The organism is Cellvibrio sp. UBA7671 (genome assembly GCA_002483145.1).
Taxonomy (GTDB): domain Bacteria; phylum Pseudomonadota; class Gammaproteobacteria; order Pseudomonadales; family Cellvibrionaceae; genus Cellvibrio; species Cellvibrio fibrivorans.
On record DLHJ01000005.1, the window covers coordinates 80,387 to 290,311 of the forward strand.

157 protein-coding genes and 7 tRNA genes are annotated in these 209,925 nt (G+C 48.4%); 63 read left to right on the forward strand and 101 right to left on the reverse strand.

Going from position 1 to position 209,925, the window contains the following annotated elements; all coding sequences use genetic code 11:
• From thrS to B4E62_RS06760, 9 genes are all read right to left on the reverse strand, one after another.
• Positions 1-1,921 (reverse strand): threonine--tRNA ligase (gene thrS / locus B4E62_RS06720; protein WP_331351552.1); only part of this gene is annotated, 1,921 nt, incomplete at its 3' end.
• Positions 1,922-2,060: 139 nt separating this feature from the next.
• Complete coding sequence (locus B4E62_RS06725; RefSeq protein ID WP_331351553.1) at positions 2,061-2,462, reverse strand: hypothetical protein; 402 nt, start codon at positions 2,460-2,462, stop codon at positions 2,061-2,063.
• 80 nt (positions 2,463-2,542) lie between these two features.
• Positions 2,543-3,550 (reverse strand): lipid A deacylase LpxR family protein, encoded by a 1,008-nt coding sequence (locus B4E62_RS06730; RefSeq protein ID WP_331351554.1) that lies wholly within the window; start codon positions 3,548-3,550, stop codon positions 2,543-2,545.
• Positions 3,551-3,710: 160 nt separating this feature from the next.
• Positions 3,711-6,125, reverse strand: a complete 2,415-nt coding sequence (locus B4E62_RS06735) for a sulfite reductase flavoprotein subunit alpha (RefSeq protein ID WP_331351555.1) — start codon at positions 6,123-6,125, stop codon at positions 3,711-3,713.
• 75 nt (positions 6,126-6,200) lie between these two features.
• On the reverse strand, positions 6,201-7,619 hold the full coding sequence (locus B4E62_RS06740; protein WP_331351556.1) for an efflux transporter outer membrane subunit: 1,419 nt from the start codon (positions 7,617-7,619) through the stop codon (positions 6,201-6,203).
• 5 nt (positions 7,620-7,624) lie between these two features.
• Positions 7,625-9,568, reverse strand: coding sequence for a MacB family efflux pump subunit (locus B4E62_RS06745; RefSeq protein WP_331351557.1), 1,944 nt, complete (start codon positions 9,566-9,568; stop codon positions 7,625-7,627).
• Positions 9,568-10,899 carry an efflux RND transporter periplasmic adaptor subunit gene (locus tag B4E62_RS06750; RefSeq protein WP_331351558.1) on the reverse strand — a complete coding sequence of 444 codons (1,332 nt, stop codon included), beginning with the start codon at positions 10,897-10,899 and terminating at the stop codon, positions 9,568-9,570. The genes B4E62_RS06745 and B4E62_RS06750 overlap by 1 nt, the downstream gene beginning before the upstream one ends.
• Positions 10,900-11,037: 138 nt before the next feature.
• Positions 11,038-11,718: a Fe2+-dependent dioxygenase gene (locus tag B4E62_RS06755; RefSeq protein ID WP_331351559.1), complete on the reverse strand. Its 681-nt coding sequence runs from the start codon at positions 11,716-11,718 to the stop codon at positions 11,038-11,040.
• A gap of 100 nt (positions 11,719-11,818) precedes the next feature.
• Positions 11,819-14,200 (reverse strand): catecholate siderophore receptor Fiu, encoded by a 2,382-nt coding sequence (locus B4E62_RS06760; RefSeq protein WP_331351560.1) that lies wholly within the window; start codon positions 14,198-14,200, stop codon positions 11,819-11,821.
• A 230-nt stretch (positions 14,201-14,430) separates the two neighbouring features.
• Here B4E62_RS06760 and B4E62_RS06765 point away from each other — a divergent pair, with 230 nt between their 5' ends.
• From B4E62_RS06765 to B4E62_RS06775, 3 genes are read left to right on the forward strand one after another with little or no spacing between them, the layout of a single operon-like run.
• The gene (locus tag B4E62_RS06765) at positions 14,431-15,204 is read left to right on the forward strand and encodes a transporter substrate-binding domain-containing protein (protein WP_331351561.1); all 774 of its coding nucleotides are present in this window, start codon (positions 14,431-14,433) and stop codon (positions 15,202-15,204) included.
• A complete protein-coding gene (locus tag B4E62_RS06770; RefSeq protein WP_331351562.1) occupies positions 15,201-15,722 on the forward strand; it encodes a hypothetical protein in 522 nt (173 codons plus the stop codon). Before B4E62_RS06765 ends, B4E62_RS06770 begins: the two co-directional genes overlap by 4 nt.
• 16 nt (positions 15,723-15,738) lie before the next feature.
• Positions 15,739-17,124, forward strand: a complete 1,386-nt coding sequence (locus tag B4E62_RS06775; RefSeq protein ID WP_331351563.1) for a TonB family protein — start codon at positions 15,739-15,741, stop codon at positions 17,122-17,124.
• Positions 17,125-17,207: 83 nt separating this feature from the next.
• Here the strand turns inward: B4E62_RS06775 and nfuA are convergent, their stop codons facing one another.
• Entirely contained in the window at positions 17,208-17,795 is a 588-nt protein-coding gene (gene nfuA, locus B4E62_RS06780) for a Fe-S biogenesis protein NfuA (protein ID WP_310073826.1), read from the reverse strand.
• 353 nt (positions 17,796-18,148) lie between these two features.
• Here nfuA and B4E62_RS06785 point away from each other — a divergent pair, with 353 nt between their 5' ends.
• The 4 genes from B4E62_RS06785 (at position 18,149) to B4E62_RS06800 (ending at position 23,361) form a co-directional block, all read left to right on the forward strand.
• The gene (locus B4E62_RS06785; protein WP_310073824.1) at positions 18,149-18,373 is read left to right on the forward strand and encodes a hypothetical protein; all 225 of its coding nucleotides are present in this window, start codon (positions 18,149-18,151) and stop codon (positions 18,371-18,373) included.
• A 221-nt stretch (positions 18,374-18,594) separates the two neighbouring features.
• On the forward strand, positions 18,595-22,320 hold the full coding sequence (gene metH, locus B4E62_RS06790; RefSeq protein WP_331351564.1) for a methionine synthase: 3,726 nt from the start codon (positions 18,595-18,597) through the stop codon (positions 22,318-22,320).
• Positions 22,321-22,398: 78 nt separating this feature from the next.
• Positions 22,399-22,788 carry a hypothetical protein gene (locus B4E62_RS06795; protein ID WP_331351565.1) on the forward strand — a complete coding sequence of 130 codons (390 nt, stop codon included), beginning with the start codon at positions 22,399-22,401 and terminating at the stop codon, positions 22,786-22,788.
• Between the two features lie 351 nt (positions 22,789-23,139).
• Positions 23,140-23,361 carry a penicillin-binding protein gene (locus B4E62_RS06800; protein ID WP_331351566.1) on the forward strand — a complete coding sequence of 74 codons (222 nt, stop codon included), beginning with the start codon at positions 23,140-23,142 and terminating at the stop codon, positions 23,359-23,361.
• A 25-nt stretch (positions 23,362-23,386) separates the two neighbouring features.
• On the opposite strand, the gene B4E62_RS06805 is transcribed toward B4E62_RS06800, so the two are convergent.
• The gene (locus tag B4E62_RS06805) at positions 23,387-23,815 is read right to left on the reverse strand and encodes a VOC family protein (protein ID WP_331351567.1); all 429 of its coding nucleotides are present in this window, start codon (positions 23,813-23,815) and stop codon (positions 23,387-23,389) included.
• 57 nt (positions 23,816-23,872) lie between these two features.
• Positions 23,873-24,349, reverse strand: coding sequence for a VOC family protein (locus B4E62_RS06810; protein ID WP_331351568.1), 477 nt, complete (start codon positions 24,347-24,349; stop codon positions 23,873-23,875).
• Between the two features lie 501 nt (positions 24,350-24,850).
• Between B4E62_RS06810 and B4E62_RS06815 the strand changes: the two genes are divergently transcribed.
• Positions 24,851-25,162: a hypothetical protein gene (locus tag B4E62_RS06815; RefSeq protein ID WP_331351569.1), complete on the forward strand. Its 312-nt coding sequence runs from the start codon at positions 24,851-24,853 to the stop codon at positions 25,160-25,162.
• A gap of 41 nt (positions 25,163-25,203) precedes the next feature.
• Here B4E62_RS06815 and B4E62_RS06820 read toward each other — a convergent pair whose 3' ends face one another.
• Complete coding sequence (locus tag B4E62_RS06820) at positions 25,204-25,608, reverse strand: hypothetical protein (protein WP_331351570.1); 405 nt, start codon at positions 25,606-25,608, stop codon at positions 25,204-25,206.
• Between the two features lie 30 nt (positions 25,609-25,638).
• Positions 25,639-26,232 (reverse strand): nucleotidyltransferase domain-containing protein, encoded by a 594-nt coding sequence (locus B4E62_RS06825; protein ID WP_331351571.1) that lies wholly within the window; start codon positions 26,230-26,232, stop codon positions 25,639-25,641.
• Positions 26,233-26,417: 185 nt separating this feature from the next.
• Between B4E62_RS06825 and B4E62_RS06830 the strand changes: the two genes are divergently transcribed.
• On the forward strand, positions 26,418-26,591 hold the full coding sequence (locus B4E62_RS06830; RefSeq protein ID WP_331351572.1) for a hypothetical protein: 174 nt from the start codon (positions 26,418-26,420) through the stop codon (positions 26,589-26,591).
• Between the two features lie 184 nt (positions 26,592-26,775).
• Here B4E62_RS06830 and B4E62_RS06835 read toward each other — a convergent pair whose 3' ends face one another.
• The 9 genes from B4E62_RS06835 to B4E62_RS06875 all read right to left on the reverse strand — a co-directional run bounded on the left by B4E62_RS06835 (position 26,776) and on the right by B4E62_RS06875 (position 38,270).
• Positions 26,776-27,495 (reverse strand): DUF2971 domain-containing protein, encoded by a 720-nt coding sequence (locus B4E62_RS06835; protein WP_331351573.1) that lies wholly within the window; start codon positions 27,493-27,495, stop codon positions 26,776-26,778.
• Positions 27,496-27,556: 61 nt separating this feature from the next.
• A complete protein-coding gene (locus B4E62_RS06840; protein ID WP_331351574.1) occupies positions 27,557-28,774 on the reverse strand; it encodes a HEPN-associated N-terminal domain-containing protein in 1,218 nt (405 codons plus the stop codon).
• A 280-nt stretch (positions 28,775-29,054) separates the two neighbouring features.
• Positions 29,055-29,130, reverse strand: a tRNA-Ala gene (locus B4E62_RS06845).
• A gap of 112 nt (positions 29,131-29,242) precedes the next feature.
• Entirely contained in the window at positions 29,243-30,757 is a 1,515-nt protein-coding gene (gene gltX / locus B4E62_RS06850) for a glutamate--tRNA ligase (protein ID WP_331351575.1), read from the reverse strand.
• Between the two features lie 209 nt (positions 30,758-30,966).
• A complete protein-coding gene (locus B4E62_RS06855; RefSeq protein WP_331351576.1) occupies positions 30,967-31,386 on the reverse strand; it encodes a DUF1801 domain-containing protein in 420 nt (139 codons plus the stop codon).
• A 100-nt stretch (positions 31,387-31,486) separates the two neighbouring features.
• On the reverse strand, positions 31,487-31,912 hold the full coding sequence (locus B4E62_RS06860; protein ID WP_331351577.1) for a VOC family protein: 426 nt from the start codon (positions 31,910-31,912) through the stop codon (positions 31,487-31,489).
• A gap of 193 nt (positions 31,913-32,105) precedes the next feature.
• Positions 32,106-34,955 (reverse strand): di-heme oxidoredictase family protein, encoded by a 2,850-nt coding sequence (locus tag B4E62_RS06865; RefSeq protein WP_331351578.1) that lies wholly within the window; start codon positions 34,953-34,955, stop codon positions 32,106-32,108.
• 553 nt (positions 34,956-35,508) lie between these two features.
• Positions 35,509-36,783: an MHYT domain-containing protein gene (locus tag B4E62_RS06870; protein WP_310073801.1), complete on the reverse strand. Its 1,275-nt coding sequence runs from the start codon at positions 36,781-36,783 to the stop codon at positions 35,509-35,511.
• 194 nt (positions 36,784-36,977) lie between these two features.
• The gene (locus tag B4E62_RS06875) at positions 36,978-38,270 is read right to left on the reverse strand and encodes an NAD(P)/FAD-dependent oxidoreductase (RefSeq protein WP_331351579.1); all 1,293 of its coding nucleotides are present in this window, start codon (positions 38,268-38,270) and stop codon (positions 36,978-36,980) included.
• Between the two features lie 160 nt (positions 38,271-38,430).
• Between B4E62_RS06875 and B4E62_RS06880 the strand changes: the two genes are divergently transcribed.
• From B4E62_RS06880 to B4E62_RS06910, 7 genes are all read left to right on the forward strand, one after another.
• Positions 38,431-38,754, forward strand: a complete 324-nt coding sequence (locus B4E62_RS06880; protein ID WP_331351580.1) for a metalloregulator ArsR/SmtB family transcription factor — start codon at positions 38,431-38,433, stop codon at positions 38,752-38,754.
• Between the two features lie 137 nt (positions 38,755-38,891).
• The gene (locus B4E62_RS06885; protein WP_331351581.1) at positions 38,892-39,956 is read left to right on the forward strand and encodes an efflux RND transporter periplasmic adaptor subunit; all 1,065 of its coding nucleotides are present in this window, start codon (positions 38,892-38,894) and stop codon (positions 39,954-39,956) included.
• Positions 39,957-39,959: 3 nt separating this feature from the next.
• Complete coding sequence (locus tag B4E62_RS06890) at positions 39,960-43,232, forward strand: efflux RND transporter permease subunit (protein ID WP_331351582.1); 3,273 nt, start codon at positions 39,960-39,962, stop codon at positions 43,230-43,232.
• 27 nt (positions 43,233-43,259) lie between these two features.
• The gene (locus B4E62_RS06895; protein WP_310073791.1) at positions 43,260-43,478 is read left to right on the forward strand and encodes a DUF2892 domain-containing protein; all 219 of its coding nucleotides are present in this window, start codon (positions 43,260-43,262) and stop codon (positions 43,476-43,478) included.
• Positions 43,479-43,603: 125 nt separating this feature from the next.
• Positions 43,604-43,999 carry a DUF6165 family protein gene (locus B4E62_RS06900; protein ID WP_331351583.1) on the forward strand — a complete coding sequence of 132 codons (396 nt, stop codon included), beginning with the start codon at positions 43,604-43,606 and terminating at the stop codon, positions 43,997-43,999.
• Between the two features lie 36 nt (positions 44,000-44,035).
• Positions 44,036-45,070 carry a lipopolysaccharide heptosyltransferase I gene (gene waaC, locus B4E62_RS06905; protein WP_331351584.1) on the forward strand — a complete coding sequence of 345 codons (1,035 nt, stop codon included), beginning with the start codon at positions 44,036-44,038 and terminating at the stop codon, positions 45,068-45,070.
• Positions 45,071-45,106: 36 nt separating this feature from the next.
• The gene (locus tag B4E62_RS06910) at positions 45,107-45,934 is read left to right on the forward strand and encodes a glycosyltransferase family 2 protein (protein ID WP_310073785.1); all 828 of its coding nucleotides are present in this window, start codon (positions 45,107-45,109) and stop codon (positions 45,932-45,934) included.
• 28 nt (positions 45,935-45,962) lie between these two features.
• Here B4E62_RS06910 and B4E62_RS06915 read toward each other — a convergent pair whose 3' ends face one another.
• Complete coding sequence (locus tag B4E62_RS06915; protein WP_331351585.1) at positions 45,963-46,886, reverse strand: prolyl oligopeptidase family serine peptidase; 924 nt, start codon at positions 46,884-46,886, stop codon at positions 45,963-45,965.
• Between the two features lie 299 nt (positions 46,887-47,185).
• Between B4E62_RS06915 and B4E62_RS06920 the strand changes: the two genes are divergently transcribed.
• The 4 genes from B4E62_RS06920 to B4E62_RS06935 all read left to right on the forward strand — a co-directional run bounded on the left by B4E62_RS06920 (position 47,186) and on the right by B4E62_RS06935 (position 51,084).
• Positions 47,186-48,286: a sensor histidine kinase gene (locus B4E62_RS06920; RefSeq protein WP_310073781.1), complete on the forward strand. Its 1,101-nt coding sequence runs from the start codon at positions 47,186-47,188 to the stop codon at positions 48,284-48,286.
• 6 nt (positions 48,287-48,292) lie between these two features.
• The gene (locus B4E62_RS06925) at positions 48,293-48,889 is read left to right on the forward strand and encodes a response regulator transcription factor (RefSeq protein WP_133685314.1); all 597 of its coding nucleotides are present in this window, start codon (positions 48,293-48,295) and stop codon (positions 48,887-48,889) included.
• A 252-nt stretch (positions 48,890-49,141) separates the two neighbouring features.
• A complete protein-coding gene (locus B4E62_RS06930) occupies positions 49,142-49,447 on the forward strand; it encodes a DUF485 domain-containing protein (RefSeq protein ID WP_331351586.1) in 306 nt (101 codons plus the stop codon).
• Complete coding sequence (locus B4E62_RS06935; RefSeq protein WP_331351587.1) at positions 49,444-51,084, forward strand: cation acetate symporter; 1,641 nt, start codon at positions 49,444-49,446, stop codon at positions 51,082-51,084. The genes B4E62_RS06930 and B4E62_RS06935 overlap by 4 nt, the downstream gene beginning before the upstream one ends.
• Positions 51,085-51,138: 54 nt before the next feature.
• Here the strand turns inward: B4E62_RS06935 and B4E62_RS06940 are convergent, their stop codons facing one another.
• From B4E62_RS06940 to B4E62_RS06950, 3 genes are all read right to left on the reverse strand, one after another.
• Positions 51,139-52,206 (reverse strand): GGDEF domain-containing protein, encoded by a 1,068-nt coding sequence (locus tag B4E62_RS06940; protein ID WP_331351588.1) that lies wholly within the window; start codon positions 52,204-52,206, stop codon positions 51,139-51,141.
• Positions 52,207-52,410: 204 nt separating this feature from the next.
• Positions 52,411-53,424, reverse strand: a complete 1,014-nt coding sequence (locus tag B4E62_RS06945) for a glycoside hydrolase family 16 protein (protein ID WP_310073771.1) — start codon at positions 53,422-53,424, stop codon at positions 52,411-52,413.
• 169 nt (positions 53,425-53,593) lie between these two features.
• Complete coding sequence (locus tag B4E62_RS06950) at positions 53,594-54,259, reverse strand: RluA family pseudouridine synthase (RefSeq protein ID WP_331351589.1); 666 nt, start codon at positions 54,257-54,259, stop codon at positions 53,594-53,596.
• Positions 54,260-54,533: 274 nt separating this feature from the next.
• Between B4E62_RS06950 and B4E62_RS06955 the strand changes: the two genes are divergently transcribed.
• Complete coding sequence (locus tag B4E62_RS06955; RefSeq protein ID WP_331351590.1) at positions 54,534-56,198, forward strand: nitrite/sulfite reductase; 1,665 nt, start codon at positions 54,534-54,536, stop codon at positions 56,196-56,198.
• Entirely contained in the window at positions 56,182-56,685 is a 504-nt protein-coding gene (locus B4E62_RS06960; RefSeq protein ID WP_331351591.1) for a DUF934 domain-containing protein, read from the forward strand. The genes B4E62_RS06955 and B4E62_RS06960 overlap by 17 nt, the downstream gene beginning before the upstream one ends.
• Positions 56,686-56,758: 73 nt before the next feature.
• On the opposite strand, the gene B4E62_RS06965 is transcribed toward B4E62_RS06960, so the two are convergent.
• The 10 genes from B4E62_RS06965 to B4E62_RS07010 all read right to left on the reverse strand — a co-directional run bounded on the left by B4E62_RS06965 (position 56,759) and on the right by B4E62_RS07010 (position 67,506).
• The gene (locus B4E62_RS06965) at positions 56,759-57,895 is read right to left on the reverse strand and encodes a patatin-like phospholipase family protein (protein ID WP_310073765.1); all 1,137 of its coding nucleotides are present in this window, start codon (positions 57,893-57,895) and stop codon (positions 56,759-56,761) included.
• Between the two features lie 201 nt (positions 57,896-58,096).
• Positions 58,097-58,564 carry an NfeD family protein gene (locus B4E62_RS06970; protein ID WP_310073763.1) on the reverse strand — a complete coding sequence of 156 codons (468 nt, stop codon included), beginning with the start codon at positions 58,562-58,564 and terminating at the stop codon, positions 58,097-58,099.
• 15 nt (positions 58,565-58,579) lie between these two features.
• Positions 58,580-59,566, reverse strand: a complete 987-nt coding sequence (locus B4E62_RS06975; RefSeq protein ID WP_310073760.1) for an SPFH domain-containing protein — start codon at positions 59,564-59,566, stop codon at positions 58,580-58,582.
• Between the two features lie 45 nt (positions 59,567-59,611).
• Positions 59,612-61,243: an AMP-binding protein gene (locus B4E62_RS06980; RefSeq protein ID WP_310073758.1), complete on the reverse strand. Its 1,632-nt coding sequence runs from the start codon at positions 61,241-61,243 to the stop codon at positions 59,612-59,614.
• A 33-nt stretch (positions 61,244-61,276) separates the two neighbouring features.
• Positions 61,277-63,067 (reverse strand): acyl-CoA dehydrogenase C-terminal domain-containing protein, encoded by a 1,791-nt coding sequence (locus tag B4E62_RS06985; protein ID WP_310073757.1) that lies wholly within the window; start codon positions 63,065-63,067, stop codon positions 61,277-61,279.
• Between the two features lie 175 nt (positions 63,068-63,242).
• On the reverse strand, positions 63,243-63,806 hold the full coding sequence (locus B4E62_RS06990; RefSeq protein ID WP_310073755.1) for a CoA pyrophosphatase: 564 nt from the start codon (positions 63,804-63,806) through the stop codon (positions 63,243-63,245).
• Between the two features lies 1 nt (position 63,807).
• Positions 63,808-64,128 carry a YqfO family protein gene (locus B4E62_RS06995; protein WP_310073753.1) on the reverse strand — a complete coding sequence of 107 codons (321 nt, stop codon included), beginning with the start codon at positions 64,126-64,128 and terminating at the stop codon, positions 63,808-63,810.
• A 31-nt stretch (positions 64,129-64,159) separates the two neighbouring features.
• Complete coding sequence (locus tag B4E62_RS07000; protein WP_310073749.1) at positions 64,160-65,335, reverse strand: phosphoglycerate dehydrogenase; 1,176 nt, start codon at positions 65,333-65,335, stop codon at positions 64,160-64,162.
• 71 nt (positions 65,336-65,406) lie between these two features.
• Positions 65,407-66,522 (reverse strand): phosphoserine transaminase, encoded by a 1,116-nt coding sequence (locus B4E62_RS07005; protein WP_331351592.1) that lies wholly within the window; start codon positions 66,520-66,522, stop codon positions 65,407-65,409.
• Positions 66,523-67,071: 549 nt separating this feature from the next.
• Positions 67,072-67,506 (reverse strand): hypothetical protein, encoded by a 435-nt coding sequence (locus B4E62_RS07010; protein WP_310073746.1) that lies wholly within the window; start codon positions 67,504-67,506, stop codon positions 67,072-67,074.
• Positions 67,507-67,895: 389 nt separating this feature from the next.
• Between B4E62_RS07010 and B4E62_RS07015 the strand changes: the two genes are divergently transcribed.
• The 3 genes from B4E62_RS07015 to B4E62_RS07025 are packed head-to-tail and all read left to right on the forward strand — an operon-like array spanning position 67,896 to position 70,791.
• Complete coding sequence (locus B4E62_RS07015; protein ID WP_331351593.1) at positions 67,896-68,243, forward strand: helix-turn-helix transcriptional regulator; 348 nt, start codon at positions 67,896-67,898, stop codon at positions 68,241-68,243.
• A complete protein-coding gene (locus tag B4E62_RS07020) occupies positions 68,243-69,556 on the forward strand; it encodes a type II toxin-antitoxin system HipA family toxin (protein WP_310073742.1) in 1,314 nt (437 codons plus the stop codon). Before B4E62_RS07015 ends, B4E62_RS07020 begins: the two co-directional genes overlap by 1 nt.
• Before the next feature lie 38 nt (positions 69,557-69,594).
• On the forward strand, positions 69,595-70,791 hold the full coding sequence (locus B4E62_RS07025; protein WP_310073740.1) for a CvpA family protein: 1,197 nt from the start codon (positions 69,595-69,597) through the stop codon (positions 70,789-70,791).
• Positions 70,792-70,804: 13 nt separating this feature from the next.
• Here the strand turns inward: B4E62_RS07025 and lpxL are convergent, their stop codons facing one another.
• The 4 genes from lpxL to B4E62_RS07045 all read right to left on the reverse strand — a co-directional run bounded on the left by lpxL (position 70,805) and on the right by B4E62_RS07045 (position 73,984).
• On the reverse strand, positions 70,805-71,722 hold the full coding sequence (gene lpxL, locus B4E62_RS07030; protein WP_310073738.1) for an LpxL/LpxP family Kdo(2)-lipid IV(A) lauroyl/palmitoleoyl acyltransferase: 918 nt from the start codon (positions 71,720-71,722) through the stop codon (positions 70,805-70,807).
• A 157-nt stretch (positions 71,723-71,879) separates the two neighbouring features.
• Positions 71,880-72,647, reverse strand: a complete 768-nt coding sequence (locus tag B4E62_RS07035; RefSeq protein WP_310073737.1) for a DUF481 domain-containing protein — start codon at positions 72,645-72,647, stop codon at positions 71,880-71,882.
• Positions 72,648-72,760: 113 nt separating this feature from the next.
• The gene (locus B4E62_RS07040; protein ID WP_310073736.1) at positions 72,761-72,985 is read right to left on the reverse strand and encodes a DUF2789 domain-containing protein; all 225 of its coding nucleotides are present in this window, start codon (positions 72,983-72,985) and stop codon (positions 72,761-72,763) included.
• 105 nt (positions 72,986-73,090) lie between these two features.
• Positions 73,091-73,984, reverse strand: a complete 894-nt coding sequence (locus tag B4E62_RS07045) for an acyltransferase (protein ID WP_310073735.1) — start codon at positions 73,982-73,984, stop codon at positions 73,091-73,093.
• Positions 73,985-74,078: 94 nt separating this feature from the next.
• On the opposite strand from B4E62_RS07045, the gene lepB reads away from it, so the two are divergent.
• Positions 74,079-74,708, forward strand: a complete 630-nt coding sequence (gene lepB / locus B4E62_RS07050) for a signal peptidase I (protein WP_331351594.1) — start codon at positions 74,079-74,081, stop codon at positions 74,706-74,708.
• A gap of 23 nt (positions 74,709-74,731) precedes the next feature.
• On the opposite strand, the gene B4E62_RS07055 is transcribed toward lepB, so the two are convergent.
• Together B4E62_RS07055 and fabV are read right to left on the reverse strand one after the other, a co-directional pair.
• Complete coding sequence (locus B4E62_RS07055; RefSeq protein WP_310073732.1) at positions 74,732-75,262, reverse strand: 5' nucleotidase, NT5C type; 531 nt, start codon at positions 75,260-75,262, stop codon at positions 74,732-74,734.
• 86 nt (positions 75,263-75,348) lie between these two features.
• Positions 75,349-76,524 carry an enoyl-ACP reductase FabV gene (fabV, locus tag B4E62_RS07060; RefSeq protein ID WP_310073730.1) on the reverse strand — a complete coding sequence of 392 codons (1,176 nt, stop codon included), beginning with the start codon at positions 76,522-76,524 and terminating at the stop codon, positions 75,349-75,351.
• Between the two features lie 190 nt (positions 76,525-76,714).
• Between fabV and B4E62_RS07065 the strand changes: the two genes are divergently transcribed.
• From B4E62_RS07065 to mgrA, 3 genes are all read left to right on the forward strand, one after another.
• Positions 76,715-77,119 (forward strand): MAPEG family protein, encoded by a 405-nt coding sequence (locus B4E62_RS07065; protein WP_310073728.1) that lies wholly within the window; start codon positions 76,715-76,717, stop codon positions 77,117-77,119.
• Between the two features lie 102 nt (positions 77,120-77,221).
• On the forward strand, positions 77,222-77,632 hold the full coding sequence (locus tag B4E62_RS07070; protein WP_310073726.1) for a hypothetical protein: 411 nt from the start codon (positions 77,222-77,224) through the stop codon (positions 77,630-77,632).
• 299 nt (positions 77,633-77,931) lie between these two features.
• On the forward strand, positions 77,932-78,945 hold the full coding sequence (mgrA, locus tag B4E62_RS07075) for an L-glyceraldehyde 3-phosphate reductase (RefSeq protein ID WP_331351595.1): 1,014 nt from the start codon (positions 77,932-77,934) through the stop codon (positions 78,943-78,945).
• 54 nt (positions 78,946-78,999) lie between these two features.
• Here mgrA and B4E62_RS07080 read toward each other — a convergent pair whose 3' ends face one another.
• From B4E62_RS07080 to creB, 6 genes are all read right to left on the reverse strand, one after another.
• Positions 79,000-79,200 (reverse strand): hypothetical protein, encoded by a 201-nt coding sequence (locus B4E62_RS07080; RefSeq protein ID WP_331351596.1) that lies wholly within the window; start codon positions 79,198-79,200, stop codon positions 79,000-79,002.
• Between the two features lies 1 nt (position 79,201).
• Positions 79,202-79,597 carry a VanZ family protein gene (locus tag B4E62_RS07085; RefSeq protein WP_331351597.1) on the reverse strand — a complete coding sequence of 132 codons (396 nt, stop codon included), beginning with the start codon at positions 79,595-79,597 and terminating at the stop codon, positions 79,202-79,204.
• A 7-nt stretch (positions 79,598-79,604) separates the two neighbouring features.
• On the reverse strand, positions 79,605-80,966 hold the full coding sequence (gene creD, locus B4E62_RS07090; protein ID WP_310073719.1) for a cell envelope integrity protein CreD: 1,362 nt from the start codon (positions 80,964-80,966) through the stop codon (positions 79,605-79,607).
• Between the two features lie 165 nt (positions 80,967-81,131).
• Positions 81,132-81,743, reverse strand: a complete 612-nt coding sequence (locus B4E62_RS07095) for a hypothetical protein (protein ID WP_310073717.1) — start codon at positions 81,741-81,743, stop codon at positions 81,132-81,134.
• Between the two features lie 156 nt (positions 81,744-81,899).
• The gene (gene creC / locus B4E62_RS07100) at positions 81,900-83,363 is read right to left on the reverse strand and encodes a two-component system sensor histidine kinase CreC (RefSeq protein WP_331351598.1); all 1,464 of its coding nucleotides are present in this window, start codon (positions 83,361-83,363) and stop codon (positions 81,900-81,902) included.
• A complete protein-coding gene (gene creB / locus B4E62_RS07105) occupies positions 83,363-84,079 on the reverse strand; it encodes a two-component system response regulator CreB (protein WP_310073713.1) in 717 nt (238 codons plus the stop codon). Before creB ends, creC begins: the two co-directional genes overlap by 1 nt.
• Before the next feature lie 128 nt (positions 84,080-84,207).
• Between creB and B4E62_RS07110 the strand changes: the two genes are divergently transcribed.
• Positions 84,208-86,418, forward strand: a complete 2,211-nt coding sequence (locus B4E62_RS07110; RefSeq protein WP_310073711.1) for an FdhF/YdeP family oxidoreductase — start codon at positions 84,208-84,210, stop codon at positions 86,416-86,418.
• A gap of 11 nt (positions 86,419-86,429) precedes the next feature.
• Here the strand turns inward: B4E62_RS07110 and B4E62_RS07115 are convergent, their stop codons facing one another.
• The gene (locus tag B4E62_RS07115; protein WP_310073709.1) at positions 86,430-86,696 is read right to left on the reverse strand and encodes a hypothetical protein; all 267 of its coding nucleotides are present in this window, start codon (positions 86,694-86,696) and stop codon (positions 86,430-86,432) included.
• A gap of 393 nt (positions 86,697-87,089) precedes the next feature.
• Between B4E62_RS07115 and B4E62_RS07120 the strand changes: the two genes are divergently transcribed.
• On the forward strand, positions 87,090-88,148 hold the full coding sequence (locus B4E62_RS07120; RefSeq protein ID WP_310073707.1) for a TerC family protein: 1,059 nt from the start codon (positions 87,090-87,092) through the stop codon (positions 88,146-88,148).
• A gap of 66 nt (positions 88,149-88,214) precedes the next feature.
• On the opposite strand, the gene cysG is transcribed toward B4E62_RS07120, so the two are convergent.
• The 13 genes from cysG to B4E62_RS07185 all read right to left on the reverse strand — a co-directional run bounded on the left by cysG (position 88,215) and on the right by B4E62_RS07185 (position 113,789).
• On the reverse strand, positions 88,215-89,603 hold the full coding sequence (cysG, locus tag B4E62_RS07125) for a siroheme synthase CysG (RefSeq protein ID WP_310073704.1): 1,389 nt from the start codon (positions 89,601-89,603) through the stop codon (positions 88,215-88,217).
• A gap of 4 nt (positions 89,604-89,607) precedes the next feature.
• A complete protein-coding gene (locus B4E62_RS07130; protein ID WP_310073702.1) occupies positions 89,608-90,336 on the reverse strand; it encodes a Fic family protein in 729 nt (242 codons plus the stop codon).
• Between the two features lie 84 nt (positions 90,337-90,420).
• Complete coding sequence (serS, locus tag B4E62_RS07135) at positions 90,421-91,707, reverse strand: serine--tRNA ligase (protein WP_310073700.1); 1,287 nt, start codon at positions 91,705-91,707, stop codon at positions 90,421-90,423.
• Between the two features lie 99 nt (positions 91,708-91,806).
• Positions 91,807-92,181, reverse strand: coding sequence for a fluoride efflux transporter CrcB (gene crcB / locus B4E62_RS07140; protein WP_310073699.1), 375 nt, complete (start codon positions 92,179-92,181; stop codon positions 91,807-91,809).
• Between the two features lies 1 nt (position 92,182).
• Positions 92,183-93,535, reverse strand: coding sequence for a replication-associated recombination protein A (locus B4E62_RS07145; RefSeq protein ID WP_331351599.1), 1,353 nt, complete (start codon positions 93,533-93,535; stop codon positions 92,183-92,185).
• A gap of 10 nt (positions 93,536-93,545) precedes the next feature.
• Entirely contained in the window at positions 93,546-94,175 is a 630-nt protein-coding gene (gene lolA / locus B4E62_RS07150; protein ID WP_331351600.1) for an outer membrane lipoprotein chaperone LolA, read from the reverse strand.
• A gap of 107 nt (positions 94,176-94,282) precedes the next feature.
• Complete coding sequence (locus B4E62_RS07155) at positions 94,283-96,640, reverse strand: DNA translocase FtsK (protein WP_310073692.1); 2,358 nt, start codon at positions 96,638-96,640, stop codon at positions 94,283-94,285.
• 178 nt (positions 96,641-96,818) lie between these two features.
• Positions 96,819-98,327, reverse strand: coding sequence for a sensor domain-containing diguanylate cyclase (locus tag B4E62_RS07160; protein ID WP_331351601.1), 1,509 nt, complete (start codon positions 98,325-98,327; stop codon positions 96,819-96,821).
• Positions 98,328-98,381: 54 nt separating this feature from the next.
• Positions 98,382-108,119: a putative Ig domain-containing protein gene (locus B4E62_RS07165; RefSeq protein ID WP_331351602.1), complete on the reverse strand. Its 9,738-nt coding sequence runs from the start codon at positions 108,117-108,119 to the stop codon at positions 98,382-98,384.
• Between the two features lie 334 nt (positions 108,120-108,453).
• Positions 108,454-109,302 (reverse strand): efflux RND transporter periplasmic adaptor subunit, encoded by an 849-nt coding sequence (locus B4E62_RS07170; RefSeq protein WP_310073689.1) that lies wholly within the window; start codon positions 109,300-109,302, stop codon positions 108,454-108,456.
• 75 nt (positions 109,303-109,377) lie between these two features.
• The gene (locus tag B4E62_RS07175) at positions 109,378-111,543 is read right to left on the reverse strand and encodes an efflux RND transporter periplasmic adaptor subunit (RefSeq protein WP_331351603.1); all 2,166 of its coding nucleotides are present in this window, start codon (positions 111,541-111,543) and stop codon (positions 109,378-109,380) included.
• Between the two features lie 7 nt (positions 111,544-111,550).
• Positions 111,551-113,347, reverse strand: coding sequence for an efflux RND transporter periplasmic adaptor subunit (locus B4E62_RS07180; protein WP_331351604.1), 1,797 nt, complete (start codon positions 113,345-113,347; stop codon positions 111,551-111,553).
• A 220-nt stretch (positions 113,348-113,567) separates the two neighbouring features.
• Positions 113,568-113,789, reverse strand: coding sequence for a DUF1289 domain-containing protein (locus tag B4E62_RS07185; RefSeq protein WP_331351605.1), 222 nt, complete (start codon positions 113,787-113,789; stop codon positions 113,568-113,570).
• Positions 113,790-114,222: 433 nt separating this feature from the next.
• Between B4E62_RS07185 and B4E62_RS07190 the strand changes: the two genes are divergently transcribed.
• The 4 genes from B4E62_RS07190 to trxB all read left to right on the forward strand — a co-directional run bounded on the left by B4E62_RS07190 (position 114,223) and on the right by trxB (position 119,503).
• Positions 114,223-116,133, forward strand: a complete 1,911-nt coding sequence (locus tag B4E62_RS07190) for a sensor histidine kinase (RefSeq protein WP_331351606.1) — start codon at positions 114,223-114,225, stop codon at positions 116,131-116,133.
• Positions 116,126-116,581: a response regulator gene (locus B4E62_RS07195; RefSeq protein ID WP_331351607.1), complete on the forward strand. Its 456-nt coding sequence runs from the start codon at positions 116,126-116,128 to the stop codon at positions 116,579-116,581. Before B4E62_RS07190 ends, B4E62_RS07195 begins: the two co-directional genes overlap by 8 nt.
• A 41-nt stretch (positions 116,582-116,622) precedes the next feature.
• Positions 116,623-118,380, forward strand: a complete 1,758-nt coding sequence (locus B4E62_RS07200; RefSeq protein WP_331351608.1) for a putative bifunctional diguanylate cyclase/phosphodiesterase — start codon at positions 116,623-116,625, stop codon at positions 118,378-118,380.
• A 172-nt stretch (positions 118,381-118,552) separates the two neighbouring features.
• On the forward strand, positions 118,553-119,503 hold the full coding sequence (trxB, locus tag B4E62_RS07205) for a thioredoxin-disulfide reductase (protein ID WP_310073677.1): 951 nt from the start codon (positions 118,553-118,555) through the stop codon (positions 119,501-119,503).
• A gap of 108 nt (positions 119,504-119,611) precedes the next feature.
• On the opposite strand, the gene B4E62_RS07210 is transcribed toward trxB, so the two are convergent.
• The 3 genes from B4E62_RS07210 to B4E62_RS07220 all read right to left on the reverse strand — a co-directional run bounded on the left by B4E62_RS07210 (position 119,612) and on the right by B4E62_RS07220 (position 125,065).
• A complete protein-coding gene (locus B4E62_RS07210; protein ID WP_310073675.1) occupies positions 119,612-120,304 on the reverse strand; it encodes a DUF3313 family protein in 693 nt (230 codons plus the stop codon).
• A 233-nt stretch (positions 120,305-120,537) separates the two neighbouring features.
• Positions 120,538-124,407 (reverse strand): phosphoribosylformylglycinamidine synthase, encoded by a 3,870-nt coding sequence (gene purL / locus B4E62_RS07215; RefSeq protein WP_331351609.1) that lies wholly within the window; start codon positions 124,405-124,407, stop codon positions 120,538-120,540.
• Between the two features lie 127 nt (positions 124,408-124,534).
• On the reverse strand, positions 124,535-125,065 hold the full coding sequence (locus tag B4E62_RS07220) for a Crp/Fnr family transcriptional regulator (RefSeq protein WP_331351610.1): 531 nt from the start codon (positions 125,063-125,065) through the stop codon (positions 124,535-124,537).
• A 166-nt stretch (positions 125,066-125,231) separates the two neighbouring features.
• Here B4E62_RS07220 and B4E62_RS07225 point away from each other — a divergent pair, with 166 nt between their 5' ends.
• The 11 genes from B4E62_RS07225 (at position 125,232) to mltF (ending at position 143,138) form a co-directional block, all read left to right on the forward strand.
• Positions 125,232-126,038, forward strand: coding sequence for an SDR family oxidoreductase (locus B4E62_RS07225; RefSeq protein ID WP_310073669.1), 807 nt, complete (start codon positions 125,232-125,234; stop codon positions 126,036-126,038).
• An 11-nt stretch (positions 126,039-126,049) separates the two neighbouring features.
• Entirely contained in the window at positions 126,050-126,718 is a 669-nt protein-coding gene (locus tag B4E62_RS07230; protein ID WP_310073667.1) for a VTT domain-containing protein, read from the forward strand.
• A gap of 83 nt (positions 126,719-126,801) precedes the next feature.
• Positions 126,802-129,201 carry a pyridoxal phosphate-dependent aminotransferase family protein gene (locus B4E62_RS07235; RefSeq protein WP_331351611.1) on the forward strand — a complete coding sequence of 800 codons (2,400 nt, stop codon included), beginning with the start codon at positions 126,802-126,804 and terminating at the stop codon, positions 129,199-129,201.
• Positions 129,202-129,245: 44 nt separating this feature from the next.
• Positions 129,246-135,596 (forward strand): SDR family NAD(P)-dependent oxidoreductase, encoded by a 6,351-nt coding sequence (locus tag B4E62_RS07240; RefSeq protein WP_331351612.1) that lies wholly within the window; start codon positions 129,246-129,248, stop codon positions 135,594-135,596.
• 39 nt (positions 135,597-135,635) lie between these two features.
• On the forward strand, positions 135,636-136,958 hold the full coding sequence (locus B4E62_RS07245) for an aminotransferase class I/II-fold pyridoxal phosphate-dependent enzyme (protein WP_331351613.1): 1,323 nt from the start codon (positions 135,636-135,638) through the stop codon (positions 136,956-136,958).
• 84 nt (positions 136,959-137,042) lie between these two features.
• On the forward strand, positions 137,043-137,453 hold the full coding sequence (locus tag B4E62_RS07250; protein ID WP_331351614.1) for a hypothetical protein: 411 nt from the start codon (positions 137,043-137,045) through the stop codon (positions 137,451-137,453).
• 11 nt (positions 137,454-137,464) lie between these two features.
• Complete coding sequence (locus B4E62_RS07255) at positions 137,465-139,072, forward strand: GMC family oxidoreductase (protein ID WP_310073659.1); 1,608 nt, start codon at positions 137,465-137,467, stop codon at positions 139,070-139,072.
• Positions 139,072-140,433, forward strand: a complete 1,362-nt coding sequence (locus B4E62_RS07260; RefSeq protein ID WP_310073657.1) for a phytoene desaturase family protein — start codon at positions 139,072-139,074, stop codon at positions 140,431-140,433. The genes B4E62_RS07255 and B4E62_RS07260 overlap by 1 nt, the downstream gene beginning before the upstream one ends.
• Positions 140,408-140,605 carry a hypothetical protein gene (locus B4E62_RS07265; RefSeq protein ID WP_331351615.1) on the forward strand — a complete coding sequence of 66 codons (198 nt, stop codon included), beginning with the start codon at positions 140,408-140,410 and terminating at the stop codon, positions 140,603-140,605. Before B4E62_RS07260 ends, B4E62_RS07265 begins: the two co-directional genes overlap by 26 nt.
• Before the next feature lie 67 nt (positions 140,606-140,672).
• Positions 140,673-141,116, forward strand: a complete 444-nt coding sequence (locus tag B4E62_RS07270; protein ID WP_310073656.1) for a DUF2141 domain-containing protein — start codon at positions 140,673-140,675, stop codon at positions 141,114-141,116.
• A 501-nt stretch (positions 141,117-141,617) separates the two neighbouring features.
• Positions 141,618-143,138, forward strand: a complete 1,521-nt coding sequence (gene mltF / locus B4E62_RS07275; RefSeq protein ID WP_331351616.1) for a membrane-bound lytic murein transglycosylase MltF — start codon at positions 141,618-141,620, stop codon at positions 143,136-143,138.
• A gap of 155 nt (positions 143,139-143,293) precedes the next feature.
• Here the strand turns inward: mltF and B4E62_RS07280 are convergent, their stop codons facing one another.
• On the reverse strand, positions 143,294-146,185 hold the full coding sequence (locus tag B4E62_RS07280) for a TonB-dependent receptor (protein WP_310073652.1): 2,892 nt from the start codon (positions 146,183-146,185) through the stop codon (positions 143,294-143,296).
• Positions 146,186-146,444: 259 nt separating this feature from the next.
• Here B4E62_RS07280 and ydiJ point away from each other — a divergent pair, with 259 nt between their 5' ends.
• The 5 genes from ydiJ to B4E62_RS07305 all read left to right on the forward strand — a co-directional run bounded on the left by ydiJ (position 146,445) and on the right by B4E62_RS07305 (position 156,280).
• Positions 146,445-149,498: a D-2-hydroxyglutarate dehydrogenase YdiJ gene (gene ydiJ / locus B4E62_RS07285; RefSeq protein ID WP_331351617.1), complete on the forward strand. Its 3,054-nt coding sequence runs from the start codon at positions 146,445-146,447 to the stop codon at positions 149,496-149,498.
• A gap of 37 nt (positions 149,499-149,535) precedes the next feature.
• Positions 149,536-152,103 (forward strand): DUF349 domain-containing protein, encoded by a 2,568-nt coding sequence (locus tag B4E62_RS07290; RefSeq protein WP_331351618.1) that lies wholly within the window; start codon positions 149,536-149,538, stop codon positions 152,101-152,103.
• Between the two features lie 574 nt (positions 152,104-152,677).
• Positions 152,678-153,397 carry a GntR family transcriptional regulator gene (locus B4E62_RS07295; RefSeq protein ID WP_310073646.1) on the forward strand — a complete coding sequence of 240 codons (720 nt, stop codon included), beginning with the start codon at positions 152,678-152,680 and terminating at the stop codon, positions 153,395-153,397.
• A 349-nt stretch (positions 153,398-153,746) separates the two neighbouring features.
• Positions 153,747-154,307 carry a transglutaminase-like cysteine peptidase gene (locus B4E62_RS07300; protein WP_331351619.1) on the forward strand — a complete coding sequence of 187 codons (561 nt, stop codon included), beginning with the start codon at positions 153,747-153,749 and terminating at the stop codon, positions 154,305-154,307.
• Positions 154,308-154,366: 59 nt separating this feature from the next.
• Positions 154,367-156,280: a bifunctional diguanylate cyclase/phosphodiesterase gene (locus tag B4E62_RS07305; protein ID WP_310073644.1), complete on the forward strand. Its 1,914-nt coding sequence runs from the start codon at positions 154,367-154,369 to the stop codon at positions 156,278-156,280.
• Positions 156,281-156,375: 95 nt separating this feature from the next.
• Here B4E62_RS07305 and B4E62_RS07310 read toward each other — a convergent pair whose 3' ends face one another.
• The 9 genes from B4E62_RS07310 to B4E62_RS07350 all read right to left on the reverse strand — a co-directional run bounded on the left by B4E62_RS07310 (position 156,376) and on the right by B4E62_RS07350 (position 175,532).
• Positions 156,376-156,705: a hypothetical protein gene (locus tag B4E62_RS07310; RefSeq protein WP_310073643.1), complete on the reverse strand. Its 330-nt coding sequence runs from the start codon at positions 156,703-156,705 to the stop codon at positions 156,376-156,378.
• 97 nt (positions 156,706-156,802) lie between these two features.
• A complete protein-coding gene (locus tag B4E62_RS07315) occupies positions 156,803-165,196 on the reverse strand; it encodes a retention module-containing protein (RefSeq protein WP_331351620.1) in 8,394 nt (2,797 codons plus the stop codon).
• Positions 165,197-165,368: 172 nt separating this feature from the next.
• Entirely contained in the window at positions 165,369-165,965 is a 597-nt protein-coding gene (locus tag B4E62_RS07320) for a response regulator transcription factor (protein ID WP_310073640.1), read from the reverse strand.
• Positions 165,962-167,380, reverse strand: coding sequence for an HlyD family type I secretion periplasmic adaptor subunit (locus B4E62_RS07325; RefSeq protein ID WP_331351621.1), 1,419 nt, complete (start codon positions 167,378-167,380; stop codon positions 165,962-165,964). The genes B4E62_RS07320 and B4E62_RS07325 overlap by 4 nt, the downstream gene beginning before the upstream one ends.
• The gene (locus B4E62_RS07330; protein WP_310073635.1) at positions 167,380-169,551 is read right to left on the reverse strand and encodes a type I secretion system permease/ATPase; all 2,172 of its coding nucleotides are present in this window, start codon (positions 169,549-169,551) and stop codon (positions 167,380-167,382) included. Before B4E62_RS07330 ends, B4E62_RS07325 begins: the two co-directional genes overlap by 1 nt.
• Before the next feature lie 199 nt (positions 169,552-169,750).
• A complete protein-coding gene (locus B4E62_RS07335) occupies positions 169,751-171,559 on the reverse strand; it encodes a TolC family outer membrane protein (RefSeq protein WP_310073634.1) in 1,809 nt (602 codons plus the stop codon).
• Positions 171,560-171,953: 394 nt separating this feature from the next.
• Positions 171,954-172,757 carry a putative RNA methyltransferase gene (locus B4E62_RS07340; protein ID WP_310073633.1) on the reverse strand — a complete coding sequence of 268 codons (804 nt, stop codon included), beginning with the start codon at positions 172,755-172,757 and terminating at the stop codon, positions 171,954-171,956.
• A 139-nt stretch (positions 172,758-172,896) separates the two neighbouring features.
• On the reverse strand, positions 172,897-173,703 hold the full coding sequence (locus B4E62_RS07345) for a PhoH family protein (protein ID WP_310073631.1): 807 nt from the start codon (positions 173,701-173,703) through the stop codon (positions 172,897-172,899).
• Between the two features lie 452 nt (positions 173,704-174,155).
• Entirely contained in the window at positions 174,156-175,532 is a 1,377-nt protein-coding gene (locus B4E62_RS07350; RefSeq protein ID WP_310073629.1) for a DEAD/DEAH box helicase, read from the reverse strand.
• A 130-nt stretch (positions 175,533-175,662) separates the two neighbouring features.
• On the opposite strand from B4E62_RS07350, the gene B4E62_RS07355 reads away from it, so the two are divergent.
• On the forward strand, positions 175,663-176,622 hold the full coding sequence (locus tag B4E62_RS07355; RefSeq protein ID WP_310073628.1) for a tRNA dihydrouridine synthase: 960 nt from the start codon (positions 175,663-175,665) through the stop codon (positions 176,620-176,622).
• 91 nt (positions 176,623-176,713) lie between these two features.
• On the opposite strand, the gene B4E62_RS07360 is transcribed toward B4E62_RS07355, so the two are convergent.
• The 4 genes from B4E62_RS07360 to B4E62_RS07375 all read right to left on the reverse strand — a co-directional run bounded on the left by B4E62_RS07360 (position 176,714) and on the right by B4E62_RS07375 (position 178,746).
• Entirely contained in the window at positions 176,714-177,550 is an 837-nt protein-coding gene (locus tag B4E62_RS07360) for an HDOD domain-containing protein (RefSeq protein ID WP_310073626.1), read from the reverse strand.
• Positions 177,551-177,729: 179 nt separating this feature from the next.
• Positions 177,730-177,806 (reverse strand) — tRNA-Arg (locus B4E62_RS07365).
• Between the two features lie 184 nt (positions 177,807-177,990).
• Positions 177,991-178,078 (reverse strand) — tRNA-Ser (locus B4E62_RS07370).
• A gap of 104 nt (positions 178,079-178,182) precedes the next feature.
• Entirely contained in the window at positions 178,183-178,746 is a 564-nt protein-coding gene (locus B4E62_RS07375; RefSeq protein WP_331351622.1) for a nitroreductase, read from the reverse strand.
• Between the two features lie 193 nt (positions 178,747-178,939).
• On the opposite strand from B4E62_RS07375, the gene B4E62_RS07380 reads away from it, so the two are divergent.
• Positions 178,940-180,211, forward strand: coding sequence for a hypothetical protein (locus tag B4E62_RS07380; RefSeq protein WP_331351623.1), 1,272 nt, complete (start codon positions 178,940-178,942; stop codon positions 180,209-180,211).
• A gap of 144 nt (positions 180,212-180,355) precedes the next feature.
• A complete protein-coding gene (locus tag B4E62_RS07385) occupies positions 180,356-181,738 on the forward strand; it encodes an adenylate/guanylate cyclase domain-containing protein (protein ID WP_331351624.1) in 1,383 nt (460 codons plus the stop codon).
• Between the two features lie 22 nt (positions 181,739-181,760).
• Here the strand turns inward: B4E62_RS07385 and queF are convergent, their stop codons facing one another.
• From queF to B4E62_RS07400, 3 genes are read right to left on the reverse strand one after another with little or no spacing between them, the layout of a single operon-like run.
• Entirely contained in the window at positions 181,761-182,588 is an 828-nt protein-coding gene (queF, locus tag B4E62_RS07390; RefSeq protein ID WP_331351625.1) for an NADPH-dependent 7-cyano-7-deazaguanine reductase QueF, read from the reverse strand.
• Positions 182,589-182,624: 36 nt separating this feature from the next.
• On the reverse strand, positions 182,625-183,398 hold the full coding sequence (locus tag B4E62_RS07395; RefSeq protein WP_310073617.1) for an ABC transporter permease: 774 nt from the start codon (positions 183,396-183,398) through the stop codon (positions 182,625-182,627).
• Positions 183,395-184,348, reverse strand: a complete 954-nt coding sequence (locus B4E62_RS07400) for an ABC transporter ATP-binding protein (protein WP_310073616.1) — start codon at positions 184,346-184,348, stop codon at positions 183,395-183,397. Before B4E62_RS07400 ends, B4E62_RS07395 begins: the two co-directional genes overlap by 4 nt.
• Before the next feature lie 18 nt (positions 184,349-184,366).
• Between B4E62_RS07400 and B4E62_RS07405 the strand changes: the two genes are divergently transcribed.
• On the forward strand, positions 184,367-184,828 hold the full coding sequence (locus tag B4E62_RS07405; protein WP_331351626.1) for a PA2817 family protein: 462 nt from the start codon (positions 184,367-184,369) through the stop codon (positions 184,826-184,828).
• A 101-nt stretch (positions 184,829-184,929) separates the two neighbouring features.
• On the opposite strand, the gene B4E62_RS07410 is transcribed toward B4E62_RS07405, so the two are convergent.
• From B4E62_RS07410 to B4E62_RS07425, 4 genes are all read right to left on the reverse strand, one after another.
• Positions 184,930-185,005 (reverse strand) — tRNA-Gly (locus B4E62_RS07410).
• Positions 185,006-185,011: 6 nt separating this feature from the next.
• Positions 185,012-185,087: transfer RNA gene (locus B4E62_RS07415), tRNA-Glu, on the reverse strand.
• A gap of 97 nt (positions 185,088-185,184) precedes the next feature.
• Positions 185,185-185,260 (reverse strand) — tRNA-Gly (locus B4E62_RS07420).
• Between the two features lie 6 nt (positions 185,261-185,266).
• Positions 185,267-185,342 (reverse strand) — tRNA-Glu (locus tag B4E62_RS07425).
• Positions 185,343-185,583: 241 nt separating this feature from the next.
• Here B4E62_RS07425 and B4E62_RS07430 point away from each other — a divergent pair.
• From B4E62_RS07430 to B4E62_RS07445, 4 genes are all read left to right on the forward strand, one after another.
• Complete coding sequence (locus tag B4E62_RS07430; RefSeq protein ID WP_331351627.1) at positions 185,584-186,387, forward strand: hypothetical protein; 804 nt, start codon at positions 185,584-185,586, stop codon at positions 186,385-186,387.
• 327 nt (positions 186,388-186,714) lie between these two features.
• Positions 186,715-187,548: an endonuclease/exonuclease/phosphatase family protein gene (locus B4E62_RS07435; protein ID WP_349681248.1), complete on the forward strand. Its 834-nt coding sequence runs from the start codon at positions 186,715-186,717 to the stop codon at positions 187,546-187,548.
• On the forward strand, positions 187,545-188,906 hold the full coding sequence (clsB, locus tag B4E62_RS07440) for a cardiolipin synthase ClsB (protein WP_331351628.1): 1,362 nt from the start codon (positions 187,545-187,547) through the stop codon (positions 188,904-188,906). The genes B4E62_RS07435 and clsB overlap by 4 nt, the downstream gene beginning before the upstream one ends.
• On the forward strand, positions 188,903-189,901 hold the full coding sequence (locus B4E62_RS07445) for a lysylphosphatidylglycerol synthase domain-containing protein (RefSeq protein WP_331351629.1): 999 nt from the start codon (positions 188,903-188,905) through the stop codon (positions 189,899-189,901). Before clsB ends, B4E62_RS07445 begins: the two co-directional genes overlap by 4 nt.
• A 44-nt stretch (positions 189,902-189,945) precedes the next feature.
• On the opposite strand, the gene B4E62_RS07450 is transcribed toward B4E62_RS07445, so the two are convergent.
• From B4E62_RS07450 to B4E62_RS07460, 3 genes are all read right to left on the reverse strand, one after another.
• Complete coding sequence (locus B4E62_RS07450) at positions 189,946-190,284, reverse strand: YajD family HNH nuclease (RefSeq protein ID WP_310073603.1); 339 nt, start codon at positions 190,282-190,284, stop codon at positions 189,946-189,948.
• A gap of 36 nt (positions 190,285-190,320) precedes the next feature.
• On the reverse strand, positions 190,321-190,593 hold the full coding sequence (locus B4E62_RS07455) for a helix-turn-helix domain-containing protein (protein WP_331351630.1): 273 nt from the start codon (positions 190,591-190,593) through the stop codon (positions 190,321-190,323).
• An 81-nt stretch (positions 190,594-190,674) separates the two neighbouring features.
• Positions 190,675-191,751 carry an alkene reductase gene (locus B4E62_RS07460; protein WP_331351631.1) on the reverse strand — a complete coding sequence of 359 codons (1,077 nt, stop codon included), beginning with the start codon at positions 191,749-191,751 and terminating at the stop codon, positions 190,675-190,677.
• 205 nt (positions 191,752-191,956) lie between these two features.
• Between B4E62_RS07460 and corA the strand changes: the two genes are divergently transcribed.
• Positions 191,957-192,922, forward strand: a complete 966-nt coding sequence (gene corA / locus B4E62_RS07465; protein ID WP_310073597.1) for a magnesium/cobalt transporter CorA — start codon at positions 191,957-191,959, stop codon at positions 192,920-192,922.
• Positions 192,923-192,972: 50 nt separating this feature from the next.
• On the opposite strand, the gene B4E62_RS07470 is transcribed toward corA, so the two are convergent.
• The 5 genes from B4E62_RS07470 to B4E62_RS07490 form a co-directional block, all read right to left on the reverse strand.
• Entirely contained in the window at positions 192,973-194,706 is a 1,734-nt protein-coding gene (locus B4E62_RS07470) for a pentapeptide repeat-containing protein (RefSeq protein ID WP_310073595.1), read from the reverse strand.
• Positions 194,707-194,903: 197 nt separating this feature from the next.
• On the reverse strand, positions 194,904-195,125 hold the full coding sequence (locus B4E62_RS07475) for a hypothetical protein (protein ID WP_310073593.1): 222 nt from the start codon (positions 195,123-195,125) through the stop codon (positions 194,904-194,906).
• A gap of 154 nt (positions 195,126-195,279) precedes the next feature.
• The gene (locus tag B4E62_RS07480) at positions 195,280-197,565 is read right to left on the reverse strand and encodes a glycoside hydrolase family 16 protein (protein ID WP_331351632.1); all 2,286 of its coding nucleotides are present in this window, start codon (positions 197,563-197,565) and stop codon (positions 195,280-195,282) included.
• A 167-nt stretch (positions 197,566-197,732) separates the two neighbouring features.
• Complete coding sequence (locus tag B4E62_RS07485; protein ID WP_310073590.1) at positions 197,733-198,938, reverse strand: patatin-like phospholipase family protein; 1,206 nt, start codon at positions 198,936-198,938, stop codon at positions 197,733-197,735.
• A gap of 91 nt (positions 198,939-199,029) precedes the next feature.
• Complete coding sequence (locus B4E62_RS07490) at positions 199,030-200,211, reverse strand: TonB family protein (protein WP_331351633.1); 1,182 nt, start codon at positions 200,209-200,211, stop codon at positions 199,030-199,032.
• 242 nt (positions 200,212-200,453) lie between these two features.
• Here B4E62_RS07490 and ettA point away from each other — a divergent pair, with 242 nt between their 5' ends.
• Together ettA and nhaD are read left to right on the forward strand one after the other, a co-directional pair.
• On the forward strand, positions 200,454-202,118 hold the full coding sequence (gene ettA, locus B4E62_RS07495) for an energy-dependent translational throttle protein EttA (RefSeq protein ID WP_310073587.1): 1,665 nt from the start codon (positions 200,454-200,456) through the stop codon (positions 202,116-202,118).
• Positions 202,119-202,241: 123 nt separating this feature from the next.
• Complete coding sequence (gene nhaD, locus B4E62_RS07500) at positions 202,242-203,690, forward strand: sodium:proton antiporter NhaD (protein ID WP_331351634.1); 1,449 nt, start codon at positions 202,242-202,244, stop codon at positions 203,688-203,690.
• 102 nt (positions 203,691-203,792) lie between these two features.
• On the opposite strand, the gene B4E62_RS07505 is transcribed toward nhaD, so the two are convergent.
• The 3 genes from B4E62_RS07505 to B4E62_RS07515 form a co-directional block, all read right to left on the reverse strand.
• The gene (locus B4E62_RS07505; protein WP_310073584.1) at positions 203,793-204,749 is read right to left on the reverse strand and encodes an NPP1 family protein; all 957 of its coding nucleotides are present in this window, start codon (positions 204,747-204,749) and stop codon (positions 203,793-203,795) included.
• A gap of 241 nt (positions 204,750-204,990) precedes the next feature.
• A complete protein-coding gene (locus B4E62_RS07510) occupies positions 204,991-206,016 on the reverse strand; it encodes an alpha/beta hydrolase (protein ID WP_331351635.1) in 1,026 nt (341 codons plus the stop codon).
• 286 nt (positions 206,017-206,302) lie between these two features.
• On the reverse strand, positions 206,303-206,545 hold the full coding sequence (locus tag B4E62_RS07515) for a hypothetical protein (protein WP_331351636.1): 243 nt from the start codon (positions 206,543-206,545) through the stop codon (positions 206,303-206,305).
• Between the two features lie 582 nt (positions 206,546-207,127).
• Between B4E62_RS07515 and B4E62_RS07520 the strand changes: the two genes are divergently transcribed.
• Entirely contained in the window at positions 207,128-207,559 is a 432-nt protein-coding gene (locus B4E62_RS07520; RefSeq protein ID WP_331351637.1) for a PRC-barrel domain-containing protein, read from the forward strand.
• Positions 207,560-207,597: 38 nt separating this feature from the next.
• On the opposite strand, the gene B4E62_RS07525 is transcribed toward B4E62_RS07520, so the two are convergent.
• From B4E62_RS07525 to B4E62_RS07535, 3 genes are all read right to left on the reverse strand, one after another.
• Positions 207,598-207,828: a hypothetical protein gene (locus B4E62_RS07525; protein WP_331351638.1), complete on the reverse strand. Its 231-nt coding sequence runs from the start codon at positions 207,826-207,828 to the stop codon at positions 207,598-207,600.
• Between the two features lie 129 nt (positions 207,829-207,957).
• Positions 207,958-209,121 carry a hypothetical protein gene (locus B4E62_RS07530; protein WP_331351639.1) on the reverse strand — a complete coding sequence of 388 codons (1,164 nt, stop codon included), beginning with the start codon at positions 209,119-209,121 and terminating at the stop codon, positions 207,958-207,960.
• A gap of 244 nt (positions 209,122-209,365) precedes the next feature.
• The coding region (locus tag B4E62_RS07535) for a phage tail sheath family protein (RefSeq protein ID WP_331351640.1) at positions 209,366-209,925 on the reverse strand (560 nt) is incomplete at its 5' end.

Here is a 209,925-nt window from a genome sequence, read left to right on the forward strand (position 1 = left end):
CAGAAATATTTCGACCTCGACGCGCTATATCGGCGGTCAAGTGCGCGATGAAAGCTTCCAGATTCATTACACCCAAATCTTGTCCGTCCCTTGTGCGAATCGCAAGTGATTGATTTTCAACTTCTTTATCGCCAATGACGAGCAGGTAGGGTACCCGCTGAATTGTGTGCTCGCGGATTTTAAAGCCGATCTTCTCGTTTCTCAAGTCCGGAATTACACGAATGCCTTTTTCGCGCAGGGTTTTTTCCACTAATTTGACGTAATCAGCCTGGTTATCGGTGATATTCATGACCGCAACCTGGGCTGGCGCCAACCACACCGGGAAAGACCCTTCGTAATGTTCGATCAGGATTCCGAGGAACCTTTCGAAGGAGCCGAGGATAGCACGATGCAGCATCACCGGACGCTTGCGCACATTATCTTCAGCGACATATTCCGCATCCAGACGCTCGGGCAGTACATAGTCAAGTTGGATAGTGCCGCACTGCCATGAACGGCCCAGCGCATCCTTAATCTGGTATTCGATCTTCGGACCGTAAAACGCACCCTCACCTGGCAACTCTTCCCATTCCAGACCAGCAGCCCGCAGCGCTGTGCGCAACCCCTCTTCCGCCTTATTCCAGGTTTCCAGGGTGCCGGCGTATTTTTCTGGACGCAAAGAGAGTTTTACCGCGATATCGGTAAAACCGAAGTCGTCATAGATAGACTTGAGCATCTGGTTAAAAGAGGCAACTTCACCGACCACCTGTTCTTCGGTACAAAAGATATGCGCATCATCCTGCACAAAACCGCGCACACGCATAATGCCGTGCAACGCACCTGACGCTTCATTGCGATGGCAGGAACCAAATTCCGCCAAACGCAACGGCAAATCTTTGTGCGAACGCAGGCCGTGGTTGAAAATCTGGATATGGCCGGGACAATTCATCGGCTTGACCGCAAAGTCACGTTTTTCCGACTCAGTTGTAAACATGTTGTCGCGATAGTTTTCCCAGTGGCCGGATTTTTCCCATAGGGTGCGATCCATAATCAGCGGCGTTCTGACTTCCTGATAGCCCCACTCGTTTTGCTTGGCACGCATGTACTGTTCGATCTGTTGCCACAGCGTCCAACCTTTGGGATGCCAGAACACCATGCCCGGTGCTTCATCTTGCAGGTGGAACAAATCAAATTTCTTCGCCAGTTTGCGATGGTCGCGTTTAGCTGCTTCTTCCAGCAGATTCAAATAGGCTTTAAGTTGCTTGGCATCCGCAAACGCGGTGCCGTAGATGCGCTGCAACATTTTATTGTTGGAGTCGCCGCGCCAGTAGGCGCCAGAAGTACGCATCAATTTAAAGTTCAGGCAGAAACGCATGTTGGGCACGTGCGGACCACGACACATGTCAACGTATTCTTCGTGGTGATATAGACCCGGCGTTGCATTTTTAGGCACGTCGCGGTCCAGGATTTCCAGCTTGTAAGTCTCGCCGCGCGCTGTGAAAACGTCATAGGCTTCTTGCCAGCTGACTTTCTTTTTCACTACGTCGTATTCGGTTTTAGCCAATTCCAGCATGCGCGCTTCCAGACGGGCGATGTCCTCGTCGGTCAGCTTCTGCTCAAGGTCGATGTCGTAATAAAAACCGTTATCGATGGTTGGGCCAATAGCCATTTTCACATCGGGAAACAGTTGTTTAATCGCATGGCCGAGCAAGTGCGCACAGGAGTGGCGAATAATTTCCAGACCGTCTTCGTCTTTCGGAGTGAAAATCACCAGATCCGCATCTTCAGTGATCAGGTCATGTGCATCAACACGCTGGCCGTTAACGCGGCCACCAAGGGTAGCTTTAGCCAAACCAGCGCCGATAGACGCAGCAACTTCATAGACGGAAACGGGATTATCGAACGGACGTTTGGAACCGTCGGGGAGAGTAATAACAGGCATGATGTATCCTTTTTCAGTGGTGACCCCTACGAAAGGTCACGTGATTTTAAGAGAGTAAACAAGTATGGAAAAGCCAAATCCCACACCTACGATTGTGCGGGCCGGCGAGTATAGGGGAGCTTGAGGAGCCGAGGCAACCTTAGCGGGATGACAAGATCAGTCCGCGTTTGCGCCATTTAAGTGCCGCAACGAATAGCGTGAACAGCAAACAGGCAGCCAAGGCGATTAATACTTCGCGTAAGTGAGGCGAAAAAATCACCGTATACCCCTGCCCTTTGATAAGCGATGAAAAACTCGATACTGCAAAAGGCATCCAGAATAGCCGGAATGTTTGCCAGGGATTTGCGAAGGGCGATTGGCCATTGCTGACACTCAACATCAAGGCAATACCAATCACCACACTGATTCCCAGCGCATTAATCCAGATTTTGGGATTGGGATCAAAATGGAAATAGACAGTAACGAAATACCAGATCAGGTAATACCAGAGAATCATTTTGCCTGGTTGCAGCCGGGCAAAATAAGAAAGGATAAAAAACATATCAACCAGAACCGTAAAATTATCAAGACATCAGGCATACAGCACAAAAAATGCCATTTCCAGTATTTGACTCGATAATTTTAGATTCGCAAGGCTAAGGTGATAGCTCCAAAATTCTTTCTGGCAGTTTGGCTTTTGTTTGGCTCAGTATCCGACTGGTAGGACAAACCAATGCTTGCACGCTCCCATGCATAGGTAAAACCGGCCATTAACGAATATTGATAATGCTCCAGACCTTTAGATGCCGTTCTACCAAACTCATTACCGTCAACCAGAATTTGGTTGTGCACATAATTGCCTGTTCCTCCCAGATAGGCATACCAACCTTCAGAAGCAGCAATGGGTGTGCTGATGCGGCTGGATAAAAAACCCATCGTTGAATAGCTCCGTGCGAGGTCGCTGCCGACACGCAAGAAAACTCCTGCACCTGCGAGCGATTCCAGATTCCCAACCGCAACATCTGCTAACAACACCGCGTCAACCGGACTTGAATCTTCCGTCGAGAAACGCCACACCGCAGTACGCTGTAACTGCCAGACAAATTCATCATCGAGTTGATAGTCCCAGCCTCTGGGCTTGTCGGCATCTACGACTTTATGGACGAATTTCTGCACCTCCTCAGCACCAGACGACGGCCCCACAATGCCCACCAAGGTCGCAACATGATCGGCAAAATCATCTTTAACCACCACATACGAAGCGCGCCAATAGAGTAGGCCCGCGTAGGGTGCATCTGCAGGATCGGGAATCTCCTTCGTAATATCATCAGGAGTCACCATTGCCTGCCCAATGGAATGCACTTTATAAGTGTAGGTAGGATCCTCTTCGAGCATCCATGCCAAAGGTAATGTCAGTAGCGGCGGCTTGGTAAAGTCCTCGCCTGTTTCATTGCGCTGGCGCCAGGAAAAATAGATCCCGTTGGTATAGCCTCCTCCATCTTTGCCTGCCATAACATCATTATCCCAACTCGCCGAGATCCAATTAAGTTCGGCGACAACAGGCTGGCTACCAAAAATCATCGCACCGAATAATAGGCTGCGCGCCATGATCGACGATTCACCAAACAATACTGCAACCGTGGTTTTCATTAACGTCTCCCTTCAATAACAACGATTTTTTGAGGTATGGATTTGCAAATATCCGGCAATCCTAGTTGTTTTAAACCTTTCCTTCTGTGGGATAGGGAACGGATAAAAAAAAGCCCTCACGGTAGAGGGCTTTTTTGTCAGCTGCGATTGATACCACTAATCAATAAACGTCGCGGCGATAACGATGGGTTTCGATCAATTGTTGCAAATCATTTTCACCCAATATTTCAACCAGCACCTGATGCACGCCGGTGCCCATTGCCACACCGCCGCACACATAAATAGCCGCTCCGCGATCCAGCCACTCGCACAACTGTTGCTGTTTGGATTTCAATACATTTTGCACATAACCTTCACCATCACGCGAATAAACTTCATCCAATTCGGTAAGAAAACCCGATTGCTGCCATGCATCCAATTCAGCGGCAAAAAGACGATCTTTGCTGCGCTGACGCTCACCAAATATCAACCAATTTTCTTGCACGTCTTTGATATAGCGTTCATGTAGATGTGCGCGCAAACCCGCAATACCCGTGCCCGCGCCAATCAGAATCATCGGGCAACTTGATAATGGCGCATGGAAAGAAGGATTGGAACGAATGCGCGCAAGCACTACACCGTTTTCTTCCGCAGTGGCAGTCAACCAGCCAGAGCCCAAACCAAGCTCGCCATTTTCAGCAAATGTCTGGCGCACTACTAAATCCAATCGACCATCGGTTGTCAAAGACGCAATGGAATATTCGCGATGTGGTAAAGCGGGATTATTCTGCGGTTTAATTTCAAGGATATCGCCTGCTTGCCAATGAGCAGTACCGGGTTTCTGCGGCTGCAAACTCACACAGTAAATTCCCGTACCAAGGCTACCTTCATTAATCAGTTGCCGTTTTTGCAAACGCCATTCTTCGTATTCAGGCGCTGCAAATGCAGGAACATTTGCTACACCACTGATATCGGCAATGGTTTTTTGCCAGGCGTTTATCGCTTGCTCATTGCCATTATCGACATTGATACGAGCAAACAAGGGGGTGGCGCCACTGGCTTGTAACCAGCTTTCAACTTGCTCTGCAAACGCGCAATAATCGTCGTAACGTTTATCGCCCAGCCCTAGCACAGCGAACTGCAATTGGCTTAAACCAAGTGATGACTTCAACAATTTCCGGGCAAATCCGCGCGCAGAATCCGGTGCTTCGCCTTCACCAAAGGTCGATACCAGGAACAACATTTTTTTCGCCGATTCGAGTGTGCTCTTATCCAAAGCTGCAATATTTTTTACGCTCGCCTTAATACCACCAGATTGCAAAATCGTGGCCGTATTCCAAGCAAGCTGCTCTGCAGTACCTGTTTGGCTGGCGTAAACAATCCAGTAATCCGCATCGGTATGTGCATTGGAAATTCCGACCGCAGCAGTCTTACTTTTGCGCTTCTTCTTGCGACGATCGAAATATAAAAGGAAACCGGTGATAGTAAATAATGGCATCAATAGCGATGCAGTCATATTGATAATCAAACCCGGCGTACCAAACCATTCACCGGTATGCAATTCATAAATGCCTTGCATGATGCGCTTACCCAAAGGTTCTAGCGGCTTATAAGGCTGATCACTTATCAGCTCACCAGATGCTGCATTGATGGTCATGGAACTACGTTGACGATCATTAGTCGCATCGGGAGTGACATAATTAATCATCACCGGATCTTTTTCAGAACGCGGAAAACTGATGCTCGCAAATTTAAAATTATTAGCCGCTTCCGTTGCAAAAGTTGCCCATGCAAGATCCACAGAAACTGGAGCTGAATGTTCTTGCTGCATATTGCCCATACCGCCACGACCTTCGCGCCCACCTGGACCGCCTGGACCGCCAGGGCCACCGCGCCGCTCTTGCACTGGCTCACCCGTTAATGCGATTGACGCACCATTTTTAAACCAGCTGTAAGACCAGGTCAGACCGGTTAACGCCATCAGCAAATACATCAGGATCATCCAGGTACCTATCACCGAATGCAATGCCCAGTAAAAATTGCGCCCTTTCAAAGTGAAATCGATACGGAACCAGTTACGCCAGTTGAGCGCGCGGCGTGGCCAACGCAAATACAGCCCCGATAACGCAAAAAACACTAGTGCAAAGGCACTGAAACCGGTGATTTGGCGGCCGATATTAATACCGCCCTCTTCCGATGGAATTAATAGCCAACGATGCAAAGAACGCACAGTGCGAAAAAATTGCTCGCCGTTTATCTTTCCCAGCAATTCACCGCTGTAAGGATTGATATAAACAGCCTCACCACGACGCTCACCCGGCGGCGGCGCAACACGAATCAATGCACTGCGATCTGCTTCAGGCCAGAGCGTAATTTGCTCAACACGTGCACCATCGCGCTGCGCACGAAAACGCTCAGCAATGGCATCCGGTGTTAAACGTTCACCACGCACTTCCACACGCACAATAGATGGACTGATAGCATCCATTATCTGCCGCTCAAAACTCATCAAACCACCAGTGAGACCCACAACTGCCAACACCACGCCGGCGGTAATCCCCAAGAACCAGTGAATCTGGAATAAAACGTTGCGCACTTTATGTCCCCATGCCAGTAAAAAAAGAGTGAATGTTTAACACGGTCTTTTGTTTTTTTTTATTGTTTAATTTATTTATTCGGTATCTTGCTGCGCCAACTGCCAACCACCGCCGAGCGCTTTATACAAATCTACGGCGGCATTCAAACGCGACAACCGCTGCTGCACCAATGAATCTTGTACCTGAAATAAACTGCGCTGCGCATCCAGCAGCGATAACAAATCGTCGGTGCCCGCCCGGTAACGCGCTTCCGTTAAACGCAAGCTGCGCTCGGCATTGGCAACAATTTCCTGTTGGCTGGTTTCCTGGCGCTGGCTGATATCGGCTGTCACCAGTGCGTTATCCACCTCTTGCAAGGCCGTCAAAATGGCCTTGTGATATTGCAACAACAATTCGCTCTGGCGCGCTTCAGTCAAACGTTTTTGATTGACCAGGCGCCCACCGTTAAACAGGGTTTGCGCAAGCGACAATGTCCATCCGGATGTCTGGGTTGCCGGATTCAAACTGAATAGCTCACTGGCAGATTTACCCGCGTTGGCGCCCAGGCTAATACCCGGCAATAACGCCGCACGTGCAGCATGGATATTGGCATTAGCCGCACGCAAATCCGCCTCACTCGCCGCCAAATCCGGGCGACGCGCCACCAGATCTGTCGGAGTGCCCGCTGCAATTTGCGGCACTTGCATAGCTAACAAGTTTTCTGCTGCGAGTGAAAATTCCTGTGGCGTTTTCCCCAACAAAATTGCCAATGCCGATTGGGTTTGACGCGCTTGCAACTCCAATGGCAACAGCGAAGAGCGCTGGGTCAGTAAATTGGTTTTCTGTTGCGCAACATCCGCTGCAGTTGCGGCACCGTTGTTATAACGTGCATCCACAATTTTTTGCACACGTTCAGCGATGGCAATATTTTTATGCGCCGTTGCAATACGCTCCTGCAACGCGAGCCACTGGAACCAGCCGCTGGCAATAGCCGCTTTGATACTGAGGGTTGCAGCATCCTGATCGTAACGTGTTGCGTCATAACCAGCCTTTGCAGATGCACGTTCAGCCGCGATACCGCCCCATAAATCCACCTCATAACTGATATTGGCACCGATACGAGTAGACTCACTGCGGGTATTGCTACCGCCATCCGGGGTGGAGCGGGATTCACCGCTGGAGGCACTGGCGCTGAGCGAGGGAAACAAACTCGCATTGGCAATACGCATTTGCAATTCAGCTTGCTTTACGCGCTCTGCCGAAATTAATAAATCCGGACTTTGTTGCTGCGCGGCTTGCATCAACTCATTTAACGCCGCTGATTGAAATGACTGCCACCAATGTGAATCTACTGCAATGGTTTCGATATCGGATTGCGGAGAAGCTACAGAATAATTGCCAGCATAATTGACATCCGGTTTTGGCACTGCTGTGGATGTGCAAGCTGCAATGAAGAGTGATGCGATCACCAGCGGCAATTGTTTAAACACGAGTGCTTTTAAGTGAAATTGCATAACTATTACTCCGTCGCCAAGGCTGCAACCGGATCGAGACGAGCCGCTTTGCGCGCAGGCAAATAACCAAATAACAAACCCGTTAAGAATGCACAGCTAAATGCCATAATCACCGGCCCAAATGAATACGCTACCGGCGTGCCAAAATTGGCAATTAACATGGCCGTACCCAAACCTATGACCACACCAATCACACCGCCAAGTGCAGAAACAACCAAGGCTTCAATTAAAAACTGTTGCATGATGTTGCGCGTGCGCGCGCCAGTTGCCATGCGCACACCAATCTCGCGCGTTCGCTCGGTCACGCTCACCAGCATGATATTCATCACCCCAATACCACCCACCAACAGTGAAATTGCTGCGATGGAGCCGAGCAAAAAGGTCATGGTATTTTGGGTTTCAGAAACCATATCGATTAACGATGACATGCTGCGAATCTGAAAATCTTCCGTACCGTGTCGCTCCATCATCAAGGCATGGACACGGGTTTGCACTTCTTCCATATTTTTTTCGTCATCGACCGAAATAGTAATATTGCGCAGGTATCGCTGGCCTATCACCCGCAAGCTACCCGTATTGAAGGGAACAAAGACTTTATCGTCCTGATCTTGCCCGCCCGGGTCAGCACCGCGTTCGCTCATTACGCCGATAACCTGGAAGAGCACGTTATTAATAATGATAAATTCACCGAGTGGATTTTTATCGGCAAATAATTTTGTGGCAACGGTTTTACCTAACACCACCACCGTTGCGTAATTTTTATTGTCTTCATCGGTAAAAAAAGTCCCTTGCGCCACATCCCATTTGCGCGCCATGGGAAATTGCGCAGCGGTTGCACTGATTTCAGTTGAGTGATCAATATTGCCGTAACGCAAAGTGAAACTGCCATTCAACTCAGGTAATGCAGCCGCAACATGTGGCAAGGTTGCAATTGCATCCACATCTTCCGGCACCAGCGTTACCGAGTCCCAGCGAAAACGCTGCGTTGGACCACCGGGACGCACCAACAATAAATTGCTGCCCATAGCGCTGATGCTATCCACTACCGATTTTTTTGCACCATCGCCAATCGCCAGCATACTAATGACCGAGGCCACACCAATAACGATTCCGAGCAGCGTCAGCACTGTCCGGAAAATATTGCTGCGCAATGAACGGAATGCGGTTTTGGTCGCTTCCAGAATTTCTGTTTTAACTTTTGGTGCGCCGTGCAACGCATGCTCTTCTGCTGGCAATTGCGTTGGAATAGCGGGACCAGGATCAGCAATAATTTTACCGTCGCGAATCTCAATCAACCGCTGGGCATGATGTGCAACTTCTGCATCGTGGGTAATAAGAATAATAGTGTGACCTTGCGCCGATAATTCTTTTAGCAAACGCATCACTTCTTTACCGCTGTGGCTATCGAGCGCGCCAGTCGGCTCATCAGCAAGAATAATTTGCCCGCCGTTCATAAGTGCACGGGCGATAGAAACGCGCTGTTGTTGGCCCCCGGATAATTGATTGGGGCGATGATGCAAGCGCTCTTGCAAACCGAGCGAGCTTAGCAATTCGGTTGAGCGTGCGCGGCGCGCTTCAGGACTCATCCCTGAATAGGTCGCTGGCATTTCCACGTTCTCGCAGGCCGTTGCACCAGCGAGCAAGTTATAACTTTGAAACACAAAACCAAATGCTTCACGCCGCAACTGCGCGAGCCCGTCAGTATCGAGAGTCGCAACGCTGGTACCATTAAATAAATAATCACCAGTCGTCGCACGATCAAGGCAACCGAGAATATTCATCAGGGTGGATTTCCCTGATCCCGACTGTCCCATAATTGCGACAAACTCGCCGGGGTAAATTTCAAGATCTATGCCATGCAACACTTGCGTTGCAATTTCACCGTTACGAAACGTTTTGGTAACGCCAGATAATTTGATTAGCGGCTTAATAGGTTTAACAGCGTTCATTAACGTCTACCCATGCCCATGCCAGGGCCACCCATTCCCATACCAGCGACCGGCTTTTGTTGGCTTGGGCGCGAACTTCCGCTCACCACTTTTTCACCCTCGTTCAAACCTTCAATGATTTGCGCTTGCACTCGGTTAGTGACACCTACCAATACTTTGCGCTCTTCAATATCGCCATCTTCGCCCATTACTTTAACCATGGCGGGGCGTGGGCGGTGTGCAGATTTATCTACGCTTCCTTTTGTTTCGTCGCGACGCTTTTTCCACTCAGCTTTTTGTTCTTCCGTTGGTGGCGGTGCATTTGCTTGATCGCCCTTCGGACTCTGGCTTTGCGGACGATCTCCTCGCGGCGATGCAAAACTCACCGCAGACATAGGCACCAACAACACATCTTTCGCTTGGGATTCGATAAAAAAGACTTGCGTGCTCATCTGCGTCATCAATACACGGCTTTCGTTGGGAACATCAAATAACGCGTTGTACAAAATCACGTTATTGAGAACTTCCGGCGTAGGCTGTATGCGATTAATCTTGCTGTACCAGCGACGCCCCTGACTGCCCAGCGTCGTGAAATACACCGGCATTTCAACACGCAATTTTCCGATATCCGCCTCTGACACTTGCGTTTGCACCGTCATGGTAGACAAGTCAGCAATACGCATAATGGTCGGCGCCATTTGATTGGTATTGAGTGTTTGCCCCTGACGCGAGGTGATGGAAACCACCGTGCCATCTATAGGCGAATAAATGCGCGCATAATTCAAATTCGCCGCCTCAACACGCAAGGTCGATTCGGTTTGTTGAATTTGTGCCTGCAGGGATTTGAGCTGGGCTTGCGCTGATTTTAAATTGGCCTCAGCCACCTCAACCGCTTCCGTTGTTGTAGCATCTTCCAGCATGAGATTTTTCTGGCGTTTGAAATTTATCTGCGTTAATGCGAGTTGCGCTTCACGCTCTTGCAATTGGGCTTGCTGATTGCGCAATTGCGCTCGGGTTGCATCCACTTTAGCGGCGTAAACCGTTGCATCAATTTCAGCGAGAAGATCACCTGCTTTTACTTCCGTACCGACTTCGACATGTAATTTTTTTAGCTGGCCAGATACCTGTGCGCCTACATCGACATAATCCTGCGGTTGCAAAGTGCCAGTTGCCGTAACCAGGTTTTCGATGTCTCCACGCGCAACCAATTCGGTTGTATAAACAATTTCGGTTTCTTCATCATAAAACACACTGCGCCATAGCAGGCCAGCAAGAATCAGTACAGAAACCAGTAATGCAATTGCACCCGTTCGGGAGTGAAAAAAACGGTGTTTGGAAACAGGCAGATTCATAGTGTTATACCGCTAGACCCATCATCAAGAAACGCCAGTTAAACTGGCGCGCTAATTGTGGCGGCGAGTATAACCTGCACATGTGATGGAACTAGAAAAAAGCAGTGGGAATTAACAGTTATTGCACAATTCCGCGCGTCAAACTTGCGCCCACTGCCGCAATAAATTGTGATAGTGGCCAGTGAGGCCAACCAGCTCTTCTGTGTCGCCCACTTTTTGGCGCAGCGATTGAATATTGCAATCCAGTTCATGTAATAAATTGCGCTGCCAATCATCGCGCACCATGCTTTGCGTCCAAAAAAAACTGCATACGCGCTCGCCGTGGGTAACAGGCGCAACCTGATGCAAACTGGTGGAGGGATATAAAATTAAATCGCCGGCGGGCAATTTTACTTCGTGACTGCCGTAAGTATCCTGCACAATTAATTCACCGCCTTCGTACTCTTCCGGCTCGCATAAAAACAACGTGGAAGAAACATCAGTGCGCAAACTTAAATTGCTGCCGGGCACTAAGCGAATTGCACCATCGACATGAAAACCATAATGCTCACCACCGGAATAAGCGTTAAATAATGGTGGGACTACACGCAATGGCAAGGCTGCAGACATAAACAGCGGATTGGCATAAAGTGCCGTTAAAATAATTTCACCTAACTCGCGCGCAACAGGATTATCCACCGCCAGCTGGCGATTACGTTTGACTTGCGCGCCCTGCACGCCCACCGTCGCCTTACCATCAACCCATTGAGCTTGATTCAAACGTGCACGACATTCCGCAACTTGTTGCTTGCTGAGTAATTGTGGGATATGGATTAGCATAATTTTCTCGTAGAGATAAGGTTTATCGCGCCCTGTTTATCACCAAATAAATAAGGGGCGCAATAAATTGCGCCCCTGCATTCGCGGTTATGTCGATTAATTAAAACGCGAAGTTTACGCCCAAGCGCGCAGACAAAGGCGCACCAGGGTAATAACGTGAACCCGCATTGTTCAAGCTGCCTATATATTCTTCGTCAGTTAAGTTAAGCACGTTTAACTGCACGCTGAGGTTTTTGTTGATTGGGTAAGAGGCCATTGCATCAAACACCCAATAATCACCAAATTCCAATACGGAACGCAGCGCTTGCGCTTCTGCTTTGGTCAGGCTGGAGCTAGCCATGGTGTCAACAAAGCGCGCTCCACCGCCAATTACCAAACCATTTTCAAAGGTGTAGGTGTTCCATAAAGTGAAAGTCACTTCAGGAGACCATTGAATTACACCGCCTTCATTATTAGTTGCACCATTATTTGCTGCAGTGCGGTTACCGCGCACAATTTCAGTATCCATAAAAGCGATACCCGCATTCAATTGCCATGCTTTGGTCAAGGCACCTATTAACGCGAATTCAACACCCTCTACCTGCTTTTCACCTACCGCAGTTGATGAACCATCGGCATTGGTAGCGATTTCATTTTCGTTCGTACTTTTAAATGCAGCAGCAGTAAAGAACAAACTGTCATTCAACAAATTCCACTTGGTACCCAACTCCAAATTGGTTCCTTTTTGAGGATCAAGGTTGGGGTTGTTGATATTGCTACCTGCGGCTTGCGTTGCAGGATCAGTATTCAACGCAAAGTTGGAGCCTCCCGGCGGTAACTCAGAGGTCGCGTAGGAAACATAAATCGAACCAGTATCAGTTGGTTTATATACGCCGCCTAATTTCCAGCTCAGCAACTCATCAGTCACATGGGCATCGCGCGCAAGCAAGGTGCCTACCGGAATAAGTTGTAGTGCAGGTGCAGTGACGGCTGCCTGGCGGGTAGTGGTATCGGTTTTGGTATGGAAACGGTCAGCACGCAGTCCGACACTGACCTCCCATTGTGGATTCAAAGTAATGGTATCCAACGCATAAACGCCATAGGTGGTGGTTTCACCGTCAGTTTTAGCACCCGTGCGCACCAGCGGCTGGAACACATCGGCCGTGCTGGGGTTATAAAGGTTTGCACTTGCTTGCGTCAGCGTGGTTGAAGATGTGGGCGATACAAATGGAATCCCCATGGTGTAGTTCAATTGGCTTTCGTAAATAAATTCCACACCGGAAGTGAGATCGTGCTTTACGCCACCCGCATCAAACGATGCCGTCAGATTGGTTTGGTTGGTGAGGATTTGATTGGATTGGTCCTTACCTTGGCGGCTGCGAGCCACTTGCCAGGTATCGCTATTGGCCTGGGTCGCCGCAGGAATCACCAACGCATTTACACCGGTCAATACTTGCTCTTGCTTGGTGTGGCCATAGCGAGAGGTATTGCGCAGAGTTACACCGTCCGCCAAATCGTGCTCGATGCGCACCGTGGTCATGTTGGCATTGACGTCGTTATGGTCACTGGTAGAGCCATAGAAATTTTCAGTATCCACTGGCAACAGATCAGGACCACCACCGGTCGGGAAGCGGCCAGCATAAACACTGCTGTAGTACCCATCCAAACCAATAGTAGGGACGCCACCATCTGGAACACCTGACTGCTCCATCGACAGGAAATTCACATAGGTGCGTGTTTCAGTTCCCAAGCCCAAACCGAGCGATAATGCCAAGCCTTCAGAATTGTTTTCTACTTCATCGCGACCATCAACACCGGCATCTTGCTTCAACAGGTTTACGCGGATTGCCGATGTCTCAGTGATGCTGCGGTTAACGTCCACTGTTGCGCGCTTGAAATCGGCAGTCCCGCCGGTCACGTTGCCGGTAATGGCATCTTCCTGGTTGGCCAACTTTGAGCTGAGGTTGACATATCCCGAGGCTGCGCCGCGGCCGTTATCCACACCAGCAGGACCTTTAGCGATTTCTACTTGTTCGGTATTAAAGGTGTCGCGGCTGATGCTGCCCAGATCGCGGATACCATCTACATAGATACTGCCTTGGGTATCAAAACCGCGCATGAAGATAGAGTCACCAGTGGCCGTATTGCCATTCTCGCCCATCAACATAGTGATGCCGGGGGTATTGCGCAGAGCTTCACTCAGCGTAGTAGCAGCCTGTTGCTGGAATAACTCTTTTTTCACAACCACGATGGTTTGCGGAGTATCCACCAAGGGCTGGGTAAATTTGGGAGAACTGGCCTTTTCAGCTTTGTAGGCTGATTCAATCGCATCCGCCTCAACTTTAACGGTATTGAGTGTTTTGGTTTCTTTCGCTTCTTCAGCCGCCATAGTGCTTGCCGATGCCAACAATATGGCAGATGACAGAGCAGTTGCGGTCAACTGCACAGAGGTAGCGCGTTTTTTGGAAACGATGTGTGAAGAGGTAGATTTGATTATGGTCATGACAAGCCCTTGTAATAGTATCAATACGCAAAGAGGATTTAGGCGCACATAATATAGATAACTATTATCATCTGCAATAATAATAATTCTCATTTGAGAAAATATTTACTCCCTTCGAAATCACCCGCAGCTAAAAGTGACCGTCACTTGCCTTATTGATCATATAACTAAATGCGATTAGTCTTTCCCACCTATATTGCCAGCCATGCCAAGTTAGGAGTTGTTAACCAATGCGTAAATCCCGGGCGATCGCATGGCTGTTGCTGTGCCTGCTGGCGATTCAGGTACAGGCTGAACCGCCAGCAACTGGGTCAACGGAAGACTTAATTCGAGTGCATCTGGGTGCCGAAGATTCCTGGCCACCCTATTCCAACGCGCAAGGCCAAGGCGTATCTACCAATCTGATCAAGGCCGCTTTTGCCAAAACCAACCTCACACCGACATTCCGGGTATTGCCCTACGCACGGGTTTTGCACGACTTACAATCCGGAAAAATCGACGGCGGCTACAACGTCACCCTGCAATCGACCACTAAAGACAAGTATATTTTTGGCAAGGTCCCGCTGCTTGCGGTGGAGTCCTACTGGTTTTTTATTCCGGGTACTTATCCAAAAATAAAATCCATTAATGACATACCCGACAAATTCCGCGTCGGCGTAATCCACGATTACGAATATGGCGATATTTACGAAAACCACCGCCACCGCTTTACGGAAGTACAAGTATCACAACAGTCGCAAATTATTCGTATGCTAAAACAGGGACGCATTGATGCCGCCGTGATGTTTGATCGCGAAGCAGAATACGCCCTGAAAGAAATGAAATTAGACGCCGCTATTTTCGATAAACGCTTTTTAAATCATCACGGCGATGTGTATGTCGCTTTCTCACACAAAAGCCCAAGGGCAAGATGGTTGGCGGAGCAATTGGATAAGGGCTTGTTGATGATAAAGGAGGCGGGAGAGTATGATCGCATCCTCTCAGACACCAACAGGGAACCATGATGTCATATCGATTATTAAAAATTTTCACCCTCAGCTCGGCGTGCATCTTTTCATTAGCCTGCACATCAATCTCTTCGCCACCAACCACAATTGCCACACCAATTGAAATTTCCGCATGGGAAACTCGTCTCCCTGCAGAACAGGGCACTGTAAAAATTACGTTTAGCTTGCCCCAGCACGCCAGAGCAGAGTTCCAACTGTTTAATGGCAAACCCGGCCATAGTAATTATGCATTAGCGCGCGTGATGCTGAGTGATGAAAATTGTACATCGGGACACTTAGGCTCCATTAACTATAAAAAAAGTCGTTCTGAATACCTGATTCAATACTTTGAAAAAGAAGCTTCATGGAGTAGGACCAACACCATTACATTGAGTTGGAATGACAATAGTCAAATTACTACCAAACTAAACGGCGAAGTAATTAATATCGATATGCTCAGCAATGCGACCACTTTAAAGATTGTCAGCCATTTAGCGCCTGTCGAAATTCAATCTCTCGAGTACCTGCCACTGTGATTATAAGGAGCACCAAATGCACACTACACATAAAATACTACTAATCGCAGGTCTAACATTATCCTTCTTTTCCATGCAGACTCATGCTAATTTTGAGCTAGGTATGACCCACTATGAATCAAAAAATTTTGAAAAAGCATATAAGGAATTTTTTGAAGCGGCAGAATATGGTGACCATGATTCACAGCAAAATATAGGGGCCATGTACTACCGCGGCGAACATGTAACAAAAGACGTCCCAACCGCTTATGCCTGGATGGCACTTGCGGCTCAAAGCCCTATCATCAACCAAGATGGAATTCATCTAAAAATATTCAACAAACTTAATGAAAATGATAAAAAAATTGCACAGGAAAAGCATGCGGAGCTGCTAAAAAAATATGGCAATGAAGCAATAAGATTAAAGCTAACGCCAATTTTTATTGGCAAAAGCGCAGGATTACAAGATCGCAGGGCCATCAAAAGAGTGGTTCCAGAATACCCTTCAGACATGCTAAGGATGGGAAAATCAGGTTTTGTAGACGTCGTCTTCACCATAGATAAATATGGATTTACACGCGACCACATCGTACATTATGCCCCTTCAAAATCTTTCGAAAAAAAGGCGCTTGAAGCGTTGCGTAAATTCCAGTACGAACCCTCTAAAATAAACAATAAACCTATAGACATTAATGGATATAAAACCAGGCACAACTTTCATCTTACCGGACAAAAACTAGATGAGAAAGAATTAACAAAAACCGTAGATGAATTACGGAAAAAAGCACAATCAGGTGCAGCTATTGATCAACTTGCTTTCGCTTACTTTCTCGAAGCCATACCTTCATTCTGGAAAGATTATGAATTAATTGATAATCCAAACGAGTGGTATGTTAACGCAGCAAACAAGGGCAATGGCGCAGCCAGCTATTTTCTTGGCCGTAATATTTTATACGGGAATATGTGCGAACAAGATCCTATTCAAAGCATGGCTTGGCTATTAAAAGCTGCGAAACAAGGAATTACTGATGCGCAATATATGCTTGCACTGGAAGCTTTCAGTGGCGCTCATTTCGAGAAGAATGAGGAGAAAGCATTTTATTGGCTGAAGCAAGCGGCAACGAGTAACGCACCGGCAAAAGTTCGCCTTGCCTGGATCCTTGCAACTCATCCTGATGCAGAACGACGTAATGGCTCGCTGGCATCAGCTTACATTGATGCAGTTACTGATGACTACATAGACAAACAAAATTATTTTCAGACAAAAGCGGCAGTAGCCGCAGAAAATGGTGATTTCAAAACCGCCATAAAATGGCAAAAGAAAGCAAAAAAAGATGCTGAAAATCTAGAGTTACCTTTAAACATTGTTGAACAACAACTCGCCAGCTACTCCGCCCAAAAACCTTGGCGCGAAGAAATTTGATTAAATTACAAATTGAAGACAAAAAAATACCGCCCCCAAGTACATCAGGGGCGGTATTTTTTTGTGCATCCTATCGAGGTGGATTACATATAGGCGTTTGAACGATCCGTATGGTCGGTCACATCGCGGATGCCTTTTAATTCAGGCAACTTATCCATCAACTGTACTTCAATACCCTGCTTCAAGGTAATCGCTACTGAACCACAACCCTGGCAACCGCCGCCAAATTTCAGGATGGCGATCATATCCTCAGTCACTTCCACCAAACTGACGTTGCCGCCGTGGGAGGCAAGGCTTGGGTTTACATCGTTATACAACACATAGTTGATACGGTCTTCCAGCGGGCTGTCGTCAGTCACGCGCGGCATTTTGGAGTTGGGGGCGCGAATGGTGAGCTGACCACCCATGCGATCTGCCGAATAATCGACTTTTGCATCTTCCAAAAACGGCAGGCTGCGCTCTTCAAAGTAGGCATTAAAACCATTGAGCGGGACAATCACATCACCCTCTTTTTCTTCACCGGGGCGGCAGTAAGCAATGCAGGTTTCTGCGTTGGATGTGCCCGGATTGGCCACGAACATACGGATGCCAATGCCATCGTTGTCTTTCTGCTTATCCAGCAGTTCTTTCAAATATTGTTGGGCGGATTCGGTGATATCGACGTTGACCATAGTAACCTTTCTGTAAATACCTAATACCTGATTAAATTACTCGGGTATTCTACTGCAAAGCCGGTAGCCAAGGCACTAGCAACCCCGTAAAAGAGACAAGTAATTTACAATCGACGCCATAGCGCCAAGGCCTGCAACGATAACCGGCCGAAATCCTGAGCATGTTGAGACTCAATCTTATTTCCACCAACCACCCACCGCTGGCGAGAAACCACTCATCTGGGATTAACAATCCTTTAACAATTAAATGTGATACTTGTCACAATTGTCATTTAAGATTGCATTAAGCAAGCTATGCTTTAATCAGCACCACTTAAAGAATCCGTCTCACCTTGTATAACCGGAGGCTCAACATGAGCGAATCCAATCACTTTTTGCTCAATGCCAAAAACCTGAGAATTACCATCTACATCAGCTTGGCCATCGCCAACATGCTGTTTGGCGCTTTGTATCCTGACTCTATCGTGATGGCCGCATGCGGCTTTGCGTTCTTTGCGGCGCTGGCACTCATTAATCTCCGCCCGGATGACGTAGCGAAGAATGACTCCGACAAAAAGCTGGTTCATATCGAAAAATAGCCGCTAACAGCTGCTACCCCAGCTCGCCCCACGACCAATCCCGACTAAACTCTTAAGCGGATTGGTCTATTCGCCCGACTCCGCTTATAACCGATAAATCCCGATCCGCCGCATCCCCGCAGGCGGGTTTTCTGCTAGAATTCGCGCCAATTTTCTATATCAAACTTTTTTGATATTGCCTCGATAGATTCGAGGCAATTTTTACTCGCCAAAGGTTTTCCATGACTATTCCAGCTGCACTCTCTACCCGTATCACTGCCCTTAATGAGGCGATTCGCCAGCGCATCCTGATCCTGGATGGCGGTATGGGCACAATGATCCAAAGTTACAAGCTGCAAGAGGCGGATTATCGCGGCGAGCGCTTTGCTGATTACCACATGGATATCGCGGGCAATAACGATTTGCTCAGCATCACCAAACCGGACGTCATCCGCGAGATTCAACGCGCTTACTTGGAAGCCGGTGCCGATATTCTGGAAACCAACACCTTCAACTCCACACGCATCTCCATGGCCGATTACGACATGGAAGACCTGAGTCACGAACTCAATTTCGCCTCTGCGCGCCTGGCCAGAGAACTGTGTGATGAAATGACAGCGAAAAATCCGGCCAAACCGCGCTTTGTTGCCGGTGTGCTCGGGCCAACCAGCCGCACCTGTTCTATTTCGCCGGATGTAAATGATCCGGGTGCACGCAATGTAACTTTTGATCAGCTCGTCGAAAATTACCTGGAGTCGATGGATGGTTTGGTCAAAGGCGGCGCCGATATTATTTTGATCGAAACTATTTTCGATACGCTCAATGCCAAAGCCGCGGTGTTCGCGGTAAAACAATATTTTGACAATGTCGGTTTTGAATTGCCGATTATGATATCCGGCACCATTACCGATGCCTCTGGCCGCACCCTGTCCGGCCAAACGACGGAAGCATTTTACAACTCACTCGCACACGCCCGCCCACTCAGCATGGGTTTGAACTGCGCACTGGGCGCGAAAGAATTGCGTCAGTACGTACAAGAATTGTCACGCGTTGCCAATTGCTTTGTGAGCGCGCACCCCAACGCCGGTTTACCGAATGAATTTGGTGAGTACGACCAAACCGCGCAAGAGATGGTGGATATTGTTGAAGAATTTGCTGCAAGCGGATTTTTAAATATTATCGGCGGCTGCTGCGGCACCACACCGGCACACATCAAAGCACTTGCGGATGTGATGGGCAAATATGCCCCACGCAAAATTCCCGATATCGAACCTGCATGTCGCCTCTCCGGTTTAGAGCCGTTCAACATCACCAAAGATTCGTTATTTGTAAACGTCGGCGAACGCTGCAACGTTACCGGTTCTGCGCGCTTTAAAAAATTAATTGTGGAAGAAGATTATTCCACCGCTCTCGAAGTGGCGCTGGAGCAAGTGGAAAACGGTGCGCAAGTAATCGACATCAACATGGACGAAGGCATGCTCGATGCTGAAAAAGCCATGGTGCGCTTTTTGAATTTAATTGCTGGCGAACCGGATATCGCCCGTGTACCGATTATGGTGGACTCGTCCAAATGGGATGTTATCGAAGCCGGTTTGAAATGTATTCAAGGCAAACCGATTGTAAACTCCATCAGTTTGAAAGAAGGCGAAGAAGAGTTTTTACAGAAAGCCAAACTCTGCATGCGCTACGGTGCTGCTGTAGTCGTAATGGCATTTGATGAAACCGGCCAAGCCGATACTATGGCGCGCAAAAAAGAAATTTGTGAGCGCTCTTATCGCACATTGGTAGATAAACTGGATTTCCCACCCGAAGATATTATTTTCGATCCAAACATTTTTGCGGTCGCCACCGGTATTGAAGAACACAACAATTACGCGGTCGATTTTATTGAAGCCACACGTTGGATTCGCACCAACCTACCCCACGCGGGTGTAAGCGGCGGCGTATCCAACGTGTCCTTCTCGTTCCGTGGCAACAACCCGGTGCGTGAAGCAATCCACTCAGTATTTTTGTACCACGCGATTAAAGCGGGGATGAATATGGGCATCGTTAACGCCAGCCAATTGGCGGTGTATGACGATTTACCGCAAGAATTAAAAGACAAAGTTGAAGATGTAATCCTCAACCGTCACAGCGGCGGCACCGAAGCACTGCTCGATATCGCTGAAAAATATCGCGGCGATGGCTCTACCGGCGACGTAAAAGAAGACGCCGAATGGCGCTCGCTGCCGATTGCAAAACGTATTGAACACTCGCTGGTAAAAGGTATTTCAACCCATATCGTTGAAGATACCGAAGAAGCACGCCAACACTACCCTCGCCCGCTCGATGTAATCGAAGGCCCACTCATGGACGGCATGAATGTGGTGGGTGATTTATTCGGTGCAGGTAAAATGTTTTTGCCGCAAGTAGTTAAATCCGCGCGCGTAATGAAACAATCAGTAGCCTATTTGCAACCGTTTATTGAAGCCGAGAAAACCGAAGCCTCAAAACCCAATGGCAAAATCCTGATGGCGACCGTAAAAGGCGATGTACACGACATCGGCAAAAATATTGTCGGCGTGGTATTGCAGTGCAATAACTTTGAAGTGGTTGACCTTGGGGTAATGGTGCCCTGCGATAAAATTATCGACACCGCCATTGAACAAAACTGCGACATTATCGGACTCTCGGGTTTGATCACCCCATCGCTGGATGAAATGGTATTTGTCGGCCGCGAAATGGAACGCCGCGGTATTAATAAACCCTTGATGATTGGCGGCGCCACCACCTCCAAAGCACATACTGCCGTAAAAATTGACCCGGTGTTTAAACTCAACCAAGTGGTTTACGTTGCAGATGCCTCGCGCGCCGTAGGTGTCGCCAGCACACTACTGTCCGACGAGCTGCGCCCCAAATTCGTGGAAGACCTCAAGAAAGAATACATAGATGTACGCGAGCGCAACGCTAACCGCAAACCACGCGGCACAGTGCGCTCCTATCCCGAGGCTATCGCCAAAGGTTTAAAACTGGATTGGGATAATTACACACCACCAGCACCCACATTTACCGGCGTAAAAGTATTTGAAGATTACGATTTAAATACGCTAGTTGATTTTATCGACTGGACACCTTTCTTTATCAGCTGGGATCTCGCCGGAAAATATCCAAAAATTCTGGAGGATGAAATCGTCGGCGAAGCTGCACGCAATTTATTTGCCGATGCACAACAGATGCTGCGTAAATTGATCGATGAAAAGCTGATTCGCGCCAACGGCGTAATCGGCTTCTGGCCAGCGAATACGGTCAACAGCGATGACATCGCCGTATACAATGCGGATGGAAAACAAATCAATACTTTGCACCACATCCGCCAGCAACATTTAAAACAAGGCATGGAATCGCGCCCGCATTATTCACTCGCGGATTTTGTTGCACCCAAAGAAACTGGAAAACAGGATTACATCGGAGGCTTTGCGGTCACTACCGGCATAGGCGCAGAAGAACTCGCCAAGCAATATCAAGATGCAGGCGATGACTACAATAGCATCATGGTAAAAGCCCTCGCCGACCGGTTGGCCGAAGCTTTCGCTGAACACATGCATCAACGTGTGCGCAAAGAATTTTGGGGCTACGACCGCGATGAAAATCTGTCGAACGAAGATTTAATCAAAGAACAATACAAAGGCATTCGCCCCGCCCCAGGTTATCCCGCCTGCCCGGATCACACCGAAAAAACGCAATTGTTTAAATTGCTGGATGGCGAGAAAAATACTGGCATCACGCTGACTGAGCATTTCGCGATGCTGCCGACCGCCGCCGTTTCCGGCTGGTACTTTGCGCATCCGCAAGCGGAATATTTCAATACTGGGAAGATTGAGAAAGATCAGGTGGAGAGTTTGGCGCAGCGTAAGGGTTGGAGTGTGGAAGAGATTGAGCGGTGGATGAGTCCGGTGTTGGCGTATGAGCCGGGGGCTGTTGTTGAATAAACACATTACAACTCATTACAATTTGTTGCTATTGAACTGGTAGCCTCTTTTGCGTAGCCATCGAACAAGGAAATTTTTATGCTGTTTAATCGAGTCGTTTCCATAGCAATTGTAACCCTTAGTACATTACTTTCCGCCTGTGGTGGCGATGGTGAAACTTCCGAACCGCAGCTGAAGTTAACAGGACCAAATCAGGTCAAAGTATTTAAGAGTGACAACTCAATCCAATGTGAAAGCGAAGGCATTCCACTCGATGAAATGCGATTGGAATTAGCCAAAGCAGGTATCGATGTTATCTGCGCACAGAAGACTCATGATGGAATGGGCTACCCATCTGTTTGCGGAGGGGGCACCGGAAATATTAACGTCTATGTGATCCAGAACAGCAATCTTCCAGATGCTGAAAAGCTAGGGTATAAATCAGTAATAGAATTGCCCGGCTATAAAGATCAGGTCTGTAGTAACTAGTTCTCAGCAAAGATGCACACCTATCAGGAATTTGAATCGCTTGGTCACATTAAAACAAGATGCTGACTGAAGGTGTGCTTCGCTTTGCTTTTCCATGATAGATCGCTTCCATGTTATTGCCATCCGGGTCAAGCACAAAGGCCACTAATAACCTGGATGGTACGGAAGCTCGAGTCGCTTGCCGTTATCTTTTCTCAATGCCGGTTGAAAAACGCATCGACATGGCTTCGTCGCGCGCCTGAAATGCTAAATGATATATAATTTAATTTGCCACCTTCACCAAACGCTGGTAGGGGATTGGTTCTAAGCCCAGGCGACCCACAGCAATATACCCACACAGGGAAACGATCTATGAGTGCTGCAACCAATGACGACCTAATTCAAGCATTAAAAATTGCCTTTTGTTATATGCCCAAAGCAATTGAGGTAAACAAATACGAATACGGTGACAGATACCAAACCGTACTCGACCATATTCAAACGGTGAGAGAGACTTTGCTGATTAATGAGATAGACCCGGAAGAAGTCTATGGTGAAATTAATCCCGACAGCACACCGAATTCTTCTTATTAATCATTGCGCAAAACAATCAGCCCTACTAAAACACAACGGTAATAGATGCTGCGCTACGCTTAGCCATCCCGTGGGAAACCGCTTCGATATTGTTGCCATCGGGATCTAACACAAACGCCGCGTAGTATCCTGGGTGGTATGGGCGTTCACCCGGTTTGCCATTATCTTTTCCGCCATTTGCCAAAGCAGCTTGGTAAAACGCATCGACCATCGCTTCGTCTCGCGCCTGGAATGCCAAGTGATGGCGCCCTGTCAATACGCCTTGTGCAGCGTCACTTTCGGGAGTGGATACAAACAATTCGTCTGCCCAAAAATACCCATCACCTGAACCACCTAATGGGATATCCAGCTCCTTAAAAACAGCGGTGTAAAATTTTTGCGCTGCTGGAAGATCCTTCACCACTAGCTGAATGTGATCAATCAACCGCCCGCGATGTAATTCTTGCGTTTCCATTTTTGACTCCTTTAATAAAAAGTCACAACGCTCATTATCGTTAAATCACCAAAAGCATTATTTTTTGTTGTATGCCTCATGCAAAGCGACAACATCAAACTTCTTCATTTTGAGAAATGCTTCTGTGATCCGTGCAACCCGTTCAGGATCTTCGTCTTGCATCATCTCATCCAATATTGATGGAACAATCTGCCAGGACAAACCGAACTGGTCTTTCAACCAACCACACTGTTCAGCCTCCGGCACTGCAGAAAGTTGCTCCCAGTAATAATTGATTTCTTCCTGAGTGTCGCAATTGACAATAAACGAAATAGATTCATTAAATTTGAACAGAGGCCCCGCACTGATTGCCATAAAAAATTGCCCCGAAAGGGAAAACGAAACCACATCGCACTCTCCTGACGGCGTGTCATGCAGCTTGGTAATACTGAGAATTTTTGAATCAGGGAAAACCGAACAATAAAAACGCGCAGCTTCTTTTGCTTCTGTATCAAACCATAAATGTGGGACGATTTTCTGTTTAATCAAAGCCATTTCATTTCTCCTTATTACCGACAGTGGTTTTGCTGTGGAAACATGCATACAAGATGACACATAGAAGACATTAGATTTAATAATTCACGCGACATCATCGTCACCAACAGGCGCATAAATATCGTTCTTGGTTTTAACCAAGTTTTCACTATTAATATTTAGGATTGCATGACTCTCTCTATGTTCCGCAAACCCTTCCAAGCCAATTCAAATAACAGAAAGAGTTTTAATAATTTTAAACATCACCTCAAAAAAACACATGGACAAAGCACTGAATATTTCATTATTTCGCCGGCTTTCAACAAGCCAATCTCATCCTACATCAGTGTTTTCAGTGAATCAGTCACTACAATAAGCTTATAGCTCTCGTTTTGCAGCTCTGTGCCTCCCGCGAGTACTCCCATGTTATGGCGGCTTGGCGGGGCCACCTTGAAGGGGTCACCTTCAGGTGGGCCGGTTGGTTTGGGCCAGTATTGAGACCACACACTGTGGGGTTGTGTTATGGATAATATTAACCGCCTAGCGCCAGCTACATCCCAATGCGTGATCGAGCTCGATCCCTTCCAATACAATTACTACCAACAAAGTTGCATAGAAATCCATTCGCCAGACGGCGAATATCTTGAAAGCATCGGCTACGACATTCAAAAACAAATTCAGGCAGAGCAAACCACTCAACTGCAAGAGCAGATTGTTTTACTGCAATCACTTTGCGAGAAAATTGCTCAAGAGGTGGAATTGCCTGCGCAGGCAATTGCGGGACTGGGGGAGTTGTTGTTTCGGGTTAGGGGGATTATTGATAAGCAGAATTGATGAAATTGAGGCGGCTTTTTGGCCGCCTGTTTACTCTCACTTTATTCACTTATTTTTTCTAACAACGCATCAGTTGCCTGCAATAACTCCGCGAGAAGTTTTTCATCAATATCCAGATAGCCTTCATACTCAGCCAGATTTCTACGTTCATGGCAGAGCGCAAAAATGCGCACTTGGGTTTTGCTTACAGTCACAGTATGTGCCAAGCACTGAAATACCAGATAGCGTTTATCTGATCGATACCCCTTTTGGCGCAAAGCATATAACGCGAGTGCATGCGCAGAGTTGTAAGCTAAATCAAAACGGCTGGCAAAACTTAATGCAGAATTATGTGCATCTTTCAGACGGTCAACAGCACTGCGCAATAAGCCAGCCGATTCATTGGCATCGGGTGGTTCGGCCTTTAAGCCTCCCGTGCGAAATAAATTTTCCAGTTGTTCAATCATGCATGCCTCCTTTCATTTTTTATTTAAACCTTATGCAACACTTTCATCCCATAGCGGAATACGAGCCTGCTCTATCACTCGCTGCAAGAAATGGTTTCCCGCCTTAAGTTTGACCTCAAAATCTTGCACAGTATAAAGCGTTGGATTTATGGTGCGCCCCAGCATTTCTTCTGCTGGCGCAAGCAATTCCATAACCTTGGTATAACTTAAGTCATCGCCTACTAACATCAGGTCTATATCGCTACTTGCAGTAGCCTCACCTTTCGCAATAGAACCATAAATAAACCCCTGTGCTATCTGCGATGCCAGCGGCGCCAATGCAACCTTGAGCGTATCGCCAATACCAAAGGTTTTGCGAACTATGGCCGCTAGATCGGCGTAAATAGGGCAGCTCTGATTTGCCTGGTAATGGCTTTGGTTGCCAATTTGAACACGGCTAATTAAACCAGCAGTATGTAACTTTTCCAGTTCACGCATCACCGTACCTTTACCAAGACCAGCCCAGCGAACAATCTCATTGGCAAAGAAACTCTGGTCAGGTTTGGTAAATAACAAACCCAGCACTTTTTGCTGGGTTTTACTGAAAAGGGCGTCGCCCAAACCTAGTGTTTTTAGGGTATTCATAGCAATAAAACTCAAAAGTCCCAATTTGGGTATGATAAGTCCCTTTTTGGGAACATTCAACCCCATCGGCTATTACAGCCAACCCCACCCCATACACCTATTACCAACAAAGCTGCATAGAAATTCGTTCGCCCAACGGCGACCATCTTGAAAGCATCGGTTACGACTTCTTATAAAAAAATAAGGTGCAAAAACAAACCCAGGAAGAAAAAACAACTCCACTGCAAGAGCAGATTGTTTTGCTGCAATCACTTTGCGAGAAAATTACTCAAGAGGTGGAATTGCCTGCGCAGGCAATTGCGGGATTAGGGGATTTGTTGTTTCGGGTTAGGGGGATTGTGGATAAGCAAAATAAATAAAAGTAAGGTGGTCTTAAGACCACCTGGAAGCAACAGGAAGACTGATATAAAGTTTTGACTAACGTTTAGATAGGTAACTTGCCTCGAACTTGAGCATTGCCCACTATGCTGCGAACAACTTTTATAAGGAAGCTTATTATTTGATGGATTACAAGTGATTACAAATTGAATCGAGGTTAAAAATCTATGATTCGTAACTAATTTGTATTCCTCTTGATAGACATATAGCTTCAATTCGTTCGATGATTGATCTATCAACTTTATTTCCAATTGTTACTTTCGTTATGGGCAAATCAAAGGATAAATTTACATTGGTGCATTTACCAATAAATCTTATTTCTTTTTCAATTTCCCATCTCCTATGTTTAGTACAAAGAATATGTACATAGAGTTCTCGTATGACTGTAGCGTCCAATTGGGATCTTAGGAAGCTATCAACATGAAACGTCTTCTCGTCGACATACTCGACTCTGTGAAAGGTTTCTCCGATCTCAGCTTCAGCCAACTCAAATTCGACCGCAACTCCATTACCGTTTCCACCATATACTTTCCAAAGATATTCATTTGGCTGCCGCATCGAAAAGCTTGTCACACCCATTGTGTTCCGACATGTACGGATAATACTTTTTTCTATCGGTTCTACAAAATCTCTAATTCTGTTTTCGTTTACAGCGACCAGAGCTGCCAAAGAGGCATACAACTCGGGGCGGCCGTTAAGCAGAATTGAGTTTTTTATAAGCAGAACCGTCTGCGCTGTTGGATCGCAACTCATTGTAAATTGAAACTCTTCCTCATCATTTAATTGATCAGTTGACGAAACCCAAATCTTTCCCTCTTCAATTATTTGGAAGAAATGTTCGTGATATTCGTCAATGGAAAGGTTTTTAAGTTTATATATCTTCATTCATTAGCTACTGAATACTAAAGCTCTCGCAAATTAATGGCATCCATCACATATTTAAAAATTAATATGCAGGAATCACTTTCGATTCAACCCTATGCAGTTCCAACATTTGTGGTTCATAAAATTGGTATTCACGAGGCGAGCATTGCTCGGAATCGGCGAATATTACTAAAGCTCTTTTTCCTGGAGATTTTGAGCTCGGGTAAATCACTCCATCGCATGAGATTCCATCTGCTGTTTTAAATACGTGCCTGAAATACTCCGTCACAATTTGAGTTGGCACGTAATCAATGTGGGCACGATCTTCTCGATCTATCGGTTTTGTAAAATCTTCTATGAAGTCATCAAGGAATTGCAATTTCGTACGCGTTTTTTTGCCTTCTTCGTCAAAGATTGTGGGTACCTCAAATGGGCGTGATAGATCGATCATAGTTAAAGGTCTTACCGGCTTGAAGACACCACAAATAGCCTTTTTTTCCGTTGCACTAGGTTGGTAGGTTTCGGCAATTGACGTTTCCAAATCGAATGCGCCGTAAAACATAGAAATTCCTGCTGGGCTCATTCTATTTGGAAGGCGTGCATATTTTAGCGGTGGAGAGCCCAAATCAGATGCAGTTTGAAAGTCGTCAGAGGGGTTTACGATCCTTACTCTTAAAATTTCCTCATCCACCGCAATTGTAGTTATCCATTGCAATTGATTGATTGCTTTCGCAAGCACATCAAGTATGGCAACAGGATTAATTTCGTCATGCTGATTTGGATTGTGTTCAGTATTAACTGCATCAAGGAAAAAGTATCTCGATTTTATTTTGACAAATCTGCAAAAGTTATCCCATCCACTAATAAGAACCTCATGATCTGCTAATGAGTAAGGATCTTTAGTGCACCAATCTTGATTATGTATAGCAGAACAAACATCATCAAATAGATCACCGGAATTTATTTCCAAATTGATATGCAAAAGTAGTTCATAGGTGGATATCGTTGGCAGTTGATAACCTCCTTCGGCAGTTTCATAAGGCACCCCAGCACTTGCTGGATCAGTCCAGTTTTGAGTTATCGAAGAAAGTATGTATTCAAGTACTGTATCGAAATCGCAAGCAATTACTTGCTCTTCCTCATCATTCTCACAATATGAGCACGTTGAACAACTTTGGTGTTTTGCAATAAATTTTTTAAGCCCATGGTCCTCAAAACAATTTGTACAAACTGTGGACTCACTGCCTGAACTGAACCCTCTATCCCAGTCTTCAATCATTTGACTTTTTGCAATACCCATATGTCCTCCATTGGCCATTGGCGCCTCATCAATTGCTGAGTGGTGATGCCGCCCAGCGGGTAGAATCCAAAGTTAGAATGTAGCTCATGAGGTCACACCATCGTCCAATTTCTATAAAAAATAAGTCGTTTTGATCCGTCGTTAGCGGGGTATTGCTCTCTTCGGCTTTTTTGTACGCGAGACCAGTTTTATTAGTAATCGAAAAGCAAAAAATAATTCCAGTTAGCTAAAAACGGAAAACAAAAAACCCGCTTATCTTGCGATAAGCGGGTTTTTAATTTGGTGGAGCTTAGCGGGATCGAACCGCTGACCTCAACACTGCCAGTGTTGCGCTCTCCCAGCTGAGCTAAAGCCCCAGATTCTTCGACATCCTGTCTCTGAGTGGCGCGCATTTTATGCAGGTGCCTCCGGAGTGTCAAGCAAAAGTTTTGGGCTTGTACTCCGGTTTTTTATCGATAAATCAAGCGGTTAACTGTTGGCGGCTGGCTCTTCTACTGCAACACCCAACTTATCAAAGATCTTTTCCAGATCCTTTTGTTTGTTTTTGCCGAAACCGCCCAAGGCATTGATCGCGTGGCGGATGCGGGCGCGACTCAGGTCGGGGCCGATGATCTGCATGGAGTCCACTACCGAGAAGCTGGCGGTAGTGCCTGCAATGGCGACGAAGACCGGTGCGAGGGCGTCTTTGATCTTGATGCCCATTTGGTCGGCGAGCAGTTTGAGTTCGGCAAACAGGTTGTCGCGTTCCCAGGTGCGCAGGGCTTCCAGGCGCCAAAGGGCGAATTGCAGGTACTCTTTTTGTTTCTCCACATCCAGCTTGTTACCAGCGAAACTCGCTTCGTTCACCGGCATCATGCCGCTGACGAGGAAGCCCGCCAGTGGGGCGAAATCGCTCAGGGTGGTCATGCGCGATTGGGCGTGTGGCAGCGCTTGCAGCAGGGTTTCTTTGTTGAGTGCCCAACCGTGCAAACGCTCTGCGAGTTGCTCGACAGTGAAGTTCTCGCGAATCCACAGGCTGCTGAGCCAGTTGAGTTTTTCTACATCGAAAATCGGGCCGCCTAATGACACGCGCAGCAGGTCAAAGTGCTCCTGCATTTCGGCGAGGGTGAATTTCTCGCGCTCGTCCGGCATTGACCAGCCCATGCGGCCGAGGTAGTTGAGCATTGCTTCCGGCAAATAACCCATGCGCTTGTAATAAAGGATGCTAGTGGGGTTTTTGCGTTTGCTGAGTTTGGATTTATCCGGGTTGCGCAGTAGCGGCAAGTGGCACAGCACGGGCGCTTGCCAGCCGAAGTATTCGTAGAGTTTCAGATGCTTGGGCGCAGAGTTGATCCACTCTTCGCCGCGAATCACGTGAGTGATTTGCATCAGGTGATCGTCCACCACGTTGGCGAGGTGATAGGTGGGCATGCCGTCGCCTTTGAGCAGCACTTGCATATCCACTTGCGACCATTCGATCTCAATCTTGCCGCGCAGCATATCGTCGATTTCACACACGCCCTCTTCCGGGATTTTCATGCGGATAACGTAAGGCTCGCCTGCATCCAACTTGGCTCGCACTTCAGCGGGCGATAATTTCAAACCGCGACCGTCGTACTTGGGGGTTTCACCGCGCGCTTGTTGTTCGCGGCGCATATCATCCAGCTCTTCAGCGGTGGCGAAGCAATAGAAGGCATGGCCTTTTTCGACCAGCTCAAAGGCATATTTGCCGTAGATATCCATCCGCTCGCTTTGGCGATAAGGGCCGTGCGGGCCGCCCACGTCCGGGCCTTCGTCCCACTCCAAACCCAACCAGCGCAGGCTGTCCAGAATCGCTTGTTCTGATTCAGGGGTGCTGCGGGTTTGGTCGGTATCTTCAATGCGCAACAGGAATTTGCCACCGTGCTGACGGGCAAAACACAGATTGAACAGGGCGATATAAGCGGTGCCTACGTGGGGGTCGCCGGTGGGCGACGGGGCAATACGGGTGCGAACTTCAGACATGAAACGGCCTTTTGTGCGAATCGATAAGTTGGAAATAGGAAAAGGCGCGCATTATACGCTTGAATCGCCCGGCGGGAGAAACGGAGATTAAACCGCTCAGGCAAGTCGTCATCCCTGCGAACGCAGGAGCCGTTAGACCAGCGCAGCTAATCCAGCCTCTTGAATGTTATGGATACCCGCGTTCGCGGGTATGGCGAAAATGATGTTTTTCAGAAGCCGCCCAGCAGAGGTAAATGTTTGAGGCGATGGTACTGCAAGGCCAAAGCGATGCAGTGTTTTAGTTGCTTAACGGGGATAAGCTCAAGGCGGGTAAAGATGATTGCCCTATTCCCTTCATAGCAAAACAAATTGCCATAAAGTGCTTCGAAGGTTTCGACGAGAGTAGTTTTGCAATTGAAATAAAGTGCGTAGTGTTCGGGCGCGCGCGGTTTCCAATCCATGCGGATGGTGCTGCCCTGTTTGGCAATGTAACTCGGCTCGCCCCACTTCAAACTTTCTTCTATTTCGCCCACATCCAATTCAGCAGCAGTTTCAAAAATTAATGTGCGCAGGAATAATAATTTTTTGCGCATCTCGGGGGGATATTTTTTAAAGACATCAGCAACGGCGGGATTGTGGATCGCTTGCATAACAATACGCTCCTGATGGGCGCAATAAATATCAGCAAGTGTTGACTCATTAGTGCCGATATATATATTGCGGACTGCTAAAAAAACAACCGTGAAAAAATTAATGGCCTTGAAGTTTTGCGGCGAGTTCTTCATCCCAAAACGCTGCTTCAATTTTGTGGCCATCGAGGTCGCGCACAAAGCAGCCGTAATAGGCATCACTATACAATGGACGCGGGCCAGGTGGGCCGTCGCAGATTGCACCAGCGGCGATGGCTGCATCGTAAAACGCGTGCACCTGGTCTTTGGTTAGTGCAATAAAACCCATATGAAATCCATTGCTGAGTGTTGCAGGTTGGCCATCATGTGGTGTGCACACCCAAAATTCGGGGTACATGCGTCCGTACGCAATTGCGCCTGGGTGCTCCATGATGATGTTGATATCCAAAGTTGCGAGCACAACATTATAAAAAGCGCGTGCTTTTTCATAATCATTTGTGCCAATTGATACATGCGAAATAATGCTGGGGTTTTGTGTGCTCATCATTCTCTCCGTGATTCAGTGAAAAACAACTTACCACTATAGAGTAAAGAAGCTGTGCGTCAGAAATCGTCAGGAGAAATTCACACGCAAAAAAAATCCAAAAAAAAAGCCCCGGTAATTAACCGGGGCAAGGAGAACGCTAGCTAACTAGTACTACTAGCCGCTAGAGAGAATTAACTATTAGAGCGATTCCTCATTACAGTGACTCAAGGAAACGCAATACATCTTGTTTTTGGCTGGCAGACAAAGCCTGGTAGGCATTTTTAGATGCTTGACCTTCACCGCCGTGCCAGAGGATTGCCTCTTCAATGGTGCGCGCGCGGCCATCGTGCAAGTAGCTATGCACTGGCGTACACACTTGTGCACCCTGACCGGCATTCGTTACACCGCCCGTTACGCAAGCAGACAAACCAATACCCCACAGAGGCGCAGTACGCCATTCAGCACCGCTCGCTTGACCTTCACCCAAATTGTCGGCCAGGTCTGGGCCCATATCGTGCAGCAACATATCGGTGTAAGGCTTGATGGTTTGGCTGCGCAATTCACCCAATGGATGGAATTGACTGGTCACTACGGAGGGCGTATGGCAACCCACACAACCAATTGATGCAAATTGTGTTTCACCACGTTGTACTGCTGCATCGTTCAAGTTGCGTTGCGGGCGCACACCGAGAGTTGAAATATATTTCACCAGATTGTTCAGATGTGTATCCGACAACTCCGAACCACTCGCACCGCAGTCGTTTTGTGCTGAACCGCAATCAGGATTAGGCAGCACACTGGTCATTACACCCATATCGGAATTGAACGCCGCTGCCACTTGATTCTTAACGCTGGTGGTACCGGCTTTGTACCCAAAGCGGCCCAAACGGGTTTGGCCAGATGGATCAACAACACGATTGGCGCGGCCGGAAATGCCATCGCCATTAGCATCGTTGATATCTTCTTTTGCCAAAATCGTTGCTTCCGGAATCGCTTCCAACAAACCCATGCCAACAAGTTGTGGTGCAACACGCGCAGAGAAACGCGCTGGCGTTACGCCGCTGAATTGATAGTTGGGTTTGCGCAGGCCATTCGTTTCCGTCCAGAAAGCGATAGACGCTTGCCCTTCACTTGCAACACCATTAGAGGATTTTGGTTGCAATGCGCGACCTAAATTTGGATGCGAGTTGCCATTGATATCGGCCACTTTGAATACCCATTTTTCCAGCGGTTGACCAACCGGTGCTGGTGCAGCGCGGCCGTTGCGCACGTGGCATCCGGCGCAGCGATCATGCACATAATGCGGGCCCGCTTTGCCGACGGTATCGGGGAAGATGCCGTTATCTACAACGTGTTCATCGTGTGAACCATCAATAAATGAGGCGTGATGCACGCGGCGTCCCAATACAAACGGCTGGCCATTTTGCGATGCCAGGTTGGTCGCCATTTGGATGAAATGGTTATCTGGCTCATTTGAATGGTTGTATGGAAGCGTTGTTTTGCCACCCAACCAGGCTTTCTCAGGGATTTCTATCGAATCTTTTCTACCACCAAGAGTGCCGAAACTGCCAGTAACATCCCAAGGCACAAGACCTTTACCGACGATATAAAGATAGGTAGTGCCGTAGTAGGCCGAGCGACCGTGTGGAACTGTGTGATCGAGGAATTGACTCAATTCAAATTCCAGTTTATCGCCGATACGGATATTGCGGCCTTCGCGCGCATTGAAGCTGCGCTCTTTGTAGTAGTTGAGATTGTCGATCACGTTCATGGTGCCGTTATCGTAATACTCAGCCACAGTGCCTACACCGCGATAGAACCAGCGGTTTTCCGCTTCGGTATCGTTCAATTTAAATTGTGTTTTCACGTTCATGCGCACAGTGTTGCCACCTTTGGCAACGTAATCCACAATTTCAATTTCAGCAGTGCGGTGCTCCCAATAAAAACTCAGGAAGTGATCATAAGCTTGGAATTGATCTTCTTTTGCATGACGGTCACGACCTCGGTCAGCAATGCGTGTTACCAATGCATCACCGCGATCAAATTGAATCGCACCTTCAAGCGCCGTTGATGCGTTATATAAGGGAACAATATTACCGAGGCTCGCCGCAGAAGAACTGGATGGTGCAACTGATGTAGGTGTTGAACTGCGCGATGAACTGGCTGGCACGCTCGATGGTGCCACCGAGCTGCGAGAAGAACTCGACAGCGGTGTGCTTGAACGCGATGAACTCACTGGCGCTACACTGGATGCCGGTGTGCTAACGGAATAGTTTTGCCAGGGTGTATCCTGCCCCAATCCTGAACGGATGATAGTGAAATTAATACTCACCACACTGCTCGCATTTAAATTAGGAATGTCATAAGTCCACACACCACCCGCTACATTCATGCGCACATTTTGTTGCGCGCCGTTGTTGATGCGGTAATGGATATCGGCGATGTCGGCTTGAGTTACAGTCGCGCGCAAGGTCGTGCTGTTGAGCGTGGTAACGCAGCCGAGATTGCAATTACCGGCCGCCACACTGGATGCAGCAACAGATGAGGCCGCGGGCAGAGCGCCGAACACATCCATCTCAAAAATCGAGTAGCCCCAGTTGTTGCCTGCACTGCGCGTCAATGCGTTCATGCGCACATAGCGATAAGTGCCGCTCAAGCCGACCGTATCGGTGCGGTTGCCAAAAGTTCCGCCAGTGCGCAGGCTGAGTTGTGTCCAACTGGAATTATTGTTGGAGCCGAGAATTTCATAACTCGCGGCGTTTGCGGCTTCCCACAAAATCACCACTTGATTGAGCGCATAAGGCTGGCCTAAATCGAGCGTCAGTGAGCTGGGTGAAACACCATGATTGGATTCCCAACGGGTGCTGCCGTTGTTGTCATTCGCCAAATTCGCGGGTTGTAGATTGGTACTGCCGGTGGCAGAAACGGCGTTGATGTTGATAACTTGTGCGCTAGTCGTTTGCACATACAGGCTGCTACTAACGAGCGTGAGTAATGCGCAAACGGCGCGGCGGCCGAATGCACGGCGCCCGAGTACACGGCGTCCGAATTGAATGATTCGCATGTGATCTTGCCTCTGTTGTTGAAATTATTGTTTTTTGAAATAGTGAGTTGTGCGAGAGGTTGATTTACCCAACTAACAACTGCCCTTATAACAACGGCAATGGGAACCAACGGTTGATTAATTGCATCCTTAATCGTTAGATTCAGCTTCACTGCTGCGATGAGTTTCATAAACACAACTGTTCTGGCAACACCACAGACCGGGTTCAGTAGTGCTTATGTAGTAGCTCGAATGCGATTCTAAGTGCCGGAGAAAAATCTGTCGTCCCACTATGGACCCGGCGTTAAGTGAGCATCACAAATGCGAACCCGTGGGTAAATTTGGGTTTATAAGAAACAAATTTAGCAAGCGAAACGCGACTTTATTCACACTCCATTTCAGAATGAAACATGCTGTGAGCCTTGTGCCACTAAATAAAACAGGTAGGTGGGACGTAATTAGCGGAGTTCGGACAAACTGCTAAACAAATACTCATACAAATCCTGCATAAAAAAACGCCAGAGTGTTCGCTCCGGCGTTCTGACAGTAAACAACAGTGAGGAACCCGACCAAATCACACCACTTCCAAAGCAGCCTCTTGATGCTCCTCGCCCGAGGTATAGCGAACGCGCTGTGCTGCGCGAATCAGGTTGCGGCTGTTAGTGCCCGACTTGGGGTATTCACTGAAGCCAAAACTCCATTTACATAACGTGAGTTTGCCACTGATCGCCACCGAGCTTTTAAACGCACTGGCCATTTTTTGCACCAATGCTTGCAACATCACCGGATCATTTGAGGGAATAATCACCATAAAACTGTTGCTGCTGTAACGTGCAATCAACTCGGCAGTCGCCAACCGGGATTGCAACTCAGCCACAAAATAATTGATCAATGCCTGCGCAAACGCTTCGCCGTGACGCTGGCTTAGATCGCGGTAATCGCTCAACTCAAAATAGCCAAGCATAAATGCAGCGGGGATTTTATTGGCATCAGTCACTGTGAGTTTTTCCAGCACCCGCGCCTCCAGCAAGCTGCGATTCGCGAGGCCGGTTAGTGAATCGTAAAACGCCGCCTGCCGGGCTGATTCGTTTTTATTTTTTTCTGCCTGACGCGCGCGCTCCATTGCACGAAAATCGGTATAGGCGGAATACAGGGCGAGCAGCAATAAAATGCTGGCAGCAATCGCTGTAGGAATACCCATCCAATCACCGCGCAATAAATTTTCAGGGTGGCTCTGCGCGCCCATCGGATAACTGGCTGCCGCCATTCCGGTATAGTGCATGCCGCAGATAGCCGCGCCCATCACCAACGCCGCCAATACTTTAAAGGCCAGTGCATATTGGGGCGGGACATCGCGCACCTTGCGGCAAATCACCAGCGCAGCACCGGATGCAACTACCGCTATCACGCCAGAAAGAATCACCAGCAGCGTGTCGTATTCAATACCGGGATGCATTTGCATCGCATACATGCCGCCGTAGTGCATCGCGAAAATCCCTGCTCCCATAATGAATGCACTCGACGCGATAGTTTTCACCGACACTTTCGGCAGAGTAATCACGTATAGAGCCAAAGCCGATGCCAACACAGCAGGCACCCACGAGAGCAGAGTCATAGTTGCATTGAAGCTCATGTGCATATGCATGGGCATGGTGTAGGCGCTCATCCCCACAAAGTGCATCGACCAGATTCCGCTGCCAAGGCTGAGCGCTCCGGCCGCCAGCCAGAATCGGCGCGACCGGCCGCTTAAATCGAATACCCGGGTACCAAAATAAATTGCCGTGTAAGATGCGATCACCGCCACGCAATAAGATGCAAAAACCAGCATCCAGTTGTAAGAACCTTCCATTAGAGCCACCTTTCGAGAAATTGATAGTTGCTTTACGCGCCATACCAATTCCCGGATCAAGACTCTTTTTCGGCTTTACTCTTCCTTACCTCAAGCTACCTGGCTTAAAGCCGTAACTCAAACCGAACATCGGCACCATTGTGACGTTTTGCAATAAAATCTTGCGCGACAAAATGCTGCGCAAAGTTTTTCACTCAGTGGAAGTGATGCATTTTTTTATCAAGCCGGCGCAGACCAATTGCATCCAACAACCATTTTTCATAAAAGGGCTCGGACACGCCGGTTTTCATTTTGGCGATGAAATATTTCTCGAACGCGATTTTCCCGAGATGAGCCCACTTACCTTGCTTGTACCACATGATATTGCGCGGCGGCATTTGCGGTACGGCGATAAACGCAGCGCCGGTGTCACCCATATCCGCCAGACAAAATGCGCTCCAGCTACCTTCAAAATCAGCAACTTCACCATTAATTTCCGCGGCAATATTGTGTACCAACGCGGTCATCATGGATTCGATCATATAGCCGGTTTTAGGCGCGCCTGTTGGTACAGGTGTTTGTTCAATCGGCGGAATTGCTACACACACACCCGCCGCGAAAATACTGGGATATTTGGTACTGCGCTGGTGTTTATCGATCAACACAAAACCGCGCGGATTGCACAAACCCTCCACTTTCGCTACCGCATCCACTCCTTTAAATGCGGGCAGCATCATGGAATGCACAAAGGGTAATTCGTGCTGCTTAATCACCTGCCCTTGCGCATCAACTTCATCGACAAACATTTTTCCCGCTTCAATGCGTGTGGTTTTGGCGTTTGTAATCCAATTAATGGAACGTTTGCGCAGCTCCGATTCCATCATGCCTTTTGAGTCGCCCACACCACCCAGACCCAAATGGCCAATGTACGGCTCACTGGTAACAAAAGTGATAGGTACGCGGTGGCGCACGCCTGCCCGGCTGAGCGCAGTATCCAAAATAAAGGCGTATTCATAGGCCGGGCCAAAACAGCTGGCGCCGGGCATAGCACCAATAACCACAGGGCCGGGATTCTCTACCAGCTTTTTATAATCCTCATAGGAATGTTCGGCGTGGGGCAAGGTGCAGACCGATTGGGTAAAACCGCCATGAGGGCCAGCGCCGGGTACTTCATCAAAGGCTAACTTGGGGCCCGTGGCGATGACGAGATAGTCATAATCCACGCGCTTTCCGTCATTTAAGGTGAGGTATTTATCGACCGGGTTAATTTCATCCACCCGCTGGGCGATAAAAGTGATGTTTTTCTTTTCAAGATAAGAGCGAATCGGGAAGCTGATTTGTTCCGCTTCACGCCATCCCACCGCCAACCAGGGGTTTGACGGGACGAATTGAAAATTTTCCTTTTCGTTAATCACAGTAACTTGGTGATGTTTACCCAGGGCATCGTGCATTTCATAAGCACCCGCCATCCCCCCCAACCCTGCTCCAACAAATACGACATGAGCCATAGCACACCTCCTCAGCATCGTTGATCGTGACAATACTCGCGGCATGGGGCCAATTGCAGGAATCTGCTCCCCAAGTTAAATCATAGACGACTAATTTAGGTATTGCTAATTTAAATTTATCTAATATAATGAAATCAAACCCACAACAGGTAGACGCAAAATGAATATGATCGTTAGCGGAGACGCCGGTCTGGATGGCATGCAACAACATGCACAGAATGCCGCCGCACTGCTCAAGGCACTGGCAAATGAAAACCGTTTGATGATTCTCTGCACCCTGATGGGAGGCGAGATGTCCGTAGGTGAACTAAATGAAAAGGTACCGCTGAGCCAATCTGCATTGTCGCAACATTTGGCCAGCTTGCGCGAGGCAGGCTTAGTGAGCACACGCAAAGAAGCACAGACGGTTTTTTACAGCCTGGAAGGTGATGAAGCCACAAAGGTCATAACCGTACTGCAATCTATTTACTGCCCAGTGGAATAATTGCTTATCGAGCTAGCAGCATGAGCTGTCAACGAATTCGCCTGTTTGATTTAATGGCCAACAAAGCTGATGGACGTAGCCGTGCCAGCAAATCGCGCTTGCGGTAAAGAGTTATGCGAATTTATTAAGGAGCCTTTATGAAAATCACTCTAATGAAACTCGCACGCATAAATTTGACCCCCATCATCGCACTCGTTATTTCATTGAGCAGCGCACTCTTCTTATTCGCCTGCAGCAAAGAATCGCCTGCAATTGTAGCGCCGAAAAAAATACCGGAACTCGCCAGCATTCAGTTGCAACCCCAAACTACTGCTCAGGAAATAAAATACGATGGTGTGATTGAAGCGATTAACCAAGCCACTGTGTCGGCACAGACCTCTGGTCGTATTCTGGAGATCCCCGTGGATGTGGGCGATTATGTTGCCAAAGGCGATTTAATTATTCGTTTTACCGACACCGAACAAAAAGCACGTGCGGCAAGCGCCAGAGCGCAATTTATCGAAGCTCAAGCGCAATACACGCGCATGCAAGAAATGCTCGCGAAAAAATTAATCGCGAAAGCAGATTTTGATAAAAGCGAAGCCGCATTTAAATCCGCTGAAGCCAATTCGCGCGAAGCCGAGCAGAACCTCGCTTATACTGCCATTTACGCACCCTATGCTGGCATTGTCGTAAGCCGTGCAGTCAATGTGGGCGAAACTGTGGCTCCTGGCAAAGCACTGATGACCGGTTTATCGCTCGAGCAATTACGTGCGCAGGTGGATATTCCCCAGCAACATATAGGCCCCGTCCGTAAATATAAAAAAGCACGTATTTATTTGACAGATGACAAAATCCTGGACAGCGGAGATTTGCGCATCCCTCCGAGTGCTGATCCACAAACCCACTCATTTAAAGTGTTGGTGAATTTACCTGAAGGCGATCATCAACTATTCCCCGGTACCTTTGTGAAAATTGGATTTGTCACTGGCGAGCAGGAACAATTGTTAGTTCCGGCGAGCGCCATTAGCAAACGCGGAGAAGTGAGCGGAGCTTATGTGATCAAAGAAGATGCGCTGGAATTTCGTCAACTCAACCTGGGATCGCTTACCAGTAATAAAAACTATCCTGTCCTCGCCGGTGCATTTGCTGGAGAAAAAATTGCCGCTGATCCTATCGCCGCTGCAAATGCTTATAAAAATCTGCACACAGCGGGGCAATAAGCTATGGACCCGCACAGCACTCAGCAATCACTCGGTGTTTCCGGACGTATCGCACGGGCATTTTTAACCACGGAAATTACTCCGCTATTGGCACTCACCGGTTTATTGCTCGGCATCTTTGCCGTGCTGGTAACATCGCGCGAAGAAGAGCCACAAATCAATGTAACTTTTGCCAATGTGTTTATTCCCTTCCCCGGTGCCACTCCGGAAGAAGTGGAAGCACTGGTAACCAATCCCGCCGAACAAATCGTTTCAGAGATTGAAGGCGTCGAACATATTTATTCCTCCTCATCACTCGGCATGGCCACACTCACCGTGCGCTTTGAAGTCGGCGAACCGCGCACCGATGCAATAGTGCGTTTGTACAATGCGTTTTATGCCAACAGCGATTGGCTGCCGCGCAATCTGGGTGTAGGCCAACCGCTGATTAAACCCAAAGGCATTGATGATGTACCCGTAGTCGCACTAACGTTGTGGAGCAAAGATGTTGCAACGACTAATAACGATTTATTGAGTGTTGCGCGCGAATTACAAACCCAATTGCAGCGTGTGCCCGGCACGCGCGATATCGATATTCTCGGCGGTTCCGATAAAGTCGTGCAGGTATTATTTGATCCGGAACGCATGGCCGCATTTGGTTTGGCACTGGATGATTTACGCCACGCACTCGGCGCCGCCAACACCTCCCAAGCCGCAGGTTCAATGGTAAGCGATAACCGCGAAATGCTGGTGCAAGCCGGGGATTTTTTATTAACTCCAGAAGAAGTAGCAGATCTTGTTGTGGGTGTTTACCAAGGCGCGCCCGTATTTTTGCGCGACGTTGCACAAGTGAGTTTAGGTGCTGATCAACCCACACAATATGTCACTCATGGCTTTGGTTCTGCATCGCCCAACACAGATGGAAAAACCAACGGTCGTTATTCCGCCATTACCTTATCCATCGCCAAAAAGCCGGGCGAAAATGCCGTGGATGTAGCCGAGCAAGTGATTGAACGTGTCGAACAATTACGCGGTGTGAGTGTGCCGGATGCGATCAATGTGAATGTAACGCGCAACTATGGCGCTACGGCGGAAGACAAAGCGCAAACGCTGATAAAAAAATTAATTTTTGCAACGCTCTCTGTCATTATTCTTGTGCTCATTACCTTGGGCAAACGCGAAGCTGCTGTTGTAGGTGCAGCAGTCATAGTTACACTCGCGATCACACTATTTGCCTCATGGGCCTGGGGCTTTACGCTCAACCGTGTTTCACTTTTTGCATTAATTTTTTCCATCGGCATTTTAGTGGATGACGCGATTGTGGTCGTGGAAAATATTCATCGCCACATGAGCCAGGGAAAATTATCGCTGAATGAAGCAATACCACGTGCAGTTGATGAAGTAGGTGGCCCGACTATTTTGGCAACCTTCACCGTTATAGCCGCACTGCTGCCTATGGCATTTGTGACGGGATTGATGGGTCCTTATATGTTGCCCATTCCGATTAATGCGTCCACTGGCATGCTAATTTCCCTTGCTGTCGCCTTTATGTTTACGCCTTGGTTATATCGCCATTTATTTGCACATGTTGATCACGGCAGTGTTAACTCCGGTGCGAATGTACACACATCCCACGGCAATAAATTCCTGCCATTTTTTACGCGCATTATGACGCCGCTGTTAAATCGCGAAGCCGGAAAAAAAGCACGGCTTTGGTTGCTTGGTGGCATTCTCGGTTTAATCGCCGCATCGATCGGTTTAGTAGTCGTGCAAGCCGTGATGCTAAAAATGTTGCCCTTTGACAACAAAAGCGAATTCCAGATTGTGGTGGATATGCCCGAAGGCACGCCGCTGGAAAATACCCAAAAGGTATTGCAAGCGCTCGCGGATAAACTGGAAACCATTCCTGAAGTCACCGACTACCAATTGTATGCGGGCACCTCGGCGCCAATTAATTTTAATGGTTTGGTGCGGCAAAATTATTTGCGCCGCGCGCCGCACATGGGTGAGATTCAAGTCAACCTGGTGGACAAACATTTACGCGAACGCAAAAGCCATGAAATTGCCCTGGCCGCACGTGAATTAATTGCGGATGTTGGCAATACCATGAACGCGAATATCAAAGTAGTTGAAGTCCCTCCCGGTCCGCCCGTGTTATCGCCACTGGTGGCAGAAGTGTACGGCATGAATTACCAGCGTCAGCTCGATGTCGCCAGACAGGTGCGTACCGCCTTTGAAGCAACGCCCGATGTTGTCGATGTGGACGATACGATTGAAGCATCACAAACCCGTTGGTTAATCGCGGTGGATCGCGCCCGCGCCGCGCGTTTGGGTGTGGATCAAACCAGCGTCGCCAACGCGATCAGCACCGCACTCGCGGGAGAAGATGCCTCTTATCTGCATACTACCAATGCAAAAGTTGCCCTGCCCGTTCGGCTCGAATTGCCCGCAGGAGAGAAGGACAGCCTCGAGCGCGTGTTGGCAGTAAAAATCCGCGCGCGCGATGGCAATTTAATCGCGCTTAGCGAAGTCACTCGGGTTATCGAAAGCCAACGCCAACAAACCATTCACCACAAAGATTTGTTGCCAGTGGTTTATGTACTGGGTGATGTGGCAGGTGAAACCGACAGCCCGCTCTATGGATTGGCGGCAATATATGAACGCGTCGAAGAGATGCCAATTGATGGGCAAGTTATCGACCAATTTTTAAATTCACAGCCAGAAAACCCGGTCAACTGGAGCCTGAAATGGGACGGCGAGCTGCAAGTGACACTGGATACCTTTCGCGATATGGGTATCGCCTACTCCGTCGGATTGATCATGATTTATTTATTGGTGGTGGGTATGTTCAAGAGTTACTCAGTGCCGCTGATCATCATGGCGCCGATTCCGCTGACGATTATCGGCATCATGCCCGGTCACGCTTTGCTCGGCCAACAATTCACCGCGCCCAGCATGATCGGCATGATTGCGCTGGCCGGGATTATCGTGCGCAACTCCATTTTATTGGTGGATTTTATCCAACAGGAAATACGCAGCGGTAAATCATTAGAGGACGCGACCATCAGCGCTGCCGCTGTACGCGCCCTGCCGATTAGCCTTACCGCACTGGCAGCCATGATGGGCGGTTTCTTTATTGTAGATGACCCGATTTTTGGCGGTTTGGCTGTGTCGCTGATCTTCGGTCTTTTAGTATCAACCGTGCTGACATTGGTGGTGATCCCGGTGGTTTACTACGCTTACCACTATCGCCAGCACCCCTCCACCCACACCAGCGTTGCACGTGACCACACTTAACAACACTGACAATACGAGGAATTCATCATGTCTACCGAACGCGCACTCACCGCATTTGCCGGTCTAATGGTTCTGCTAAGCGTTGCCCTCACCCAATGGGTTCATCCGGGTTTTATATGGTTCACGGTGTTCATCGGCGCCAATCTGTTTCAACAATCCTTCACCGGTTTTTGCCCGGCCACACTGGTAATGCGCAAAGTATTCAACCTCAAATCTGAAAAAGAGCTCGCACTGAACATCAAATAACTGGCGCCATCACTCAAATAGCTCCTCCTCCCGAAAGGGGGGCTGGAGATGGGGGGCGGCCATTCGCCATGGGCGCCTCTATTTGTTAGAATCCCCGCCACAAAAATCCCCCCGAGAACCTAACCATGCTTATCCAAGCCCCTATTTCCCTTGGTGAATTAATCGACAAGATCACCATTTTGGAAATCAAAGCCGTCAATATCGGCGATGCAACCAAACTGAAAAATGTTACCTACGAACTGAATATTCTCAATGATAAAGTCAGCAGCCTGTTAGATTCCGCTCGCCAAACCAAACTGGCACCACTCAAACAAGCATTGAAAGATATCAACCAGGAACTCTGGATTATTGAAGACGATATACGCGATTGCGAACGCGACAAAGACTTCAGCGATAAATTTATCCAGCTCGCGCGCGCCGTGTATTTCACCAACGACAAACGCGCGGCCGTGAAAAAAGATATCAACCTCGCCTTTGGTTCAGAGTTGATCGAAGAAAAGTCGTACAAAAACTATCAATAATCCGCGTTACTGCTTACCTAATTGAAGAGTTCGTCCATGCGCATACTGCTCATCAAAATGTCCTCCATGGGCGACATCTTCCACACTTTTCCTGCAATCAGCGATATAAAACAGCACTATCCAGATGCAGAAATTGATTGGGTGGTGGAAGACAGTTTCAGCGAAATTGTAGATTGGCACCCTGGTGTGCACAAAGTCATCCCAATTAACCTGCGCCGCTGGGTTAAAACGCGCATTAAAAAACACTGGCAAGAATTTAAAGACTGGCGCAATTCAGTACGCAACACCACCTACGATTACATCATTGATGTACAGGGCCTGTTAAAAAGTGCGATAGTCGCCAAGTGCGCCAAAGGACACGGCATTGATGGCTACGCAAAAACCTCCGCGCGCGAGCCTGTCACTCACTGGTTTTACAAGCGCCAGCACATTGTTGATAAAGACCAGCATGCGGTGGAGCGCACTCGCCAATTAGTGGGCAAGGCATTGGGTTATACTCCGACGCCAAAATTGAATTTTGGCATCAACCAAAACTTTGTTCAGGTGGCCAAGAACCCGCGTAAATTAATTTTTATTATTGGCACCAGTTGGGTCACTAAACTTTGGGCGACCGGTGAGTGGCAAGCCTTAACAAAAATCGCCATCGATGCCGGTTTTAGTGTAGAAATTATTTGGGGCAGCCCGGAAGAACAAGCCATCGCTGACCAGATTATTGAATTCTGCCCGCAGGCAACAAGGCCAGAGCATCGGTTATCCATCACTACCATTGCTGAAAAATTAGTAGAGGCTGCAGGCGTTATAGGTTTGGATACCGGCTTTTCCCATCTTGCTGGCGCACTGGAAACACCGACTATTGCACTCTATGGTGCAACCTCGCCAGTAAAAGTAGGGCTTATTGGCGAGCACACGCAGAATTTACAGATAACAGAAAAGTTGGAGTGCATGCCCTGCCATAAACGCCACTGCAAATGGCTGCCGGAAAATAGCACCGATACACCAGCCTGCATGAGCGGCATTAAAGCCGAAGCCGTATGGCACGCACTGCAACAAAAACTACTTGCACACCCATAAAACAATTAGCCAGTAATTAAACTCAGGAATTATGTTATGACACCGCAAAAAATAGGCGTAGTCATTACCACTTACAACCAACCCAAGTGGCTCAAAAACGTGTTATTTGGTTATGAGGCACAACGTCATAATAATTTTACCGTGATTATTGCCGACGATGGGTCTGGCCAGCCTACACGCGACGTTATTGAATTTTTTCAGGCGCGCGGGAAATTAACTATCCAACATGTGTGGCATGAAGATAAAGGCTTTCAAAAATGCCAGATACTCAATAAAGCCATCGCACAAACTGATTGCGATTATTTAATTTTCACCGACGGCGATTGTGTGCCTGAACCTGATTTTATTAGTATTCATCAATCCCTGGCGCAACCCGGTTATTTTTTATCGGGTGGTTATGTGAAATTAACTACACCCGTATCTGAGGCAATTACCGAAGCCGACATCGCCAGCGGTGTTATTTTTAATATCGATTGGCTCAAAAAAGCCGGTCAACCATCCAACCATAAATTGTGGAAGCTAATTAAAAATAAAACCATCAAAGCGGTACTGAATGCAGTCACACCGACCAAAGCCACCTGGAATGGCATGAACAGTTCCACATGGACATCTGATATCAAAGCCTGCAACGGCTTTAATGAAGATATGCAATACGGCGGTTTGGATCGCGAATTGGGCGAGCGATTGTACAACCACGGATTGAAAGGGAAACAAGTGCGCTACAGCGTCAACTGTTTACATCTGGATCACCCGCGCGCTTATGACAATCCGGAAACCTGGAAAAAAAATTACGCGATCCGAAATGAAGTAAAACGCACGGGAAGATTTTGGGCGGAGAATGGGATTGTGAAGAAAAGCACTTGACCACTCTTACCCGTAATACAAACAACGATTATTTTTTCTGGTGCGCTAGCAGCCAATCATAAAGATCTTTGCTCGCATAGATTCGTTTCCATGCATCATGCCCCAAATCCTCATGAACGGTGAAAAGGACTTCTGAATCGCCCAACTCCTCCAGTTTATTTATTCCGGCATAAAAGAATTTTTTTGGTACAGATGTATCGCGCCCGCCCGCAAACGCCCATACAGGCAGGTTTGCTTTGGCGATAGGTGCCATTAAATCCGGATGCCCCCAGCCGACCACAGGCACCGCCGCCGCAAATAAATCGGGATGTTTGCTCGCCATATACCAAGTACCAAAGCCCCCATAACTTAACCCCGTCAGATACAGCCGTCGAGTGTCAGTGCGATAACTTCTTTGTACATGGCTAATCAATTGCAACAAATCCCGCTCTACTTGTTCCCACCCCATAGGTAATAACGGCGCTACTGCTGACATATCTTTTATGTCTTCACCGGTTTCCATCAATTGAGGGGTTGCAAATAAAGGTTCATAGGCGGGAACACCCTCAGGTAAACGCAGCGGAATTTTTGTACGGGTGCGGTTGGCAATGTAGGGCACTTTGCCCATAGTGAACATATGGAGCTGTGGCGAAATGATGATAAAAGGTAAATCTTTCTTTTGTATCCACGCCTCGTAGAGTGGACCGTGGCTGATGACATAATCCAACTCGTCCAAACCATTACCGCGCTCGCCGTTACCGTGTAAAAATAAAATCACAGGCCATTTTTTGTCGGTTTTCGTTTCATAACCACGCGGTAGATACACAAAATAATCGCGTTTTAGTTGATCTACACTACTGACATAGGGCACCCGTAAAAGCTGCTCAGCGGATGGAGTGTCTGCACTGGGGAAATGGCTGCATCCGGTCAACCAAACGATAATTAATATCGCAAAAAAAACAGATTGCTTCATGATCGATCCTATTGTTATCACTATGAGAAAACGCTGAACAGAATGGATTACAAAATCTAAACAACAAGGGTTTTTGCGTTTCTTAACCCCCTCACCCACACCGGATTGAGATGTAATGGCTCTTAATTGTGGCCCCCCGGTTCACTGACATTTGTCACAAGACACTGGTGACTTTCGCGGCTGGTGCAAGAAGCCCCGAAGAACCAGACTGGTTGCTAATTGAACCAGCCTGGATTCACCTGTAGCTACAACAGGTACATAATAGGCCTGTATCACAACCACCACGCAGACATACCGCCATGAATCATCACCCCGAACAATGCGCAGGCTCTATTTATTCTGCTAAATCATGGATTTGGCTGGTTTTCAGCCTTTATTACTTTGTGCCTGTGTACTACATGCCCTTCAGCGCACTTGCCCAGGTTTTGCTAGTGGGCATTTATTGTATTTTTGTATCACTGTATTTATGGGCGATTACTCTCAAAGCTCAACACGTATGGAAACCGGTACTTGCGATTGTTCTACTAGCTGTTGTTATTACTCCATACTCACCCGGTTCCAGCACATTTTTTTCGTATATAGGTTTTTTGGTTGGTTTTACTTATCGCACCAAAATCTGGCTATCGATAACCGGAGCTTTAGTGGCGATTATTATTGCCATGCATTACCAATTTAATTATCCATTCCCCTACTTTGCATTTCCGGCGCTCTCGGGATTGGCCACTATTGGCATTATTGGATATGTTGAAAAGCTTCGTATGGAAGCGCGCATTAGCCAGCAAAAAAGCCATCAGGAAATTGAACAATTGGCAGTTATTGCCGAACGCGAGCGCATTGCAAGAGACCTGCACGATATCCTTGGGCATACATTATCGAGCATTGCACTTAAGGCAGAATTAGCAGAAAAGTTATTGGAGCAGGAGAAGCATGAGCAAGTGCAACAACATTTGTCCGAGTTGCACCAAATTGCGCGCAATAGTTTAAGTTTGGTTAGGCAGACGGTATCCGGTTATAAACATCGCGGTCTTTCCGGTGAAGTGATGGAGTTGTGCGATAAGTTGCGGCAAAAAGGTTTTGTCGTGGAGCTGGATGGCGATATTCCCCAGCTGAGCCCACGCGCTGAAACCGCTATTATTTTGGCCTTAACGGAGTTAACCACAAATGTTTTGCGCCACAGCAAGGGTAATCACTGCAAGATAGAATTCCAACAAAATTGCGACAAAATTTTAGTGCGTATGCATGACAACGGTGAAGTGAAATCACTAGTACCTGGCAATGGTCTGCAAGGAATACAAGAGCGTCTGAACGCACTAATGGGAGATTTGCAATCTTCCATTAATAAAGGTTGTGAATTTATTATTTCATTGCCGCGCAATGAACTTAACCAGTTGGAATCCTGATAATCCATGAAAATTTTATTAGCCGAAGATCAATCAATGGTACGCGGTGCGTTAGCCGCATTGCTCAGCATGGAAAACGGTTTTGAAATCACCCAGGCAGAAGATGGCGACCGCGCCTGGCTGCTAATGAAACAAAACAGCTACGATATTTTACTCACCGACATTGAAATGCCGGGGCGCTCCGGCCTTGAATTAGCGCAGTGGGTGCTGCAACAAAAACTGCCCACCAAAACCATTATCATCACCACATTTGGCCGCTCGGGTTATATCCGCCGCGCAATTGATATGGGTGTTTCGGGATTTTTATTAAAAGATGCACCTTCGGAACAATTAATCCAAGCCATTTATAAAGTCATGGATGGCAAGCGCGTGATAGACGGTGAACTGGCGATGATGGCGCTGGGTGAAAGCGATCCACTCAATGATAAAGAACGCCGTGCCCTGCGTTTGGCAGCAGAAGGCAAAACCACCGCTGAAATTGCAACAGTGTTGTGTTTATCGGAGGGCACAGTGCGCAATTACCTCTCAGAGGCCATCGCCAAACTGCACGCTGCCAACCGTGTTGACGCCGCGCGCATCGCCCGCCAAAAAGGATGGATCTGATCAATCCCCTGCCTTGTATGCAAGTTTGTGAATTTTATCCCCGCTAGTATTCCTGTAGCGCCAAGATGGCTGCTAGAATCCGCCTGCGCTGCCAGCTCTGGCAGCAATCCATAACAGTGATAACAATCAATACATAACAGCGATAACACAATCAGTAACACCGGGTGGAAAATCTGGCAATCGTCATAGACCGGCGAACCACTCATTGCTCCAAGTCCACCCCATAATCTACAAAAAACAGGGAAACCTAGCATGCATACTGAAACTATCCGGCAGTTGCCGGAGTACGCGGCCCTGACCCGCGCACGTAAAAAAATTATGTGGCCGTTATCGCTCGCCACTATCGTTGCCTACTTCGCCTTGATTCTTACTATCGCATTCAATCCCACCGCACTGGGTAATCCAATCGGCGACGGCGTCACTTCAATCGGTATGGTGCTCGGCTTGGGCGTCATCCTTTTTTGTATGGTGATAACCGGTATTTATGTCTACTACGCCAACCGAGTGTTGGAACCCTTGACGCGCGCTATTGTGCAAAAAGCGGGAGACCAATCATGAAATTTCATGCTCCGCTCGCTGTATTACTGTCTGCAATGGCGACCTGTGCCTGGGCGCAGGCAACCAGCAGTTCCTCGATAAATACCACAGCCGTCGCAATGTTTTTAGCCTTCGTAGTAGTCACCCTAGGGATTACTTACTGGGCGGCTGGCCGTACCAAAACCACGAGCGATTTTTACGCTGCTGGCGGAGGTATTACCGGTTTTCAAAACGGATTGGCGATTGCGGGCGATTACATGTCTGCCGCATCCTTTTTAGGGATTGCCGGACTGGTATACACATCCGGTTTCGACGGTTTAATTTATGCCATCGGATTTTTAGTCGGCTGGCCCATCGTGTTGGTATTAATCGCCGAGCCGTTGCGCAATCTTGGCAAATACACCTTTGCCGATGTGGCCTCGTTTCGTTTACAACAAAAACCGATTCGTATCCTCGCTGCCAGCGGCTCACTGGTTACCGTCATATTTTATTTAATCGCACAGATGGTTGGCGCGGGAAAATTAATTGAATTGCTATTCGGTTTACCCTACGAATTTGCCGTGATCATTGTCGGTGTATTGATGACACTCTACGTAACGTTTGGCGGCATGATTGCTACCACTTGGGTGCAATTAATCAAGGCGATTTTATTACTGTCAGGTGCGTCACTCATGGCGTTTCTGGTGATGATGCAATTTGGTTTCAGCTTTGAAAATTTATTTGCGGAAGCCGTGAAAGTGCATGCAAAAGCCAATGCCATCATGGCGCCCGGCACACTGGTAAGTGACCCAATTTCAGCTATCTCGCTCGGCATCGCACTCATGTTTGGCACCGCCGGCCTACCGCATATTTTGATGCGTTTTTTCACCGTGAAAGACGCGGTACAAGCGCGCCGCTCCGTTTTCTATGCAACCGGGTTTATCGGCTACTTCTACATCCTCACGTTTATCATCGGTTTTGGCGCGATCATTTTGCTGCTGAAAAATCCTGCATATTTTACTGATGGTGTATTGATTGGTGGCGCCAATATGGCAGCGATTCATTTATCGCAGGCATTAGGTGGCGATATTTTATTAGGCTTTATATCGGCAGTTGCCTTCGCCACCATTCTCGCTGTGGTATCCGGTTTAACACTGGCCGGTTCAAGTGCGATCTCGCACGACCTTTACGCAACACTGGTGTTAAAAGGTGAGCGCGACGAGAAAAAAGAAATTCGCGCATCGCGTATCGCCACTGTGTGTTTGGGAGTAATCGCCGTATTGCTCGGGATTGTGTTTGAAAAACAAAACGTCGCGTTTATGGTTGGTCTTGCATTCTGTGTCGCCGCCAGCGCCAACTTCCCGATTCTGCTGTTGAGCATGTACTGGCGTAAACTCACCACACGCGGTGCCGTTATAGGAGGCGGACTGGGCTTATTTACTGCGGTAATACTCGTCGTGATAGGACCAACCGTGTGGGTCGATGCCTTTGGTTTCAAGCAGGCAATTTTCCCCTACAAGTATCCCGCCATTTTCTCGGTGAGCGCTGCGTTTATCGGTATTTGGTTTTTTTCAATCACCGACAAATCAGCCTCTGCAGCAAAAGAACAGGCTGCATTTGATGCACAATTTGTGCGTTCGCAAACGGGGATTGGTGCTGCTGAAGCAGCCCAACATTAAGGAGTAGTTGTGAATACTTCCTGTAGGAAGTATTCACAATCCTGCATAACAGTATCAGTCACAAGCTATTTGATCGCGACCATTTAATTTTGCTTGATAGAGGGCTTTATCAGCCCGTGCAATTAAACTCTCGAGTGAATCATTATCCCTGCGCGATGCTGCACCACCCGATGCCGTCAACTTACCGATCGGCGGAAACAAATCACTATTAATCGCAATACGCAATCGCTCAGCGACGGTGTATGCATCGCGCTCCGCTATCCCGCGAATCAATACCAAAAACTCTTCACCGCCCCAGCGAATCAAGTGGCCATCACTGCGTAGCGCTCCACTTACACGCATTGCAAATTGCTGCAATACACGGTCACCAACTAGATGACCATGGGTATCATTAATCAGTTTGAAATGATCTATGTCCAACATAATGATGCTGCCAGCAGTTCCGCTGCGCATAAATTCATCGAGCAATTGCTGGCCACCCCAACGATTATATTGTTGCGTCAATGCATCGCGTTCGGCCAAATTATGCATATGGGAATTATCATGTTGTAAGCGCTCCAGTTGCCGGCGTGCCCGGTGCTGAAACGGTAACAGCACCAATAACAGCAAAATCGCCAAGCCATAACTCATAAATATTTCCTGTCCGCGCGGTGTCCACAATTCCTCTTTGTGAATCAACAAATAGCTCAGGATCGGCACTGCATTTAGCAGCCATGCGACAATCATGATCGGAAATGCGCGCCGCGGCGGCAGCATAACCATCACCACTACAATAAAAATAATGAGGAAGGATGAGATGGGCGGGAAAATATCAATCAGAAGAATATCGGGAGCCTGATGCGCGCGCAGACTGTAATACCATGCAGGTAACGAGAGTGCCGCAACACCCACTCCAAATGCGGAATAGACAATACGCAAAATATTTTTGGGTCGGCAGATCAACCAGATCGCCAGGACCAGATTTGTTACGGCTACCGAAGGTGGGATAACTAAATCCATCAGCTCTGGGGCAGGTTCCAGATAGTGCAGCACGCTGGCAGCAGTGCCCACAAATCCGGTGAGCGCAAGCAACACTAGCACTCCGCGATAAAAAGTACGCTCATCAATGGCCTGGATCTGCATTCTTTACCTGTTAAACCATCGCTGCAGGTTGAGAATAACTGCACAGCGCCGGACGCTTATCGTTTGAAGCTGAGCATCTTAATGCCTAACGGTAAAATGACAAGTGATCGAACAAGAATAATCAGACAACTCCCTGTCCGATGCAAAACCTATTCGTTGCAGTCAACACATAACTGCTAGCAGGAAAGCCATGAGAAGCGATAACTAAAGGCCGCAGGGCGATGGCAGAACAGGATTTTGCTCTTTCACATTATCGACATAAGCCACTTTTTTACCGCGCAATTCTGCAATCTGTGCTTCCACTTTGGCGGTGCTGATAGCCACACCTTCCTGGAAAAATACCCAATCAATATCTTCCTGATATTCGCGCATTTCAGGCGAATCTACCGGACCTAAAGAACCATCCGCACCCTTGGGCATAAACCATAAATTAAAATTGATCGACATAAAATCCTCGGGATACACAGCACTGGTGTGTTCAGAGAATAATTTTCCATCGACGTAATAAGTAACTTTATTATCAGCAACTGTCAGTACCAGGGTCCGCCAACCGGCGTAGCTGCCCTCTTGCCGTGTAAACTCATTCACCTTTGTCCATGGCTCCAATTGGAAAGTATCCCAACTGGTTGTCCACATTGCGGGCTTGGCATTTTCGCCCCAGCCACCGTTGGGTAAATATTCAAAATCAGTTTCGCTGTAATTTTTATCCATAGGCGCTTTGAGCGGGCTAATGGCATACATGGTTTGGATGACTTCATCACCATCTGGCCCGTAACTCGGTTCATCGCGGAAAAATACGCGCGCAGCATAAGTACCTTCGCGATATTTACGTGCATGACAAAATTGCGTGTGCCGGGTTTTTTCGCCGGTACCATTGGTAACTGAACTCATGCGCACTGCGCCTGCTTCTGTTTCGGGAATATCTGTATGGAAAGATAATCCCTCTGCCGACCAGGTTGCCCCCTTGATCCCCGGATGGCCGGTTTCTGTTCTGACTTTCCAGCCATTGCTATGAAATGCGGCAAGATCCGGATAATTAAAATCATCAAAAAATACCGCAGCCGTTGCAGGAGCAGCTGCTAGCGATGATTGCGCTATTGATGACGCTTGCGCTGCCGAAGAAGTTTGTTGCACTGACGAATCCGTTTTGGAACCACAGCCTACAATTGCAATTGAGACGGAGAGAATACTGGTGAGAAAAAGTCGTTGATGGCCCATGTTGTTATCCTTTGTGGTTGATTGACGCTGTCAATTTCCCGCACATAGGACAACGTTGTCAAACAATTTGATATTTGCACTCGATAACTTAACGAGGTTTTACATAAATTGATGCAAAGTGAAAATGTCGTTAGTACTTTAAGAAAGAACAATCAGGAAATTAAGCCGCCTAAAAATCAGGAACTGACTCAATAAAAACGTCCTCACCTGTTACAGGATGTAAAAACCGCAAATCTGTCGCGTGGAGTAATAACCGATCAGCTGCAGTAGCAAATTCCCCACCATAGAATTCACAGCCCAAAATCGGGTGCCCTATCGCCTGTAAGTGCAAGCGCAGTTGATGGGAGCGGCCGGTGATGGGATGCAGGAATACACGTGTCGTTCGGGCTTGCTCGTCGCGCCCAAGCACTGTGAATTCTGTGACTGACGGTTTGCCGGTCGCTTGGCAGATTTTGTATTTAGGGCCTTCCCCGGACCCGATAGGCAAATCAATAGTGCCTTCATCTTGCGCTATCAACCCGGAAACTACCGCCGTGTAATGCTTGCTGACAGTACGCGCTTGGAATTGTTTGCTGATATCGGAAAGAGCTGGCTTATTGAGGGGAATTACCATGACCCCAGACGTATCAAAATCCAGCCGATGGACAATAGCGGCACCGGGATAATCGGGCAGTAATCGGCTGATTACCGAATCCCGATTTCGCGGATGGCGTCCCGGCACGCTGAGCAGGCGTGTAGGCTTGTTGATCAGGAGGAAATCTTGTTCTTTTTGCAATATTTCTACCTCCCCGTCACAGGGCGGAAGGATAAATAATTGGTCAATATCTGCTTGCATAAGTGAAATCGATAGTAGATAGGCAAAAAATCAATAACGCCATGATACCAGCACCAGCCCAATGAACTTGCGTGTCATAACTTACAGGAACAAACTTAGTAGCAAAGGTTTGTTCACATAGGTGCTACCTGCTGTTATGGTGCCGCCGCAATACTCGCCGGAACACCGCTTTTCCTGTATCCTGCGCGCCTTAATTTTCAGCCTACAGCGCCATTCCGTGATGGCCTTTACATTTGCCATCCCGATGGCTTTTATTTGATAGGTATCTAGCTCCATGTATATCTACGACGAGTACGACCACAGCATTCTGCGCCAGCGTATCGCCCAGTTCCGCGGCCAGACTGAACGCTTCCTTGCAGGGGAGCTTCCGCCCGAGCAGTTCTTGCCACTGCGTTTGCAAAACGGCCTCTATGTACAGCGTTTGGCGCCGATGCTGCGCATTAATGTGCCCTACGGCATGGTCAACTCTGCCCAGCTGCGCAAGCTTGCCCATATTGCCCGCCATTACGACAAAGGCTACTGCCACGTCAGCACCCGTCAAAACATCCAATATAACTGGCCAGACTTGACCGAGGTGCCGGATATCCTCGCCGAATTGGCGGAAGTCGGTATGCACGGTACCCAGTCGAGCGGTAACTGTATTCGCAACACCACCTCTGACCAATTTGCCGGTGTTGCGCCAGACGAAGTTATTGACCCACGCCCCTACTGCGAAATCATTCGTCAGTGGTCCAGCTTCCACCCCGAATTCGCCTTCTTACCGCGCAAATTCAAAATCTCCGTGACGGGTTCGACGCAAGATCGCGCCGCCGTCCAAGTGCACGATATCGGCCTGGAAGTTGTGTTTAACGATAAAGGTGAAACGGGCTTTAAAGTTTATGTGGGCGGCGGTTTGGGTCGCACCCCGGTTATCGGCGTGGCGATTCGTGAATTCCTGCCGGAAGAAGATTTACTTTCTTACCTCGAAGCGATTTTGCGTGTGTACAACCTGTTCGGTCGTCGCGACAACAAATACAAAGCCCGTATCAAAATTTTGGTGCGCGCATTGACACCAGAAGTCTTCGCACAAAAAGTGGAAGATGAATGGCAGCATTTGAAAGATGGTTACAACAAGCTCACGCAAGCAGAAATTCAACGCGCAAAAGGTTTTTTCACTGCACCAGCTTACGAACAAATCGATAACGCTGCTGCGCAAGCAACTGTGGATGCACAAGCTGCTGACAGCGTCGCCTTTGGCAAATGGCTGCAACGCAATGTGCGTGCGCACAAAATCCCTGGTTATGCGTCAGTCACCCTCTCGCTGAAACCGACCGGTGTTGCACCTGGTGATATCACCGATTCACAGCTGGAAGTTATCGCCAACCTCGCAGATAAATTCAGTTTTGGCGAAGCGCGTACCACACACGAACAAAATATCGTATTGGCCGATGTGAAAAAGACTGAGTTGTTTGCGCTCTGGCAAGAATGTAAAGCTGCCGGTTTTGCAACGCCGAACATTGGCACCATCACCGATATTATCTGCTGCCCCGGCGGCGATTTCTGTTCACTCGCCAACGCTAAATCTATTCCGATTGCCGAGGCTATCCAACGTCAATTTGAAGACCTGGATTATGTGTATGACCTCGGCGATATCGACCTGAACATTTCCGGTTGTATGAACGCCTGTGGCCATCACCATGTAGGTCACATCGGTATTCTCGGCGTTGATAAATCCGGTAAAGAATTTTACCAAGTGCAATTAGGCGGCAATGCCAGCAATGACGCCTCGCTCGGCGATGTACTTGGCCCATCCTTCGGTGCGGATGATATGCCTGCAGTAATCCAAAAAATTGTGGATGTGTATGTTGCCAACCGCAACGCAGAAGAATTATTTATTGATACCTATCGCCGTATAGGTGCCGCTCCATTCAAGGAGAAAGTCTATGCCAAAGCTAATTAAAGATGGCCTTATCGTTGACAATATCTGGGCGTTGCTCGCCAAAGGTGAAGGTGATGTTGCAGCAGTTGAAGTACCTGCGGGTCAGGTACTGATTCCTGTTGCAGTATGGCTTGCGCAAAAAGATCAATTGCAAAATCGCACAGATATAGGTGTGTGGTTTGATAGTGATGAATCGGCAGAGTTGATTGGTAATGATGCTAACCGTTTTGCAGTGATTGGGGTTAACTTCCCCCTGTTTATGGATGGCCGCTCCTTTTCTACCGCACGCTTGCTGCGCGAGCGTTACGGCTTTAAAGGTGAATTGCGCGCGGTGGGTAATTTTATCCGCGACCAACTCTGCTACCTGCGTCGCTGCGGTGTGAATGCCTTTGCATTTGCCAACCCGGAAACCAATCTGGAAGAAGCGGTGAAGTCACTCACTGATCTCCAGGAGTACTATCAGGCATCAGTTGATCAACCGTTACCTCTATTCCGTCGTCGCGCTTAATACTTTTTTGCAACTACGCACAATAAAAAACGCCGCTTGATAGCGGCGTTTTTTATTGTGCAAAATATATTGCTTATTTGGCGAAAAATGCACGGATATTATCCGCTTCCGCCAAAGTATCCTCACGTCCCAACGCCATCAACTCAGTGATAAATTCATTGGAAAATAATAAATAACTCGCTGCAGTTGCACCACCGCCCTTTGCTGTCGCACCTATGGCGCGCAGGAAAAAGCGCAAGCTTTTTGGCAAATAACGTACATTGCGACCAGCGATACCATCAATAGGATAACTGGGCGAGATAACCATATTATCAACCGGGCGCAATAGGATTCCTTCTCTCATACGCACATCCTCAGGAATCAACTTCAACAATTCATTCATGCGTTGCATATGTTCCAAATCACCTTCAAGTGCATCAACAAACGCACTGTTAAACAAGTGACCGATGATTTGCCCCATCGACGGCGAATGCCGGTGTGGTACACGGCGATTTGCTTTAGGCGCACTGCGATTGCCGCTCACACCCACCACAAATAATGCATCAGCACCCAAATGTAACGCCGGGCTGATCGGTGCTAATTGGCGCAGTGCACCATCGCCAAAATATTCGCGATTAATACGCACTGCTGGAAAAATGGTGGGAATCGCCGATGACGCCAGCAAATGTTCCAAACGCAATTGTGTCGCCACGCCACTGCGACGATAACGCGACCACCCCTGCAACATCGGATCGCCTTGAAAAAAACTAACTGAGTGACCTGATGTGTACCCCATCGCCGAAACACTGACGGCGAGCAGCTTTCCGCTGTCGATAGAATGGTTAATATTTTCAAAATTAATTTTGGAACCCAATAAATTCCACAACGGAGCATTATCGAGTAAGGATAACGGACGACGACGCCCCATACCTTCATTAAACAAGGAAAGACCAAGATAACCGAGCCCCTTGAAAATATCGCTCCAACCATGTAAATAAACCTGGCCGATATCAAGGTTCTGCCACATGTAGGCAAGTGCATTGACCGCTGATTTGAAATTACCTTTATGCGCAGCAATGGCCAACGCATTAATAGCACCTGCTGACGTACCGCAAATAATCGGAAAAGGATTCTCACAACTGTCAGGTAATACATCCGCAAGCGCTTGCAGTACGCCCACTTGATAAGCAGCACGAGCACCGCCACCGGATAAGATCAATGCTGTTTTCATAAGCTATTCAATCGATTGATACTTTTGACTGACCAACAAGTTATCTGATCACTATTGTTTGTCGCCCAGTATTATTGTTCATTGTTGCTGCTTTTAGAGTAGCAGTTATAGCGCGATATGGCGCAGATAATTCTTTTTTGAAATTGCAGAAATAAAAAAGCACCTGCATTAGAGGTGCTTTTTGCTAGCGCACAAACACGATTATTCAGGCTTCACAAGCAACAATGCGCCCTCAACTGCAACAACATGGGCGCGACTACCGACAGCCACAGGTTCTGTGTACGCAGCATCGAGGCGCGCTTGCCAATCTATTCCAGAATATGCCACTTTACCTTGATCGCGAGTAATGCGTTGGGTAACAGGCAACACTTTACCAATCATATCGCTGCTGGTATCACGACCACCACCGGAATTCTGGAATTTTCTCAGTGGCTTCCACAATAATGCAGCACTGAGTGCAGCTAATACACCAACACTTAATACTTCCAGCTCCCAACCACTAATAACACCGAGCGTTACCATAAGCCCGGTCAACATGCAGCTCAATGCTAAAAATAATAAGGGGCCACTCATACCCAACACACTGAGCTCCAATACCAAACAAATACCGGCAATGGTATAGAGAAGATGATCTTGGTGCTGCGCAAAATATTCAAACAAACCACTCATAAATTTCTCTCACTATTATCTATGTGAAGCCTGCGATAAATTAATCGACGAAGAAACTGCCATCGCCTGCGCAACAGTGTTGGCGATGTTGTCACTGGTCTTGCCATCTGTCAGCACCACCGTGCTCTCATGTGCGATAGCTTTGTGCGCAGCAATTGCCCCCTGTGCCAGATTCAATGTAATCGCTTTTTGTCCTTCGTCAGTTGCAGCTGATTTACCAATTGTTGTGAGCGCTTCCGCTTCTGCAATCGCCACTAAACGAATAGCTTCTGCTTTACCGGTCGCCTCCAGAATCTGCGCCTCTTTACTTGCTTCTGCTGCTAACACTTGTTCAGCTTTGGCTGCTTCTGCATCTAATACACGCGCTTGCTTTTGGCCTTCTGCAGTAGTAATGGCCGCAATTTTAACGCCCTCAGCGGTCAGAATTGCCGAACGTTTTTGCCGCTCCGCCGTCATTTGTTTTTCCATGTCTTCTTTGATCGATGGCGGAATTGAAATTTCAAGCAGCTCGAAACGCAATACAATTAATCCCCATGGCTCAGTAGCCGACTGCATTGCTTCCTGGATTTTCGCGTTAATTGCCGAGCGGTTTTGAAAACAGTCATCCAATTCCATAGAGCCAATAGCGTTACGCATCGATGTCATTGCCAATTGGGTACATGCCAGTTTGTAATCAGTAATATTGTTTGTTGCTGCTGCTGCATCAATTACCTTAATAAACAAGACACCATCAATCATCAGCGCAATATTGTCTTTGGTAATGGCGGATTGCTGCGGGATTACTAATGTTTGTTCTTTTAAATTACGATCAGCCTCAACCGACTCCACAAATGGCACAATAAAATTTAATCCAGAGCTAAGTGTTTTGGTGTACTTTCCAAAACGATAAATAACGTAACCACGATTTTGTGGCACAAAATGAATGCCCTTTTTCAGTGTGTAGAGTAATACCAATGCAATCCAAAAAGCCGGGCTGGTAAGAAGTCCAAACAGCGATTCCATAATAAATTTCCTAATTAAGATAAAGGGTCAAACAATCCTATTGCGTTATGCTTGTTTTGCTTTTGCCAGTTCCTGATCACGCAATTCACGCCGCAAAATTTTGCCCACATTGGTTTTGGGCAAGTCCTTGCGGAATTCAATCAGATGTGGAACCTTGTAAGCTGTGAGCGTCTCTTTGGCAAATTTACGCACTTGCTCAATCGTCAGTTGCTCATTTGCGGTAACAATAAAGGCTTTTACTGTTTCACTGCCTTCGCCATCGGGTACACCAATAACTGCAACTTCCACAATATCGGGGTGACCGCTTAACGCATCCTCTACCTCATTGGGAAATACTTTAAAGCCACTGACATTAATCATGTCTTTTTTACGATCAACAATTTTGATATAGCCATCAGCTTGAATGATGGCAATGTCGCCAGTTTTAAACCAACCATCGGCATCCATCACTTCTGCTGTGGCATCAGGGCGCTGCCAATAACCTTTCATCACTTGTGGCCCTTGCACACACAGCTCCCCTGCTTCACCGGTTGGTAATGTATTGCCTGCATCATCAATAACTTTGCAGTTGGTATCAATCAATGGCAGCCCCACGGTGCCATACTGAACGCTTTCGAGCGGATTATTGGAAACTACTGGCGAAGTTTCCGTCAAACCATACCCCTCACTGATAGGTGCTTTAGTTACCCCCAGCCAGTGTTTTGTTGTTTCCGCCGTGAGCGCCATACCGCCAGAGCATGTAAGACGCATGTTGCTGAAATCCAATTTAAGAAACTCGGGGTTACGCATTAAGGCATTGAATAACGTATTGAGGCCAACAAAAAATGTGAAGGGTTTGCCCTGCAAGGTTTTGATAAATGCGGGAATGTCGCGCGGATTAGGAATTAATAAGCTGTGATTTCCCAATGCAACTGCTGAAGTGCAGTGAATCGTAAATGAATAAATATGGTAGAGCGGTAATGGTGCAACATATAACTCTTGGGTCGGACGAAAAACGTTTTTCATCCGTTCATTGAGCTGCGCCATGTTAGCAACCAAATTTCGATGGGTCAGCATTGCCCCTTTGGCAACGCCGGTAGTGCCACCAGTGTATTGCAGAACCGCAACATCATCCGGTGTTTGCACTACCGGCTGCCAAGGTTTATTGGTTAACGCGAGCGCTTTATTGAATTCAATTTGCTGTGGGAATTCGTAGGGCGGAATCATTTTTTTAAGATGCTTCACTGCAAAATTTAGCAGTATCCGTTTGAGCGGTGAATGCAAGTCTGCGAGCTCGGTTACGATCACCTGCTCCACGCTGGTTTCTTTGATAATCGCTGCTGCATTTTTTGCGATATTTGCCAAAACAACCAAGGCTTTTGCACCCGAATCATTAAGCTGATGTTTTATTTCGTGCGGTGTATACAGCGGATTCGTATTGACCACAACCATACCCGCACGCAGCGCACCAAAAATCACAACTGGATATTGCAAAATATTCGGCAATTGCACCGCAATTCTATCGCCCGGTTTTAATGCCGTATGCTGCTGCAAATAAGCGGCAAACTGGCCGGACAATCGATCAAGATCTGCATAGGTAAGCGTACGATCCATACATGTGAACGCATTTTTGTCAGCATATGATTTACAGGACTCAGAAAAAACCTCAGCAAGGGTTCTGTTGTAATTCAGCGACATTCGACATTCTCCACTTTTGTTATTTTTTCAAGATTAAAAATCAGCGCTGGACAAATTCATCAAATTGTCTGCACCAGACTCCATCGCCTTAACCAAACTCATAGTGCGCGGCAATATGCGCGCAAAATAAAATTCTGCAGCCGCCAGCTTGGCACGATAAAAACCGGAATCAGTTACCGGGCGAGCAAGCTGTTGCAGCGCTGTTTGTTGCGCTCTGAGCCATAAAAAAGCCAACACAAGATAGCCCGAATACATTAGATAATCTACCGCAGCTGCACCAATTTCATCTGGGTTATGCTGCGCCTGACGGGCGATATTCATACTTAACTGCTGCCACTCCTGACTGAGTCTAGTCAATTGTGCAGCATGCGCTGCCAACAGCTCATTACCATTACAACTGCGACATAAATAAGTTATTTCGTCCAATAATGGTGCTAGTGTTTTACCGCCCGAACCCAGTACTTTGCGTCCTAATAAGTCCAGCGACTGGATACCGGTCGTTCCCTCATACAAGGTGGCGATGCGGCAGTCGCGCAGATTTTGCTCCAGCCCCCAATCGCGGATATAACCATGCCCGCCAAGGCACTGAAGAGCGAGATTCGCCGATTCAAAACCCGCCTCGGTACTAAATGCTTTAACAATTGGCGTTAATAAGCTGAGCAAGTCGGTTGCCTGCTGGCGTTCGCCGGCGCTTATTGCGTGTTGGCTAGCATCCATTTTTATAGTGGTGTAGTAACTCAACATCCGAATCCCCTCTACCAGGGATTTTTGAGTGAGCAACATGCGACGGATATCGGGATGGACAATGATAGGATCAGCGGGGCCTGAAGCATTCTTTACCCCGGTCAGGGAGCGCATCTGCAATCGTTCTTGGGCGTACAATCGCGACTTTTGATATCCCAACTCTGCGTGAGCAAGCCCCTGCAGCCCTGAACCTATGCGCGCAAGATTCATAAAGGTGAACATGTGGTTCAACCCTTTATTCACCTCACCCAAAAGCCAGCCTTTTGCACCATCAAACTGCAAGACACAGGTCGCATTACCATGGATACCCATCTTGGACTCAAGTGAACTACAGCTAACACCATTGGTAGCAGCGAGAGAGCCGTCTTCATTTATTAATACTTTAGGTACGACAAACAGGGAGATACCTTTGGTTCCGACAGGTGCATTGGGCAAGCGCGCGAGTACTATGTGGACAATATTTTCAGCGAGGTCGTGATCACCAGAGGAGATAAAAATCTTGGTGCCGCTAATCTGGTAACTGCCATCGGCTTGCGGATCAGCGCGGGTGCGCAACAACCCCAGGTCACTCCCCGCCTGCGCTTCAGTAAGGCACATAGTACCCGTCCAGCGGCCGGAAATTAATGCAGGTAGATACTGCTGCTTTTGCTGCTCGGTGCCGTGGGTCTCGATGGTGTGCATAGCCCCTTGGGATAACCCGGCGTACATTCCCCATGCCCAATTGGGCGTGCCCAAAATCTCACTCAGGATAACACCGAGCGATTGCGGCAAACCTTGCCCTCCATAGGCAACTGAACGCGATAAGGTTGGCCACCCCGCATCGCAGTAATGTTCGTAGGCCTCCTTAAACCCTTCTGGTGTAATCACCTTGCCATCTACCAGTTTGCATCCCTGTTGATCACCAACCGGACCAAGCGGCGCCAACACATCTTCCGCAAAACGGGCTGCCTCGCCAAAAAAAGCGCCAGTCAATTCGCGATCCAAAGAGGCATGGCCTATCGCACGGCAGTGGCTCGCATAATCCAATAACTCGAAGAGGGTGAAATCGATATCGCGCAAGGGCGTTTGGTAATTGTTCATCCTTAAGCACCCAGGCAAAAGCCCGCTGAAAAATGGGAGGTAGCATCTGCTAAGAGTTAGCTACCAGTGGTTGATAATCTAATTATGATTTTACATATTGGCAGATATGACTTTTATGTCAAATGGCTGCTAATTTTTATCATTTCGAGAACAGAAAGTTATGATGCAAATACGGTCAGGATGCGATTCGCGTCAACAAGCGCAGTAATTGTGCCGTTACCGCAGCAGTAAAACCCCATATCTCATAACCCTCATAATGATAGACAGGGACGCGAAATACTCGGCCGTTCCGCTCAAATTGGTCTTCACGCACCTGAATGCCCTCTTTAAAAGCCGCTAAGGGAACACAAAACACGCTATCGAGTTCGTGGGGAGACGGGAGTAGAGAAACACTGGGATTAAAGCTGGCAACGAACGGGGTGACAGGTGTTCCCGCACGAGTGTGAGATAAAGGCAAACGCCCCAACAGGTGCATTTCTGCAGCAGGCAAACCTATTTCTTCGTGGGTTTCGCGTAGGGCAGTAGTGAATAAATCGGCATCTCCAGATTCCCACATACCACCCGGAAAACACACCTCGCCCGGATGTTGGCGCAAATGTGCGGCACGTTTGGTAAAAAGAATTGCAGGGTTATCGCCACGACTAATTAACACCAGAACGGCAGCTTGTGGTTGCACAACGAGATTCAGAGGGTCGTGAATGAGTTGTTGCGAGAGCGCATTAAACAGCGAATGACTCAAACTATCTCACCTCCACATCAACCAAACGCAAAACATCAAACGCTGGCTCCTCATACGGATGAGCACTGCGCAATGCAGACACCGCAGCACTAATCAACTCATCAGCACAGACCATTTCAACACGGTATTCCGGTAAAACTTCCAGCTGATCCTGCGTACCAATGAAAGGGGTTGCACCAGCGAGCGGACGAAACTGCCCTCGTCCCAGCACCTGCCAACAACATTGTTCGTAGTTACCGATCCGGCCAGCACCAACTTTAAAAACAGCGGCTTTTACTACATTAAGATGAGACTCGGGGACAAAGAAGACCAATTTATACATCTGCCCTGCCCCCGTCATTTAATCAGATGAGTTAAATCACGCGTACCGCAATTACATGTTCAACTTTGGTAAGTGCATCCACAACAGCAGCAGATGGCACCTGCTCAACATCGATGATGTTATAGGCCACATCGCCACGGCTTTTGTTGACCATATCGACTACGTTGACTTTGTGATCTGCTAATACCGACAACACATGGCCTAATACACCAGACACATTTTCGTTAGAAAAGGTGATGCGTGCCCCAATCGCAGGAGAACGATCCATAGATACTGCAGGAAAATTAACGGAATTTTTGATATTACCGTTTTCCAAATAATCCACCAATTGGTCTGCCGCCATAATCGCGCAATTTTCTTCCGCTTCTTCAGTGCTAGCACCGATGTGCGGCATCGCGTAAACGTCTTTGCGATTGAGCAAGATTGGTTCAGGGAAATCGCAAATATATTTACCCAGATGACCGGCATCCAAACTTTCCACTACAGCATGTGCATCAACAATCGCTTCCCGTGCAAAGTTCAACAAGGTCGCCCCTTTTTTGGTGACTTTGAGCGTGTCGGCATTGATCAGGTTTTTTGTAGCCGGAATTGCGGGCACATGCAGAGTGATATAATCCGAACGCGCCAACAAAGATTGCAAGTTCTCCATGCGGCCAACCTGGCTCGGCAAACGCCATGCAGCTTCAACGGATAACGCTGGATCAAAACCCACCACATTCATTCCCAGTGCCAAGGCGGCATCGGCAATCAGTGAACCAATTGCACCCAAGCCAACAATACCCAAGGTTTTACCTTGCAATTCAAAACCGGCGAAGTTGGATTTTTCTTTCTCCAACAATTTTGACATTTCTTCGGCATCGGTCATATGCGTCAAAGTACTTACATATTCCATGCCCGGCAAAATGCCGCGCGAGCCTAGCAACATACCGGCAAGAACCAACTCTTTTACTGCATTCGCATTTGCGCCCGGCGAGTTAAATACTACAACACCTTTTTTGGTGTATTCATCGACCGGGACATTGTTAGTACCCGCACCAGCGCGCGCTACCGCTTTAACACTTTCCGGTAATGCTTCACCGTGCAATTTATGGCTGCGTAGGATGTAAGCGTCAGGCTGGCCAATATCGCTGGCGACTTCATAGTTTTCGCGCGGAAAACGGTTCAAACCTTTAACAGAAATGGCGTTGTAAGTTTTTATTTTGAACATGCTATTTAATCCTCTGAGCACTAACAAAAAGGCCGTGTATAAACACGGCCTCGCAAAAAATATCTATTACATTATGCTGCTGTGGCTTGTTCGTAAGCCCAAGTCAACCAGGGCAACAAGGCCTCAAGATCAACGGCATCAACAGTTGCACCACACCAAATACGCAAACCAGGTGGTGCATCGCGGTAGGCGCCAATATCATAGGCCACTGCTTCTTTATCCAATAGTTTGATCATGGCCTTCACTTGATCAGGTGTTGCTTTCAAAGTGAAACATACGCTGGTATTGGAAAGTGTTTCCGGCGTTTGTGCGAGGAAATCGATCCAATCATTAGCTGCAACAAATTTTTTCAATACTGCCAGATTGGCATTGGAGCGCGCGATAGTTTCTTTCACACCCCCAATTACGCGCACCCAATCCAATGCATCCAAATAATCTGCAACCGCTAGCATAGATGGCGTATTTATAGTATCGCCTTTAAAGATACCCTCAACGACTTTACCGCCGCTGGTCATACGGAACAGTTTTGGCATAGGCCAGGAAGGCTTGTAGGTTTCCAAACGCTCAACCGCGCGCGGGCTGAGGATCAGCATGCCGTGCGCACCTTCGCCACCCAACACTTTCTGCCAGCTGTAAGTAATCACATCTAACTTTTCCCAAGGCATCTCCATCGCGAATACAGCCGAGGTTGCATCGCAAATAGTAAGTCCCTTGCGATCAGCAGGAATCCAGTCACCATTCGGCACTTTCACACCAGAGGTAGTGCCGTTCCAGGTGAAGATCACATCGTTATCGAAATTGACTTTTGATAAATCAGGTAATAGACCGTAATCCGCTTCGTGTGCATTGACACTCAACTTCAACTCTTTGGTAGCGTCGCTCAACCAACCTTTACCAAAGGACTCCCACTGCAGGATATCCACACCGCGCTCGCCCAACAGCGACCACATCGCCATTTCCACGGCCCCAGTATCAGAACCTGGCACGACACCGACACGGTAGCCTTCCGGCAAACCGAGCAGCTCAGCGGTATCTTCGCAGGCACGTTGCAATGCCGCTTTACCAATAGTGGAGCGATGTGAACGGCCCAAAGTAGAAACATCTAACTGATCCAAGCTATAGCCCGGGCGCTTGCTGCAAGGGCCAGACGAGAAATTGGGATTGCGGGGTTTTACTTCTGGCTTCATGGTAATCCTCTAGCTGACAGGAACAGCACATCCGACAAACAGGGCTAATCAGGCGTGCCAAACGGGGTTTATCCTCCACGGAGCAGAGGTCAAACCCGGAAAATTCGGGGCGTCGATTATGCCAGCAACGCACTAAATAACCTAGCCAGCCAAAGCGGATTTGCCCGTAAAAACATCGAATCGACAGGCAAAAAAAAGCCCTCTGAAATTCAGAGGGCAGAGGGAGACGTCGATGCATCAACCAGACATCGACGGTGAGAGACCATTAACCATTCAAAACCAGACTCATTGCTGCAACCGAGTCCAGTCACTTCAATCAACTGGAGCCAATGTAAAACTTAATGACAGCGCTGTCAAACGAATCTGCAAAATAATCTGAAAAAAGCACGCACCCCGAAGAAACACAGATTAGAAACATACAGAAGATAACGACAAAGCGTAAGATTTTGTATCACCAATCCTCCTTCTGATCGGTGATTGCCCGGCAATTAACGAACTGCGTGGCTTGCGGACGAATGCGCTGTACATAAAATATGTAACACACCAGTATCACGCGTATTTCCGCTCGGCCAACAAAGCAACGTCATGCAGACGTGTTGCCTCGCGATGAAAACAAGCATCGATGGATTGCAACAGGCGCTCACTAAGTGATTCACCAATCAAGCTGACAAGCAACTTGTTAAATGATCGATGTAAAGCAAGGTTCGCCGCCATGATGACTGCGCTGGTTTGTTGCGCCAACGCTGCCTGCAAAGAGGCAAAGTTATCGAAAGAAGTATCATCCTCCGATACGGTTGCCAACCAGGGAAAGTCGGCGTGGGTTAGGTTGAGCGCTTTTTTATAGATCGCCACAATACCGCGCCGACCAATGATGGGGGTTAAAGCAACATCAATTTGACGCCATCGTGCTATTGATTCAGCGGCAAGCTCGGTGGCACTTGTGTCTATTTCTGCGGTTGGTACGAAAGAATTTTTGGTGCGCATAATTGATACCGCTATTGTTAGCGTAACGCTAAGGTTGTTGACCGATCCTCACCTTAATGCTCCCAGATACCGTACTTTTTTTGCTTGTTTTGGCATTTATCGGTGATGTTTATTTTTTGCCAAGCTTAAGATTAGGCCTAAAAACAATAAAATGCTTGTCTCATATCAAGCTCTGTCACTTCTTAATTTATCTTTTTTTCGCATAAAAAATATTCTTTTAAGTAAAATTCAAAAATAGGTAAATTAATACCCAAAAAATTCTTTTTAGAAATTTAAAGGTAATAAATTACCCACATATTTACAGCTTTAAATAAAAGGTATAAATTAACCTTTAGTACGATATTATTTAAATATAAGATAGAAAAATACCCATTATGAACTTTTATACCATGACTAATGCATCTGTAGCTGCAGAACTGGGTAACCGCCTGGAAAAGCTGCGGCTGGAGCAGAATATGACCCAACAGGCTCTCGCCGATGAAATTGGTATAACGGCCAAGAGCTACCGCCAACTGGTAGCAGGCAGTGGCAAACTGGAAAACATGGTTGCCGCATTGCGCGCCCTGAACGCGCTGGAACAGCTTGAAAACTTTTTACCCGCCACACCGCCAAGCCCACTGGAACAGTTGAAACTACGCGGCAAACAACGTCAACGTGCACGCACTACCCCCGGCTATAAAAAAACAATCACCACACACACGGCTGAAGACTTAGAAAAGCCGGGGCTGGATTGGTAATGCAAAAACTCGCCGAAGTCTGGCTGTGGGACAAACTGGTTGGCGCTCTCGCTTGGGCAACAAACACTGCCAGCGCAACCTTTGAATACACACCTGAATGGGTGCGTACCGGTGTGCAAATCGCCCCACTGCATATGCCCAGCCAGGTGGACGGCACGCGTATTTTTCATTTCCCCCAGCTCAACCGCGATACTTACAAAGGCCTGCCGGCCTGCTTTGCCGATACCCTGCCCGATGATTTTGGCAATGCGGTGATCAACGCCTGGCTGGCGCGCAATGGACGCGACCCGCAGAGTTTTAATCCACTGGAGCGCCTGCTCTATAGTGGCAAACGCGGGATGGGGGCATTGGAATATGCCCCTGCACTTCGGCAAGCACAAAATAGCAATAATAAATTTGAACTGGATTCGCTGATCGGCATGGCGCAACAGGTGTTAGACCAACGTGCGGGCGTGAGCAGCCAGTTACACAACGCAGGCAACGATGACTTAACAGCCATCTTGCAAGTGGGTACATCTGCAGGCGGCGCGCGCGCCAAAGCCTTGGTGGCAATCAATAAAGACCGCACCGAAATTCGCTCCGGTCAAGTGGATGCACCGGAAGGTTTTGAACACTATTTATTAAAATTCGATGGGATTGTGGAGCACGGGAACAACCGCGAAACCTTTGGCGATCCACAGGGTTTCGGGCGTATGGAATACGCTTATTATTTGATGGCAAAAGCGGCAGGTATCGCGATGACACCCTGCGAATTATTAATGGATGGCGAGCGCGCCCATTTTTTAACGCAGCGCTTTGATCGTATTGGCAACCATAAATTGCATTATCAATCGCTCTGTGCAATGGACCATGCCGATTTTAAAATGCCCGGCCATTACAGCTATGAACAATTATTTGCGGTCGCGCGGCAACTGCGTTTGACACGTGCCGAAGCGGTGGAAATTTATCGCCGCATGGTGTTTAACATTATTGCGCGCAACCACGATGACCACAGCAAAAACTTCGGTTTTATCCTACCGGGCCCGCATGCGCCATGGCAGCTCGCCCCGGCGTTTGATATCGCCTACAGTTACAAGCCTGGCTCACCCTGGGTGAACTCGCATCAATTAAGCGTGAATGGCAAACGCGATAATTTTGTTCGTGACGATTTGTTGGTCATGGCAAAATTGATTAGCAATTTCACCAAAGAAGCAAAATTGATTATTCAACAAACCCTGGACGTCGTCAGCCAATGGGAAAGCTATTCGCGCACCGCTGAAGTACCCGCAAACCTTACCCACGAGATCCAGAAAAACTTACGCTTGAATTTATAACATCAACTATTGGCAACCAGGCTGAGGGAATCATAAACATGCATATCACCACCATCGTCTTTTTTGCATTGCTAGCGTTTTTTACCTGGCGCGGCTACCAGAAAGGTTTTATCGGTTCTATTACCCGCGTACTCGGTTGGATTGTCGCCTACCCGGCAGCGATCGTGTTTACCAAACCCACTGCAAAATTAATCATGCAACACACAGCGCTGGATGGCTTGCTGGTTTATTTTATCGCAGGCAGTGCTATTTTTCTGCTGGTAAGTTTTTTGGTTAGCCTGTTACTCAATTTGCTCGCCAAATTAATTCCTGAAACAGATGCGACCCAGGTAGGTTCAAGAATCGGTGGCGCCAGCGTGGGGGTATTGATGGGAGCACTCGTGGGTTTACTGGTGGTCTACGCAATAGGTTTGGTACTAACCCCCAAAATACAACCGATGCAATATGAGCAAACCGATAATATCCCCGTTACGGACAGCACAGAGCCTACCAATCGCGCACCGGCAACCGGCGTTCCGCATGTGCGCGACCTTGCAAAAAGTAATGACTCATTTATTGAAGCCAGTGCTAAAAAATTAATGGGGAATGCGGCCGCCACCGCAGTGGATTTGGCACTGGATGATAAAACCACCACACAAATCACCAAAGCATTTGTAGAAAACCCGCAAACTATGCTTACGCATGTACAGCAAGTTGCTAATGACGGGCAAATGAAAAATTTAATGGCGGATGAAAAAATCCAATCCATCCTGACAACAGGCGATACCCACGCATTAATGCGCGATCCTGCATTTAAAGAGCTGATGAACAACCCCAGTGTACAAGCGCTAATGTCGCAGTCCGATGTTAATAGCGAGGCGGGTTCGCAAGCGGCGGCAGAAAAAATGGTGCAGGCATGGAATCGCGTGCAGACGATAAAACATGACCCGCGCGTGATTGCGATTATTAGCGACCCTGAATTTCAGCAGCAATTGAACTCATCCAATAAATTACCCTTGATGATGAATCCGAAATTAAACCAACTGACAGAAATTATTTTTAACAGCGAGGTCGAGCCCGCCAATGGAATGGGGAATTATCAAGTACAGGATATTAATGAGGCAACCACAAATACAGCACCAGCCACACAGAATGCTTCAGGCGAGGATGCAAAACCGGCTACTACAATTTACCGCTGGACAGATGAAAACGGGCAAGTCCACTATTCCGACAAACCCGTGAAGGATAAACAATAAAAAGACAAATAAATCAATAAACCGAAGGCTCGCCTTCCGGGCGAGTTTTAAAGCGTGGCTGCGCCCAAAAATATTGGCCGGGGCATTTTAAAATTTCCTGCTCCATAAATTCATTCACGCGGCGTGCATCAGCAATATCATCACCGGTTGGATAATTTTCAAAGGGGGGATGAATGGTGACTGCATAACCGCTACCATCATCCAACCGGCGCTGGGTAAATGGAATTATTTTAGCGCGCCCCATGCGGGCGAACTGACCAGTCGCTGTCACCGTTGCGGTTTGTACACCAAAAAATGGTACAAATACCGACATTTTTTCACCCAGATCGCGATCGGGCGCATACCAGATCATACGGCCTTTACGTAGCTGGCTCACCATTGCACGCACGTTATCGCGGCTAAATGCCATGCCACCTTTGCAATAAGCTTCGCGCCGTGTTTTTTGAAGATAATCGTAAACTGCATTGGCGTGCGGGCGATACATACCATCGTAGTTCACGTGTTGGCCAAGCATGGCGCTGCCAATATCCAGTGTGGTGAAGTGCAAACTTAACAACAGCGCGCCCTGCCCTTCAGCGCGCGCCTGCTCAACATGCTCAACACCGGTAATGGTAAATAACCTGCGCAAGCGCGATTTGGGCCAAAACCAGGCGATACCGGTTTCAAATACCGCCATAGCGGTAGAAAACAATGTTTCTTTTAATAAGATTTCGCGCTCGGCATCACTTAATTCCGGAAAACACAAACGCAAATTGGTCTGTGCTTGATGCAGACGTTTTTTATTTTTACGCAATAACGGACTAAGTCCACGCGCCATCGCCAACTGTAGGCGATAAGGTAATTGCGCAACTAAAAACCACACCCCAACACCCACCCAAGTGAGCCAGTGGCGAGGGGCTAATAACGCGCGTGAAAAATGAACTGAGGCCATAGCGATCTAAATATATAGGGCAGGAAATCCCTGCGATGGAAAAAATACAGATGTGCAAATTATAACGGTTCACTCGCAAAGCGCCTAACAGGACTTGCCACAATCCCTGTGCAGGAGATGCCTGCAGGCACTTTGCCCCCTTATAAAAAGAAGTGAATTAAAAACTGTAAACCAGATTCACAAAGGTCGTGGTATCGGTTTTTTCTTTGCCCGGAGCTACATCGCTGTCATTGGCAATAGCAAAACCCACTTTCATTTTCATACTGCCGTTGATGGATGTTGCCAGTGAGGTTTCACTTTGGGTACGGGTGTTATCCGAACCCGACTCAACACTGATGATTTGTTTGAATTCTGCATTGCTGGTTATTTTCCATTCCAGCGCAGTTGCGGCGCGAAGCATAGCGCCGCTTTCATCTGTAATACTATCGGGAATAGTATCATCATCACTCCCAATCACTTTTTCACCTTCAAAATAACCCGGACCAGCCTCCACAAACCAGTTAAGTGTAGAGCTGGAGTAGAGCCAGTCACCATAACCCAATGCGATAGTGCTATAGGTGCGATAAGCGCCGAATTTATCGTCGGTATGGGAACCAAAACCAAACAGGTAGGATTTTTCCACGCCTAATAAGTAAGCAAATTTTGCGGAACCAAAATATTTTTCTGCGGTTTTTTCTTTGCTGGTGGTTTCATCGTCCTGCTCAACTTCATCTTCTTTGAACAGTGAATTGAAGACGTATTGGTTTTCCCATTTTTCCAAGTTCTGCTTGGCATCTACTTTAAATTGCAGGCTGGTGGTTTCGGTGTTGCCAGAGGTGGCGATTGCACCTATATCGACTTCCACATCCCAGGGGCGTTTTTTATCATCGGCAAACGCGGTGGTAGAGAGTGCAGTAAGCGCAAGTACAAGAGTCAATTTATGCATAGTGAAATCCTGTTACCTCAAGTTAGGAGAGGTGAACCATAACATAGAAAACCTGACGACCAAATGAAAACGACCGGCACATGGCCGGTCGTTAGCTGTGGCGGGAATCGAGATTAGTCGCGTAACAAGCAGTTAAGCTCATCCACAACTTCAGCCCAATCAGAGTGATCCTGACGAGCTTCACGCAGGAATGCCGCTTGTTCGGCAGTCCAGAAGGGGGCGCTAGCCAGAGGTTCAGCTTGCGGCAGCGGATTGTGTTTTTGGATAAAGGCATCAATCTCAGCGGGAGAGTTGGGTAGACCTAATTTGGCAAAAAGATCATTCAGCGTGTAAAACATGCGGCCCTCCTGTCGGTGTGTACGGACTTACATCTTCACAGTGGATTTGCCATTGTGACCAAGTTCCGCAACTAGGATAACGTCTAGCACACTGACTTTCCTAGCTTAATTTTTCCCGCTGGACTTCATTGACTCAATCAGCTCGTCTTTATTTTGCCAGAGTTGGTTAACCCACTGCTGAAAACCCGCGCGGAACTCAGCATCTCCGGTGTAATCGCCAATCAATTCAGCGGGTATAGGCAACTGGCGAATATTTACCTGAATCTGCTTAACTCTCCCGCAAGCGTAATCCCAGTAGGTAGGAATTCCCTCCGGGTAGTGGATAGTCACATCCAGCATGCGATGCAACTGCCCCCCCATAGCACCCAGGGTAAATGCCAGCCCGCCCGCCTTCGGCATCAGCAGATGGCGATAAGGCGAATTTTGCTGTGCCTGTTTAGCCGGGGTAAAACGCGTGCCTTCGAGGAAATTGATTATCGTAACGGGATGATGACGAAAGCGCTCGCAGGCTTTGCGGGTTTGCTCAACATCCTTACCTTTCAACTCCGGATGGCGTGCCAGTTTGGCTTTGGAATAGCGGCGCATGTGTGGGAAGTCCAGCCCCCAGAGCGCCAAACCCAGAACCGGAACCCACAACAAGCTTTGTTTAAAGAAAAATTTGACGCCCGGGATGCGGGCATTAAAGGCGCGCACCAGCACCAGTATGTCAGTCCAGGATTGGTGGTTGGCAATCAACATGTACCACTCATCCCGGCTCAGATCCCCCAGCCCTTGCACTTCGACCTGGGTTGGCAGCGTGTAGGTCTGTTGCCAGGTGTTGAAAATAATCCACAGGTTGGAGACTGCATCCAGTAACCGGTCAATTGCACGCCGCAGGGCAGGCAAAGGCACCAATAATTTGACCATTGCAAAGGGCACCACCACTAAAGCGACCATACAAATGGTGATAGAAAAAATGGCCGTAACTAACACGCCACGCAAATGATTCAGTATTCGCATCGATCTAACCTGTGAACTTGCCTGTGACCCCAGTGTCATAAAGGCTGCGCATTTTTGTGTATTACTCAGCCCAGATCAACCCGAGGGACAATTGATGAAACATTTTTGGATGGAAAATCGTTCACTCTTTTTATTTTTAGCATTGATGTTCTGTTTCCGCAGCGCCATCGCCGATTGGAATGATGTGCCCAGCGGCTCCATGAAACCTACCTTGATCGAAGGTGACCGCATTGGCCTGAATAAAATGGCTTACGATCTGCGTGTCCCTTTCACCCACATTTCACTGTACAAAATCGCCGATCCCGCCCGCGGTGACATTGCCGTATTCGATTCAAAAGTAGCCGACAAACGCTTGGTCAAACGGGTTATTGGCGTACCAGGTGATACAGTAGCCATGCAAGATAACCGCCTTTACATCAACGGTACCGCAATAACCTATACAGCGGCCACCAATGGCGATTGGCTGGAACACTTGCCAGGCAAACATCATATAGTTCGCCTTGATCCGAATGCTAAAACCTACGCAAACTTTGGCCCGGTCACCGTGCCCGCAAACCAGTATTTAATGCTCGGTGATAACCGCGATAACAGCGCCGATTCACGCGTGATTGGTTTTGTACCACGCAGCGAGTTTGTCGGCCGCTCACGTAGTGTTGTTATGTCGCTCGATTATGAGGATTATTTTTTACCGCGCGCCGAACGTTTTTTTCATGGACTGGAGTAACCATTAATTAGACAAGTGTGCGACTAACGTAAAAAATAGTCGCGCACTTCAAGCCAATCATTAACACGCACCTGCCCCAGCTCCGCCATATTGTGCGGCGCAGAAAATAAAATACCCTGCCCCACAAACCCCTCAAAATGACGCGCGCTGTCATCAATTAAATAATCCGCGTGCACTACATTTTTCTTGCCGCAAAAAATAAAATTCATTGGCGATAAAAACGGCAAATATTTCACCAACCATTCGTATTTAGGTGAAAACGAAGTGGGATGCTCCATGGCCGCCGTGGCGATGACAATCTCGTAGGATTCATATAATTCACGAATCACTTCAATTGCATTGTCATAGGGTGGGATATCGTCAAAAAACGCGGGAATATCAGGGTAAGCACGCACACGCGCAACATGCGCTTCGGGAACTTTGTGGTAAATTTTAGTCGCGTATAAATCGGCTTTGGTGAGGTTTTGTTGGAACTCGGTGTTGTACCAATCGAGGTGGCGAGCCAGGGTGTCGCAGATGGTCTCATCCATATCTATCGCAATACGTTTACGCATTCAGGCTCCGGATAAAAATAAAGATCGATAAAAACAATGGCAGATAAAAAAATCCCCCGCCGAGGCGAGGGACTGTGTAGCGGGGATTAGAAATTCGTCTGCACCAGCGGCGATGTTTCCGCATCGTAATCCACACCATTTAAACCAAAACCGAACAAGCGCAGGAATTCCGCTTTGTATCCCGCAAAGTCGGTCAGTTCAAACAGGTTTTCTTCTGTTACTTGTTCCCAAATTGCTTCTACTTTGGTTTGCACGGAAGGATGCAACTCCAGTTCATCTACACGATAGCGGTTGGCATCATCCAAACGTGGAGTGGCAGAGTACAAACACTCTTTGAACAAACGCTGGATCTGCTCGATACAACCTTCATGGGTGCCCTGCTCTTTCATCACTTTGAACAGGATTGCCAAATACAACGGCATTACCGGAATTGCAGAACTGGCTTGGGTTACAACCGCTTTTAATACCGCGACGCGAGCATTACCACCGTGTTTTGCGCTCAACGCTTTTGCTGCGCGATCCAAATCTTCTTTGGCTTTACCGATAGTCGCCTTGCCATAAATTGGCCAGGTCAGTTTATCGCCGAGATAGGTGTAAGCAACGGTCTGGAAATTGTCGGCCAGCAAATCAGCACCTTTGAGGGCATCAATCCACATTTCCCAGTCTTCACCGCCCATCACTTTGACGGTGTTGGCGATTTCTTCGTCGGACGCTGGCTCGATGGTGACATCAGCAATTTTCAGCGTATCGGTATTAAGATTTTTAGAGATGTACTGTTTGCCGATTGGCTTGAGTACCGAGTTGTAAACCTCACCGGTTTTCGGGTCGGTGCGGCGTGGCGAGGCCAAGCTGTAAATCACCAGATCCACTTTGCCAATCGAGTTTTTTAATTCGTTGATCACCTGATCTTTCAATGCATCAGAAAACGCATCGCCATTGATGGTATGCGCATACAAACCAACGGCTTTGGCAGCATCGTGAAAGGCAGATGTGTTGTAGTAACCCGCAGTGGCTGTTTTGCTCTCACTTGGCTCTTTTTCAAAGCACACGCCCAGAGTATCGGCGCCGCCGCCAAATGCAGCAGTAATACGCGAGGACAACCCAAAACCGGTAGAACAGCCCAGCACCAATACTTTTTTCGGGGCATTGGCCACAGGTCCTTTGGCTTTAGTGAAGGCGATTTGCTCTTGGACGTTAACCGCACAACCTTGCGGATGGGCGTTGGTACAAATAAAACCGCGAACTTTAGGCTTGATAATCATGGATCTACCTTGTAATGGCTGGTTGAGAAAGCTAAGAAAGTGATGCACGCCAGCGGGCCGGCAAACAAAGGCGGCCATTATAGTGCCAGAATCAGCGAATGTCCCCCTGCAGCGATTCGCACTGGCTAGCCCCCGGGAAATACAGCTATAGTGCAAGCGCCTTATAACAATCAGATGAAGGACTAATCCTATGCTCTACCCGCTATTTGCTATGGTGCTAGTTACCTTTGCAGTCGCCGTCTACCTGTTCCGCTTGCGTGTAAAAGCCGTCAAATCGGGTGAAGTCAGGCTCAGCCAATTTCGCCTCAACAATGGTGAAATACCCGAATCCATGGCCCAGGCAGCACGTAATTACACCAACCTGTTTGAAGTTCCAATGCTGTTTTATACCGCAGGGGCAATTGCCATAGCACTCGGGATACAGGTACCGGCGATGATTATTACCGCCTGGATTTTTGTCCTGGCACGCATTGCCCACAGTTGGATCCATCTGACCAGCAACAATGTGATCCATCGCATGCGCGCCTACATGTTGGGGAACATTTGTGTACTGGTGATCTGGGGGATATTGGTCGCCAGCTATGCGACGCGTTAACGCAGAAATGGCGCAAAAAATTGCACTATATGCACTGGCGCACTGAATACTTCATGGCAGCGCGTTATGCTGATGAAGTTTTCACCAACAGAGGTACCTATTATGAACAAACAAATTGCCAGTCTCCTGATGTGTTTCGGTGTGTTGGCAAACCTGCCCGCACAGGCGGACGACCTGGGCATCAATGTAGTGTTGGAAGGTGAAGTCGCACCTGGTGTCTACGGCCGTGTTGAGTTGGGCAAAGACTCACATCCGGACATTTACTATCCACAACCCGTTGTGATAGTTAAAGAGCCGCGTTATTCCAAATACAAACCCGTTTATCTGCACGTGCCGCCCGGCCATGCCAAAAACTGGGGCAAACATTGCCATAAATACCATGCCTGTGAACGGCCAGTATATTTCATCAAATCAATCGAATACGAAGAAAGCTACCAACGCGAACACGAGCATGACCACGAGCATAAAAAATCGAAAGGAAAGGAAAAGGGTAAGAAACACGATAAGCACTAACACCAAAAATCCCTGCCAGATAAACTGGCAGGGATTTTTTATGCAGAAAATAAAACCATTACGTGATTGCAACGACCAGTTAAGCCAATCCATATAAGACGAATGGCCAAGCGTGACTCGCCGCCAAAACGGAACGCATTTAACGACACCAGAGCAAACAAGTTAATTCTCCAGAGAACACTTATAGCTACTTTTCTTTACACTCCCCCAAGCTTGTTTACCCGGCTTTTCAGGTAAAATGCGCGCCTCCGATCAGGTCTGTTTCCCCCACAATATTCACCACAATCCCAGGATAAAAAATGATAACCCACGAACCTAACCCGCTTTACGTCGCTAATCCCGATCGTTACAAAACCATGAAATTCCAGCGCTGTGGTAAAAGCGGCTTGCGTTTGCCACGCTTGTCACTGGGTTTGTGGCAAAACTTCGGAGCAGTAGATTCGCAAGCTAACGCTCGTGCCATGCTACAACGCGCATTTGATTTGGGTATCACCCACTTTGACTTAGCCAATAACTACGGTCCGAACTTTGGTTCGGCAGAGTCCACCTTCGGCGCAATCTTCAAACAGGATTTTGCGCCCTACCGCGATGAATTAATTATCTCCAGCAAAGCCGGTTATGATATGTGGCCAGGCCCCTACGGTATTGGTGGCTCGCGTAAATATTTAGTGAGCAGTTGCGACCAAAGCTTGAAGCGCACCGGCCTTGAATATTTCGATATTTTTTATCATCACTGTATGGACCCGGAAACACCGATTGAAGAAACCATGCAAGCGCTGGATTTTATCGTCCGCTCCGGTCGCGCACTCTATGTGGGAATTTCAAATTATCAACCAGCGCAAACCAAAGAAGCCGTGCGTATTTTACGTGAGCTGGGTACACCCTTGTTAATTCATCAACCACGTTACAACATGTTTGACCGCTGGATTGAGAATGGTTTGACGGATGTATTAAAAGAGGACGGTGTTGGATCCACTGTTTTCTCACCACTCGCTCAAGGCGTATTGACCAACAAATACCTGAACGGTATTCCAGAAGGTTCACGTGCTGCACGCGCGGAACAAATTTATCTGGGTGACAAAGACATCACTCCGGAAAAAATCCAAAAAGTGCAAGCGCTGAATAAAATTGCAGAATCACGCGGCCAGTCACTGGCACAAATGGCGATTGCCTGGACGCTGCATAATGATGCGGTTACCACCTGTTTAATTGGCGCCAGCCGCCCTGCGCAAATCGATGATTCCGTTGCGGCATTAAACAATTTGAACTTCAGTGCTGAAGAACTGGCAAAGATTGAAGCTATTCTGAAGTAAAAATTGAAAAAACGGGGGATTCGTGGTTACAAATCCCCCGTGATTCATTTACATTTAACCAATCACCCGCGCATAATTTTCCTTCAAGTTTTTTTGTGGATAAATGATGGAGTGCGCCTCAACAGCACCACACATAAAAACGCCGACCAAACAAATCCTTCCCAAGATTCCACGCATCCACAGCCAGTAAGTGATTAACCCAAACAGAATCACTGGCAATACCAGTATCAATAGCGAAGCGGCTATTACCCCCATATTAATTCCCACCTTTTTTAGTATTTACCAAAAACGCAGCAATACCAACACCCAACAAATCCGCTAATAAATCCCAGCCATCCAAACTGCGTGTTGCAAAAAAGCCTTGCGATAATTCCTCTGCTGCCGCAAAACCAAACACCAGCAAGCTGCCTAGTTGAAACCGTACAGACTTTATTAGCACAACTCGCCGATTGAGCAATAAATTAAGCAACAACGCCAACCCTCCATACAGCCAGACATGCCCTAACTTATCGCCGTAAGGAATTGAATCGGCAGCACTCATCAAAATATTATCTGCACCCCTATCTGCCTCATAGATAATCCACAAAATAAATCCGAAAAAGACAGAAAAGGCGATACATAAGGGTTGGCGGCAATAATTCAAAAAACTCATCGACCTATCACTCCTTTATCGAATCCGCTTTGCCATTCCCCAATGAATACCAATCCACTTTGCGAGTCAGCATCATAAATACGCCAAGCAATACAAAGAGCAGTAGAGAACCCATCAGCAGCGCGTAGTCTTCTGCACTTAACAGTCCGTAGAGCAAGGCATATAAAAAACTCAAACCTGTTGTAAACCCGATACCGCGCCAGATGCTCTGTAATACATGGGAGACATAAAAACCAATCAACATTACACAAGCGATTGACGACAACGCGTAAGCAGAAGCAAAACCTATATGCTCGGCAAGCGATAACAATAACAAGTAGAAAAATGCCAAAGCCATACCCACCAAACCGTATTGCACCGGGTGCACCTGCAAACGTTTAAGCACTTCAAACAAAAAGAAACTGGCAAAGGTTAAGGCGATAAATAACAGTGCATATTTAATGGCGCGATCACTTTTTACATACTGGTTAACAGGATCAATTAAACTCACACCAAACTGGCGCTGCTGGTATTGGTCGCACTCATTACTGCGCACACAGGTGTAAAAGTATTCGGAAAAGTTGGTAGAGAAGTAAGAGGTTTGCCAGCGGGCTGTAAAGCCAGTTTCCGCCACACTGCGCTCCACAGGTAAAAAGTTTCCAATAAATCGCGGATGTGGCCAATCAGAGTGCAGCTCTACGTGTGTCTCTTTTCCGATCGGCGAAAAATGCAACTGCTCTGTACCATCCAAGAGCAAATTAAACGTAAAACCCAATTTTTGACTTTGTTCATTTGCTACCTGCAATACATCCAATGGAAAAGCAGCGTGAACGCCGTCGCCCAGAATTTTAAGTTCTGACCCAGGCTCAAATTCATAGGATTGATTATTTAATTGCAGTTTCAATGAATTTTTAATGCCGCGGATATCGCTGATACCCACTGCGACATAGGGTTTGAGAAACGTGTAGTCAGAAAAATTATTTTTAATACCGTAATCTGCCGGCACCATAAAATGGCCATCTACACGGGTATCTGCGTGATAAAGGCGCGCCGCATATATACCCAGCTTACGCAATTCGGTAGTGATATCTCCATTCACACGAAATAGATCCGGCAAAAACTGCAATTTACCCGAGACTGTACGTTCTTCTACCACCCGTTCACTTTTTTCGTTTACTGTCCAGGTGCGCTCAATCTTGGTGTAGGGCACCACTAGTACCGGCCCAACCAAGGTTTGGCTATGGCTGGAGCTGTTGGCAATATCGCGTATAACTTGCTCGCTGTATGCACGGCGCTCATCGATTGAATTGCCAATCATCCCAATAGGAATCAGCAGCAATAACATCAACAGGCCGATGGCGAGGAATTTGAACAACAAAGGGCGCTTCATGGGTTTCTCCTTAGGGTTTAAGTAGGAGAAATCATGCGCGCCCCAGTTGGAGGATTTATGTGGGGAATATGGAGTTTATGTGGAGTTTTGATGCACTGCAACGGCGAGCATTCGCACTAAAAGCAGAATACCCGACAATCGCACACACAATCGGGGTGATATCACTTAGTGTTCAGATGAGCTGTTGACTGAATTAAACACTACTTGTTTTTTGTAGGGGAACACAGTACGGAATTTTTTAATCAATTCGTCATTAAACTTTTTCATGCGTTTGGATATCAACACATTGCCTGAGGAAAAGGTCGAATTACAAAGCTCGTTATCTCTTTTGCACAAGCCCTCTACTTGAATTGGCGAGGCAAAAAAGTACTGCGCAAAATGCTTTTCAAATTTATCCATATCTGCGGGTGTCAGCAATAATTGTTCATCATCGACTGTTGCAGCAACCATCAAAAATGCCTGACTGGAATCCTTAACAACCGGAGCGCCATTGACTTTTACACTCGCCAAATCAACATTCAGTACCCGCTTGCGCTCAAAATAAGAAACCACAAAACGACCTTCCGTTTGCTTACCCTTCTCCTGATAGATAAAACCATACCAATCGGCTTTGCTGGTTTTAACAATATCCAACTTCGCACCACCCTCTTCTGCGACCCAACTTCCATCCAACTGCTCCATAGACGCCGGAGCTTCCATACCCCCCAGAGGGTTGTTCAGCACGTCTTTGCAGGCCGCAAGGGAAAAGATTAACAGGACAGGAACGAATACTTTCATCAATAACGGCATTCTTGGCTTTACCCTCAAGTTTAGGCATAGTGCAGGAGGTTTTAATCCACCCCAGTGGCCTGGGGCAGAATCAGGGGCGGAGCTTATTTTTTTGTGCTGGTGGAAGATGTAAAAAATTGTACACAAGCAGCCTATACATTAACCTCACCCAAGATTACTAGACAGCACAAGTGGAAAATTCACGACTGCAACCACCCCGTTATGCGTATTGTGCAATTCAAGATTTCCACTATGCAAAGCAACGACTTCCTGCACAAAATTCAACCCTAAACCTGTGCTCTTTTTTCCCGTTGCGGGGCGCGGTAAGGAGAAAAAACGTTCCGTTAAACGCGCAAAGGCAAAATCGGGAATGGGTTCCCCTTGATTGGTTATTGACAAAATTAATTGGTCATTTTCTTTGTGTGTACGCACAGAGATAACACCCGCTCGCGGAGTAAAATCGAGCGCGTTGTCGAGCAGGTTATTAATCGCCTGGCGAAGTAAAAACAATTCGCCGATAACTCTCGCATCTGGAGTGTAGTCTTTTTTAATCTGTATTTGCTGCTGGGCTATACGCGCCATTTGGTTATCGAGCAACTCATCCAGCAGCAGATTAAGATCAATCGGTTTTGGGTCATGCAAGGTTTGCTGTTGCTCGACCAAGGCCAAATTTAACAAGCGCTCAATAAGCTGTTGCAGGCGAAGACTTTCGCTGTCGATATTATTGATAAACCGCTGCCGCTGCTGATCATTCTCCGGTGTTTGCAATAGCGGCGACTGCAATAATTCTGTGGCTGCGCGGATACCGGCAAGTGGGCTTTTTAATTCATGTGCAAGTGTTTGTACATAGCGCTCAATATAGGCTTTTCCATCCAGTTCAGAGCGCATGGATTCCAATGCTTGCGCGAGCTGGCGCAATTCACCACTGGCAATTTTACTTTCGGGAATTATCGCGCGCTCTCCCTGGCTGACGTTGACGGCGTATTCGCGCAACTTGCGCAGCTCGCGGCTCAACCACCAGGAAAAAATTGCCCCACTCAATAAACCCAATAAGATTAAACCGCCACCCAATATCCCCAAACGACGCTGGGTACGATCAATAAACGGCTGCACACTGCGATTGGGTTTGGCAACTGAGACCACACCGATAATCTCATCCCCCTCTTTTATCGGCGCTGCCACATACATAATGCTGGAGCTTTCATCGCCCTCAATTTCATGGGAGGAGCGCGCACCGTATTTTCCTTGCAGCGTCAGATAGACATCATTCCACTGTGAATAATCCTGTCCAACTGCAATATTTTTTGAATCGAGCAACACAATGCCATTTTTATCAGTGACATAAATCCGGTGATTGACAGCAAATTTATTGACGCCCCAAATACTCGCATTAGGCGTGCGCTGGCCGTAAGCGCGAAAAATATCTGCGTAGAATTCGTTGTTGATTTTATTATTAAGCATAGGCTCGCGCAAAAACTCAGCGAGCAAATTGGCGGTATCAACCAATGTCTCTTCCGTGGATTGGCGTACACCAGGGCGAATTTCTTCCATTACTGTGCGCAAGACAAAATAACTGCAGAGCGCAACAAAGAGCATGTAGATAATAAAAATGCGTAAGCTCAGCGACATTAATGAATTTCCGGCTGATAGCAATAACCAAAACCGCGTTGAGTTTTGATCGGGTCGGCGGCGGCCTTTACCGCGCGCAACTTCGCGCGCAATGTTTTGATATGTCCGTCAATGCTGCGGTCATAGCCCGCATCAGCGGTTGCACCGACGGCAGTCAGCAATTGATCGCGACTGAAGACCCGCCCCGGCTGCTCAACCAATGCTTGCAACAAATAATATTCAAACCGTGTGAGTTGTAGCAATTGTTGGTAGTAATGGATCGTTTTACGTTCACTATCGATTATAAATTCGCGCTGTTTTTCTGGTACAGGTAATAATTCATTGGTTAGGGATAAGTCACTCGCTGCAATAACTGGTCGCACGCGTTTTAAAATGGCTTTCACCCGCGCCGCCACTTCACGTGGACTAAAGGGTTTTACCACGTAGTCATCTGCACCAATCTCCAATCCGACAACACGGTCCAGCTCATCGCCACGGGCGGTTAAAAACATCACCGGCACTTCGGAAAATTTACGCAGTTGTTTGCAGGCTTCAAAACCGGTCATATCAGGCAACCCCACATCCATAACAATCAAGTCCACCGGTTGCGCTTTAATGTAGGCAAGCGCCTTGCTTGCCAGGCTTTCCCAATGGGTACTAAAGCTCTCCGCTTGCAGTACAAAAATCAGGCTCTCGGCAATAGAGGGCTCATCTTCCAGAATTACAATATGAGGCATAGGGAGTTCCAATCACTCTTATTTAGCGTGGCCTGATTCTACAAGAAAGCGGGCTATTTAACGTATTGCAATGCAACAGAATCCGCCCTACCCTCTTGCTATCGCATTAACCGCTTGGCTGAACGCTTATGTCTGTAAAAGATTCTACCCCCGCCGAACCCATTACCATTGTCGGTGGTGGCCCCAAAAAGGTTCTCTACACATTAAAGACCGTTGCGCGTATCGGCTTGCTCAATTCGGCGAAAGCGCTCAATAGCAAAAATACCTGTAAAGCCTGCGGTTTGGGAATGGGCGGCCAACGCGGCGGCATGACCAATGAAAAAGACGAATTCCCCTCAGTCTGTAATAAAAGTATTCAGGCGCAATCGACCGATATACAACAACCCATCCCGACCGACTTATTCAATCACACATTGGATGATTTTAAACAGCTGAGTGCTTACGAACTTGAGCATCTCGGGCGTTTGAATAACCCCTTATTTAAATCCGCCGACGGCAATAAATACTCACCCGTCAGCTGGGAATTTGCGTTGGATAAAATGGCGCGCGCGTTTGCCGCAACCAAATCCGAGCGAAGCTTCTTTTATTCTTCTGGCCGCTCATCTAATGAAGCCGGCTTTGTATTGCAATTGCTCGCGCGTTTGTATGGCACAAACAATGTCAACAATTGTTCCTATTATTGTCACCAAGCAACTGGGGTTGGATTACAGAACGTCATTGGCAGTGGTACCGCAACGGTGTCACTGGAAGATGTCGGCAATTGCGACTGTATTTTTGTGATAGGTGCCAACCCTTCATCCAACCATCCGCGCTTTGTGCACCAATTAAAAAATTGCCGCGAGCGCGGTGGGCAAGTGATTGTGATTAATCCAGCTAAAGAACCCGGACTGGTGCGCTTTGCGGTACCTAAAAGTGCCAAATCCATGCTGAGCGGCGGCACCTGGATTGCATCGGAATATGTGCAACCCAAAATCGGCAGCGACCTTGCATTATTTAAAGGGATCGCTAAAGCGCTGCTGGAATCCAACCAAATTGCAACTGATTACATCGCGCAGTACACGGATCATTTTCAAACATTTAAATCTGATATTGATAATACTGACTGGCAAAAAATTATTGATACTTGCGGTGTCGATAAAGAAAAAATAATCGCACTCGCCAATGCCTATGCACAATCTGAAAAAGCGATTTTTGCCTGGGGTATGGGAATTACTCATCATTTACACGGCGTAGAAAATGTTGAGGCGATTGCTAACTTAGCCTTATTGCGCGGCATGCTTGGCAAACCTGCTGCGGGTTTATTACCGCTACGCGGCCATAGCAATGTACAAGGCATAGGCACTGTGGGTGTTAAACCCATTTTAGCGGAAGATGTGTTACAACAGCTCGAACAGCATCTGGGTGTACAGCTGCCGCGCACCAAAGGCATGGATACACTCGCCTGTTTAACAGCGGCATATGAAGGAAAAATTGACACCGCATTTATCATGGGTGGCAATTTATTTTCGGCCACTCCCAATAGCGGATGGGCACAAGAAGCGCTGGATAAGATCAACTTTAAAGTTTATTTAACCACGACGTTAAACGCGGGCCACATCACCGGTATGGAAACCAGTGAAGCGTTAATTTTACCTGTCACTGCACGCGATGAAGAGTGGCAAGCCACTACGCAAGAATCCATGTTTAATTATGTGCGTTTGAGCGATGGCGGTATTGATCGCTTACATAATGTAAAACCGGAAGTGGAAATTCTGTGCGAGCTGGGTAAACGATTACTGCCAGATTGCCCGCTCGATTTTAACCAACTCAAACAACACAATTCTATTCGCGCCGCGATCGCCGCAACTATTCCCGGATTGAGTGAATTAAAAGATATTGCACAAACCAAACAAGAATTCACCATCAAGAACCGCTTGCTCGACACACCAACATTTAAAACAGAAAACACAAAAGCCCAATTCCAAACCAATCCGCTGCCTACACCAGTAACCAGCGCTGAATATCCTTTTTTACTCGCCAGCATCCGCAGTGAAGGCCAATTCAATTCGATTATTTATGAAGAGAGCGATTCCTATCGCGGCACTGATACTCGTTGGTCAGTTTTGATGAATCCAGCGGACATAGGTGAACTGGGAATTGCGGCGGGAGATTGCGCGAACATCCAATCGCCACAGGGAGTAATGAAAGCCGTAAAAGTGTTTGCGTTTGATTTGCCGCGCGGCAATGCCATGGCCTACTATCCTGAGGCCAACGTGCTGATTGCCACCACACACGATCCGCGCAGTAAAACACCGGCATTTAAGTCAGTGCCAGTGAAAATAACGGCAACAGCACATTGAGGAAATTCATCTTAAATGGATACGCTAATACTGGGTTGGGGAGATCTACGCCTATCTTTACCGGCGCGTGTTTCCAACATGGGAGCGCCTGATTTATTACGCCGGTCTTGTTGCTTGCGGCGCTCTACTCCACCGGGGGGGCCTATTGCATCAAGCCCTGCGGAGCGATCGCCTTTCTGGTGCTCATTGGCATAGGCACTAACTGCTGTCGTAGCTGTAGGACGGCTGGGTGCCTTTACCGATACCGGTCGCGGTTGAATGGGGCCTAGATATACCATGGGGATTCCTGTTGCGTCTAAATTCGCACGCTGCAGTCAATTTATCGGCAGAGAATTGGATATCTTTAACCTTAAAACCAATAACAACATATTTCTGGCTCGCAGATCACATTTTGACCAATGCATTAGTGCAAGCCGCAGCTAGAAATCAATGCCGCCGTTGGCGTGTTAGCCAACGTAAAAATACTTGACTGAAATGCTGGGTTTTTCAATAATCCGATTCACGAAGGGGAGTAGTTACCACCGCGCAGGTCGTCAATACGAGTCAAAGCTCCGGTCGCGCGGGCAAGAGAATCTCTTGTAAACGAGACCTTTGTCGCAATGACAAAGGCTTTCGTACATTCCTGATTTGCCCGTCATTGCGTCAATTAAACTGACCTTGATGGAGCTTCCATGATAAACATTTTTACTTTCTCATCTCTTTCCGGTGCCTCGTCCGGGCAAACCCTTACTGATGCCGTACAAACGGCCAATGACGCAACCAGCTCGTTTCAATCTATTGGAACCTGGTGGATGTGGCTGGCATTTTTTGCGATTGTGATAGTTGTGCTCGCGATTGATTTGATTTTTGTCGGCGGAGGAAAACAACACCGTGTCTCGCTAAAAGAAGCTGCCAGTTGGTCGCTGGTATGGGTGGGGCTGGCATTGAGCTTTGGCGCTGGCTTGTGGTTTTATCTGGATGCCAATTACACCCGCGAATTTGCTACCAGCAAAACATTGGAATATCTCACCGGTTACTTGATTGAAAAATCGCTTGCAGTAGACAACGTCTTCGTGTGGCTAATGTTGTTTAATTTTTTTGCAATTCCGTTTGAACTGCAAAAACGTGTGCTCACCTATGGTGTGTTAGGTGCAATTATTTTACGCACCATTATGATTTTCGCTGGCGTCTGGTTGCTCGCACATTTTCATTGGTTGCTCTATGTATTTGGTGCCTTCCTGTTGATCACAGGTATCAAAATGTGGTGGATGGCAGACAAGGAAATGGACCTCAACAACAACCCAATACTCAAGTGGCTAAAACGTCATTTTGCGATCAGCGATCATTTGGATGGTGAACGTTTCTTTGTGATAGTAAATGGGGTGAAATTAATGACCCCCCTATTTCTGGTATTAATCATGGTGGAGATTTCAGACGTTATTTTTGCTGTAGATTCAATCCCCGCCATTTTTGCTATTACGTCTGATCCTTTTATCGTTCTGACATCAAACATTTTTGCAATTCTCGGATTGAGAGCCATGTACTTTTTGCTGGCAGATATGGCCGATAGATTTACCTACATAAAATATGGACTGGCATTGGTGTTGGTATTTATCGGTATTAAAATGTTGTTGATCGATATCTATAAAATTCCGACTGGCATTTCACTCGCGACAGTTGCATTGCTGATCGGCGGTTCTGTGCTTATCTCCTGGATAAAAACCAAACCTTCCAACTCGGCAACACAGTAATAAAAAAGCCTCCCTCGTTGTGCGAGGGAGGCTTTTTATGTCAACTTATTTTTAGGACGGCAGAGCTTACATACCCGGCTTAAACCATTTCAAACTATCATGTAATTTTACAACTTCCCCAACGATAAACAGCGTAGGGGCATGTACATCATTTGCGGCAACCACATCAACAATTGACGCCAAATCCGAAATCAACACACGCTGCTCCTGTGTCGTTCCCTTTTCAATCAAGGCCACAGGTGTCGTCGATGCACGACCATGACTGATCAAGGACTCACAAATCTCTTTTAATCCTACCAAGCCCATGTAAAACACCAGTGTTTGGGTTGGATTGGCTAGCTCAGGCCACTGCAGATTCGTATTGTCAGATTTTAAATGCCCAGTCACAAACCGCACGGATTGCGCGTAATCGCGATGAGTTAGCGGAATGCCTGCGTAAGCCGAGCAACCCGATGCAGCGGTAATTCCGGGCACCACTTGAAACGGAATATTATTTTGCGCGAGTAATTCAATCTCTTCACCGCCGCGCCCAAAAATAAATGGATCTCCCCCTTTTAAGCGCAACACTCGTTTACCTTGTTTGGCGAGATCAACCAACAGTTGGTTGATATTTTCCTGTTCCATCGCATGTTCACTGCGGCGTTTTCCAACATAAATTCGCTCAGCATCGCGGCGCACTAATTCCATCACCCCATCGGACACCAAACGGTCATAGAGCACCACATCAGCTTGCTGCATTAAACGCAATGCGCGCAGCGTTAATAATTCAGGGTCCCCCGGGCCGCCGCCGACTAAATAGACTTCACCTTGCGTGATAGTCTGATCATCTTTAGAAATCTCGGTAGCAATAATTTTTTCCGCAGCGTCTTCCTGACCATTTAATACCAATTCAGCGGCAGGACCTTGCAGAATTTTTTCCCAAAACCGACGGCGACTATCGCCATCATCAAAACGAGACTTGACACGGTCACGCCAGCTGCTGGCAATTTGTGCAAGGCGACCGTAGCTGGCGGGAATAAGTGTTTCGAGCTTTGCACGGATTAAACGCGCGAGCACCGGTGATTCGCCACCGCTGGAAATTGCGATCACTAAAGGTGAACGATCAATAATCGCCGGGGTGATATAAGTGCAGAGTGCGGGACTATCAACCACATTAACGGGCAAGTTGCGCGCTTTGGCATCGGCAGAAATTTGTTCATTGAGCGATTCGATATCCGTTGCCGCGATTGCGATAACACAATTATTTAAATCGTCGGTTTGATATTCACGCTCATGCAACTCACCATTATTTTGCGCAACCAGTTCACGTAATTCTCTGGAAATTTCCGGCGCAACCACACGCAAGCGCGCGCCTGCTTTGGAGAGCAAGCGGCCTTTACGCGTTGCGATATCACCACCACCGACCAACAGGCAGAGGCGGTTTTTTAAATCGAGAAAGACGGGGAAGTATTCCATAAATTTATTGTTTAATACCTAAGGCAAAAAAATAGGGTTCAAAACTTTGCTCAACAACCTCAACCACGAGTTCAATAAAGGGGAGGTAATCGCCTTTTACATGCGCATTATCCAAGGCTTGGTAATAACGCAGCCTTTGCCCAACTGGAATTACAACGGGAGGAAAGCCTGCTTTCATTAGCTCCAGATTCATTAACAAACGCGACGTGCGGCCATTGCCATCTACAAAAGGGTGAATACCCACAAAATCCACATGCACACGCGCCGCAAATTCGACCGGATGAAGCTGTGGATTTAACGAGGCGATAAAACGAACCATTTGCTCTGGCACAAGCAGGTGGTCGGGTGGTGTATGAGTTGCGCCAGAAATCAGTACATTGAGATTACGGTAGCGCCCTGCATTTTGTTCATCGATATTTCTAAGGATCAACTGATGAATATTGCGAATCTGCCACTCTGATAACACTTCACGCTGCTGCACCAATTCTTCTACAAACAAAATGGCATCACGGTGGTTAATCGCCTCAAAATGTTCGCGAAGGCTCTTGCCACCCACGGTAATACCTTCCAGTACCACTTTGGTTTCCATCAAGGTGAGCGTATTACCTTCAATAGCGTTGGAGTTATAAGTCCAGCGCAGCACCAAATCTTCGTGCAGGTTTTTGACCACTGCCTCCGGCAGAGGGCGATGCGCATCGAGAGTTGCTTTTAGGTGGTCGATTTTTGTGAACATCTAATTATCCTTCTCTCAAAAATAAAAGGTGGGTATCGCTCTCGCTCCACCCACCCTACAGATTCACATGCGTGAAAATTCCAATTATTTTTTAACTGGCATCAATACTTCAGTGCCGCCCATGTAGGGACGCAATACTTCTGGAACGACGACACTGCCATCTGCTTGCTGATAATTTTCCATTACGGCGAGCAAGGTGCGGCCAATGGCTAAACCTGAACCATTGAGGGTGTGCAGCAATTCAGGTTTGCCGGTTTCTTTGTTGCGGTAGCGAGCCATCATGCGGCGCGCCTGGAAATCGCGAAAACTGCTGCAGGATGAAATCTCGCGGTATTTATTTTGTGAAGGAACCCACACTTCGATGTCGTAGGTTTTGGCAGAAGAAAAACCAATATCACCGCCACACAATATTACCGTGCGGTGTGGCAAACCGAGTTTCTGCAAAATCGTTTCCGCATGACCAACCAGTGCTTCCAGTGCCGCATCGGATTCTTCTGGACGCACAAACTTAACCAGTTCTACTTTTTCAAACTGGTGTTGGCGAATCATGCCACGAGTATCGCGCCCATAGCTGCCCGCTTCGGAACGGAAGCATGGTGAATGGCAGACCAATTTAATCGGCAGTTGCGCCTCATCGATAATTTCATTGCGATAAATATTGGTAACCGGCACTTCTGCCGTTGGGATCAAATAGAACTCACGGTCATCAGTCAGTTTGAATAAATCTTCTTCGAATTTCGGCAGCTGGCCAGTACCAAAAAGTGAATCGCGATTCACAATAAAAGGGACATTAACTTCTTCGTAGCCATGTTGGTTGATATGCGTATCCAACATAAATTGAGCCAGCGCGCGATGCAGACGTGCAACACCACCGCGCAATACCGCAAAGCGAGTGCCAGTAATTTTGGTGCCGGTTTCAAAATCCAAACCAGCGAGGTTTGCACCTAGATCAACGTGATCAACAATGGGGAATTCGAAGCTGCGTGGCGTGCCCCAAGTGCGCACTTCAACGTTATCGTCTTCGCTTTTTCCGTTCGGCACTTCGTCTGCTGGAATATTAGGAATCGCATTGACAAACTCATCCCACTCAACCTGAACTTTGGCCAACTCTACCTCCGCAGTAGCCAATTCTTGTTTGATGTTTTCTACTGCCTGCATCATAGGAGCAACATCTTCACCGGCTTGTTTGGCTTTGCCGATACCTTTGGAAATAGAGTTGCGTTCACTTTGCAAATTTTCAGTCTTTATTTGAATCGCTTTGCGGGTCTCTTCCAAAGCCTGGATTTTTGCTACATCCAATTCATAGCCACGTTTGGCTAAGCCTTGGGCAACTTGCTCAGTGGCGGTGCGGAGTAATTTTGAATCTAACATGATAATTTTTCGTAGTAAGTTAAAGTTAATGTTTATATACCACAACATTTGCAGCATACGCATTACCAAGCAGAGCTTGGGAGCGAGCGAAATAAAAAATTAAAATAATTTTTGGGTTAATGCCATACCAATAAACGCCATCAATAACCCCAGAACCACCGAACTGCTGGCATACACAAGTGCATTAAACACATGCCCTTCTTGCCACAACTGCAAAATTTCCAGCGAAAAGGCTGAGAAAGTGGTAAATCCACCTAAAATTCCGGTGATAAAAAACAAGCGCCATTCAGCAGGCAAAGTCGTTTTTTCTACCAGGAGTACATAAGCGACACCGATTAAAAACGACCCGGCAATATTCACCACAAACGTGCCAAGCGGAAAGCGGTAATTCAACAGCGGCGTAAAATAACCGACGGCAGCGAATCTAAGCACTGAGCCGAGAGCACCACCTAATGCGATTGCTAACCACTGCATATTATTTTCCGGGCGATTTTTTATAGCGTTTCTTTTTACTTTGTTTATCAAGCTCGCGCAGATGGGCGAGTTTTTCCTGGATTTTTAATTCCAATCCGCGCTCCACCGGTTGGTAATAGCGCGCCTGGGCAATATCTTCCGGCAGATAATTTTCACCCGCAGCATAAGCGCCTGGCTCATCATGCGCGTAACGATATTCGGCGCCGTAATCCATGCTTTTCATCAGCTTGGTCGGGGCATTGCGTAAATGCATGGGAACATCGTAGGCCGGTTGGGTGCGCACATCGGCCATGACTTGATTGAAGGCATTATACACAGCATTACTTTTGGGTGCGCAGGCGAGATACACCACGGCCTGGGCGATCGCCAGCTGCCCTTCCGGGCTACCCAACCGCTCTTGCACATCCCATGCGGATAAACACAGCGGCAGCGCGCGCGGATCGGCATTGCCTATATCTTCGCTCGCCATACGCACTACACGGCGGGCGATGTAGAGTGGATCGCAGCCACCATCAAGCATTCTCGCCAGCCAATACAAGGCGCCATCTGGTGAAGAGCCGCGCACAGATTTATGCAGGGCAGAAATTTGCTCGTAGAAAATATCCCCGCCTTTATCGAAGCGACGAACATCAGAGGCCAGCACTTCTGTGATGACTTGCGCGTTGATGACTTTATGGTCACCCTCTTCTTCGGCGAGATCAGCAGAAATCTCCAGCAAGTTAAGCGCTTTGCGTGCATCGCCATCGGCTGCTTGCGCGAGAGTCATCAGCGTATCGGCATCGATACGAATATGGTGTTCGCCCAGGCCGCGCTCTTTATCATCGAGTGCCTGCTGCAATACATCTTTTAATTGTTCTGGTTGCAAGCCGCGCAACACATAAACACGGCAGCGCGAGAGCAGTGCGTTATTTAATTCAAACGAGGGATTTTCGGTAGTCGCACCAATAAAAATGAAAGTACCATCTTCCACATAAGGTAGGAATGCATCCTGCTGGGATTTATTAAAACGATGCACTTCATCGACAAATAAAATGGTTTTACGACGACTGGAAATTCGCTCCTGTTGTGCGCTAGCAACAGCTGCGCGAATTTCTTTTACACCGGACAACACTGCTGACAATGATTCAAAACGGGCATTCGCTTGCTCGGCAAATAATTTGGCGAGCGAGGTTTTGCCAACACCCGGTGGCCCCCACAAAATCATGGAGTGCAATTGGCCGCGAGTGATGGCTTCACGCAAAGGTTTACCGGCGCTGAGCAAATGCTCCTGGCCGATATAATCGTCGAGGTTGCGCGGGCGCATGCGCGCCGCGAGCGGTTGGTAAGCTGGTGTAGCTGAACCGAAAAGATCCATGGAGGCCAGCTTAGTCTTTTAGAATTTCAACACCCTCGGGCGGAATAAAGAAAAACTTTTCTTCCGGCAGGGTTTTGTTGCGCTGCACATTGGTTAATACGCAGCGAGTGAGTTGGCCGAGACTGTCTTGAATTGCAAATTCGGTAAGCTGATTCGCTTTAAATACCAACGTTAAATGTTGGAACATGCCATCGGTGACTTTGGGAGTCAGTGTATATTTTTCGGCAGACGTGTCTTTTTCATCGCGGGTGACGGTAAAACTTTTGCGCAGTTGTTCGATATCAGAACTTAACAATAAAGCGGGTGTTTCGCGCAGGTCATCAGTGAAGGCGCGTTCGTTGACGGTTTCCAGATCCGGGTCGTAGAGCCAAATCGTTTTGTTATTGGATACCAGCAGTTGTTGCATAGGTTCCAGGGTTTTCCAATAAAACTTGCCGGGGCGCATCAGCATAAAATTGCCACTGCTGGTCTCTTGTTCTGCACCTTTTTTATCGTAGGTGGTTTGAACAAAATCGCCCTGCAAGGTGTTCATTGCATCGAGTTGTTTGCGCAATTGTGCGGCGGCTTGGTCGTCGGCAGCATGGACGACAACGGAAGCTACTAATAAACAGCTAGTCAAAAAACGGGAAAACATCTTCATAAAAAATCCGGATATGAGTTTTGATTGTGTGCACTATCGCACTACAGTAGATCCTAGCGAGTGGCGATGAACCTGAGATAAACAGTTCAGTTGATAAAAATAAAACGCTAATCGCGCCCGCCGCCGACCAATACTTCGCGATTGCCGTTGTGGCCTGCGGAGGAAACTACGCCCGCCGCCTCCATGGTTTCAATCAAGCGCGCCGCACGGTTATAGCCGATGCGCAATTTTCGCTGCACCGACGAGATCGAAGCCTTGCGCGATTCAATCACAAACTGCACCGCCTCATCGTAAAGTGCATCGGTTTCACCATCGCTATCTTCACCACCTTCGCTAGGTAAGCCAGGTACGGGAATGGAGTTGTTGTCATCATCGGTGATGCCGTCGATATATTGCGGTGCACCGCGTTTTTTCCAATCGGCCACTACTTTATGCACTTCATGGTCGTCAACAAAAGCGCCGTGTACACGGATGGGCACGCTGGTTCCTGATGGCAGATAGAGCATATCGCCATGGCCCAGCAACTGGTCTGCCCCACCCTGGTCAAGGATGGTACGCGAGTCAATTTTGGACGATACCTGGAACGCTATGCGCGTAGGCACGTTGGCTTTAATCAAACCGGTGATGATATCTACAGAAGGACGCTGCGTAGCGAGAATCAAATGGATACCCGCCGCACGGGCTTTTTGCGCGATACGGGCGATCAGCTGCTCCACTTTTTTCTTATCGACAATCATCATCATGTCGGCAAATTCGTCGATCACTACCACAATAAACGGCAGCTCCGCCAAATCCGGCGCAGTCGCTACTTCGGCGCCCGGATCAAAATTCTCTTCCGGCTTGAACAGCGGATCTTTAATCGGCTCACCCGCCTTGATTGCATCTTCAACCTTGCGGTTGTAACCGGCAAGGTTCCGCACGCCCAGCGCTGACATCAGCTTGTAGCGGCGTTCCATCTCACCCACACACCAACGCAGGCCGTTAGAGGCATCTTTCATATCGGTGATAACGGGGGTGAGCAAATGTGGGATACCTTCATAGACCGAAAGCTCCAGCATTTTGGGGTCAACCAATATCAGGCGCACTTCTTTAGGCGTTGATTTATACAGCAGACTGAGCAACATCACGTTGACGCCCACGGACTTACCCGAACCGGTCGTACCAGCTACCAGCAAGTGCGGCATTTTGGCGAGATCGGCAACAATGGGCTCGCCGGAAATATCGTGTCCTAATGCCATGGTCAGTGGCGATTTGGCATTATCGTAGACTTCTGAAGAAAGCACCTCGGACAAACGCACCATTTCGCGATGCGCATTGGGAATTTCAACACCCATTACCGATTTACCGGGGATAACTTCCACTACCCGCACCGAGACTACCGCGAGTGAGCGCGCCAAATCTTTTGCGAGGCCGGAGATGCGGCTGGCTTTAATACCAGGCGCTGGCTGGATTTCAAAACGGGTAACCACCGGGCCAGGTTGTACCGATACCACTTCAATATCGATACCAAAATCCTTGAGCTTCAATTCCAGCATGCGCGACATAGCTTCCAACGACTCTTTGGAGTAGCCCTTGTCGCTACGCTTATCAGCCGGATCAAGCAAACTCAACGGCGGCAATTGCCCGACCGCCGGCTCCAGTGATTCAAATAGCGATGGTTGTTTTTCTTTCTCGATACGCGGGCTGGGCGCGGGTTTCTTTTTGACGGGCTCTTCGATAATCACCGGCGCCTGGCGCTTGGCTTCCACCTTAGCATGCTGCACCACCACTTCACGGCGATGCTCTTGGGCTTTGACGGCGATTTGTTTTTCCGCGCGCTCGCGCTTATACACTTGCCATTTTTCCAGCGCGCGCGCGATACCGATACTGGTCCAGCGGCCTATATCTTCCGCGAGTTTTAACCATGAAAGATCAGTAAAAATCGTCATGCCCACCAGAAACAGGGTGAGCAATAGCAGGGTTCCACCGGTGTAATTAAATGCGCCGAAAACACCGTCGGATACCGCAGCGCCCAAAAGCCCACCATTAGAATAAGGTAGTGCCGAGGCGCCGTCACTGTAATGCATGGCTGCGATACCTGCGCCCGCCACCATCACCAGTATTAACCCTACCGCACGCAAACCGAAAAACAACCAATCGATACCGCCTTCACGGGTGCGGTCTTTCAATACCAACCAGGCGCGGTAGGCAATCATCACCGGAAATAAATAGGCGAGATAGCCACACAACGAAAAGAACACATCAGCGATCCAGGCACCAAAAGGCCCACCGGCATTTTGGACAATAGTGTTATCGCCAGTTTTGGACCAGCCTGGATCATTCGGGTCGTAACTGATCATGGCGATCAACAAATAGAGGCACACGGCACCCAAGCCGATAAGTGCACCCTCTTTTAACAGGCGCACCAATAAATTGGAGGTTTGCTCTGAAGCGGGCGCGCGGCGTTGTGGAGTCACTGATTTCAATGGAGTATCCCGAGTCGTTCTTGCATGGTGAAGGGCAAATGAGGGCTATTGTAATTACTGGCGGCAGATTTACCACCGGCAAGATCACTCTGCGGTGAAATGAAGCAAAAAACCCGCTAAGGAGCGGGTTTGCTGGTCGAATTGCGCGCAAGTTTTTATCTAGATGAGTACCTTAAACTTAATGTTGGGTCTCGGCGATAAGGCTTTCCATACCCGGCTTCCAACAGGTGACCTGATTGCGGCCGTGCTGTTTGGAGTAATAGAGTGCTTCATCCGCCTGCTGGATCAGTTGGGTCGCCGAACTTGCCCCCATACGAATTGAGGTCACGCCGAAACTGCCGGTCACTTTGATGCCATTGGTATCTTTTGCGGCGATTTTTTCGCGGCAGCGCTCGGCGATCATCTGCGCCTGCTCCAGCGGTGCGCCCGGTAAAATCACGCAAAACTCTTCACCACCAAATCGCGCCACCATATCCATATCGCGCACGACCTCGCGCAGACTATTGGCAGCCATCTTAATCACTTCATCGCCTGCCGCATGGCCGTAGGTATCGTTCACTTTTTTGAAGAAATCGATGTCGGCCATAATACAACTGAACTCGGCATCGGAGGTGCGCGCGCCATCGAACTTGCCATCGAGATGTTCGTAGAGTGCGCGGCGGTTAAAACAATTGGTGAGCGGATCGCGTGTGGCTAAGTAAGTCAGCTCTTTATTTTTGCTTTCAATCGCCACTTGCGTCGCCGCGAGCTGTTGGATCATCTCCTCTAGCAAACGGCTTTTGGTTTCCAATTCGGTAATATCTTCAAACACGGCAATGGTGCCTTGGCTTGACCCTTTGCCATCGAGGATCGGTACGGCATTCACATGAAAAATTTTGTCTTTTTCATCACTGGTCGGCAATAACACTCGCACCCCGGTTTGTTTTACGCCGGTATTAATCGCCGTCAACCAAGGGTAATCACGCGTTTCTTGATTAGGATCGAGAAACCAGCCGAGGTTGCTGGCCTTTTTACCAACCAATGATTGCTCGGTGCGCTGCAAATGCTCCATCAGCGCAGTGTTGACCAGCACAATCTGCTCTCGCCTATCCAGAATCAATACACCTTCGGCAAGAATATTCAACGCGTTTCGCACCCGCGCGGGCACAACTGCACTGGGGTCCAGATGTTTCAGTGCGCGTTTGATGTAATACCAAAAGCCAACAAAACCACTGAGCGAGACAAATATTACCAGCAGGATAAACGTCGGTATTCCAAAAATCGGATGACTGTCGCTCATCAGCGGTTCAAATGTGATTTCAAACTCGGCACGTTTGGCGCCGTTGATCATGATCGGAAAACGAACGTGGGTAGGTGTGGATTCGTGCGCTTTTGCTTTGGCCCATTTTTGAGCGTGCAATTTGGTTTGTGATACCACAATTCCGTCGTTGCGTCTGACCCCTGCGGATTCAATTTCCGGATTGCGCTCGACCGAGGACTCCAACAAATATTGCAGCAAAATTTCATCACCGCGCATGATCGCAACGCCCACTTGCGATGCCAGCGTTTCTGTCAAACGTTTGCGCACATCCAGTTGTTGCCGCTCAGCACCTGGAGTTAACCCTATCGCTTGCGCGAGGATCAAAATGGAGACGGTCAATACTACCAATCCCAAACTTAACCGAACTGCAGGAGTAAAACCAAACATCGTCTCGCCTTGATTCCTTTTGTGTTTATGATGACCAACTGCGCTAGTTGTGGGTTATGGGCGCGATTCTTTTTTCTGGGCGTGATCAAACAAATAACCCACTTCTTTTGCACTTTTGTCTTCGCGCTCACGATCTTTACGCTGTTGCTCCAACTCTTTTTTCTTTTTGTTAACTTCATCGAGAATTGGCAATGGATCAAGCCCGCGCCAGAGCGGCAGCATCGACATCATGGTTAACAATAGACTGCTCGCGCGCAAAGACCAAACCAGCAAACCGGTTGTCACCGAGAACGTAAGGCCCGCGACAACGGCTTTACGGTCTTGTTCTTCCAACATGGCTTCATCCATTTGCGCGCGCAGGCGGCGCACTTCATTGTCAAAATCAGCCTCTTCCCAAGGAGCAAAACCGGCGTCAGGTGCAATCAGACTGGCCAGATTGGGCGACGCAGTTAGAGTCGTCAGTGGAATATTACCGTCGCTGAGCATCTCTTCAGCACGCTCTATATCGCGGCTGGATTTATCTTTGTAGCCAGTATCAGGGCGCTCGTTATCGCCAGTATCTACCACTAAAGGTTGGTCCGGTATCCCGGGTGGTGTAATTCCTGTGTCACCGTTACCACCCAGGTTGGGTAGCTCACCAGGGTTATTGTCACCGTCATCTGGCACCTCCGCGGTAGGTGGTGCTGGAGGTACTACCGGCGGAACTACGGGTGGAACTACCGGCGGACTGGGCGGCTCTACCGGCGGGGTAACAGGGGGTGGAGTAACGATATCCAGCGCCGTCACGGTCACTTTAAAGCGGGTCTCCACCCAGGCACCCTCGCCGTCTTGCGCGCGCAGGGTTATGGTGGAATCACCACCGGTTTGGGATGAAAACGCCAGTGTCATCATGCCTGTTGCAGGATCAATTTGAACGCTGGTGGCAACTGCACTATTGCTGTTGTCCACCAAAGTCCAGACTAACGCCCTACCGTTTTCAACATCGTTAAACACTGTCTGCAGATTCATCTGCTGGGGAGCGGCGCCTGCCTGAACCCTAATATCGCCAATACCGCTGGATACCGGCACATCGTTTACCGGCGCGATATTGACGCGCACCAAGGTTTCTACCCAGGCCCCCTGCTGATCCTGCGCGCGCACCACTAAATCGGCGCTGCCAAATTGGTTGGCGCCATAGCGCAATTGCAGTTGGCCAGTAGCCGGGTCGATGCTAATGGTACTAACCAAACCGGGATTGCTATTGCCGACAACGGAAAACGCCAGATCGCGGCTGACGGTTTCCTGATCGCTAAACGCCGCCCATAAATCGACCTGGTCACCTGCAGCATCTTCCAGATTATTGATCGCCGCGATGCCGGTTGTTTGGGGGGCATCGTTCACTGCGGCTACCATAAGTTGGAATTGCGCCACGGCGGTAGCAACACCATCGCTGGCGACAACCTGAAGTATCAAATTGCCGGTATCCCCCTGCGCAGGGATGCCACTGAACGTGCGGGTCGCGTTGTCAAAACTCAGCCAAGCCGGCAATGCACCTCCGCCGACCAGTTGTGCGCTGTAAGTGAGACTAGCGCCCGGATCTTCATCCGCAAAGGTGTTGCTGTTGAATTGAAAAACGAAGGCGATGTCTTCTGTCGCATTTTGGTTAGGGATTGGGTTAACCAGTTGCGGGGCATCGTTGGTGTTAGTCACGGTAATGGCAAAACTGTCGCTGGCGGAACCGCCATTGCCATCGCTCGCCGTTACCAGCACGGTGATATTGCCCAGGTCGCCCGCCGCAGGTGTGCCACTGAAAGTGCCGCTCGCAGAATCAAAGCTCAGCCATGCAGGCAAAGCGCCCCCACCTGCTAGCTGGGCGGAGTAAATGAGCAAGTCGCCTTCAGGATCGACAAAGGTCGCCGCTGGCAAGGTGAATTGAAAAGGTGAATCTTCAGCAGCAAGCTGATCAGCAAGCGCATTTTGCACAAACGGCGGTGCATTGACCGGCAGATTGCTAATAGTGAGATTAAAACTCTCGGCAATGCTGCCACCATTGCCATCGCTGGCAGTAATTTGAATGGCCAAAGTGCCGGCATCAGCGGCGGCGGGCGTGCCACTGAAGGTGCGCGTCGCTGCATCAAAAAGTAACCATGCTGGTAAAGGTGCGCCACCCACTAACTGGGCGCTGAAGGACAAGGTATCGCCCGCGTCCTCGTCAGCAAATACATTGGCGCCAAACGTAAAGCTGAATGCCGTATTTTCCGTGGCGTTTTGGTCGGCAATCGGAAAAGCAACTATGGGAGCATCATTGGAATTGGCAACCACTATGTCGAAGGTCTCCCTAACCGTACCACCCAAACCATCGCTAGCAGTGAGTGCGATGGTGAGTGTACCCAGATCTGAATTGGTCGGTGTACCACTAAATGTGCGGGTTGCGGCATTAAAACTGAGCCAACCAGGTAAAGAGCCCCCACCAGCCATCTGCGCCGAATACGTGAGGCTTGCGCCTGGATCCGCATCAGTAAAGGTATTGGCCGCAAATTGGAAATTAAATACTGCATCTTCTGCTGCATTTTGGTCGGGAATGTTGTTAGCAATGATGGGAGCATCATTGCTATTGGTGATGACGATATCGAAGCTATCGGAAATTGTGCTGCCCGCACCGTCATTGGCAATCACTTCTATGGCGATGGTACCCACATCACCCTCAGCCGGGGTACCGCTGAAAGTACGCGTGGCGCTGTCAAAACTCAACCATGCGGGCAAAGGTGCACCGCCGACCAGTTGAGCGGTATAGGTAAAGCTGGTGCCCACATCCACATCGGCAAAGGTGTTGGCGGCAAATTGGAAATTGAACGCTGTATCTTCTATAGCAGTGCGGTCGGGAATGGGGTTTGCCAAGGTCGGCGCATCGTTGGTATTGGCAACGGTGATCACAAACGTATCAATTACTTCACCGCCAAAACCATCATTAGCAGTGACTTCAACCGTCCAGGTACCCACATCGCCATTGGCTGGTGTGCCACTAAAAGTACGGGTTGTTGCATCAAAACTGAGCCATGGTGGCAAGCCGCCCACTACTGCCAGCTCAGCGCTGTAAGTGAAGGTATTACCCACATCCACATCGCCAAAAGTATTGGCGGCAAATTGGAAGTTTAGGGGTGAGTCTTCGTTCACCAATTGATCAGGGATCGGATTGGCCACTGTAGGTGCAGTGTTGGTGTTGATGACTTCAATATCAAAGAAAGTCGACGTAGAGGCACCGTGGTTGTCAGTCGCGATCAGCTCCACCGTCATGGTGCCCGCCTGATGCCAGTGTGGTGTACCAGCGAAGGTGTTGGTGGCTTCGTTAAACGTCAACCAACCAAGGCTGCCGCCACCTGCCAATTGTGCGCGATAACTGATGGTGTCGTTGGCGTCCGGGTCAGAAAATGTATTCGCGGGCACTACCAGGTTGAATGGCACTTCGGCATCCAGAGTCTGGTCGGCGATGGGGTTATCCGCCACCGGCGCACCGTTACTTCCATCATCTTTGGCGACTTTAAAAGCCAGATCCCAACCGGCGGCATCGGGTACACCGTTTTCAATCATTGTACCGTCGGCAAAGGTATTACCGGCAATGCGCGATACGATCACCAAATCATCACTGCCGGTGCTGCTGACCTGAATAACATAGGTCTGCTGGTCATTGAGTGCCACATCGGCAAAGCTGAAGGTATGCCAATCAAAACCATCGCGGCTGATTTGCGAAGAAAGAATCGAGTCGCTCGCTAAAATGGCACCATTCCACGCATCGCGCAGTTCAACCGTGATAGTTTGCAGCACTGCAGCATCGTAACGTGCGAGGTACAGGCTAACTTCATTGACTGTGTAAGTCGCACCGACACTGTTATAAGAAAAAGACTGACCAACCAGATTGCCGGTAGATACGGGCACAAATGCACCGCCACTACCCGTATCGATATATTCAGTATCGGGCAAGCTGTTGACGGTGAGTGTAAAAGTATCGGTAACCGTACCGCCATTGCCATCGCTGGCGGTGACATCAATCGTCAATACCCCCACATCGCCGGTGGCCGGAACACCGCTAAAGGTGCGGGTGGCAGCATCAAAGGTGAGCCAGGCGGGCAGTGCTCCACCGCCATTCAATTGGGCGGAATAACTGAGTGTGTCGCCCGTATCTACATCGGCAAAAACACCCGGACCAAATTGGAAATTAAAGGCCACGCCATCGGCTGCCGTTTGGTTGGCGATAGGGGCTGCCACGGTGGGTGCATCATTGCTGTTGGCGATGACGATGTTGAAGGTATCGGTAACCGTTCCACCATTGCCATCATCTGCCGTAACATCAATCGATACTGTTCCAACATCGCCATTTACCGGTGTGCCGCTAAACGTGCGCGTCGCTGCATCAAAACTTAACCACGTGGGCAATGCACCACCACCCGCTAGCTGTGCGCTATACGTCAGCGCATTTAAATCCGCATCCGCAAACGCACCCGCAGCAAATTGAAAGCTAAAAGCAGCATCTTCAGTCGCATTCTGGTTAGGAATGGGTGTGGCGACGGTGGGCGCATCATTAGCGGCATTGACGGTGATATTAATATTATCGGAGTCGGTGAGAGTGCCTCCGGTACCTGTATTACCTAGATCGCTAGTGGTGATAGTCAGTACGGCAGCACCGTTAAAATTTGCCGCGGGATTGAAAGTTAACGTTGCCAATGCCGCATTAATATTGGCTTGGGTTCCGCGAAATACCAAACTACTGTCAGCGGTTCCATCACCCGTAGTAAATGTCAAACCAGCCACGCCCGCGAGCGTCAATGTGCCGATGGTAACCGAGAGGGTGACCTCCAGATCGCTGGCGCCCGCATCAAGATCAGCTATCTGGATTTGGTTGCCATTACCGGCACTGAACACCAGCGCCGTATCTTCATTGGTCGCTTGCGCTCCAGGTACGGTATTGGCTGGGCCATCATTTACTGCCGTGATGTTAATTGTCGCCGTATCATTGCCCGAGAGGCTGCCGTCGCTCGCGCTTATGGTAAGTGTATCGCTTGCAACCGGGGTATTACCCGAGAGCCTGTAAGTAAGCGTGCTGCCGTTATTTCCCGCAAATAAATCATTGAGTTGCGCTGCTGTGCCGCTGAGGATCAGGGTATTGGTATTGACGCCCGATACAACAACAACGCCCGTCGTTCCAACAGTTGCTGCAAGGTTGCTATTAGAGTGTATTCCGGTAAGCGTGATGGTTAACGCATCACCATCCAAATCAGCCACACTGATACCTGTGCCGTGCAAATTAATGGCGACCTGTTCAATGGCGTTGTAATCCGTAGGGGTGATAACCACGGTGGGCGCATCGTTTGCGTTTGCCACTACAACATCAAAGGTCTCGGTCACAGTGCCGCCGTTGCCATCATTCGCGATCACATCAATCGAGAGAGTTCCCACATCGCCATTCGCGGGCGTACCGCTAAAGGTGCGCGTTGCAGAATCAAAACTTAACCACGCCGGCAGTGCGCCGCCACCAGCAAGATGTGCGGAATAACTCAGGGGGTTGCCATCACTATCGGAAAAAGTATTGGCGGCAAATTGAAAATTAAACGCAACATTTTGTGTAGCATTTTGATCGCCAATAACATTATCGACTGTAGGTGCGTCGTTGGTATTGGCCACCACAATTGCAAAGGTTTCTGTCACTGAACCACCGTTGCCATCACTTGCAATGACATCAATCGATACAGTGCCAACATGGGCATTTAACGGTGTGCCGCTAAACGTGCGGGTCGCCGAATCAAAACTTAACCACGCAGGCAGTGCGCCGCCGCCAGCAAGTTGTGCGCTGTAAGTCAGCGTATTACCCGAGTCTTGATCGGCAAAGGTATTGGCGGCAAAGGTAAAATTAAATGCAGAATCTTCCGTCGCATTTTGATCAGCAATGGCATTGGCGATTGTTGGTGCATCGTTTGTATTGGCGACAACAATATCAAACGTATCCGAAGCCACCGCACCACCATCATTATCAGCGGCGGTCACTCTAATGGAAATTGTTCCTACATCACCATTTGCCGGGGTACCGGAAAACGTGCGGGTTACCGGATCAAAACTCAACCATGGCAAGAGTGCACTACCATCAGCCATAGTCGCGGCATAGGTGAGCGTATCGCCAACATCAGGGTCATCAAACGTATTGATGTCAAATTGAAAATTAAAGGCAGCATCTTCCGTGGCATTTTGATTGGGGATAGGCGTAACCAAAAACGGTGACTGATCTGTATTACCAATAGCAATATCAAAAAAATCAGAGACGCTGAGACTGCCATCACTGGCGATGAGTTCGATAGTGATGTTGCCCACATCACCATTAGCGGGCGTCCCACTAAATGTGCGTGTCGCTGAATCAAAACTCAACCATCCCGGAAGTGCGCCACCACCTGGCAATTGCGCGCTGTAGGTGAGTGAATCACCCGTGTCTTGATCATTAAATGTATTGACCGCAAACGAGAAATTAAATAACACATTTTCGGTCGCATTTTGATTGGGAATCGGGTTGGCAACCGTTGGCGCATCGTTAGTGTTGGAGATGGCAATATCAAAGGTATCAGACACTGTGCCGCCGAGGCCGTCACTTGCTGTCACGCGGACCGATAGTGTGCCGACATCGCCATTGGCCGGCGTGCCACTAAAAGTGCGCGTTGCATCGTTAAAGGTTAACCATGCAGGCAAGGCGCCACCACCCGCCAATTGCGCACTGTAAGTCAGGCTCGCGCCTGCATCCTGATCTGCGAAGGTGTTGGCAGCAAATTGAAAATTAAAAGCCGCATCTTCCGTTGCATTTTGATTGGGAATGGCATTGGCGACCGTGGGTGCATCATTGCTATTGGCGACCACTATATCGAAGGTATCGGTCACTGTGCCGCCGCTGCCATCGCTTGCGATCACATCGATGGATACTGTGCCAACATTGGCATTCAAGGGGGTGCCACTAAACGTACGTGTGGCCGCATTAAAACTTAACCAGCTCGGCAGTGCACCGCCGCCGGCAAGTTGCGCTGAATAGACCAGCGTGGTGGCCGCATCGATATCATTAAACGTATTGGCCGCAAATTGAAAATTAAACGCGGCATCTTCGGTGGCATTTTGGTTGGCAATCGCATTCGCAACTGTGGGTGCATCATTGGCGGCATTGATGGTGATGTTGACCGTATCAGAATCCGTCAAGGTGCCACCTGAACCGGTATTGCCCAGGTCGCTGGTAGTCAGCGAGAGCACCGCCCCACCGTTGTAGTTGGCAGTGGGGTTAAAAATCAGGGTTGCCAGGGCCGCGTTAATATCTGTGCGGGTACCGGTAAAAACCAGGGTGCTGTCGGCAGTGCCATCGCCGGTGGTAAAGCCAAGCCCTGTGGTTCCTGCCAAAGTCAAAGTGCCGTTAGTCACCGAGAGTGTAACTTGCAGATTGCTGCCACCGGCGTCCGTATCGTTAATTTGGATTTGGTTGCCATTGCCCGCGCTGAACACCAGCGCGGTATCTTCGGTTCCGGTCTGTGCCCCCGGCACCGTATTCACCGGCGCGTCGTTAACTGCATTAACCGTAATAGCAACGGTGTCACTATCGCTTCTTGCACCACCGGTGCCTGAGTTACCCAAATCATTGGTCACGATACTCAAGGTATCGGCGCCGTTGTAGTTGGAAGTCGGTGTATAAGTGAGTGTGGCGAGCGCGGTATTGATGTTGGCGATTGTGCCGGTAAATACCAGGGTCGCGTCATTGTTTCCATCGCCCGTAGTGAACGACAATCCTGCCGTACCACCCAGGGTCAGCACACCATTCGTCACACTTAGCGTCACCTGCACACTGGCAGAAAGTGCATCGGCATCAGCGATTTGGATGCGGTTGCCATTGGCTAGGTTAAATACCAACGCAGTGTCTTCATTGGTCGATTGCGCACCCGGAACAGTGTTGACCGGGGCGTCGTTGGCGGTTGCCGAGATAACTATGTTGAATTGATCAGGCGTTACCGATTCAAGGCCCGTGTTGTCAGTGCCATACAGCTTGATGGTGATAGTACCCGCATCACCATTGGTCGGAGTACCGCTGAAGGTGCGGCTGGCCGAATCAAAACTCAACCAACCAGGCAAGGGGCTGCCATCAGCCAGGGTTGCGCGGTAGCTGACCACAGAGCCGCCCACATCCGGATCGGCAAAAACCGGCGAGGCCTCGTTGAAGGCCGGGAATTGATAACTAAATGGGGTAAAACCGGAGGCCACTTGATCGGCAATCGGGTTGACGACAAAAGGTGCTTCAGCGAGGTTATTGATCGTTAAGTCAAAATCATCAAAGACAGCCTGGCCATTACCATCGGAAGCGGTCACGCGGATACTGAGGGTCCCCACATTGCCATCATCGGCGGTGCCACTGAATGTGCGGGTTGCCTGATTGAATTGCAGCCACGCTGGTAGCGGGCTACCGTCGGTGAGCTTGGCGGTGTAGCTCAGGTTGTCGCCATCAGAATCATTAAAGGTGTTACTGGGAAAGCTGTAATTGAGCGCAGTCCCTTCAGTCACACTCTGGTTGGGAATGGTATTGGCAACGGTAGGCGCAGCATTAATGCCATCACTATTAGCAACCCGCAAGGCCAGCTCCCGCCCAGCATCACCATTGCCGTTTTCCAGGTATACGCCATTGTTAAAGGTGTTGCCTATTTCGTAAGCCGCCTTTACCAGCCCATCGGTGCCGGTTGAGCTGATGCGAATCCAATAGGTTGTGAAGGTGGTTAAGTTGGTCTCGGCAAAATTAAAATTGACCCATTGGAAGGTATCGGTAAGACCGGCAGACGAAATGCTGGCGGAGGCGATCACACCGCCGTTCCAATCATTGCGCAGCTCCACAGTAATAGTTTGTAGCGCCGCACTTGGATCTTTCAGCAACTGGATGCCAATTTGGTCAACCGTGTAGTTACCGCCACCATATTGAAATGACTGGCCAACATTGTTAGTGCTACTAATTGTCGCCTGGTTATTGGCAGCGCCAATATTGATGTAAACGACATCAGCTAACGCGCCCTTCCATTCCATCGGCTCGTTAGCTGCAAACAGGGACCGGGTTTCAATCGTGCCGACATTTTCTTCCAACACCCAATCCGCATCTACGCGGCTATTGCCGGTCAAATCATTGCTGGCGGCGACATCCGCACCGGTCAAATCACTTAACTGGCGGATAAAATTCAGGCCGCTCTGGTTGGCCGCCAGATCGCAGCCATACAACAGAATATCGGCGTCTTCGCCCAATGCTGCTTTCCAAGCCGCGATTTGCCCGGCGTATTGCGCAATATTTTGTTCGTTGACTACTGCACTGCCGAGCTGGAGGCTGCCGGCCACGCCGTGCGAAATCACATGGATGGCACTAATGCCCGAAGCGCCAGCGAGGTAATCGCTGATCTGACCGATACCGTCTTTGGTGGAATCCAGATACACGATGGCGACAGAGCCATCATCAACACGCGCACGAATATCCTCGACCAGGGTTTCGTAGCCATCTACGGCCGTATCGACAAATACTACCGTGGTAGTAGCAGGGTTTTCGCTTAGAGGAAGGTCAGCCTGAGGCTCAATATCGGTCGTCTGGCTTTCCATGAGGAGTGGCTCAGACGGCATATATATGCTGACTAAATCTACTTGGTCAGCGGCATTCGCCAAATACTGGCCATCGGAAGCCCCGTCATCGAAAACGGCAATATCCGCCGTAGCGGAGAAAAGTAATCTCGGCTCTAAGGCTTCGATTAACGGGCGGCGATGACGCGGCGGTCTGGGCATGAATCTCGAATATTTCGTTTGGGTTTAAGGACTGGTGAATAACCAATGCATCCTTGTGATTTATGCGCATCCGCCAAACCCTAGCGGTACTTACCTCTGCATAAACCTGATTTAACGCAACACCTTGATAAACCAAGCAGGTAATTCAGGTATCGGTAAACCGTCTTTCTCTATTATTAAATTCGCTATTTATGCATAGCCTCTGTCGGGCAGAGCACAGAGCTGCTCAAAAAACACTCTAATTAGTTATTTTGGCACATTTTTCGACAACACTGCAGCTCATACAAAAATAATCTATATCCCAACCAAATAGGAGAATTTGGTTTTAATAGCCTTAAGGCAAACTACGGGCATCCAGCAAATTCAGGGTAACCCCGTCAAAACTGACCCTACACTTCAAACCACTCGGCAGGCGATTATTGGGATTGGGAAATGACAGACGAATTCCGAAGGTATTGCTCGGCCCATCAATTACCTGATCAACCAGGACCACTTCAGCGGAATAGCTCCGGTCGGCAATACCCAGCTCCGGTAAAACACTCGCCTTCATACCGGCTTTAACTTTGCCGTAGAGGCTTGCAGGCGCAAACACTTCCACACGCAGGGGATCCAACTGCGCCAATTTGAGTACCGGCTCAAAATCAATATGCTCACCCGGTTCTTTCAGGCGCTCAACCACAACACCATCGATAGGGCTAACCAGTGTGCGCCGCTGCAAGTCGGCCAGCGCACGCTTATGCTCCAACTCAGCCTGCCGCTTACGATCAAGCGCCTGTTGCAGCTGTTGCTGTGCAATTGCATGCTCGGTTTTGAGTTTGTCCAGCTCGGAAAAAGACGCGGCTTTCTTCTCGTACAAGTCTTTTACCCGAGTCAAGGCTCGCTCGCTAAACTCAACAGCCAATTGTTGGGCCTGAACATCACTGGTCAACTCAGATTGTACGCGGCGTAATTCTGCGGTCGCCGCTTCCAACCCCGCATCCAGGCGCGCAACCACATCACCTTTTTTGACTACATCATTTTTATCGACCAATACCTCGCTGATAACCCCTTCAACAGCGCTACTCATTTCCACCACGACGGAGGGCTCAATGCGGCAATTAAGCTGCGCAGGCTCCTGAGTCTGCGCAAATGCCTCACTGCCCAACAAGGCAATCAGTAGTGAAAAACCGGGAAATTTATACATGCTACATCCGTCTAAAAAATATTAAGGCGCTATAAAAATACATATTGCTTATTACTATAGTGCAAAAAAAACAGGTTACGAAAAATGGCGTATGAAAAGTTGCTGCAATGCGCGGTACCACTGCGCAGCCAGAGGTTCCGCCGGATGCTGGAAGCGCACATAGGCGCGTTCGCCATAACGACCGGACTGTACAAAATCATTCAGGGCCAGATCCAGCAAAAACACCTCTTCTTTTACGCGAGTGCCGGAAGGATGGGTTGAGTCCACCGCTAATCGCCCACCACCCTGTGCGCCCAATACCTGGCTGGGTAACTCCCGGGTTGCAACCGGAATATCCTGTGCCATTTCCGCTTCAATACTCTGCAGCGGATTGCTGGCAAATTTGATACTAACTCCCGCTGTGGCTTGGCGAACCAAGCCTATTTCATCTTGCAAGAGCGCAGCGCGAACACGCACGCTATCGGGCTTTTCGATCAGCGCAAACTCATCGCCCTGCCGCAAGAAACTACCAGGCAGATGATACTGGCGGGTAATCCGGAAAATGCCACTGGAAGGGCTGCGCACCACCAGATTAACTACGCGGGATTGCAATAATTCGATTTCAGCTTTAATGGCATTGATGTCCTGCTCAAACAATTGCGCTTGGGCGCGGTCTTCAACCCATGCCTGCTGATAGCGGGCTTCATACTCACGCAGATGAGCTTGTTGTACGGCCAAATTCGCCATTAGTACCGGATTATGTAAGCGCACCAGCTCCTGCCCTTGCTCTACAGTAGTGCCATCTACAACTAACAATTGCGCTACTTCGCCGCTGGACTCCACTTTTACCCGCGCCTCATCCGGCAACCACAGCACAGCTTCAACGGACGTTGACATTGGCATAGGGACAGCGACCAACAACAAAATCGCCAGCGCTACACCCGCCCCGGTCACACCCAGAGCACGTGCACGTTTACTGGCTAATTGTTTATCGCTCATTAAATAATTGAGTGCTTTGAGTGCAGGCCACAACAATTGAAAAAACAACAACCAACAGCCAATCACTAACCCTAGTGTCGGAAAATAATTCGCCACTAACAAAATAATAAAAAACAACATAAATAAGCGATACGCAAACGCCGCCACACTGTAGCCCGTGAGCAGCACCGCTTCGCGATAATTCACTGCCGGTGAAAATACACCACTCAAACCATAGGCATAGCGGCGCAATAAATAACTGAACTGCTGATTCGCGCGGGTGGCAAGATTGGGTAAATCGAATGCATCAGTTAGCAGATGATAGCCATCAAAACGCATGAGCGGATTGCCATTAAAAAATAGCGTGGATACACCGCCGATAATAATGATGTTGTATAAAAAATCGCGCAGAAAACCGTTAGGTAGTTGCAGCCACAACAAGAGTGCGAGCGCCGCTAAAAATAATTCCACCGCCATACCCGCCGCCCCCACCATCAGCCGCTGGCGTTTGGATTGAAAACCTGTCGCTGCGCTCGCATCGACATACGGCAAGGGTGTGCCTACAACAAACACCAAACCACAGTCATTGACTTGCCCGCCCCAGACTTTGGTAAATAAACCGTGTCCCAATTCATGCAACACTTTAAAACAGGGATAGGTTAACCAGAGCAAAAATAAATTCGACGGCGATAACACGCGATCCAAATGCCCTTGGGTGAGCTGTGTCCAATGCACGCCCACTTGCAAGAGCGCATAGCCAACCACGAGCAGCCACACAATCCCCATAGGGCGCGATGCGAGCAAACGTGCGACCGGCATTAATTTATCGAGCAACCGATCAGGGTTGCCGAGCGGGATATTCCAGGTGAGAGGATTCATCAACAACCGCAGCCAGCGCTGTTGTTTTTTTTGCTCGCGCCGCGCAAATAATTCCTGCGTATTCGGTGGCAGATCGCACACCAACAAATCCGCAACATGCAAATATTGCAGCAGATGAATTAAATCATCGCGCGTGGGAATTTCATCTTCCGCCGCATAAAATTCCGCGTGCGCCGCTGAGGCAAGCACTTGGCTCAACGAATTGCGCCCATCCATCGCACTGATCAAGCGCCAGGCAGAAGGTGTGAGGCGATGGAAGCGGCCATTGCTTTTATCTTGCAGGATGTACCAGCGCTCGCCGTTGTAATCGCGCCGCTGGATATGGATGTGGCGCGGCAGTGATGGCCGCAGCGATTCCAGCCGCTGCCAGACGGGATTGCTGTTAGACGCTTGGGATTCAGTCATAAGCGGATCACCAGAGCGTCAACCGCAACCAATGCCACAGATCGTGGAACCAGATCCAGCCCAATGCGCGGCGGCCAGCGGTTAATTTGCCAGTGCCGGTCATACCCGGGCGCAACACATCCAATTCCTGAATTAATTCAGCATCCACACGGAAATAATTGCGTCCCTCACGCACTTCGCTGATGGGTGTAACGCTTTTTACACGCACGGCAAAAACATCACCGGGCAAACTGGAAAATTTCACCTGCCCTTCCTGGCCGGATTGCACAGCGGCAATATCGCGCTCATCAACAAATAACTGCACCAGAAAACCCTGCGCAGCGGCGATTTCAAATAACACATCACCCTGTTTTACGGGCGCGCCCTGGGTTTGCGAAATATCGTCCGAAACGATAATGCCGTCCATGGGGGCAATTAATTGTGTGCGCCCCAACTGCTGGTCAATCAGCCGCAATTGGATGCTGGCTTGATCCATTTGTGCATCGGCAATGGCAGCGTCTACACGATCGGAATTGGCGAGCGCTGTGTCGTAAGCCTGACGATACTGCTGCACCTGGCTCGCCAATTTTTGGCGTTCAAGGCGCAAGTCCTCATCATTTAATTGTGCCAGTGCTGCACCTTTTTTTACGCTGTCGCCCGGGCGCGCAGTGATTTTTCCTAAATAGCCATCCTGTGGTGATACCACCAAATATTTTTCGGTGGTTTGCAAAGTCGCGTCGGCAGATACGCGATAGTCGAGCGGCACAAACAGTGCGATAACCAATATCAGCAGCAAGGTCGCGATAATTTTTCCACGCCAGGAATCTTCACCAAACCAGCGCTCCAGCCGCTGTGCAGTGCGCTGCTTTAACCCTTGCCACACACTCGCACCCGCCTGCTGGCGCAACGCGATAATCGTTCCGGCAAAATGCAAAGCTTGCTGCACAAAGCTGCGCTGGTCATTCGTCAGCGCCGCCTGTTTATCCAGCTCGATGGTGAGCACACCAATAATCACATCGCCATTACGCACCAGTAAACTGTGCACGGATTGCAGTTGCTGTTGCTGCTGTAATTGCTGGTGCGCGTGTTTGATCAACACCGGTAAGGTCGATTCAGAATCAGGCGCAGGTTCGGCAATGTGTGCAGGAGGAAAATCAATTGCAGCACCCTGCTCCAGCGCCTCCGCCATGGCTTCACTAATGGCCTGCATCGCCTGGGTGCGTTTATCAAAGTTGGCGGAAAATGAAATTGCCTCCAGCGCAATATTGTTTGCGTGGCGCACGCCCAAGCTAACGCGCGTTGCTTGCAAAAACCCGGCGAGCAAATTCACCAAGCTGATTGCAGTCTCTTGCAGCGAGTTTTCTTTTAATAAACTGGCACTGAGTTGCAACAGCGCCGGACTGGCAGAGTTTTTATCAATGATGGGTACAACAGCTGGAGGCGGAGCCTCGTCGGGCTGTTGCAATAAAAATTGCAACCAATATTGGCCGAGTTTGAGATTCTTTAATACGGCGGGTAATTCTTTTTTATCTTTTAATTGCAGATGCAGGAGCAACACGCCCCAGGGTTCACCGTCAATTACCAGTGGCTGACCAAGAATAAAATGGCCATCAACATCCGGTTCAAGGTGCAGGCGTTTTTTATCCAATACCTGCGTGAGCGCCTCACGCAGAGTGGCATTATTTGCCGCTGCATTGGGCCATTTGGCGACAATTTTGGGGGAAACGCCAAACGTGGTTTGCACCAACATGGCAGCACTGACGCCACCGAGCATTTGGCATTGCATGCTGAGCCAGAGTTTGAGCGATGCTGTAAAAGACTGCATGGGCGTTCTACTGGTGTGTTTGGTCCTAAGTCTTGGACAAATGCTCCAAGGTATCGAACAGTTTGTTATTGTTGTTGGCTCACAAGTTAACGATATAAGTTCTCATCAACAAAGTCAGGCATTCAGGGCAAGTCTAGTTCTAATGGCGAAAAGTTGTATAACAAAATCGCTGCTATTTTTATCGTGGCGAAGAATAAACGAATGCAAAATCCGGTGCCAGTTACTTATCAGCACCATGGCCCCCTACATCAGGTCTGTGTCGTGCTTGCGACCTGCGTACGGCCACCTGAGCCAGGATCTGTGTTTTTGCCTCATTATCCACAACGCTCCAACGAGTAATTTCCTCCAGGGTGCGAAAACAGCCCACGCAAATATCAGCCTCATTCAAGCAGCAATTGCGTACACAAGGGGATTCTACGATTGTGCTCACCCGTTTCTCCATCTGCTGTTATTACCCAACATTATAACCAATACAAATCACTAATTATTTTCTGCGAAAAATAGCTTTTTAAGAGTATTTATCAATTGCTCATCTACACTCTTGTCTGTTAGTGCTTTCCCTCGCGTCGCCAAACTCCAGTAGCAACATGGTTGGAGGGAATATTTCTCAGGGGCTATGGATTGAACGAGACATGCACCGAATTACGTTTTTTGGTTATAGCTATCCCTTACCGCCAATATTAATCTCAGGCTTTTTACTTGCACTGGGCATTGGTGTGCTAATTACCTGGCACGCCCCATATACGTTGTCGTCTATATACCCCTACACAACACTCATGACCTATAACACGGCGATAGGTATTATCACTTGTGGTTTGGGTTTATACGCCATACTGCGTTCAAGACCTGTGTTTTTGTTCATATGCTGCTTCGTTTTGTTCGCTCTCGGCGCGCTCACGTTATTAGATTTGATCGCCGGTATGCCATTCGATACGACTAACTGGTTTATCGTTTTACTCAGCGAACCACCCGCTCATACCCAGCCCATGTCACCCGTTACTAGCGCAGCATTTTTGCTTGCATCATTCACCTTGTTTTTTGGGTCATACACAGAAGGTGCACGCAGCATAATAGCCACCCTGTTAAGTCTGCTGATTTTTTTCACTGCAGTGTCCACCGTATTCAGCCAGGAGTTTGGGCTTTTCCCCAGTTTTATCTGGATGGGCATAAAAATGTCACCACAAACCGCAGTGAGCCTGGTTGGTTTCGCGATAGGTATTTTTGTTCTTCGTTACTCAGCGGCTATTGAAGCATTTAATCGGCTGAATTTTTTTAATCGCTTGGTGACCGGTTTTATTTTTATGAGTTTGCTATTTATTGGTATTGGTTCGATCGGGTTATTGCAAATCAATAATGTTGCACAGATTTCACAAAAGTTGTACCAAGGACCACTCCAAGCGAGCAATGCATCACTGCGCATTAAAAATGATATTGGTAACCTTAACCGTATTATTAAAGATGTGGCAATTAACCCGGACCTGATTAGGAAAAAAAATATTCCCGCCATACTGTTAGAAATTGAATTAAAAATTACCAATGAACTGGCGATCATTGAGCGCGAACAGCTGGCAGCAAATGATATTGTCCAGTTTAAGACCCTGTTTAATGATTGGAAAATCGTTATCCACAATATTCACCAGCAATTGGAAGCCGGGGATATTGAGGGTTATAGAAACATTGCCCTTAGCCAAATCCAGAATACAACCGTTATTTTGGAAAATTTATGTGACCGCATGATCGCCGAGGCGCAGGAGCAAATGCGTCTACTGAATGAGCAGGCTATCCTGACCAAAAACCACTCCGCGAATTTAATGCTGGTGGTGATTGTCGGTTTTTTGCTCGTGGGGATTTTAGTTGCAGCATTGATCACCCGCAGCCTGAGTTGGCAGCTGGAAAAAATTCGCCAAGCCATGCTGACGATTGCAAATGGCGATACGCAAATCGCGATTCCGTTTAATGACCATCCCCACGAAATTGGTGATATGGCCAAAACGCTCAAGGTGTTTGCGCACAACATCGATGAACGTAAAAAATCTGCACAGCTTCTGGAACAGCATCAACGAGAACTGGAGAAATCCAATCAGCGGCTGGAACAGACCAATAAAGAATTGGAAACATTTGCCTATGTCGCATCACACGATTTGAAATCACCCCTGCGCGGCATTGCACAACTGTCTAACTGGATCGATGAAGACTTGGCAGAAAAGGAATTTGCAGAAGTGGGGAAACACACCCAGATGCTGCGCAACCGCATTCAGCGAATGGAAAAATTACTCGATGATATGTTGGTTTTTTACCGAGCAGGCAAGATCGATGGCAACATCACCCGTATCGATCTGGCCCATATGGCAAAAGAATTATTTGAAATCCAAAACACCAAAGCAGGCCTTCATTTGGAGCTGGGCGACAACTTACCGGTATTCGATAGCCTGAGCACACCCTTCGAGCAAATCCTGCGTAATTTATTTTCCAACTCCATCAAGCACCATGATTTGGATGAGGGGATTATTCGTATTGAAGGTCGACGACTCAATAATGATTTTTATGAGATCAGTGTTAGCGACGACGGCCCTGGGATTCCCACCAAATTCCAGGAGCGGGTGTTCGGCATGTTCCAAACATTAAGGCCGCGCGATGAACTGGAAGGCAGCGGCATGGGGCTGGCGCTGATCAGAAAAATTGTGGAAACCTACGGCGGCAAGATCAGTGTACATTCAGAGGGGCGCGGCTGCCGTTTTACCTTCACTTGGCCACAGACGATCAAAAGGAAACCGGACCATGATTGATAAAATTCACCCGCTCGGTAACCAGGAATTCAAAACCGTCAGTTTGCTGATTATCGATGATGACGATATAGATGCAACCGCACTAAGGCGCGCGCTCCATAAACTCAAATTGCTCAACCCACTCTACCGCGCTAAAGACGGCATGGAAGCACTTGAAATATTGCGTAATGGCGAAGTGCCCAGCCCTTACATTATATTGTTGGATATCAACATGCCGCGCATGAACGGCCTGGAGTTTTTGGAAGCGCTGCGCGCTGATCCGGAATTAACCCACGCGGTGGTGTTCGTCCTGACCACCTCCAAGTCGGACGAAGACATTATTGCAGCCTACCGCGAGCATGTTGCCGGCTACTTGCTAAAACAGCGAATGGACAGCGATTTTATGCAAGTGGTGAGTTTGCTAGATCACTACTGGCGCGTTATTGAACTGCCCATCAACGAAAAATAATGGCGGTTGACCAAGTACATTTAGGCGGAGAGGTATCCTGCATGAAGCTATTGCTCATCGACGACAACGAACTTGACCGGCAAGCCATTATTCGCACATTCAAAAAAACGGAATGGGATATCACTATTGCCCAAGCCTGCTCCGCTAGTGAAGGTCTTGCCCAATTTGACAGCAATGATTTTGATGCAGTGTTGCTCGACTATCGCCTGCCCGACATTGATGGCATGGAGGTTTTGCAACTCCTCAATAAACATCCCCACCATCACGCCGCCATTATTATTCTCACTGGCGCCAGTGCCGATGATGATCTGGAGCGCGAATTTATTGAAGCTGGCGCGCAGGATGTCTTGTTCAAATCCGAAATTGCCCATAAGCATTTAACCCGCGCCATCACCCACGCGCGTGCACGCCATGTGCTAGAGCGGCAACTGCAAGAGAGCCATCAGCGGTTACGCGCATTGGCCGAAAATGATTCGCTCACTGGCCTCGCCAATCGTTACTACTTTGATGAGAGCTTGCGCGCTGCCATCCAGCGCGCTAAACGCCACAATGAACAACTCGCACTATTATTTCTCGATCTCGATAACTTTAAATTTATTAACGATGGCCTCGGCCATATTATTGGTGACCAGGTATTAAAAGAAGTCGCAACGCGTTTGCTTCACGTGGTACGTGCAGGCGACATTGTCTGCCGTTTGGGTGGCGATGAATTTGCAATTCTCGCACATAATTTTGATTCGCAAGAATCCGTACGCCAACTTGCACAGCGAATTCTCGATGATTTGCGCCGCCCGATTTTGATCGGCAGCAACGAGCATTCCATTTCAACCAGTATTGGTATTGCCGCTTACCCGGATGCAGGTGAAAACGCCAGCGATCTACTCAAAGCGGCCGATATGGCTATGTATCGCGCCAAGCAAGATGGCCGCGCTAACTTCCAATTTTTTTCTTCGCTGATGCAAGCGCAAATGCAAGAGCGCCTGCGCCTTGAAAAAGAATTGCGCGCATTGATTCCCACCGATCACTTTATTTTGTTTTACCAACCCATCGTAGATGCACAAACCTTTGAAATTTGCGGCGCAGAAGGTTTAATTCGCTGGGACCATCCAGAGCGTGGCATTTTGCCACCGAGTGAATTTATTACCCTCGCTGAAGAGATTGGATTAATCAGTGAGATAGATTCGAAAAGCCGCTTTAACGCTTGCAAACAATTGGCCAACTGGCGCACACAGGGATTGGTTGATGATAACTTCAATATGAAATTTAACGTCTGCGCCCAGCTGCTCACCGATGAAGATTTATACCAAGGCATTATTGATGACCTTGCCAGTACCGGTGTACCCGGTCGCTGCGTAAGCCTCGAAATCACCGAGTCGGTATTGATCGAGAATTTGGAGCGCACCGCAAAGAGCCTGCAAAAAATTCAGGACTATGGTGTAGAAATTGCCGTCGATGATTTTGGTACTGGCTATTCTTCAATGGCCTACCTGAAAGAATTACCAGCGCGCACGCTCAAAATTGATCGAAAATTTATTCAGGGTGTGCCCGATAACGCGGCCGACTGCCGCATCCTTCGCGCCATGATCGTGTTTGCCAAAAGCCTGGACTTAACCGTAGTGGTTGAAGGAGTTGAAACCCGCGAGCAAGCGCGTGTCTGCCGTGATTATGGCGCGGATTTGTTACAAGGTTATTTATTTTCCAAACCCCTTTCGCCCTCGGCATTTGAGCAATTGCTAAAGAGCCACAATGCACAGGAATGGGGTAACCGCCTGTCTACACTCGGCACCAAAGCGGGTTAATAGCCCCCAAGTGGTATTTTGTCGATCAAGAAACAAACACATAGCCAAACCCAATACCGCGCATTGAGCCATACAATTTTGCACGGCTATTGCGATTCGCCTATCATGCCCCCACATTGGCAAAACCCCTTTGCAACCTTCCTATTTATTGCATCAAGTTCAAGGATCTCCTATGAGTGACGTACAACACCATCGCCTGATTATCCTCGGCTCCGGCCCCGCTGGTTACACCGCCGCTATTTACGCCGCGCGCGCCAACCTCAAACCCGTAGTGATTACCGGTATGCAACAAGGCGGTCAATTGACCACCACCACCGAAGTAGAAAACTGGCCCGGTGGCGTACACGATCTGCAGGGCCCGGACTTGATGGTGCAAATGCAAGAACACGCCGAGCGTTTTGACACCCAGATTATTTTTGACCACATTCACGAAACTGTATTGACCGAACGTCCATTCAAATTGATTGGCTCCAATACTTATACTTGCGATGCGCTAATTATTTCCACTGGCGCCTCTGCGCAGTATTTAGGTCTGCCGTCAGAAGAAGCCTATATGGGCAAAGGCGTGAGTGCCTGTGCCACCTGTGATGGTTTCTTCTATCGCGACCAAAAAGTTGCCGTTGTTGGCGGCGGTAATACTGCCGTGGAAGAAGCACTGTATTTGTCCAACATCGCCAGCGAAGTCACTCTGATTCACCGTCGCGACAAGCTGAAATCAGAAAAGATTTTACAAGACAAACTCATGGCAAAAGTGGCTAACGGCAATATCAAAGTGATTTGGAATCACCAGTTGGATGAAGTGCTGGGCAATGATTCCGGTGTGACCGGTTTGCGCCTGAAAAGTACCCAAGATGGTGCAACCCAGGAGATTGATGTCGCCGGTGTATTTATCGCGATTGGCCACAAACCCAATACCGATATTTTTGAAGGCCAGCTCACTATGAAAGATGGTTACATCAAAGTAAAAAGTGGCTTGGAAGGCAACGCCACCCAAACCAGCATTGAAGGTGTATTTGCAGCAGGTGATGTGGCTGACCACATTTATCGCCAGGCGATTACTTCATCAGGCTCAGGTTGTATGGCGGCGCTCGATGCGGAAAAATATCTCGACGATTTGAAATAATCACCAGATTTTTTTGCACAAAAAAAAGAGGAAAAGCCGCAAAGGTTTTCCTCTTTTTTATCGACTCAGCTTCAATTCGCAGAATTAAGCGAAATACCATTGCAGCGATTAACGGCCCGACGCTTTATCTAACTCTTCGCGCAATTTACTCATCCAATGGTTAAACGCCAAGCGCACTTGTACATTATTGGTCACACGATTATTTTCTTCCCAAATCCGCCCCAGATCACGCTGGTCGGTAATAATCGCCAAAGGCTTTCCTGAAACAGAATCGTAAAGCGAAATTTCCAACGTCATAGTGCCCATGCCTTCACTGTAAACCTTTACATTGGTTGGGCGCCCTTTCATATCATCTTTACTCCCCAGAGGAGCAATCTCCACGACTTTGGCCGATACCGTTAGCACGTCGGGACCCGCTTGCATTGCCGTGGCGTAGGTGCCATCAGCAATTAAATTATTCATCAACGCTTCGGTATATCGTTCTTGATAATAACGACGGTCTGCATCATTCAACTCCCATGGCGTATCGTCGGTGAGGTTACTGGATGATAGCTTGCGGATTTTTACCTCGTTCAGGTTTAACTGCTCAACAAACAGTTTTTTGTATTGCGAAAACTGCGCGCCGGGCGCAATAAACGTGCCGTCAAAACGGGATTTTTCAACCGCCGCAAGACCTGCTTTATCGGCTTTAACCTGGGCGTCTTTTTCATGCTTTTTTGTTATGGAGCAACCGGCAACCAAACTGGTAGCCAGTGCAAGGAACACGAGGTTGGATGCAGTGCGTTTCAATAGCGTATTCATGGCTTACCTACCTGTATATCAATTCAAACATTCAGCGGATTAGCCCGCAGGCTTTTATAAGACGTTATTCGTAATTCAGGGTTCAGCGGATGCCTACCGGGCATCGCGGTTGGCAGACCATAACAAAGCTGCCAAAAGAATGTAAGTTATTGAAGCACAAAAACAAACCGGGAGGCTAAAGCCTCCCGGTTATGTTTGTAATATTTTGTAGACTAGATGCGATAACCCTCAGGCTACCCCACAAACACCCGCGCGTTGCGGAACAAACGCAACCAGGCACCATCATCTTTCCAATCGTCCGGCTTCCATGAATTGCTTACTGCGCGGAACACACGCTCAGGGTGCGGCATCATGATAGTGGTGCGACCATCTTTACTGCTCACGCTGGTAATCCCCAAGGGAGAACCGTTCGGGTTGGCAGGATAGGTTTCAGTAGCATTGAGATTGTTATCGATAAAACGCATCGCCACAGTGCCACTCTCATTACATACTTTCAGTGCATCAGCATTGGCAAATTCGGCATAACCTTCACCGTGCGCAACCGCCACAGGCATATGCGAACCGGCCATACCTTTGAACAATACTGACGACGATTCCTGTACCTGTACCAAGCTGAAACGCGCTTCAAATTGCTCAGACAGGTTGCGCACAAAACGCGGCCAGTGATCAGCGCCGGGAATGATATTTTTCAAATTTGCCATCATCTGGCAACCGTTACACACACCCAGGCTGAAGGTATCGTTGCGGTGGAAGAAACGCTCGAATTCATCGCGTACTTTGTTGTTAAACAAAATGGTTTTTGACCAACCCTCACCTGCGCCAAGCACGTCACCGTAGGAGAAACCACCGCAAGCCACCAAGCCTTTGAAGGTTTCCAACGATACACGGCCAGAGAGTAAATCACTCATGTGCACATCAACGGCATTGAAGCCTGCGCGATCAAACGCCGCAGCCATTTCAACATGGCCATTTACGCCTTGCTCACGCAACACTGCGATGGATGGGCGCACGCCAGTGTTAATAAACGATGCTGCAACGTTTTCATTGATGTCGTAGCTTAGTTTTACGCTCAAGCCCGGATCTGCTTTCAAGATGCCGTCGAATTCTGATTTGGCGCAGGCCGGATTATCGCGCAAGGCTTGCAGGCGATAGCTGGTTTCTGCCCAAAGCGATTGCAGTTGCGCACGCGGTTGATTGAACAAGACATTCGCACCTTGGTTGATAACCAAAGTATCGTCTGTATTCAAGCCACCGATTGCTTTCACACTTACACCTGCAGCAACAAAACGCGCTTGCACTGCAGCAGAATTTGCGCGTGTTACTTGTACAACGGCACCGGCTTCTTCGTTAAACAGAACAGCCAAGGCATCAGCACCCAAACCATCCAGGTTGACACTAACACCTGTATGTCCGGCAAACGCCATTTCAGCAAGCGTGGTAAATAAACCACCGTCGCTGCGGTCGTGATAAGCGAGCAATTCATTTGCGGCAAGGCTCGCTTGCATCGCATTAAAGAAGCCTTTGAGTTGCGCACCCGAATCCAGATCGGCAGGAACATCACCCAGTTGGTTATAAACCTGTGCCAGAATTGATCCGCCCAAACGATTTTTACCATTACCCAAATCGAGCAGCAGCAATTCAGTATCGCCTTTGTCGGTTCTGAGTTGCGGCGTCAGAGTTTGGCGAACATCCACTACCGGTGCGAACGCAGAAATTACCAGCGACAAAGGCGCGGTTACGGCTTTGTCTTCGCCACCGTCTTTCCATGCGGTGCGCATGGACATGGAATCTTTACCCACCGGAATGGTAATGCCCAGTTCAGGGCAGAGTTCCATACCAACGGCTTGCACAGTGCGATAGAGTTTTTCATCTTCGCCCTTGTGGCCAGCGGCGCACATCCAGTTGGCGGAAAGTTTTACGTCGGACAATTTTTCAATGCGAGTCGCAGCAATATTGGTAATAGCTTCAGCTATCGCCATGCGGCCAGATGCGGGGGCATCGAGCAGCGCCAGCGGTGTGCGCTCGCCCATGCTCATAGCCTCGCCTTTGATACTGTCGTAACTCACGGTAGTCACCGCAACGTCAGCAACCGGCACCTGCCATGGGCCAACCATTTGATCGCGCGCCACCATGCCGGTAACCGAGCGGTCACCGATGGTGATGAGGAAGTTTTTGCTCGCTACGGCCGGGTGTTTGAGCACACGCTCAACCGCATCATTTAACGCGATACCATCGGTCGTAAACGCATGAGTAGCTGCTTGGTGTTTATCGGCACTGCGGTGCATTTTGGGCGGTTTGCCAAACAGTACAGACATCGGCAGATCGACCGGTTTTGCATCGAAATGTTTGTCGTTAACCAATAAATGTTTCTCGTCGGTCGCCTCACCCACTACCGCATAGGCTGCGCGTTCGCGTTGGCAGATGGCTTCAAAACGCGGCAGATCCGCAGGCTTAATCGCCAATACGTAGCGCTCTTGCGATTCATTACACCAGATCGCCAGTGGGCTCATGCTCGGTTCATCGTTGGGCACATTGCGCAGCTCGAACTTGCCGCCGGTACCGCCATCTTTCACCAATTCAGGGAAGGCGTTGGATAAACCACCCGCACCCACATCGTGAATAAAGGCGATAGGGTTTTTATCACCCAATTGCCAGCAGGCGTCGATCACTTCCTGGCAACGGCGCTCCATTTCCGGGTTTTGCCGCTGTACCGAGGCGAAATCCAGATCTTCTGAAGACGAGCCGGAAGCCATAGACGATGCCGCACCACCGCCCAAACCGATCAACATGGCTGGGCCGCCGAGCACGACTAATTTGGAACCCGCTGCAAAAGGCGGTTTTTCAATGTGTTCGGCTTTGATATTGCCGTAGCCACCGGCCAACATAATTGGCTTGTGATAACCGCGACGCTCACCGTCGAAGTCCTCTTCAAAGGTACGGAAGTAGCCGCAGATATTGGGGCGACCGAATTCGTTATTGAACGCTGCTCCTCCGATAGGGCCGTCGAGCATGATATCGAGCGCGGTCACAATGCGACCCGGCTTGCCATAGTTCTGTTCCCAAGGCTGGACGAAATCAGGGATTTGCAGGTTGGAAACGGTAAACCCGTTCAAGCCCACTTTGGGTTTGGAACCGCGCCCTACTGCACCTTCATCGCGAATCTCACCGCCAGCGCCAGTACCGGCACCCGAGAAAGGGGAAATCGCCGTTGGGTGGTTATGGGTCTCAACCTTCATTAATAAATGAATCGGTTGCTGGGTGTATTCGTAGGCCTTGGTATCCGGGTTGGGATAAAAGCGCCCTGCTTCGTGACCAACAACAACCGCAGCGTTATCGGCATAGGCCGAGAGCACGTCTTCACCGCCCACTTCGTTGGTGTTTTTGATCATCTTGAACAGGCTGCGCTCTTGTTCTACGCCGTCGATAGTCCAGGACGCATTGAAAATTTTGTGGCGGCAGTGTTCGGAGTTGGCCTGGGCAAACATCATCAATTCAACATCGATGGGATTGCGACCGAGGGTTTTAAAGGCGTCAACCAGATAGTCGATTTCGTCGTCGGCCAAGGCCAGACCGAGGGATTTGTTGGCGGCGACCAACGCATCACGTCCGCCGCCGAGGATGTCTACCGAAGTTTGCGGAGCCGGAGCTTGGGATACAAATAATTGCTCTGCGGCTTCAAGGCGATCAAATACGGTTTCGACCATACGGTCATGTAATAGCGCGGTAATTGCAGCGCGATCGGCAGCTGAAATCGCTCCCGTTACATAATAAGCAACGCCGCGCTCAATGCGGCGCACAGGCTCAAGGCCAGTATTTTTGGCGATGTCAGTCGCTTTGGATGCCCAGGGAGAAATAGTCCCAAGGCGCGGCACTACCAAAAAGAGTTCACCTTCATGGCTCACTTCGCCCTCGACTTTGGGGCCATAGGTAAGCAGTTGCTGCAATACTTGCTGCTGCTCAGCACTTAAAGGGGCGGCAACATTAGCAAAATGTACAAACTCGGAACTAACACCGGTCACAGTAGGAACGCGCAGTTGCAGGTTGGCCAGAAGTTTTTGGGTACGGAAACTGGAAAGAGCGGGAGCGCCACGCAGGATTAACATAGTGGGAAGAGCCTCGGCATGGGGTAATGACAAAAAGAAAGGCGCGCATTGTACTGGATTTACGCCCTCCCCGAGAGGTTTTTTGCGCCTTCGACAGTAAATAGCTTCTCGCTATTTCCCTGACCGCCTACTCAGGTGGACGATCCATCAAAAAACCCACACGCCTGCGAATCCTGCTTAGTGCCACAGGAGTAATACCAAGATACCGCGCTATATCATTTTGCGATAAACGCCCGAGCAACCCTGCCTCGCGCTCACAAAATAACAAATAGCGCTCTTCTGGCGACATGCACAAGAGCTCGTACTCACGCCGTTCTTTTTTCATTGCCAACTTGAGCAGCATGGAATTTAAAACATCAGTTAAGCCTGGATTATCAGTAACCAAATTCAATACTGCTTGTTTAGGTATATCAATTACCACCGAATCTTCGAGACTCAACACAGTAAATGAATTCGGATTCCCCGCAACTGTGGCTTGCATACTGGCAATAAACTCACCGCCTGTAACGAATGACTTTATAAATTCCTTTCCATCGAGCGTTTCATAATAGGCTTTCACCAATCCACTCTGAATAAAAAATAAATTGCCACCACTATCGCCCTGCCTGAACAAAAATGCTCCTTTAGGGAAATGGCGAACATTACCTAATTTTTTCAATTGCTCGTTCAAAAATAACTCCCACCAAAAATACGGACTTTACGTCAAGTCTCTTTTATTAAAGAACCACACCTTAATTGGCATTTTAATTATTGTCAAAATTTGAGACGACAATTTCAAATTGGAACATTGGCGTCATTTCTAACAATTAAGTTAACCGGAGTTAATGATTAATAATTTTTTGCAACCATACAATTCGCCACCCTTAAGTCTTTATACAGGATTGCATGGAAATATGAATTTACAGGACAAAACATTACTCATAACGGGTGGCACCTCAGGCATCGGATACGCACTGGTAAAGCAGTTATCGTCTACCAGTAAAAGCATTGTTGTTATTGCCCGCAACCCCGTGCATCTTGAAAAACTAAAGAACGAATTCCCCAATGTGCACATTTACAAATGTGCCCTTGCAAACAAAATAGATCTGGAAAAAACATTCAGTGAAATCATTAACAACCACCCTGATATTTCTGTGGTCATTAATAATGCTGGAATTCAAGCAACGCCAACATTCCTGGATAAAGATTTTAATTTTGACAGCATCGAGAATGAAATCAGTGTAAACCTTATGGCCCCCATCAGGATCTGTGCACTCATGCTGGGCCCTTTACTTAACTTGAAAGCACCAGCCGCCATAGTCAACATCACATCAGGCTTGGGGCTTTACCCCAAAAAAAATTCCGCTGTGTACTGCGCCACTAAAGCGGGCCTGCGCAATTTCACCCAAAGCTTTCGCTACCAACTGGAAGAAACTCCCATAAAAGTCTTTGAGGCGATAATGCCATTAGTTGATACACCTATGACTCATGGAAGAGGTAAGGGAAAAATATCACCCGACAGCGCAGCCGAAGCCATTATCAAAGGCATTGAAAATGACGATGAAGAAATTTTTGTAGGGAAAGCAAAACTAATTCCATTGGTGGCGCGAATTAGCCCCACCCTAATGGCAGCCATTATGAAAGCCGGATAACGGAGCCAACTATGAAACAACTGATAACAATCGCGCTTATATTAGCAGCCATATTTGCGTCCACATTTATTGTGATAAAAGCCACTGGCATCTTAACCATCGAGGACGTTAGAACATGGCTGACGATGGCTTCAGAAATAAATCCCGTATATGTGGCAATAGCCGTAATTATTTTATTGTTCTCCGATCTTTTTATTGCAGTCCCCAACTTAACAATTTGTATCTTGTCAGGATATTTTCTGGGATGGTTAGGGGGTGGTCTTGCATCAATGACCGGAATGATGCTGGCAGGTATAGTCGGGTATTGGATTTGCTGGGCGATCGGCCCGAAAATCCTCATAAAAATTTACAAAGACGAAAATAAACTTGCGGAAATGCAACATATTTTTTCCGAGCACAGCGCCAGCATAATATTAATGTGTCGCGCGCTGCCAATTTTACCGGAAGTTGTCGCTTGCTTAGCAGGTGCAAACAAAATGTCATTTTTCCGCTTTATGGTGTACTACAGCATATCAACCGTCCCTTATTCGTTTATCGCCGCCTATGCCGGCTCGAAAAGTTCGCTAGCCAACCCGACACCGGCCATTCTCGCAGCGATAGGCATTTCTTTAACCTTATGGTTTTCATGGTTTATATTTTTGCGCCGAAATTATCCTAAATCAGATCAAAAACCAATTTGAAAAAAATCAATTTTTACAAAAAAGGAAGTTAATTAACGCCAACTGCTCTTGAATAAAATTTTTGACCATATGAGGTATACATAATGGACGTTATTGATTCGGTTACCACCAAAACCAGTTGCACCCGCTTCGACACCATTCTTGATATCCCCGAACACCAATGGGATGCAGTAGTACCGCGAGCCACAGGCCTAAAGCACAACGTACTGCAAACGTTTGAGTTGTCGGGCGTGAATAACTTAAATTGTCACTACCTGACATTTGAGCAAGGCAACCACTACATCGGCAAAGCTAATCTTTACGAAGTATCAATGGATTTTGCATCCCTCGATAAAAACCTCTCCCCCCACGCACGCCGCCTGATAAAAAGTTGGATACCGGATTATCTGTATTTATCCATGGCGGAGTGCGGTTTATTTGCCATGAATGGCGATGGAATAGCGGTAAAAGATGTACATCATCTAGCGCAAGTAATTCCATTGATTCACAACGAATTACAAACTATTGCCACCGAGAAAAATTTGGACTTGCTGGTATTTCGCGATGTACCGCTGGAACAGTACAGCATTTACGAAAAAATCCTGGTGCCCCTGGGGTATGCCCCCTCTGCTGGATTCACCAATGCCGTTATCGACATTCGCTGGGATTCAATAGAAAGCTATTTGGAAAGTTTAAACAGTAAAGACAGATACAAACTCAAAACCGCATTAAAGATAGAAGAAGATTTTGGTATACGCGTTGAAATAACGTCTGACTACAAACATCTGGCCAAGCAAATGGCAGACCTATGGCGCAATGTGAATGCATCTTCAGACGATTACAACCGTGAGCAGCTGGATGAAGAATTTTTTTACGAAGCGGGCTTGCGCCTGGAAAATAACAGTGAAGTTATTTTATTTTATGCAGGAGAAAAACTCGTGGCTTTTATGTGGAGCCTGATTGGGACTGAAGACTACCACATGGCAGATTGGGGGGTGGATTACGATTATCCACAATACCGTGAGGCCAATTTTTATCGCGCTGCATCGATGATTTCATTAAAGCGTGCAATTGCGCTTGGTAAGCAACGCATGCAATTAGGAATGACCAATTATACGCCTAAAAAATTATTAGGCGCACAAATGCAACCATTGGTGTACTTCATCAAACATCAAAAAAATTCGCACTTCACCACTGTTGTAAATCGCATGATTACCGATGCTATTGAGCAGCCGCCTGAACTAAATTATTACGCTGCTGGTAGCTGGCCGTTGGACACTATGACCGCCGATGAATACAAATCGATATTCACACAAAAACTGGTTGACTACACCACCAATGATGCCTTTGCCAAAGTAGAAGTTAATTACGATATAGATATTCTTAAGTTGGGAGGACTATATGGATTTTATCCTGATACGGAAACCGTAAACTTCCCGCTGAGCAGTGGCATTTTTGTTAACTACAGTCAGCACCCCGACGTTATCAACGCAGCGAATAACGCTTGGCTACGCACCAAAGCAACCTATAACGGAGCACCTTTTTTTAGTGGTGAATCTGATGTTACACGCGCATTGCAATTTAAAATTTCCCAAGCGGTGCAACAACAAGCAGTACAACTACTACCAAATGGAAATTTAATTCACCAGACAGCACTCGCGCCACTGCTCGATTCATCTTGCCTGGTATTGCTGGATGAACAAACCAGTCCCGGCATATGGGAAGCGGTTGGTCCTGCCGGCTGTGAAATAAAAACCTTCGCGCATCAAGACCTTTCAAATCTGGAAGCAATCCTTACCGAAAATACAGGCCGGAAAATCCTGATCATTGCTGAAACTGCATTTCCATTGTTCGGTGACCAAACTGATATAGCAGCTCTGGTGCAACTAAAACAGCAATACGGTGCGCGGCTTTATATCGATGAATCACTCACCCTTGGTTTATGCGGAAAACATTCACCTAACGCGCACTATCGTTTAGGCCTAAGCGCCCAACAGGGTGTTAGCGACCAGATTGATGTGATTGTTGCTTCTACGTTATCCGGTGTTGGTATCGATGCAGGGTTTGTTGCTGCATCAACCAAAGTGATCGAACACATCCGCCATCAGGCGACCAGCTTATTATTTGCGGGCAGTTTATCGGCGGCGCAACTTGCAGCCTTATCCACCGCACTGGATCTGACCGCAAACCGCCTGTCGGCTGGTTCCGAACTATTTGCCAAAGCTGAATTTTTTACTGGAAAGTTAATTGAGCAAGGATTTAATGCTGCGCTTTATCAGAGTCCGGTCATCAATCTTATTTTCACAGATTTTATGATCAGTCTGGCCGTTCAGAAAAAATTGCTGCAACTCGGTGTTGCTGTGGCGGCAATTGGCCAACCACTGTTGCCACCAGAAATGTCGGTAATTCATCTGAATTTATATGAAGACATCACCTGGGAAGACCTCGAAAAGTTAGTAGATATTTTTGCCAGCATTGCAATCAGTATTCAAATCACTGCTTAAACATCGCATCGGGAAATGACTGCGCCTTAATAGGAGAAGTAATAATGACGCACAAAAATAGTCCATCACTCGCCATTGTCGGAATTGGTTGTCGCTATCCAGGCGGCATTAGTTCAGCCGATACATTCTGGGACGTCATCAGCAAGGGGACAGATGCAATCGTTGACGTCCCATCTAACCGCTGGGATTACCGCAAATTTTTTGATGCCAATGATAAACGCCCGGGTAAATCGCGCGTTAAACAAGGCGGATACTTACACCAATCACTGGATCAATTTGATCCGTTATTTTTTGGCATTTCCCCACGCGAAGCCGCTTATACAGATCCACAGCAGCGCCTGCTGCTGGAAGTGACCTGGGAAGCATTCGAAGATGCCGGTATCACCGAAGAGCGTTTACGCGGCTCTGATACCGGTGTGTTTATCGGCGCATTTAACCTGGATAACTTATTGCTCCAATTGGGTCGCGATAATGTGGAAACCATCAGCGCTTCCACCGCGGCCAGCGTAACCATGACCATGCTGTCCAATCGTTTGTCTTATACATTCGATTTAACAGGCCCGAGCGTCACTATGGATACCGCCTGCTCTTCATCCATGGTGGCAATGCATTACGCGTGTCAAAGCATTATCAATGGTGATTGCTCTGTCGCTATCGCGGGGGGAGTCAACGTTATCTCACGCCCTGAATATATGGTTTCCATGAGCAAGGGCGGCTTCCTTTCTGCCCATGGCCGCTGTAAATCCTTTGATAAAGACGCGGCCGGTTATGTGCGCGGTGAGGGAGCGGGCATCATCATTATCAAAACATTAGAGCAGGCGATTGCCGACAAGGATGAAATTTATGCCGTGATTCGCAACACCGGCGTGAACCAAGATGGCCATACCCAGAACGGTATTTCTTTCCCGAGCGCAGAAGCACAGCAGCGCCTGATCGAAAAACTGTACCGCGAAGCGGCGATCAATCCGCTGGATGTTGGGTATATCGAGGCCCATGGCACCGGAACTCAGGCGGGAGACCCCATTGAAATTTCATCGCTCGCCGCTGTGTTTACTCCGGGTCGCGCGGTGGAAACTCCCTGTTTTGTCGGCTCCGTAAAATCCAATTTCGGCCACACAGAATCGGCCGCAGGCGTGGCCGGGATCATCAAGGCATCACTCTCCATTAAAAACGGGGCAATCCTGCCCAACCTGCATTTCAATAATCCTAATCCCAATATTGATTTTGCCGGTGGACGCATTGCGGTCCCCACCAGCCAACGTATCTGGAATGAGGGCGAACGCACCCGCCTGGCTTCGGTTAACTCCTTCGGTTATGGCGGAACTAATGGCCACGTTATCCTGGAGGAATTTAAATCACCCATTTCTGCTCAGCCGACGCTCGATCAGGCAGGACATTATTTGCTGCCATTGAGTGCAAAAAACCGCAAAGCATTGAACGCACGCTGCAGCAAGTTACTCGACTATTTGCAAAGCCCTCAAGGGCAAAACGTTTCGTTGAACGATTTGAATTACAGCTTGGCCTATCGCCAATCTGGCCTTGAAGAGCGCTTGAGTCTGGTCGTTAAAAACAAAACGGATCTTGAGGAAAAACTGCGCAGCCTCGTACAGGGCGATCACCCTGAAGGTAGCGTACAAGCCGCCGTTGATGTATCGGGCAATCGCCGCCTCGCCTTTGTATTTACCGGCATGGGTCCGCAATGGTGGGCGATGGGCCGCGAACTTTATGCGCGCGAACCCGTCTTCCAGCAAGTCATTGACCAATGCGATGAGCTGTTCAGCAAAGTAGCAGGCTGGTCAATCAAAGCAGAACTGCTTGCACCGGAAGCGGATTCCAAAATGGCTAAAACAGCCATTGCCCAACCCGCGAATTTCTTGATACAGGCGGGTTTACTCGCACTTTATCGCTCTTGGGGAGTTACCCCGGCAGCGGTAGTTGGCCATAGTGTGGGTGAAGTAGCCTCCGCCTATGCATGCGGTGCATTAACTCTGGAAGATGCAATCACCGTCAGTTATCAACGCAGCCGTTTACAACAAACCCTGGCTGGCGGTGGCGGCATGCTCGCCATTGGCATGGGCGGCGATGCTGCATTTGAATTGACCGGCTTATATGACCAGGTGTCTGTTGCTGCCGTTAACAGTGCTACCAGCGTAACCCTTGCAGGTAATCAGGAGCAGTTGGAAGAGATCTCCCAATTGCTGGAAGCACAAGGCATTTTCAACCGCATGCTGCAAGTGGAGGTGGCTTATCACAGCTACCAAATGGATCCGATCAAAGACGAGATCCACCGTGTGCTGGCGGACATCCACCCCCATCCGGAAAGTATTCCGGTGTATTCGACAGCCTTGGGAAGTCGAAGTAGTGGCAGCGCGTTCACTGCCGATTACTGGTGGCAAAACGTTCGCCAACCAGTGAGCTTTGAGCGCGCTATTACCCAAATGATTGAAGATGGCTACACCCATTTTATTGAAGTGGGCCCGCATCCGGTAACCCGCAACTTCCTCAATGAATGCCTTGCCGACAAACAGATCCAGGGGCGTGTTATCGCCAGCCTGGTACGTAAAAAAGATGAATCTGTCGCCTTTCTCGAATCCCTTGGCCAATTGTTCAACGCCGGATACCACTTGCGCTGGCCTGAGGCCATCCAGCAAGCCAACTTCATCCGCCTGCCGACTTATCCCTGGCAGCGCGAACGCTACTGGAACGAGTCCAACCTATCGCGCAACTACTTGTTAGGTAGCGGTGAAGAACATCCCTTTTTCTTTGAAAAGCTGATGACCCCAGAACCCACATGGCAGGTGGAGCTAAACGAAAACTATTTCCCCTTCCTGCCAGATCACCGCATTTCCGGGCGCGTCGTCTTTCCTGGAGCGGGTTATGTAGAAGCGGGATTGGCGTTGCAGCATTACCAAAAAGAACGCCGCGGTGCGGTTAGCCTGGAACAACTCAAGTTCCACCGCATGCTGATGGTAGATGCAGATAAAACCCAGCAGTTGCGCATTGTTGAAGATAAAAGCCAAAACAGGTTTGCGGTCTACTCCAGCGAGGTCAACAACAATAACTGGACGTTACACGCGACTGGCAAGTTGGTAGGAGCCGTTTTGCGCCGCACACCAGCCAAAATCGACCTCGATCAGCTGAAGAAAAAATGCGCGACCGCCCTGAATATACCAACGCTCTATCGCAGTTTTGATGAGCGCGGCCTTGGCTACGGCGCGCAATTCCAGACGATTGAGCAGCTCTTTACCGGTAAGCGCGCCTTGCTAGCGAGAATTTCTGCCCCGTTAATGGCCGAAGATGCTCATTCAAAGAGTTATTTAAGCTACCCCAGCTTATTGGATGGCGCCTTCCAAAGCCTGATTGCCCTCAGTGACAGCCAGCAGACAGCCCCCATGGTTCCAGTCGAAGTAGGCGAAGTTACCGTCTATCAAAACATCCCGAGCCATTTTTGGTGCTATGGCGAAATACTGGAGCAAACCGCAACAGGCATTCTGTGCGATTTGAAATTGCTTGATGACCAAGGCAATACCTTGGCGGAGTTACGCTCACTGGAATGCACACTGCTAGCGGGTGAAACCGATGAGGCCGCAGTCAATACACTGGATGACGCGTTTTATCATTACCAATGGACTCCAAGACAACTGGCCCTTTCAGATAGAGAAGTCACTGGATCTGATGCCTGGTTAATTCTTGCCTCCGAACAGACCCTGCCATCAATCAAGCCCTTTGTTGCCCACCTCGAAGGTCGCGGGATCAGCCCGAAATTGCTGACAACTAGCAATGTGCCCGACGACGAAAAAGCAATAACGGCATTTAAACAGGCGCTGGAAGAAAATCTGGCTGCCGGGACTAATCACTTGATCTACTTTGCCGGAGATCTGGAAGGCGAACAGCAGCTGCCTGAATTCACCGATGTCATTAACCCTTGCTTACCCTTGATTGCGTTGGCACAAAGCCTGGATAACCCAGCCCTTGCAACCCTCAAGGCATGGATAAAGGAACCGGAGTTCCAGCTCAACCTGAACATAGTCACTCGCGGCGCCCATACTATTGGCGGCAAACCGACCAATCCGGCATTACAACCTGCCGCATCACTGGCACATTTGTTGGCCAACGAGCTTAGCGCTATCACACCGCGCCATATAGATCTCGCGCTGGGCTCGGCGGCTGTCACTGATGCTGAGTTGCAAATGCTGGTCAATGAGCTGTTGGATGGTCAGGAAGAGGATATCGCCCTCCAGGGTGAAATGCGTTTTATTCGGGAATTGACCACCACCAATATTGATGCCGGCGAACAGCGTGTTGTGCATCAGATACCAGCCAATGATCCGCTCAATCCGGTGCAATTGCGCAAGTCTGCCGAGGGTAGCCTGGAGTTCCAACGTATCGCACCTGCGACCTTACGTCCCGATGAAGTGCAGATACAGATCGAGCGCTTACTTATCGACAAACCGGATATTGACGCCTTGTTACAAGGCCGTCGCAAAACCCATCAGCTCCCCCGCTTGGCCCTGGGCTGGATTGTGGCAACTGGTGCGGATTGCGACGAGTTTGCGCTGGGTGATGAAGTATTAGTACTGGTGAAAGATTCGGCGATCACCAACCAGTACACCCTGAACCATCGCCTCTGCCTCAAACGCCCTGCCGGCTTGCCGGAAAATCTTTATCCAGACCTCGCGTTTTACGCGGCAGCACTTTATATGCTGGATGATGTTGCCGGTGGTACCAGCGGTAAAGTCTTTATCCAAAACGCCGCATCTCCGCTGGGTCTTGCCCTGGGTCAGTTAGCGCTGGCCCGCAAACTCACGGTCTTTGCCACCATCAGCCAGGAGGCGCAACGCCAACCACTGCAAGCAATGGGTGTTCACAGGATCCTGAACAATAAGGATCTTACCTACACCACTGACCTGGTAGACCTGCTGGGGGAAAGCCGCCTGGATTTGGTCGTAAATGATTTGGGTAATGAGCACGCCACGCAGCTGTTCAAACTACTCGCTCCTGGCAAACACTTTATCCAACTCCCCGCAGTGGATGGGCAGGAACTGGCAGCAACGCCCGCCCTGACAAATTACCGCTATGCCTACCTCGATATCTTCCAGAGCTTTACCAGTCAACCAGGGCTGTTCGCCCAGTGGATCGAGCGAGCAAAAGAGACAGTGATTAGCGATGGTTTACCGCCATTGCCGAAAGGAGTAGCTAACGCTTGCAACACCACAGAGCTGTTGAATTATTTTGTGCTCAGCGATGAAACAGGCCAGGCGGTCATCGAGTTTACCGATGCCAGCGTTACAGTAAGCGAGACCCTTGCAGTGCCGTCAATTGATCGCAGTGGAAGCTATCTGATCACCGGCGGAACCAGCGGCCTTGGATTGCAAATCGCCAAGTGGCTGTTAGCGCAGGGAGTTGACTCTATTGCATTGGTTAGCCGAAATGGCAGCAACCGCCCGGAGGCGCGCGAATTTGTTCAATCGGCTCAGGGTAAACAAGTGCGCTTGTTTGACGTAGACATCACCGATCTGAAAGCCACCCAAAGCTTGGTCCAGAACATCAATAGGGAAATGCGCCCACTTGCCGGGATCATCCATTGCGCAATGGTGCTGGACGATGATCTCGCCGTTCGCATGACGCCGGAGCGGATGAAGAAGGTAATGCAACCCAAAGTGCAGGGCACTATTAACCTGCATAAAGCGACACTCGATTTATCTCTGCGCCAATTTATCTGCATCTCCTCGATTTCCTCCCTGATTGGCAACGTCGGCCAAGCCAACTACGTGGCTGCCAATGCCTTCCTCGACGGGTTTGCCCATTACCGCCAGGCTGCGGGTTTAACTGCCACCACGATTAACCTGGGCGTACTGCAGGAGATAGGTGTGGTTGCACGCGATGAAAACCTTGCCATGGTACTGGATGCAAAAGGCATTCAAGGCCTGCTCACAGCCGATGTGCTCCGGGCGCTGGGTTACATCATGAACAACGAACCAGCCCAGATAGGTTTATTCAATGTGGATTGGGCGGTGTGGGCGCAGCAATCACCCAAAAGTGCAGCATCTAGCCGCTTTAGCAGCCTGGTGCAAAAAGCCCGCGCACGGCAAGACATACCGCCGGCACTGGCTGCGTTGCTCAGTGAGCTGGAGCATCAGGAACAATATTTTGCGCGCTTACTGGAAATCCTGTCGGGCGAATTAGCGCAGATCGTCAAAGTCCCGCTTAGTGAAATCAAACAGGATCGAAGCATTAGTGATTTGGGCATCGATTCGATTATGAGCGTCGAACTCTCACGCGGCCTTCGCAGCAAATATGGGCTTGAAGTGACTTCCATGGAGCTACTCAGTGGACCGTCGTTGGATCAGTTGACCGAGCAATTGGTCAATCAGCTCACTGAAAAAACCTGCTAGGCCTTATCCATCAACAAGGACATTTGAAGAGAATTGACTATGCAAAGCACCAACATTAAAACCAGCGAACAGCGTCGCCACGACGCTATGGCACTGTTAGCCCGGCAGTCGGGCGCTGCCAAACCTGCGGGCAGCAAAGCCATCCAACGCCCGCCCTTTAAACTGGAGTTCGATATACGCGATTTCTCCACTTATCCGGAGATTCGCGCTTTTGACCAGCACAAGTCCATCATTGCGCGCGCCGGTGTGGAAAACCCTTACTTTCGCAGCAATGAAGGTACTACCGGCCGCCATACCCGCATTAATGGGAAGGAGCTGATCAGTTTCTCAGGTTACAACTACCTGGGGTTTTCTGGTCATCCCCATGTCAATGAACAGGCCAAAACCGCCATCGACCAATACGGCACCTCACCATCCGCGAGCCGTTTGGTCACTGGCGAAAAACCTGTCCATCGCGAACTGGAAGCAGCCTTGGCGGGATTCCTGGGGACTGAATCGGCGCTGGTATTTCCCAGCGGTCACGCCACCAACGTGACTGTCATCGGACATTTCTTTAACAGCGAAGACTTGATTCTCTATGACGAGCTAAGCCACAACAGCCTCGTGGAAGGGTGCCTCTTGTCTGGTGCCCGACGCATCGCGTTCAAGCACAACAATGTCGAACACTGTGAGCGATTAATCGCCGAAAACCTGCACAAGTATCAGAAAGTTCTGGTGGCAGTAGAGGGGGCCTACAGCATGGATGGCGATCTGGCGCCCTTGCGGGACTTTGTCCGTTTGCGCCAGCAGTATCCGGTGCTCCTGTTTGTCGATGAGGCTCATTCCCTGGGTACCGTAGGCTCAACCGGCCGCGGTATCAGCGAATATGCTGGTGTATCCCCCAACGATGTGGATTTTTGGATGGGAACACTGAGCAAAGCACTTGCGAGCAATGGTGGTTACATTGCCGGAAAGAAAGCCCTGATTGACTACCTGAAATACACCACACCCGGTTTTGTCTATTCCGCAGGCATCACTCCGGCCAATGCTGCAGCAGCACTGGCCAGTCTGGAATTACTCGTTCAAAGCAACCAACCGGTATTACGTCTGCAAAACAATGCCGATTACTTCCGCCAACTGGCATTGGATCGCAAGCTCAACATCGGCCCCAGCCTTGATACACCCATAGTGCCCATCATCCTCGGCGACAGCGAGAAAACCATCCGGGTTGCCGATCAGCTATTCCGGGCGGGCATCAACGTACACCCCATGTTTTACCCTTCGGTCCCACAAGGAGAGGCGCGGCTGCGCTTTTTTATTAGCAGCGAACACCGGAAGGAAGACATGGTTTACACCCTGGATACCTTGGCATCTGCTCTCTGATTCCAGTTACCACACACTATTAGCGCCACCGGTCCACAACGCTGGTAAGGCGCGGCATACCGTGAACAGCCATAAGGAATAATCATGAGTTTCACTGAACAACAATACCTTGTTATCAAAACGCTGGCCGATGGGGTATGCCCCGGACTCGGCTCTATTCCACCTTCATCAACCCTGCCGGTTGCAGACATGTTTGTCGGTATTGCGGAGACCTGGGCTCCAGCGGTGCTTCAGGCTACCGCCAACGCCTTGGATATTATCAACAGCATCGCACTTTCTATTTTTGGTCAGCCGATCCAAAACCTTGACCAGTCAGGCATCGCTACCGTTACCGAAATAGTGGCTAGCAACACTGACCTCAAACCTTTTTGGGAGCCATTCCGCATTTTAATCGCACTCAATTATTACGCATTGCCGCCGGTATACAGCGCTATAGGCCTGCCCGGCCCAACCATTGATGCTGGTGGATTAACTGCTGAAGGCTATCCGGTCTAGGAGAACAGAAAATGACTGCTATGGAAAATTTCGACGCTATTGTTGTAGGCGCTGGTGCAACCGGAGCCGTTTATGCCCATGAACTTACCAGGGCCGGACTGAATGTACTCTGCATTGAAAAGGGTAGATTCTTTCAAAACCACCGCACCGATTTTGTTGAAAACGAATTGGAAACTTTCCGCCTGGTGTGGGATTACAGTGACTATGAAATCACCGGTAACGCTTTTGATGGCGGCCCCAACTTGGGCGCCAACGTCGGCGGAGGAACGCTCGCCTGGACTGCAACCGCATTACGAATGTTTGAACACGATTTCCGTTTCCGCTCAACGTTCGGCGCTGTGCAGGGTGCCAACCTTGCCGATTGGCCTATCAGCAAAAAAATGCTCCAGCCCTACTACACCCTGGCCGAACAACAAATGGGCGTTTCAGGTAGCGCAACCTGGTGGGATGAATTAGCCACACCGCTTCCGCCAAATCCCCCTATTCCGCTCTATCCTGCATCGCGCGCCATACAACGTGGGTTTGATCAACTAGGGTTGCGTTCCAGCCCCGGTCGGTTGGCGACTAATTCTCAAACCTATCAGGGACGTTCGGCGTGCCTTAACTGTGGGTATTGCCGCTCCGGTTGTAGAGTCGATGCCAAATATCAAGCCGATGAAGTGTTGATCAAACCTGCCCTGGCTACTGGTCGCCTGGAGCTGGCCACCCGCTCCGTGGTGACCCGCATCGATACCGACAGAAGCGGAACCGAAGCCCGCTCGGTTAGCTACACCAACCTGGATACCGGTAGAGAAAGCTCTGCGCGGGCTCGTTTTATCATCCTGTGCAATAACCCCTTTGAAATTCCGCGTTTACTGCTGGCCTCAACCAGCCGTCGTCACCCCAATGGTATCGGCAATCACTACGACCAAATCGGACGCAACTTCTATTCACATGCGACCTGTTTGGGTATGGGCATATCCAACGACGACCATCGCACTTACGTTGGTCATAACATGTGTAACGTCATGTCACTGGACACTTGCGTGAACCGCGAGCGCGATGACTACGTGGGAGGTTTTTCCATGCTCTCGCTGAACGGCGCTGGTGCGGGTTCACTCGCGGCATTTCCATTGCACAAATTGCACGGCATCGATCTGCAACAACGCATGACGCAATACAACAACAGCATGGTGTTAATTACCTTTATCGATGGCATGCCGGTTTACGATAATCGCGTTGGTATTAATCGTAAAAAGACCGATGCATTGGGTATGCCGGTACCTACGATTCATTACAACTGGCACGAGAATGACCGCCGTGCATTTGCTCACGCACGCGAAAAAATTGCGCAGGTATTTGAAGCTGCTGGTGCTTACGAAAGTTTTACCTCCGACATTTTCGAAAGCCATCCAATGGGTACCATGCGCATGGGCAATAACCCTAAAACCTCGGCAACAGATCGCTTCTGCCGCGTGCACGGCGTTCATAACTTGTTTGTCGCAGGCGGCTGCCTATATCCCACTGGCAGTTCCGTCAATCCAACTTTAACGATGCATGCGCTGGCATTGAGATCGGCACGTAAAATTATTAAACAATGTCGCAATCCTCTCTTGAGTTCACTGGCGGAGGTTGAATAATGGAGGAACTTCCATCAAAAAAAGCCATTGTGATCGGAGCCGGCCTCGCCGGCCTGGTGAGCGCACTAAGCCTGCAAAAAGCAGGAATAACGGTCACCTTAATCGATCAGCGCAAACAGGTAGGCGGACTGTGCGGCACGTTCAGACTGGACAACCGTGAGTTTGTTATCGCGTGCAATGATTTCGGCAAAGGGCTGGTGAAATTGTTGCGCGAGCTTGGCGTAAATTTTCCATTTAATAACAAAAAATCGTCAGTGTTTTATCGCGGCCAATGGTTCAACGCTGCACCAGATTTAAAAATGTTGTGGCAATTACGCAGTGAGTGGCGCAATGTTTTTTCGTTGCTGGGGGGAATTATTGCCCAACAATTCCCTCACCGCACACCTCAATCTATTGAAAAGTTTGCCAATCGCCTAACCAGTGCTGGCGCGGTTAATGATCTCAGCAAATTAATCTCCTATTTTATGGGTGTGCACCCAAGCGATATCCAAACCTCTTTCTTTGGACTGGATGGAAAGTACAATTATGGTTACACGACTATGGCTTGCCCAATAGGTGGACCACAAGCTATGGCCGATGCTATTGCCGATGTGTTCTTACAACAGGGTGGCAAGCTATTGCTCAATACTCGCTACACGAAACACAACAAACAAGGGAATCATTTTTACGCAGAAATCAACGATGGTGAATCGCGCATTGTGGAAGCCGATTATATTGTTGACACGCGTGAACAACGCTCGCTATATCCCGCTGACAGCAAACGTGGGTTACCGCTTTCCATGTTATGTTTGGCGGTAAAAAATGAGTTTCCTTATCCGGAAAACACCCATACGCTCACCTACTTTGAGCCCGATGTTTCACACTGGTTTGGGAAATTAGACCAAGGGATTCAACCTGAACATTTTGGTTTTCATGTATTCAAGAGCGATCTGGTTCCAAATACGGATAACACTTACACGCTTAACCTCTATTTCTATCTACCACGCGGTGTTAACCAACTCGAAGACGGTAAACGCACTATCTACAGCGAATACTTACTTAATCGTCTGGAAAAACTGTTGCCCGGCATCAATAACCATTTGGCATACAGACGCCTGCTCACACCAGATGATTTTGTTGCGTTGCATGGTTTATCCAGCCGGGTAATGCCATTTATTGTATCCCGCGAAAAACCGCACAACTCAAGCAGTGAAGCAGGCTACTTTTATGCAGGCCACAGTGTATATCCGCCTGGAGAGCATGCGGGGGCAGCAGCATTGTCCGGTGCGCTGGTAGCACAAAAAATCATTTCCGAAAAAACTTTATTCAATACTGAAACTTCAGTTGGAGGTCATCATGAAAATGCACATCAACAGGCGTAATTTTTTACTTGGTACATTAAGCACTACGGCGCTCACTGTAGCTCCATTCAAAGTGACAGCGAATACAGACATCAATCAACAACTCAAAAAAAACTACATCCAGTGTGGAAAAATAAATTCAACTGATTTGCGTCATTTTTATTACGCAGGAACAAATACTAGGGATAACTAAGGCGTTATTCCTATCATCATTCGCATTGAGGAAATCAATCAAATTTAAAATACAAATGGAAAGAGCGATGAAATATTGTTTATACGCGTTGTTACTTATTCAATCTATGGCCGCAGCGATGGAAGAACCCAGCACTATGAATTGGAAAACATTAACACTTCATATTACCGATATTGACCTTAAACGCCCCGGTGAAATTGTAGTTATGGTATTTCAAGAAGATGGTTTTCCCAAAGATCATCAGAAGGCCATAAAAAAATACTCGATTGACCCGTTAGAATCCCATCACCAACTCAGCATTCAAGTTCCGGATGGAAAATTTGCATTAAAAATTCACCATGATGAAGATAAAAGTGGAACCATGACAAAAAACTGGACAGGTATTATTCCTGCTGAAGGAGTTGGATTTTCTTCAGGTGCAAAAGTGAAATTTGGTCCCCCATCTTTCAAAGCTGCACAAATGGAATTACCAGAATCAGGTGAAACAAATATTTCCATTATTTATCCCTGATCCAGTAATTAATTTATTCCCAATGCAAAGCTCCCTACTGAGTTTTCAGTGTGTGGAGCTTTTTTTAAATATTCGAAACCCCGAATAGCTCCACTCCCAATTTGCTGCTTATAACTAAAAAGTCTCAATTTTGGCGTATTTTTGTGCAGAGTTTTAACAAAAACTTACGTTTTCCCACGCATTTGCGCCCTGATTTGGGACGCCCAAGGCGTCAAATGTCACATTTTTCAGCATTTTTTTGACCGTTTGTCGGCTTTTTTTGAGCGCCTGAAAATCGCCGTATCCCTTGTGGCTCGGGGGATACAAGCAAAAATGGTCAAATAATCACCAAATGGCTAGCCCATGTGTGCTCAAAAAACAAGCTAGGCACACAAAAAAAGTGCCTATACCATGGCGATGTATTTGCACGGGTCATTAATGGATTTGGATTCGGCATGAATGCGCACACACGAAGAGAACAGCCTTTCGGGCGTTGCAGTTCAGCAACCGGAGTAACCCCTTATGGAAATTCGCAAACCATCAGTGTTAGTGATTAAGTCCATCCTGACGAGCCTCATTATCAGTTCGTTACTTGTTGCCAGCAGCGTGCTGCTGGTCCGTAGCACTCCTCCGACTCAGTTGGAACAGGTGCTTGAAGCAGGCGAATTGCGGGTTCTATCCAGCAATGGCCCTACTACCTACTACGAAGGCTCCAATGGCCTGACGGGTTTTGAATATAGCTTGGTGAAAGGCTTTGCGGATTCGCTTGGCCTGAAATTGGTCATTGAAGATGAGTCTGACCTCGACAAAATGCTTAACAGCGTTGCCGGGCGGCAAGTCCATTTTGCCGCCGCAGGCTTAACAGCGCTGGAAAGCCGCGCCAACAAAGTCACCTTTGCCGCACCATTTATGCAAGTTACGCAGCAGTTGGTTTACAACAGCCGCCTGCCCCAACCTGCCAGCGTTGCGGACTTGAACGGCAAAGAAGTGCTGGTGGTTGCCAACTCTTCCCATGCGGAGCGATTCAAAGCGCTGCAAGCCGAATTCCCGGAACTGCAGTGGCGTGCCGTAATCAACGCCGAAATGATCGACCTGCTTGAAATGATCAACAAAGGCGAAGCAGATTACGCCGTTATCGACTCCAGCGCCTACGATCTGAACCGCTATTCCTATCCCAAAGCCCAGTTAGCATTTGATGTCAGTGATCCACAACCCTTGGCATGGGCATTCCCTACCCAACGCGATACCAGCCTGTTTGATGCCGCACAACAATATCTGAACAGCATTAAAGCAGATGGCACACTTGCGAAAGTGACTGAAGAATTTTTTGACCGCCATATAGAAGAAGTAACTACTGGCGAAGCTATGGCGTTTACCTATCGCCTCGAGCAGCGTTTGCCACAATGGATTGATGATATGAAAGCGGCAGCAGCAGAGTTTGGCCTGGATTGGCAAATGCTGGCGGCGATTAGTTATCAGGAATCCCACTGGAAAGCCGATGCGCGGTCCCACACCGGCGTACGCGGTTTGATGATGCTGACCAAAAATACCGCCAAGGCGATGGGCATTCAGGATCGTGAAGATCCAAAACAAAGCATTCGCGGCGGCGCCAAGTACCTGAGCATAGTATTGGAGCGGTTACCCAAACGCATTCAGGGTGAAGACAGGCTAAATATGGCACTGGCCGCATACAACCAGGGACTTGGCCATGTAGAAGATGCGCGAGTACTGACCGAGCGCATGGGCGGTGACCCAACCAAGTGGGAAGATGTGCGCAAGTACATGCCGCTGCTAGCCAAGCAGCAATATTACAGCCGCGCCAAGCACGGTTATATGCGCGGTTGGGAGCCAGTAGGGTTTGTTGATAACGTGCGCAACTATCACAAGATTATTGCCTGGCATCAACAGCAAGAAGAATTTCGGATCGCCACTACCAATACCGGCAATCGTTTGTCAGCCAATACCCGTCAGGCTGATAGTGAGCAAGCCAACACCGACAGCGAAAAGCTTGAACACGCGTCAGGTGCAGTATCGGTACTTTGAATCAACGTTGTGTTTATAAGCGAATTATCGCCCCCCCAAACTGCCGCTTTTGCGGCAGTTTTTGTTTGTAGGCATAAAAATAGCGCGCATAAAAAACCCCCGATTTTGCAATCAGGGGTGAACACAAGATCCAATGAGGAGATAAGCCTAACTACTTAAAAGCTGCCGCGAATACCCAAGGTCGCGGTGTAACCGGGATCGTAGAAAGTAAATGTTGCATTGTCGTACTGATAGGTTGTACGTAGTGGTTCACCGGTCAGGTTGCTGATATTCAAGGTCAGCATTGGTTCGGTGACAACACCCTCAAATTGGTAACTGGCCGACAAATCCCACTGACCGCGCTCATCTGCTTTTAACTGCGCAAACGAGATGCCGTTCTGGTTCGGGCCAGAAATAACTTGTGCGTCATACCAGGTGTAAGACAAACGTAACGATGCGCCGTAGTTTTCCCAATAACCGGTGAAATTATACGTCTGTGGTGATACACCAATCGCCTGCGCAGGAGCACCTTGGCCCTCGCCTTTCTGGTCGATCTTGGTGAAGTTGGCGTTAAAGCCCAGGCCTTCGACGATCATATCCAACGGTTGTACCCAGGTAATTTCCTGACCGCGCAATTCAAGATTGCCCGGCGCGTTGACTTGCTGTTGCACCGTCACAGTTGCCACATTTGGGCCACCACGGCTGTCGATTGCACCGCGCTGCAAATCCGTCAGCGTATCGTAGGGGACGCCCAACTGCAGGAAAGGAATCGTGTTAGTACCCAACACGGTAAAGCCTGTGACTTGCTTATTAAAGAAGGTCACACCCACATAACCTTCATCACCGGTATACCACTCGCCACCGATATCAAAGTTGGTGGACAAATACGGGCTCAGATTCGGATTGCCCTGAGTCGCTTGCTGGGCCGATGGATCGCTGAACTGAGTCGCTGGCAACATTGCACTGGGATTGGCACGGGTGAGCGTACGCGATGCCGACAGGCGCAGCTTCACATCATCCATCACATCCAGAGTGGAGTTAAATGATGGCAGGAAGGCGTCATAGCTTGTATCCAGATTTTGATACTCGCGCACGCCACCGATAGTAACCGGACCAGAAATTAACTGGTCAGTGGTGATATAGCGTGTGCCCATGTTGAACGTAAGGGGGCGGGCTGCAACCTCGGTTGCACCATTAATTTCAAGGTAAGCACCGAGGGTTTCTTCATCCACGCCACCCGTGCTTGCGCCCGTGGGTGAACTGTTGTTTTCCGGCGCATTCTTGCTCAGCTCGTGATAGTTGGTGTCCGCCATAAAGCGATCAAAATCAACGGTGATAAATCCGTAGGGGCCGGGCTTGAGATAAGACGCCAACTCTGATTGCGGAATCCCGGAATTGGGGTTCAACCCATTACAAGGCAAACGCCCCGTTGCCGGGCTATTGCCATCGGCATCCAAACCATTGCGACACACCACATCCTCCCATCGCGCGCTGTTATCGCGGGCGGAAATACTGCGTGAAATTTCATCGTATGCCAGACCAAAACGGATATTTTGCACGTCGTCGCCGAAGCGATAATCCACATGTGCGCCGTCTGTTTCCGTGATACGTTTTTCGTTGGCAATATTCAAACGGCCGCCGGCAAACACCCAACCGGCATTAGGGTCATTGAGATCGACATTGGTCGTCACTTGCGGATAATCACCGCCCGTATTCTCATAATTTACTACTGTGCCTTGCCCCATCGGCGTATTGATCAATACGGTAGGCGACTCGCGGAAAAACTCGCTGCGACTGGAATTGATTTGCACATCCAGCTGATGCTCACTACCAAACTCAAAATGGGCGCCCGGATTGACGTTATAAAAATCCACATCCTCCGAATAGGGGCGAGCTTCCAGGAAGAACTGGGCGTTAGCAAACGTCCCCTTGGTGACGACATTGTTTTCATCCACTTCCATATTCAGCGGAATCAACGAACCAAAACGACCAATCCAGTTCACATCCAAACGATCAAACTCGCGTGATGCATCTGCCCACATCGCATCGAAATAGAATTGGGTTTCATCGGACGGGCGATATTCGAGTGATAGCAAACCGGATACCCGGTCACGGGTGCCATCAATATAGGAAGGACGACTCAGGCGCGGCAGCAAACCATCACCGATTTGTTGCAAAGTCACATTTGGGTTATTTGCCTGCAGAAAAGCGGCATCCACCACCGTACCGGCAACTAAACCCGCACCAGCACCAGCAGGAACCGTTGCTGGTACGTTGATGTTGTTGCCGCCAATCGTATCGCAGGGCGCCGCCGTCGCTGTACCACATTGGGCGGCCGACAAATTCATATTGGACCAACCAATAGTTTCATAACCTTCAGTAGTCGATTTGCTATTCACTCCAGCAAGACCAAACAACACACCGAAATTCTCATTGCGCCAACTGGTAGTGAACGCCGCACGCGGGCTGGTTTCTTCATTGATCTCGGTGTAAGCCAATTGCCCTTGATAGGTGCTGTGAAAACCTTCATCTTTGCTATCGAACGGTCGCGCGCTGCGCATATTCACCACACCCGCGAGACCACCTTCCAGTGTACTGGCCACTGGTGTTTTGGACACATCGATGCGAGTAAACAACTCGGTGGGAAACAGGTTGAGGTCAACTTCGCGGTTTTGGTTTTGCGAATCAACACTGCCACCCGATGCCACCGCAATCTGCGAACCATTGAGCAGCACCTTGGTAAAATTGGTACCCAGGCCGCGGATGGCGATTTGCAAACCATCGCCATTGATATCGCGGGTCAGTTGAATACCAGGAATACGGCCAATCGATTCAGCGACGTTCAAATCGGGGAATTTACCGATATCTTCCGCAAAAACGGATTCAACCAAACTGGTAGAGGCGCGTTTGGCATTGGTTGCGCTTTGCAAACTCGCCTTATAACCCGTGACAACTATCTCTTCGACTTCTTCTTTCTGAGCGGGTTGTTGCGCATGGGCAACACTGGATGCAATCGCCAAACTGAGCAGGCTTAGGGCAAATAATGGACGTGTGTGTGTCGTTCTCATAATCGATTCCCATAGGTTTATTGTTAGATGTCTACTTGTATACATGTGCACAAACGGAGCGATGCTAGTACTTGTACACTAGTGTGTCAATATTCACAAAAAACTGGACTAGCGACGGGATCAACGGCGGGTAATGCGGTAACGAAAAAGATCACTAATGGATCTCAGCGCGTATAAGGATTACACCCAAGATCAGGACATTGGATGGGCAAGGGAGTAGAATGCCGCCCCATGAATAGCTGCTGATTTGTGATACCCCATGATTCCACGCATAGACCAAACCTCCTCTGTCCAAGCCCTGTACCTGAACTTTATCAACGCCTTGCGCGAACAGGGTTTTAGCGGTGATCTGAACCCGGACTACGCCAACCGCACGGTATTGGCGACGGATAACTCCATTTACCAAGTGCTGCCGCAAGGTGTGCTCTACCCGCGCGACACTGCTGATCTGGTAAAAATTGCGCGCCTTAGCCAAGAGCCCAAATTCCAATCGGTTGTGCTCAGCCCGCGCGGTGGCGGTACGGGCACCAACGGCCAATCGCTCACCGATGGTTTGGTGGTAGACACATCCAAGTACATGAACCAGATTTTGGAGATCAACGTCGAAGAGCGTTGGGTGCGCGTGCAATGTGGCGTGGTCAAAGACCAACTCAATGCCGCGATCAAACCGCACGGATTATTTTTTGCGCCGGAACTCTCTACCAGTAACCGCGCCACCATCGGCGGCATGATCAATACCGATGCCTCTGGCCAAGGCTCATGCCGCTATGGCAAAACCCGCGATCACATATTGGAATTAAAAACTGTACTGCTTGATGGCACCGAGTGGACCTCTGCGCCGATCGATGAAAGCGAACTGGAAAATTTATGGAAGCGCGATGACCGCGTCGGCGAAGTGCATCGCGTCATCGATGCTATCCAACGCGAGCATCACGCGCTGATCGACGCAAAGTTTCCCAAATTAAACCGCTGCCTCACCGGTTATGATTTGGCGCATATTCGCGATGAACAAGGTCGCTTTAACCTCAACAATATTTTGTGTGGCAGTGAAGGTACGCTCGGTTTTATCACCGAAGCTAAAATTAATTTATTGCCTATCCCCAAATTCAGCGCGCTGATTAACGTCAACTATCGCGATTTCAACGTCGCCCTGCGCGATGCAACGCAACTGATGACGGCCGAGCCGACCTCCATTGAAACCGTCGATTCAAAAGTATTGAATCTGGCGATGAACGATATCGTATGGCATAGCGTGGCGGAGTTTTTTCCTGCACCGGAAAGCGGTGAAAAAATCCAGGGCATTAATCTGGTTGAATACACGGCAAATTCTGAAGATGAATTAAAAGCGGATGTAAAAAAACTGACTGACTTGCTCGACAGCGCAGCGCAGGATTCCAACACCGGTCGCATCAGCTATTCCATTGCTTGGGGCAACGACGCCGTCAATAAAATTTGGGGTATGCGCAAGAAAGCCGTAGGCTTGCTCGGCAACGTGGAGGGCGAAATTCGCCCGGTTCCCTTTGTCGAAGACACTGCAGTTCCGCCAGAAAATCTTGCCGATTTTATTTTTGAATTCCGCGCAGTGCTCGACGAGTACAAGTTGACTTACGGTATGTTCGGCCATGTCGACGCAGGGGTGTTGCATGTGCGCCCCGCGCTGGACATGAAAGATCCTGCGCAAGAAAAAATGGTGCGCATCATCACCGACCGCGTTGTCGCACTCACACAGAAATACAATGGCCTTTTGTGGGGTGAACACGGTAAAGGGGTTCGCTCTGAATATGCACCGGCTTTTTTTGGTGAGCTGTATCCGCAGATCCAACGCATTAAAGCGGCGTTTGATCCGCGCAACCAATTAAACCCAGGCAAAATCGCAACGCCCGCTGCCGATATCAAATTATTAAAAATCGATGAAGTGGCTACGCGTGGCCAGCAAGATAGAAAAATTCCTGTGCAGGTTTGGGAAGGTTATAGCGAAGGCATGCACTGCAATGGCAACGGTCTCTGTTACAACTGGAATCCTAACGATGCCATGTGCCCCAGCTGGAAAGGCACGCGCGAGCGTAAACACTCGCCTAAAGGCCGTGCATCATTAATGCGCGAATGGCTCAAACAAATGAGCGAACGCGGTGTTAATGCGATTGACGAAAGCAAAAAATTAAAACGTGCGAGCTTCTTGTTCAATTTACCTGGCCGCCTCATCAACACCCTGGGCAAACGCAACGGCGAATATGATTTCTCCCATGAAGTGCATGAATCCATGGTTGGCTGCCTCGCGTGTAAATCCTGCGTGGGTCAATGCCCGATTAAAGTCGATGTGCCTGAATTCCGCGCGAAATTTTTAGAACTGTATTACAGCCGCTATCTGCGTCCACTCAAGGATTATTTTATCGGCGGCTTGGAATTTATGATTCCAACACTCGCTAAAATGCCGTGGGCCTACAACCTGATGATGAAGCCGCAGTTTATGCAGAAATTTATGGCGCGCTTTATCGGCATGGTTGATAGCCCACTGCTCACCGGCATAAGTCTGCACAAAGCGGCTGAAAAACTCGGCGTCAATTATGCGACTCTGGAAAATATTGCGCAGCTAACACCCGCCGAAAAAACCAAGGCTGTGATTTTGGTGCAAGATGCCTTCACCAGTTATTTCGAAACACCGCTGGTAATCGACACCCTCAAACTGCTGCAAAAACTCGGCTTTGTACCAATGCTCGCCCCGTTCAAACCCAATGGCAAACCGCTGCAGGTTCACGGCTTTCTCAAAGCCTTTGCCAAAGCAGCTGATACCAACGCAACCCAGCTGAATGGCCTTGCCTCATCCGGCATTCCGTTAATGGGTATTGAACCAGCAATGACACTCGCCTATCGCGCAGAATACAAAAAAGTGCTGGGCGATAACGCACCAAAAGTACAATTAATTCAGGAGTGGCTCGCGCAACAGAGCGAGCAACTTGCGGGCAAGACGCGCGAGTTCAAAGCAGCGGAATTTTCACTGCTCGCGCATTGCACCGAAAAAACTAACGCAGTGAGTTCGGTCAAAGATTGGCAAACTGTTTTTGCTAAACTCGGCCAACAACTAAAAGTGATCGAAACCGGCTGTTGCGGTATGGCCGGAACCTACGGCCATGAGAGCAGCAATGTAGAAACCTCTAAAAAAATCTACTCGCTCTCCTGGTCACAAGTTGTTAACAATCCAACTAATGCAGGCAAGTTAACGGCCACCGGCTATTCCTGCCGCAGCCAGACTAAACGGATCGACAATGTAAAACTGCCGCACCCGGTACAAATTTTATTGCAACAATTGATTTAACAAACCCACTACCCTCACTGACTGACGAGCCACGACTATGAAACTTTTACGCAAATTGTTTGGTGCCAAACCTAAAGTTGAACCCACCAAAGTAGTACCCATACCGGTCGCTGAAATAAAGCCGCCAAAACCGGTTATTACGCTGGATATCGTTGAACAAACCAACGATGAGGGCGAGCTGTTAAAACTCGCCAGCGATGGTGCGACCAGCCAATTGCGACAGGCTGCTGCGGAAAAGATTCACAGCCGTGAAATTCTGGAACAACTTGCTAAAGCAGTGAAAACCAAAGACAAAAACGTATTCAAAATTGTCAAAACGAAGTTGGATTTGTTCAAGGCAGAAGATGCAAAACTGGCAGAGCTGGAAGCCAGTGCCTTGCGTATTTGCGAAAAATTGGAGCGCCACTCCCATTTTGAAGCAGATTCACTCTTCAAAGCAAAACTGACCGTGTTACAAAACGAATGGGATGCGCTGGGACAAGTATCCATTATGGCTCAGTCACGCTACCAAAGTGCTCTCGCCGCCTGCGAAGCTAAAATCAACGCGCGCGCACAAGCCATCGCCGATGAAGAAGAAAAACTCTCGCTTGACCAACAGGCATTGCAGTTGGCTGAAGAAGCCTATGCAAGCCTCAAACAACTCGCTGGCGAGGTGTACCGCGCAAGCCATGTCGATGAACTGGTCAATGCAAACTACGAATTAAAAATTCAGGAGCTAGCAAATGCAGTGCGTTTGGCGGCGAATCGCCAGTTGCCGCTGGATAAGCTCACCAAAGAATTCGAACACCGTAAACAACAAACCTTGAATTTAATCGACCAAATCAAAACCTCCGGCACCGTCAAACAATTAGCAGAAAAACTTGATCAAGTTGAAGATTCAGATGCGGTTAAAAACGCACAGCAAAAACTGCAACAACTCATTAAGTCCGCAAAAGAATTCGGCGATGAGCTGCCGGAAACCCTAAGTGAGGCCAAAGCAAAACTGGATGCAATCTGGGCCCAGCGCCACCAGACCGAGCAGGCAGCTAAAAATGCTCTGCGCGATTTCAGTGAACTCGCACGCAAAGGCCTGTGGGCAGCAGAGCAAGGTTTTGTGCGCAAAGCCCGCGCTATCCAAAAAGAATTGCAGGAAAAACGTGCGCAATTGAGCGAAATTCCTAAAGGTATACAAGCCAAACTCGATGACTTTGAAGCACAGCTAGCGAAGCTTGGTGATTGGCATGAGTTTGCAGTGACTCCAAAAAAAGAAGCATTGATTAGCCAGATGCAAGCGCTTGCGACCAGTAACATCAACCCTGAAAACCTCGCCACCAAAATCCACGAACTGCAAGACAGCTGGAAAGAAGTGAGCAAAGGCGTTCAACAACAAGACGATGAACTCTGGCAACAATTCCAACAAGCTTCCGCTGTGGCCTACGCCCCTTGTAAAGAATTTTTTGAAGCGCAGGCAGCAGAGCGCGAAAACAACCTCAACAAGCGCCGCGAATTAGTCAGTCAATTGCAACAATATCTGCAAGGTTACGATTTTGCTAATGCCGTATGGAAAGATGTTGAGCAAACCTTAAAAACCGCGCGTGCCGAATGGCAAACCTACTGGCCAGTGCCACGTAAAGCGGGCAATGAACTGCAAAAACAATTTGAAAATCTGATGGAGCAGTTATTTGGCAAAATCACCAGTGAATATGAGAGCAACAAAACGGCCAAGCAAAGCTTGATCGAACAAGCGCAAGCTTTGGTCAGTGCGGTTGATACGCGCGCAGCCACTGAAACCATCAAGCAATTGCAAGCGCAGTGGAAATTGATAGGCAAAAGCTGGCACAAAGAAGACCAACAACTCTGGCAAGAATTCCGCAAACACTGCGATGCGGTATTTGCCTTGCGCAATCAGGCATTTGAAGCGGCAAAAGAACAGCGTCAGGCGATTACAGCACAAGCCGAGCGATTGATCGAACAGCTTAATCAATTCGCCGCTCAATCACTTGAACAACTCAACGCGGCAAAGGCAGAAATCGAATCACTAAAAACAGAATTTTCCGCACTGGACTTACCCAAAGAAGCGAGCAAGGCATTGCAGAATAAGTTCAATGCCAGCATTGCCGCTATCGCTAACAAACGCGACAGTGCGCGGAGTCAGGCAGAAGAGCAGAGCTGGACAGATTTGTTTAATGCACTCAATGCGCTGCGCGAATACGAATTGGCAGTCATCGCGCAGACAGCCAGTGAAACCCTGGCTACTCAAAAAAACAATCTGGAAACACTTATTGCCAATACACCGCGCTGGCCTACCGGCACATTGAGCTTGGTGCAACAGCGCTTGGCTAAAGCTGATGCTATCACCAGTGCCAATCAAGCTGCCAACACCGAGCTGTTGCACACACTGGCGATTCGCGCCGAAATTTTGGCGGGGAAAGAAAGCCCGGCAGAGGACAAACAAGCGCGTATGGCCTATCAAGTCAAACAGATGCAACAGGCCTTTGGGCAACGCGATAGCAGTTTTGAATCATTAGTCTTGGAATGGGTTGCATTGGGCGGAGTTGCGACACAAGCCTACACATCATTATTGACACGTTTTAATAGCAGCCGAGCGCAGGGAATAAAAAGCTAAACACACATCAAGAATAGCCATTATACAAAGCGAGCCGGGATAACACCCTGCTCGCTTTTTTATTGCCAACTGAAATAATTCATACAAATAACTGACAATAAAAAAGCAGCCGCTGGTATCCAGTGGCTGCTGTAAGGGAGAGGTCAAACAACTATACAAAGGAGAACTTTACAAAGAACTACTCTGAATAACAGCTCGATGTAAAGGCGTTCGCAATACCAACGATAAGCTTAAAAAAACTGGCGGAAAAAATCCGCCAGAAGAAGGTCAAACACAACCCCTGTCCACTACCCTGTCGAAAGTGCAGTGGACATTGACTGAATCCTACCCCTTGCATACTAGTGGGTCAAGCTTTTTGTCAAAATGACTTTATGATACCAAAAACCCATTCCATCAATGGATTTTTTTTCACCAATAACTAATCCTGCCCTACAATTGGCACAAAAATCCTTTTGCCGGACACAGAAGGCGCGCGTAAACTGATATGGCATAGCGGCGCATAACAAGGCACAATCCATCTTTACGCCCGCACTTGCCGCTTACAGTGGGGTGAATTTTCCAGAGGAGATAGAGAGTGGCGAAACAGCCTTTGATTAGTATGCGCCCGGAAGCAAGAGGACTGTCATATGACCGCCCAGCGGCCAGCCAGATATTTGGTTTTATTCGCGATGCCATTATTAGTATGGAACTCTTACCCGGCCAAATGATTTCAGAAACAGCACTGGCACAGCAATTTGGCGTCAGCCGTACACCGGTGCGCGAGGCGCTGATTCAATTATCCAATATTGGTTTTGTCGAAGTTCTGCCCCAGCGCGGGACTTATGTGTCCAAATTCAGTTTGGAGAAAATACTGGAAGCACGTTTTATCCGCGAAGCATTGGAAGTTGCGGTGGTCACCCAGCTCGCCACTAATTCAGATGAAGCTATTCGCCTGGAGGCCGTCGAGGCCTGTGAAAAAATTATTGCCGACCAAAAAGCAGCAGCAGCTGAAGATGATGCACTTACCTTTCAAAATCTTGATGACCACTTTCACCAAACTCTGGCCAGTTTTACCCAATACCCGCGCGTTGCTTCATTCATTGAAGCAGAAAAAGCCCACATGGACCGCGTGCGCAACTTGAGCTTACATGTCAGTGGCCAATACAAGCGTGTACTTAACCAACATGCAGCGATTATTAAGGCAATTAAAGCGGGCTCTGCAGATAAATCAGCAGCGGCTATGAGTGTGCACCTAAAAGATGTTTACAATATTTTGGAAGTGATCCCGCAGGAACATCCAGAATATTTTGTTTAGCTAAAAAACCCTCATCGATAAAAGAACCGAGCCGTCTTACCCGGGCGGCTCTGTTTAGCAAGCCTTCTAAGCAATTGAATTTAAAGACGCATTTTTCAAAACACTGGCTATACTCCAAAGCATGCTGCCGACAACCATTACGCAAACATGCCTCATAACCAATTCCCAACACCACATCTACTGGAGCTGACTCGTGCTCCGGCCTGAACGCAGTTACTTCCGCACAAACATGCCAGGGAAAGTCAAAGTGTGCTTACGCACAGCTGTTTTGCGAAAATCTGTGTTAATGGTATTTCTGTTTTCGTTCTTTGTATCGGCTGATATAGATCCGCATAAAATGCAACAAGTTATGCAGACACGCTACGGTAACGATGGCCTTGTGTTACTGGAATCATGGAGGCGCATGTTGAATAGCGCCAACAATGCAACTCCTGAAACAAAAATCATCGAGGTAAATCAGTTTTTTAATCGTAATGTTCGTTACACAGAGGACATTATGTTGTGGAAAAAAAGCGATTACTGGGCGACTCCCCTGGAAGTGATGGGTGCACGCGCAGGTGATTGCGAAGACTACACCATCGCAAAATATCTCAGCTTGTTACAGTTAGGCGTTGCCAATGAGCAGTTGCGCCTGATCTACGTTAAAGCACAAATTGGCGGCCCGCAGAGTAAAATATTCCAAGCCCATATGGTGCTGGGATATTACCCTACACCCAATGCGATCCCACTGATTCTCGACAGTTTGCTCGACACCATTGAACCCGCCAACAAACGCCCGGATTTGCGCCCGGTATTTAGTTTCAACAGCGAAGGTCTATGGGTAGGCAACCAATCAACAACAGCTGACCCCACCGCGCGTTTATCGCGCTGGCGCGACCTGTTGGCACGTGTGAATGAAGAGGGATTTTAATAATGGATACCAAATGTTTTCTAACAACACCAAAACAATGAATGCGAAAGGCCATAACAATGTCACTAATTAAACAATTATGGATTGGAATTATTGTGCTCTTGCTGCTGGTCCTCGCTGGCAATTTTGTGATCAGCACTATTACTGCCAAAACCTATTTGCAAGAGCAGCTGCGTTTAAAAAATATTGATAATGCCAACTCCTTGGCGCTATCGATATCACAAATGCCGGATAAGGATCCGGTTACCTTGGAGCTATTAATCACTGCACAATTTGATGCAGGCCATTACGAATATATTATTTTCCAAGATGCCGATGAAAAACCCATAGTCGCGCGCAATTTTGATGACACAAAACCGGAGAATAATGCTGTACCTAAATGGTTCGCCGAGCGCGTGAAATTCAACGTAGCACCCGGCATTGCACAAGTACAAGACGGTTGGCAGCAAGCGGGAACTTTGGTGGTAAAAAGCCACTCGCGCTATGCACTGGAAGCGCTCTGGCAAAATACCCGTGATTTATTGGACTGGTTTATCTGCGCAACCCTGCTGAGCGGTTTAATCGGCAGTTTTATTTTGAAATACATATCGCGCCCGCTGGACTTAGTGGTAAATCAAGCAGAAGCCATCGGTGAGCGCCGTTTTATTATATCGGAAGAACCCAAAACCAAAGAGTTTCAACGCTTGGTGCGCGCGATGAATACGCTTTCACAAGGCGTTAAACAAATGCTGGATAAAGAAGCTCGTCAGCTTGAGCTGCTGCGCCGCGAATCACAAACCGACTCACTCACCGGGCTTGCCAATCGTACGCATTTTTTAAATTTACTCGACACCCAGCTCACACGTGAAGATGCTCAGGAGCGCGGCATTATTGTGTTAGCACGCGCAATGAATTTGAATGAACTTAACAATCAATTAGGTCATCAACAAGTCGACCAGTTATTGCGCGCGATTGCCGGTGTATTCAGTGATCTTCAGGATAAATATCCCAATAGTTATGCTGGCCGCTTGAACGGCAGTGATTTTACCTTGCTGATTCCCACTGACACCCCCATCGATATTCTCAGTGCCGATGTATCACAGAAATTGAATTTCCAATTAATTGCTGGCGGTTTCGACAAAATCGCCCTGCCATTGGCACTATGCAGCTTTAACAGCAGCGACAAACGCAATGAGCTGTTGCACAAACTTGATGGCGCATTAGCACAAGCAGAGTTAAAAGGTAACCGCGCCGTTATCGCACTTGCTGATGATCAATTGGATTATGTACAACATAATTTGACGGAGTGGCGCAATGCTATTACCGAGTCATTAAGCACACAGGGCATTGCCTTGGCAAAATTCCCCGTACGCAATACCAATGGGGATTTACTCCACAACGAGACGGCAGTGCGCCTGGAATTGGATGGTGAACTCAAACCAGCTGGTTATTTTATGCCTTGGGCAGTGCGCTTGGGGTTGATGCCGGATGTCGATCTGGCGGTGCTGAAATTAGCGCTGACGCAACTTGGCCGTTCACCCGGCCCACTGGCAATCAATATCTCCGCTGCCGCGCTTTGTAGCGCTAACTTTCGCGAACAAGTTCTCGCTCTCTTGCTGAATGAATCGCAGCAGGCTAAACACTTATGGATCGAATTTCCTGAAATTTGTATGCTGCGCCATCTGGAAGAACTGCGTGCATTTTCCACGCGGCTGCGCAGTTTGGGTTGCCGGGTTGGCTTGGAACATGTCGGATTGGAGTTCACCCAGTTTGGCAATTTGCAGTCGATGGGTTTGGGGTATTTAAAAATAGACAGCGCCATTATTCGCGATATCCATAACAACCTCAGCAGCCAGACCTTTGTGCAAAGCCTTTGCACGCTGGGGCATTCGCTAGGAATTGTGATGATTGCGGAAGGTGTGCTTAGTGATGCGGAACAACAAACATTGATGAAAATTGGTGTGGATGGTCTTACCGGCCCAAACATCACCTAAACCCGGGCCCATAAAAAACGGCGCAGATTAAGCTGCACCGTTTTTTCAGTAAGATCACGTAGCAAGCAAACCACTCGCAACAATCTGCACACGAATTACAAATGCAAATTGTCGCCATCATCCAACAAATAAATCCCCTGGCGTTTACCGCGCAATTCACGCCGGTTGAGCAACTTGTGTTGCGCTGCATCGGGCAAATCGGTAAAGCGAATCACACCCTGCTCCACCAACAAATTCACCACATCTTCGAGTACCCGCGCCATGGTTTGGTCGGTCTGCTCCAGCGCCAACTGTTCGGCAGTTTTTTCCTGTTGGATAAACGCCAACAATTCCTGTGCATCATCAGCAACGGCTTCAACAAAATCACTCCCGGCAATTTTACTGATAGCAATTAATTCGCCTGCCTCATTGCGTTTGATGTACATGCTCTCCCCCCCTCACAAAAAATCGATATGCCAAGGAAAAAATCCCGCACCTGAACCACAGACCAAGCGCGGGAATTTTACCTTTAACAACAATGTATTAATCGGTAATTAATTTATTGTTGTTGAGCAGCTGCGTAATAATTTGTTGGTCTGTTGTTGCGCCGCTGTAAAGGCTTTGCAGATTGACTCCCGTCAACGTAATTTTTTGTGTCTCTGCCGAGCCAGTATAGCCTGCACCTACAGTGTGGGTATCTCCGCTGAAGCCTCCGGTGTGGCTAATGTGGACAATGGTATTCGCACCAGAAATCTCAAAGTGCAGATAATCAGCCAGATTGCCAGCACCATTACTTGCGCCAACATGCTCACCCTGGAGCAAATCGCGCAGATCGAGTACATCGCCACCATTGGTATTACCGCCCGCCGCGGTGGTTACAAAATTGTTGATGGTGTCTTCTGCCGGAGCACCTGCCGCACCTTGGTCACCCAAGCCCCAGACGAACACATCCACAAAGTTATCCGCAAAACCGCTCATGGTATCGTTGCCAGCACCACCACTGATACGGTCAGTGCCAACGCCGCTACTTATGGTGTCGTTACCACTTCCACCAAAAATGACGTCATTGCCTGAACCAGAGGTAATAGTGTCATTGCCATCACCACCAGAAACCACATTATTGCCGTTGGCAGCACTGATCGTATTATTGCCACTACCACCCTGAATATATTCATTAGCGGAATTACCGGTGTAATTGCCACTTTCAGTCGTTGTAATGTCTACGGTTGTGTAGTCCGCCCTTAACGCCACAGTAGTAGAAGTAGATGCTGTAAACCCGCCAGTGGATTCAGTAGCAGTGACTTGTACCGTCAGGCTAGTGTTCGTTGTGGTGTAGCTGCCAGGAAGATTCAAGGTGAGATTAGGCAAATCGGCGGTGGTAAATTGCCACACCCCGCCACCCAGATTGGTTCCACTATTAAAACTAAGACCTGTTGGAACACCACTGATTTTTATGGACAAGGTTTCAGAGCCATCGGTATCCACCAGGGAAGTCATGATCGGAAACTTCACGCTGGTGCCGCCCGTACCATGCGCCAAGGCCACTACGGATTTCAATACCGCAACCGAAGGTGCTGAGGCGGCCCCGACATTGACTGTTACCGAACCGTTGCTGCTGTTGCCCAAAGGATCGCGGACAGTGTAGGTAAAGCTGGCAGGTCCCTCATAGTTGGCTGTTGGAGTAAAGACAACATTATTACCAGAGACTGCCACAGTTCCATTGACAGCGCCTTGTACACTGACAAAGCTGATAACTTCACCCTCTGGATCGCTGTCATTGGACAACAACGTAGCTATAGGGATACTCAAGCTGCCATTACTAGCGGCAACGCCGGAATCGGCCAAGGTTGTAGGAGCATCATTCACTGGCGCCACCACCAGATTCACCGTTGCTGTATCGGTTCCGCCTTTGCCATCACTGATCGTGTAGGTGAAACTCGCCGGGCCACTATAATTCGCGGCCGGAGTAAACACGATGCTGCCAGCCACCAGGTTAACCGACCCATTTACTGCACCTTGTACGCTCTGGATAACCAAGGTATCACCATCAGCATCGGTATCATTGCCCAGCAAGGAACTGGCTGGGATGGCAAGTGCAGTGTCTTCAACCGCCGAGAAAATGACATTTTTATAAGTGGGAATAGACGAGAGGAGGTCATAACTTGTCCCGGCATCATCACTCAATTCCAGTTTCAGACGCGCTGAAATCCCCTGGTCCCAATAGATAACTTCAACAGTATGCAAACCGCTAGTAGTTAACGTAAATAGATTGTGGATGGTCGTTTTGACCGTCTGATTCTGGTTAACCTCTGCCACCACTACCCCATCAACCCGGATTTGGTAACCGTCATCAGCGGTGACTTTGAAATTGTAGGTGCCTGCACCCAGCTCAACAAAACCACGCATACGGATAATTGCATCGGTTGTGGTGGCGGGGTCAGCACTCAGGCTGGCTGCATCACTGCCCAGAAATGACTGCAGGTTAGTACCATTACCCAGACCGTTATTAAATGCAGTATTTCCATAGTCGAACGTTTTGGCTACAAAAGTCGCATCAGGTGTACGACCATTGATGAACGTATTGATCTGTTGGAGATTCGTGAGGTTTGAACCGTTGGCCGGATCGCTGTAACCGAAGTATTCCGACACCAAACCAATATTGCCCGAGCCAGCAGATGCTGCCGCATCGTCATTTGCATCAGGCGCGGTATTGGGTTTCACTACGGTGATATCCACGCTGGCAGTAGAGCTTCCACCTTTGCCGTCACTAATGGTGTAAGTGAAAGACGCCGGACCGGAATACCCAGCAGTAGGGACAAACACCACGTTGCCAGCGACGAGTGAAACATTACCATTCACCGCACCTTGCACTGAATCAATCGTCAGGATATCGCCGTCAGGATCAGTATCGTTGCCCAGTAAATCGGCTGGTGCAAAGGTCAAGGCTGTATTGCGCAGGGTTGTACCGCTATCCGCAACCGCCGTTGGGCCATCGTTAGTGCCTGCGACAGTAATCACTACTGAGCTGGTGGTGCCGTCAATACTCTTGACGGTAAACGTCTCGGTTTTGATCTCGCCCTCTTTAAGTTGTTGGACGTTTGTCTTGCTGTTGTCGATGTTATAGGTCCAGTTACCGGTGCTGGTAATGGAGAAACTGCCATAGGTTCCTGCGGTATTGGTCTGCACCTCAAAGCCTGCCTCACCTGCATCCGGATCTGTGATGGAGAGGGTTCCTGCGGCAGTGGATTGGGCTGGAGTATCCTCTTTTACTGTGCCAGCACCGCTGCCTACTACGGCGACATCTGCTACTGGATTGACGCTAATGTTCACCGTGGCTGGGGTCGAATCGTCCAGGCCCTTGTCATCGCGCGCAGCGTAGTTGAACTGACTGGCACCATTCCAGTCGGCATCGGGTTTGAAGTAGACAGGCCCGCTGACCAGATCATCAACCGCAATCAGGGTGGTCATAGCGGCATCGCTGTATAGCAGACCATTCGTTGGCAGGGACTTAATGACATAGCCTGCGACCGAACCATCGCTATCACTGCCAGCCAGATTGATGGTAATCAGAGTGTCCTCATCGCCGGAGACATTGAGCACGTTGGTTTCTGGCGCTTGGTTAGGCGCGGCCACCACGTTGATATTGACCCTGCCTGAGTCAACTCCACCTTTATCATCCGTCACTATGTAGGTAAAACTGGCAACGCCTGAGAAACCGGGGGTAGGCGTAAACACCAGGTTTCCACCAACGACCTGGAGAGTGCCATTGGATTCAGAGGTCACGGTGGTAACCCGCAACGTATCGTTGTCCACATCTGTGTCATTGGCGACCAGAATCGACAAGGGCAGGGGCAGCGACAGCGTGGTATTCGTGGTAATCGTAAATGTGTCGTCTACCGCTACGGGCGCATCATTCACTGGGGTGAGCGTGACATTCAGGTCTGCGCTCGCACCAGTGTCGGTGGTGTAGGTCACCGTCGGCACGGCACCATTAAAGTTATTGTCGATAGGCTCAAAGGTATAGTCGCCATTTGCGAGCAAGGTAAATTGGCCCACTCCCGGCAAGGTCACACTGTCATTGGCATTGTAGGTAGTGCCATTGATCACGAAGCTGGCGACCTGCGGGTTAGAATCCGGATCAACATCATTGGTCAACACATTTCCGGTTGCGTTGCTGCCTTCGGCGACGGTTTTAAAGTCATCAATCGCCTGTGTTGGATCATTAACCGCCACCACGTTGATAAACACAGTGCCTTTATCCACTCCACCCTTGTCGTCGGTGATGCGGTAATCAAAGCTCGCTGTGCCGCTGAACTCAGCGTTTGGCGTGAATACCAGATTTCCTGAAACAACGCTCAATGTGCCATTAACGGCATTCTCCAAGATAACCACCCTTACTGAATCGCCATCCGGATCAGAGTCATTGGTGACCAAACCAGAAACCGGTAGAGGCATACTCCAAGCTTCGTCTTCATTGATGGTATAGAAATCGTCCACAGCAACGGGAGCATCATTCACTGGCGTAACGGTGATATCCAGGGTACTGGAGAAACCCGTATTTGTTGTGTAGTTAACTTGGGGGACGGCGCCATTCCAATCGGCCACCGGATCAAAGACGTAGGAACCGTCGGTATTCACCACCAGACTTCCGACACCGGCGATAAGCGCCGTCTGGCCAGAGGTGAAGCTACCCAGTCCTGAAATCTGGAAGCTCGCGACTGTCAGGGTGTTATCTGAGTCAGTGTCGTTGGTGAGCACATTACCGGTGACATCGTTATCTTCAGGGGCGGAATCAAGGTCTTGCACAAGCACGCTCGGGGCATTGGCTTTGACCACAACATTGACTGTGGCGGTGGCGGTCACACCTGATGGGTCTTGAACGGTATAAGTGAAGCTGTCGTTGCCTGAAAAACCGGTGTTCGGGGTATAAACCGGATTTCCGGTAACCGCATCGATAACAACCGAGCCATTGGCGCCTTGGCTGACAGATGCCACAGTCAGAACACCGCCCTCGGGATCGGAATCGTTAGTACGCACCGCCACCATGACCGAGCTACCTTCGTCAACATTGGCTGTGTCGTTTACGGCTATCGGGGCATCATTGACCGGGGTAATCGCGATTTGTACCGTAACGATATTGCCATTGTTGGTGCCATCGTTAGCGCGGTAGGTAAAGCTGTCGCTGGTGGTTTCACTGCCGTTGTGGGTGTAGCTAAAGGTACCGTTCGCGTTCAGCGTCAGCGTGCCGTGCGCGGGTCCGGAAACCAGAATCGCCGACAGCGGGCTGTTTTCAGCATCCGAATCGTTAGCTAATACACTGGTGGCACCCGACTCTAGCAGCGTCGCAGTGCCGCCTTCATTGACAGTGATACTGTCAGCAACGGTGATTGGCGTGTCGTTGACTGGTGTGACGTTGATATTGACGGTGACCGCATTTCCGTCTTCGGTTCCATCGTTAACCTTGTAGGTGAAGCTATCGGTAGTCGTCTCAGAGCCGTCGTGCAGATAACTGAAGGTACCATCGGCATTCAATGTAAGAGTGCCATTGGCCGGACCAGTGACCAAGACTGCGGTAAGCGCATCCAGATCAGCATCGGTATCGTTGGCCAACACGCTGGTTGCTCCGCCTACCAGAGTGGTGGCAACACCACCCTCCGCCACATTAATGCTATCGGCATTGGCAACAGGCACATCATTAACCGGGTTGACGCCGATGGTCACCTTGCTGGTAGTGGAGCCACCATTGCCATCACTGACGGTGACCACAAAGCTATCGCTGCCGTTGTAGCCCGCATTGGGCGTGTAAGTAAAAGTGCCGGTCACAGGATTCAGCACAACCGTACCCTGCGCCGGGTTTCCGGTAACCGTGTAGGCCAGCGCATCGCCATCAGGATCATTAGCACTGATAGCCCCGTTCACTGGTGCATTTTCATCGGTTGTCAGGTTCAGATCGGCCGCCGTGGGCGCGTCGTTATCCGGGGTAACGACAATCACGACGTTACTGGTCGTGGTGCCTCCATTGCCATCGCTGATGGTAACTACAAAGCTGTCACTGCCGTTGTAATTGGCATTGGGCGTATAAACAAATGTACCGGTTGCGGGATTCAGCACCACAGTACCGTTGGCAGGATTACCCGTCACGCTGTATGACAGGGGATCACTCTCAGGGTCAGTGGCACTGATGGCACCGTTGACAGCGGTATCCTCCGCCGTTGTCAGGTTCAGGTCGCTGGCTACCGGGTCGTCATTGAGTGAGTTAACGCCAATAGTGACCGTGCTGGTCGCCACGCCGCCTTTACCATCGCTCACGCTCACCACAAAGCTGTCGCTGCCGCCGTATCCGGCGTTGGGCGTGTAGGTAAAGGCGCCAGTTGCAGGGTTCAACACCACAGTGCCACTGGCTGGGTTACCCGTGACGGTGTAAGACAAGGTATCGCCATCGGGATCATTCGCACTAATGGCGCCGTTGACGGGCACGTCCTCATCGGTGGTCAGATTCAGATTACCTGCAGTAGGCACGTCGTTTACCGGTGTTACACCGATATTCACACGGCTGGTGGTGGTACCACCATTGCCATCGCTAATAGTGACAACAAAACTATCGCTGCCGTTGTAACCCGCATTGGGGGTATAGACAAAACTGCCGGTCGCAGAATTCAGGGTGACCGAACCGTTTGCCGGTGAGCCGGAAATAAGGTAGCCCAGTGCGCCACCATCGATATCAGAAGCACTGATTTGGCCATTGATGGGAGTATCTTCCGGGGTGCTGAGGTTTTGATTGTTCGATACAGGGGCATCATTTACGGGTGTTACACCGATATTGATGCGGCTGGTAGTAGCTCCCCCTTTGCCGTCACTGATAGTGACGATAAAGCTGTCGCTGCCGTTGTAGTTGGCATTCGGTGTGTACACAAAACTGCCGGTGGCAGGATTGAGGGAGACACTGCCATTGGTAGGCTGACCGGATACCGCATAGCCAAGCGTATCGCCCTCGATATCGCTGGCAACGACTTGGCCAGACAATGACGTATCCTCCAGTGTAGTCAGGTTCTGGTCGCTGGAAACTGGCGCATCGTTGATCGGCGTTACACCGATATTAATGAGACTGGTAGTCGTACCGCCATTGCCATCGCTGATGGTGACGACAAAGCTGTCACTGCCGTTGTAGTTGTTGCCGGGAGTGTAGACAAAACTGCCCGTCACAGGATCAAGCGCAACTGTGCCATTGGCTGGCTGGCCAGATACCACATAGGCCAGCGTATCCCCTTCGATATCGGTCGCCACCACTTGACCAGGCAAAGGGGTATCTTCTGGCGTAGTCAGATTTTGATCATTGCTTACCGGCGCATCGTTGACCGGTGTTACACCGAGATTGATGCGGCTCGTAGTAGTTCCACCATTGCCATCGCTGATGGTGACCACAAAGCTGTCGCTGCCGTTGTAGTTGGCATTCGGGGTATACACAAAACCGCCAGTCGCTGGATTAAGCGTAACTGTGCCGTTAGTTGGCTGGCCGGATACCGCGTAACCCAGCGTATCGCCATCGATATCGGTGGCGGTAACTTGGCCACTAATCGGCGTGTCTTCCGGCGTACTCAGATTTTGGTCGCTGCTGACTGGTGCATCGTTAACCGGGTTGACTCCAATCGTAATGGTACTGGTGGTTGTACCGCCCTTCCCGTCGCTGATGGTGACGACAAAATTATCCCCGCCGTTGTAGTTAGCGTTGGGTGTATAGACAAAACTGCCAGTCACAGGATTGAGCACCACCGTGCCATTGGTAGGGACACCGGACACTGTATAGCCAAGGGTATCACCATCGATATCGCTGGCGACTACCTGGCCGCTAACCGGCACGTCTTCATCTGTCACCAGGCTTTGGTCATTGCTCACCGGGGTATCGTTAACGGGGTTAACACCAATGGTGACAGTGCTGGTGGTGGTACCACCATTCCCATCACTAACCGTTACGACAAAACTGTCGCTGCCGTTGTAATTGGCATTCGGGGTATAAACAAAAGTACCTGTGGCCGGATCAAGAACCACTGTACCGTTAACAGGCTGACCAGATACAACATAGCTAAGCGTGTCATTCTCGATATCCTGCGCAACTACCTGACCATTGACCGGCACATCTTCATCGGTCGTGAGGTTGATATCGCTAGTGGTTGGTGCATCGTTAACCGGTGCGATATTGAGTGTAATGCTGGTGTTCGTGGAGTTGCCGCGGCTATCGGTCACGGTCACGACAAAACCGTCTGTGCCGTTGTAATTCGCATTGGGGGTAAAAGTAAATTGGCCGGTGACAGGGTCAATTACCAACACACCATTAACGGGAGGAGTAGCGACGGTGAAGCTCAGGGCATCATCTTCAATATCGTCGGCAATGATTTGGCCAGTGACGGCTTCGTCTTCATTGGACACGATGACCTGATCGGTAACCAAAGGTGCGCGATTAATGTAGTTTGCGTCGTTCTCGAACGCTATCTGGCCAGATTGAGAGGCCGAGGTATAGTCAAATGCTTGTGAATCTGTACTTTCAATGACTCGGGTGAGCTGCACAAAATTGTGCCCTTCACTGCTGCCACCACCACCGGCATCACCCGCAGCAGTTTCCTCCAACTCTTCCAAAAGGTCGCCGCCCTGTTCCAACACTGTCAGCGCTTCTTGCACGCTGGCGTCACTCAGTAAGGCTTCATCAGGGCCAGTTGCTGTATCGGCGAGAAAGTCGCGGCTCATGCCGACTTCCGCACCACCATTGACAACTAGCGGTTCTCCAGTACCCACATCCAACTCAACGCGGGCGCCCTCTGCGGTTACCAAAATTTCATCGTCATTGAGCGTACTGCCCACTGTCAGGGCACGCAGTGTACCATCCGGGGCTTTCGCCCAAGCTTGACCTTGAAGAAACGAAACTTTGGCAACGGCATTACTCATAGATGACTCCACGTCATTTAAAAATGTGATGCAGCTCACGGAGTGAGTGCGATGATGTGGAGTCTAGTTACTGAGGAAAATTGCGCCATTGGACTAAAGGACAATAAGCAGAGTTTTTTTACTTCTATAAAAGAATAATGAATAGAAAGTGGGGATTTTCAACAAAAATGTTTTAAGCGCCAGACTTATTGGAGAACATGAGCACCAATTGCAGGCGGTCGCGCACCTGTAGCTTTTCAAAGGCGGAGCCGAGGTGAGCTTTCACCGTGCGCTCGGTAATGTCCAGATCGCGCGCGACTTCTTTATTGCTTTTACCGGCTGCGACTAATTCAGCAACGGCCTTTTCGCGGCTGGTAAGGAGCGACAGATCCGCCTGTGGAGCAGATGTCGCGGGAAGGATACGCGCCGTCGCCAACACCAGTTGCCGCATTAAATCCGCCCCCAACCACATACCACCGGCAGATACTACTTGTGCAACCTGCTCAAGCACCTGTGGAATCGCCAGATAATGCACATAACCACTCGCACCCGCTTCAAGCGCACGACGCGCCTCCTGCGTATTTTCAATCGCCGTCATCGCAATCACACGTGCACCCGCAGCACTCAAGCTTTGAATTTGGATAAAGCTCAGCTCATCACGCAGCAGCAACCACACAAACTCATCGGCATTAACATGCGGAACAGCATTGCTAATTCGCGCAGCAGGAAACGCCTGCTGCCAGCGCGGTGATTGTATTTCAGCGGGCGAAAAAAACAGGTGTTGGCTCATCGTTCAGTCATGGCATTTTGTTGCGCGCGCAGCACAGGTTTTAACAAATAGGCGAGCACGGTTTTTTTGCCGGTAAGTATGTCTACCTGCGTCATCATGCCTGGCATAATGGGCAAGCTTGGATCAAATCCAGCGCGCTCGGTGCGTACACGTACAATGTAAAAAGTGCGCTCTTTTTCGTCGGTAATCGTATCGGGGCTGATGTGTTCGACTTTACCCTTTAAACCACCATAGACGACAAAATCGTAAGCGGTGAATTTTACAATCGCTTCCTGCCCCGGATGTAAAAACGCAATATCTTTGGGCGATACTTTCGCTTCAATTAATAATTGGTCATCGAGCGGTACCATCTCCACCACTTCATGCCCCGGCTGTACCACACCACCAACCGTATTGGTAAATACGCGCTGCACAGTACCGCGCACGGGTGATCGAATTTCAGCGTATTTAATTTTGTCTGCAAGACCGGTGCTAGTCTCCGACAGCGATGCAATTTTGCTCAGCACTTCCGATAACTCATTGCGCCATTTATTGCTGGCGAGCAATTCAGTCTCGCGCAACTTTCCCTCTGACTCTTGCACAGCCAAAACCAAACGCGACTCTTGTGATAAGGCCTGCTCGCGCTCACCGCGCGCGTTGGACACATCGCCTTCCAAGCGCAAAATTTCCACTTCAGAAATTGCCCCGCTGGCGAGTAGAGGTTTGGTGACATTTAATTCTTGCGTTGATAATTCCAATGCGCGCGTCACCTGCGTTAATTTCGCACGCACTTCATTCAACTCTTCCGAACGCTGATCCAACTGGCTGCGCGCAATACTCAACTGTTCATCCAACTCTTTGCGATTGGATTCATACAGACTGCGTTCGTGGTTGACGATATCCGGTGCATCGGCCAGCAAATCATCGGCAAATACCAGCGCCGTATTCGATGTCAATGCTTGCAGGCGTGCCGCACGGGCTTGCAGCGATAAATATTCGGCGCGGTTTTCGCGAAATGTAGAAATAAATCGTGTGGGATCGATACGCAGCAACAAATCGCCTTTCCCCACTACCTGCCCTTCACGCACTAATACCTCTTGCACCACACCGCCATCAAAGGACTGGATAATTTGTAATTGCGATGAAGGAATGACTTTGCCCTCGCCGCGCGCTACTTCATCCAATGGCGCAAATGCCGCCCAGACAATGAGCAAAAAGATGATCAGGGCAATTACACGCAATAATGCGCGCGCGCGCACTGGCTCCTGCTGCAACTTCGCCCAATCAGAATCCGTAACCCAATCTTTGGGTTGCTCATGCAAAGGGTCGAGCCAGCGGGCGTAGGCTTTATCAATATAACGGGTTGCGGGCAGGCCTAATTTATCTAACCAGCGTCCAATTCGTTCAAACCAGATTTTATCGCGCGTGGCCGTCATTAGGATGCCCTCCCAATCCGGCCTTGGCGCAGCGCTTCAACAACCTGTTCTTTCGGTCCATCAGCAACAATTTTTCCACCGTCGATCACAATAATGCGATTGACTAATTCAAGCAGCGATGTGCGATGGGTAATTACCAATAAGGTTTTGCGCGCAGCAAATTGCACCAGATTGCGTTTGAACTCTTCTTCGCTGGTGTGATCCATTGCGCCGGTTGGTTCATCCATTAATAAAATCGGCGGATCACTCAAGAGCGCACGCGCAATACTGACCGATTGGCGCTGCCCACCGGAAAGTAATTGCCCCTGCTCGCCCACTGGCATCGCCAAGCCCATCGGATGCTGGTTTACAAAATCAGTGAGTCCACTCAAGCGCACAGCTTCAAGAATTGCATCATCACTCGCATGGGGTGCGCCCATGGCAATATTGTCGCGCAGTGAACCAAAAAATAAATTCACATCTTGTGATACATAACCCATATTACGGCGCAATTCAGCGGGGTCGAGCTGGCGGATATCAATACCATCGAGCAAAACTGTGCCCGCCGTCGGTTCATATAAACCGGCGATTAATTTTTCAATAGTGGTTTTGCCCGAACCATTGCGCCCGAGGATTGCTACACGCTCACCGGGATTAATTTTAAATGCAACATCGCGTAATACTTCACGTTCATCTTGCGGATATTTAAATGCTACTTTTTTAAATTCAATTCCACCTTGCAAGTGCGGACGGCTAATCCAATTTGCATCGAGTGGCCGCTCAACTGGTTTTTGCATAATCGCATCCAATGCCGTCAATGCGGTGGCGGCACTGTGGTATTGCATCAACAAACCCGCAGTTTGTCCCACCGGTGCCATAATGCGGGACGACAACATATACGCAGCGATTAACCCGCCCTGGCTTAAATTACCCTCAATAATTTGGTAAACACCAACGATGATAATAACGACTGATACCGCCTGCTGAATCCACATGGTAGTAGTGCCAACCGAGCCAGACAGCAAACGCATTTTTACACCCACACGCGATACCAGTAGCGTAGTTTTTTCCCACACTGCTTGCATGCGTCCTTCCGCACCGAGGGTTTTTACAGTTTCCAATGCGCTCAGGCTTTCAACCAAGGTGGCATTGCGTTGCGCCGATGCCTGCATGGAATTTTCTGATAACAAATGCATTTTGTGTTGTACCGCTGCGGTGTAAATCATCACCAATGCAACCCCCACTAAAATCGGGAATACCAGCGGCCAGGAAATTAATAACACGACAATTAAAAACAACAATACGAAGGGTAAATCTACCAGCGCCAAAATAGTCGCAGAAGAGATAAAACTGCGGATAGCTTCAAAGGATTGCAAACCGGAGGTAAATGATCCAACTGATGCAGGCCGCTCGGACAATTTCATTCCCAGCACCCGCTCCATGATGCTTGCAGAGAGAGTGACATCCACTCTACTTGCCGCGAGATCAACAAACCAGGCACGCATCATGCGAAGCACAAAATCGGCGCTAATGGCAATCAACATTCCAATCGACAAAACCCAGAGTGTGTCAGTGGCGTGATTAGGTACTACGCGGTCATACACATTCATCACAAACAGCGGCGATACCAGTGCAAAAAAATTAATCAACAGTGCAGTAAGCAATACATCGCGATATAAATATTTGTGGTCGGCAATAACACCCCAAAACCAATGCGCAGCGCGATTTTTTGCATTGGTTGTTTTACCAATTTCAGCCGTGCGCGCATCAAAACGTTCCTGCGGACGCACGTAGATCGCACGACCTGTGTAATGGTTTGTCAGCTCAGCGAGAGGGACGTTTACGACTGCATCGCCAAGCTCTGGATAAAGTACTTGCGCAATATCGGTTTTCACAGCCAACAAAACGCACGCTTGATTATTATTCAATAAGAGTACTGCAGGAAAAAGAGCACTATTTAGCTCGGGCAAATCACGTTGCACGATCTTGCTAGTGAGGCCAGCGCGTTTGGCGGCGCGGGTAAATAAAGAGGGTGTAAGTTGCTGTGCGTCCAATGGCAACCCTGCCAACAGTGTTTCGCGAGTACTCGTGATCTGGTGCGCACGCGCAATGAGCAATAAGCACTCAAGCAGTGGCCCGCCGGCACTGGCAGCCAAGGAAACATCCGTGGAAAGTTGAACATCAAGGGTCATTGTGGCTCCGGGAGCGGCAAGCGGGCAAAACCCACCAATAGCAAAATGTATCGCTAGTCAGATCAAAAGCCTCTGTAATATAGATGGCCATTGCAGCACACGCAATTTGATTGCAAAACATCTGCGGTGCGCGCATAAAAAAACGCATCAAATTACCGGAATTTGATGCGTTCTTGGCAGCGCTAAAACAAGTACCTGACTATTCGCTACGCGTCACTGTGACATCAACACGGCGATTAGCGGCTTTACCAACAACGCTGGTATTGTCGGCCACCGGGCGAGTTGCGCCAAAACCGTCAACGGTCATAGGAATTGTCTCCAATCCATTCAATACGAAATAATCACGTACACGCTGCGCACGCGCTTTTGATAGTGGAATATTGAGCGCATCAGTACCAGTATTATCGGTGTGGCCTTCAATACTGATTTGCACAACCTTGGCGGTCGCTTTGATATCAGCAATCAGTTGATCCAGTTTTTGTGCTGCACCCGCTTTTAATTGCGAACTGCCCACATCAAATAATGCATCACCTGCGAGTGGCGTTAACTCGCTGATCAAATCGTCACGCCCCAGCGCTTCAGGCGCAACATCCGGACAAGCAGATTCAGAAATATTCAGCGAATCATTAACCTTGGTTTCATGCAGAATGCCCAGACCATCACGCACTATACCCAATGCTGGCAACAAGCTTCCCATCGCGGCCAATGAACGTGCGTAAGCAATTTCCAAATCACCGTTAGCGATAATCAACGCGCGGCTCGCTTGGAAATATTCATTTTCGGCATCAAGCAAATCAAGCAAAGTACGCTGACCAATATTGAATTGCTCGGAGTAGGCAGCACGCACTTTATCGCTAGAAATTCGGTGTTGTTGCAATGAGGTGAGTTGCTCACGAATACGCTGGGCGTCGTTGTAGGCAATTTGGGTGTTCTGGCGTAAATCAACACAGGCTTGATCGCGCAAATCTTTTGCCTGATTTACTTGCTCCAATGAACGACGCACTGCAGCGCGGTTGGCGCCGCCGCTGTACAGATTATAAGTAAGGGCCAATTCGACTGCACTTTCATCACCATAGCTATCGGGATCGGTGCGATTATCGAAACCGTTTTGGTTGCGGCTGGTCACTTGGCGCGCGCGCAATTCTGCTTTGGGATAATAGCCAGCGCGCTCAACTTTTACGGCGGCCTGCGCAGCGCTGATATTTTTAATCGCCGCATGGAAACCGGGGTTACCTTGATAGGCGAGCGTTAATGCCGAGCGAATATTTTCCGGCAATTTTTTCTGGGTCAAATCAACTTCCGCCAGATCTTCCGCAGGCAATTGCCCAACTACACGCAAATAGCGCGCAGTGACATCGTGCAAATTGGACGCTTCGGTTAACAAATTGGATTCCGCTAATGCCAGGCGACCCGCAACTTGCTCCAGATCGACCCGACGACCAACACCGGACGTTGCGCGCTCTTCGATTTGGCCAAACACCTCTTGATGTTTCACATAATTGTTACGCGCCAAATTAACCAACTCGCGATTACGTTTCACATCCTCATAAGCGCGTACAGCCTCAAGTGCAGTGGTTTCTATGGTATTCAGTAATTCGTAGTAACGTACCAAACGCGCGCTGTCAAAACGATCGACTTCACCCGAAGTGCGGAATCCATCAAACAGCATTTGGCTGAGCGTGACTTGGGCCTGATTATTGGTATAGCTAGCTCGGCCGTCGTAATCGCGATTAGTTTTTCCTGTCGATACACCTATATCGACGCTAGGCAGATAGCCAGCGCGCGCAACGCGCACATCATGTGTAGACGCACTAAATTCATGCCAGCTCGCTTGTACATCGGGGTTGGATTCTATCGCTTGCAGGGCGGCATCTTTTACATTGTTTGCGGCGGTGCTTTGTGCAGCCGCCTGGCCAGTGAACGCAAATACCGACATTAATACTAATGAATGGGAAATCAGTGATATGCGTTTTAAAAGCGCGATGCGATCAAAAAGAGAAAGTGCCATTAGAATTTTCCACATGGGTTGCACGTAACAGTTATCAACAAATAATAAGTAGGTATCAGACTGACAAATAGCTTGGGCGAATCGTTTCGCACAGGATGCGAGTTCATTAACTGAACTCAGGGAGGCAAGAAAATCCCTATTGCAGAAGCCAAACCACCGCATCCGGACAACAAAATCCAGGAACTTTGGTATAACTTTATAGTAGATAGCGTTGGGAATAAAAACAGGGTTTTTAGATCAGCCACCGCGTTTGTGGCACAAAAAACATCCAAACCAACGTTTTCATCATAACTCATCGATGCTTTATGCCACAACAGTATTTGCATTTGTGACTCAAATCACATTTTTTTAATTACCTCACGCACGTTAGACCCTTGGGAAAATAGAAAAATGATCAATTTTTGCTATATACATTGATCGTAAAGTCCAAAGTATCCCGCAACTCACTGGCGAGTATCGAATCCCGCAGCTCCGGTGCTAACCGCCAGGCAAATGGAGTCATGGCTAAAAGTGCTGCGCAGATGTCCGGCTCGTTCACGCGCAAATTGCTCCCCAAACGATGATGCTCTACTACTGCGAAACCTTCGGGTGTCATTGGCTGAGGATGCGGGCGCACCTCCTTGTATATTCGCGCGCGTAAACCCAGCAGATGATTTTCGCCGGGCGCCACTATAACTAACTTGCCGCCCGGTTTTATTACACGACATAACTCGGCGTCTTTGCTGGGGGCATAAATTCGGGTGACCACATCCATAGAGTTATCGGCCAGAGGCAAATCAAAACTCGATGCCACGCAGTATGTCAGCCCGGTTTTATCCTTCGCCGTTTTTGCCGCGAGCCGCACACCCGCTTTGGCGATATCAATTCCATAGATCTGCGCTTGGGGTAAGGCATCAGAAAATCCCGCCGTGAAATAACCTTCACCACAACCTATATCAAGCAAAGTTGACGTTGTTGCTGGCAATAACTCTTGCAGCCGCATTTTGAGTGGATCAAAAAATCCCGCCTGCAAAAATTGGCGGCGCGCCTGCAACTGTTCTTTGGCATCGCCAGGTTCACGCGAATGTTTATTTTGTACGGGCAATAAATTGAAGTAACCCTCTTTCGCGCGATCAAATTGATGGCGATTTGCACAAGCCAAGCCTTGGGTATTTTGTAGCAGAGGTTGACAGCAAAGCGGGCAGCGCAAATCTTTCATAATAATTATCAGAAAAAGTGACGATCACGAAAAGGAAAAAGCGCGCAGGATGACGACTCACTGATCATTTAGCAAGTCAAATAGAGATGACAAGCGCACGCAACTAATTACGATAGTTAGTTGCGTGCCTTGAGGTTGATTAATCTTCGTCAGTCACTTCGTAACGGTCGATAATATCGCGCACCAAACCACTGCGCACTATATCTTCGCGTTCAAACTCATGAATATAGACGTTAGACAAACCGTCCAACAAATTGACTGCATCCTCCAAGCCGTTGGGGCCGCGAATATCACTCTGTTTAATATCGCCGTTGATGACGACCTTGCAATCTTCGCCTATCCTGGTCAGAAACATTTTCATCTGCGCCGGGCTAGCGTTTTGCGCTTCATCGAAAATCACAAAGGTTTTGCTATTAAAGGTTTTACCACGCATAAAGGCGAGCGGGGCTGCAACTATACGGCCATGACGCAAACAATATTCCACAGTTCCAGCGCCGAGGCGTTCGTTTAAAATATCGCGGAAGGCATCAATATACACAGAAAATTTTTCGTCGAGATCGCCCGGTAAAAAACCGAGATTCTCACCAGACTCCACCGCTGGGCGCGTGAGGATTATGCGCTCAATACGCCCCGATTCCAGCGCCTCTGCTGCCAAGGCACCAGCACAATAACTTTTACCGGTACCGGCAGGGCCGATACCAAAAGTCAGCATGTGGCTGTTGATAGCATTAATGTACTGCTGCTGGGATTTTGTTTTAGCGCGAAGTGGTTGGGGGGAGCGAGGGGGAGAGTAAGCTGTTTCGACTTGCTGCGAGCGGGATTTTATTTCGACAATGTTGTCATCACTGCGTTGATTCTTTCGCGATTTATGTCGCGACGCTGGGTAGCTGGTATCATCGTATGAGTGATGGTTTGCACTACGTCTGGCATGCGTTTTTCTTGCCATAAAGAATAATCCCCTTCAGGTCTGAAAATAATACGGGCGATGTTGCAAAAGCCCAATATCGTGAAGTTACCCGAGAACGCAATTTTCTATGGAATGATGTCTGTGTCATTTACCCCCTTCTATTACTCATTGATCAGTTGATAATTCAAAATTCAACGCTGATTAAAAAACAATAAAACATATCGAGTAAAGCACTTGCAGTAAAACACATCTACTAAAACAAAAGTCTGTGACAGATAGATTACGCTGGCACTAGCCAGAAATCTACTTTGGGAACGCACATGAAGCTGTTATCACTCGACGACAAACTTCACATACTGATGAGGCGGCTACTGGTTAATTTCACCACCTTTGACTTGATACTAGGCTTATTTTAAAAAGCGGTCAATCACTTAATTGAAATAAAATTGACATGACTATAACGCATAAGCAGGGGCGCAAGCGCGACCCCCTTACTCGTCATTATCATCAATCTGTTTGGTGATTTTCTTTTTCGGTGGAGCGAAACCATCAACTGCAGCAACCACCTTCAGTGCAGTAGGTACACGGCGATTACCGATATTTTTCTTGTCGCGCTCACGCACCTTCACTTTAGGGGCTTTGGTATCGTCTTTTTTATCTTTTGCTGTTGTTTTCTTTTTCGTACCAACCGACTTGCCAGACGATTTGGTTTTATCCGGGCCTTGATATTTGCCCTTCAAACCCGGCATAGTAATTAGCTCGAAGGTTGCGCCCAGATAACGTTCGATTCCTTTGGTGAGATTCCACTCTTTCGCATCCACCAAAGACACCGCCCTGCCCTCGTTATCGGCGCGACCAGTCCGGCCGATGCGATGTAAATATTCATCGCCCGAATACGCCATATCCATATTCACTACCAGTTCAACGCCGGGGATATCCAAACCGCGCGCTGCCACATCGGTTGCGACCAAAACCGTCGTTCTGCCCTGACGAAAATGATCGAGCGTAATCTTGCGCTGGTCTTGCGTTATATCACCGTGCAAAGTGCCGACGCGAAATTTGTTATAACGCAGTAAATTATCCAGCTGCGAGGCTTTGAGCTTGGTATTGGTAAAAATAATGACTTTTTCAAACGTCGATTTTTGCAGTAGTGCAACCAACAATTTTTCTTTGTGCTTGTAATCATCGGCCAATAGCATTTGCTGGGTGATAGCGTTGGGCTTTTCGTCGATATAAATTTCTTCGGCTGCACCCAAAATCACTTGTTTAATCAAATGGCGTAGACCTTTTTGCTCCATAGTGGCAGAGAACAGAAACGTCTGGCGCTCGGGGCGGCAGGTGTTGGTGATTTTCAGCACGTCATCGCTCAACCCCATATCGAGCATGCGATCCGCTTCATCTAATACCAAAAATTCCAAACCGGAAAAATCTGTGGATTTATGAGAGATATGCTCACCTAATCGCCCGGGCGTGCCCACTACGATTTCCGGGTTTTTACGCAACATGGCCTTTTGATACTTTAATTCCTCACCGCCGCATACCATTCCCACTTTCAAGCTAGTGAACTTGAGAAGCTGTTCCGCGTTTTTCACAATTTGGCGAGCGAGTTCACGTGTAGGAGTAAGGATGAGAATGCGGGTTGAGCTCGGGTTCACCGGAGGCCTGGCCAAAATCGCCTGAATCGCAGGTAGCAAAAATGCTGCTGTTTTGCCGCTGCCAGTCTTGGAACTGACAATAAGATTCTCGCCTGCCACTGCCGCCGGAATCGCTTTGAGCTGAACCGGTGTGGGCTGTTCGTAACCCAATACATCAATCGCTTTGCGCAATTGGCTATCGCTAATCAGGTCGTGAAAAACAGGCTGAGTCATTAAGAACCTCGATATTCAGTAAAAAAGATGGGTTTTACCCGCAAAAGGCCGCGCAATCTACGCAGGGTTGAACAAATTATCAACCAAAACCGGCTAAAATGCTGGCCTTTGAATGAACCAGAGCAAGTCTATGCGCATTATGTTGGCCCCGATGGAGGGCGTTGTTGAACATCATGTACGCGACATACTATCGCGGATTGGTGGATTGGATGGCTGTGTGACCGAGTTTATCCGCGTTACTGACCAAAAACTGCCTTACAAAGTCTTTTATAAGTACGCGCAAGAGCTCGAAAGCGAATGCAAAACGCCAAACGGTACGCCAGTGCGTGTGCAATTGCTCGGCAGCAAACCTGAACCAATGGCAATCAATGCATTAGAACTTGTCCGCTATGGCGCCAAGGCAATCGATTTGAACTTTGGCTGCCCCGCTAAAACAGTCAACGCCCATGAGGGCGGCGCGTGTCTGCTGCGGACACCTGACCGCGTTTACTCCATTATTAAAGCCGTACGCGATGCCGTGCCGCGCAACATCCCTGTCACCGCCAAAATTCGCTTGGGTTACGAAGATCGCAGCAGCTATCTGGATAACGCCCGCGCCGTAGAAGCCGCTGGCGCCGACGAACTAACAGTGCACGCCCGCTCCAAAGTGGATGGCTACAAACCGCCCGCCTATTGGAGTTATATCGCCGATATCCGCGCTGAATTGAAAATTCCCGTTATCGCGAATGGAGAAATTTGGTCAGTAGAGGATTACCTGCGCTGCCGTGAACAATCGAACGGTGCTGATGTGATGCTCGGGCGTGGTTTGCTTGCCTGCCCGGATCTCGCACGCCAGATCAAAGCGCATATTAAAGGTGAAGATTACACGCCACTGACCTGGAACCAGATCTGCAACATGCTTTACGAATACTACAAACTCACCACGCCGCTTTATTGCGAGCGCAATTGCGGCAACCGCGTTAAGCAGTGGTTGATGTATTTGAGCCGCGAATACCCGCAAGCGACAGTTTTTTTTGACGCGATCAAGCGCAAAACAACGCCACAAGAAATTGATGAATGTTTTGCTGATGCGTTACAAGCCTGCCACTAATTTATCTCAGCAAAAATAATTTATCGCCCATAAAAAAGCCCGTGATCAACACGGGCCTTGCTCTCTCACCGTCGATTATTGTCTTTAACATTTAATGCAATAATTCATCGAATCCGCCAATCAAGTCTTTGGTTTCGTCAATTCGTTCTATTAATTTCACCAGATTAATACCCAGTTTGATCGCTACATCATTGGGAAAGTTCTCCACCAAGGTTGCACCGCCATCTTTCTCGTTCTCGTGGACTATATAGTCCGCAAGATTGATTAGCGCCGCAAACCGTGAGAATTCCGGCGCATCCAATGGGTTTAGCTGATGGCGAATACCCTCAACTATCGCATCAGGAAACTTCCAGCGATTCGCCAACTCAGCACCCGCTTCAGGGAAATTAAAACCCAGCACATTCTTTTCGATATCTGAATTGCGCGCGCCGCGATCGACAATTTTTTGGATCTCTTTGCACTCGTCCGGCAGAATGATATGGATAAGCAATTCACCGATATTGTGGATCATGCCGCAGGTGAAGGCGGTCTCCACATCATCTTTGGAAAACTTCGCTAACCATTTACAGGTACTTGCGACCGCAAAACTGTTATGCCAAAACGCGGGCAAATCAAAGCCATCCGGCGCCTTAAAAGCACCCGTCATGCCGGACGCAAGAACCAACGTACGAACTGCATTAAATCCCAAAATAAATACAGCATCACTCACTGAGCCTACTTTGCGGTTGCCGCCATAGTGGGCTGAGTTAGCGGCACGCAAGACTTTAGCAGTCAGTACCTGGTCAGCACTGATTTTTTTTGCGATAGCCTCATTATTAATATTTTCATCGCCAAAACTCTCTATTAACTCTTGGACCACTTTGGGAATATTTGGCAACTTCTGTGCGTTATCGATTAAGTTTTTTAAATCCACAATACCCTCTCTCATATAGAAATCTTATAGACGTTAGTAAATGCCAGCGAAAACGCTTTACCTGAATTGGGTATAGCAAAGGATGAATGGATAGCAACAGCCAAAATAAAGATTTGGAATTTAATGACGAAGATTTAACACAGGAGGAAGTCTAAAAACGAAAAAGCCCGTCATTTCTGACGGGCTTTTTTATATGGTGCACTCAGGAGGATTCGAACCTCCGACCGCTCGGTTCGTAGCCGAGTACTCTATCCAGCTGAGCTATGAGTGCGTTGTTGAGGCGCGCATTTTATTGATCGGGGTTCAGTGAGTCAAGCGTTTATTTGATTTTCTTTTCTAAGACTCTCAAATTAATGCTTTATAAATCAATGAAATACAATTTTCGATCAACCTGTACAACGAGCGAACTAACTGCTGTTATGCACGCAACTGTACAGTAAAACTTTATTCAAAAATGGCGGTGAGAGAGGGAGTCGAACCCTCGATACCTTGCGGTATACACACTTTCCAGGCGTGCTCCTTCGGCCACTCGGACATCTCACCGTTTTTACCGCACTAATTTACCTGCGGGCTCCGCCGAAAACACCATCCAAAGTACCCCCTGCGAAGGCGCGCTAATGTACACAAGCAAGCTTGCAAACGCAATCTTATTCCTGCGGCCATGCGCTAAAAAAGTCAGCGGGATTTTGTTCGCGCGGTGCGTGTGGTGGGACCGTGGGTGTGCCCATATAAATGAAGCCAATAATTTCTTCACCTTCGATCAACCCCAGCCCCTCTTTCACTGCCGGGTCATAAGCCATATCGCCCGTGCGCCACACCGCGCCGACATTCGTTGCAAAGGCAGCGTTGAGAAGATTTTGGGTGGCGGCGCCAGCGGCGATGATTTGTTCGATCTGCGGCACTTTGGGATTGGGCCGGCACTTGGCGATGGAGATGATAATCATAGGCGCACGCTGCGTCATAGCGTGGCAGCGATCCAACTCTGACTGCGTGACCTCTGGATTCCTGGCGGTAGCAACTTTGGCAAACAATTCACCAAGCCTGACTAAACCCTCCCCCTCCACAATTAAAAATCGCCATGGATGCATGTTGCCGTGATCGGCTGCCCGCAGTGCCGCTTTGAACAATACGGTTAATTGCTGCGGTGTGGGTGCCGGCGCCGTGAGCCGCGGGGTCGATACTCGCTGGTGTAGTGCTGTTATTGCATCCATAAAACCACAAACCTCATTTATAAATCATTAAATACGCAGGCCAGATTGACGTCTAAAGTATAGACAAGTCGAATATTGGCTGAATCTGTACCATACTTTCAGGCAGATATGCTAGTCAGCGATTATAGAGTCGATTGCGGCAATAAGGTTGCTGTGTATCTGTTCATTATCAATCCTTGCGGCCGACAATAATATGCAAGTCCCAACCCTTGTGCTCGCAGTAGCCTTAGAGATTTATCTGCTGTTACTTATTGCAACCGCAGTACTGATTTTTTATGCACTAAAACAAAAGAAGCTCATTCGCCGGCAACAAGACAAATTGCGCGAATTAATTGAGACAATTAAAACTGAAAGCCCCACTCCTGCTCCTGCCGGGAAATCCTACAAGCAACTCATCTATGAGCAACTGGAACTAACCCAGGAGCGTTTTGCCCTGATTGCCCCGCGCAGTGATATTAGCGAAGCGCAACCGGCCGACTTGCCTATTAATCAACGCATAGTCGCATTGCGCTACGCTTTCCTGCGCGCCGAGGAATTGGGCACTACCGAAGTACCCGGCAGTGAAGGTTATTGGAATGTCTTTCGCCAGACTTTAGAACCACTCCTGCATTCGACAACCGATACCGCCCTTGATTTACCCCCGGATACATCACTCGATACCGCCAGTAATGAAGAGTTGGAGATGTATAAAAAGCGGGTCGAGAATCTGGAAAAATTCAAAAAGCTGTTTTTTGATTTGGAGAAGCGCTGGAACGAAGCACAAGCCAATGCCCAAGGTTACTACAATGAACTCTATGCGATGGCCAATGGTGTCGAGGATCGCGAAAGATACGAAATGCTATTAGGGCAATATGGCAACAGTTACAACGAAATAACCCACTACATGCATTCGACTAACGCCGCAATTACAGGGCAGCCAGTTGAAAACAAGACCATTAATATCATCCGCCAGGATCCGCGCGCTGCAGAAGAAATTATGAAACTGCGCAATGTGGCCGCAGACCAATATCGGGTCATCAGCAATCTACAGCGTAAACTGGAAGAAGCGGTGACCGCCGAAGAGAAGGATTTGGTTATTAAAGAATTAGAACAACAGTTGCAACGGCAAGTGCGCTTTGTGCAAGAGTCCGACACCTGCGTCCAATTACTGGAAGAGGAGCTCAACAAGGCTAACGAGAAAATTGCTGAGCAGGAAGGCATTATTGAACACGAACACGAGCTCGAAGAAGAAAATCAACGCATTAAGGAAACACTGCACAACTTTACCCATGAGAGCAAAGAGCTGCTAGGCAACCTGGAAGATCTGGAACGCGAAAATGATCAGCTCAAAAATAGCCTCGAGCACAGCGTTTCAGAGCCAGATGTAAGCCCGGCAAATCTGCAACAAATCCAGTCTGAATTTGCTGAATTGCGTAAGCAATATACCGAATTGGAAGAAAAATACCTGGAATTGAAGTTTAAATAATAAGCAACCAGAAAAGTCGCTTAGGTTTCCACCAACAAGTAGACATTTCCAACAAAAACCCGTTTAATTCACTCGCTTGGGCAAGCGGCACCACATTTTATAGGGATTGACTTACTGACCAAATAACAACAAGGTTTTCGTCCAATGAACAGTAAGACCGACAGTCAACAGCTGCAAACTGAATCCCCAATACAGCAGTACTATTTCCGTGCTCTTATCTGCTTTGCCGCTTCTGGTACGCTGGCCTCCTTTATTGATTGGAATCATCCCAGCCTCGCCCACATGGGTGTTATTGTATTTTTACTGATCTACGCTTACGCCACTTACCATTTCACCCGCAAACAAATTCCCGAACAAATGAGCCGCATTAATCGCTGGTTATCCCATGTGGATGCTGCGCTTATCGGTGTTGTACTGAGTCTGACGGACTTTAGCATCCTGCCCTGTGTAATGTTTCTGACCATGATTCAATTTAACGCGCTGATTAGCGGCGGCGTACGTAAATTGATGGAAGACAATAGCGCATTTGGAGTCGGCGTGATCTTGAGCCTTATTATCCACAAGCCGCAGCTGGTACTGTCCAGCAGTATCGAAATCAGTGCCGCCAGTTTGATTGGTGTAGCCACCTATTTTTTAGTCTACGCCATTTATATGCACCAACGTTTTCACAAATTAATGATCAGTCAAAAGCAGCTGGAAAACGAACAAAAATGGCACAAAATCCGCGCTTATAAATTATCCCGCTACCTACCACCAACCGTATGGCAAGCGATTAATCGCGGCGATGATAAAAACCTGCAAGCAGAACGCAAACGCATCAGCGTGTTTTTTTCGGACATCAAAGATTTCAGTCAGCTGTCAGAAGAGATTGAAGCAGAAGCCTTGACCGAATTGCTCAACCACTACCTCACTGAAATGTCCAAAATTGTTGCCCACTACGGCGGCACTATCGATAAATTTATGGGCGACGGCATTATGGTGCTGTTTGGCGATAGCAATAGCAAAGGCGTAAAAGATGATGCCACCCGTTGCGTTGCCATGGCCATTGCAATGAAAAAGCGCATCAAGTCAATGCAAGTAGAATGGTTTAACCAAGGCATTAAAAAGCCACTGCAGGTACGCATGGGCATCAATACCGGCTATTGCACAGTAGGTACATTCGGTACATCCAATCACTTGGATTACACCGTACTAGGGACGCAAGTTAACCTCGCAAGCCGTCTTGAATCTGCTGCAGAGCCTGATGAAATTTTAATCTCGCACGAAACCTGGTCACTGGTAAAAGACACCGTCATGTGCCGCGATAAAGGTGAGATTCAGGTCAAAGGCTTCTCATTGCCTGTGAAAGTTTATCAAGTCGCAGACTTGCGCAAAGAGATGGGTAAAAACCAAAGCTATTTTGAAGATCGCGCGGAGGGTTTCTCCATGTATCTGGACATGGATAAAGTGCGCAACTACGATAAACAAAAAGTGATCGAATCACTTGAGAAAGCAGCAAGCCGTTTGAAAGACAAAGTCATCGTATAAAATTACCAGTAGTGCTGAAGCACTACTGGCGAATCAAACGCAGCAACTCGGGTTTTGCGTTTGGGTTGCTGGAGCGAAACGGGTTGATATCCAACCCACCGCGCCGCGTATAACGTGCATACACAACCAATTCCTCAGGCTTACAAACCCGCGCAATATCACTGAAAATTCTCTCTACGCAATGTTCGTGAAAATCCTGATGCTCACGAAATGAAATAATGTAGCGCAGCAAACTCTCCCGCTGGATTTTATTGCCCTTGTAGCGAATCACAAGACTCGCCCAATCCGGCTGGCCGGTAACAGGGCAATTGGTTTTTAGCAGGTGACTGACCAAACATTCATCTGCGATCCCCAGCTCAGTAGTAAGCAACTCGGGCGCCGGATGATAGCAATCAACAGCCACTGTCAAATCATCCAATAACTCGCCTTCCACCTCGGCAATCTCCGCCAGGTGATGTTCAGGACGCACCGACGCTGTTAACGGAATAATAGTCGCACGGACATCGGCATTGGTAATGCGCGCAAGATCTTTGGCAAGCAGCAATTCCACTTCTGCAACATTTTCAAAACGGGTTTGATTCAACGAATTCAAATAGAGTTTGAAGGATTTTGACTCCACAATAAATTCACTGGTACAGGGAATAAAAAACTCGGCAATAGCAACAACCGGCTTCCCCAATGCATCAAGCCAGGACAATTCATACCCCGTCCATATATCCATTCCATAAAAAGGCAATGTATCGCCTATTCCCAATAGTGCACGCGACTCGGCGCGGGGAATAGGAAATAATAAATGCGGAGCATAAACAGATACATAGTCTGTTTGGCGACCAAGTGGATTATGGTTCATACAGTTTCCAATAATTTTAATTACACCTCATCCGCATCATGCGCGCAGGCGTTTTCCGGTTTTTAATAAATGCAAAGCAATCACAAATAGTATGACCACAAACACCGTAAGCCCCACCAATGCCATACCTATATGCAAATCACTAATACCCAACATGCCGTAGCGAAATGCATTCACCATGTGCAAAATGGGATTGAGAACTGACACTTGCTGCCAAAACTCAGGCAGCAAATTGATCGAATAAAAAACTCCACCAAAATAGGTTAACGGAGTTAAAACAAAGGTGGGAATGATCGATACATCGTCAAATGTGTTAGCGTAAATTGCATTGATAAACCCGGCGATGGAAAACAGTATCGAGGTCATCAATACAATAAATAAAGTAGTAAACCAATGGTGTATATGCAGATCCGCAAAAAACAACGACATGATGGTGACAATCAAACCCACCGCAACGCCACGGGCCACACCGCCCATAACATAACCCAATAAAATAATGTAATTGGGAGTCGGTGAAACTAGCAACTCTTCAATACTGCGCTGGAATTTTGCGCTGAAAAATGAAGAAGATACATTGGCATAAGCATTGGTGATTACCGCCATCATAATCAACCCTGGCGCCACAAACTCGATATAGCTGAAACCACCCATATCGCCAATACGGCTGCCAATTAATTTGCCAAAAATCACAAAATATAAAATCATTGTGATTGCCGGTGGCAATAAGGTTTGAATCCAGATTCGGGTAAACCGCTTTATTTCCTTATGCAAAATAGTAAGAAACGCAATCCACTGTTCTTGTAAACTCATGATCGCACCTCTTGTTGCGCAGCGCCTGCCAGATCTTTATTCGCATTAACCATAGCCACAAACAATTCTTCCAGACGGTTGGATTTATTGCGCATACTGACAATTTCAAATCCCTGCGTAGTCAACTGGGTAAATACTGCATTGAGTGACTGCCCCTTATCCACCTCTACTTCAAATGAATGCTCATCAATTTGTGCAACGCGATGGCCATTTAAATGTGGCAGCGATTGTAAATTACCCGCCACATCAAAAATAAACGTTTCCTTATTAAGTTGCTGCAATAAACTTTTAACGCTGGTGTTTTTAACAATGACACCTTGGTCAATTATCGCCACATTACGGCACAAGCTTTCCGCCTCTTCCAAATAGTGCGTGGTGAGAATAATGGTTGTACCTGCCGCATTAATCTCGCGCAAAAACTCCCACATGGAGCGGCGCAGTTCTATATCAACACCTGCTGTAGGCTCATCAAGGATCAGTAATTGCGGTTCATGCACTAACGCGCGTGCAATCATCAAGCGTCGTTTCATACCACCCGACAGCATCCGGGCGGGAGTATGGCGCTTATCCCATAAGCTCAATTGTTTTAAATATTTTTCGGTTTGTACTAATGCTTGCTTACGGGGCAAACCATAGTAGCCCGCTTGCTGCAGCACTATGTCCTCCACCTTTTCAAACATACTGAAATTGAATTCTTGTGGAACTACACCCAAGTATTTTTTGGCGATAGAAAAATCGGTATCGATATTTTTGCCGAACACCTCAACTGTGCCTGCAGTTTTACGCACGAGTGAGCTGATGATACCTATAGTGGTTGATTTTCCCGCACCATTAGGGCCGAGCATGGCGAAAAAATCACCCGGCATCACATCGAGTGAAATACCTTTTAGAGCTTCGAATTTTTCGTTGTAAACTTTACGCAGGTTTCTTAGTGAGAGTGCCGGAGTCATAACCCCTCGCAGAAATGAATGAAAGTCAGAAAATCTACCACCAGATCAGGGCGCAGCATGTCGATTTCAAGTTCGGAACCATCTATTTACGATCAAGAGTATTACACATATCACCTGGAGTTACTCGCCGCCTTTAGCGCGCAGATCCAGCAATTACCACCATTTAACGCTGAATTCCCAAACGAGGAAGACCAGGAATTTCTCGTCGCGCTTGCACAATTGCAGCAACAACCACAAGGCGTCAGCTTCCTGGAACAAGGGCAGATATTGATGTGTCGTATTGTCGGCACTTATCCACACTTGATGCCACTGCTTTATCGCGACCTGCTGTGGTTTTTTGGTGGTGACTGCCTGCATTACATGCCGGATGATGAGATCGCCGTTTTCCAGCATTTGGATGAAAAGCGTGAGGAAGCAAAACAGCAACAGGCGCCTTTCAGCTATAAGGAAGCCCGCGCAAAATCGATGGGGATGCATTAACAACAATATAACCGCAAAGGAATGCGTTATGCCCAAGAGGGCGGAAACTGTATCAGGAAGCTAATCAAGAAATAAACACTAGGGAGTGGACTACGTAAAACTGGAGCGGGAAACGAGACTCGAACTCGCGACCCTAACCTTGGCAAGGTTATGCTCTACCAACTGAGCTATTCCCGCTAAATGTGGCGTCCCCTAGGGGACTCGAACCCCTGTTACCGCCGTGAAAGGGCGGTGTCCTAGGCCACTAGACGAAGGGGACATTTTGAAAGTTGCCTAGGTGACAACGATAAAACGTACTTCACTAACAGATCAAAACATCAATCTTTACTGCATTAACTTCCCTTGGTAAGAGAAGTTGGAGCGGGAAACGAGACTCGAACTCGCGACCCTAACCTTGGCAAGGTTATGCTCTACCAACTGAGCTATTCCCGCTAAATGTGGCGTCCCCTAGGGGACTCGAACCCCTGTTACCGCCGTGAAAGGGCGGTGTCCTAGGCCACTAGACGAAGGGGACCCGGACCATCTTACGTTTAATCTGCTCTTTCAAGCCGATGTCTGCGTCAGAAGTGGGGCGCATTCTAGGGACAGGTGCCGCCTGTGTCAACACTTTTAATTCTTTTTTTATCGGAGTGGAAACAAGCACTTAGCGATTTTATACACCAGTCAAAATACAAATTCTGGCGCCATTTTTTTCGGTGCTATACTTGAAGCATCAATGCTGCCCAGCATTTAACCGATAAGGTTCTAAAACCATCATGTCTGCCTATGTTATTGCCACAATATTTCTCCTATTAATTCTGCTGGCAGGATATTTATTTTTATCGCACTCCATTGAAAAACGGCGAGTACAACGTCAACGCTTAATTACTGCCCTGCGCGCAAGACGCAATTCCTTTCGCGATCTCGCCACCGGCTTCCCCACAGGCTTTTTATCCAACGACCTAACTGCCCTGCTCTACCGCGCACTGGTCGATTGTTGCGATCAGTTATCGCGCCTTGAACCCAAAGATCCGACTCATGCCGAGCAATTCAACCTCTACACAAACCTGCTCGCCACCCAAAAAGACAACAACCAACAAACGCGGGTGCGCCTGGAGAACCCACAGCAAATTAAAGAGGCGCACAGCTTATTACAAGAGCTCCATCGATTTGTCATGCAGCAATCGGCCCTACACCTGATAAACCAAGTACAAACCGAGGCCTATATCGATCAAATTAATCGCTTGGTATTGCAAATGTCGGTTGATGGACACGTATTCAATGCACGTCAGTCCCAACAAGTAGGCAAGGTGCGCCTGGCCGTTCACTATTACACCTTGGCCCGCAAAGCATTGGCAGCTGAAAATGCAAGCCATGGTTTCGACAAACAAATCGCGCAACTGGATGCGATGATTACAAAACTGCAAGAAAAAGCAGAGGCAACACCAGAAGGTGCAGAGCAACCAGCAGCAACATCCAACACAAAACCCGCTGCAACGACTGATGGATCATCAAGCAAAGAATGGAAAAATTTCGATGAAGAAAATGCAAAATGGAAGAAAAAGCAAATTTATGATTGATGTGCGAAGCAAAAAATATTGTAGGTAGGTACGCACCAAACGTGGCTATCGGCAAGTCATACGCATTAATAAGGACAGCCTTCCAAACCAGCTTTTTTAGCAATGGGGCAACCGCTATACACTATCTACAGGGTTTGCAGTAGCGATAAATATTACAAATGCAAATATTTATCAACCCTGATCTATCAAGTATTTACATCCTCGTTACTTATCCCCAACTGCCCCCCATCGAACCTCTACCGAAAGCCTATGTGGGGCAACATACAGAAAAACATTGATAGTCGTGATTAAAATTTGGCATCTCTTCTACCCCAAAATGGTCATTCTATGAATGATGATCCTAGCCCTACAAAAACCACGACTGCCCCATCTTTTTCAGAAGAGAAACTCAACGCTATTGAGTTAACACAATCCCATCCCGCAACACATAAATTGCGCATACTCACTTTGAACATGCACAAAGGTTTCACTGTGTTTAACCGTCAATTTGTTCTACCTGAATTGCGCGAAGCCGTACGATCCCTCTCAACCGAACTGGTATTTCTACAAGAAGTGCACGGAAGCCATAAACAACATGCAAAGCGCCACAGCAATTGGCCAACCACATCCCAATACGAATTTTTAGCCGACACCATGTGGCCAGAATTTTCCTACGGACGAAATGCAGTGTATCCCGAGGGGGATCACGGTAATGCCATACTGTCCAAATATCCTATTATTCGTTTTCAAAACCTGGATATCTCTATTGGGCGAATCGAACAACGCGGGCTTTTACACAGCGTAGTGAAAGTTCCAGGGTATAAGGAAGTTCACGCAATCTGCGTGCATTTAGGTCTCCGCGAAAGTCATCGCAAACGACAGCTTTTTTTATTACGCGATTTGGTTGAAAGCCTTCCATTATCAGCCCCAGTTATCATTGCCGGTGACTTTAACGATTGGCGAAAACGTGCAGACACCATCCTTGCAACCTGCAATATGCGGGAAGCTTTTGTAAATGAATATGGCAAACCGGCAAAAAGTTTTCCGGCACGCTGGCCGATACTTTCTCTCGACAGAGTCTATGTGCGTAACGCGTCTACGCAAAACCCCCAAGTGTTATTGCAACGCCCTTGGTCCCATCTTTCAGATCATGCACCCTTAGCCGTGGAGATTTTTATATGAAGGACAACTGGCGAGATGGTAATGAAGTAAAGCTTCTTATTAACGGTGAAGAGTTTTTTCCTAGCGTATTCGAATGCATTCGCAATGCAAAAGAAGAAATCCTACTGGAGACATTTATCGTCTACGAAGATGAAATAGGCAATCAACTTCAACAAGAGTTAATTGCCGCGGCGCAACGTGGTGTCAGCATTGATATCACTGTTGATGATTACGGCACATGGGATTTGAGCCAGGAGTTTACCGATGCCCTCACCGCGGCAGGAGTGCGCCTGCATATTTTTGACCCGCAGCCCAAACTTTGGGGCGTGCGCCTGAATATATTTCGCCGCTTGCATCGTAAACTTGCTGTTATTGATCGGCATATCGCTTTCGTAGGTGGGATTAATTTTTCCGCCGACCATCTGATTAGCTCGGGCGAAAAAGCCAAGCAAGATTATGCCGTAAAAGTGCGGGGCCCAGTGGTAGCGGATATCCACCAAACCTGTATGCTCTTATTGTTGCGAGCATCCAGCCGTAAGGAGCGGAGCAAGTATATTCAGACCGCGAGAGCAGCGGAACCACCTGTTGCAGGTGAGGTGCGAGCATTGATGGTTGAAAGAGACAACGGCGCGCACTCCCGGGACATAGAACGACAATACCTCCTGGCCGCCCGGCTAGCCCAACAACGTCTAATTATTGCCAATGCATATTTTTTTCCCGGATATCGTCTGCTGCGCGAATTACGTCGCGCAGCACAGCGTAATGTGGAAGTGATATTAATTCTGCAAGGTCAGCCCGACATGGCGTGGGTCACCGCCTTATCGCGTTTACTTTACAATTATTTATTGCGCTCGGGCGTAAAAATTTATGAGTATTGCCAGCGCCCCTTACATGGGAAAGTCGCGCTCATGGACGATAAATGGGCTACGGTAGGATCGAGCAATTTGGACCCGCTAAGCTTGTCATTAAACTTGGAGGCGAATGTTTTTATCGATAATGAAGCATTCAATCAGCAACTTTATGAGCATTTTAATCAGCTTGTAAATAATCACTGCAAAAAATTAAACATTAAAACCGCGCTACGCGGTCTATGGTGGCGTGCGCCCATAATATTTTTGAGCTTCCATTTTTTACGAAAATTTCCCACTATTATGGGGTGGCTACCAGCGCATACACACGAACTAAAATTGGTGACACCTTCGAAAGACTTTACCGATAGCGAAAAAAATCACATAACGCAAAAAGCAGGAGAATATAATAAGGTAACCAATGCTATATTCAAAAATAAGCAAGGTTACGAAAAATATAACTTCGCTAAAAATAAATCCTTGGACGAAAGTTACAAGAAAAAAAGCTTATCCAAGGAATCTATATCATGAGCCATTCAGGCTCATCGAGCGCTGCGGTAGATTCTCCAGCAAAGATGCGCGCACCCAATAAAAAGTGGCAATGGGCCAAGAGGATACTCACCATCGCCTTTTTTATTCTGGTTCCCGTACTGCTATTGATGTTAATTAAAAATATCGAATGGGAAGAAGTAGAACAAGCGTTACGAAGTTACAGCGCCAATACCTTATTAATCGGTACCAGCATTGCACTTTTCAGCTATCTGGTTTTCGCAAGCTACGATTTGGTGGGAAGAAAATATACAGGGCATTCTTTGCCCGCACGACAGGTATTACCTCTGGCATTTGTATGCTATGCGTTTACGTTGAATTTAACTGCCTGGGTTGGCGGCATTGCGTTGCGCTTCCGTTTATATTCACGCCTTGGGCTTGATCCAGGAACAATTACTAAAATACTCAGCATGAGCCTTATCACCAATTGGCTCGGCTATATCATTCTGGCAGGTATCTTATTTTCTTTCCGTTGGGTAGATTTACCGGATAAAGCGAAAATAGGTGGCACTGCACTACAGCTGGTTGGGTTTATTTTACTCGCGATAGCGGCTATCTATTTTTGGGCATGCCGCTTCTCCAAGCGCCGATCCTTCCATTTTCGTGGCCATAAATTTACCCTGCCAAAACTACAACTTGCCCTGATACAAGCTGGGCTGGCAATGACTAACTGGTTGCTGATGGGTTTGATCATTTATACCTTTATGCCGGATAAGGTCACTTATCAAACAGTGCTGGGAATTTTGTTAATCAGCAGCATCGCCGGTGTGGTCGCGCATATTCCTGCGGGGCTTGGTGTACTGGAAACCATTTTTATTGCAATGCTTCACCATCAATTGTCTAAAGGAAGTATCCTGGCGGCATTGATTGGTTACAGAGTTGTCTACTTTCTACTGCCACTGGCCATCGCGTGTATTGTCTACCTTGTCATAGAATCACGCGCGAAAAGAATGTCGCAGAAAAATCAAAGTGAATAACTAGAGTATTGCAGCACATCCGCAATACCGTCTAAAAATTACAACTATTTTTTATCTAGCAAGTTTTTCAAATCCGCAAAGGGATTGTGCGTTGCAGGAGCAATTTTCTTCTCCGTCGTTGAGCCATACAAAACATGCTCATGGAATTTTGTATGTTCATGATCGTGGCAATACAGGCAAAGCAATTCCCAGTTACTGCCGTCAGCAGGATTGTTATCGTGATTATGATCGCGGTGATGAACCGTGAGTTCGCGAATATTCTTGGAGTTGAACTCACGCGCACAACGCCCACAAATCCAGGGATACATTTTTAGCGCTTTTTCGCGGTAGCCCTGCTCCTTTTGGAGATAGCTACTGGTGCGACCAAGATTATCGGAAGTCATAAAAAAAAGTTCCAGACAGTCAGAAATTAAGAATTATTATGGGTAGGCCAACACAGTTTTAATTTGCTCGATATTGTCGGCAAGCCAATGGCGATTGACCACTCCCCAGCTCACAATACGATAAGTACCATTGGTATTTTCCATTTCGATATCCAATTCATGGATCGCTGCAAGCGTATCTTGCGCCGTGCGACGCGGCATACCGGTTGCTTCAATAATTTTTGGCACCGTGTTACTACCTTGCTCAATCAACCAGGCAACATATAGCCGGCGATAAAAACTGGTTTTGGTTTTGCTGTGTTCGCTCATTCTATCAACCAATACTAAAAACCATGAATAAAATCAAAAGAGTCAGAATGGGCGAACCCTTTTGATTTATCCAAGGTTAGATTAATCAGCCATCGCAGGATAATCAGTATAACCTACAGAATCCGCCGTATAAAATGTGGATGAGTCAGCCGCATTTAATGACGCACCCAGTTTAAAACGTGCAGGTAAATCCGGATTCGCGAGGAAGGGGACACCGAATGCTACCGCATCCAATTTTCCAGCAGCTATAGCTTCTGCTGCTTCATCCGCTGAATAACCCATGTTGCCAACCAACACTCCTTTGTAATGTTCGCGCGCTGGCGTCATCATATCGCCTTGCTGCACCTGAAAAAAATCGCTGCGCATTAAGTGCAAATAAGCGAGATCAAAATCATTCAAGCGTTTTGCCACCCAGGTGATAAGCGCGATGGGGTCGCTATCGATCATACTGTTGTAGCTGTTGAGGGGCGATAACCGCAAACCAACCTGCTTGCTGTCCCATACTTCGCACACAGCCGCGATTACCTCCAGCATCAAGCGCGCACGATTTTCAATCGGACCACCATAAGCGCCGCTGCGTTTATTAGAGCCATCGCGCAGAAATTGGTCCAATAAGTAGCCATTCGCGCCGTGAACCTCTACACCGTCAAAACCAGCTGCTTTCGCGTTAATAGCAGCTTGTTTAAAACCGGCGACTATACCTGGCAACTCGTCATCATTTAATGCACGCGGTTCGGTATAGGGTAGTTTGCCTTCCGGTGTATGCACCTCATCGATAATCGCGATGGCACTAGGCGCAACCGGTTGTTTGCCCGCATTTAATGCGGGATGGCAAGCGCGGCCGCCGTGCCATATTTGCAAGAAAATTCTGCCGCCCTTTGCATGGACGGCATCTGTCACTTTGCGCCAGCCATCGACTTGCGCCTGCGAGTGAATTCCCGGCTCTTTCCAAAATGCCGAGTTTCCCTCCATCGCCATAGTCGCTTCGGCTATGATTAAACCGGCGCTGGCGCGCTGGGCGTAATATTCAGCCATAAGTGCATTGGGTAGATGTTCAAGCCCTGCACGGCAACGGGTAAGTGGAGCCATCCAGATACGGTTAGGTACGTCGAGGTTGCCGATCTTTAAGGGACGAAAAAGGATTTCTGTTGTGCTCATATAAACTCCGGTTCGCGATACTGCTAAATAAGTTACGGGCAATTTGCTACGCTTAGGCCACTGGAAACGATCAATCCACGTTTATTCACGGTTTTTATCATTTAATTGTTTTATGATTCAGGCAGCACGGATAACACTGACAATACATTAGCATCACCTTAACACCCAATCCTCACTTCACGCATTTTTTTACGGAGCTTTGCCTATGCTGATCAACTGTGTCGCTTATCAGGAGGGGAAAAAACTCTGCAGTATTCCAGTCGAAGAAATAAGTGACTATGTGAAAAAACCAGACTGTTTTGTATGGGTTGCATTAAAGGATGCAGAACCTACCGAACTGGCACAAATGCAACACGAGTTTTGCCTACATGAATTAGCAGTGGAGGATGCGCACGTCGGCCACCAGCGCCCCAAAATTGAAGAGTATGGCGATTCCTTGTTTGCGGTGATGCACACGGTTGAGTTTGTGGATGGTGAATTAAATATCGGCGAAGTAGATGTATTTGTGGGAGAAAATTATGTGCTCTCTACGCGCAACCGCACCCAGCAAGGTTTTCTCGGCGTGCGCGCACGCTGCGAGCGCGAGCCGCATCATTTAATGCAGGGTTCTGCTTTTGTATTTTATGCATTGATGGATGCCGTTGTAGATCGTTACTTTCCCGTCGTAGTCGCCTTTGAAACGGAATTGGAAACCATCGAAGACCAAATATTTACCAAAGGTTCGCAGCGTGCAAACATTGAGCGGCTCTATGAATTAAAACGCAAAGTGACATTACTCAAACACGCCGTTGCGCCCTTGCTGGAAGCAGTCGGAAAATTGGATGGTGGGCGTGTGCCACCGATTGTTGCCGACACCAAAGATTATTTCCGCGATGTACACGACCATCTCTATCGCATCAACACCTCTATCGATTCCATTCGCGACACCATAGGCACAGCAATTCAAGTGAATCTATCGATGGTAAGTATCGATGAAAGTGAAGTGAATAAACGGCTCGCGGCTTGGGCTGCAATCTTTGCTGTCGCCACGGCCTTTGTCGGTATTTGGGGGATGAACTTTGAACATATGCCGGAATTAAAATGGAAATACGGTTATCCGGTATCCTTGGGCATTGTCTCGGTTATTTGTGTTTATCTATATTATCGTTTTAAAAAATCGGGTTGGCTTTAATAAAAAATCACCGCTCATAGCGGTGATTTTTCAACAGTTAAGATGGGATTTTATACAAGCGCATCCTGCAAATTTTTTGTTGCCTCCACTGCAAAACATTCAATGTGTTCACCCTGCTCTATTACACCGATAGATTTTTTGAGCGGTACACGGCGCGGAGTAAATTTAAATAAGTCACTACGCTCTGCATAGTGTCGTACCTTGTGACTAACCAGTACTTCGCCGGGCTCAGCCGCCGCTTCCATACGCGCTGCCATGCTAACGGCCACACCTTCCAAGTCGGCAATATCAGTTACCTCATTGTGGATAACCGCCACTTCACCCAGCTCGACGCCGATACGCAATTCAAAACCTGCTGCCCTTAAAACATTGCGCATCATACAGGCGCAAGACAAACCCGCAGTCGCATTGGTAAAGGTTACGCGCAGGGAATCACCTTCCATATTGGGGTGACCCGCTGCCCATTTTTTGAGGATGGGTTTTACCAAGCCGCGAAACAGCGATAGTTTTTCCGACAGTTCGTCATCGCGCCATTTGGAAAACCCTTTTAAATCCATAAATAAAATGGTGAGGTTGCGCACCTGATCTTTTTCATGGTCGGCAGCCAACTCCAATAAACGCGGCCAAAATTCTTCGCGGATAGCACCCACCTTTTCTTTCAATTGCAAATGCAACTGGGTATTGGTGCGCAACATTAATTGCGCCAGCTGGATGCGTTCAGCCTCAGCTTGTAACTGGTTTTTTAATTCAGTGGGGTTGTGGCTGCCCACCTCTTCCACCACAAATTTGACCAGCGCACCCCCAGCGACATCGCTGATGGACTTCAACCGTAAAATAGTGCCCCAATGCACTGCCGCCAAATGCTCGATAAAAATCGGCAGTGTTGCTAATTCATGGTCAGCCAAGCGATAGGGATACCGCAATTCGATAGTGATGGCCTCGGCAAAAATCCGCTCGAATTCGTGGTTGCGATAGATAGTTTTTTCTTTGCCGGATTTATCCCAGTACGCATAAGTACATTCGATATTGGCAATAGCCCAACCGGCAGTGGTGATTTTCCATAACTTCGCACCGGTAATATTGGCACCGGCTAATTTTGTTTTAGTGAGATTAGCGTTGCGCAAATCGCAATGGCTTAAATTGGCTGCGGTAAAATCCGCTTTGTGTAAATCCATTCCATTTAAATCGACACCGCTTAAATTAGCCGATTTAAAAATAGCGCCTGATAAAGTGGCGCCGCGCAAATCGGCATTGGTGAGGTTGGCGCCGGTAAATAAAGTGTTGGCTAAATCTGCGCCTTGCAAATTCACGCCGGAAAGATTGGAATTGCTGAGATCAACGCGAGAGAGTTGCTGCCCTTCAAGATTACTGCCCGCTAGCGATACATCGCGCAGCATCAAACCGCTGATATCGTGCCCGCGGAAATCAATATTTTCGAGCCGTGCATTGCGCGTATTGGCGGTGAGCATATTGGCGAGAAACAACACTGAGCCGCTGAGGTCACAATTGCCGAGATTGGCGGCGATCAATTTTGCATGGGAAAAATCATTGTTTTGCAATTCGGAATATTGCAGGTTTGCCAAAATCAGATCGGCATATTTAAAACTGCAGCGGGTAACGCGCGCGTTGCGCAGTGAGACTTTTGATAAATCGTATTCATCAAAATTGACACCGTCCAGCGCTATGCCATCGAGATTAATCTCCCCTATTGCATGGCGCTTGCGCCAATTATTCCAGGACGCAGCGCCCTTTTTAAGTTCCTGAAGTATCCGTTCTTTGTCCATTTTGGTAGTGCTCTCTCAGTTAATACCTACTTATAACGCTTACTTACAAGAAAATTATCTTTGTAGCCCGCCGGCAGTATTTTTTGTTTTTTTAAGATAAGTAATATTACTATCACTCAGAGGGAGATTCGAGAGGACGGGCTTCTATTTAGCGGTGAGCACCTGGGGTTTTCGCCTGCAATTACAATTCTTCACAATTAGGCAATCGAGTTGCTATCGATTTTTCGAATCAACAATAGCGGATGCCCCAACTCAATGGCCCCCTCAAAAAACTCCTGCCCAATCAAATGCGGGGCAACATTTTTCCAGCCATAGCTGCCCTGGCCGCAGGCGGATGTTACTTTGCCCAAGGCTAAATCCCCAGCCCGAATCACGTCGCCATCGTCAACTTTGCGATAACCCTGCGGAAAAGGATGCATAACTATTTACTGCCTTTTGGTGGTTTGCGCAAAGTATATAGCCTGTAACTGGCGATTCATAAACCTAAAAAAATAGGCAAAAAAAAGCCCCTAAAAAGGGGCTCAAGAACTTACACCATTTCCTTGCTAATCATTAGCCGCTTTTGTTGAAAAATTACATATTGAACTGAACCCAGGCGGTATCGACTGCACCAACAGCTTGACCGATGGTGTAGAAGTAACGAATGACTGCACCGGCAGGAACGCCGCTCAAGGTATACACGTTGGTGTTGTCCGCATTGTGCGTCATGCGGATATTCTGTTGCGCACCACCATTAACGGTGTAATGAATGTCCGTCCAGGGTGAATTGTTTGCATAAAATCTCACGCTGGTTGCGCTCAGTTTGGTATAGCCGTAAGTAGCGACAGAACTTGCCACAGAACTTCTTACCGAGCTTGCAACTGAGCTTTTAACAGAACTGGCCACTGAACTTTTAACTGAGCTCGCTACCGAACTTTTCACTGAACTTGCAGAGCTGCTAACCATTGGCAAATTAAATTGTGCCCATGCCGTATCTATCGCACCTACTGCCTGGCCAATGGTGTAACTGTATTTCACCAGCGCACCAGCAGGAATTCCCGTAACGGTTAATGTATTGGAATTATCGGCATTGTGCGTCAGACGAATATTTTGTTGCGGGCCATTATTGATGGTGTAGTGAATATCTGCCCAAGCGGCATTGTTAACAAAAAACTTTAAGCTGGTGCTGGACAACACAGTGTGACCATTCGTGCTAGCGGCAACCGATGAGCTACTCGGCGCTAGTGAAGAACTTGAACGGCTTGAAGGCGCAACGCTGCTGGGTGTGCTTGAACGACTGGACGGTGCAACACTTGACGGCGTGCTTGAACGGCTTGAAGGCGCAACACTGGATGGCACCGATGAAGACGATACTGCTGCCTGGCAATCCGCGCTGGCACCACACTCCCAAATAACATCATCAATCGCCATTTCAAAATTGCTGGTTGGCAGAGCGCCATCAACACTGGCGATGCTAAACAAGGTTGACATGGATTGCAGTGCAACCAAACTGCCGCGCAGTGCAGAAACGGGAACTGTTGCCTGCGCCCAATCACCGTTGCGAACCAAACCATAGGTCGTGGTGTTGGCTGGGAAGGTCAACCAATTTTGATTAGTGTAGGTATCTTGCACACCAATTTTGAACGCAACATTCGCGGGGATTTTGATACGGACTTTCATATTGCCGTTCACAAACTTGCTCATGTCACGCGCTTGACGCGATGCAATGCCACCACCAAACCATTGCGGTGCAGTGTATTTCCAAGCAATTACATTAGTGCCTTCATAAGCTGCTGTAGTACCAGCTGTAGTCGATGCGGTATTCCAGATCCAGATATCCGAACTCGCACCCGCAACTTGCTTGTTAGTAGTTGCAGTATTGTCAGTGAATACGCCGAAGGTGCCGGTTTCAGGTTTAACCTGGTTGCCCAGTTTCACTTCGCCTTTGCCATCCAATTGATAGACGCGCACATAGTCAACGTACATTTTGCCCGGCAATGGCGCAGTCACCTGACCTGCATTGGCAGCATCGGTAAAGTTGCCACCTACAGCCAAATTAAAGAGCAGGTAAAAGGGAGCCTGGAATTCTGAAGACTCTTCATTTACCGGAATAGGATTTTGGTACAGATCCGTTTCAACACCGTTATCGATTACGGTGAAACGAATTTGGCTATCCGTCCAATACAAGCGGTATTTTACAAAACGGTTAGTAAGCGGAGTGTTTGCGACATAAGCATTGTCGGTTTGCCACGCAGTGGATGCAGCACAAGTCGGGTTTGCAGGAACACAGGCAGCACTTGCGTAGAAGATAGCATTGGAGCCGACATAGCTATTGATATCAGCACCAAGGAAACCTGCATCGGCCATTGCCTGCGCGCGGTGGCCCATTTCCATAATGTCGATTTCACCTTTCGCTGGCCAGGTCGCGAGACTGGTACCGAGCATCCAGGCGGCTGGCCACAAACCCACACCCACTTGCGGTGTGCTCATACGAATTTCGATCATGCCGTATTTAATTTGCAGTTTGTTTTCGGTGGTGATTTTGCCAGAGGTAAAACTACTGCCACCAAAAGCTTCACGTTTGGCTTGAATCGCCAAGGCTTTGGTCGCAGGTTCAAAAGGAACGTTTTCGATCGCTAGGTTGTTCGCGCGATAGTATTGCAACTCCTGGTTGCCCCACCCGCACAGACCGATTGCGCAGCCATCGCCTTCGATGGAGTTCCATACAGACGAGTCGAGGGTATTGAAGTTTTCTTCGTACAACAGACTTCCGATGGTCGGATTTAACACATCAGCCATGACCGGCGCAGTAGCGAACAATAGCGTTCCCATTGCTGCGGTTAATTTGGCTTTGAGGCCGACATTATTATTGATATTCATTTTGTAACCTTTTGGATGATTATTTTTATTGATTCGCAGGTGATGCAGAACGCATTGCCGATCATTGAGACGCGCGCTGAATGTACAGTGATGCGCCAGACTTTTCGTCCCAGGTTGAGGATTGATGCAAGGTGGTTTGTTTCAGCTTGCGCTACGCAAAATGGGACTCACTTCTTGGCGCTTTCCATAAAAGCGGCCGCACCACAATCGCAGGGCGCTATAAAATTATCCAGATAACGGGTTTTAACGCGGGTTTTTAATCCCAACTGAAATAATGCTTCCATGTGGGCGGGATCAAAGTTCAATGGATCGGCATTCACTTTCGCCGGAATTACCGCATATCCAAAAGTCGCACCATGGCGCTGCGCAAAAGCGGTCGAGATAATCAGGTGCGCGCGTAAATTCGCACGGCTCATGGAATCAAACGAACGTCCGACTATCGCCATAGTGCCACCGATCAAAGGGGCGGCAGTGATATCGGTTTGGCCGTTGATAATCACATACAACTGTTCAGGTTTAAGGCGCGGGCTGCTGATCTGCGCCGCCGCAAGTGATTCGGGCAACAATAAAAATGGCGCATTGATACCGCCGTCGGCATGCACCTCAGTATTTTTACCATCGGTAATCACCACCGGAGGGAATATGCCCGGCACACTGGCGGATGCGGTTAACACCGCGCGAAATAGCGCGAGCGCATTGCCGTTATCGTCCGGATGTTCTGCGGAAATGGCGATGCTGCCCATATCCCATACCATGGTTTCCTGGGTGTCCAAATCGGTAGTGACGACCAATAACCGGCGCCCGGCGCGATGGCCACTGGCAATCGCTTTAAGCAAATCGGCGTTGATGTAACGCGCAACCAACGCGGCCAATGGTTTGCCACTGTAAAGTGACGGGCGATAAAAAAAGCCGCCGCCCCAGCGCGTCAGTTTTGCTGCCTGCGGATCGTGATAAGCCGCAGTTAGGGTTTCATCCCAACTTGGACCTGCAAACGCAAAGGGGGCAATTAACGAACCCGTACTAATTCCGGTCACCATATCAAACACCGGGCGATCCTTATCCTGGCTCCACCCCACCAGCATTCCCGCACCAAATGCGCCGTTGGCTCCACCGCCAGAAATCGCCAGCGCACGCATTCCACCGGTGCGATTAAAGTAGCGGTCCTGATCCAGATTCTGCATAAACGAAAGCACACCTTGCGGATCAGTCGCTACAAACCGAAAACGATCAAACGGGGAAAAAGTCGCCGATGGTTTAAGCGTGGGCGAAAAATAGGTGGGCACGCGCGACACATAACCGCAAGCCGACAGGGAAAATACAACTAGGAGCAAGACTATCTGCCCAAGATATTGAGTAAAAGGTACTGGGGTCACGGCGAATAATTCCTCTTCTTCCCGGAGTTGGCGCCCGGAAGTTATAGCAAGAGGCTGCCACACTTGCAGCAAATTATTTAGCTTCCAACCGCTATAACTCACCCATAGCAAAAGTAATGGGCACCGACAGCTCCAGTTCCGCCACCTCCAGCCCGGCAGGTAAAGGCGCAAAGGGGGCGGCACTGCGCACTGCCGCTAACGCAGCTTTGTTAAGCATCACAAATTCCAGCTCTTCAATCGGCGCAACAGTTTTGAGCTGGCCCGCCGCATCTATCACCACAGAGAGCCTCACGGTCCCTATTTGACGCAACTGCTGTGCGCGCCGCGGGTAATCGACGTGGGTGTTTATTTTTTTAAATACATCGGCCATATAAAACTGTTTTGCCAAAAGCGCTTGTGCCTTGCTCAACCCCGGCTCCGGATTCGCAGTGGCTAGCACTGGATTTTGTTCAGCAGCAGATACTGTGGGAGTTGATTCGGGAATGGGTGAAGCGGTTTTGAGCGCTACAGGAACCGGTGGGGAAACCTCAGGTTTGGCAACGGCGGGTTTCTCTGCCGTCAGGATTTTGGGTTCAGTTACCGCCGTCGCGACTGGCGCTGCGGCGGGTGTTGCAAGGGCGACAGGCGATTCGGGTTCATCAAGCTCTTTCTGCGGAGGCGCAACCACTGGCAGCCAACTCTTGGCCACCTCAATCCTGGCGTTGCGCGGATACATCGCATTAAAGCGGTTAACGAGAGCAGTATCCGCTGTGTTGGCTTTTAATAAATCGTCACGAAAAGCGGTTGAAGATGGAACAGAGCCAATCCATGAGCGCAGCAATAAGGTGAAAAAAGCATCGTCCCCGACGTGACCGAGCACGACTGAATTGAGGCTTACATCCACGCCCGTCATAGGCGCATAGGCAATCACCAAATGATCATTAGATTCCAGCCGATCGCGCACCAGCTCCTCAAAATAGACCATGTTCTCCGCTTGGGCGATAAGCGCATCGCGGGTGTTATTGATCGCCACTGACTCGCGCCATATCCGGCTGAACTGCCGCTGGGTAATACCCTGCTTGGCGAGGATTTTTAGCTCCATCCGTTTGGGATAACTGCCGTTGATCAACTCCTGCGCATTGGTGCCTGTTTGGCCAGCGAAGAGCGCCGCCATAAATAACTCGTTACCCAACTCGGAGTAGGCCGCTACACCGTTTAAATCTGCTTCCGCCCGCAGGCTATTGCTCACTAACAGCAATAAAGCCGCACAAAACACCCAAGACTTCACTAGCACTTTGTCGCTCCCATAGCATTTGTTGGAGCGCAGCCTAACGGGAAAATAAGTCAGATATACGACAAGGGCTCAAATTCTGCACCAAGGAAACAGATACTTGCGCCGACGGGATCGGCAATGGGCAATGAATGCTGCTTTCCCTTCCTGAAGGCATTCTTTATAGTACGCCCGCTGAAAAAATTCCCTGTCATTGGCGGTAGGTTGATCCCTTCCCCACCGCCTGCACCACGAGGTTAAGCCCCATGGCTCAATACGTATTTAGCATGCATAGGCTCGGCAAGATTGTGCCGCCCAAGCGTGAAATCCTGAAAGATATCTCCCTCTCCTTCTTCCCCGGCGCCAAGATCGGTGTACTCGGTTTGAACGGCTCGGGTAAATCCACCCTCCTGCGCATCATGGCTGGCGTGGATCAGGATTTTAACGGCGAAGCCCGCCCCATGCCGAACCTGAAAATCGGCTATCTGCCACAGGAACCGCAACTCGATCCCGCCAAAGATGTGCTGGGCAACGTGCAAGACGGAGTGCGTGAAGCGGTTGATGCGCTGGCGGAGCTGGACCAAATCTACGCCGCCTACGCCGAACCCGACGCCGACTTTGACGAGCTGGCAAAAAAACAAGCCAAATGTGAAGACATCATCCAGGCTTGGGATGCGCACAACCTGCAACATACCTTGGAAGTTGCCGCCGATGCCTTGCGCCTGCCGCCGTGGGATGCAGACGTAACCGTGCTGTCTGGTGGTGAACGCCGCCGTGTGGCGCTGTGCCGCTTGCTGTTGTCACGCCCCGATATGCTATTGCTCGACGAACCGACCAACCACTTGGATGCTGAGTCCGTATATTGGCTGGAACAATTCCTCCACAACTTCACCGGCACCGTAGTGGCGATTACCCATGATCGCTACTTCCTCGATAACGCCGCAGGCTGGATCCTGGAACTCGACCGTGGCCACGGCATTCCGTACGAAGGTAACTACACCAGTTGGTTGGAACAAAAAGACGCGCGTTTGGAGCAAGAACAACGCACTGAAGCAGCACACCAGAAAGCACTGAAAACCGAATTGGAATGGGTTCGCCAAAACCCTAAAGGCCGCCAAGCCAAGAGCAAGGCGCGTCTCGCCCGCTTTGATGAATTGCAATCGCAAGAATTCCAGGCGCGCAACGAGACCAACGAGATCTACATTCCGCCGGGCGAGCGCTTGGGCGATAAAGTCATCGTGTTGGAAAACGTCAATAAGGGTTATGGCGATCGCCTGTTGATCGACAATTTGTCACTGAGCATTCCTAAAGGTGCAGTGGTGGGTATTGTCGGCGGTAACGGCGCGGGTAAATCGACTCTGTTCCGCATGATCTCCGGCACTGAGAAACCCGATAGCGGTACTGTTACTTTGGGCGATACCGTAAAAGTCGCCTACGTTGAACAGAGCCGCGAAAATCTGGACGATAAGAAATCCGTGTGGGAAGCAGTATCCGACGGTTTGGATATTTTGAAAATCGGCAACTACGAAGTTAGCTCGCGCTCTTACCTGGGTCGCTTTAACTTCAAAGGCGGTGATCAGCAAAAACGTGTGGGCGAACTCTCTGGTGGTGAGCGCGGCCGCTTACATTTGGCCAACACCTTGAAGCAAGGCGCCAACGTACTCTTACTCGACGAACCGTCAAACGATTTGGACATTGAAACCCTGCGCGCATTGGAAGATGCAATCCTCGCCTTCCCCGGCTGTGTATTGGTGATCTCGCATGACCGCTGGTTCCTCGACCGTATCGCAACCCACATACTCGCGTATGAAGGCGACTCCGATATTGTTTTCTTTGAAGGCAACTACACGGAATATCACGAGGATTTCGTCAAACGTAAGGGGCAAGATTCTCAACCGAAGCGCATGAAGTACAAACCGCTGAAGGCTTAAGATAAGAAATGTAATGAAACTGAAAAGGCAGCTCCCACGAGCTGCCTTTTTTGTTTATGCGGCCCACAATGTTCAAACCACTCTATAAAAAACAAAAACTCAACCAAGTCACAAGGAGACACCATGCCACAAAAATTCCTGAGATTGATCTTGCCGCTTCTGGGTCTGTGCTTCAGCAATAACACCTTTGCTGCAGACGGACTCGATCTCACCAACACCGCTGCCGGTTGGTTTTGCGTAGGCCTATTTGTTATCGCCTATGCCTTTGTGATGCTTGAAGAAAAACTGCATCTGCGCAAATCCAAACCGGTGCTCGCAGCAGCGGGAATTATCTGGGTCATCATTGGTTGGATTTACACGCAGCACGAACAATCGGCGCTAGCGGAACAAGCGTTTCGCCATACACTGCTTGAATTCGCTGAGCTGATGTTATTTTTGCTGGTCGCCATGACCTACATTAATGCGATGGATGAACGCGGATTATTTAACGCACTGCGCGGGTGGTTAATCAAAAAAGGCTTTAGCTACCGCCAATTATTTTGGATAACCGGTTTGATGGCATTTTTTATTTCACCCATCGCCGACAACCTCACTACCGCATTATTGATGTGTGCCGTTGTATTAAAAATTGCTGAAGGTGAGAAAGCCTTTATCAATATGTGTTGCGTCAACATTATCGTTGCGGCCAACGCGGGCGGTGCATTTAGCCCGTTCGGAGATATTACGACGCTGATGGTATGGCAAGCAGGCAAGGTCGATTTTTTCACCTTCTTCCATTTATTTATTCCTTCACTAGTAAACTTTTTGGTGCCTGCAGCGATTATGAGTTTCTTTATAAAAAATCGCCCCTCGCACAAAGACGCCGAAGATTTATTCCTTGAAACACTCACCTACAAAGAAGGCGCCTTCCCCATCCTGTTTTTGTTCCTCGCCACTATCGCCAGCGCCGTTCTCGGCCACGTACTCATCCATATGCCACCAGTATTGGGCATGATGTTAGGCCTTGCCTATTTGCATCTGTACGGCTTTTACTTACGCAAAAAAGGTATTGTGGATTTAAAACACGCAACGCAAACCACGTCCGATTTTATCCCCAAAAAAGACGAAAACCCCATCACCAAAGTTCCCCTGCCCTTTGATGTTTTCCAACCACTTGCGCGCTTGGAGTGGGATACGTTGTTATTTTTCTACGGTGTAATTATGTGTGTAGGCGGGCTAGGTTTTATGGGTTATCTCACGCTGCTATCAGAATCGCTCTACGGTAATTTTAGCGCGACTATTTCGAATATCAGCTTGGGATTAATTTCCGCAGTGATCGATAATATTCCCGTGATGTATGCCGTGCTCACCATGGCTCCGGATTTCTCACAAGGCCAATGGCTGCTGATTACCTTAACAACGGGTGTGGGCGGCAGTATGTTATCGATTGGTTCAGCAGCAGGTGTTGCTCTGATGGGGCAAGCGCGTGGCTATTACAGTTTCCTCGGCCATTTAAAATGGACGCCAGTAGTTGCGTTGGGATATTTCGCGAGTGTGTATGCTCACTTGTGGTTGAATGCGGCGATGATGTAAAAATTTACTCAATAAAAAAGCGCAGATTGCCAAACAACATCTGCGCTTTTTTTATTAACCCATTGCCGCAATATCAACACAGTAATTTTTACCGCATCAACACTAGTAATTATTTTTAATATCCTGATAAATACCAGGATAGTTAGCCTGCAATTCTTTCGCTTTGGTAGCGGCGATATCATCCCAGGTAAATGAGGTATTAGCCCAGCGCGAATCAGTGCGAGGTACGTTGGCGTTGGCCTGATCCATGATCAAACTATCATTGCGGGTTTTAAAACTGGCAGAACCAAAATTCGATTGCTCCAGCACCATGCGATATTGGGTATTGCGTTCATGGCGGGTGCGCTCATTGGAATCCCAGTTCGCTAATGCGCGATAGTGGCTAATAATATTCGGTGCAAAAAATTCACCCCAGTTACCCTGAAATTCCACCTTGGCTTTATCAGTTGCGCTGGCAAAACGAAACGCGTGCGTTCTTATACCGTCTTTGTGGTACACCACCAGCGGATGGCCGTTGTGTTGTTGCAAACCACTCATTGCGCGAGTATCAAAATTACCATGAGCACTGGTGGAGACATGGCTGATAAGTTCTTGTCCATTCCCCTTCAGAGTCCACACAATAACGGTCTCTACGTCATGGCGATGACCACCTAAAAAGGTCAGATTGACGGCCTGATCTTTTTCAAAATACAACTCATAAAAATGTGCGCAGCGTTCCAAACCATCTGTGCCCGCTTTGCATAATTGTCTGTGAATGGTGTTGGAGATATTCGCCCAACCCGCATCGCGGCAACCGCCGTAGTAGCTAGAGGTTGCACCCAAACCCGGATTCTGCCGCAGATTTTCATTGCGATGAAAAGGTGTTCCTGGATAGCAACCATCGGAATCAAAATCAAACAGTGGGTGAAATTTCCTAACAAGTCCTTCGTTATATGCGGTAATCCCTGCATCCCATGTAGGAAATTCATCAGCACTTGCAATACTGACATTGAGCAGCGTTAACAAAACAAAAAAACTTTTTAAAATCTTCGCACTGGTTATGCTTATTCTGTTTAACACGAGTCGGACCTCCAATTGATGGTGATTGTTTTAAACCGACCTCACTCATCATGGAGAGCGAAATCAGAAGCAGGAGTCTAAGGTCCGATAAATGACAGGATGAGGTGATCACAAAAATTTAATGGGATTGTCACAAAGGGAAAAACCGGCGCGGAGTTTGTGCTGCAGTTAGGGTAGATGAAATAAAAAAGCCCTCGCTGGCGAGGGCTTTGGGAGGAAAAGTAAAGTTTTTACAAATGGATTACAATTTAAATACTTTATTCAAAAAGGCAATCATATCCGTCACCGCAGGTTCGGAAAGATCTTTGTAGCAGCCGTTGTTGTAATCATTGCAACCTGAATCCAAAAAGCCGTGGTTTTTGCCTTCATATATTTTAAAGCTCACTGGTTGCCCCAATTTTTTCAAATTATCCACATAGGCTTTTGCAACTGTAGGAGTAGTAAGGCCATCCAAAGCTCCCACATGGACAAATTGTTTGGGCAAAGCCAATTCTTTAGCGCTCACCAAATATTGTTGTGGGGATACTGCCTCGTAATATTCGGGATTATCATTCACATTTATTTTATCGCCAAACAGACCACGCGGCTTTGCATTTGCCCATTTCCAGAATTGATTTCCCTCAGCTTCAAAACCACTTTTCGCAACCGCCACCATATCAAAGGCGGCATAGCTCAATATGGCAGCCTGAATTTTCAAACTATCTTTAGCGGCAACTTGTTCAGCGGTTACGCCTTTAGGTAAATAAGTCGGTTTAAAACCCAGTGGCTTTTTATCAAACCCATCGCTATCCAAATTGCGCCTGGCAACTGTCACCATCACGGCTAAATGCCCACCTGCGCTATCACCCGTTACCGCGACTTTGTCCGGGTCACCGCCGTAATTTTTGATGTTGTCCTTCACCCAAAGTACTGCGCCCATTGCATCTTCAATAAGTTCATTGGTCGTAGTGGTGTTATTAACATCGGCGAGCAAACGGTAATTTATATTGACGGTAATAATGTCGGTGCGGCTGGCAATACTATCCGCCAAATCCACCATGCCGGATTTACTACCCAGCAACCAACCTCCTCCATGAATAATCACCAGCACCAGTTTCGCTTTTGTTTTGGTTTCAGGCACGGTGATGTCAAGTGTCAAATCAAACCCCTTGGGACTCGCCCAAGTGATATCGCGAAAATGCTTTATTTCATGCGCAGCAAAAGCCGGGGCGCACAGTGACATAAAAAATAGCGTAAAGATCGAATAGAGACTAAAGCGACGCATCATTATTTTTTCCCAGAGTTATTAGTGCCGATGTTATTTTTTCTGATGGATACCAGATGTTTTCAGTCTGCAGCCAATGACCGCGCGACTTTTTGTCAATAATACTATAAGATAATTGGTAAACCATAGCCAAACAATTGGGGAATTGGGTAAAGATTGGAAAAAATGGTGCGGTAACAACTATCGAATCGGCTTCAGATGGTTTTTTTCAATCGCGCAGCATTAATCCGAATAAAAATATCCAAGCGTCAGCCGCTTTGCCGGTGGGAAGCTATTTTCTGGCTGCATATCAATCCAGCTTTTGGGTATTCCGTTTCGGCTTGAACGATACGCTACTGGTAAAAGTGTCATTTTCCTTGCGCAGCACAGAGTCGCTTTTAGCTGCGTGATTTCTCCATAACATAGCTGCAATGCAACAAACGGTTACAAATAGAAATCCGCCTATCCACCACATATTTTCCTGAAAGAAAACCATGGTTTTTCTCCCCCCCAATATTTTCTTCATTACCGATAATTCAAGACGCCATTTCACGGCAGCTCTCTGCACATTTCGTACAGGCCGTTACACAATCGGCCATATCGCCAATATTTGCACAATCTTCTGCACAGGCTTCGCAAATTTCTGCGCATAGCGAACACATATGAAAGCTGAACGATGAATTGCTCATCTGCAACGTTGCACAGGTTTCACAGACCTTTGCGCAGTTAAGCATCAATGTAAAATGCCCCGGTGCAACATGCCTACCACCCGCTTCCAAACAATGATTTACAGCTGTGGAGTAACAAATTTGGCTGCAAGCCAAACAATGTTCAATGCAATCTGAAGTTAAATGGTTAAAAGACATAGAATCCCCCTCAGTGTAAACAACGAAATCATTCAGGCAACTCTACTTTCAGTGCCACATAGAATTTCAGCCAATGCGGTTGCCCTATAAATAATCCTGACGTTTTAACGTTTATTCCGTTCGCTTCCGCACCAATAAAATCAATTTTAAATCAGCTAACTTTTTACTGCGCTTGTGTGAGATTGCGAACAGAAAACCAGACCTATCGAAATTATTGTCAATTTAGCCATTGTGGCTTAGTGGTTTAACTTATCGATGACGAGGTATTTATGAACTATGAACTGCGAGACACTTATGGAATTTATAAATCCAACCCCACACGTGACAACAGCACGGGGCCGGGCCCCCGCTTGATGGGTGCAGACACGTTAATTGGAAATGACGTTTATAATCGCGCTGACGAGGATCTCGGCGATATCAAAGAAATTATGCTGGATATGGCTAGTGGCAAAATCAGCTACGCGGTTTTGTCATTCGGATCTTTTTTGGGGATGGGAGAAAAGTTATTTGCTGTACCCTGGAGCGCGTTAACTTTGGATACCGTGAATAAACGCTTCATTCTGGATATCGATAAAAAGCGGCTGGAAAGTGCACCCGGTTTCGACAAGGACGATTGGCCGGACATGGCCGATGAGACTTGGGCAAAAGGCATCCATAATTATTATGGTAGCCAATATCAGGATCGAACAATCAAGAATTAATGCATTAGGATAAATGTTTATAGCAGGTCAAATCACACCTAAGCCTTCACAACCTGACTGCCTTTTACTTTTGGCTGATTATGCAAAAACAACACTAAATTTTTTACGGTGGTCACTTTATTCCAATAGGGATTCGCTTCCGGATTTTCAGTACTGATCCCTAATTTCTGCGCGATGTCTAAATAGATATCATCCAGTTCATCGGAGTCCATTTTATAAATTTCATCAAAACAATCATCTGCTTCAACGGGAAAGCGCCGACTCTTCAAGGAGCACGCCAAAAACGTTTAATTTTGCTCTAACCCCAATTTTTTTAAGGCAAGGATAATTTTGAATGACAGAGCAAGGCTCACAAGCGCGGGGCTCATAAGCCAAATCCAACCAACCAGTTGGTTGACCTATGAAAGCTCCATGTAGTCTTTTCTTGCCCCCTCGTAACCACCTTGCAAAATATTGCTTTCATCGCTGCTTTCGTCATCACTGGTAACAACGCCATCATCCTCTTGCTGGAAAGGTTCGGATGCATGAACCGCTGGGTCTGTCTTTTCTTGATAATTGTGAATACTTTTTGATTTGCCAACCTGGGTATCAATCCGTTTCAACAAATTAGTACCTTTTTTTCGATGATCCTTTGCCGCCGCGCCCTTTTCCGCTGTATCCGGCCAATCCACGCTGTAATAGATGGGTACATCCTGACCAAATATACTCGTGTCACTCAATTTATTGGCACCACGACAATTCTGGTTGTCAGGCCCGCAAGCTTCCCTTTCGGTGTATACCCAATCCACGGAGATTACATGCTGCGCCTGCAGCAATTTAATAACATCTTTTATCGCACCCTCGGAATGTGTCGTTCCATCCTGGCTGCCGCGCGTGATGTAAACGGTCATTATCTTGCCGTTAACTTTATGGGTCAGTGTGACTTTGGCTGTTGCGTAATTGTATCCGCTGTATTTGCCTTTCTCATGCCTCTCCTGGCGCTCGCTGCGCACAAATCGCGCTTTTGTACTGCCATATCTCACGCGGATTTGGCGGGGTTTATTCAGCCTGTAGGTCTTGCCTGTGCTCGATCCTATTTTACGGCTCTTCAAACCGACCTGATTCTCCAGTCTGGTAAAGTAACGCCGTTGCCCTATGCTGAGTTTTGCAAGGTCGACATCTTTTTTCAGCTTTGCGTTTTCGCCTGTTATTTTGTTGTAATACGTCAGTGCATCCTCCAATTTAAGCTGGATAGTATCTTTACGCTGAACCATAGGTTTCGACAACTGCCAGGTCCGTGGCACCAGTTTTTTTTGCACGACGATATCCGCTTGCGTTGGCGCGGTGGTTGCACCAGCCAATTCTTTTGAAGCTTGCAAGCGAGAATTCGTATGCGCTGCCATCATGGCCTGCATGGATTTAAGCTGGCCCGTAGGCTGTCCATCTCTAGCTATAGATTGCAAGCGCACCTGTGAATGGGTAACTGGCCTATTATCTTCAAAGAGGAACTTGGTTGCGTCATGCCGAAGTTGCGCCGGATCTGCTTGTTGGTTTGAGTGTTGGGGTGGCACGTGGGTTTGCATCGCGATACTTCACCTCGCCAAATAAAAGAATCTCTATTTACCTGAGCAATTTTGCTTTTCACGGTACTTGGCCAAACATCAATCGCCGGAGCCATCTAAGTTTGACTGCCACTAACAATGGGGGGGGGTTACACCGCCTTATCACGGCGCACGCCAATAGCGGACGTTTAATTTTGCTCTGACCCCAATTGTTACTATTCAACAGCAATATGTCTTGTAAAAACTTTTTTACAAGACATATTTTCTAACCCGATTGAGCTTGTTGTTGTTCAAAGGTGATCACTATAAATTCTGCAGGATGAACGACCGCTACCATGATCGACACACGCATAAAACCATTTAACAGATCATCTGCAGTCATGGTTGAACCCAAACCAACATCAACTTGAAACGCATCAGCCGCAGAGGCACCTTGTAAGCCACCTTCTTTCCACACGCCAGTCAAAAAGCTGCTAATCATGCTTTTCACTGCGCTCCAGGTATTAGCATCATTGGGTTCAAACACATAAGCGCGCGCGGCCAACTTTACCGATTGCTCAATAAACGTCATAGTTCTGCGCACGGAAATATAACGCCAATCCTGACTATTTCCATCGAGTGTTCTTGCCCCCCAAACTAAAATTCCCTGGCCATTAAAAAAACGAATCGCATTTATTGATTTGCCCGAAACAGCATCAACATTCAAATTTTCTTGCTGTGAATCCGATAAACGAATCGGCAATGCTGCCGCGCCCACAATGCTCGTGTTAGCCGGTGCATTCCATACCCCACTCATATTGTCGTTGAAATTGTAGAAAAACTCGA

Coding starts and splice junctions, on each gene's coding strand:
- B4E62_RS06925 (WP_133685314.1), top strand. CDS start 48,293: ATGAAAATTTTATTAGCCGAAGATCAATCAATGGTACGCGGTGCGTTA.
- B4E62_RS07115 (WP_310073709.1), bottom strand. CDS start 86,696: ATGGTATATCTAGGCCCCATTCAACCGCGACCGGTATCGGTAAAGGCA.
- B4E62_RS07185 (WP_331351605.1), bottom strand. CDS start 113,789: ATGGAGAAACGGGTGAGCACAATCGTAGAATCCCCTTGTGTACGCAAT.
- B4E62_RS06825 (WP_331351571.1), bottom strand. CDS start 26,232: ATGAATACCCTAAAAACACTAGGTTTGGGCGACGCCCTTTTCAGTAAA.
- B4E62_RS07470 (WP_310073595.1), bottom strand. CDS start 194,706: ATGGACAAAGAACGGATACTTCAGGAACTTAAAAAGGGCGCTGCGTCC.
- B4E62_RS06960 (WP_331351591.1), top strand. CDS start 56,182: ATGCCAAAGCTAATTAAAGATGGCCTTATCGTTGACAATATCTGGGCG.
- B4E62_RS07145 (WP_331351599.1), bottom strand. CDS start 93,535: ATGGATCTTTTCGGTTCAGCTACACCAGCTTACCAACCGCTCGCGGCG.
- B4E62_RS07355 (WP_310073628.1), top strand. CDS start 175,663: ATGCGCATTATGTTGGCCCCGATGGAGGGCGTTGTTGAACATCATGTA.
- corA (WP_310073597.1), top strand. CDS start 191,957: ATGCTGATCAACTGTGTCGCTTATCAGGAGGGGAAAAAACTCTGCAGT.
- B4E62_RS07130 (WP_310073702.1), bottom strand. CDS start 90,336: ATGTTCACAAAAATCGACCACCTAAAAGCAACTCTCGATGCGCATCGC.
- B4E62_RS07235 (WP_331351611.1), top strand. CDS start 126,802: ATGGACGTTATTGATTCGGTTACCACCAAAACCAGTTGCACCCGCTTC.
- B4E62_RS06975 (WP_310073760.1), bottom strand. CDS start 59,566: ATGGAATCGCTGTTTGGACTTCTTACCAGCCCGGCTTTTTGGATTGCA.
- B4E62_RS06940 (WP_331351588.1), bottom strand. CDS start 52,206: ATGCAGATCCAGGCCATTGATGAGCGTACTTTTTATCGCGGAGTGCTA.
- B4E62_RS07475 (WP_310073593.1), bottom strand. CDS start 195,125: ATGCATCCTTTTCCGCAGGGTTATCGCAAAGTTGACGATGGCGACGTG.
- B4E62_RS07405 (WP_331351626.1), top strand. CDS start 184,367: ATGAAAGTCAGAAAATCTACCACCAGATCAGGGCGCAGCATGTCGATT.
- B4E62_RS07455 (WP_331351630.1), bottom strand. CDS start 190,593: ATGAGCGAACACAGCAAAACCAAAACCAGTTTTTATCGCCGGCTATAT.
- B4E62_RS07020 (WP_310073742.1), top strand. CDS start 68,243: ATGCAAAAACTCGCCGAAGTCTGGCTGTGGGACAAACTGGTTGGCGCT.
- B4E62_RS06935 (WP_331351587.1), top strand. CDS start 49,444: ATGAAATTTCATGCTCCGCTCGCTGTATTACTGTCTGCAATGGCGACC.
- B4E62_RS07170 (WP_310073689.1), bottom strand. CDS start 109,302: ATGTATAAATTTCCCGGTTTTTCACTACTGATTGCCTTGTTGGGCAGT.
- B4E62_RS06995 (WP_310073753.1), bottom strand. CDS start 64,128: ATGTATAAATTGGTCTTCTTTGTCCCCGAGTCTCATCTTAATGTAGTA.
- B4E62_RS07330 (WP_310073635.1), bottom strand. CDS start 169,551: ATGACCCTTGATGTTCAACTTTCCACGGATGTTTCCTTGGCTGCCAGT.
- B4E62_RS06730 (WP_331351554.1), bottom strand. CDS start 3,550: ATGAAAACCACGGTTGCAGTATTGTTTGGTGAATCGTCGATCATGGCG.
- B4E62_RS07265 (WP_331351615.1), top strand. CDS start 140,408: ATGAAAATGCACATCAACAGGCGTAATTTTTTACTTGGTACATTAAGC.
- trxB (WP_310073677.1), top strand. CDS start 118,553: ATGAGTGACGTACAACACCATCGCCTGATTATCCTCGGCTCCGGCCCC.
- B4E62_RS07000 (WP_310073749.1), bottom strand. CDS start 65,335: ATGTTCAAAATAAAAACTTACAACGCCATTTCTGTTAAAGGTTTGAAC.
- B4E62_RS07430 (WP_331351627.1), top strand. CDS start 185,584: ATGTCTGCCTATGTTATTGCCACAATATTTCTCCTATTAATTCTGCTG.
- ettA (WP_310073587.1), top strand. CDS start 200,454: ATGGCTCAATACGTATTTAGCATGCATAGGCTCGGCAAGATTGTGCCG.
- B4E62_RS06860 (WP_331351577.1), bottom strand. CDS start 31,912: ATGATGAGCACACAAAACCCCAGCATTATTTCGCATGTATCAATTGGC.
- B4E62_RS07180 (WP_331351604.1), bottom strand. CDS start 113,347: ATGCAGTCTTTTACAGCATCGCTCAAACTCTGGCTCAGCATGCAATGC.
- B4E62_RS07005 (WP_331351592.1), bottom strand. CDS start 66,522: ATGAAGCCAGAAGTAAAACCCCGCAATCCCAATTTCTCGTCTGGCCCT.
- cysG (WP_310073704.1), bottom strand. CDS start 89,603: ATGGAATACTTCCCCGTCTTTCTCGATTTAAAAAACCGCCTCTGCCTG.
- ydiJ (WP_331351617.1), top strand. CDS start 146,445: ATGATTCCACGCATAGACCAAACCTCCTCTGTCCAAGCCCTGTACCTG.
- B4E62_RS07460 (WP_331351631.1), bottom strand. CDS start 191,751: ATGAGCACAACAGAAATCCTTTTTCGTCCCTTAAAGATCGGCAACCTC.
- B4E62_RS07070 (WP_310073726.1), top strand. CDS start 77,222: ATGAACAAACAAATTGCCAGTCTCCTGATGTGTTTCGGTGTGTTGGCA.
- B4E62_RS06840 (WP_331351574.1), bottom strand. CDS start 28,774: ATGGGTATTGCAAAAAGTCAAATGATTGAAGACTGGGATAGAGGGTTC.
- B4E62_RS07445 (WP_331351629.1), top strand. CDS start 188,903: ATGAGCCATTCAGGCTCATCGAGCGCTGCGGTAGATTCTCCAGCAAAG.
- B4E62_RS06970 (WP_310073763.1), bottom strand. CDS start 58,564: ATGAGTGGTTTGTTTGAATATTTTGCGCAGCACCAAGATCATCTTCTC.
- B4E62_RS06855 (WP_331351576.1), bottom strand. CDS start 31,386: ATGCAAGCGATCCACAATCCCGCCGTTGCTGATGTCTTTAAAAAATAT.
- B4E62_RS07165 (WP_331351602.1), bottom strand. CDS start 108,119: ATGCCCAGACCGCCGCGTCATCGCCGCCCGTTAATCGAAGCCTTAGAG.
- crcB (WP_310073699.1), bottom strand. CDS start 92,181: ATGCAGTGGTTAGCAATCGCATTAGGTGGTGCTCTCGGCTCAGTGCTT.
- B4E62_RS07360 (WP_310073626.1), bottom strand. CDS start 177,550: ATGAGAGAGGGTATTGTGGATTTAAAAAACTTAATCGATAACGCACAG.
- B4E62_RS06785 (WP_310073824.1), top strand. CDS start 18,149: ATGAGCGAATCCAATCACTTTTTGCTCAATGCCAAAAACCTGAGAATT.
- mltF (WP_331351616.1), top strand. CDS start 141,618: ATGGAAATTCGCAAACCATCAGTGTTAGTGATTAAGTCCATCCTGACG.
- B4E62_RS06755 (WP_331351559.1), bottom strand. CDS start 11,718: ATGCTAATCCATATCCCACAATTACTCAGCAAGCAACAAGTTGCGGAA.
- serS (WP_310073700.1), bottom strand. CDS start 91,707: ATGTTAGATTCAAAATTACTCCGCACCGCCACTGAGCAAGTTGCCCAA.
- B4E62_RS07400 (WP_310073616.1), bottom strand. CDS start 184,348: ATGACTCCGGCACTCTCACTAAGAAACCTGCGTAAAGTTTACAACGAA.
- creD (WP_310073719.1), bottom strand. CDS start 80,966: ATGAAGCGCCCTTTGTTGTTCAAATTCCTCGCCATCGGCCTGTTGATG.
- B4E62_RS07530 (WP_331351639.1), bottom strand. CDS start 209,121: ATGCAAACCCACGTGCCACCCCAACACTCAAACCAACAAGCAGATCCG.
- B4E62_RS06920 (WP_310073781.1), top strand. CDS start 47,186: ATGAATCATCACCCCGAACAATGCGCAGGCTCTATTTATTCTGCTAAA.
- B4E62_RS06875 (WP_331351579.1), bottom strand. CDS start 38,270: ATGGCTCATGTCGTATTTGTTGGAGCAGGGTTGGGGGGGATGGCGGGT.
- B4E62_RS06740 (WP_331351556.1), bottom strand. CDS start 7,619: ATGCAATTTCACTTAAAAGCACTCGTGTTTAAACAATTGCCGCTGGTG.
- B4E62_RS07450 (WP_310073603.1), bottom strand. CDS start 190,284: ATGACTTCCGATAATCTTGGTCGCACCAGTAGCTATCTCCAAAAGGAG.
- B4E62_RS07310 (WP_310073643.1), bottom strand. CDS start 156,705: ATGTACATCAAACGCAATGAGGCAGGCGAATTAATTGCTATCAGTAAA.
- clsB (WP_331351628.1), top strand. CDS start 187,545: ATGAAGGACAACTGGCGAGATGGTAATGAAGTAAAGCTTCTTATTAAC.
- lepB (WP_331351594.1), top strand. CDS start 74,079: ATGAAACATTTTTGGATGGAAAATCGTTCACTCTTTTTATTTTTAGCA.
- B4E62_RS06965 (WP_310073765.1), bottom strand. CDS start 57,895: ATGAAAACAGCATTGATCTTATCCGGTGGCGGTGCTCGTGCTGCTTAT.
- B4E62_RS06910 (WP_310073785.1), top strand. CDS start 45,107: ATGACACCGCAAAAAATAGGCGTAGTCATTACCACTTACAACCAACCC.
- B4E62_RS06980 (WP_310073758.1), bottom strand. CDS start 61,243: ATGTCGCTGAATTACAACAGAACCCTTGCTGAGGTTTTTTCTGAGTCC.
- B4E62_RS06885 (WP_331351581.1), top strand. CDS start 38,892: ATGAAAATCACTCTAATGAAACTCGCACGCATAAATTTGACCCCCATC.
- B4E62_RS07340 (WP_310073633.1), bottom strand. CDS start 172,757: ATGAAAGATTTGCGCTGCCCGCTTTGCTGTCAACCTCTGCTACAAAAT.
- B4E62_RS06880 (WP_331351580.1), top strand. CDS start 38,431: ATGAATATGATCGTTAGCGGAGACGCCGGTCTGGATGGCATGCAACAA.
- B4E62_RS06725 (WP_331351553.1), bottom strand. CDS start 2,462: ATGTTTTTTATCCTTTCTTATTTTGCCCGGCTGCAACCAGGCAAAATG.
- B4E62_RS07250 (WP_331351614.1), top strand. CDS start 137,043: ATGAGTTTCACTGAACAACAATACCTTGTTATCAAAACGCTGGCCGAT.
- B4E62_RS07175 (WP_331351603.1), bottom strand. CDS start 111,543: ATGACTGAATCCCAAGCGTCTAACAGCAATCCCGTCTGGCAGCGGCTG.
- B4E62_RS06945 (WP_310073771.1), bottom strand. CDS start 53,424: ATGGGCCATCAACGACTTTTTCTCACCAGTATTCTCTCCGTCTCAATT.
- B4E62_RS07040 (WP_310073736.1), bottom strand. CDS start 72,985: ATGTTTTACACGCTGAATGATCTTTTTGCCAAATTAGGTCTACCCAAC.
- queF (WP_331351625.1), bottom strand. CDS start 182,588: ATGAACCATAATCCACTTGGTCGCCAAACAGACTATGTATCTGTTTAT.
- B4E62_RS07080 (WP_331351596.1), bottom strand. CDS start 79,200: ATGGGGGTAATAGCCGCTTCGCTATTGATACTGGTATTGCCAGTGATT.
- B4E62_RS07335 (WP_310073634.1), bottom strand. CDS start 171,559: ATGGCACTTTCTCTTTTTGATCGCATCGCGCTTTTAAAACGCATATCA.
- B4E62_RS06950 (WP_331351589.1), bottom strand. CDS start 54,259: ATGCAAGCAGATATTGACCAATTATTTATCCTTCCGCCCTGTGACGGG.
- B4E62_RS07035 (WP_310073737.1), bottom strand. CDS start 72,647: ATGCATAAATTGACTCTTGTACTTGCGCTTACTGCACTCTCTACCACC.
- B4E62_RS06985 (WP_310073757.1), bottom strand. CDS start 63,067: ATGAACAATTACCAAACGCCCTTGCGCGATATCGATTTCACCCTCTTC.
- B4E62_RS07375 (WP_331351622.1), bottom strand. CDS start 178,746: ATGGATGCAATAACAGCACTACACCAGCGAGTATCGACCCCGCGGCTC.
- B4E62_RS07325 (WP_331351621.1), bottom strand. CDS start 167,380: ATGACGGCCACGCGCGATAAAATCTGGTTTGAACGAATTGGACGCTGG.
- B4E62_RS07320 (WP_310073640.1), bottom strand. CDS start 165,965: ATGAGCCAACACCTGTTTTTTTCGCCCGCTGAAATACAATCACCGCGC.
- B4E62_RS07230 (WP_310073667.1), top strand. CDS start 126,050: ATGAAACAACTGATAACAATCGCGCTTATATTAGCAGCCATATTTGCG.
- B4E62_RS07160 (WP_331351601.1), bottom strand. CDS start 98,327: ATGTTTGGTTTTACTCCTGCAGTTCGGTTAAGTTTGGGATTGGTAGTA.
- B4E62_RS06765 (WP_331351561.1), top strand. CDS start 14,431: ATGCGTAAATCCCGGGCGATCGCATGGCTGTTGCTGTGCCTGCTGGCG.
- B4E62_RS06775 (WP_331351563.1), top strand. CDS start 15,739: ATGCACACTACACATAAAATACTACTAATCGCAGGTCTAACATTATCC.
- B4E62_RS07045 (WP_310073735.1), bottom strand. CDS start 73,984: ATGCGAATACTGAATCATTTGCGTGGCGTGTTAGTTACGGCCATTTTT.
- B4E62_RS07435 (WP_349681248.1), top strand. CDS start 186,715: ATGAATGATGATCCTAGCCCTACAAAAACCACGACTGCCCCATCTTTT.
- B4E62_RS07210 (WP_310073675.1), bottom strand. CDS start 120,304: ATGAATACGCTATTGAAACGCACTGCATCCAACCTCGTGTTCCTTGCA.
- B4E62_RS07240 (WP_331351612.1), top strand. CDS start 129,246: ATGACGCACAAAAATAGTCCATCACTCGCCATTGTCGGAATTGGTTGT.
- fabV (WP_310073730.1), bottom strand. CDS start 76,524: ATGATTATCAAGCCTAAAGTTCGCGGTTTTATTTGTACCAACGCCCAT.
- B4E62_RS06815 (WP_331351569.1), top strand. CDS start 24,851: ATGGATAATATTAACCGCCTAGCGCCAGCTACATCCCAATGCGTGATC.
- lolA (WP_331351600.1), bottom strand. CDS start 94,175: ATGAAGATGTTTTCCCGTTTTTTGACTAGCTGTTTATTAGTAGCTTCC.
- B4E62_RS07520 (WP_331351637.1), top strand. CDS start 207,128: ATGAACTATGAACTGCGAGACACTTATGGAATTTATAAATCCAACCCC.
- B4E62_RS06760 (WP_331351560.1), bottom strand. CDS start 14,200: ATGACCATAATCAAATCTACCTCTTCACACATCGTTTCCAAAAAACGC.
- B4E62_RS06745 (WP_331351557.1), bottom strand. CDS start 9,568: ATGAACGCTGTTAAACCTATTAAGCCGCTAATCAAATTATCTGGCGTT.
- gltX (WP_331351575.1), bottom strand. CDS start 30,757: ATGTCTGAAGTTCGCACCCGTATTGCCCCGTCGCCCACCGGCGACCCC.
- B4E62_RS07315 (WP_331351620.1), bottom strand. CDS start 165,196: ATGAGTAATGCCGTTGCCAAAGTTTCGTTTCTTCAAGGTCAAGCTTGG.
- B4E62_RS06900 (WP_331351583.1), top strand. CDS start 43,604: ATGCTTATCCAAGCCCCTATTTCCCTTGGTGAATTAATCGACAAGATC.
- creC (WP_331351598.1), bottom strand. CDS start 83,363: ATGTCGCTGAGCTTACGCATTTTTATTATCTACATGCTCTTTGTTGCG.
- B4E62_RS06915 (WP_331351585.1), bottom strand. CDS start 46,886: ATGAAGCAATCTGTTTTTTTTGCGATATTAATTATCGTTTGGTTGACC.
- B4E62_RS07480 (WP_331351632.1), bottom strand. CDS start 197,565: ATGAATATCAATAATAATGTCGGCCTCAAAGCCAAATTAACCGCAGCA.
- B4E62_RS07380 (WP_331351623.1), top strand. CDS start 178,940: ATGCAAGTCCCAACCCTTGTGCTCGCAGTAGCCTTAGAGATTTATCTG.
- B4E62_RS06805 (WP_331351567.1), bottom strand. CDS start 23,815: ATGGAAACGCAAGAATTACATCGCGGGCGGTTGATTGATCACATTCAG.
- B4E62_RS07350 (WP_310073629.1), bottom strand. CDS start 175,532: ATGACTCAGCCTGTTTTTCACGACCTGATTAGCGATAGCCAATTGCGC.
- B4E62_RS07015 (WP_331351593.1), top strand. CDS start 67,896: ATGACTAATGCATCTGTAGCTGCAGAACTGGGTAACCGCCTGGAAAAG.
- B4E62_RS07270 (WP_310073656.1), top strand. CDS start 140,673: ATGAAATATTGTTTATACGCGTTGTTACTTATTCAATCTATGGCCGCA.
- lpxL (WP_310073738.1), bottom strand. CDS start 71,722: ATGGCCTCAGTTCATTTTTCACGCGCGTTATTAGCCCCTCGCCACTGG.
- B4E62_RS07300 (WP_331351619.1), top strand. CDS start 153,747: ATGCAGACACGCTACGGTAACGATGGCCTTGTGTTACTGGAATCATGG.
- nhaD (WP_331351634.1), top strand. CDS start 202,242: ATGCCACAAAAATTCCTGAGATTGATCTTGCCGCTTCTGGGTCTGTGC.
- B4E62_RS07260 (WP_310073657.1), top strand. CDS start 139,072: ATGGAGGAACTTCCATCAAAAAAAGCCATTGTGATCGGAGCCGGCCTC.
- B4E62_RS07095 (WP_310073717.1), bottom strand. CDS start 81,743: ATGAAAGTATTCGTTCCTGTCCTGTTAATCTTTTCCCTTGCGGCCTGC.
- B4E62_RS07195 (WP_331351607.1), top strand. CDS start 116,126: ATGATTGATAAAATTCACCCGCTCGGTAACCAGGAATTCAAAACCGTC.
- B4E62_RS07010 (WP_310073746.1), bottom strand. CDS start 67,506: ATGCGCACCAAAAATTCTTTCGTACCAACCGCAGAAATAGACACAAGT.
- B4E62_RS06820 (WP_331351570.1), bottom strand. CDS start 25,608: ATGATTGAACAACTGGAAAATTTATTTCGCACGGGAGGCTTAAAGGCC.
- B4E62_RS07110 (WP_310073711.1), top strand. CDS start 84,208: ATGTCTGTAAAAGATTCTACCCCCGCCGAACCCATTACCATTGTCGGT.
- B4E62_RS06895 (WP_310073791.1), top strand. CDS start 43,260: ATGTCTACCGAACGCGCACTCACCGCATTTGCCGGTCTAATGGTTCTG.
- B4E62_RS06865 (WP_331351578.1), bottom strand. CDS start 34,955: ATGCGAATCATTCAATTCGGACGCCGTGTACTCGGGCGCCGTGCATTC.
- mgrA (WP_331351595.1), top strand. CDS start 77,932: ATGATAACCCACGAACCTAACCCGCTTTACGTCGCTAATCCCGATCGT.
- B4E62_RS07345 (WP_310073631.1), bottom strand. CDS start 173,703: ATGGCAAGAAAAACGCATGCCAGACGTAGTGCAAACCATCACTCATAC.
- B4E62_RS07120 (WP_310073707.1), top strand. CDS start 87,090: ATGATAAACATTTTTACTTTCTCATCTCTTTCCGGTGCCTCGTCCGGG.
- B4E62_RS07055 (WP_310073732.1), bottom strand. CDS start 75,262: ATGCGTAAACGTATTGCGATAGATATGGATGAGACCATCTGCGACACC.
- B4E62_RS07085 (WP_331351597.1), bottom strand. CDS start 79,597: ATGAGTTTTTTGAATTATTGCCGCCAACCCTTATGTATCGCCTTTTCT.
- B4E62_RS07065 (WP_310073728.1), top strand. CDS start 76,715: ATGCTCTACCCGCTATTTGCTATGGTGCTAGTTACCTTTGCAGTCGCC.
- B4E62_RS07025 (WP_310073740.1), top strand. CDS start 69,595: ATGCATATCACCACCATCGTCTTTTTTGCATTGCTAGCGTTTTTTACC.
- B4E62_RS07395 (WP_310073617.1), bottom strand. CDS start 183,398: ATGAGTTTACAAGAACAGTGGATTGCGTTTCTTACTATTTTGCATAAG.
- B4E62_RS07245 (WP_331351613.1), top strand. CDS start 135,636: ATGCAAAGCACCAACATTAAAACCAGCGAACAGCGTCGCCACGACGCT.
- B4E62_RS07225 (WP_310073669.1), top strand. CDS start 125,232: ATGATTAATAATTTTTTGCAACCATACAATTCGCCACCCTTAAGTCTT.
- B4E62_RS06955 (WP_331351590.1), top strand. CDS start 54,534: ATGTATATCTACGACGAGTACGACCACAGCATTCTGCGCCAGCGTATC.
- B4E62_RS06835 (WP_331351573.1), bottom strand. CDS start 27,495: ATGAAGATATATAAACTTAAAAACCTTTCCATTGACGAATATCACGAA.
- B4E62_RS07385 (WP_331351624.1), top strand. CDS start 180,356: ATGAACAGTAAGACCGACAGTCAACAGCTGCAAACTGAATCCCCAATA.
- purL (WP_331351609.1), bottom strand. CDS start 124,407: ATGTTAATCCTGCGTGGCGCTCCCGCTCTTTCCAGTTTCCGTACCCAA.
- metH (WP_331351564.1), top strand. CDS start 18,595: ATGACTATTCCAGCTGCACTCTCTACCCGTATCACTGCCCTTAATGAG.
- nfuA (WP_310073826.1), bottom strand. CDS start 17,795: ATGGTCAACGTCGATATCACCGAATCCGCCCAACAATATTTGAAAGAA.
- B4E62_RS06870 (WP_310073801.1), bottom strand. CDS start 36,783: ATGGAAGGTTCTTACAACTGGATGCTGGTTTTTGCATCTTATTGCGTG.
- B4E62_RS06795 (WP_331351565.1), top strand. CDS start 22,399: ATGCTGTTTAATCGAGTCGTTTCCATAGCAATTGTAACCCTTAGTACA.
- B4E62_RS06770 (WP_331351562.1), top strand. CDS start 15,201: ATGATGTCATATCGATTATTAAAAATTTTCACCCTCAGCTCGGCGTGC.
- creB (WP_310073713.1), bottom strand. CDS start 84,079: ATGCCTCATATTGTAATTCTGGAAGATGAGCCCTCTATTGCCGAGAGC.
- waaC (WP_331351584.1), top strand. CDS start 44,036: ATGCGCATACTGCTCATCAAAATGTCCTCCATGGGCGACATCTTCCAC.
- B4E62_RS07280 (WP_310073652.1), bottom strand. CDS start 146,185: ATGAGAACGACACACACACGTCCATTATTTGCCCTAAGCCTGCTCAGT.
- B4E62_RS06890 (WP_331351582.1), top strand. CDS start 39,960: ATGGACCCGCACAGCACTCAGCAATCACTCGGTGTTTCCGGACGTATC.
- B4E62_RS07510 (WP_331351635.1), bottom strand. CDS start 206,016: ATGATGCGTCGCTTTAGTCTCTATTCGATCTTTACGCTATTTTTTATG.
- B4E62_RS06810 (WP_331351568.1), bottom strand. CDS start 24,349: ATGGCTTTGATTAAACAGAAAATCGTCCCACATTTATGGTTTGATACA.
- B4E62_RS07290 (WP_331351618.1), top strand. CDS start 149,536: ATGAAACTTTTACGCAAATTGTTTGGTGCCAAACCTAAAGTTGAACCC.
- B4E62_RS07305 (WP_310073644.1), top strand. CDS start 154,367: ATGTCACTAATTAAACAATTATGGATTGGAATTATTGTGCTCTTGCTG.
- B4E62_RS07255 (WP_310073659.1), top strand. CDS start 137,465: ATGACTGCTATGGAAAATTTCGACGCTATTGTTGTAGGCGCTGGTGCA.
- B4E62_RS06800 (WP_331351566.1), top strand. CDS start 23,140: ATGAGTGCTGCAACCAATGACGACCTAATTCAAGCATTAAAAATTGCC.
- B4E62_RS06930 (WP_331351586.1), top strand. CDS start 49,142: ATGCATACTGAAACTATCCGGCAGTTGCCGGAGTACGCGGCCCTGACC.
- B4E62_RS07200 (WP_331351608.1), top strand. CDS start 116,623: ATGAAGCTATTGCTCATCGACGACAACGAACTTGACCGGCAAGCCATT.
- B4E62_RS06750 (WP_331351558.1), bottom strand. CDS start 10,899: ATGAATCTGCCTGTTTCCAAACACCGTTTTTTTCACTCCCGAACGGGT.